We start from the raw sequence: 230,128 nt of genomic DNA, 5'->3' as shown, positions 1-230,128 counted from the left end.
TCCTCCTGCCCGCAGCATTGCTCCTGACCGCGTGCAGCGGCGGCGGCGATTCCGGCTCGGACAGCCTGGACGACATTACCGTGAAGTCCGGTGCCGAGGGCGCCGCGCCCACAGTGGACTTCTCCGCGCCGCTGGAACTGCCGGAGTCAACTGCCGAAGTCATCACCGAAGGCAAGGGCGACGGCGCTGCCGACGGCCAGTGGATCCGGTACCGTCTGCTGGCAAAGGACGCCGTCTCCGGCGAGCAGTTGGGCGAGACGTACTCCGGCCCGGTAGACCAGACGGTCGAGCTGAGCGAGGGATTCAAAACGGCTGACCCGGCGTTGTACAACGCCCTGCTCGGCTCCAACCCCGGCAGCGAGATCGCCTACTATGTCCAACCGCCGGAAGCCACCGACTCCTCTGCACCCGCGCAGCACCCGCAACTTCTGTTCCTGACCGTGCAGGACGTCCGGGACAAGGCCGTCAAGGCCGATTCAGCCGAAGTCGCCGAACTGGACAAGGCCGGAAAGCTGCCTGAGGTCACACTCGACAAAAAAGGCGTTCCCTCGGTCAAGATTCCTGAAGGCAACGACGCTCCGGACGACCTCATCGTCAAGGTGATTAAGGAAGGCGACGGTAAGCGGGCCACGGAAAAAAGTACCGTGAAGGCCAATTACGCCGGATGGAACTGGTCCGAGGGCAAGGAGTTCGACTCCAGCTACTCCCGCGGGGAAGCCACCGAGTTCCCTCTTGATGGCGTGATCGAAGGCTGGACCAAGGGCCTGACCGGCCTCAAAGAAGGCACCAAAGTCATGCTGTCCATCCCCACCGAAATGGCCTACGTCCAAGGCCAGGGGGATGCTGTCGGAGACCTCATCTTCTACGTGGAGCTGACCGACGTGAAGTAGCGGAGGCGGCCGGCCGGTACGGTAACGTAGCCGTCGGCAAGCACCGCATATACGTCAAGCAAGAGAGGTTCAGTATGTCTTTTGGCAAGCGCGACTACGACCGCACCAAACCTGAAATCGAGTTTCCCGGGACCGAAACCCCGCAAGACCTGGTGATCGAAGACATCATCGTGGGGGACGGCGCCGAGGCCAAGGCCGGCGACACCGTATCCACCCATTATGTGGGCGTGGCCTGGTCCACCGGCGAAGAGTTCGATGCTTCCTGGAACCGCGGCGCACCGCTGGACTTCCGCGTCGGTGTCGGCCAGGTCATTCAGGGCTGGGACCAGGGCCTGCTGGGCATGAAGGTCGGCGGACGGCGCCGACTGGAAATTCCGGCGCACCTGGCCTACGGAGACCGCGGCGCAGGATCGGCCATCGCGCCGGGCGAGTCGCTGATCTTCGTGGTCGATCTGCTCGGCGTCCGCTAGGTCCTCCTACGGCCTGCCCAGGGGCGGAGCTACGGTGAACGTTAGTCCATCGTTACTCCGCCCTTGGACGTTAACTTCGTTCCACGAGCCGCACAACCAGTAACGTTTCAACTATGTCCGCCTCCAAAACCGAACGACTCCTGAACCTGCTGATCGCGCTGCTGGAACGCCGGCGCGGCTACAGCAAAGAGGAACTGCGCGCGCTGATTCCGCCGTACCAGGAGGCAACTAGCGACGATGCCTTCAACCGCCTGTTCGAGCGGGACAAAGAAGACCTGCGGGAAATGGGCGTACCGGTGGAGACGTTCCCCGACGACACGCTGTACGAAAACGACCAAAGCGGGCTCCGGTACCGAATCGATCGGCACAAGTACCGGTTGCCGGAACTGCAGTTCAGCCCGCAGGAAAGCGCAGTGCTCTCGCTCGCATCACGCTTGTGGCAGCAGGCCTCGCTGGGTTCGGCCGCGGCCCGCGCCGTACGCCGGCTGGACGTACAGGGTGCGTTGGCCGAGGGCGACCCGCTGATCGGCGTGGAGCCGCGCATCCGAACCGCGGAGCCGGCCTTCGAGGCAATGCTCAAGGCAGTGTTGGCGCACACGCCGGTCTCCTTTAATTACCGGTCGCCCCGGGACGGCCAGCCGCAGCAACGGCGGGTCGAGCCGTGGGGACTGGGCAACCGATACGGCCACTGGTACCTGGCCGGCCGGGACCTGGACCGGGATGCGCCGCGCACCTTCCGGCTCTCCCGGGTCACCTCCACGGTCAAGAAGCTGTCCGGGACGTACAACATCCCGGAGGGCTTCACCATGCGTGACGTGCTGGCTGAGCTGCAGGCGCCGCAGGACATTGGCACGGCGGTGCTGCTGCTCCGCCGGGACAAGGCCAATTCGCTGCGGGCGGCCGCTACGGTTGCCGCAACCGTCCGGCCGCCGGAGGGGTGGGATGCGGTGGAACTTGGCTACGGCGATGTGGAAGTGCTGGCCGAAGAAATTGCCTCGCATGGCGCCAACGCGTGGGTGCAGGAGCCGGAGGAACTGCGCGGCGCCGTGGTTCGGCGGCTGGAAGGCGCGCTGGCCGCCGCAGCCGAAGCCCCGCCGTCGTACTCCCTCAAAGAAGACACGTCACGGCCGTTACGGAAGACGGGCTCCTTGGACCACCTTCCGCGGCTGCTGGACTTGGTTTCCTACGTCACCGCCAACCCGGGGGTGCCGCTGGAAGAGACCGCGCAGAAGTTCGAGATCAGCACCACCCAGCTGATCAAGGACCTGAACCTGCTGTTCGTCTGCGGAACTCCCGGTTATGGTCCGGACCAGCTGATCGAAGCCTTCTGGGAAGACGGCACCATCTCCATCAACAACGCCGACGAGATCGACAAGCCGGTGCGGCTGAGCTTGGACGAGGCACTCTCCTTGGTGGTGGGGCTGCAGGCCCTGGAAACCGTGCCCGGGGTCGGGGAGCAGCCCGCCCTGCGCAGCGCGCTCAGCAAACTGCTGGCCGCGGCCGGCGGGGTTGCCGGCCGGCATACTGCGATCGCGGCGGATCTGGCCGCAGAGGAACGCGCGCCCGAAGTGCTCGCGCTGCAGGAAGCCGCGGCCGCGCAGCAGAGCGTGGACATCGACTACCTCGTGCCGTCGCGGGATGAGATGACGAACCGGCGGATCGATCCGCTGCGGGTCTTCGCCGTGGACGGCCACTGGTACACGGAAGCCTGGTGCCACCGCCAGCAGGCCGTGCGCCAGTTCCGCGTGGACCGGATGCGGTCGCTCACCAAGACCGGGGAACATTATGAGCCCCCGGCCGAGCGGAGCAGCGAATTCCCGGACAGCCTGTTCACCCCGCGGGAAACCGACCACACAGTGGTGCTGTGGATCTCCGAGCGCCTGGCCGAACTGGCCGACCAGTACAACGCCCGGCGCCGGGCTGTGCTGCAGGACGGTTCGCTGGCTGCCGAGATCCGTTTGTCCAGCACGGCCGTGCTGCCCGGCCTGGTGGCCCGCAACGGCGGCGAAGTGGTGCTGCTGGAGCCGGCCGACGTGGCGCACCACACCCAGGAATGGCTGCGGCAGGCGCTGGACGTCTACCGCTCGGCCGCGGCTCGCACCGGAAGCTAGAGTAGACAGCATGCCCCTTTGGTTCTGGATTCTGCTTTGGGTTGCCCTCTGTGCGCTGTCACTGGTCTTCATCGGCCTGCTGGGCTGGCGGATCTTCCGCCAGTTCATGCGAACTTTGCGTGAATTCGAGTCGGCGGTGGACCGGCTGGGGAGTGGCCTGCAGACGGAACCACCGCTGCCGGAACCACACCATCCCCGGCTGGCCATCTTCGCCGATCCCGCTGTGCTCAAGGAGGAACACGCCGCGGGCAAGGAGCAGCGCCGCGAACAGCGACGGCAGCGCCGGGTGGCCCGCCGGGCGGCCCGGGGACAGCGGCAGTCGCTGCGCGATCTGCGGCTTTCCTGATCCCGCCATGGCATAAGATGTAGTAGACGAAAGGAACCACGCATGGGACGACTCTTCGATAACCCCTGGACCATTATTATTCTGGTCATCATTGTGCTGCTGCTCTTTGGCGCACCGAAGCTGCCCGGCCTCGCCCGCAGCGTGGGCCAGTCCATGCGCATTTTCAAGTCCGAGGTAAAGCAGATGAAGGACGACGATGCGTCTGCTTCCGCTCCGGACCAGGAGCCGGTCGAGGGCCGTGTGGTCAACCCGCCGCGCAACAACACTGACAACCGCGGCCAGGCGCCGAATGCGAACGGTGGATCCCCATCGCCGCACCAGCAGTAAGGGCCGTGACCGGTAAGAAGGGCCGCAAGGCCAACCCTGAGGGGCGGATGCCGCTCAAGGCCCACCTTAAAGAACTGCGCAACCGGCTCATCATTGCCGGCGTCGCCGTCCTGCTGGGGGCCATTGTCGGCTGGTTCCTCTATGACCCGGTCATGGTGGCCGTCCAACAACCGCTGATGGAAATCTCGGCGGAAAAGGGCCGGCGCGCCGAAATCAACTACGGCAGCGTCGGCTCCCCGTTTGATCTGAAGATCCAGGTCTCCATTTTCCTAGGTTTGTTAATCAGTTCACCGGTCTGGATCTACCAGATCTGGGGCTTCATCACGCCCGGGCTTAAAGCCAAAGAACGCCGCTACACGCTGGGCTTTATGTTCGCTGCCGTGCCGCTTTTCCTGCTCGGGATCTACTTCGGCTGGATCGTGCTCCCGGAAATCGTGAAGGTCCTGACCATGTTTACGCCGCAGGGTGGCGTGAACCAGATCCTGGCCACCGATTACCTGACCTTCGTCATGCGGATGTTCCTGTCGCTCGGCGTCGCGTTCCTTCTTCCGGTGGTCCTGGTAGGCCTGAACTTCGCCGGTCTGTTGTCCGGCCGCCGAGTGATCAAGAGCTGGCGGATCGTGGTGTTTGTGGTCTGCCTGGTCGCGGCAATGGCGGCGCCCGGCCCGGATGCCATGTCCATGTTCCTCTTGGCGGGACCGCTACTGGCGCTGTTCTTCATCGCTACAGGCATCAGTCTGATCAACGACAAACGGCGCGAGAAGCGGCGCGCGGCGCGCGAAGCCGAGATCGCCGGCACCCTTGACCAGGCGACGCCGCTCGACCAACTCGAAGACGATCAGGCCACCCAGCTTGAGCGGCCCACGCCGCTTGACCAGTTGAAAACCGATGAGCGGAAGCCGGACGGCGCCCAATAGTGCCCTGCCGTTCCTCTTCACCGACGGCGCCCACCAGTGGAGCGGGTTTAAACGGATAGTCTTTTGGTATGAGTTCTCCATCCGAACGCTATCTGGCAGCCGCCGAACGGGTGGCCTTCTCCAAGACCCGGTTGTATTCGTTCAGCCAGACTCTCGGATTCGAACTCGATCCGTTCCAGCGCGAGGCTTGCGAGGCGCTGGAACGTGGCCGCGGCGTGCTGGTGGCCGCGCCCACCGGCGCCGGCAAGACCGTTGTCGGGGAGTTTGCGGTCTACATGGCACTGCAGCGGGGGCTGAAGGCTTTCTACACGACGCCGATCAAGGCCTTGAGCAACCAGAAGTACAACGAGCTGGTCGCCACCTACGGAACTGAACGGGTCGGCCTGCTGACCGGCGACACCTCCGTGAACCCTCATGCGGACGTGGTGGTGATGACCACCGAAGTGCTGCGGAACATGCTGTATGCCAACTCCGACACGTTGCTTGACCTGGCCTACGTGGTGATGGACGAGGTCCATTACCTGGCCGACCGCTTCCGTGGTGCCGTGTGGGAAGAGGTGATCATCCACCTGCCTGACGATGTGCAACTGGTCTCCTTGTCGGCGACCGTTTCCAATGCGGAGGAGTTCGGCGCCTGGCTGGACACCGTCCGCGGCGACACCGACGTAGTGGTGTCCGAACACCGGCCGGTGCCGCTGTGGCAGCACGTGATGGTGGGCTCCGACCTGTTCGATCTGTTCGCCGGCGACGTCGCCTTCGATGAATCGGTGCCGGAATCCGGAACCGGCAGCAGCCGGGCCTATGAAGTGAACCCTGAGCTGCTGAAGCTGGCCTCGGCCGAGCACAAGCTCAACCGCAGCGCCAACTGGGGCCGATCCGGCGGACGACGCGGTCGGCGTGCCCCCGAGCCCCCGCGGCAGGCGCTGACCCGGATCCGGCGCGCCAGCCGCCCGCAGGTCATCTCCAAGCTGGACAGCGAAGGGCTGCTGCCAGCCATCACCTTCATTTTCTCCCGCAACGGCTGTGACGCCGCGGTGAAGCAGTGCCTTGAGTCCGGGCTGATTTTGACCACGGAGAAGGAACGCGGCGCCATCGTCCGCCGGGTGGACGAAGCCGTACAGGACATTGCCGAAGAGGACTTGGACGTCCTTGGCTTCTGGACTTGGCGCGAGGGGCTGTCCCGCGGGTTTTCGGCCCACCACGCCGGCATGCTGCCCACGTTCAAGGAAGTGGTGGAGAAGCTTTTCGCCGACGGCTTGGTGCGCGCCGTCTTCGCCACCGAGACGCTGGCGCTGGGCGTCAATATGCCGGCCCGGTCGGTGGTGCTGGAGAAACTGGATAAGTTCAACGGCGAGGCACACGTCGACATCACGGCGGGGGAGTACACGCAGCTGACCGGCCGCGCCGGGCGGCGGGGCATCGACGTCGAAGGCCATGCCGTGGTGCTGTGGCAGCCCGGTACCGACCCGGGGGCGGTGGCTGGCCTGGCTTCGCGGCGAACCTATCCGCTGAATTCCAGTTTCCGGCCCACCTACAACATGAGCATCAACCTGATTGCCCAGTTCGGCCGCGGTCCCGCCCGCGAGATCCTGGAAAGCTCGTTCGCGCAGTTCCAGGCCGACCGCTCGGTGGTCGGCCTGGCCAGGCAGGTCCGCAGCCGGGAAGAATCACTGGCCGGCTACGAACAGGCAATGAGCTGCCATTTGGGCGACTTCACCGAGTACGCGCGGCTGCGCCGGGAACTGAACGACGTCGAGAAGCGCGCCTCCCGCACTCAGTCCCGGCATCTTCGCTCGGCGGCGGCAACGTCGCTGGACCGGCTGCGCCGCGGCGACATCATCGACATCTCGGCCGGACGGAGCCTGGGCTACGCGGTGGTGCTGGACCGGGACGAATCAGCCCGCGAACCCCGCCCGACGGTACTGACGCAGGAAAAGCACATCCGGCGCATCTCGGTTGACGATTTCCAAGGCCCAGTGGAGGTCCTTTCCAGCATCCGCATTCCCAAGACGTTCAATGCGCGCAGCCCCAAGGAACGCCGCGATCTGGCCTCCTCGCTGCGCAATGCCCTGCATGACAAGCGTCCTCCGCGGCGCGGAACCGAGCACCGGGACTTTGTTGTGCCCGGCGGGCAACAGGCCGAGCGCCAGATCAACGACCTGCGCCGCAAGCTCAAGGCCCATCCTTGCCACGGCTGCAGCGACCGTGAGGACCATGCCCGCTGGGCCGAGCGGTGGTGGAATCTCCGCAAGGAGACCGACCAGCTCGTCTCGCAGATCCAGGGCCGGACCAACACCATCGCCAAGACCTTCGACCGCGTTTGCCAAGTACTGGACAGCTACGGCTATCTGGAGACCGGCGGCGACGGCGTGGCCATCAGCCCGGCAGGAGAACGCCTCCGGCGGATTTACGGCGACCGCGACCTGTTGGTGGCGCTCTGTTTGGAACAGGACGCCTTCGTGGGGCTCACCGCCGCAGAACTGGCAGCCTTCGTCTCCTGCCTGGTCTACCAGGCAAAGCGTGAAGAGGCCGGCATCCGGCCCAAGATGCCCTCGCCGGGGATGGAAGCTGCGGTCACCATCGCCGTGCGCGAATGGTCGCAGCTGACCGACCTTGAGGAACAGCACCGGTTGCCGCTAAGCGGGGAGCCGGAGCTGGGTCTCGTCTGGCCGATGTACAAGTGGGCGAGCGGCCGCTCCCTGCAGACTGCGCTCAAGGGAACGGATTTGGCTGCCGGCGACTTTGTCCGGTGGGCCAAGCAGGTGATCGACCTGCTGGACCAGCTGGTCAAGGTTCCTCACATCGATTCACAGCTCGCGGCGCGCGGCAGGCAGGCCATCGGCCAGGTCCGCCGCGGCGTCGTTGCGTACGCTGCCGTGGCCGAATAGCCCGGCCCTCGCTGCACCACCGAAAGGATCCCCATGAGTAAATCCGCCCTGCCCGCCGCTACTGGTCTCACGATGTACCGCAATGGAAGCGTCTACAGTGCCGCCGACCCGTACGCCACCGCGATGCTCGTCGACGGCGGCGCCGTGGCGTGGATCGGCTCCGAGCACGCCGCCACGTCCATCGCGGACAGCACCATGCGGATCGTCGATCTGGGCGGACGGCTGGTGGCCCCCGGGTTCGTGGATTCGCATGCGCACGTGACCCAGACCGGCCTCGCCTTGTTCTCGCTGGAGCTATCCGGCTGTGCATCGCTGGGGGAACTGCTCGACGCCGTCGCGGCCGCTGCCCGACAGAACGCCGCGCCCGTGCTGGGTCACGGCTGGGACGAAACCCAGTGGCCGGAGAACCGTGCACCGAGCGCTGCCGAACTGGACCGTGCCGCGCAGGGGGCAGAGGTATTCCTGACCCGGGTGGATGTCCATTCCGCAGTCGTCTCCGCTGCACTGGCGGCGCGGCTGGCCTTAGCAGAGCTGCCCGGCTGGACCGGCGACGGCACCATCAGCGGGCCGGCTCTGGAACGAGCCAGGCACGCCGTGCAGACCCCTGATGCCAGCAGGCGGGAAGAACTCCAGCGCAGGGCTTTGCAGCACGCTGCTTCCCGCGGATACGTCGCGCTGACGGAAATGGCCGCACCGCAGTTGGGACCTGCCGAGGACCTGCTGGGCTTGCTCGCGCTGAGCGATGCGGAACCCGGGCCCAGGATCCTGCCGTATTGGGGAGAGCTGATGACCTCCTCCGCCCAGGTCAGCGAAACCATGGAGCGCTTTTCCGGGCGCCTGCGCGGGCTTGGCGGCGACCTGACCATGGACGGCTCAATCGGATCCCATTCCGCGGCGGTCAGTGCCGGGTACGCTGACAGGTCCGGAGAACATGGGTCGCTGTACCTGGAGACCGAGGCAGCTGCGCGGCATCTGGAGTTGACGGCAGGAGCAGGCATCCAACCCGGGTTTCACGTCATTGGCGACGCCGCCCTCCTCCGGGTGCTCGATGCCTTGGATCTGGCCGCAGGACGCATCGGACAGGCTGCGGTGCGATCTGCCCGCCCGCGTCTGGAGCACCTGGAAATGCTGCCCGACGGCGCCCTGGAGCGGTTGCTGCAACACGGGGTGACGGCCAGCATGCAGCCGCTCTTTGACGCGTATTGGGGCGGCGCCGAGGGCATGTATGCCACCCGGCTTGGAGCCGAGGCGGCACTGGCGATGAACGCCGTGGGAACTTTGCAGACCGCCGGCGTCCCCGTTGCCATCGGTTCCGACGCCCCCGTGACAGAACAAAGCCCGTGGGCCACCGTGAAGGCTTGTCTGGAGCACCACAATCGCGGCGAGCAAATGTCCGCACGGGCAGCGTTCCTGGCGCACACGCGCGCAGGCTGGCGGGCCGCAGGGGAGCGCAACCCAATGGAGGGGCAGTTGGCTCCGGGGACGCCGGCTACCTTCGCCATCTGGGACGCTGAAGAGTTGTCCATCCAGACGCCGGACTCGCGGGTGTCCGCTTGGAGCACGGACGCGCGCGCGGGAACCCCGATGCTCCCGTCGCTGGACAACGGCACATTGCCGGAATGTGTCCGGACTGTGGTGAACGGAATAACCCTTCACGACGCGCTTTAGAGGCCGAGGCGATAAGTTGGTGCCTGGACAGGGAACACGAAAATCTGAATGAAATGTTTAATTTCTGCTCAAGAAGCCCTGCTCTGACGTGCACGTTTGGACAAAACCGCAGGTCAGAGCGGTATTGACACTTCGAACATAGCCAGTAGGCTGAACTCTCAGTGGGCCGGTATTTCTTCGCGGATTCCGGCCCGTGCCGGGGAGAGTGGCAGCTGGCGGTATCCCGCTTCTGTGCGGTTACTCCCTTTGCCCCTTGACGAACCGGCACTTCCAGGGTAGGTCCGCATGTCAGTAGAAAACATGTCTGCGTTCCCCTGTAGGTTTGCTTTCGTGGCCCGAAGGCATGCGGACCTACCCGCCCCCTTCCTCCCGGCTCCGGCTCTCGGCTCCGGCTCTCGGCTCCGGCCGCAGGGGCGTCCTGCCACCTGCCCGGCCGGGCGATGGCCTATACTGGACCGTCGACGTGGGAGCCCACCGGGCATCTGGCGCGTCATGAAATCTGCGGTTTGCAGCACAACGTTCGAAAGGCCACTGAGTGCGGGTCGTCACCATCATCCCGACGTACAACGAGATTGAGTCCCTCCCGAAGACAGTAGCCCGCCTCCGCTCCGCCGAACCCGGCTCCGACATCCTGGTGGTCGACGACAATTCCCCCGACGGCACCGGCGCCCTCGCCGACCGGATGGCCGCTGAGGATTCCGCCATCCACGTACTCCACAGAGAAGGCAAAGCCGGCCTGGGCGCAGCCTACATCGCCGGCTTCCGCTGGGGCCTCGACGCCGGCTACGACGTGTTGGTGGAGATGGACGCCGACGGCTCCCATCAACCAGAGGAACTGGACCGGTTGCTGTCCGCGCTGCACGAGGGCGCCGACATGGCTAAGGGCTCCCGGTGGATCTCCGGGGGGAAGGTGGTCAACTGGCCGATCCACCGCAAAGCCATCTCCTTGGCCGGCAGCCTGTACTCGCGTCTCATGCTGGGCGTGACCATCCGCGACATCACCGGCGGTTACAACGCCTTCAAGGCCCAGACCCTGCGCACCATCGATCTTGCTGCGGTCGAATCTGTTGGTTACTGCTTCCAGATCGATCTGACCTGGCAGACCTTGAAGGCCGGACTGGCGGTCCGCGAAGTGCCCATCACCTTTGTTGAACGCGAGTACGGCGACTCAAAAATGAGCGGTGCGATTGTGGCCGAGTCGATTGTCCTGGTGACCAAGTGGGGGATTGCCGACAAGTGGCGCAGGCTTCGCGCCAAGCGGGCCTGATCCGCGCAGACGCAATAGAAGGGAGCAACCCGGATGCCGGGTTGCTCCCTTCTATTTTTAGAACTTTAGAGTCAGAGCCTTAAGCAGTGCGCCGTTCCCCGCGGCGTTCGCGGAGCTTGGTCAGGCGGTCTTCGAGAATCTGTTCGAGTTCCTCGACGCTGCGGCGTTCCAAAAGCATGTCCCAATGGGTGCGCACCGGCTTGGCATTCGGGTCAACGGGCCTTTCTCCATTGACGAGGAGTGCTTCCTTGCCGGACTTGGAGACCCAGACTGCGGGGATCTCGGCCTCTGCAGCGAAAGTGACGAACACCTGCTCGCCATCCTCGCAACGGTACTCAACGCGCTGGCGCGGAGCCGGCTCAACACCGGATTCAGTCTCCATACTCTGCGCTCCGAGGCGCATACCCCGCAGGCTACGATCGCTCATGATCTCTCCCTCTTGTCTTGTGGCGGACCTGGTGGTTGCACTACGTCCGCGATGGCTCGCTAACACCCTCAACGTTGGCGGGCGGCCGTCTGTTCCCGGTCGCAGATGATAATGCCAATCTGCTCCACGTCAAGGATGGTTATGAGCGGCAACTTCCCGGCAAACCACCCATTATAGTCCGCATCGGTGTTTCCGGTTAACCGAACAGGCAGCCCCGGGGGGCCCGGACTAGCGCACACCCCGGGCTCCCGGTTCTGGCCTTGTTGCCGCCCCGGGACCTAGGCGCGCGGCTCAGCGTCGGCCGTGGAAACGGCCGGTGCGCCGCTCTCCGGCGCCGCGGCGCCCAGCACGCTGCCAATGCCCTTGAGCGCTTCGCCGACCTCGCTGGGGATGATCCAGAGCTTGTTCGATTCGCCTTCGGCAAGCTTGGGGAGCGTCTGCAGGTACTGGTAGGCCAGCAGTTTTTGAGTGGGGTTGCCCTTGTGGATAGCGTCGAACACCTTTTGGATGGCCTGGGCTTCGCCATCGGCCCGCAGGATGGCCGCCTTGGCATCGCCTTCAGCCGCAAGGATGGCCGCCTGGCGCTGACCCTCGGCGGTCAAGATTTGGGACTGCTTGGTGCCTTCGGCGGTCAGGATGGCCGCACGGCGGTCGCGCTCGGCCCGCATCTGCTTTTCCATCGAATCCTGGATGGAGTGGGGCGGATCAATCGCCTTGAGTTCCACGCGCGAAACGCGGATGCCCCAGCGGCCGGTGGCTTCGTCCAGGACTCCGCGCAGCTGGCCGTTAATCTGGTCACGGGAAGTGAGCGCCTCTTCCAGATTCAAGCCGCCGACCACGTTGCGCAGGGTGGTGGTGGTCAGCTGTTCAACGGCCTGGATATAGTTGGCGATCTCGTAGGTCGCAGCACGGGCATCGGTGACTTGGAAATAGACCACGGTGTCGATGGAGACCACGAGGTTGTCTTCGGTGATCACCGGCTGCGGCGGGAAGGACACAACCTGTTCGCGCAGATCCAGCAGCGGCAGCAGCCGGTCCACGAAGGGGATCAGGATGGTTAGTCCGGGGTTCAAGGTGCGCTGGTACTTGCCCAGACGCTCCACGACGCCGGCGCGTGCCTGGGGGATGATCCGTACGGCCCGGACCAGTACGATCACGACGAACAAGATCAGGACCAGCAGCACGATCCAGATTGCGAGATTGCTATCCATAGTTCCCCTCTAAGAGTGGTGTCAGTGGCTCGCCGCGCCGGAATCCAGTCCGGCGCGGGTTTACTGGGCCGGGAGCGGCCCGTCTGCGCGGTGCGGTGTCACGACGGCGGTAGCGCCCTCGATCCGGGCCACCGAAACGCGCTGGCCTGCCGGAATGGCTGATCCGTCCGCAGACCTGGCAGTCCAGGTGTCGCCGCCGATCTTGACCACGCCGGAGTGGTCGGTGACGGATTCGAGCGTCATGGCCGATTCGCCGATCAGCCGGTCCACGTTTGTGGCCAGGTCCCGCGGCCCACTGCGTAGATGTCGCAGCGCGACCGGCCGCACGAAAAGCACCATCAGCAGGGCGACAACACAGAAGACGACCACCTGAAGCCAGAAAGGCAGTCCGAGCAGGGCTCCGAACAAAGCAACCAGCGCGCCGGAGGACATCATGATGAAGAACAGGTCCAGCGTCATCATTTCGACGATGGCCAGAATCAGAAACACGACCAGCCAGAGTACCCAGCTGTTAGCGACAATCCATTCGATCATCAGCACTCCCTGATGTTGGAGCAGCCGCCGTGTCCTCAGCCTGCATCGTGCCACGCAGGCCCCCACCGCGAGCTGCTGCTGCCCTTGATACCTCCATCATGCCCGACGGCGGGACGCTGCGCCGTGAATTTCGCCACTTACGTGCGGTATTGGGTGTATCGTGGCCAAGTTGTGACCGGAACGGCGGCGCCCGGCGGGTCAAGGCGTCCTGCTGGATAGGATGGTGCGGTGCCATATACCGCGCCCTGCCGCGCATCTGAGAGCCCGCCATGCAGTCCGTCCTGACCAGCAACCGGCTGGCACTCAGGACACTGCGCCTGTTTGCCGGACTCTTCGCCTATGGCATCGCCATCGCGCTGATGATCCGCGGCAATCTCGGCTCCGCGCCATGGGACGTGCTGAGCCAAGGCATTGCCCGCGCCACGGGCATGAGCTTTGGCTGGGCGACGGTGGCAATCAGCGCGCTCGTGCTGCTGCTGTGGCTCCCGCTGCGGCAGAAGCCGGGTGCGGGCACCATCGCCAATGCACTGCTGGTCGGCTTTTTCGCCGACATCGGCCTGCTGGTCATTCCGCACTGGCATCACCTCGCCGCGCAGGTGCTGTCGTTCGGTTCAGGCTTGCTGCTGCTGGCAGCCGCAAGCGCCCTGTACATCGGGGCCGGACTTGGACCCGGACCTCGCGACGGCCTGATGACCGGCCTGCATGCAGTCACCGGGTGGCAGGTCTGGATTGTCAGGACGGGAATCGAAGCGGCGGTGACCCTGGCAGGCTGGCTGCTCGGCGGCGTCGTCGGGCTCGGCACGCTGGTCTTCGTCCTGGCCATCGGACCCCTGATCCAACTGTTCCTGAAGTGGATGTTCGTTGACCTGACCCCTGGCGCTCGAAAGCAGACCTGCGCCGATCCCGTCCGCGACTAACTCGACGGCACGCGGTTGCGTGCCTAGCCGCGGCGCCGATACGTCGTCACGGTAAAACGACCGGTCACCGGCAGCTGCCCATCGGCTGCCCCTGCGGCCGCGGCGGCACGGACTTTTTCCGCGTCGACATGGTGGGCGTTAGGCCCCATCATGACCAGCCGCACCATATCCTCGGCGCCCAGCCGAAGCGGCACCTGGAGTGCCGACGATTCGACTTCGGCGAATGAATCGCCCAACGTTTCGCCCAGCCGCTCCGACTTGTCGGTATCGACCGCCAACAGCGGTACCACTGCGCGCAGTTCGTCCAGGTGCCCCGGCGCGGCAGTGGCCACCACCAGATACCCGCCCGGTTTGAGCACCCTGGCGAACTCGGCCGGATTCCGAGGCGCAAAGACGTTCAGGATCAGGTCGGTGCTGCCCGCGGCCAGCGGCAGCGGCTTCCACAGGTCCCAGACCACGCACAAGGCGTTCGGCACGGCCCGGGCAGCCCGGCGCAGCGCGAACTTGGACAGATCCAGCGCCAGTGCCCGGCCGCCGGGCAGGTTTCGCAGCACGGCCTCGAGGTAGTACCCGGTGCCCGCACCGGCGTCCAGCAGCACCGGAGCCGGCGTTCCGGCCAGCAGCGTGCCGGCGGTCGCGGCCAACTGCCGGGCCAGCGGAGCGTAATGCCCGGCACCCAGGAAGGCGTCGCGGGCGGCCACCATCTCGGCGGTATCCGGGATGAACCGGGTGCCGCGGCCGGTGAGCATGTTGACGTAGCCCTGCCGGGCGCCGTCGTACTGGTGGCCTGCCGCACACCGGAGGCCCTGGGCCGGAAACTGCCCGGCGGCTTCCAGCTGTTCGCCGCAAACCGGGCAAAGCATCAGCGCAATCAGATCCAAGGGGTGTTCGGCGGAGGGCATGCTCCATCCTAGGCAAAGCGGTGAGCGCTGGCTGGCTCCCGCTCGGCGATGAGACTAGGCTCACAAGCGTGCGATCTGAAGACATTGCTTTATTTAATTCGTTGTCCGCCCCGACACTCCATCCGGACGGTAGCCGCGCGGCTGTTGCCGTCACGCATCCGGACTTTGCCTCGGACAGCTATGTAGGGCAATTGTGGGAAGTTCCCCTTGCTGACGGCGGTGCCTCGCGCCGCCTGTCCCGCGGCTTTAGGGACACCGCCCCGGCCTACTCTCCCGACGGCGGTTCGCTGGCTTTCCTGCGGGCGGCGGGACCGGGGGAGCCGCCGCAGTTGATGGTGGTGGACAGCCGCGGCGGAGAGCCAGTGGCCGTCACCGAGCAGAAACTGGGTGTCTCGGCTTTCGTCTGGGCGCCGGACTCCGGCCGCTTGGTCTTCGCCGCCCGCGTCGCGGCGGAGGGTCGGTACGGCACGGTGGATGGCGTGGGCCCCGGCGCCGAGGACGCCCGGCTGGTCACCGGCTTCAAGTACCGGATGAACGGCGCCGGCTATACCGGTGACAAGCGCAGCCACTTGTTCATCGTGGACGCCCCGGATCTGCAGGCCGAACCGACGGTTGCGCCGGTGGGCCGGGCGCGGAAGGCCACCGAGGATGCCGGCGCAGAGTTCTCCGCTGTGGCCCCGGCCCGGCAGCTCACCAACGCGGACGCCGACCACGACAGCCCGGCTTTCAGCCCTGACGGCCGGACGCTCTACTTCACCGCTGCCCTCCACGACAGTGCCGACGAGGATCTGCGACGCGACGTGTATGCCCTGGAACCGGAGGCCTCCGGCGGTCAGCGGCGGCTCATGTCCAATCTGTCCGGCGAGACGCTGAGCACCGGCGCCCCGCGGCCGAGTGACGACGGCGCCTGGCTGTTCTACCTGGGCAGTTCGATCGGCAGCGGGACCGACTTCGTCGCCCGGAACACCGCACTGTATGTGGCTCCCGTCCACGCTCCGCAGGACGTGCGGCGGCTGACCGATCCGGAGACCTTGGACCTGGCCGAGGGCGGGCTGGTCTCCGCCGGGCCGGAGTCAGTGCTGGCCGTGAACCGGCACCGGGGTGCGGCGCAACTGCTGGAAGTCTCGGCCGCCGGCGGCGTCAAGATGTTGGTCGACGGGCCGCTGAACGTCGCGGCGGCCGCCCGCGCCGCCGGCCGGACCGTGGTCAGTTTTTCCGACGCCGGGACGGCAGGGGACCTGGGACTGGTGTCCGGCGCAGGCTTGTCCCGATTGACCGATTTCTCCGCCGCCTTGCGCGGCACCGGCATTGGCGAACCGCGCGAGGAGGTCTTTGCCTCCGCGGACGGCTACCCGGTGCACGGCTGGGTGCTGCTGCCCGAAGGCGACGGGCCGCATCCCGTGCTGCTGAACATCCACGGCGGGCCGTTCGCACAGTACGGCTGGGAGGTGTTCGATGAAGCGCAGGTCTATGCCCAGGCGGGCTACGCCGTCGTGATGTGCAATCCGCGCGGTTCCGCCGGTTACGGACAGACGCACGGCCGGGCGATCAAGGGCGCCATGGGGACGGTCGATATGGCGGATGTGCTGGCGTTCCTGGAAGGAGCCGTCGGAAAGTACCCACAGCTGGACGGGAAGCGGCAGGGCGTCATGGGCGGCTCCTACGGCGGCTATCTGACCGCGTGGACGGTGTCCCAGGACCATCGCTTCGCCGCGGCAATCGTGGAGCGCGGCTATCTGGACCCGCCGTCGTTCGTGGGGTCTTCAGACATCGGCTGGTTCTTCTCCGACGAATACACCGGCAGCGATCCGGACCAGGTCCGCGGCCAGAATCCGTTTGCCCAGCTGGATGCGGTGCGCACCCCGGTGTTCGTCATCCACTCCGAAGAGGACCTGCGCTGTCCGTTGGAACAGGCCCAGCGCTACTACGTGGGACTGAAGCAGCGCGGCATCCCCACCCAGCTGCTGATCTTCCCCGGCGAGAACCATGAGTTGTCGCGTGCCGGCACCCCGTGGCACCGGAAGCAGCGCTTCGACGAGATCCTGCGGTGGTAGGCAACCTACCTTCCAACCCAGCAGAACAACGACGGCGAGGCCGCGGCCGTCGCCGGGGCGGAAGCCGCTGCTCGGACGTAGTGCCGCCTCCGGCTCGGGCGCCGGCTAGAAGTTCAAGCCGGCGCGTGCCCGATCAATCGTTGGCTGCGCCCAGTAGCGGACGTATTCGGCGTTGCCGCAGAGCGAGCGGGGCAGCATTTTGTCCACGTAGATGGTGCCGGACAGATGGTCCGTCTCGTGCTGCACGATCCTGGCCTGCCAGCCGGTGAAGTTTTCGCGCCGGTGGCCGCCGTCGGGCTGGTCGTAGTCCAGCTCCACGCTTCTGTGCCGTTCCACCACGCCTTGGTATCCGGCGAAGGACAGGCATCCCTCGTAGAAGGCCGCCGTTTCCTCGCCGATGGCGCGGTAGGAGGGATTGATGATCGCGAAGTAGGGGAGTGGGGCGCGCTGACGGGCTTCGGCCACCTCAGGCCCCGCGTCGAACGTGTCTTCAAGGACCGCAATCCGCAGCGGGACGCCGATTTGCGGAGCGGCCAGTCCGACCCCGGGGGCAGCGCGCATGGTCCCGCGCATCAGCTCCAACAGGGCGCTGAGGTCGGCTGCGTCCAGTTGCCCGTCGAACACCGCGGCCGGGCGGCGGAGCACCGGGTCGCCGATTTGCAGGATGGGGGCAGGTTCGCCGGAGCCGGCCAAAGCCTGGACTAGATCGCGCAGTTGCTCTGCAGAGTAGTCGGTCACAGCTGTCAGTTTAGGCGGTGGCACGACGCCGCTAGGCGCCCGGCGCAGGCCGCCGCCGCAGGCCGCCGCCGGCCGTCACCCCGTCTGGCCCCTAGCGGCACAGGCTTCGGTGATGAAACGGTACACCGCCCGGTCAAAGTCGTGCCCGGCGTTCAGCCGCAGGATGCCGTGCCGGCTCCCGGTTGTTACGGTCACGGGAATCTTGGTGCCCAGCTTGTCCTCGGTGAGGGCATGCCGGTCGCAGCGCATCGGCACGATGTGCAGGCTCAGGCGGGACGCCGGCTCCGTTCCGTGCACGCGGAGGTTCCTGGGCCACGCATGCTTGGCGTCCTCGTCCAGCAGCGTGGTGGTGCCAATAGACTCGATGACCATTGAATCCTCCCCGCCGGACGGCTGCACATCTATTCCAACGACTGCCGAGCCACTGCCTGGCAACACTTCCAGCGTCCGGTCAATCCGGAGTTCTGCCACCGCAGCTGCAGCCTGCGCCAAGCAGTCGTCGGAGTGGTTGCGGAAGAGGACGTTGTGCGGATCGCTGGCCTGGACTTGCACTGTGCTCAGCCCTGACGGCTCACTGTCCATCGTCACCGTTATCCGATGTGCCGCAGCCTCGGCTGGCTGCCCGGCCGAGCACTTCGCTGGCGGCAGCTCCGCCGGAAGGCTGACCGTTGAGCCGGCCGAGACCCTGGTCCCGCCGATGCGTGTGGGCTTCCAGTCCGCAGCTCCGTCGTACAGCGGTGAATGCAGGCTGGCTGACGTCACGAGCAAGGGCTCTCGGGAAATGTTGGTGATCAGCAGGTTGACCACACGGTCCGTGTAGTGAGCGCGGCCTTGGTCCACGGCTGCGGACACGGGATGGTTGGCCGCCGGGGTGGCGGGGGACAGGTCCGCGGGTGCGCGGGTACATGCAGTCAGCAAGGCTGCCGCTGTCAACAGCAACACCGAACAACTCCAGTTCCTCCGGCTGCCGTGATCCATGCCACTAAGGTAGTACCAACTCCGGTGGACTTGGTCCTGGCCAGCAGCGAAAGGGCAACTTGTGGACGAACGACTCATGCTCCTTGACACTGCATCGCTGTATTTCCGGGCCTTCCACGCCTTGCCCGACTCGATCAAGGCCAAGAACGGCACACCGGTGAACGCCGTGCGCGGGCTGCTCGACATTGTGGCCCGGCTGGTCACCGACTACCGGCCCACCCACCTGGTTGCCTGCTGGGACAACGACTGGCGTCCCTCCTGGCGGGTGGAGCTGATTCCGACCTACAAACGCCACCGCGTTGCCTCCACCGTGCCGGGCGGCATCGACGTCGAAGAGACTCCGCCGGGACTGGTGGCCCAATTGCCGTTGATCCGCGAGGTGCTCGCCGCACTCGAACTCGCCGTCGTCGGAGCTGACCATCATGAGGCCGACGACGTGATCGGCAGCCTGGCAGCCCAAGCCGAGGTTCCCGTCGACATCGTGACCGGGGACCGGGACCTGTTCCAACTGGTGGACGACGAACGGGACGTCCGCGTGATCTACACCGCACGGGGCATGAGCAATCTGGAGGTCCTGACGGACGTCTCTGTAGTGCGCAAGTACGGCGTGCTGCCTGTCCAGTACGCGGACTTCGCCACGCTGCGCGGAGACACCTCCGACGGCCTTCCCGGGGTGTCCGGCATCGGCGACAAGACGGCGGCAGGGCTGCTGAAGGACTATGGCAGCTTGGACGGGATCGTCGCTGCGGCAGCAGACCCGAAGGCCCCCATGTCCGCGCGCTTCCGGGCCAAGATTGCCGAGTCCGCCGACTACCTCAAGGTCGCGCCCACCGTTGTCAACGTAATCCGGGACCTGGACCTCGGAAGCTTTGACGGCCGTCTCAGGGCACCGGACAGCGGCCACGCGGAACGGCTCGACCGGCTGGCCGACGACTTGAACATCAGCGGACCGCTGGTCCGCGCACGCAAAGCGTTGGCGGCAGTCGGCGAGACCTCCGCCTGACAGAACGGGGCCTGGGGCGCACCGGGGTGCAGACGAGGGCTGCCGGCCAGACCGGTCAGGAATGGAGAAGCGCCGGCTTCCGTGCCACGGCTAGCATTACCGTCATGGATATTTTCACCGTCAGCGACCGCAACGGTGATCCCGGACTACGGATGGAGACACGATGAGCACGGCCACGACGACGGACTCGCAGCCGCGGCCGATGCACGCCGCAGACAGCCACGACCTGATCACCGTGCAGGGCGCCCGCGTGAACAACCTCAAGGACATCAGCGTAGCGATCCCCAAACGCCGCCTGACCGTCTTCACCGGAGTCTCCGGCTCGGGCAAGAGTTCGCTGGTGTTCGCCACCATCGCCGCGGAGTCCCAGCGGATGATCAACGAGACGTACAGCGCCTTCGTGCAGGGCTTCATGCCCACGTTGGCTCGGCCCGAGGTTGACGTGCTCGAAGGCCTGACCACGGCGATCATCGTCGACCAGGAACGGCTGGGTGCCAACCCGCGGTCCACTGTCGGAACGGTGACGGATGCCAACGCGATGCTGCGGATCCTTTTCAGCCGGCTGGGGGACCCGCACATCGGCTCACCCAATGCGTATTCGTTCAACGTTCCGTCTGTGAAGGCCAGCGGTGCCATCACCGTGGAACGCGGGGGCAAGACCAAGGCCGAAAAGGCCACGTTCCACAGGCTGGGCGGCATGTGCCCGCACTGTGAGGGCATGGGCTCGGTGAGTGACTTCGATCTGACCGCGCTCTACGACGACACCAAGTCGCTTTCGGAGGGCGCGCTGACTGTGCCCGGCTACAGCATGGACGGCTGGTACGGCCGGATTTTCAGCGGTGCCGGGTTGCCGATGGAGAAGCCCATCGGCAAGTACACCAAGAAGGAGCTGCACCAGCTGCTCTACGCCGAGCCCACCAAGATCAAGGTGGAGGGCATCAACCTCACCTATGAAGGGCTGATCCCCAAAATCCAGAAGTCGATGCTCTCCAAGGACCGTGAGGCGATGCAGCCCCACGTCCGGGCCTTCGTGGACCGGGCGATCACTTTCGCGACCTGCCCCGATTGCGGCGGCACCCGGCTGGCCCAGGAGGCGCTGTCGTCGAAGATCCGGGGGCGGAACATCGCCGACCTCTGCGCGATGCAGATTACCGACCTCGCCGACTGGGTCCGGGAGCTGGATGAGCCTTCGGTGGCCCCGTTGGTCGCCGGGCTCCAGCACCTGCTCGACTCATTCAGGGAAATCGGCCTCGGCTACCTTTCCCTGGATCGGCCCTCGGGCACCCTGTCCGGGGGAGAGGCGCAGCGTACCAAGATGATCCGGCATCTCGGCTCTTCCCTCACGGATGTGACCTATGTTTTCGACGAGCCCACCATTGGGTTGCACCCGCACGACATCGAGCGGATGAACCAGCTGCTGCTGCAGCTGCGGGACAAGGGCAACACTGTGCTGGTGGTGGAGCACAAGCCGGAGACCATCGCGATTGCCGACCACGCGGTCGACCTTGGCCCGCGCGCCGGGACTGCGGGCGGAGAGGTGGTCTTCGAGGGCAGCGTGGACGGGTTGCGTGCCAGCGACACGCTGACCGGCCGGCACCTCGATGACCGGGCCACTCTCAAAGAAACCGTGCGCGATCCCAAGGGCGCCCTGGAGGTCCGCGGCGCCACCACAAACAACTTGCAAGGCGTCGACGTCGATATCCCGCTGGGAGTTCTCTGCGTCCTGACAGGGGTCGCCGGTTCCGGCAAAAGTTCGCTGATCAACGGATCCGTCGCCCGCCGCGAGGGCGTGGTGGTGGTCGACCAGGGTGCGATCCGCGGTTCGCGGCGCAGCAACCCGGCAACCTACACCGGGCTGCTCGAGCCGATCCGGAAAGCATTTGCGAAGGCCAATGGCGTCAAGCCGGCGCTCTTCAGCTCAAATTCGGAGGGCGCCTGCCCGGTCTGCAACGGTGCCGGTGTTATCTACACAGAGCTCGGCATCATGGAGACCGTCGAGTCGACCTGCGAGGAATGCGAAGGCAAGCGCTTCCAGGCGGCGGTGTTGGAGTACACGCTGGGGGAGAAGAACATCGCGGAAGTGCTGGCGATGTCCGTGACCGAGGCCGAGGAGTTCTTCGGCTCCGGCGAGGCGCGTACTCCGGCCGCGCATAAGGTTCTGGACCGACTGGCGGACGTCGGCCTCGGCTACCTCACCTTGGGCCAGCCGCTCACCACATTGTCCGGGGGAGAACGGCAGCGGCTCAAGCTGGCCACGCAAATGGCTGAAAAGGGCGACATCTACATCCTCGACGAGCCGACCACCGGACTTCACCTGGCCGACGTCGAACAATTGCTCGGCCTGCTGGACCGGCTGGTGGACTCCGGAAAATCTGTCATCGTCATTGAGCACCACCAGGCTGTGATGGCGCACGCGGACAGGATCATCGATCTAGGTCCGGGCGCCGGCAATGAGGGCGGCCGGATCGTCTTCGAAGGAACGCCCGCCGAACTGGTTGCTGACCGTTCCACCCTGACCGGTAAGCATCTGGCGGCGTACGTCGGCGCCTGAACTCCCACGCGCAATACTGATCCTGCGTCATGCGGACGGTCAGCGGTAGCGCAGGATTATGTCAACCTACAGAGGTCAAGCGGGGCGGTGCCAGCCGGGGACTGGCCCATAGTTCTCGCTATAAACGAATTGTCCCGCCCGGCCGATTCTGTGAGGGCTGCAATACGAAAGTGAGGCTGCCACGCAAAACGAGGCGGCAGCGCGATGCTGGTTAACTCGGCCTGTTGCCGCGGTCTAACCGCATCAGCGTCCACGGACGTCCGGTGTGGCAACCTTGTCGACGCTGCAGCAAGACGCGGGTTCGGGTTGGCCAGTCGCCGTCGCACGATTGCGGAGGAAATATTTCTACGCGTCTTCGGCTGTCCAGAATGGTTGCCGTAAGTGAATGATGAGTTAGCTGTTGTGCCGCGCCGCAACGCTCCTCACCGGCCCTACATGCAACGCCGATAATCCACATTATGTCAAGTAGTGCTTCCCTGGGTGGCGGTGCCCAGCCTGTAGCCTCGATCCCGGCTCCCGGTGACCGGACTCCCTCCATGCCCTTGATATGGAAGACCCAAGTAGCTCATCATTTGGCTTTATGGTGCAACGACCGACCAATCAGCAGTCAAAGCAAGGAAAACAGTGAAGCAGTTTCCTACATCCGACGACGGTGGCGCGACCGGCCAACACAGTCCAGATCCGAGCGACTCCCCCGGGCCTCTGACGATTAACCAATTGCTACGTGAGAGCCGGATCGGGCTCGAGCGTGGTCACGCTTCGGAACTTGAGCGGGAGATGGCAGCGGGTGCCCTTGTTGTTGACACACGACCGGTCGAGCAGCTGGACCGCGACGGTGAACTTCCGGGAGCCGTCGTCATTGACCGAAACGTTCTCGAGTGGCGGCTCGATCCTTCCAGCTCCCACCGGCTCGCGATCGCTGACAACCCCGCTCGACGGATCGTGGTCGTCTGCAATGAGGGGTACAGCTCCAGCCTCGCTGCACACACCCTGCAACGGCTGGGGCTGGTCCATGCGACCGACCTCATCGGCGGTTTCCAAGCCTGGGCAGCACTGCGCAAGCAGTCCGACTGAATCAGCCTGTTTGCCCTGAGGTTATCGACGATACGAAAGCCGACAACGACACTATCCGGCCTGCGTGTCAGGTCGGCGGCCCGCCTGCGCGCCGAAGGCTTGGCCGGCGCCGAGGCCCGGAAAGAGCATGCTGCGTGCTCCGCCCAAGCCGGCCTCCGGATGTCGCTGCGTTCACTGACGGCGTAGCAGTCTCAGGATTAGCTCGGGGCCCCAATTCGTTGCAACATCACAGCCGACGTACGCAAGGAATTCCATGGACACCAATGGAATAGACCCGGATCGTTCCTCCGACCACGATCCGATGGACACCTACTCCCAGACAGTCATGCGTGTTGCCGGAATCGTCACCCCGCACGTTGCCGCCATCGAAGTGAGAAACGGACCCGGCAGTCGGGTTCTCGTTGGCAGCGGCTCCGCGGTGGTCTTCACCGAAGACGGCTTTATGTTGACGAATGCACATGTAGTTGCGGGCGCTAAAGCGGGCTCTGCCACCTTCGCCGACGGTGAAGTCACAGAGATCGAGATTATTGGCGCTGATCTCTTGTCCGATCTGGCAGTCATACGCGGCCTGTCGAACACCCCACCGCCCGCGGAGCTTGGCGACGCCGAATCGCTGAGAGTGGGCCAGTTGGTCATCGCCGTGGGCAACCCCTTGGGCCTGGCCGGATCGGTCACCGCAGGCGTTGTCAGCGGCCTAGGACGTTCGATTCCAACCCGGTCGCGTCGTGGCCGGCACGTGATCGAAGACGTGATTCAAACAGACGCAGCGCTCAATCCCGGCAATTCGGGGGGCGCCCTCGCCGACAGCCAGGGACGCGTGGTCGGAATTAATACCGCCGTGGCCGGCACCGGTTTGGGATTGGCGGTCCCGATTAACGCCACGACGCGCCGCATCATCTCTGCACTCATGAGCGGCGGCCGGGTTCGGCGCGCCTACCTTGGTCTGGTGAGCACGCCGGTACGCCTGCCGGCGCACATGGCCCTTCGTTCGGGTCAGCGGGATGCTCTGAGAGTGGTTGAGGTCATTGCCGGCTCCCCCGCCGAACGTGCCGGGGTCAAGCCCGGCGATCTGGTAGTGGATGCCGGCCGGCGCCATGTCTCCAGCGCGGAAAGCCTCCAGAAGCTGCTCTTCGCCGACGCCATTGGCGTTCCGTTTCCGATGACCGTCTTGAGGTCGGGCGCGTTGGTGGATGTCATTGCGCTGCCAGAGGAGATGGCAGAAACTACATAACCGCGGACGCTGAGGCATCTGCGGCTAACGCCAGGAGGCTTGAGCAGTCAGTAGCCGCCGTTCCACACAGCCATGGCGGTCAGGACAAATCCAGTCACTGCGCCGATGACGGCAAGCCAACCGGCTACCAGCATCGTGACGTGCCTGGAACGGTCCTGTGTCAGCCGTCCGCCGTGGGGGTGCGAGAGCACTATGGAATCCGCCGCAAGCAGGAAGACCACCAGCCCGACAAGGGCCACACTCCACGCGAAAAATTCCAGCCAATGCACCAATGGACCAACCGGATTGAACATACCTCCGGTATACGCCCGCGTGGGATAAGCCACAAGGGCATTGGGGCCACATCGGCCACCAGCGGCAACCTGCAGGACACCATCAGGGCTGGCTGTCAGGCTATCAAGCTACCGTTGCGGATGGCCGCCGCCATCACGGCAGGAGCGCCCACCGGAGATGCTGCTACCCGGCGTCGTAAGCGCGCTGCAGTTCGTCGACGTCGATCTTCTTCATCTGCAGCATCGCTTCCATGGCGCGCTGGGCTTTCTGCGGATCCGGTCCGCCGATCAGCTGTGGCAGCGCAGACGGAATGATTTGCCACGACAACCCGTACTTGTCCTTCAGCCAGCCGCACTGACCCTCGGCCCCGCCATCGGCGGTCAGGGCGTCCCATAGCCGGTCGACCTCCGCCTGGTCCTCGCAGTCGACCTGCATCGACACCGCCTCGTTGAAGCTGAACTGCGCTCCCCCGTTCAGCGCAGTAAAGCACTGACCGTCCAACTCGAACTCGACGGTCAAGACCTGGCCTTCCGTGCCGGGTCCGCTCTCGCCATAGTGCGCGACGTCGAGAATATTCGAGTTTTTGAACAGTTTGACGTAGAACTGCGCCGCTTCTTCGGCTTCGCCGTCAAACCAGAGGCACGGTGTGATCTTCTGCATAGTGGGTTCCTTCCCCTGAGATGGACGTACCGGATGTGCTGCACGTGCGAGGTGGCTTAGGCGTACCAGAACCAGCCGACCGGCCGCCACGAATCGGGCACCTCATGCCCGCTGAAGGAACCGCATCTGCTGCAGCTGTAGCTGGCGTTCGCCGGCACCCGCTGGCCGTCCGGAAGCAGGCGCAGCGGAGTGAATTCCTCGACGATCAAATATTGGTCTGTGCCACACCGCCGGCAATCGGGCGCCGTTGGAACGTCAGGACTGGGCTGGGGCTCGGAACCTCCGCCGGTGGTCAACGTCATTGTCGGCCTCCCGGCTCAGCCTGCGTAGCCAGCCATAGCTAGGGCTGCGGCGGTGCCGGTGCCGGGCGGATCGATGATCTGAAGGCGGCAGCCCTCCCCCTCCGGGGCCGCGTAACCGGGCAAATGCTCGCTCTCGCTGCAGTTGTGCAGCTCCTCAAGTGCCGCAGCTTCAATGCGAGCGTGCTGCAGGTTGATGATGACGCCCAGGCCGGACGCTAGGGCACTGGTGCGCCGAACCAGCGAATAAAGCGCCACGATGTTCCGGGTTGTCACATGTCCGCGGACTTCAATCTGGGCGGATTCCCGGTCTATGTCCACCCGAACGACCACACGCAATTTGGGATCCATAGTTAGTCCCCTCAAGAGTTCCCCCGGCCGCTCCTTGACCGGTGACCATCATAAAAGGAGGTGTGTGACATGGGCAACAAACGACGTCATAATGTTTCAGGACGGACGAAACGCGGGCTGGATGCCCACCGGCGATGGCCCGCCTTGCAGGGGTGGCTGCCATGAGCGAGGCCGAATTTGGGGCACAGTTGGTCGACCAGATGCAAGACGCGCTGCTCGTCAGCGACGATCTGCAGGACTTCCTTGACCAATTGGCTCAGCTAGCCGCCGCCGCCCTTGATGCTCACGGAGAGATGACCTGCAGCGTGCTTGTGCTGCGCGGCCCCCGAGACCGCACTGTCTCCCCCACACACAGCCCGGCTTCGTGGGCTGAATACCAGCCCAAGTACGACGACGGCCCGGGCCTGAGCGCCTTGCGCACCGGCGCCGCCGTACTGGTGCGCGACGTCGGACAGGAGGACCGCTGGAACGAGTTGATGGCGGAGGCAGCGTCGGCGGGAATTGGTTCCATCCTGGCTGTACCGCTCCATGTGCACGACGACGGCTTAGGCGCGGTCGTGTCCTGCTATCACCGGAGCGGCCACGGCTTCTCCGGCGCAGTTCTTGCAGCCGCCACCACCTATGCGCGCATCGCAGCCAAGCCGCTCCTGCTCGCTGAACGGATAGACCGGATGGCCAACCGGACGGCACATTTGGCAGCAGCGTTGGAGTCCCGCACCACCATCAACCTCGCTGCTGGCATTGTCATGGGACAGAACTCATGCAGCCAACTTCAGGCCATGGAAATTCTGCGCCGTGCTTCCAACGCACGCAACGTCAAACTTCGTGACGTGGCTCAGGCCATCGTCGAACCCCTGTCCGGCGCGGCAGCCACCCGCTTTGAGGACTGACCGGCACAGGCCGGCTCAACGTACCAGCACCGCAATTCCGGTGGCCGCCGCCGCCCACAGCACGCTCGCGAAGGTACCCAGGATGAACCGCTCGGCAGCCCCGGACTGGCCGAGTTCTGGGTACCGGCCCAAGCCTTTCACCGCCAGGACAACAGCCAGACCTTCCGGCCAGTCGGCCAACAGAGTCGACGCAATGGCCGTCCGCTCGAGGACTCCGATCCAGGCGCCGCCGCGCAGAACCGGAGACTCTTCCGGGTCCGTGTGGTTGTCCGGGTGGGAGGCATTGAAGGACAACCGCAGAATGGTCACGGTCGCCGGGCCGCCGCCGATCGCGGCCGCCGCCACGCCCAAGGCATAAGCGACCGGCCCCAGTCCACCCGGTCCCAGCGCCGCCAACAGTGCGGCGCCCCCCAAAAGAAGCAGCGAGAGGGCGCTGGCGGCGTACAGCCAGCGGTTGCCGGCGCCCTGAAACCGCCCAAAATACATGGGGCCGGCCACAGCGGCGGCCAAGCAAAGCACCACAAGTGCCACAGCGCTCATCGATCAGCTCCTTCCAGCAGTGCTTGTGCAGCGGATTGTCCCCGACGCCACTCGTGCCAAAGCCCACTATGCAGCCTGCTAGAGACAGCTTGCTGAGTGATGCCCAGCCGGTCCGCGATTTGCTGCTGGGTGAGTCCCTGGTCACTGAGCTCCCCGGCTTCGCGGGCCTCCTTGCTGCGCTTGCGCGCCACGGACACCAGCAGCTGGAGCACAGCTTCCGCATGCCCGGCTTCCGCTCTCGCCCCGGAAACGGCGATGTTCCCCGGGGCGAACTTGGCCGCAGTTACTGCTTCCCGCGCGCGCTCGAAGGCCTCGCCGGAGCCAGCCCGCGTGGAGTCCGGCAGCGGTTCATCAACCCTGCCCACGCCGATACCGACGCTCCAGTTGTTGCTGGCAGCCAGGTCCAGCGCTATCTCCCCGGCCACGGAAGCCTCGACGACCACCGCCTGCATCTCATCCCCGGCAGTCCGTTCAAACCCGCGGAGCAGCGGACGCGCGGAATCGTTGTTCAGGGCTTCAAGAGCCTCCTGAACCAGATCTTCGCGGCTACGCGACCGGCGCTGGTCAACGGTCAGGACATACATACAACCCTGCTTCCTTGTACTGGTAGGTACAAGTATCCAGGGTTGTGTCACCCAGCGCAACCTTAGGCCTGCTACTCCGCCCGCTCGTGACTGGCTAGGCCCAACAGATTGCCTTCCGAGTCGCGGACAAAAGCCATCCACTCGTCCGTCCCGGCGGGCCCCAAGGCATCATCTGCATGCCGGAAGATCACGTTCGGCTCCTCGACGACCGGTGTTCCGCGGCCGCGCAGTTCCTGCACCTGGTCCCGCACCGAGTCCACCTCGAGGTACAACAGAGCCACCGGCGCGCCAACCTCCAGCAGCAACCGGACGCCGTCGAGATCGAAGAACACCAGCCCCGGAGGATCGAAGATGCCGGCGGGCGGATAGCCCAACAGTTCGGTATAGAAAGCAGTCGCTCGGGCGAGGTCCTGCACGCCCAGCGCTACCTGCGCCAGCTTCATGTTCCTCCCCTCCGGCCCGCCCTGGTTTCAGGCACTTCTTTCAGGCACTTCGGCCCTCCCGCCGAATGGTACGCCCGCCAGTGGCCGATAGGGTGGAGTAGTGATCGAAACTTCCCCCCAGCTTCGTGCTGGCCGCCCGCTGGCTTCAGGGGCGCTGGCCCTGGATCTGGCCGCCATCGTCATTTTTGCTGCAGCAGGCCGAAACACGCATGAACACGGACTGGCCGTCGCCGGCATCATCCTCACCGCCACCCCATTCCTGATCGGGGCACTGATTGGCTGGGCGGCTTTGCGTGCCTGGCGCCGCCCGACAGCCCTCTGGCCCACCGGCGTCGTGGTCTGGCTGGCGGCAGTGGTCGTTGGTCTCGCCTTGCGCGGCCTGGCAGGCGGTGGGCTGGCGCTGTCATTCCAGATCGTGACGTTCTTGGTGCTCGGCGCGCTGCTCCTGGGATGGCGCGCGCTAGCCGCGCTGTTCATGAAACTACGCTTCGGCCGACGGGTGGAATAACCTCGGTGATAGGAAAGATCCCGTTCCAGCAGAAAGGCAGTGCAGTGGCTACAGCATTCGTTCTCATCCGGACCGACGCAACCCGGATCCCGGAGTGCGCCCAGGAAATCTCCGAGATCGAGGGCATCAGCGAGGTCTACTCGGTCACCGGCGAATGGGATTTGATCGCTGTGGCTCGCGTTGCCAAACACGATGAACTGGCCGATGTGATTGCCGACCGCCTCTCCAAGGTCAAGGGCGTGCAGGCCACCACCACGCACATCGCCTTCCGTGCCTATTCAAAACACGACCTGGATGCGGCTTTCTCGCTCGGATTCGAGTAGAGCGCAGCGGCGGCAGAAGTGCCGCGGACGCCAGCTGACCGGCACCTGGCGTCCGCGGCACTTCACTTTAAGCGGGTGAGGCTACCGCTCGACTGCCGCAGGAATCAGCGCGTGGCGTCGACCCAGCGCTGCAAGGCCGCAGCCGCTGCCCCGCTGTCGATGGCCGCGTTAGCGCGCTCCAGTCCGCCCGCCAGACGTTCCAGCAGCGGGGCATCCGCGGAGAGGTCGTTGGCAACCAAGGCAGCGGCGGCATTGAGGACGACCGCGTCCCGAACCGGGCCCTTGTCCCCTGCCAGGAGACGGCGTACCACCTCGGCATTGTGAACTGCATCCCCACCGCGCAGGTCGTCCAGGGTAGCCCTGGCGATGCCGAGTTCCAGGGGATCCACCTGCTGCTCCGTGACGGCACCGTCGCGGACCTCCCATACCGACGACGGCCCCGTCGTGGTCAGTTCGTCCAGTCCGTCGCCGCCGCGGAACACCAGTGCACGGATTCCTCGTGCCGCCAGCACACCGGCAATCAGCGGCGCCAGCCGTGCATCGGCGACGCCAATCGCGGCGGCCGTGGGGTGTGCCGGATTGGTCATCGGTCCCATGAAGTTAAAGGCGGTGGCTACTCCCAGCTCCCCGCGGACCGCACCCGCGTAGCGCATCGACGGGTGGAAGACCTGGGCAAAGCAAAAGGTGATTCCCGCTTCGACTGCCGTTTGCGCCACCCGCTCCACCGGCAAATCCAAACGGACACCCAGTGCTTCAATCACATCGGCCGAACCTGAGGACGACGACGCGGCCCGGTTGCCGTGCTTGACGATCCGCGCGCCGGCCCCTGCGCAGACCAGGGCAGCCATGGACGAGATGTTGACCGTGTTCTGCCGGTCTCCGCCCGTGCCGACGATGTCCAGCTTCTCGCCTGGAATATCGATCGGCCGCGCGTTGTCCACCATGGCCTCCACCAAGCCGGTCAACTCGTCGACCGTCTCGCCCTTGGAGCGCAGCGCGACCAGGAAGCCCGCCATCTGCGCGTCGGTGGCGCCGCCGGACATGATCGCGTTCATCGCCCACTGCGTTTGAGCGGTGGTGAGGTCCTGCCGCGAGATCAGGGCCGAGATCAATTCCGGCCAGGTGGGCGTGTTCTGAGCGTTCGGTTCCGTCGTCACCTCACTAGGTTATCTACGTTTCGTAGAAACTTCCGGATTGTTAACTTCCGCGCCGTTCCGCGGAATACTGCCGGTTGGGAACCGAAACGCCGCGCCGCGCGTTCGAACGCATTGGTGAACTCAGCGGATTTATAGACATAATGGCCTTGTGACAACTGCAACCCACGCCCCCAGTACCCCGGCGCATCCAACGCTGAATCGCCCCAATCTGGTTTCTGTCGGAACCGTTGTGTGGCTCTCCAGCGAGCTGATGTTCTTTGCCGGTCTTTTCGCCATGTACTTCACCCTCCGCGCCACTTCCCCCGAGATGTGGGCGATGGAAACCGGAAAGTTGAACGTTCCATTCGCGCTGGCCAACACCATCGTCCTGGTGTCCAGCTCCTTCACCTGCCAGTACGGCGTCTTTGCCGCAGAGCGGCTTCAGGCCCGCCGTACGGGTGGCCTGCTCAATGTCGCCAAGTGGGGCATGGTCGAGTGGTTCCTGCTGACGTTCTTCCTCGGCGCCATTTTCGTCTCCGTCCAGGCCTACGAGTACGCGATCCTCGTCTCCGAGGGAGTCTCGCTGTCCTCCAACGCCTACGGGTCAGCGTTCTACATCACCACCGGCTTCCACGGCCTCCACGTCACGGGCGGGCTCATCGCCTTCCTGCTGATCATCGGCCGCGCCTATGTCGCCAAGAAGTTCGGTCATTTCGAAGCAACATCCGCCATCGTCACGTCGTACTACTGGCACTTCGTCGACGTCGTGTGGATCGCTCTCTTCATCATCATCTACTTCCTGAAGTAGACGGCCAGAGCCCGCTGCAGGGTTGCCCCGGCCGAACATCTACGCACACGCACCGCAGAGTTAGGAACCATCAAGTGAAGGCACTCTCCCAGAGGCGACGCCACCCGCTGGCGGCCGTTGCCCTGTTGCTCTTGGGATTGCTGGTCACCGGCGGCTTGTACGCCGTCGCCGGCAATGTCAATGAGGCCAAGGCCCAGACCACCAACTTTTCCGCGCATGACATCGAAGAGGGCGAAAAGCTCTTCGTGGCCAACTGCGCAACTTGTCACGGAATTGGTGCGATCGGGGCGCCCAAGGGTGCGCACGGCAATCAGGCCGGTCCGGCCCTGATCGGCGTCGGCGCCGCCGCCGTGGACTTCCAGGTGGGAACCGGCCGGATGCCCATGCAGATGTCCGGCCCGCAGGCCATGCAGAAGCCGAACCAATTCTCCGAAGAGCAGACCATGCAGCTGGCTGCGTACGTGGCCTCCCTCGGTGCAGGCCCGTCCATCCCGGAAGCAGACCTCCTCGATGTTTCCAAGGGAGACCCCGCCGCGGGCGGCGAGATCTTCCGCGTCAACTGTGCCATGTGCCACAACGCCTCCGCTGCCGGCGGCGCTCTGACACGCGGTAAGTTCGCCCCCGCCCTGGCCGGCGTCAGCGAAGCACACATTTACGAAGCCATGGCCACCGGCCCGCAGAATATGCCGGTGTTCAGCGACGCGAACATCTCCCCCGAGGAGAAGCGCGATGTCATCGCCTTCCTGAAGACGATCGAAGAACAGGGCACCCCGGGTGGCTTCTCGCTCGGCTCGCTCGGTCCGGTATCCGAGGGCCTGCTGATCTGGACTGCCGGATTGGGCGTCGTGATTGCGTTCACCATCTGGCTGACCCAGCGGTCTTCCTAACCTTCGCTTGCGGCGGCCCGCATGGCCGCCGCAGAAGCGTCACCAGTCATATATGTTTTTGAACTATTTAGAGAAAGATGAGAGGGATCATGGGCGACCATAGTCACGGCAGTCCGAGCACCTCGGGCACCGTTGCTACGGCTGGTCAGAGCGACGTGGAGAAGTTTCAGGATCCTGGACTTCCCCCGCACCGCCCGCGCCGTGCCGACAAAGATCCCCGGGCGGAAAAGCGAGCCGAACGCCAGGTTGCGATACTCTTCGTAATCTCCATCATCGGCACCGTACTTTTCTTCGTCGGGTACTTTGGCATCCGTTTGGATGACACCATCGCAACGCTGCGTTTTCAGAACTTCACCTTGGGCATGGGCACGGCCTTCGCGATGCTGGGCATCGGCGTCGGCATTGTCCACTGGGCCAAGACGCTCATGCCCGACCACGAGATCGTGGAAGAGCGCCACGAGGTCCGCACCGAGGAGGACCGCCGGGACGCAGAGCAGATCATCGGGCAGGTCCTTGACGAGTCGGGCATTTCCCGCCGTCCGCTGATCCGCAACACCCTGATCGGCGCCGGTGTGCTGGCCATCCTGCCTGCCATCGGCATCTTCCGCGACCTGTCCAAGGACCTGAACCCGGAAGTGCTGCGGCACACCATGTGGGATGCCGGCGTGCGCCTTACCCGCGACCCGAGCGGCACCCCGATCAAGGCTTCGGATGTCACCATTGGTTCGGCCTTCCACGTCATCCCCGAGGGGCTGAACGAGGCAGAGCACAAGCTGGAAGAGAAGGCCAAGGCCGTTGTCCTCCTGATGCGTCTGAATCCCGACGAGCTGCATGTCTCCCCAGGTCGTGAAGACTGGAACTACAATGGCATCGTTGCTTATTCGAAAATCTGCACCCACGTCGGATGCCCGGTGGCGCTGTACGAACAGCACACGCACCACCTGCTCTGCCCTTGCCACCAGTCGACCTTCGACCTGACGCAGGAATGCAAGGTGATCTTCGGCCCCGCCGCTCACGCCCTGCCCCAGCTTCCGATCAGCGTTGACGACGAGGGCTACCTGGTCGCCACCAGCGACTTCCATGAACCTGTCGGACCGAGCTACTGGGAGCGTGGCTAAGCATGAGCGCTTCAACTGATTCTTACGCCCCCAAGACACGGGTAGGGCGGATCACTAACTTCGTCGACACCCGCGTAGGCGGCTCGGCGATCGTCAAGGAATTCGGACGCAAGATCTTCCCGGACCACTGGTCCTTCATGTTCGGTGAAGTAGCGCTCTACTCGTTCGTCATCCTGCTGCTTTCCGGCACCTTCCTGACGTTCTTCTTCGATCCCTCGATGGCCGAGACCCATTACACCGGGCCGTACGTCCCGCTCAAGGGCGTCGAGATGTCGGTCGCTTACGAGTCCACCCTGCAGATCTCGTTCGAGGTCCGCGGCGGTCTCTTCATGCGCCAGCTGCACCACTGGTCGGCGCTGCTGTTCGTTGCCTCGGTGTCCTTCCACATGCTGCGCGTCTTCTTTACCGGTGCCTTCCGCCGGCCGCGCGAGCTGAACTGGGTGGTCGGCTGCGTGCTGCTGATTCTGGCCCTGGCTGCCGGCTTCACCGGCTACTCGCTGCCGGATGACCTGCTCTCCGGTAACGGCCTGCGCATTATCGACGGCGTCATCAAGGGTATTCCCCTCGTCGGCACCTACATCTCGCTGCTGCTGTTCGGCGGGGAGTTCCCAGGTACAGACATTGTGGGACGCCTCTATGTACTCCACATCCTGCTGGTGCCGGCACTGATCCTGCTGATGATCGCCATCCACCTGTTCATGGTTGTAGTGCACAAGCACACCCAGTACCCCGGCCCGGGCCGGACCGAATCGAACGTCGTGGGCTTCCCGATTGGCCCGGTCTACGCGGCCAAGGCCGGCGGTTTCTTCTTCGTGGTCTTCGGCATCCTGGCCGTGATCGCGGCAAACTTCCAGATCCTGGCGATTTGGGACTACGGACCCTACGACCCCTCCCCCGTTTCGGCCGGCACCCAGCCTGACTGGTACATCGGCTGGGTGGATGGCGCGCTGCGTCTGATGCCTGGTGTGGGCGAGTTCGTCATCTTCGGTCGGACCATCTCCCTGAACGTGCTGCTGCCGGCCCTCGCTCCGGCGGGCCTGCTGTTCACGCTGATGTTCGCCTGGCCGTGGATCGAACGCTGGGTCACCAAGGACAACCGCGAGCACCACATTCTGGACCGCCCGCGCAACGCACCGTTCCGCACCGGCATCGGTGTGGCAGGCATTGTCTTCTACTCGGTGATGTGGGCCGCTGCGAGCTCGGACCTGATCGCCACACACTTCCACGTGTCGCTGAACGATGTGACGTACTGGCTGCGCGCGCTGTTCTTCCTGGGCCCGATTCTCGGCTTCATTGTCACGCGCCGCATTTGCCTGGCGCTGCAGCGCAAGGACCGCGAGATCGCACTGCATGGCCGGGAGACCGGACGCATTGTCCGCCTGCCGCATGGCGAGTTCATCGAGGTCCACGAACCGCTGAACGACTACAAGCTGTACCGCTTGGTCAACTTTGAGTCGCCTGAGGTGCTGCCGGCCCAGCCGAACAAGGCAGGCCACGTCAAACGGACCGAGAAGCTGCGCGGCGCCCTGTCGCGGTTCTTCTTCGAGGATCGGGTGGCCCCGATTACCCCGGCCGAACTGGAGGCTGCACACAGCCACCATGCCGAAATTGAGGCTCCTGCCGAAAGGGCCGAAGTCACCACCCGCTAGAGAACTGAATGCAGAGGAATGGCCCCGGACTGAGTCCGGGGCCATTCTCGTGTCAACCGGGGGGTGCTACAACTGCTGGGGTGCATCGGCTCGAGCGGACAGCCGACCGACCGCAGCAGGGCCGACATCAGGAGGCCCACTCCCCTACCCCGCCGCCTGATGGCTTGGAGAAGCTGTGCAGAACGAGCTCCTGAGCCGTTCTGAGCGCTTAGTACCTCTTCACGTTGTAGGAACGCGGGGCGCGGCCGCCAGGCCGTTGCAGGGGCACCCAGAGCTTGTAGCGGTCCGCCCTATAGTACGAGATCGAGAAGTCCACCATGGTCTTGGACACGTAGGCATGCCGCTGGATCTTGAGCAGCGGCGACCCGATGTCCACGTTCAGCAACCGGGCGATTGAAGGCTGCGCCGCGGTGGCCTCGATGGTGTCCTCTCCCCACTCCATGATCAGGCCGTAGCGCTCGCTCAGAACGTTGTACAGCGACGACGGCGGACCCTCGTCCAGGATCCCCGGCACCCGTTGGGCAGGAATGAAGTTTTCGTCCACGCTCATGGGCTCGGCATCCGCCAGCAGCAGGCGGCGGAAACGCACAACCGGCTGCCCCTCCTCGATCTGGAGTTCACGGGCCACCAGCGGGGTGGCGCCGATCTGTTCGAAACTGAGTACCCGGGCGTCGGGGACCATGCCGCGGCGCTGCATCTCTTCGCTGTATGAGGTCAGCTTGACCTGCAGGTCCAGTTTTGGCTGGCTCACAAACGTCCCCAGCCCCACGATCCGCTCGAGCACCTGCTCCGCAACGAGCGAATCAATGGCTTGCCGCACGGTCATCCGTGCCACTCCGAAGCGCTCGGTGAGATCCCGCTCCGAAGGAAATGCACCGCCGGGTTCACAGCGTTCTTGGGCATGCCGGCGCAGGATGTCCCGGAGCTGGACGTGCTTTGCCGTCGTCGAGGACACGTCAATCTCGCCCTCGATCGCAGCGGCACTGATTGACATGTGGCCTCCTGCTCAGGGTCGTGCGGTCGCTGCCATTCTACCCGGTCTAGACCGGCCACCCGGGGGCGTGCGGCTTCCTCGGGCATGCGGAAGGGCCCGGAACCAAGCGGTTCCGGGCCCTTCCGTCTCTTGCTATGTACTTAGTGGGCGTGGTCTCCACGGCTGTATTCGTAAACCCATCCGATGATGGCTACCGTGGTCAGGCCGATGGCGATGTAGACGATCCACCAGCCGACTGCCAGACCCATGAAGCCGGAGGCGGCACCAAGGCCCAGGACCAGCGGCCACCAGCTCCACGGGCTGAACATGCCCTGTTCGCCGGCGCCCTCGTGGATTTCTGCGTCCACCCGGTCCTCAGGGCGGGGTCCGACGCGCCGCGCCGTGAACCAGAGGTAACCGCCGATCATCAGGGACAGTCCGGCCGTCAAATACAACGCCAGGTAACCTACGGGTTCGTGCCAGTCCCCCATGAAGCCGTAAACAGTGGCAACGATGGCGAAGAACGGCGCAAGCGCGATGAATAGCCAGGCTTCAATCTTCACAGTTATGCGTCCTTCTGGTCAGCGGGACCGGCCAGCTGGGCTGCCGGCACCGGAGTCGTCGGGGTGTGCCGCGGTGCGAGCTCCGGGTGGTGCAGGTCCAGCGCAGGGCGCTCCGACCGGATGCGGGGCAGCGAGGTGAAGTTGTGCCGCGGCGGCGGGCAGGAGGTAGCCCACTCCAGCGACGCGCCGAAGCCCCAAGGATCGTCGACTTCAACCTTCTTGCCGCTGCGCCAGGTGATGTACACGTTCCAGAAGAACGGGATCATCGATGCACCCAGTACGAACGAGGCAACGGTGGAGAACTGGTTCATTGCGGTGAACCCGTCTTCCGGCAAGTAGTCGGCGTACCGGCGGGGCATGCCCTCGACACCCAGCCAGTGCTGGATCAAGAAGGTGCCGTGGAAGCCGAGGAACAGCATCCAGAAGTGGATCTTGCCCAGGCGCTCGTTGAGCATCTTGCCGGTCCACTTGGGCCACCAGAAGTAGAAGCCTGCGAACATGGCAAACACGACGGTTCCGAAGACCACGTAGTGGAAGTGTGCCACCACGAAGTAGGTGTCGGAGACGTGGAAGTCCAGTGGCGGCGAAGCCAGGATGATGCCGGTCAGGCCACCGAACAGGAAGGTGGCCAGGAAGCCCAGGCTCCACAGCATCGGCGTTTCGAAGGTGATCGATCCGCGCCACATGGTGCCGATCCAGTTGAAGAACTTCACGCCGGTGGGCACCGCGATGAGCATGGTCATGAAGGCGAAGAACGGCAGCAGGACCGAACCGGTGACATACATGTGGTGTGCCCACACAGTCACGGACAGGGCAGCAATCGCGATGGTCGCGTAGACCAGGCCCTTGTAGCCGAAGATCGGTTTGCGGCTGAACACCGGGAAGATCTCGGACACAATGCCGAAGAACGGCAGGGCGATGATGTACACCTCGGGGTGGCCGAAGAACCAGAACAGGTGCTGCCACAGGATGGCGCCGCCGTTCTCCGGGTTGAAGATGTGGGCACCAAAGCGCCGGTCGGCACCGAGTGCGAACAGGGCGGAGGCCAGCGGCGGGAACGCCATCATGACCAGGATGCCGGTGACGAGCGTGTTCCAGGTGAAGATCGGCATCCGCCACATGGTCAGGCCCGGGGCCCTCATGGTGATGATCGTGGTGATGAAGTTGACCGAACCCAGAATGGTGCCGAAGCCGGAGAGCGCCAGGCCAAAGACCCAGAGGTCTCCGCCAACACCGGGCGAGAACGTGGTGTTGGACAACGGCGCGTAGGCGAACCAGCCGAAGGACGCTGCGCCCTGCGGGGTGATGAAGCCGGCAACCGCGATCACGCTGCCAAACAGGAAGAACCAGAACGCCAGGGCGTTCAAGCGCGGGAACGCAACATCGGGAGCGCCGATCTGCAGCGGCATGATGACGTTGGCGAAGCCTGCGAACAACGGTGTGGCGAACATCAGCAGCATCACCGTGCCATGCATGGTGAACAGCTGGTTGTACTGTTCCTTGGTCTGCAGGATCTGCATGCCCGGTTCGAACAGTTCGGCGCGGATGACCAAGGCCATCACGCCGCCGAGGCAGAAGAAAATGAACGACGTGATCAGGTACATGTACCCGATCGTCTTGTGGTCCGTGGAGGTGATCCAGTTGACGACGATGCGCCCCTTGGACCTCGGGACGACGCGCGGAGCTACCGTGGTACCCCGGTCGTCAGCTGTGTATTCGTACGTTGACACTTGTGGCCCTCGCTCCTTTACTTCGACGCTTCAGCGTAGGGGTTGCGGTCGTACTCTTCGCCGATCTGGCCGTCCTTGAGCCGTGCCATCTGCGCCTCAAACTCAGCCTCGGAGACCACAGCGACGCGGAAGAGCATTTCGGAGTGGTATTCGCCGCAAAGCTCGGCACACTTGCCGTCGTAGATGCCCTCACGGGTCGGGGTGAAGCTCAGGTGGTTGGTCTTGCCAGGGATCATGTCCACCTTCTGCAGGAAGGCGGGAACCCAGAACGAGTGGATGACGTCGCGGGAGTTGATCTGCAACTCCACGCTTTTGTTCACCGGCAGGTACAGCGTCGGCAGGGTCTCCGGAACGCCGGTCTCACCGGTCAAGTGGGCCTGCACGCCGGCAAAGTACTTGTCCTGCTTGACGTAGTTGAAGTCCCAAGCCCACTGCTTACCGCGCACGTCGACGACGACGTCGGGGTTGTCCGTCCGGGCCGTGATGTTGGTCGTGGTCTTGTCCGTGAAGTAGAAGAAGACCAGGACCATGACAACCGGGACCGCTGTGTAGAAGATTTCGAGCGGCAGGTTATAGCTGAGCTGGCGGGGGTAGCCGGTCTCGCCCTTGCGCCGGCGGTAGGCGATGATGCACCAGAGGATCAAGCCCCAGGTCAGGACACCAACAGCCAACGCGGCGATCCATCCGTGAACCCACAAATCGATGATTTCGGGAGTGTGGTTGGTAACGTCCCGCTGCGTGGGCAACCAGCCCAGGCGGACTTCTTCTGAACATCCCGTCAACAACAACGCACCGACGGTACCCAGGCCAGTGGCCTTGGCAATTCTGGCGCGTCGACTGCCGGTTCGAACCTGCGAACTCACAGACGGCCCTTCCTCTTTGTTTCGTGCAAGTGATGGGGCCATGGCAGAGCAAAGCCCTGGCCTCATATCCAGTTTTACTACTCACTGTAGAGCTTACCCGCACACATGACTTTCATGTGACAGGCTTCCCCGTGCGTCGGCCGTCCTGCGGCCGGGGAACGCCCCCGCCAGCTGTTAGTGGAACGAGTCTCCACAGGCGCAGGAGCCACCGGCGTTCGGATTGTCGATGGTGAATCCTTGCTTGGAGATGGTGTCCTCGAAGTCGATCGAGGCGCCGGAGAGATAAGGCACGCTCATCTTGTCCACGACCACCTCGACGCCGTCGAAATCACGGACTGCGTCGCCGTCGAGCATCCGCTCGTCGAAGTACAGCTGGTAGATCAGGCCGGAGCATCCGCCCGGCTGGACCGCTACCCGCAGGCGCAGGTCGGTGCGGCCTTCCTGTTCCAGAAGACTGCGTACCTTCCCCGCTGCCACATCGGTCAGAGCCACTTCGTGAGTGGGCAGTTCTGCCGTTTCGGGTGCCGTGGTCGGGGCGGATGAGTTGGTCGTTGCGCTCATTGCACTTCCTTATCTAAGACGGGCCGTCCGGTGACCTGCTGCTATTACTCAGTGGTGCGTCGGGCTACCGTTCCATCGTACGTCCCGTCGCCCAAAAGGGGATAACCTTGCCCGTCTCCAGGACCTTCAGGACACCGCCTCAGATGCCCTCTTCGTTCACTCGGGCCAGCAGCAGCGCCTGGGCCAGGACTGCATTGCGGAAGTCCCCCAGATGCAGCGACTCATTGGCCGAATGCGCCCGCGAATCGGGGTCTTCCACGCCAGTAATCAGGATTTGCGCCTGCGGATAGATCTCCGTCAGGTCTGCGATGAACGGAATCGATCCGCCCATGCCCGCCTCCACCGGCTGCGTCCCCCAGGCCTGTTCCAGTGCCCACAGCGCGGCCCGGCCCGCCGGAGCCGCGGTATCGGTGGCGAAGGCCTGGCCCCGCTCCCCCGGCACGAAAGTGGCCTCGGCCCCGAACGGCGCATGGGCGGCCACATGGGCAGCCATCGCGTCCATCGCCTGGTCGGGGTCCTGGCCGGGCGCCAGGCGCAGGCTGATCTTGGCCCTGGCAGCTGGTATCAAGGTGTTTGAAGCCAGCTCCACGCTGGGAGCGTCAAAGCCGATCACTGACAGCGCCGGCTTGTTCCACAGCCGGTCAGCGATGCTGCCGGTGCCCGCCAGCTGCACGGAGTCCAGCACCGACGAATCCCGCCGGAAGTCCTGCTCCGGATAGTCGACCGACGCGGCTGGAGCGGTGACAAGCCCCTCGATGGCAACAGCACCGTCGTCGTCATGGAAGGTGGCAATCAGCCGGGCGAGCAGGGTGGGTGCATCCAGCAGCGGACCGCCGAACATGCCTGAGTGGACAGCGTGTTCCAGCACCCGCAACTCCACGGTGCCGTCCACCAGGCCGCGCAGGCTGGTGGTCAGGGCGGGCACGCCGACCTTCCAGTTGCTGGAGTCGGCCACGATGATGGCGTCGGCCCGCAGCAATTCGCGGTGCGTTTCCAGGAAGGAGCGGAACGTCGGCGAACCGGCCTCCTCCTCCCCCTCAAAGAAGAAGGTGACCCCGACGCCGAAGTCGTCGCCGAGAACCTCCAGCAGCGCCCGCAACGATGCCAGATGGACCATGATCCCGGCCTTGTCATCGGCAGCGCCGCGGCCGTAGAGCCGGCCGTCGATTTCAGTGGCCTTGAACGGCTCGGTCCGCCACAGCGCGGGATCCCCCGGCGGCTGCACATCGTGGTGAGCGTAGAGCAGGACGGTCGGCTTGCCGGCGACGGCCGGACGGCGGGCCACCACGGCGGGGCCGCCGGCCGCTGCGCCGTTCGGCACGCTGAGGATCTGCACGTCGTCCAGCCCCAATTCCCGGACCATGCCGGCTACGGTATCCGCGCTGCGGACCAGGTCTTGCTGATCGAAGGCGGCCCAGGCGATGCCCGGAATGGAGACCAGCTGCTCCAGCGAGGAGATGGTGCGTCCCATGCCGGAGTCGACCGCGGCCGCGAGTTGTTCTACGTTCACATTGGTCATAGCCGACACCCTACCGCCCGTGTTGCGGTCGCGCCGATGCCCGTGGCATCGCCGCCGGGCCGCGGCTTTCAGCCGGGACGATTCCCGCGGGCGGTCCGGTATTCTTGACTGGTGTTCGGACGTAAAAAAGAGGCTTCCACGCCCCAAGAAACCATCGACCAGGCCACCGCGGCGCAGCCTCGCGACGGCAAGGGTGCCCCCACGCCCCGGCGCAAGGACCAGGAAGCTGCGCGCAAGCGCCCGCTGGTCCCGAACGACCGCAAAGCAGCCCGCGACGCCAACCGCCTTGCCCAGGCGGACCAGCGGCTGAAAATGCGCGAGGCCATGAACACCGGCGACGAACGCTACCTGCCGTTCCGCGACAAGGGTCCGCAGAAGCGCTTCGTCCGCGATTTCGTCGACGCCCGCTGGGTGCTGGGTGAATTCCTGATTGTCTTTGCCCTGATCTTCGTGATCCTGAGCTTTGTCCGCGACCTCAACGTGCAGGCCTTTATCCTGGTGGGCTTCTGGGTGCTGCTGGGGCTGGTGGCCGTCGACGCTTACATCCTGGGCCGGCAGCTCAAGAAGCGCCTCACCGCCAAGTTCGGCGAGGTGGAGCGCGGCGCAGTCTGGTACGGCGTGATGCGCGGACTGCAGCTGCGCCGGATGCGCCTGCCGAAGCCACAGGTCAAGCGGGGGGAATACCCCAGCTGATTCCGCTCGCACAGCACTGAATCAAAGGGTCGGGAGCAAAGCTGCTCCCGACCCTTTTTTTCATGCCCGCTGGGTTCTCCGGCCGGCAGCCGAGTCAGCCGGGAAGCCAGCATTAACCGCCAGGTTCAGCGCCGCCGCTTCGCCAGGCCGCGGTTGATTCGGCTGGCCCAGAACGGCCCCTCGTACAGGAACGCGGTATAGCCCTGCACCAGCGTGGCGCCGGCCTCCAGCCGTTGCTGGACGTCGTCGGCCGTCTCCACGCCACCCACGGACACCAGCACCAGGTCATTTCCGACGGAAGTGCGGAGCCGGCGCAGCACCTCCAGCGACCGCTGCTTTAGCGGTGCGCCGGAGAGTCCGCCGTCGCCGCAGGCAGCGACCTTGGCCGGGTCGGCCACCAGACCGTCACGGGAAATCGTCGTATTGGTCGCGATGATGCCGTCCAGTTTCAGCTCCATAGCCAGCCGGGCGACGTCGTCGATGTCCTCGTCGCTCAGGTCCGGGGCGATCTTGACCAGCAGCGGCACGTGGCGCCTGGCCACCGAATCGGCCGTCTCCCGCACTGCCTGCAGCAGCGGCCGCAGCGTGTCCACGCTCTGCAGCAGCCGCAGGCCGGGTGTGTTCGGCGAGGACACGTTGACCACCAGATAATCCGCGGACGAGGCCAGCAACCGGGTGCTCTTCAGGTAGTCCTCAGTGGCGTCGTCCAGTTCCACCACCTTGGTCTTGCCGATGTTGACGCCGATGACCGGCCGCAGCGCACCGTATTGGGCGGCGAGGCGGCGCCGGGCGGTGCCGATCCGCGGTGCAACCGCCGCCGCGCCGTCATTGTTGAACCCCATCCGGTTGATCACCGCGCGGTCCTCGATCAGCCGGAACAGCCGGGGCTGCGCGTTGCCCGGCTGGGCGCTGCCGGTGATGGTGCCGATCTCCACCGCGCCAAAGCCCAGGTCGGCCAGCGCCGCGATGCCGTGGCCTTCCTTATCAAAGCCTGCTGCCAGGCCGAACGGCGACGGGAAGGTCAGCCCCAGGGCCTGGGTGGCCAGCGAGGGGTGCGGACGGGTAAGGCGCCGCAGCACGGCCCCGGCCCCGCACCGGTGCGCGGTGCGGATGAGCTGGAAACCGATACGGTGTGCGCGCTCGGCGTCCATCCAGGAGAACGCGGCGCGGAAGAAGGTTGGGTACAGGCGCATGGTCCTAGTTTTCCGTGTGCACGCCGCCGCACCAAACCGTGTCGCCCGGGCGATAGCATGGGGTCAGCGACCCCGGCGAGAGGAAGGACCACCCTGGCAATGGCAGCCGACTGGCAGGAAGACATGCTAGGGGCGGAGTTCGAGTCCACTGTCCTGCAGGTGCCGGCGCTCAACGGCGCGGCGCAGCGGGCCACGCTGATCCGCTACCTGCCGGAGTCCCCGCGGCGCTCCCCCGGCGGCCATGCCGTGCTGTATGTGCACGGGTGGAGCGATTACTTCTTCAATACCGAACTGGCCAGGTTCTGGCACCGCCAAGGGGTGGCGTTCTACGCACTGGATCTGCACCACCACGGCCGCAGCTTGCAGGAGGGCGATCCCGCGGGCTACGTGACTGATCTGCGCCAGTACGACGACGAGATCTCCCTGGCGCTGGAGCTGATCGGCGAGGAAAACGGCGGCACCGAGACCAACATCACGCTGATGGGACACTCGACCGGCGGGCTGGTGGCCTCGCTCTGGGCGGCCGAACATCCCGGCCGGCTGCGCGCGCTGGTGCTGAACAGCCCCTGGTTGGAGATGCACGGCAGCGCCTTGGTCCGCCGCGCCGCGGGCGCCGTGCTGGAACCGTTGTCCCGGCTGAAGCCGGAGGCCGAAATCAAGCTCCCCGTCCGCGGCTTCTATTACCGCAGCATCAGCCGCACGGCAGAGGGCGAATGGGATCTGGACCCCAAGCTGCGCCCGCCGGAGTCCTTCCCCGTGCGAGCCGGCTGGCTCAGCGCCATCTGGGACGGGCAGGCGAAAGTCGCAAAGGGCCTCAACCTGGAGATTCCGGTGCTGGTGATGTCTTCCACGCGCAGCATGAACGGGCCGGTCTGGCACGAGGACATGAAGAACACCGACGTCGTGCTGGACATCCGCACGATGACCGAACGGGCGGTGCGGCTGGGCCGCAGCGTGAGCATCGAGCAGGTGCAGGATGCCCTGCACGATGTGTTCCTCTCCCGGGCCGACGTGCGCCAGGACGCCTATGCGCGGCTGCAGCGTTGGGCGCAGGTCTACATGCTCCAGGGCGGGAAGACCGAGCACCCCGCGCTGCCGCAGCGACCGGCCTAAGCGCCGCCCGCGAGGGCGGCGTCCACGGCTCCCCCGTACCGACGGTCCCGGCGGGCGTAGATGTCGATGGCCTCCCACAGCGTGCGCCGGTCGACGTCGGGCCACAGGGTATCCATGAACACCATCTCGGCATACGCCGACTGCCAGAGCATGAAGTTGGAGAAGCGCTGCTCCCCGGAAGTGCGCAGAAACAAGTCCACGTCCGGCAGGTCCGGCTCGTCAAGGTAGCGCTGGATGGTTTTTTCCGAGATCGACGACGCGCGCAGCTTCCCGGCGGCGACATCGGCGGCGATGGCGGCAGCCGCGTCGGCGATTTCCGCCCGGCCGCCGTAGTTCACGCACATGGTCAGCGTGCAGGTGGAGTTGCCGGCCGTCTGGCGCTCGGCCACCTCCAGTTCGTTGACCACCGACTTCCACAGCCGGGGCCGGCGGCCGGACCAGCGGATCCGCACGCCCCAGGCGTCCAGCTGGTCGCGCTGGCGCCGCAGGACGTCCCGGCTGAAACCCATCAGGAAGCGCACCTCCTCCGGGGACCGCTTCCAGTTCTCGGTGGAAAAGGCGTATACGCTGACGTGTTTGACGCCGATCTCGATGGCGCCGGCCATCACGTCCAGCAGCGCCGCTTCACCTGCTCTGTGGCCCTCGGTCCGGGGCAGGCCGCGTTGGTTGGCCCAACGGCCGTTGCCGTCCATCACGATGGCAACATGATCCGGAACCAGCGCCGGCGGCAGGGCGGGCGGCAGGGCGCCGGACGGGTGCGGCCAGGGCCGCTGTGGTTGCCGGGAAGTTGGGGTCACACTCGCTCCACATGCTTCAGGGATTTCAGGGTTCGTTCAAGGTGCCACTGTAGATAACTGGCCACCAGCCCGGCAGCTTCGCGGCGCGGACCGGTGGCAGAGGCATCCGCGGCCGGCCAATCCGCCGAGAGCAGGGCGGCCAGCAACTCCATGGTCTGCGGCGCCGGCGAAGCGGATCCCGGCGGCCGGCAGTCGTGGCACACCGCTCCGCCCAGCGGGGCGTTGAAGGCGGTGTGCGGGCCCGGCGCACCGCAGCGGGCGCACTGGTCGAAGCTGGGGGCCCAGCCCGCCGTGGCCAGGGCGCGCAGCAGGTAGGAATCGAGGATCAGCTCGGGCGCGTGGACGCTGCGGCTGAGCGCGGAGAGCGCGCCAATGACCAGCCCGTACTGGGCGCCGGCAGATTCGCCGTCGACGTCGGTGAGTTTTTCCGCCGTCTCGCAGATAGCAGCGGCCGAGGTGTATTTGGTGTAGTCGGCCGCGATGTCCCGGCCATAGGGGCCCACCATCTGGGCCTGCGTGACAATGTCGAGGCTGCGTCCGGACGCCAGCTGCAGGTCTGCCACCATGAACGGTTCCAGCACCGCGCCGAACTTGCTGCTGGTGCGGCGGACACCCTTGGCGACCGCCCGGATCTGGCCGTGCTGCTTGGTGAGCAAGGTGATGATGCGGTCGGCTTCGCCGAGTTTGTGGGTCCGCAGGATGACGCCCTGGTCCCGGTACGTACGGGAGGCGAAGGATCTGTTGGACACCGGTCTATTCTCCCACTAGAGCGGGCCTTCCCGCCGCCGTACGGCAAGAAGGCCCGCAAGGACGTTGTGGACCCGCCTGAGCTAGTGCGAACTGACGCTCTTGGCGGCTTCGTCGCGGATGGCGCGGTTCACGGCGGACACCACTGCCTTCAGCGAGGACATGGTGGTGTTGGTGTCGATGCCCACGCCCCACAGCACCCGCTCGCCCACGGCGCACTCAACATAGGCGGCGGCCCGTGCATTGCCGCCCTCGGACAGCGCATGCTCGGTGTAGTCCAGGACCCGTACGTCCACGCCGTCCTGGCGGAAGATCTCCAACAGTGCTGCGATCGGTCCGTTGCCCTCGGCGGTGCGGCGGCTCTGCACGCCGTCCACGCCCATGGTGGCGGTCAGCTGGAAGGTTCCGTCCTCCGCGCTGTCGGTCTTCACCGAACCCAGGGTGTAGTGGCCCCAGTTGTTCTCCGGAGTCGGCAGGTACTCGTCGTTAAAGACCGCCCACAGCTCCGCCGGGCTGACTTCGCCGCCCACCGTGTCGGTGCGGCGCTGGATCACGCCGGAGAACTCGATCTGCGCGCGGCGCGGCAGGTCCAGCTTGTGCTCGTGCTTGAGCAGATAGGCCACGCCGCCCTTGCCGGACTGAGAGTTGACCCGAATCACGGCTTCGTAGCTGCGGCCCAGGTCCTTTGGATCGATGGGCAGGTACGGCACCGCCCAGGTCAGCTCGTCCACCGTCTTGCCCTGGTCGGCGGCGTCGGCCTCCATCGCCTCGAAGCCCTTCTTGATGGCGTCCTGGTGGGAGCCGGAGAAGGCAGTGAAGACCAGATCGCCACCGTACGGGGAGCGTTCGGGCACCGGCAACTGGTTGCAGTATTCAACCGTGCGGCGGACTTCGTCGATGTTGGAGAAGTCGATCATCGGGTCGATGCCCTGGCTGAACATGTTCAGCCCCAGCGTCACCAGGTCCACGTTGCCGGTCCGTTCGCCGTTGCCGAACAGGCAGCCCTCGATCCGGTCGGCGCCGGCCAGATAGCCCAGTTCCGCAGCTGCCACGCCGGTTCCGCGGTCGTTGTGCGGGTGCAGCGAGAGGATAACGTTCTCCCGGTTGTTCAGGTTGCGCGACATCCACTCAATGGAATCGGCGTAGACATTCGGCGTGGCCATCTCCACCGTGGCCGGCAGATTCAGGATCACGTTCCGGTCGGCCGAAATTTCAAAGACGTCGGTGACGGCGTTGCAGATCCGGGCGGCGAACTCCAGTTCGGTTCCGGTGTAGGACTCGGGCGAGTACTCGTAGGTGATCTCGGTGCCCTTCAGGCCCTCTTCGTACTTGCGGCAGAGCCGGGCACCTTGCAACGCAATGTCCACAATGCCGTCCTGGTCTTCACGGAACACCACGCGGCGCTGCAGCACCGAGGTGGAGTTGTACAGGTGCACGATCGCGCGGCCGGCACCGGCAATTGACTCGTAGGTGCGCTCGATCAGGTGCTCGCGGGACTGCGTCAGGACCTGGATCGTCACGTCGTCGGGAATCCGGTCGCCTTCGATTAGCTGGCGGACAAAGTCGAAGTCGGTCTGCGATGCCGAGGGGAACCCGACCTCGATCTCCTTGAAGCCCATGCGCACCAGCAGGTCGAACATCTTGTGCTTGCGTTCGGGGCTCATCGGGTCGATCAGCGCCTGGTTGCCGTCGCGCAGGTCCACGGCGCACCAGCGCGGGGCCTTGGTCATCACTTTGTCCGGCCAGGTGCGGTCGGGCAGTTCTACGGTGATCTGGTCCTGGAACGGAATGTACTTATGGATGGGCATTCCGGAGGGCTTCTGTGCGTTTCGCATTTTGGTCTGTGGCCTTTTCTCATGAGAGCTAATTGAAGAATTTTGGCCGGGCAACACAAACTCCGCAGCGAGGGTTCGGCCTGTCAAACAGTAGTTCGCGTGGCCTCGCCGCGGCAGCTAAGAAGGAGCATTCCTGCGCGCACAATTTCACACTAGCACGGTGCGTAGGATGTGAGGGAAACCCTGACACAACTATGAAATGAGGCGCCTCATGAGCCGCTCCGGAATCGTATTGTCCAACGTCGACCCGGCCGTCCGTCCGCAGGACGACCTCTTCCGGCATGTCAACGGCACCTGGCTCGCGGAGACCGCCATCCCGGACGACCGGGCGTTGGAAGGCTCCTTCACCGCCCTGCGCGACGCCTCCGAAGAGGCCGTCCACGCCATCATCGAAGACGCCGCCCAGCACCCCGACCCGGCCAGTCCGGCAGGCAAGATCGGCATGCTCTATGCCGGGTTCATGGACACCGAAACGGTCGAAGCCAAGGGCTTCTCCCCGCTGGCCGAGCAGTTTGCCGCCATTGCGAAAATCTCCGACCGGGACGGGCTGCGCGAGGTCATTGGTGCCTTCAGCCGCAGCGGTGCGGCGTATCCGCTGGCCTTTTTTGTCAACAACGACGCCGGCGACCCCACCCGCTACGTGATCTACCTGTATCAAGCGGGGCTGGGCCTGCCGGACGAGGCCTACTACCGGGAAGACGAATTCGGCCCCATCCGGGAGGCTTACCGTGGCTACGCCGCGAAGATGCTGGAATTGGCCGGCTTTGATCCGGTGCAGGCCGACGCGGCACTGGATCTGGAGCACAAGCTGGCGGCCGGCCATCTGGACAAGGTCTCCTGCCGCGACCCGCAGCAGACCTACAACCTGCGCACCGATGAGCAGGTGGCAGCCATGGCCGGCTGGATGCCGCACTGGCTGGCCGCGCTGGGGCCGGAAGCGGCCGAGGCAACCGACATGGTGGTCTGCCAGCCGGACTTCCTGCGCACGCTGGACGGATTGCTGGACAGCGAACCGCTGGAGGCCTGGCAGGCCTGGTTGCGGCTCCAACTGCTGACGACGGCGGCGCCCTACCTGCATGATGAAGCGGTCCAGACCCACTTCGGCTTCTACGGGCGCACCCTGAGCGGGACCCCGGAGCTGAAGGAGCGGTGGAAGCGCGGCGTGGCTTTGGTGGAAGGCGCCCTCGGCGAGGCCATCGGGGAGGAATATGTGGCTCGGCATTTCCCGCCTGCGCACAAGGAACGGATGGAAGAACTGGTCGCGAACCTGCTGGCGGCCTACCGCAAAAGCATCTCCGGCCTTGAGTGGATGACCCAGGGCACCATCGAGAAGGCGCTGGAGAAGCTGGCAAGCTTCCGGACCAAGATCGGCTACCCGGAGAAGTGGATCGACTATTCCAGCTTCGTACCGGGGGACGATGTCTGGGCCAACGTCCAAGCCTCCAATGAGTTCGAGGTCCGCCGGAACCTGGCCAAATTGGGCGGCCCGATCGACGACGCTGAGTGGCACATGACCCCGCAGACGGTCAACGCCTACTACATGCCGAGCATGAATGAAATCGTCTTCCCGGCCGCCATCCTGCAGCCGCCCTTCTTCGACGCCGACGCCGATGCCGCGGCCAACTACGGCGCCATCGGCGCGGTGATCGGCCACGAAATCGGCCACGGCTTCGACGACAAGGGCTCTCAGTACGACGGCACCGGCGCGCTGCGGAACTGGTGGTCGGACGAGGATCGGGCCGCCTTCGACCGGCTCACCGGCCGGTTGGTGGACCAGTACGCCGCGCTCAGCCCGGCCGAGGCTCCCGGCAGCATGGTCAACGGCGAACTCACGCTGGGCGAAAACATCGGCGACCTCGGCGGTCTGGCCATCGCCTACCGCGCCTACCAGTTGAGTCTGCAGGGCCAGGAGGCTCCGGTGGTCGACGGGCTGACCGGAAGCGAGCGGTTCTTCTACTCGTGGGCCGAATGCTGGCGCCAGAAGATCCGTTCCGAGGAGGCGGTGCGCCGGCTGGCGATCGACCCGCATTCCCCGAACGAATTCCGCTGCAACCAGGTGGTGCGCAACCTGGACGCCTTCCACGAAACCTTCGGCACCGCAGCAGGCGACGGACTCTGGCTCACCCCGGAGGAACGGGTCCGGATCTGGTAGCCGGCGGCTAGAAGGCGCCGGACTGCTGGCAGGTTACCTGGTCGGCAGTCTGGCCCTTGAACCCGCCGGCGACCCCGCCGGTCTTCGCCAGCTGTTTACCGCTGGCGAAGTCCTGCCCCACCGAGAGCGCGACGCCGTAGTAATCGCCGGAGACCAGCACGTTGGCCCGGGGAACGTTGAGTTGCTCGGCCAGGGACAGGGCCACGTGTTCGAAGCCGGCGGAGTAGTACAGCTGCGTAGTTGTCCGCTGCGCATCGCTGGCCGCCGGAGTGGCCAACAGGTAGCCCAGCGCGTGCAGCTGCTTGGTCAGTTCCTCGCCGCGATCTGCGGCACCGGAGGCATTGACCACCTGCACGGGCTGCACGGCCGGGTCGAAGGCGGGCACGTCGTGTCCCGCGGTAGGTTCGTTCCCCGGCTCCGTGGTCGCGCCGGCGGCAGCACCGCCGTCGGTCTTCGGCGCCGAGGTCCCGGTGCCGGCATCGGAGGTGGCCTTGTCGGTGGCCTTGTCGGTGGCTTTGTCGGTGGACTGAACGTCGGACGATCCCGCGGTGTTGACCTCGGGGGCAGTGACGTCGCCGTCTTCGCGCAGGATCCGGAACAGCTCCTGCGCCGGTTCCTCGTCCAGGACCAGGCGGTTCCCGTCCGCGGGAGAAGCCTGGGTGGGCAGCGACACGAAGGCCACCTTGCCCAGGTCCACGGCCTTGACCCGGTCCGCCAGGGCCAGCAGCCGGGGAATCTCCGCCAGTCCCTCGTCCACGGTCAGGTTGCTGACCACGGCCTCGGCGATGGCATACAGGCGGGGCACATTGGTCAAGGTTCCCTCGGACTGGATCTTGCGGGCCATGGAGGCCAGGAAGCTTTGTTGCGCCCGGATCCGACCACGGTCTCCCCCGTCGCCGAAGGAATGGCGGGTGCGCAGGAAAGCCAGCGCCTGCTCGCCCTGCACCGAGCTCACGCCGGCCGGCAGTTTCAGCTTCGAGTAGCTGTCGTTGATCGGTTCATTGACGCAGACGTCCACGCCACCGATCACCGTGGAGAGTTCCTTGACCGCGTTGAAGTCGGCCATCATGAAGTGGTCAATCTGCAGGCCGGTCATCTCGTTCACTGCCGCGACGGTGCAGCCCGGTCCGCCATAGCTGAGGGCGGCGTTGAGCTGCGCGGACTGCTGTTCCGGATAGACCTGCCCGCTGTTCGGATCCGTGCAGCTGGGGATGGTGGTGAGCAGGTCGCGGGGCAGGCTGACCACTGTGACACGTTTGCGGTCCGCGGACAGGTTCACCAGCATCATCACGTCCGATTTGCCCCAGCCCGCGGACGAGTCATTCGAACCGTACTTGCCGTCGGTGCCGTCCCGCGTGTCCGTACCCAGAATGAGGATCTGCACGGGATCCCGGCTCAGGTCCACCGGAAGGCCCGGCCCATCGGTGCTCAGGTTCAGCGGCGACGTGGTGATGCTGTCCCGCAGGCCGACAAGTTTGAACACCACGACGCCGACCCCGGCAGCCAGGGCCAAGGCCAGGACACCGGCCACGATCTTCAGCCACAGCAAGCGGGGTCCGCGGCCCATGTGCCGCGGAGTGGAACGCCGCGCTGGGCCGCGCCGCTGCGGGGTGGGGCCAGCCGCGGCCTGCGGTTCATCACTGGAGCTGCCGCGATGAGCCACTGGCTTCCCCCACTATCCGGTTGAACGATTGATGCACAGGCGGCCTTGTCGGAACGCAGGCCGCTATGTATTGTACGGCCTGGCGCGGGGGAAAGTTCCCCGTTTGTACTCAGCTAGAAGCCCAGGCGCACCAATTGCTTGGGGTCGCGCTGCCAGTCCTTGGCGATTTTCACGTGCAGGTCCAGGTAGACCCGGGTGCCGAGCAGGCCCTCGATCCCCTTGCGGGCCTGGGTGCCGACGTCGCGCAGCCTGCTACCACCCTTGCCGATGATGATGGCCTTCTGCGACGGACGTTCCACGAACAGATTCACCCGGACATCCAGCAGCGGATTGTTGGCGCTGCGCCCTTCGCGCGGAACGATCTCCTCGACCACCACGGCCAGGGAATGCGGCAACTCGTCCCGCACGCCCTCCAGCGCAGCCTCCCGGATGAGTTCGGCCACCATCACGGCCTCGGGCTCATCCGTGAGCTCACCGTCCGGATACAGCGGCGGCGACAACGGCATCTGCTGGACCAGGACGTCGGCCACGGTCTGCACCTGGTCGCCCTTGGCGGCGGACACCGGCACGATGGCAGCGAAACCGTCAGCACCGAAGACTTCGGTACCGAGCCCGGCCACAGACAACAGCTGTTCGGCCAGCGATTGCTTGTCCATCAGGTCGGTCTTGGTCACCAGTGCCACCACGGGCTTGCGGGCCAGGCCCGCCAGCTGGTTGGCAATGAACCGGTCGCCGGGGCCGATCTTCTCGTTAGCCGGCAGGCAGAAACCGATCGCGTCCACTTCCGAGAGCGTGTCGGCCACCAGGTCGTTCAGCCGCTGTCCCAGCAGGGTCCGCGGCCGGTGCAGGCCGGGTGTGTCCACCAGCACCAGCTGGGCATCCGGCCGGTGCACGATGCCGCGGATGGTGTGCCGGGTGGTCTGCGGCTTGGCGGACGTGATGGCCACTTTCTGCCCGACCAGAGCGTTCGTCAGCGTGGACTTGCCCGCGTTGGGACGGCCCACCAGTGAGACGAACCCGGCGCGATAGTCCTCCGGCCAGCCGCTGGACGGCATCGCCATGGGCTTTGCAGAATCAGGCGTGTTCTCTGTCATCGTTCCCTCTCTGTCCCGGGCAGGCGCGCGGCGTCGGTGGCGGCAGCGCCGTCGTCATGGGTGGACTGCCGCCGGGCCGGCCCGTCATACCAGGCCAGCACGTGGCTCACGCGGTTGCGCCGCCCCTCCAGCCGTTCGGCGCGCAAGTGCAGGCCCTCCAGCAGGACTTCGCTGCCCACGATCGGCACCCGGCCCAGGCTCTTGGCCAGCAGTCCGCCGACGGTGTCCACCTCTTCATCGTCCAGTTCCAGACCGAACAGTTCACCGACGTCGTCAATGCTGGTGCGGGCGCTGACGCGGAACCGTCCGTCCGGCAGCGCCTCGATCTCGGGGCGCTCGGTGTCGTACTCGTCAACGATCTCGCCGACGATCTCTTCAATCAGGTCCTCCAGCGTGACCAGTCCGGCGGTACCGCCGTACTCGTCAATCACGATGGCCACATGCGTGGACTCGCGCTGCATTTCCTGCAGCAGCTCCCCCACGGCCTTGGACTCCGGCACGTAGCGGACCTCGCGGCAGATCTGGTCCACCAGCATGCCGGCGCCGTGGTCGGCACGGCCGTGGATCCGGGCGGCGACGTCCTTCAGGTAGAGGATGCCGCGGACCTGGTCGGCGGTGTCCATGATCACCGGGATGCGCGAGTAGCCGGACTGCAGGAACAGCGTCATTGCCTCCTGCAGGGTGGAGCCGGAATCGATGCTGAGCATATCCGTGCGCGGCACCATCACCGACCTGACCTTGGTATCGCCCAATTCGAAGACCGAATGGATCAGTTCCGCCTCCGTGTCCTCGATCATGTCCGATTCATTGGCCCGGTCCACCAGTTCGCGGAACTCCTCTTCGGTGAAGAAGGCGGCGTCGGCGCGCGGCGCATTCGGCGCAACCGCGCTGCCCAGGCGCACCAGCCATTGCGGCACCGGCCCCATTACCGCGCACAGCATCCGGACCAGCAATGCGGTGGAGAGCACCACCGCGCCCGCGTGCATCCGGCCCAGTTGCCGCGGCGACACCCCGACCAGCACGAACCCGACGCCGGCCATGGTGGCAGTGGCGAGCAGCCCCGCCAGCCAGATGTTGCCCAGCAGGTCGTGGAACAGCAGCGCGATGGCCACCGCGGCGGCCATCTCGAACCAGACCCGCCAGAAACGCAACGCGTGCATGTGCGCGGCCGGCGAGGCCAGGATGACGCGCAGGCTGCGGCTCCGGCCGGAACGCAGCAACTGTTCGGCGTCATGGCGCGGCAAATAGGTGAAGGCCGCCTCGGCGGCGGTGAGGGCGCCGGCGAACAGCGTGAATGCCAGCGTCATGCCGGCAAGGATCCAGAGCATCGTCGCGGCTCTAGAGCGTGGTTTCGGTGGGGGCAGCCTTGCCCGTGAAGGAGGAAAGCAGCTGGCGCTGGAGGCCGAACATTTCTTCCTTTTCCGCCGGCTCCGCATGGTCAAAGCCGAGCAGATGCAGGATGCCGTGCGTGGTCAGCAGCAGCATTTCATCCAGCAGCCCGTGGCCGGCCTTCTGCGCCTGCTCCTGCGCCACCTGCGGACAGATCACGATGTCGCCGAGCACGCCGGCCGGGCCGGGCTTCATGGCGGTGCCGGGACGCAGCTCATCCATCGGGAAGGACAGCACATCGGTGGCACCCGGTTCGTCCATCCATTCGATGTGCAGCCGTTCCATCGCCTCGGTGTCCACCATGATGATGGAGAGTTCGGCTTCCGGGTGGACATAGAGCGAATCCAGCACGAACCGCGCCAGCCGGACCAACTCTTCTTCATCGGCCGGGATTGTCGATTCGTTATTGACCTCGATGCTCATGCTCCACCCTCCGGGCCGGCCTCCGCTTCAATCCTCCGCCGGGCGGCCGGCGTACGGTGCGGCGAGCGGCCACCCGCGCTGCGACGGCTCTCGTCCCAACGGCTGTATGCCGTCACAATGTCGCTAACCAGCCGGTGCCGGACCACGTCGCTGGCATCGAGCTGGGAGAAGCGCACATCTTCGACGCCTTCCAGAATTTCGCTGACCACCTTCAGACCGGAGCTGGTGCCGCCGGGCAGGTCGATCTGGGTCACGTCGCCGGTCACCACCATCTTGGACCCAAAGCCCAGCCGCGTGAGGAACATTTTCATCTGTTCCGGCGTGGTGTTCTGCGCCTCGTCCAGAATGATGAAGGCGTCGTTCAGCGTGCGGCCGCGCATGTAGGCCAGCGGGGCCACCTCGATAGTGCCGGCAGCCATCAGGCGCGGAATCGACTCCGGGTCCATCATGTCGTGCAGCGCGTCGTAGAGCGGGCGCAGATACGGGTCGATCTTGTCGCTGAGCGTGCCCGGGAGGAAGCCCAGCCGCTCCCCCGCCTCAACCGCGGGACGGGTCAGGATGATCCGGTTGACCTCTTTGTGCTGCAAGGCCTGCACCGCCTTGGCCATCGCCAGGTAGGTCTTGCCGGTGCCGGCCGGGCCGATGCCGAAAACCACCGTGTGGTTGTCGATGGCCTCGACGTAGTTCTTCTGGTTCAGCGTCTTGGGCCGGATGTTGCGGCCGCGCGAGGACAGGATGTTCAGCGTCAGCACTTCGGCCGGCCGCTGCGCTAACTGTTCGCCGAGCATGCGCAGCAGCTGGGCAACCACCTGCGGCGTGATCCGTGTGTCCTTGGCGGCCAGCGCGCGGATCTCTTCCACCAGGTTAAGCGTGAGTTGGACCGCGTCGGCCGGGCCGGAAATGGCGAGCTCGTTACCGCGGACATGCAGGTTCACATCGCTGAACTCGGCCTCGATGACCTGCAGCACCTCATCGTGGGCACCGAGCGCCCTCACCATGTGTTCCGGCGAATCGAAATGGACGGAACGGCTGCTTGATCCCAGCGGATCGACATCCAGGCGTGATTGGGACATAGTCCGGCCGATGCGGCCTTTCATCGCTCCTTCGGTGGGCGCTGCTTGTGGTGAGGCGGAAGTGTTCCAGCCCTGACGGTACAAGGTACATGCTACGGCACGGGGCACGCCACCGTCCTCTAGAGGGGCAAAATCGCCTTGGTATCGATCCTGCATCAATCGTGCATCAGTCCGGTTGAGGGCTGGTTAAAGCAGCCATCACCCCCCCTGCCCTATGCCAAGCTAGTGGGGCAGGAAAGCCGGGAGCACCGGTTTCTGCCCCCGCATTCATCCAGTCGTTCCGGCCAGCCAGAAGGGATCCAGGCATTAGCAGCAACCAGCTCCGGCAGCCTTCGGGCTCGGTCCCGGCACGCCGCTTCGGCGCGTGGTTGGCGCTGGTCACCGCGTCCTCGCTGGTGCTGCTGGGCTGCACCCCGCAAGGCAGCGCCACCGGCGGGCAGACTTCCATGCCGGTTCCCACCGCCCCCACCGCGGCGAGCAGTCCGCTGGTCTCCAGCGCACCGGTCGAAACCCTGCGCTCCTCCGAGCTCTCCCCCCTCTATTGGCTGGGCACCAACGCAGACAATGTGTTCCTGTACCGCGAATACCGCGAGGCGGAGAACCTCGGAGATCCCATTACGACGGCGGTGGCGGCCTTGACCCGCATGCAGCCACTCGATCCGGACTACTTTAATCCGCTCAGCCCCGCCAGCAAGGTGGGCGCTTCCATTACCAACGGCTCGGTCATCACCCTGGACATCTCCTCGGATGCCTTCAAGCGGCGGGTGGATGCCGGCATCGCCGAACGGGCTGTGCAACAGCTGGTCTATACGGCCACCGCCGCCGCAGCCAACGCAGGGCTCAGCAGTTCCGACAACCCGCTCGAAGTGGTGATCCTGGTTGACGGGCACCACGGCTATAAAGCCTTCGGCCACGTACTGCTGGGCGAACCGATGGCCCGGGACGGCAGCCTGGCGGCCCCGGTCTGGATCATCGACCCGGCCCAGGGCGCCACCTCCGACGGGCGCGTGGAGGTGTTCGGCCGCGGCGTCGCCTTCGAATCACAGCTGCGCTGGCAGATCTACCGGATGGCCGGCACCGGTGAAGAAGCCGGCAAGGGCAAGCTGGTCAAGGCCGGAACAGTCTCCGTTGATGCACCGGCCGGAGAAATCGGCGAGTTCAAGTTCACCGAGAAGCTTGACCCGGGCACCTACCAGCTCTATGTCTTCCATGAGGACGTGAGCGGGCGGACCCAAGAACGGCAGAATCCGGACAGCAAGGTCTTCACGATTAAGTAGGCTTGCCCGCACCAGAACGTGGCCTCACTTGGTGTGCTAAGCCAGGGCGCGGCCGCCCCTGCCCATTATCTAGCGTTGCCTAGCGCCAGCGGCCCAACATCTCGCTGAGCAAGGTCAAGGCGGCGGGTCCCGCCGTGGAAGAACGCAGGACGTGGGGCCCGAGCCGCACGGCCACCGCCCCGGCTTCGAGCATGGCGTCCACTTCGGCCTGGCTGATCCCGCCTTCGGGACCCACAATCATCAGCACCCGCGCCGTACTGCCGTTGCCGCCGTCAGGCCAGGCAGCCCCGTCGGGCGAGGCAGCTCCGTCGGGCGAAGCACCCCCGTCGGGCGAAGCACCCCCGTCAGGCGAGGAATCCCCGTCAGGCGAGGCACCGCCGTCGTTCTCGGGCTGCGGTCGCGCGGTGTCTGCGCTGGCCAACCCGGCGCGTTGCACGGCATCAGCCACGCTGCCCGCGGCGTCTTCGTGCAGCAGCAGCGACAACCGGCTGGACCGGATCATGGCGCACAGTCCGGCCCGTTCCACCAGCGGTTCCACCTCGGGCACGCGCGCCCGCCGGGATTGCTTGGCGGCGGCGCGGACCGCCGTCTGCCACTTTGCCGCGCCCTTGGCCGCCTTGTCGGCTTTCCAGCGCACGATGCTGCGTTCGGCCTGCCACGGGACCACCATGTCGACGCCGAGCTCGGTGGCTGCCTCGATCGCCAGTTCGTCCCGGTTGCCCTTGGCCAGCGCCTGCACCAGCACCAGCTCCGGGTCCGGCTCCGGCTCCTGCACCATCCGCAGGGCACGGACGGTGAGCTCACCGGACCGGCCGGAGACCGCCTCGCCGACCAGCCGGCGGCCCCGGCCGTCGGCGAGGTCGACCGGTTCACCGGGCTCGATCCGTTTGACCGTGACCGCATGCCGCGCCTCATCCCCCGCCAGCGTGAAGCTATCGCCGGGGGCCACCGCGTCGAGCTCGCCCGGCGCGGTGAAGAACAGGTGGCTGGTCACGCCTAGAGGTTACCGAGCCGGTCGCGCAGCCGGGCGAAAACGCCGGTGCCGGACGATGCCAGCTTGCCCTCGGTGTATTCCTCGCCGCGGGCCTGCGCCAGCCTGCGAAGCAGGTCTTCCTGTTCCGAGTCCAGCTTGCTGGGTGTCTCCACGTGCACATGCACCTGCAGGTCGCCGCGCCCGTAGCCGCGCAAATGCGTCACGCCCAGACCGCGCAGCGTGAGGGTCTCCCCCGCCTGCGTGCCAGGCTTGATGCTCAGTTCGCGTTCGCCGTCGAAAGTGTCCAGCGTGACGTCGGTGCCCAGCGCAGCCGCGGTCATCGGCACTGCCAGGGTGACGTGCAGGTCGTCGCCCTCGCGGATGAAGTTCTTGTCCGGGTTGACGCGGATTTCCACGTAGAGGTCGCCCTGCGGGCCGCCCGCCGGGCCTGCCTCGCCCTGGCCGGCCAACTGGATCCGCGTTCCGGTTCCCACGCCGGCCGGAAGCTTGATGGTCAGTGAACGGCGGCTGCGAATGCGCCCCTCGCCGTTGCACTCGTTGCAGGGGTCGGGGATGATCGTGCCGAACCCTTGGCAGCTGCCGCAGGCCGCCGTCGTCATAACCTGGCCGAGGATGGACCGCACGGCCCGCTGGACCTGGCCGGAGCCACCGCAGATGTCGCAGGTACGCGGGCTGGTGCCGGGGCGGCAGCAGCTTCCGTCGCAGGTGGGGCAGACGACCGCGGTGTCCACCTCGATCTTCTTATTTACCCCGAAGACTGCGTCCTTGAGGTCGATCCGCACGTTGATCAGTGCGTCCTGGCCGCGGCGGGTACGCGAGGCCGGACCGCCGCCGGCTCCGGGGCCACCGAAGAAACTCTCGAAGATGTCCTGGAAGGCGAAGCCAGACCCGGAGAATCCGCCGCCGAACCCGGTGTCATTGCCGTTTTCGTTGCCCGTGGTGTCGTAGACGCGGCGCTTCTGCGGGTCTGAGAGCACCTCGTAGGCGTGGCTGACCTGCTTGAACTGCTCGGCTGCTTCCGGGCCGGGGTTCACGTCCGGATGCAGTTTGCGGGCCAGCTTGCGGTAGGCCTTCTTGATTTCCTCGGTCGAGGCGTCCTGGCTGACACCGAGGGCGTCGTAGTGGTTGCTCACCTTGTAATACTTCACTTCCTGGAGATCGGTTCACCGGCGACGACGGCCGGTGCGGACATTGCGCGGCCTAGGGCTGGCCGGCGAGTATCCGTGACAAATAGCGTGCGACAGCGCGCACTGCCGCCATCGTGGTGGGATAGTCCATCCGGGTGGGGCCGAGAATGCCGACCTTGGCGGTGGCGCCCGGACCATAGCCGGTGGCAACCACAGAGGTTTCCGCCAAGGAGCCGTACGGATTCTCACGGCCGATGCTTACCGACATGCCGTGGGCGTCCTGGTGCATTTCGGAGAGCAGCTGCAGCAGGACCACCTGTTCTTCGAGCGCCTCGAGGATGGGGCCGATGCTCAACGGGAAGTCCACGGTGGAACGGGCCAGGTTGGCCGTTCCGGCCATCAGAATCCGCTCCTCGCTGGTGGCCGCGGCAAGCTGAGCCAGCGCTGCGGACAGTTCTTCAACGATCCCCGCGTGCGCGGGGTCAGCCGGCACCGGGGAGGTCTTCAGCCGCTGGGGCACTCCGGCAAGCGATTTCCCCGACAGGGCGGCCAGGAAGGCGGTGCGCAGGGTGGCCAGTGCATCCTCCGCCACGTCCCCCGGCAGCATGGCCACATGCTGGTCCACTTTGCCGTTGTCCGCAATCAGCACCACCAGCACCCGACGGGGAGCCAGCAGGACGAACTCGATGTGCCGCACCTTGGCAGCACCCAACTGCGGATACTGGATTACCGCCACCTGGTTGGTCAGCTGGGAGAGCAGCCGCACCGTGCGTTCCATCACGTCGTCCAGGTCGTCGGCACCGTCCAGCAGTTTCTGGATGGCCCGGCGCTCGGGGGCAGAGAGCGGCTTGACGTCCGAGATGCGGTCCACGAACAGTCGGTAGCCCTTGTCCGTGGGAATCCTGCCGGCACTGGTGTGTGGGGCGACGATCAGCCCGTCTTCCTCCAGCGCCGCCATGTCGTTGCGGATCGTCGCTGACGATACGCCCAGGCTGTGCCGGTCGACCAGTGCCTTGGAGCCCACCGGCTCCCGTGAATGCACATAGTCCTCGACAATGGCGCGGAGCACTTCCAGCCTCCGGACCTCGCTCACTGCACTCCTCCTGTCTTCGGCTCAAGCTGACGACGGGTTGTTAGCACTCAACACGTCCAAGTGCTAAGTCTAATACGTTGCCCGCGTTGTTAGCATTGTCTTCGCGGCGCTGCCGTAGACGTACTACCCGTGTAAGGACTTGAAGCATATGAGCAGCTACGGCTGGGGCCCCCAGGATCTCACCGCTCCCAAGGCCCGGGCGCTGCGCGAAGTCGCCGCGGAGCCGGAACTGGTGCTGGAGGACGCACAGAGCGGCTGGGTCGGCGCCGTGGTCCGGGTGGAGAAGTCCGGCGGCGTGCATCTGGTCTCGCTGGAGGACCGCCGGGGCAAGGTGCGCTCGTTCCCGCTGGGGTTCGGCTTTCTGCTAGAGGGCGAGCCGGTGAACGTAGTACCTCCTGCACCGGCCGCGAAGGCTCCGGTCCGCCAGCGGACGGCCTCCGGCTCGGTGAAAGTGGAGGGACAACGAGCCAGGGTGGCGCGGGCCAGCCGGATCTGGGTTGAAGGCAAGCACGATGCCGAACTGGTGGAAAAGGTGTGGGGCGACGACCTGCGGGTGGAGGGCATCGTCGTCGAACCCTTGCATGGCGTGGATGACCTGGCCGCGGCAGTGGCGGACTTCTCCCCCGGCCCGCAGCGCAGGCTGGGGATTCTGGTGGACCATCTGGTGCCCCATTCCAAGGAGTGGCGGATTGCCGAGGCCGCCATGGCCGTCCCCGCGGCCGCCGGTAACGTACTGATTGTGGGCCACCCCTACGTTGACGTGTGGCAGGCGATCAAGCCGTCGGTGATCGGCCGGGCGCAGTGGCCGGTGGTTCCGCGCGGCACGGACTGGAAGACCGGCATCCTCGCGGGTCTCGGCTGGCCGCACCGGACGCAGATCGACGTGGCCGACGGCTGGAAGCGGCTGCTGGGCAGCGTCAACAGCTACGCGGACCTGGAGCCCAGCCTGTTGGGCCGGGTGGAGGAAGTCATCGATTTCCTCACAGTCTGAGCTGTTTCCAGCGTCCACCGCGGCCGCGGTATGCACCGGGCCACAAGGTGGAACCGCTAGGCTAGGAACAGCAGTGAGCCATCAGCAGATTTTCCGAAGGTAGGTCCAGTGTCCGAGAACTCTGCTCGCAACCAGCAGCCGGAACGCAAATCCGCTCCGCGCCCGCAGTACCAGAGCGCGTCGGCTTCCGCCTTGCCGCTTACCCCTTCCGAGGACCGTCAGTGGGCAACCATGGCACACTTCGGCGGGATCCTGGGCTGCTTCCCGTCGCTGGTGATCTACCTGATCTTCAAGGACCGCGGACCGTTCACCGCCCAGGAATCCAAAGAGGCACTGAACTTCACCGTCCCGCCCACCGTGGTGGCCATCGTGGCGAACCTGCTGATCGTCATTCCCGCCGTCAGCGGCATCTTTGCCGTCATCGCCGCCGCCATTTGGGTCTTCCTCACGGTCTATTCCGTGATCGCCGGCATCAAATGCAACCGCGGTGTTCCGTACCGCTACGCGTACAACCTGCGCTTGTTCCGCTAACCCTGCGGCGTTATAGGACGCTGCTGGTCCTGCCGTTCCTCGCCCCCAACGATCCCGCCCTCACTCCCCCGTCGCCCCGGCAGGCACATCGGGAACCGGGTCGGCCCTGCCTTGCCAAGGCCATCTGCCGGTGATTTCCAGCTCCAGCGACCAGCTGAGGAACGTGCGGATGAGCACGATTGCGGCCAGCACCGCCACGCTTTCCAGCGTCGGGCTGACGGCAACGGTCCGGATGATGTCGGCGGCAACCAACAGTTCCAAACCGAGCAGGATCGACCGCCCCAGAAACCGGCGGAATTGCCCATAGACTCCGGCCTGCCTCCGCACCAGCCGCGGGACGGCAAGCAGAGCAGCTAATACCGCTCCGGTCACAATGGCGGCAATGCCCGCCGCGTCGATGAGACGGCCGGCTATCTCTACTACGTCCGCAAACCCCATGGCCTCACCTGACCTTTACGGCTCCTCACGCACCGGCCCCCCTTGAGCGGGAGGGCGGCAACGTTCTGTGCAAAGACCCCGACGCCTATGGCTGGGTGCTTACGTTCGCCACGTCACCGCCTGGGTCGGATAGCTTCACCGCGTGCTCGGGCTCATTGTCCGCCTAGGGACGAAGGGGCGCAATGGGCGAAGACCCGCAGGCAGGACCGGCAGTCACGGCTGGCACTGGGGCCGCCCTGACGCGTTGGCCGCCAGCCGCTGGCGGGCGGTGTTCAGTCCCGCGGCCACCGGCACGTGGCCGGTGGCCGCCGCCAGACCGAAGACCGGCATGTCGCTGTACACGCTCTCCCTGCCGCCCGGCAGGGTTTCGTAGGTCTCGTGCCACACCCCGACGTCGCCGCTGCCGGCCGATTCGCGCATGAACCGGCGCCAAGGCTCCAAATGCGGCGCCGACCGGTCGGCCGCGAACCGCTGCAAATGCTCGGGACTCCTCCAGTAGCTGACCATGATGGTGGTGCGGCCAAACCATTGCTGGTACCCCAGCAGCCCGGCCTCCGGCGTCTTGGCCAGGTGCGCCAGCATCCTGGGCATGGCCGAACCGATCCGCGCCACCTTCCCAAACTTCCACCACCGGTTGGCGCGCATTCCGATCAGGAAGACCGTGACCGGACCACCCCCGGGATCGGCTGTGAATCGTCCCGTGTGCACTTGTTCCGACATGAGCTTCTCCATTCATAACAGTGTTACAGAACAGTGTTATGCAATACTGGAGCCATGGCAAGACCCGTGCTCCATGATGAGACACTGCGCAGCAGGCTGCTCGACACCGCAGCCTCCCTGATCGCCCGCGACGGCGCTGCCGCCGTATCGCTGCGCAGCATCGCAGCGGCAGCAGGGACGTCCACGACGGCGGTGTATTCACTCTTCGGCGGCAAGGCGGAACTGCTGACCGCGGTGCTCGACGACGGCTTCGCCTCCTTTGCCGCCTCCCAGCAACAGGCGGCCGCGGCCGGCCTCGAAGCGCTGGGCCGGGCCTACCGACGCTGGGCGCTGGAGCATCCGGTCCTCTACGGACTCATGTTCGGCGGCTCACTGGCCAGCCAGGTGCCGTGCCAGCCGACGCCGGGAGCGGCTGAGCCTTCGATCGCGCCGTTGTTTGCCGCCGTCGCCGCCGCGCTGCCCGGGGCGTCGGAGCAGGAGATCGCCTCAACGGTCGGCGTCGTCTGGGGCCAAGTCCACGGCTTAGTGTCACTGGAACTGGCCGGCGCACCGGCGGCAGGCTGGAGCTGGGACGGGGCCTATGATGCGGCCCTCCGGCAGATCAGCCGCTCATTGGGCGGCTAGGGACGCCTCACGCAGCCTACGGCGGCTTCGTGGCTCCCGCTTCTGCGCTGCCGGCGGAGCATTGGCGTGACGTTTTTGGCTGGAGTTGAATGGCGCATGGACTCGTTGCCGTTCTGGTTGCTTTTGGTTATCTTCCTCGCTGCTGCCGCGGTGGTGTGGGTGGCCGGGGTCCATTTGTCGCGGACGACCGATGTGATCGACGCCCGGTTTCACCTCGGGAGCGCCTTTGGCGGGCTGATAGTTCTCGCCGTTGCCACCAATCTGCCGGAAATCGCCATTACCGTGAGCGCGTCCCTTGCTGGCAGCCTCGACGTTGCGGTCGGCAACATCCTTGGCGGAATCGCGCTCCAGACGGTCGTCCTGGTCATTCTGGATGTCTTCGGTAAGCGCGGCCCGGACGTGAAGCCGCTCACCTACCGTGCTGCTTCGCTCGTACTCGTCCTCGAAGCCGTCGTCGTCGTTGCTGTCCTCGCGGTGGTCATGGCCGGCAGCCAACTGCCCGCCAACCTGATAGTCGCCCGGTTGACCCCCGATGTGGTGCTGATCGCCGCTCTGTGGATCGTCGGCCTCCTGCTGGTACAGGCCGCTGGTAAACGGCTGCCGTGGCAGGAAAGCGGTCGACCCCCTGACGCCTCCCGGCATACCGCTGGACGCCGGCGCCACCAGCCGGAACACCCGCACAAGAGCATGAGTACGGCGAAAATTGTGCTGGTTTTTCTTGGGTCCGCCCTTGCCACGCTGGTCGCCGGCGTCGCGCTTGAACGCAGCGGCGAGGCCGCGGCGCAGCAGGTAGGTCTGTCCGGAGTCCTCTTCGGAGCCACCATCCTCGCGCTCGCGACCGCGATGCCCGAGATTTCCACGGGCCTACAGGCGATCAAACAAGGCGACGACAACCTGGCCATGAGCGACATCTTCGGCGGCAACGCCTTCCTGCCGGTCCTCTTCCTGGTCGCCACACTCATCTCCGGCCACGCAGTCCTCCCGACAGCGAACGCGAGCGACATCTACCTCACCGCCCTGGCTACGCTGCTTTCGCTCGTCTACATCGTCGGCTTGATATTCCGCCCCAGGAGACGAATAGCCGGGATGGGAGTCGACTCGTTCGTCGTCCTCATCTTCTACCTGGCAGGAATCGGCGGGCTCTTCGCCGTCGCCGCATCCTAGCCGGAGTCAGATCCCGATCCGCGGCCCATCACCGAGTCGACCAGGCGTCGTGGCCCCCCAGATGGAGAGAGGTCGTGAACGGGTGCTCGGAAGCTAGCTAGCTTAGTCCTCGAGCAGCCGGCGGACCACGGCATCGGCCAGCAGCCGTCCTTTGAGCGTGAGCCGAATGGTCCCGGCGAAGGCCGCGGCCGGGTCGACGAGGGCATCGGCGATCAGTCCCGCTACGGCTTTCCTGCCGTTCGGGCCCAGATCCTTGGTGCGCAGCCCGTCGATAATGCGCGTCTGCAGCATGACGTGCTCTAACTGCCGGGTACCCGGATCCAGCGTTTCACGTCCGGCTGCCGGCGAGACACCGGTGGCCAGGCGCTGGGCGTAGGCCGCCGGATGCTTCACGTTCCACCAGCGCACGCCGCCCATGTGCGAGTGGGCACCCGGACCGGCACCCCACCAATCATCGCCGCGCCAGTAGGCCAGGTTATGCCGGCAGCGGTCGTCCGGCGTGCGGGCCCAATTGCTCACCTCGTACCAGCCGAATCCGGCTGCGGCCAGCCGTGCATCGGCAATCTCATACTTTGCGGCGTGGTCGTCATCGTCGATGCCGGGCACCTCGCCGCGTCGGATCTGCGCCGCGAGCTTGGTGCCGTCCTCGACGATCAGGGCGTAGGCGGAGATATGGTCCGGCGCGCAGGCGATCGCGGAGTCAAGGCTGGCCTCCCAGTCCGCGATGGACTCCCCCGGCGTGCCGTAGATCAGGTCCAGGCTGACCTTGAGCCCGGCTTCGCGGGCCCACTGCACCGCCTGCGGCACCCGTTCCGGGTCATGGGTACGGTCGAGGACCTTCAGCACATGCGGCACGGCCGACTGCATGCCGAAGGACACGCGGGTGAAACCTGCATCGGCCAGGATCTTCAGCGATTCCGGCGTGACCGAGTCCGGGTTGGCTTCCGTGGTGACCTCGGCGCCCGGCTCCAGCCCCCACAAGCGTTCGGCCTGGCGCAACATGCCTGCCAGGTCAGTCGCCGGCAACAAAGTGGGTGTGCCGCCGCCAAAAAACACGGTGGCCAGCGGACGGTCGGGCAGGCCGGAACCGCGCAGTACCCGCGCCGCCAGCTCCAGTTCGGTGTTCAGGGTGCCCGAGTACTCATCCTGCGAGGCCCCGGAACCGAGTTCCTTGGCCGTGTAGGTGTTGAAATCGCAGTAACCGCAGCGCACCCGGCAGAACGGAATGTGCACATACAGGCAGAAGGCCCGGTCCGCCGCACCATCCGCCGACTGCGCGGGCAGCAGGCCGTCGGCCGGGGCCGGGTCGCCTAGGGGCAGGACACTAGGCACTGAGGCGAGCCTCCGCCGTCGTTGTATTTACAGGCACTGCAGAACTACTTCTTTGCCTTGTCCTTGGAGTCGTCCGACGACAGCGCGGCAATGAAGGCCTCCTGCGGCACCTCCACGCGGCCGACCATCTTCATCCGCTTCTTGCCTTCCTTCTGCTTCTCCAACAGCTTGCGCTTACGGGAGATGTCGCCGCCGTAGCACTTGGCGAGCACGTCCTTGCGGATGGCGCGGATGTTTTCGCGGGCGATGATCCGGGAACCGATGGCGGCCTGGATGGGCACCTCGAACTGCTGACGCGGAATGAGCTCGCGCAGCTTGGAGGTCATCATCACGCCGTAGCTGTAGGCCTTGTCGCGGTGCGTGATGGCACTGAACGCGTCCACCTGTTCGCCCTGCAACAGGATGTCGACCTTGACCAGATCGGCCACTTGATCGCCGTCGGCCTTCCAATCCAGCGAGGCGTAGCCGCGGGTGCGAGACTTCAGGTTGTCGAAGAAGTCGAAGACAATCTCGGCCAGCGGCAGCCGGTAGCGCAGCTCCACGCGGTCCTCGGAGAGGTAGTCCATCCCCTTCATCTCGCCGCGGCGGGACTGACAGAGCTCCATGATGGTGCCGACGAACTCGTTGGGCGCCAGGATGGTCGCGGAGACCATCGGCTCGCGGACCTCGGAGACCTTCCCGTCCGGATATTCGCTCGGGTTGGTGACCGTGAGGACCTTCTTGTCCTCGAGCGTGACCTCGTAGACCACGTTGGGGGCGGTGGAGATCAGGTCCAGGTTGAACTCGGCCTCGAGCCGCTCGCGGGTGATTTCCAAGTGCAGCAGGCCCAGGAAGCCGACGCGGAAGCCGAAGCCGAGCGCCGCGGAGGTCTCCGGCTCGTAGATCAGTGCCGCGTCGTTGAGCTTGAGTTTGTCCAGTGCGTCGCGCAGCACCGGGTAGTCCGTGCCGTCTATTGGGTAGAGCCCGGAGAAGACCATGGGCTTGGGGTCTGCGTAGCCGCCCAGGGACTCCGCCGCCGGTTTGGCCAGGTTGGTGACGGTGTCGCCCACCTTGGACTGGCGGACGTCCTTCACGCCGGTGATCAGGTAGCCGACCTCGCCGACGCCCAAGCCGTTGGACGGCGTGGGCTCCGGCGAGCTGACGCCGATTTCGAGCAGTTCGTGGCTGGCCCTGGTGGACATCATCTGGATGCGTTCGCGCGGCGCCAGCTTGCCGTCGACCACGCGCACATACGTGACCACACCGCGGTAGGTGTCGTAGACCGAGTCGAAGATCATGGCGCGGGCCGGGGCGTCCGGGTCGCCGACAGGGGAGGGCAGATCGCGCACAATTTTGTCCAGCAGCGCTTCGACGCCGACGCCGGTCTTGCCCGAAACCTTGAGCACGTCCTCGGGATCGCCGCCGATCAGGTTGGCCAGCTCCGCGGCATACTTTTCCGGCTGAGCGGCCGGCAGGTCGATCTTGTTCAGCACCGGGATGATGGTGAGGTCGTTTTCCATCGCCAGGTAGAGGTTCGCCAGGGTCTGGGCTTCGATCCCCTGCGCGGCATCAACCAACAGGACCGCACCTTCGCAGGCTGCCAGTGACCGCGACACTTCATAGGTGAAGTCCACGTGGCCCGGGGTGTCGATCATGTTCAGGGCGTAGCTGGCGCCGTCGAGTTCCCACGGCATGCGCACCGCTTGGGACTTGATAGTGATGCCGCGTTCGCGTTCGATGTCCATCCGGTCCAGGTACTGGGCCTTCATATCGCGCGGCTGGACAACGCCGGTGAGCTGGAGCATCCGGTCGGCAAGAGTGGATTTACCGTGGTCGATGTGGGCGATGATGCAGAAGTTCCTGATGATCGCCGGATCGGTGGCGGCGGGCACCGGTGCGGTGCGGGCCATCGGTGACACAGATGGTTCCTTACTCTCGGACAAGCTGACTGGCAATGCGGCCGGTACCACCAGCACGCAGATTTTGCTCAACTATAAGTGTCCCACGCCCGTCCGGTATCCGCGCACCTTTCCTGCAATGGTGGTCCTCTACGGCAGTGGTGGTCCGCGATGACATGCGGCAGGCTCCGTCAGTAGCCTAGGGCCATGGCATTTTCCCCACCGGGGCTCAACCGGCTCCTGAGCAACGCTGTCCGGGCCATCCGGGCCTTGTCCGGTTCCGGCAGCACAGCGCGGACGCGCGGCACTGCTGCCGACCACCGGCCTCATCCCCGCGGCGGCGGCTTCGGCGGCGGCACAGGTGGCGGCGCAGTTGGCGGCAGAGGTGGCGGCAGAACCACGGGCGCCGGCACAACCGGTGCCAATGCCGGCTCACGGTATGCCGGCGACTACCGTGGCGCAGGGACTATCAGCTACTCCCCCGTGGCCGACGGTTCCCCCGATCCGGGGGAAATCGTCTGGACGTGGGTGCCCTACCAGGAAGACTATTCACGCGGAAAGGACCGCCCCGTCCTGGTCATCGGCAACCACCGCGGCCGCCTGCTGGCACTCATGATGACCTCCCGGGACCGAAACAACGCCAGCTACCGCGACGAGGATTACGTGGACATCGGCTCCGGCGCCTGGGACGTCCGTGGCCGCCCGAGCGAGATCAAGTTGGACCGTGTTCTCCAACTAGATCCCGAGGCTGTGCGCCGCGAAGGAGCAGTGCTCCCACGGGCCGCCTTCGAGAAGGTCGCCCAGGGCATGCGCCGTCGCGGCTGGAACTGACAGCGGCCGGCGTGTCGGCGAAGCGCTGTTCGCCCCTCCGGAGTGCGGATCTGCTAACATTTATAGCTGTGTGTCCGCGCAGGTCGACGGGCACCTCGGGCCGGTTGCCATTACGGTGCCCCACGCCGCTCAGTCAATGACCGGACCGAATGCCCTCAAAGACCAAAGTTCCTCAACAACAGAGAGTTAATTCGTGGCCAATATCAAGTCCCAGAAAAAGCGCATTCTCACCAACGAGAAGGCACGCCAGCGCAACATCTCGGTCAAGTCCGAGCTCAAGACCGCCATCCGCGCCGTGACCGGTGCCGTTCAGTCCGCCGATCAGGACGCCGCCAAGACCGCTCTGGTTGCCGCGAGCCGCAAGCTGGACAAGGCCGTCAGCAAGGGTGTGCTGCACAAGAACAACGCCGCCAACCACAAGTCGGCTCTGGCCAAGCAGGTCAACGCGCTCTAAGCGCGTCCGGCCGACAGGCCGAACCAAACCAAGGCCGGAGGCCGCCATCCGCTCAGGGTGGCGGCCTCCGGCCTTTGCGTGAGGAGCCGGGCGGGAGCAGTTCACCCTGTTTGGGTGATCCTCACCATCCTCTCCGCCTCTATCCTGAAGCGCATGAAGCGGGCACTGTTCCTTGCCGGAGCCTCGACAGCAGCCGTCATGCTGGCAGGTTGCTCCGGCACTTCGGGCGGCAATAGCGGAACCGCACCAGCACCCTCACCCGCGGCGACCCAGCCCAGCGCGTTGAGCGGGTTCTTATGTGGCGCGAACGACGACGGCGTCTGGCGGGGGAAGGCGCGTCTCACCAATGTGGGGACCACTACCAACACCTACACCGTCAGATTTTCGGTGATCCGGAGCGACGGTGGCCAGGTCCTCGGGATGAAAGAAGCCACGTACACACTCAAGCCGGGCACGTCCACCGATGTTGCCCTGGCCACTTTCCATTCCGGCGCCGGCGCTGGATTAAAGTGCGTCGCACGCGTCAATGCCGAGCCGGCAAGTTCCCCTGTCCCCGAGGGAACAGGGTATTGACCCCAGGGCTAGCGGTGGGCGCTGGTAGCGATCAGCGTGACCGCCCGCTCCACCGCGTATTCCGGATCGCGGCCTTCGCCCTTGACCATGGCGTCGGTCTCGGCCAGCACCTGGATGCAGCGTGCCAGCGCCTCCGATTCCCACAGCCGTGCGTCCCTGCGTGCCTGGTCGAACTGCCAAGGGGCCATGCCCAGGTCCCGTGCGTTGGCTGAGGCGCTTTTGACCTTGGCAATCTGGCGCAGCTTCATGGCCAGGACGGCAACGATGGGCACCGGATCCACGCCAGTAGCCAACGCGTGCCGCAGAGACGTCAGCGCGGCGGCTCCGCGGCCGGAAATGGCGGCGTCAGCGACCTTGAAACCGGTGGCTTCCACCCGGCCGCCGTAGTACTTTTCCACCGTCTCTTCGGTGACAGCACTGTCGGCGTCGGAAATCAGTTGCGAGCAGGCGGCCGCCAGGTCGGGCAGCGACGACCCGACCGCTGAGACCAGCGCCTGGGCGGCGGCAGGTTCGATGGCCCGCCGCGCGGCCTTGAACTCCTGCCGGACGAAGTCCAGCTTGTCGGCATCCTTTTTCATGGCCTGGCAGTCAACCACGGGGGCGCCCGAGGCCTTGACCGCGTCCAGCAGTTTCTTGCCGCGGGTACCGCCGCCGTGGTGCAGGACGAGCCAGACCTCGTCGGCCGGTGACGCCAGATAAGCAAGCGTGTCGGCGAGGAACTCATCATTCATCTGAGCCAGCGACGACGCTTCAATGAGTTTCGCTTCGCCGAAGAGGCTGGGGCTGGCCAGCATGGTGAGTTCGCCGGTGGTGTAGGAGGAGGCATCCAACTGGGTCAGTTCGAGGTCCGGCTGCTTGGCTCGCAGCAGGTTGCGGACACGTTCCTTGGCTCGGTGGGCCAAGTACTCTTCCGGACCGCTGACGAGCACAACGGGGGCAGGCTCGACGTCGCGCCAAGAGACAGTCGCGGCGCTTTTCTTGGCGGCTGAAGCGCGGGATCCGGGGGGCGGGTTCACGTCAGGTTCCTCCTTGTTCAGGTCAAGAGTTTCACGATCCGGGGCTTTTACCCAATGCCGTCCGGAGCCCTAGGGGCCGGTCAGCACGGAGAGCTTCCCGCGGTCAGCATCCAGCAGGACCGTCCCCAGCTGGTCGGTCCGCAAGACGTGCGCGCCGGCGGCCTGCAGTGCGGACAGAATTTCCGCCGCCGGATGGCCGTAGTCGTTCTCGGCGCCCACGGAAATCAAGGCTGCGGCAGGCCTTAACGCGGTGATGAGTGACGTCCCGCCGTTGCGGGCACCGTGATGACTGACTTTCAGGACGTCCACGGTGAAATCCGTCCCCCAACGCCGCGTCAGCTTGGGCAACTGCTCCTCCTCCAGATCCCCCGTGAAGAGCATCCTCACTTCTCCCCCGCTGTCCACCCGCACATTGATTTCGACGACGAGGCTGGCATCGTTTTCGGAAAGACCAGCGCTGTCTTCCATGGGCCAGTGCACAGCCCAGTGAGCTGCTCCGGACGAACCGGTCAATCCGGCCGCGGCGCGTTCCGCGGCCAGCCCGTGGGACTGAAGCGAGGCCTGAACCACTTTTGGCAACGTTTCCTCCGCGCTCGAATACAGGACGCGCTCCGTCTGACGTCCGGCCAAGACGCCGTCGAGCCCGCCGTAGTGGTCCAGATGCATGTGTGTGAGCACCAGGACGTCGATCCGTTCCACGCCCAATCCGTCCAGACACCGGCCCATCAGGTCCGTTTCCCGTCCGGCGTCCACCACGATGGCGCTTCGCTCGCCGGTGCGGACCACCAGGCCATCCCCTTGCCCTACATCGCAGGCGGCTACCTCCCACGACGCCTGCGATCCGACCGGGGCCAGCCAGCTGACCAGCAGGCTGGCCGCCGCTCCTGCCGCCAGCGCCGGAAGGGCCGTCCAACAGACCAGCCGAAGAATCCGTCCTCGTGCACCGTGCCCGCCGCCACCGCGGCTGCTGCGCGCGAGGCGCCGCGTCGTGCTCTCGGCTGGCCTGTCTTCCGCACCCGTGTTCGTTCCGTCCTCCGGGCCCGCGTTCCTTCCGGAGCTGCTGCCGACCGATACACGCCGGACTCCCCAAAGGAGCGCCACTCCGGCCGCTGCTGCCCCGGCCGCCCCGAGCGGACCGGCTGCCCACGGCAGAGCTGCCAGTGGCAGCTCGGAAAACCACCGCGCGACAGCTGCAACCCACAGGGTCATCCAGCCTGCCGTATGCAGCACCAACGTGCCGACACTTGGGAGCAGCGGCAGCAGGGCGGTGCCAACCATTCCGGCGATCGTCACGAAGGGAACCACCGGGCCGGCCGCCACATTTGCCGGTATCGAGTACAGGGCCAGCTCCGGCTGTAGCTGCACGATCACCGGTGCGCAGAACACCTGCGCCGCCATCGGCATCGCCACGGCGTGTGCCAGAGGCACCGGCAGGAACCGCTGCAGCCAGCGCGAACAGGCTGGGCCCAGCAGCACCAGCGACAACGTCGCCAGCACTGAGAGAACGAAGCTGTAGTTCGCGGCCATCCACGGGTCCGTAATGAGCAGTACCAGTACCGCCAAGGCCAGGAAGGACAGTGATGCCCTCCGCCTCCCGCTGAGCACGGCTGCCACCCCGACGGAGCCCATCACCGCCGCTCGCAGGACGCTGGGTTCAGGCCGGACGAGCAGCACGAACCCGGCGAGGCTCGCCAGCCCGGCGGCAGCCTTGAGCCAGCGGGGTAGCCTCACGGCCGAGCCCAGCAGGTAAACGAACCCCAGCACGTAGGACACGTTCGCGCCGCTCACGGTCAGCAAGTGCGTCAGCCCGGTGCGCCGCATGGCGTCTTCCAAGTCGTCGGCCTGGTGCTCCTTGTCGCCCAGCACCATGCCGGGCAGGAGCCCGCGGGCGTCCGGCGGCAGTGGAGCCAGCGCCTGAACAAATTGCGCGCGCAGCCCGGAGACCCACGCGTCCACCGGCGGTGCCGTGCGATCTGCGGGTACCGTTGACGCAATCAACAGCGCCTCCACCACCTGACCGGAGTCAGCCCTGACCAACGTGCCGGACACCCGGAGCCGCTCTCCATAACGGACGTCGGACCATTCCTGGCCGCCCAGCACCAGCACGGGAGTATCTGCCTCGAACCGCCTGCCCGCGGACGTTGCTTCCACGATGGTGGCCTTCACATGAAAGCGCGGTCCGTTGCCGAATTGCCGCGGTGTCTGCACTTGGGAAGCGTCCCCGGTGGCAACGAGGCGGGCAGTGATGGTCTCCTCGGCAGTGATGGCCGCTTCGATCGGGCCGGCCAGCCGCTGCGCCTGCTGCACACCCACCGTCAGCGCCAGCAGTCCGGCGCAGCTGCACAGCACCAGCACGACGGCGGTGGCTCCCGTCCCGCCGCTGGCGCGCCTGCGCTGGCGGCTTCGCTCGCTGCCGGCTGGGCGACGACGCGCACGAGGAGGAAGTCGTCGCGACGCTGGATCAAGTGCCGGCGACGGCCGGATCTTCGGCAGCAACCTCCCGCCCCTCCGGAAACGGGTGCGGAGGCTCCTCGCCGGAAGCAGGAAGCAGACGGACGCGCCGCAGGCGACACCCAGTAGCAGGGCCGCCGAGGCTAGCGCCACGCCAGCCGGGGCGTGTGGCAAGGCCAGAGCGGCTGCCCAACAGACCACCGCGGCGAGGCCGAGGCGGAGATCCAGCCGCCGGGTCTCCCCCAGTAGATCCGCGGAGGGATCCGGCTTGATGTGCTTCTGCAGCACCTGCAGCCATTCAGTACGGCGTGCTCCTGCCAGTCGCCTGTCGGTCCGCCCGCCAGTGCCAGGGGCGAGTGCGTCGGTGGCAGCTTCCCCCGCTCCGCCGGGGCCACCGCCGTGCTCCGGTGCAGCGGCGACCGGCCGACGGGCCGCATCCGCGTACCGCTGCCATCGTGCGCCGCTCACACCGTCACCAGGTCCACCAGCGCCTCCAGCATGACCGGCCCGATGCCCGGCACAGCGTCCAGGTCGGACGGTTGTCCGAACGGCCCGTGCTGCTCGCGGAACTCGACGATCCGTCCGGCCAGCACCGGCCCCACGCGCGGTAGCTCCGCCAGTTGCTCCGCATCGGCCGTGTTGATGTTGATCTTGTCCGCGGGCCCGTCAACGGCGCCGCCATCGGTGCCGGGTCCGCCCGCTCCGCCGTCGGCTGTTCCGGTACCCGCGACCGGCTGTGGCCCGGCGTGGTCCGGCGTGGGCACAAAGACCTGCTGCCCGTCGGTCAACGGCGCTGCCAGGTTCAGTGCCTCAAGCTGCGCCTCCTTCCTGGCGCCGCCGGCCGCTTCGATCGCCTCGAACACCCTGGCGCCCTCGACCAGCCGGACGATCCCCGGTGAGGCGACGGCTCCCGCCACGTGGACAATGATGCGTGCCCCGGCGTCGTCACCGCCGTCCGCACCTGCACCTGCACTTGCTCCGTCGCCACCGTCTGTGCCGCCATTACCTTTGCCGCTGCCAGCGCCGCCCACGGACTCCACTGAGCTTTCACCATCACTGCCGCCGTCACCGGCGGTCGGCGCCGAGGAAGGGCCGGACTTCAAGGGGATGTCCTCCAAGACCGGAGCGGCCGAACGGTCCAGGTCTGCCGTCGCCACCGAGACGATCCCGTAGCCCAAGCACAGCCCAGCGACCACGAAGGCAGCCCCGAGGGCTATGCGAAAGCGGGGTGTTCTCCCCTGCCGTGGTGCAGTGCCGTCTCGGGCAACTGCGGGAAGCCAGCGGTGTCGGCCCATGCGGCAACACTAGGTCTGCGGCGCGGGCACCCCCTCCGTCCGTCACGCGTTAGTGGACGGACCGTCCGGTCGCCCGGGCTGTGGAGGAAAAGAACGTTCGGCCAGGTGCGGCGGCGGCCCGACCACCACCGCGATGACGCCCTGTCCGCGCGCAACCAGGTTCGACGGCACCTGCACGACCTGGGCGTCGTCGCCTAGGTGCTGCCGTAGGATTCTGCCAGTGACAATAGATGCGTAAGCCAGTGAGAGGTCGCCACGGAGTTGCCTAGGGACTGCCCCGGGTGTCGTTGACTCTCGGGCTTGATGGTTTTTAGGCGGCTTAGGGCCTGCTTCGCCCCCCTGCCCTTCCGGCCCTCAGACAAAGGCGGTTGAAAATGTGGGAGCAGATCCCTCGAGGGCTCCGGCCTGACGGCTGGATCGAAATTGCCGAGACGGGCTGGGACGCGATGATCTCCTGGTTCGCCGGCCCGGATAATATGCGCCGTGAGCCGAGGGGCCCCCGCACCGAAAAGGTGAAGGTCAGCTGTGAGAAGTCCGACGGCACCGTCACCTCCTGGGAGGAGCCGATCACCGAGGACGATGTCCGCGCTATAGAGGACGACATTGACGCCTACCTCAAAGATGCGGACCTGCCGCCTCGGCCGCGGGGCTACCGCTGGTTCCTGCGCCTGCCGGACGGCCTCGATATGGCGGGGGTCTACGACGCCGCCAGTCGGGCCGTGATGGCCATGCCCGGTCAATACGGCAATCCGCGTTACCTCGCACCGGCAGTCGAGCAAGCCATCACAGTCCTCTACTTCCGGGAAGAGGAAAACACCCCTCCGAGGGGGTAAGCAATTAGCAGCCGGCTCACCACACGGTCCTGGAAACAAACTATCGATCCCTCAACGGACACTTAGTCGGGCACCGTAATGAACGAATCGCCGTCCCATAGCGCCCTTGAACTAGGTCTCGACGGGCGTTGGAGGCGTCAGTCCGGCGAAAGGTGCTAGACGCTCCTGGAACTCTTTCCGGTTTGCCTCGCGCAAGAGGCCGTTCGCGCCGTAGCTGAGGCTGATGGTGTTGAGTTGCCAGACCGATCCCTCAGGCGGTTCGAGTCGTTCCCTGAATCTGCCATCTGTGTCTTTTGAAAGGTCCTGGAACGTGAACATCAACCACTGACCGGCAGGGCCGTGGACCGCTCCGGAGACGATCACCTGGGTCTCTGGAGTCGTTCCGCCCAGATCGCGAATGCGGTCCTCTTCTGACCATTCGTCAAGGCGATCTAGCGCGGGGGCGTTGTGTTGTACTCATACCGCCCAGTGACCTCGCCGATAATCCTGATCGCCCGTTCCTTGTCCGTTCAGGCACGCGGCACGCTGGTGCTTTGCGTCGGCGGCGCGTTGACCACGGTGAGTAGCGACTCTCCGCCGAAGTAGTTCTGAACCTGATCGACAAATGGGTCGACGCCGTCCGGTGTGGGAGCCCAACCCAGCTTCAGTTCATGGGAGAGTGCTGCCCGGATCTCCGCAACCATCTCTTGACCTGTCTCATACCCCTCTTCGGGAGTGGGTCCCTGCAAGACTTCCTCGGGGTCCAGCCCTGCTATTCCCGGATAGTCCCGCCAGTACACGGTGCGCTCTCTTCCGTCAGCATCTTCAACTACCGTGACGCGGCCAACAGCTTGGCCGATCATGAACTGGCCGATGGTGACGGCAGGAACCGCGATCAGAGTTCCAGCGAGGATAAGAATCGCCGCGATCCACCAACGCCTTCGACGCGGCTGACGAGTGCTCTTGCGGTGCATGCGCCCAGCCTACGGGACACTAGCGCACCCGGGCGCTCAGAATAAAGCCTAGTGAAAGGCAATACAGGGTGGAGATGATTGCCTATGATCCGGCAAAAAGTTGCACACCTCCGTAAAACCTTCGGACCACTTGCTCCTGGGGCCCTGCCGATTCAGCCGCGCCGGGTCAGGACGTCCGCGTCCGTCCTTCGCGCCTACGGCAGCCGCCGGTCCCCGGGATGCTGCAGGCGCAGCCACTTGTAGCCGAATCCGTCGAGCGGCAGGGTGCACGTGCCATCCTCGGCGATTTTCACGTCCGCGTCGCCCAGCAGGTCCAGCAGCAGCAGGCCCCGGAGCATTTCCGCGGGCCGGTCCTCTGTGGCCAGGTCCAGCTCGACGGTGACCGGGTCGGACGAGAGGTTGTGCAGCAAGACCATGCTTGACTCCTCCCAGGTGCAGCGGTGGGCCAGCACGGACTTCTCCGGCTGCTTGAGGATCTCGAAGTGCCCCCAGCCCAGCTCCGGGCACTCGCGATAGCGCTTGATCAGCATGGCCATGAAGTTCCAGAGCGAATCCGGATCCCGCTTGGCTTGGGCGGCGTTGATGAACTGCGGGCCGAAGCCCCCGTCCACTATCGGCGAGATCAGCTGCTTGGACTGCGCGGTGGAGAAGCCAGCGTTCGGACCGTCCGTCCACTGCATGGGCGTGCGGACGGCCAGGCGGCCTTCCGCGGCCAGGTTCTCCCCCATACCGATCTCCTCGCCGTAGTACAGCACCGGGGTGCCGGGCAGGGAAAACAGGAGCGAGTACACCATCCGGATCCGGCGCGGATCCCCGCCCAGCATCGGGGGCAGTCGGCGCTTGAGGCCGCGGCCGTAAAGCTGCATTTGTTCCTCGGGCCCGAAGGCCGCGAAGACCTCCTGGCGCTCCTCGTCGCTGAGCTTATCCAGCGTCAGCTCGTCGTGGTTACGCACGAAGGTAGCCCATTGGTTGTCCGGATTGATGGCCGGCCTGCCGTTGAGGGCCTTCGCCAGCGGGCCCGCGTCCTGCCGCGCGAGCGAAAGGAACATGTTCTGCATGGCGATGAAGTCGAACATGACGTTGAGTTCGTCGCCGTCGCTGCCGCCGAAGAAGGTCAGCTGGTCCTTGTACGGCAGGTTGACCTCACCCAGCAGGATTCCGCTGCCGCGGCGGCGGCTCAGGTGGCGACGCAGGTCCCGCAGGAACTTGTGCGGATCCGGCAGCACCGACGCGTCCTGCCCCTTGGTTTCCAAGAAGAACGGCACCGCGTCAACGCGGAAACCGTCAAGCCCCAGTTCCAGCCAGAAGCCCATGGCCTTCGCGATGTGGTTCCTCACCTCGGGGTTGGTCACGTTCAGGTCCGGCTGATGCTTGTAGAAGCGGTGCAGATACCACTCCCCCGTCGACTTGTCCTTGGTCCAGATGGACTGCTCTTGGTCCGGGAAGACAACCTCCTTGGAGGTGTCCGGCGGCGGATCGGAACGCCACACGTAGTAGTCCCGGTAGGGACTGTCTTTGGACTGGCGCGCCGACTGGAACCATGGATGCTGGTCCGAGGTGTGGTTGACCACGAGGTCCGCGATGACCCGCATGCCGCGGTCCCGGGCCGTGCGGAGGAACTCGACCAGGTCCCCGTGGTCCCCCAACCGCCGGTCCACGCCGTAGAAGTCCGTGACGTCGTAGCCGTCGTCCCGTTCGGGCGTGGGATAGAAGGGCATCAACCAGATGCAGGTGACGCCCAGTTCTGCCAGATAGTCCACGCGCTGAGCGAGGCCGGCGAAGTCCCCCACGCCGTCGCCATCGGAGTCAAAATACGTCTCCACGTCCAGGCAGTAGACAACGGCTGTCTTCCACCACAGGTCGGAAGTGTCGGTAATCCTCACTGGCTTCTCCTCGCTTTCCGTCCGGGCGGTCCAGTCCAGTCCGTCAGCGCAGCTTCGGCAGGACCTCGCCGGCGAACGTCTCGATGAAGGGCCGTTGTTCCTGGCCCACGAAGTGCAGGTACAGCTCGTCGAAGCCCAGGTCCAGGTACTCCTGCAGCCACTCCACATGCTGGCCCGTACTGGCCGAGACGTTGACCGCCTTGCGCAACTGTTCCTCGCCGACGTGCTCGCTCACGGCATCGAAATGGCCGGCGGTGGCCAAATCGGCGGCCACGTGCGGGGCGAACGTGTTGGAACGCCACTGGTCCAAGCCGATTTCGACGGCGGCCTCCTCCGTCGGGGCCCAGGACAGGTGCACCTGCAGCGCGGCCTTCCCGCGGCCGCCATTGTCCCGGTAGCCGGCGAGGACCTTCCTGAGCTGCTCCGGCGTATGGTTGACCGTGATCAGCCCGTCCGCCCAGCGCGCGGCGCGCCGCGCGGTCTCCACGCTGATGGCGGGGGCGATGAGTTCAGGCTTGGGCTCGGGCACCTCCCAAATCCGGGCGTGCTCCACGGTGACCAGTCCGCGGTGGGTGACCTCCTCGCCGTCGTGCAGGCGGCGGATCACCTCCACGGACTCCTCCAGCCGCTGCTGGCGCACGTCCTTGGAGGGCCAGGCGTCGCCGGTGATGTGCTCGTTGGAGTTCTCGCCACTGCCCGGCGCCATCCAGAACCGCCCCGGAAACATGACGGCCAGGGTGGCCGCGGCGTGCGCAATGATCGCCGGATGGTAGCGCTGGCCGGGAGCGGTGACGACGCCAAAGCGCAGCTTGGTGGTGGCCAGCGCGGCACCGAGCCAGGACCAGGCGAAGCCGGAATGGCCCTGACGCTCGGACCACGGCTCGATGTGGTCCGAGCACATGGCGGCGTCGAAGCCCGCTTCCTCCGCCAGTTGCACGTCGGTCAGCAGCTGGGCGGGCGAGATCTGTTCGTGGGATGCATGGAATCCGATGACAGGCACCCGTCCATCCTTACCGTGAGCCGCTCGGGTTGTCGAGGGCACGGGACGGCGGAAAGACCGTTCAGCCGAAGTGCGGCGTCGGCGGCCCGATCACCACGGCGATGACACCCAGTCCGGTATGCGCGGCCAGGACCGAGGGGACCGGGGTGACCAGCACGTCGTCGCTGAGGTGTTGCTGCAGGGTTTCTGCCATCGCCCGGCTCTCGGATTCATTGCCAAAGTAGTGCACCGAAACCCGCGGTTCGTAGTCGAGTTCCTCGATCCGGCGCACCACCAACTGCTGCAACCTGGCCTGGGCGCGCGCGGCGGTGCGGACCTTCTCCAGCGGGATGATCGCGCCGTCGCGGATGCCGAGCAGCGGTTTGATGGACAGCAACGAGCCAAGTACGCCGGAGGCGGTGGAAATCCGGCCGCCGCGGCGCAATTGGTCCAGGCTGGGCACGTAGAAGTAAACGTCGGAGCAGACCGCGGCGGCCTTGGCGCGCTCGGCCACGGTTTGCCGGTCGAAGCCGCTTTGCGCCGCGATCACCGCGTCGATGACGGCGAACCCTTGGCCCAGCGCGGCGCTTCGGGTGTCCACCACTTCCACCGGGATGCCGACGCCGTCGGCGGCCAGTCCGGCAGCCTCGATGGTGCCGGACAGCTCGGCAGAGAGGTGGATGGAGACGACCGACTCGAAGCCCAGCTCCTCGAGCTCACGGTAGGTCCGTTCCAAAAGCCCCGGCGACGGGCGCGACGTCTTGATGTCGCGACCCTCGGCGAGACCGACCGCGAGGGCGGAAGCGACGTCGTCGACCCCTTCCCCATAGATCTGGCCGGAGATCATCACCGGCATCGGCACCACCCGCAGCCAGTCAGCGGTGTCCGGCTGGTTGACCCAGTCCGCGGGCAGTGAGGCTGCCGAATCAGTGACGACGGCGACGCGATGCCGCGGCGGCTGGCCCGGCCGGGCAGGCGGCTGCTGAAGCAGCCGCCGGGACCGCTGCAGCAGTTGCTCGAGCCAATCCATGGGTGCCTGCCCGATCAGGCCGGGACGATGTTGACCAGCTTCGGTGCGCGCACAATCACCTTGCGCACGTCGCGGCCTTCGAGGGTGCGGATAACCTGCGGCGAGGCCAGCGCGAGCTTCTCCAGTTCGTCCTCGCTGATGTCCGCCGCCACTTCCAGCCGGTCGCGCACCTTGCCGGCAACCTGCACCACCGCGGTGACCGTGTCCTGCACCAGCAGGGACTCGTCCACGGCCGGCCAGGTGGCTTTCACGACGGACGGTTCGTGGCCCAGCTGCGCCCACAGATCTTCCGCGGTGTAGGGAGCAAACAGGCTCAGGATGATGGCCACCGCCTCGGTGGCTTCGCGCACGGCTGGATCGGCGGCGCCGGGTCCGGCGTCGATGGCCTTGCGGGTCGCGTTGACCAGTTCCATCAGCTTGGCGATGACCACATTGAACTTGCCGGCGTCCAGCAGGTCCGCCGCATCGGCGACCGTGCGGTGGGTGACCGAGCGCAGGGCGCGGTCGCCGCCGTCGTACTCCGTGCCCGGCGCCGAGGCAACGTCTTGGCCCAGCCGCCAGGCGCGGGCCAGGAACTTGGCCGAGCCGGACGGCGAGACATCGGCCCAGTCCACGTCGTCCTCGGGCGGCGAGGCAAAGATCATGGTCAGGCGGACGGCGTCCACGCCGAACTTGTCCAGCTGCTCGCCCAGGTCCACGCCGTTGCCCAGCGATTTACTCATCGCCTTGCCGCCGTTGAGCACCTGGCCCTGGTTCAGCAGCGCACGGAACGGCTCGTCGAAGTCGATCAGGCCCATGTCCTTGAGCACCTTGGTGAAAAACCGGCTGTAGAGCAGGTGCAGGATCGCGTGCTCGACGCCGCCGACGTACTGGTCCACCGGCAGCCAGCGCGCGGCGGCATCCTTCTCGAACGGGCCCTCGGTGTAGTTGGGAGAGGCGAAGCGCAGATAGTACCAGGACGAATCGACGAAGGTATCCATCGTGTCGGTATCGCGGCGCGCCGAGTTGCCGCAGTTGGGGCAGTCCGTGTTGACCCAGTCCGCGGCTGCGGCCAGCGGAGAGGTGCCCTTCGGCGACAGCGCTTCGCCGCGAAGGTCGTCGGGCAGCCGCACCGGCAGCTGATTGTCGGGAACGGGGACCTCGCCGCATTCCTCGCAGTGCACGATCGGGATTGGTGCGCCCCAGAACCGCTGGCGGGAGAGCAGCCAGTCGCGCAGCCGGAAGTTCACGGTCTTCTCGCCGGTGCCGGCGGCCTGCACCAGTTCGATGGCGCGGGCGATGGCCTCGGTCTTGGACAGGCCGTCCAGCTCGCCGGAGTTGATCAGCGTGCCCTCGCCGTTGGTGGCCACGCCGGTCTCGGCCGGGTCTTCTTCACCGGTGTCGACGACGGCGCGCACCGGCAGGTCGAACGCCTTGGCGAAGTCCAGGTCGCGCTGGTCGTGCGCCGGGACCGCCATGATCGCGCCGGTGCCGTAGTCGGCCAGCACGTAATCCGCTGCCCAGACCGGCAGCTTCTCGCCGTTGAGCGGGTTGACCGCGTAGCGGCCCAGGAAGACGCCGGTCTTCTCGCGTTCGGTGGACTGGCGCTCAATGTCGGAGAGCGCCTTGATCTTTTCGCGGTAGTCCATCAGCGCATCGTGGTGCTCCGGCGTGACCAGATCCAGTGCCAGGTGGGCGTCCGCGGCCACCACAAAGAAGGTGGCGCCGTGCAGGGTGTCCGGCCGGGTAGTGAAGACGGTGACGTCCTTCGCCGGGCGGCCGGCGGCTTCTTCGACGGTGAAGCGCACGTGCGCGCCGTCGGACCGGCCGATCCAGTTGCGCTGCATGGCCAGGACACGCTCCGGCCAGTGGCCCTTGAGCTCGTCCATGTCATCCAGCAGGCGGTCCGCGTACTCGGTGATCTTGAAGTACCACTGGTTCAGGCTCTTCTTGGTCACCGGTGTGCCGCAGCGCTCACAGGCCCCGTTGACCACCTGTTCGTTGGCCAGCACGGTCAGGTCCTTCGGGCACCAGTTGACCGGCGAATTCTTCCGGTAGGCCAGGCCGCGCTCGTAAAACCGCAGGAACAGCCACTGGGTCCAGCGGTAGTACTCGGGATCCGAGGTGTGCAGCCGGCGCGACCAGTCGGCGCTGATGGCGTAGCGCTTGAAGGATGCGGCCTGGGTATCGATATTGGCGTAGGTCCACTCGCTGGGGTGGGCATTGCGCTTGATTGCAGCGTTCTCGGCCGGCAGGCCAAAGGAATCCCAGCCGATCGGGTGCAGGACGTCGTAGCCCTTCAGCCGCCAGTACCGGGCCACCACGTCGCCCATGGCGAAGGCTTCGGCATGGCCCATGTGCAGGTCGCCCGAGGGGTACGGGAACATATCCAGCACGTAGCGGCGCTCGCGCGAGCCGTCGTCGGCGGGTGCGAAGACATCAAGTTCCTCCCACACGGCCGGCCATTTGGCCTCCATGGTGGAGAAACTGTACTCGTGCTGTTCCGTACCCGACTGCGTACTCACTGTGCTTGCCTCGTCCTCTTGTCTGTACTGCGCACTGGCCTGACTCCCCTAGACACACAAAAGCCCCTCAACATCGGAGGGGCGGGCCGCTGAAGCAGGGTGCGGGACCCCGCGGCAGCGGCTAGCTAAGGAGCAGTGCGAACATGGCACCACTTTACCGTACGTTCACAGCACATCGTCGTCGATCCAATCGAAGGTCCGGGTGACCGCTTTCTTCCACAAGCGCAGCCTGCGCTCCCGCTCTTCCGCGGCCATTCGCGGCTCCCACACCTTGTCCTGCGCCCAGTTGCCGGCCAGCTGCTCCGTTCCTTCCCAAAACCCGACGGCGAGGCCCGCGGCGTAAGCCGCGCCCAGGGCTGTGGTCTCGGTAACCCGCGGCCGCATCACCGGCACGCCGAGGATATCCGCCTGGAACTGCATCAGGGCGTCATTGGCGACCATCCCGCCGTCGACCTTGAGGCCGGTCAGCGGCACCGCGGCGTCCGCGTTGATGGCATCCAGCACCTCCCGGGTCTGGAACGCGGTGGCTTCGAGCGCCGCGCGGGCGATGTGCGCCTTAGTGACGAACCGGGTCAGGCCCACCAGTGCGCCGCGGGCATCCTGCCGCCAGTACGGCGCGAAAAGTCCGGAGAAGGCGGGCACAAAGTAGCAGCCGCCGGTATCTTTCACGGTGCCTGCCAACTGCTCGGCCTCCTGCGCGGAGGAGACCAGGCCCAGGTTGTCGCGCAGCCACTGGATCAGGGAGCCGGCGACGGCGATGGAACCCTCCAGCACATACTGCGGGGCGGAGGTACCCAGCTGGTACCCGACGCTGGTCAACAGTCCGTGCGAAGACCGGACAATCTCCCCGCCGGTGTTGACCAGCACGAAGCACCCGGTGCCGTAGGTGTTCTTCGCCTCGCCGGGGTTGAATGCGGCCTGCCCGAAGGTGGCCGCCTGCTGATCGCCGAGGATGCCGGCCACCGGAACGTGGCGCAGCAACTGCGATCCGTGGACCTCCGCATAGACCTCAGAGGAGGAGCGTATCTGCGGCAACATCGCCTTGGGGATGCCGAAGACGTCCAGGATCTCCTCATCCCACTGCAGCGTGCGGAGGTCCATGAACAGGGTGCGGGAGGCGTTGGTGACGTCGGTCGCGTGCGTGCCGCCGTCGGGACCGCCGGTCAGGTTCCAGAGCACCCAGCTGTCGGTGGTGCCGAACAGCAGCTCGCCCGCCTCGGCCCGTTCGCGGACGCCGTCAACATTGCGCAGGATCCACGCCAGCTTGGTGCCGGCGAAGTAGGGCGAGAGCGGCAGTCCGGTCTGCTCGCGGAACCGGTCGGCACCGCCGTCGGCCGCCAATTCATCGCAGATAGGCTGCGTGCGCACGTCCTGCCAGACAATCGCGTTGTACACCGGTTTGCCCGTGCTTTTCTCCCACACCACCGTGGTTTCGCGCTGGTTGGTGATGCCGACGGCGGCGATGTCGTGGCGGGTCAGGCTGGCCCGGGAGAGCGCCGTGCCCACTACTTCGCGGGTGTTGTCCCAGATTTCGAGCGGATCGTGTTCCACCCAGCCCGGATTCGGGAAAATCTGCCGGTGCTCGCGCTGGCCGGTGGAGACCGGGGTGCCGCTGCGGTCGAAAATGATCGCGCGCGTGGAGGTGGTTCCCTGGTCGATCGCCAGCACGAACTCCGCCATCTAAGCCCCTCCAAGGTTTGTCCGCGCAACCGTGCCCGGCTGCTGTTGAACCTAACCGGCGGCACACGGCAGCGTCAATTGCCGCGCCGCTGCCGGGGCCGCTTTTATCGGTCGACGTAGCCTGGCTGCGCAGCGTAGCGCCTTTTAACCGTTCCTCCGCGCCGTCTGACCGTTCCTACGCGCCGAGATGGCCCGGCTGCGCAGCGCCGCGCCGTCGTATCGGTAAAGTCGAGGGCATGGAATCTGCAGGAAGCCGGACGTGACCACGGTGGCCGATCGCGCGCTCCGGCGCGAGATACTGCTCGACGGCGCCCGCGTGCGTTATTGGGAGTATCCCGGGCCCGACGACGGCGCGCCCATCCTGTTGATGATCCACGGCTTCCGCGGTGATCACCATGGGCTGGAACTGGTGGTTGACCAGCTACCCGGATACCGCGTGATCGCCCCGGATCTGCCCGGCTTCGGCGAGTCCGAACCGCTGGCCGCCAACAGCCACGACATCGAGGGTTACACGCGGTTCCTGCACAGTCTGGCCGGGGCGCTTGAACTGGGACCGGAGACCTACATCTTGGGACACTCCTTCGGCTCCATTCTGGTCAGCCACTATCTGGTGGCGCATCCGGGCAGCTTCCGCGCCGCCGTCCTGGTCAACCCGATCAGCGAACCGGCGCTGCGGGGGCCCAAGGCGATCGTCTCTAGGCTCGCCGGGTTCTATTACTGGGCCGGAGCCAAGCTCCCTGAGCGGCTGGGCTTGGCGCTGCTGCGCAATCCGGTGATTGTTCGGGCGATGAGCATCATGATGGCCAAGACCCGGGACCCGCAGCTGCGCTGCTACATCCATGCCCAGCACGATGCCTACTTCAGCGCCTTCGCGAACCGCCGGGTGGTGTTGGAAGCGTTTCGTGCGTCCATCTCCGCCGACGTCGCCCAGGTCGCCGGCCGGCTGGACCTTCCGGTGCTCCTGATCGCCGGGGAACGCGACGACATCGGTTCCGTGCCTAGCCAGCGCAAGCTAGCCGCAGCTATTTCGGGCGCCCGGCTGGAAGTGATCCCCGCCGTCGGGCATTTGATCCACTACGAAACTCCGGCCCCGGCCGCCGCTTACATCCGGGACTTCATCGACGGAATGAGTGCATGAAACTCCTGATTGACGCCCGGTTCACCCGCACCGACCAACTGGACGGCATCAGCCGCTACGGTGCGAGCCTCATCGAAGCCACCGCCCGGGTGGTGGACGTGGCCATGCTGATCAACGACGAGCGTCAGCTGCAGTTCCTGCCGGACGTGCCGTGGACCAAGATCAACAGTCCGCTCTCCCCCGCCGAACTTTTCGTGGCGCGCCGCGTGAACAAGCTCGGCGCCGACGTCGTCGTCTGCCCCATGCAGACCATGGGCAGCTTCGGCCGTGACTACGGCCTCATCCTGACCCTGCATGACCTGATCTACTACTCGCACCCGAAGCCTCCCGGTTTCCTGCCCAAACCTGTGCAGTGGCTCTGGCGGCTCTATCACAAGGCTTACTGGCCCCAGCGGCTGCTGCTGAACCGAGCGGACACCGTGGCCACGATTAGCCGGACGACGCAGGCGCTGATGGAACGCAACCGGCTCACCCGCAAGCCCATCCGGATTGTCTCCAATGCCGCCCAGCCCCACGGTGCGCCGCGGAATCCTGCCGGCGGCCGCGACAAGACCTTGCTGTACATGGGCTCGTTCATGCCCTACAAGAACGTGGAAACCATCATCGACGCCATGGTTTTGCTGCCGGACTACCAACTCCATCTGCTCAGCCCCATTCGCCCGGACCGGCAGGCTGAGCTTGAGGGGCGGGCGGCTGACCCGCGCCGCCTGGTGTTCCACAACGGAATTTCCGACGCCGGATATCATCAACTGCTCCAACGCACCACCGCTTTGGTCACCCTCTCCCGCGACGAAGGCTTCGGCCTGCCGCTGATCGAAGCCATGGCCGCCGGGACGCCGGTAATCGCCAGCGACATCCCGATCTTCCGCGAAGTAGGCGGCGGTGCGGTCACGCTGGTTGATCCGGACCAACCGGGCGACTTCGCCGCCTCGGTGGCAGCACTGGATCAGCCCGGAGCTTTCCGTGCCGCGTCTGAAGCGAGCCTTGCGCGGGCCGCCGCCTACGACTGGGACGAATCAGCCCGTCAGCTGGTGGCCGCCGCCGAAGAAGTCATGGAGCGCCGGCGCCAAGTGCGACAGAGCCGAGTGCGATAGACGGCGCCAGGTGCGATAGCCAGCCTTGGACATAGCCCGCGCCCGGAGTGTCCCGCCGCAGTCCGGACGGTCACGAAATAGCGGCCCGCTGAACCACCCGGCGCTGCCACATGCAGAGACTCTGGCACATGCAGAACGATGGCGGCTTCAGAACGGTGGTGGCGTGAGGTCGACGGGATTTCCGTTGTAGCTGGCATGCGGTGTGGGCGGGTGCGCGGCTTGGTGCTTGTGCCAAGTTTCCCTAAGTTTCTCGTTGAGGTCGTTGATTTCCAGGCGTTCGAAGATGTCGGCCAGTTCGCCCGGCGGTGTGACCGCCAGCGGTTCGGCGGTGGTGGTGTAGGAGATCCCCGCCGCGGTGGTCCAGTCGATGGTGTCCGGGTCCAGTTGGCCAGCCTTGGCGTAGCCCGCGGTTTTAAGCGCGTGGTGGACCTTGCAGAAACAACACATGCAGTTGACGTTCGTCTTACCGCCTTTGGAGTAGGCGTGGACGTGATCGATTTCGCAGTGTTCGGCCGCCCGGTTGCAGCCTGGGGCCCGGCAGGTCCGGTCACGCGTGCGCAGGAACCGGCGCTGCGCCCTGGTGGGCCGGTACTGCTTCCGGTCCATCGCCAGAACCGACTCGTTGACCGGATCGGTCAAGATCCGGGTGAAGGAGGTCGCATCGCCGACCAGCCGTCGGGCCACGTCCGGCGCGATGGGACCGTACCCGTCGAGTTCGGCCGGCTCCTCCCCCTGTCCCAGCAGGGTCAGCACCGGCACGGTAAGGCTTACATGGGCCGCGATCCTCGGTCCCGGTTTGCCAATCCGGGAACCGTCGGTGATGCCGGTCAGCAGCAGGTCGGCGAGAACGTCAGCGCGCAACTGCGTGAGCGTCCGCGGCTCTTCCGCGTCCTGCAACGCGATGGCCGCGGTCTGGATCCGGTTGAACGCCGCCACCGCTTCCTCGGCCGGCAGGTACGCGTTCAGCCAAGCCATCCCGTCCTCGTCCGGGTGCAGCTCGATACGCCGGTCCCGGCGCGCCTTGGCGTGCCGGACGGTGATGGACTCGGGATGTTCGCGTTCGCGCCGGGTACGTGCCCGGGCAGCGAACTTCGACCGGGTCATCGCAGCCTCGGTCGCGGCCGGCAGCATCACCGCTTCGAACGCGGTCCGTGCGTCCTCGGGCAATGAACCGGCCTGGTCCACCAGGGCCTCGGCGATCCCAGCGCTGGTATCGCCGGCAGACAGCGCGGCCAGCGTGTCCGGAAAAGTTGAGTTGAGTTTCAGGGCCAACGCGAGCTTTTCCTGCGCTGTCCTTCGCCCCAGACGCAGCGCGCGGGCTGCCTCATCCACCACGGATGACTCGGCATCATGGCCGTTGGGGCGCTTGCCCTCCGGCTCGTACGGGGTGGCCCAGGCCTGCTCCTGCCCGTCGAGTGCCTGGTGGTAGAGGGTGTTGAGCAGGCTGAACTTGTGCGCCTCAAGCCAAGCCATGGCCCGCCCGGTCTGGACCAGCGCGCACGCGGCTTCATCGTAAACCATCAGGGCCGGCTCCTGCCGACCCACCACACCCAAGAGCTCAAGGCCGGACAGCTGCAAACCGGCACCCGTCCAGCCCACACAGGCGTCGGCCGCGGCACCGGAGGGAAGACCGGCACCGTCAGCCGATTCGGGGAAGCCGGTTAGTTCAGGGTGGTCCGCATCGGTGGGCCGGTCGCAGCTTTCGTCGTCGAAGTACTCCCTCGGCAGCAACCCGTTCAGCGGATCCGCGCACGGCTTCTCTTGGGAAGCGGCCAATGATGCTTCCAGCTCCGCCCAATACTGTGCCGCTTCGGCAGAATCATCCCAGCGGCCAGACTGCCAGTCCGGATCCGGGTCAACCGGAATCCCGTCCCCGTCATACGCCTGAACCACAGCATAACGGCGGGCCTGCGCCGTCACTGCACCCGCGTCGGGAGCGCGGCCGTGCGCTACTGCCTGAGGCGGACTGGAGCTGTCCCGGGGCTCAAGGGGAATACCTCCCTGGCCGGAGAAGTCCGGCTCATCGGGTTCCAGCGAAGCGGGTGCCATGCACCTATTTTACTAGAATGTGACTACGACCACAATAAAATTTAAATCGCTGTTGTGTTCTATCAAGCATTCGCGGGAGGAACCGGGGCGCATGTGGCAGGAGGGAATGCGGGAGGAACCAGGGAGCACGGGGCAGGAGGGAATGCGGGAGGACCAGTGAGCACGTGGCAGGAGGGAATGCGGGAGGAACCAGGGCGCACGTGGCAGGAGGGAACCCACGAGGAACCATGCGGCGGGAGTTCGCACACCCTAAAGCAGGTCAATACCGTCACAACGGACCTGCACCGGGTCCGGGACGCGCTTGGCGGCCAGCGCCGCCTTGCGGTGGCGCAAGGCGGCCGTGACGTGAGGTCCGTCCTGGTAGCTAAAGAACAGCAGCAGCCGGTGCTCGCCGCTCTCCCCCGGCCGCGACTGAAGCTCGCGCGCCTGCAGCTCAACCGGACCGACACTGCGCAGGCTGCCGCCGAGTTCAAAGTCAGCCATGAACGCTTCAATCCCGGTCGCCTTGCCGGTCAAGGCCGCAATCCTCACCGCCGGCGGCAACTGGAGCTCGCGCCGTAGCTGCATTTCCCTGGCTGCCGCACCCGCGGGGTCCCAGCGGACCAACGGGGCGACCACTGCATCCTGGTCGGCGGTGACAACCACCAGCCCTCCTTCCGCGGAAGGCTGAACCAGTGAGGCGGCACGAAACCACCGGCGCAGCACATCCTCCGGTGTCCGCAAGGACTCACGGCTGAGCATGGAGTTCCCGTCCAGCAGCAGGGCCGCAGCATAGCCGCCAGGAGCCACCGGCTCGGCACCGGGCGTGGCTACCACCACAGCCTTCTTCGACTCCACAACCGACTTGATGTGGTCCCCCGAGGAGGACACCACGGTGGCACCGGGAAAGGCGCGGCCAAGTTCCTCGGCAGTCCGCAGGGCACCGATCGCCGAGGCGCGGAGCCGATGCGAGCCGCACTCGGGACAGGAGTAGTTGGTGGCGAGCCGCCCGCACCAACGGCAGGCCGGAGTGGCGGTGCGGCCCGATTGCGCCAGCGGACCGTTGCAATCGGTGCAACGGGCGGGGGTGCGGCAGTCCTGGCAGGACAACGCCGGCGAGAAGCCGGTACGCGCCACCTGCACCAGCACAGGCCCGCGTTCCAGCCCTTCTTTAGCTGCCCGCCACGCGGCGTGCGGCAACCGTGCCTGCCGCAGCAGCGGGTCGCGTTCCTGTTGAAACGAGTCCGCCGTGTTCAGGATGCGGGGAGCCGCCTGCCGCAGGAACGGCCGGGAGGGGGTGAGCGCTGCCGCCCAACCGCTCTCCACCAGCCGCTGCACTTCGCCGCTGAACGAGACTCCGGCGAACAGTGCACCACAGCCGATCTGTGCCGTCCGCAGCAGCAGCACTTCGCGGGCATGCTGGTACGGGGAACGCTGCTCCACCAGCAGATCATCGCCATCGTCCCACATGGCAACCAGGCCAAGATCCTGCACCGGTGCGTAGGCCGCCGAGCGCGTTCCAACCGCCACGGAAACTTCGCCGTGCAGCAGCCGCAGGTAGTTCCGGTAGCGCGGCGTTGGCCCGTCCTCGGCAGTCAGCCGCACGTACTGGTCCGCGCCCAGCACCTGCTGCAGCTCGGCTTCCAGGCTGGCCAGGTCCTTCGCATCGGGAACAACGACGACGGCGCCGCGCCCGCTCTGCCGAACGCTGGCGACGGCGTGGGCTACTTGGGCGGCCCACGAGGCGCGGCCGTAGGACTTATGGCTGGCCAGCACTGCCCGCGGCGCAGCACCGGCGGCCAACTGGGCGAGGAAATCCCCCGCCCCTTCGTAGCCCATAAAAGCTTCGGCAGCCCCCGCCGACGGCTCGGGCAACCGCCCACCGCCGGCACGCGTCGCATCCGGTGCAACAGGCTCCTGGGGCCGGGCGGCGAACTCCTTGTCCACTTTGGCCACACGGGCAGGGATGGCTGCGCGTAGTACGTCGCTGACGTTGCCGGCGTAGCGCTCCGCCACCGCGGTGGCCAGCTGCAGCAGCTCGTCGCTGAGCACGGGCTGCGCGGACACCACCTTGGCCAAGGGCGCCAGCTTGACCCCTTCCGGCGCCTCGGACGTCCGGCGGGTGATGAAGCCGCTCATCTCCTGGCCGCCGAAGCGGGCTTTGACCCGCGCGCCGGGAACCGCCTCGCCGTCGAGCGTCTCCGGTACCAGGTAGTCGAAGATGCGGTCGAGGTGCGGCAGCGACGTTTCGATCAGCACCTGGGCCACCGGGTCGCTGGCGGCCGCCGGCGAGGTGCCGGGAGCTTTCTTCGGTGCGCCGAAGCCCTGCAGCAGGCTCAGCTGGTGCGGATCAGAGCCCATCGGGCTCAGGCGTTGAAGTAGCTGCGCAGCGCGTCGGCGCGGTCGGTCCGCTCCCAGGTAAAGTCCGGAATCTCGCGGCCGAAATGGCCGTGCGCCGCCGTCTGCTTGTAGATCGGCCGCTTGAGCTGCAGGTCGCTGATGATGCCCAGCGGGCGCAGGTCGAACACTTCGTTGATGGCCTGGCCAATACGGGCCGGGTCCACCGTCTCGGTCCCGAACGTCTCCACGTAGATGCCCACCGGCCGGGCCATGCCAATGGCATAGGCGATCTGGATCTCTGCCCGCCGTGCCAGGCCGGCGGCCACCACGTTCTTGGCTACCCAGCGCATGGCGTAGGCGGCCGAGCGGTCCACCTTGGACGGGTCCTTGCCCGAGAAGGCGCCGCCGCCGTGGCGGGCCATGCCGCCGTAGGTGTCCACGATGATCTTGCGCCCGGTCAGTCCCGCGTCGCCCACCGGTCCGCCGATCACGAAGTCGCCGCCCGGGTTGAGGATGTGGCGCACGTCGGTGGCGTCCAGCGAACTGGCCGCCAGCACGGGCTCAATCACGTGCGAGGCCAGATCGGCGCGCAGGTGGCCAAGGTCCACGCCGGCCTCGTGCTGGGTGGAGATGACCACGGAGTCGACGGAGATGGGCTTGTCGCCGTCGTAGCCGACGGTCACCTGCGTCTTGCCGTCCGGGCGCAGGTAGGGCAGCGTCCCGTCTTTGCGGACCTCGGTCAGCCGCTCGGACAGCCGGTGTGCCAGCCAGATCGGGGCCGGCATCAGCACGTCGGTTTCGTCGCTGGCATAGCCGAACATGATGCCCTGGTCGCCGGCGCCCTGGGCGTCGCGCTCGTCCTGGCCGGTGCCCTCGCGGACTTCAAAGGAGTTGAAGACACCGGAGGCGATCTCCGGCGATTGCTGGCCGATGGAGACGGACACGCCGCAGCGGGCGCCGTCGAAGCCCTTGTCCGAGGAGTTGTAACCGATTTCAAGGATGGTGTCCCGGACAATCTGCGGAATCTCCACGTAGCCCTGCGTGGTGACCTCACCGGCCACATGCACCAGGCCGGTGGTCGTCAGCGTCTCTACGGCCACCCGGGAGTCGGGGTCCACGCGCAGCAGGGCGTCGAGGATGGCGTCGGAAATCTGGTCGCAGATCTTGTCCGGGTGGCCTTCAGTCACGGACTCGGACGTGAAGAGCCGCAGATTGCTGTCAGAAGAAGTCACAGACATACCTTACTTGCTGGCGGGGACCGCCACGGAACCGTCGACACGGCACCGCGGCGCCGGTCATGAAGTGAAACAGTGGGACATACGGCAGCAACACTGCCGGCGCCGGCAAACGGTCAGCCGGAGAGTTCGTCGACGATGCGCTTGATCACCGCAGCGGCGGCGCTGTCCTTGCTGCCGCGGTGGGACTGCGGTTCGGCCCCGGTGCGTGCCAGCACGGTGATCTCGGTGTCGTCCTGGCCGAACACCAGGTCGCGGCCCACCCGGTTGAGCACCAGCAGGTCGCAGCCCTTGCGTTCGAGCTTGCTGCGCGCGTAGTCCAGCACGTTCCCGCGGTCGTCGCCGGTCTCCGCCGCGAAACCGACGATCAGCGGGGTGCTTCCGGAGCCGCGCTGCTGCACGATCTCCACCAAGATGTCCGGGTTCCGCACCAGCGTAATGACCGGGTCGGCGGCGTCGTCGCGTTTCTTGATCTTGCTGTCGGTCACTTCAGCCGGGCGGAAATCAGCCACTGCCGCGGCCATAATGACGACGTCGGAGCGAGCCGCCGCTTCCAGCGTCGCCTCGCGGAGGTCCAGGGCGGTTTCCACCGAGCTGGATTTGATCCCGTCCGGGATGGCAACCTCAAGGTGGGCGGCGATCAGCTCGACCTCGGCGCCGGCGGCCGCGGCGGCACGGGCCAGCGCAACGCCCTGCTTGCCGGACGAGCGGTTACCCAGGAAACGCACGGGGTCCAGCGGTTCCCGGGTGCCACCGGCGGTGATGAGCACGCGCTTGCCGGCCAGTGGGCCCGGTTCCGAAGCCGAGGCGGCCCCCGCCGTCGTGCGCGGTGCAAGGGTACCGTCGGCGAGGCCTGCGGTGATGAAATCGTAGATGTCCGCCGGTTCGGGCAGCCGGCCGGGGCCGGTGTCCGTGCCAGTCAGCCGGCCGACGGCCGGGTCCATCACGGTGCTGCCGCGGCTGCGCAGCGTAGCCACATTCGCTACGGTGGCCGGATGCTGCCACATTTCAGTGTGCATGGCCGGTACAAAAACCACCGGTGCGGTGGCCACCAGCAGCGTGTTGGTCAGCAGGTCGCCTGCCAAGCCGGCCGCGGCGCGGGCCAGCAGATCAGCGGTGGCGGGGCAGACCACCACCAGGTCGGCTTCCTGGCCCAGCCGGACGTGGTTCACCGACTCCACACCGTCGAACACGCTGTTGCTGACCGGGTTGCCGGAGAGGGCCTCCCAGGTGGCGCGGCCAACAAACTTTTCGGCGGCGTCGGTCGGGATGACGGTGACCTCGTGGCCGGCTTCCTTAAACAGCCGGAGCAGGGATGCCGATTTGTAGGCGGCGATGCCGCCGCCTACGCCAAGAATGATCCGCATGCCTGCCCCGGGGTTAGACGCTGTTGGACGTTACTCTGCGACCTTTTCAGCGGGCTTGCTGACCAGCAGGCCCTCATTGATCTCGCGCAGCGCGATGGACAGCGGCTTCTCGTTCAGCTTGGTGTCCACCAGCGGGCCAACGTACTCAAACAGGCCTTCGTGCAGCTGCGAGTAGTAGGCATTGATCTGGCGGGCACGCTTGGCACCGTAAATCACCAGCGCGTACTTCGAATCCGCAGCTTCCAGCAGGGAGTCGATCGGCGGGTTGATGATGCCTTCGAGGTTGGTCGACACAAAATCTCCAATTAGTTCCGGGACAATTTCTTCCAAGGCCTGCTTAGCGCGGGTGCGGAAGAAGACCCATCAGTGAAACGAGCTCGTCTGCCGCCCGTTGGACATCGTCGTTAACGACGGTGAAATCGAACTCGGGTTCGGCAGCAAGTTCTAGTTTAGCGGTTTCCAGCCGTTGCTGCTGTTCCTCGGCCGTTTCGGTGCCACGGCCCACCAGCCGGCGGACCATTTCGTCCCAGCTGGGCGGGGCCAGGAACACGAAGGTGGCCTCCGGCATCGACTCCTTGACCTGCCGGGCACCCTGCAGATCGATCTCCAGCAGCACCGACTTGCCATCTGCCATGGCACGCTCCACCGTGCGGCGCAGCGTGCCGTAGCGGTTCCGCCCGTGCACCACGGCCCACTCCAGCATGTCGCCGGTAGCGACCAGCCGGTCGAACTCGTCGGGTCCGACGAAAAAGTAGTGGACGCCGTCCTGTTCCCCGGGGCGCGGTTCACGGGTGGTGGCGGATACGGAGAGCCAGACCTCGGGGTAATGGTCGCGGATATAGGTGGAAACGGTGCCCTTGCCGACGGCGGTGGGGCCGGCGAGAACGGTCAGGCGGGGTTTATCGGACATATCTTCCATCTGTTACTGGGATTCCAAGTGGTTAATCAAGGCACGCCGCTGGTGGATGCCGAGGCCGCGGAGCCGGCGGCTGCGCGCGATGCCCACCGTCTCCATGATGGCGGCGGCGCGGACCTCTCCGATACCCGGCAACGACTCGAGCAGTTCGGCGACCCGCAGCCGGCCGATGGACTCCATGGACCCGGCAGCATCGATGACCTCGGCGATGCTCATGGCGCCGGATTTCACCTTGGCCTTGATTTCCGCGCGGTCGGCCCTGGCTGCCGTCGCTTTCAGCCGGGCGGCCGTGCGCTCGCTCTCCGTCAACGGTCGAAGACCCACAGCTCCTCCAGACTATTCGGCCCGTAGGACAAGCGGGCCCGGCGGGCACATTTGGGCATGAATCGAACTTACCAGAACCGCACCGCTCCGGCTCGAGGCCGGAGCGGAGACTGGTTGCCCAGCAGACCGGGGCAGGAGCGGTGGCGGCTGCTCAGCCGGAGAAGGCTGACAGGTCCGCCAGGGTGTGTTCGGTCGCCTGGCGCAGGGCGGCGGTGTCCGGACCGGCTTTGAGGATGTCCCTGCTAGAGGTCGCCAGCACATTCCCGACGGCGGGGCCGAAGGCTGCCGCAATGTCGGCTCCGGTCGCGCCCTGGGCGCCCAGGCCCGGCGCCAGCAGCGGCCCGTTGACGGCAGCCAGGTCGAGTCCCAGCCGTTCCATGATGTCGGCGCGGACCGTGGCTCCGACCACCAGGCCGACCGAGCCCAGCTCGCCGTCGCGTCCGGCCGCCGCGTTGTCGGCCGCTGCCGATTCCGCGATCCGGCGTGCCACCGACTCGGCACCGCCCACGTGCTGCACGCTGGCACCTTCCGGGTTGGAGGTCAGCGCCAGCACGAACACGCCGCGGCCCGTTGCTGCGGCCAGGTCCAGAGCCGGCCGCAGCGATCCGTAGCCAAGGTACGGGCTGAGGGTCACCGCGTCGGCAGCCAGCGGCGAACCGTCGCGCAGCCAGGCGTCCGCGTAGGCCGCCATGGTGGAGCCGATGTCGCCGCGCTTGGCGTCCGCGATGGTCAGCACCCCGGCCTCGACCGAGGCCGCCAGCAGCTTCTCCAGCACCGCCATCCCGGCAGAACCGTGCCGCTCGTACAGGGCCACCTGCGGCTTCAGGGCGGCGGCCTGCTCCCCCACCGCGTCCAGCACGGTGAGGGAGAAGCGTTCCAGCCCCCCGGCGTCGTCGTTCAGGCCCCAGGCGGAGAGCAGCGACGGGTGCGGGTCGATCCCCACACACAGCGGCCCGCGGGCCGCCATCGCCGCCCGCAGCCGCTGCCCGAAGGTGGCGGGCAGCGGTCCGGCGCCGGGCTCAGGCATGGAAGGCAGCCTTCAGCTTTTCGGCATGCTCCTGCAGGCTGGTCACGTCCCACTCGTATTGGCGCATCGCTTCGATGGCCTGGATGGCGGCACCGAACTCGGACACCGTGGTGATGATCGGCGTGCCCACCGAGGTGGCCGCCGCGCGGATCTCGTAGCCGTCGCCGCGGGCCTGGCCGCCGGAGGGGGTGTTGAGGACGAGTCCAATGTGACCTTCGGTAATCAGGTCAACAATGGTGCCTTCGCCGTCGTCCGAACGCCCCTCGGCGACCTTCCGTACCGTGGTGGACTGGATGCCGTTGCGGCGCAGCACTTCCGCCGTGCCGCCGGTGGAGAGGATCTCGAAGCCCAGATCCACCAGCAGCTTCACCGGCATGATGATGGAGCGCTTGTCCCGGTTGGCCACCGAAACGAACACCTTGCCGGACGTCGGCAGCGCGCTGCCGGCCGCGGCCTGGCTCTTGGCAAAGGCGGTGTCGAAGTACTTGTCGATGCCCATGACCTCGCCGGTGGAGCGCATTTCCGGGCCGAGCAGCGAATCGACCACGGTGCCTTCGGGCGTGCGGAACCGGCTGAACGGCAGCACTGCCTCCTTGACCGCCACCGGAGCTTCCAGCGGCAGTCGGGAACCGTCGCCGGATTCCGGCAGCAGCTTGTGGACGCTGCGCAGCATGTCGATGCTGACGCCGGTGCCGATCAGCGCCGCGGCCTTGGCCAGCTGCACGCCGGTGGCCTTGGAGACGAACGGAACGGTGCGGGAGGCACGCGGGTTGGCTTCGATCACGTAGAGCACATCGGCGGCCAGCGCGAACTGGATGTTGATCAGGCCGCGCACACCGACACCCTCGGCGATGGCGGCGGTGGCGTTGCGCACCCGTTCCAGCACCTCGGCGCCGAGGGTGATCGGCGGCAGCACGCAGGCCGAGTCGCCGGAGTGGATCCCGGCCTCCTCGATGTGCTCCATGATGCCGCCGACGTAGAGGTCCTTGCCGTCGTAGAGCGCGTCGACGTCGATCTCGATGGCGTCTTCCAGGAAGCGGTCCACCAGCACCGGGTGGTCCGGCGTGATCTCGGTGGCGTTGGCAATGTAGCGGGAGAGGTTGGCCTCGTCGTAGACGATCTCCATGCCGCGCCCGCCCAGCACGTAGGACGGGCGGACCAGCACCGGGTAGCCGATCTCGTCGGCGATCTTCTTGGCCTCGTCGAAGGAGACGGCGGTGCCGTTCTTCGGCGCGATCAGGCCGGCCGAATCCAACACGCGCTGGAAGGCGCCGCGGTGCTCGGCCAAGTCGATCGCCTCCGGCGAGGTACCGAGGATCGGGATGCCGGCGTCGGCCAGCGCCTGCGCCAGCTTCAGCGGCGTCTGGCCGCCCAGCTGCACAAACACGCCCAGCACACCGCCGGTGCGTTCTTCGGCCGCGATGACCTCCAGCACGTCCTCGAGCGTGAGCGGCTCGAAGTACAGGCGGTTGGAGATGTCGTAGTCGGTGGAGACGGTCTCCGGGTTGCAGTTGATCATCACCGTCTCGTGCCCGGCCTTGCGCAGCGCCATGGTGGCGTGGACGCAGGAGTAGTCGAACTCGATGCCCTGGCCGATCCGGTTGGGACCGGAACCGAGGATAATCACGGACGGCTTGGCGTGCAGCTCAACCTCGTCCTCCTCGTCGTAGGACGAGTAGTGGTACGGGGTGTAGGCGGCGAATTCGGCGGCGCAGGTGTCGACGGTCTTGAACACCGGGCGGATGCCCAGCGCGTGCCGGACGCCGCGGACCACTGCCTCGCTGGTGTGGGACAGCTTGCCGATCTGCTCATCGGAGAAACCGTGCCGCTTGGCCAGCCGCAGGATGTCCTCGGTCAGCGCCGGGGCCTTGCGGATCTCGGTGGCCACCTCGTTGATCAGCTGCAGCTGGTCCAGGAACCACGGGTCGATCGCTGTGGCTTCGAAGACCTGCTCGATGGTCGCGCCGCCCAGCAGCGCGCGCTGCACCAGCGAGAGCCGCTCCGTGGAGCCGAACTTGGCCTTGGCCAGCAGCTCAGGGATGTCGTAGTCGTTGACCGGAGCGAACTCCAGCTGGGACCCCTTCTGCTCCAGCGACCGCAGCGCCTTCTGCAGCGCCTCGGTGAAGTTGCGGCCGATGGCCATCGCCTCGCCCACGGACTTCATGGTGGTGGTCAGCGTCGGGTCGGCGGCCGGGAATTTCTCGAAAGCGAAACGCGGCACCTTGACGACGACGTAGTCCAGCGTCGGCTCGAAGGCCGCCGGGGTCTGCTGCGTGATGTCGTTGGGAATCTCGTCAAGCGTGTAGCCGAGCGACAGCTTGGTGGCGATCTTCGCGATGGCAAAGCCGGTGGCCTTGGACGCCAGCGCCGAGGACCGGGAGACCCGCGGGTTCATTTCGATAACCACAACACGGCCAGTGTCCGGTTCGATGGCGAACTGGATGTTGCAGCCGCCGGTGTCCACGCCCACTTCGCGGATCACCGCGATGGAGATGTCACGCAGCTTCTGGAACTCCCGGTCGGTCAGCGTCATGGCAGGGGCCACCGTGATCGAGTCGCCGGTATGCACGCCCACCGGATCGAAGTTCTCGATCGAGCACACGACCACGACGTTGTCGTTCTTGTCGCGCATCATCTCGAGCTCGTATTCCTTCCAGCCCAGGATGCTCTCTTCGAGCAGCACCTCGCTGGTGGGGCTGTACTGAATGCCGGCTCCGGCGATCCGGCGCAGGTCGTCCGCGTTGTAGGCCATGCCCGAGCCCAGACCGCCCATGGTGAAGGACGGGCGCACCACCATGGGGTAGCCCAGTTCCTCGGCCGCGGCGAAGGCTTCGTCCATCGAATGCACGATGACCGACTTGGCGGATTCGGCACCGCAGCGTTCGACGACGCCCTTGAACTTCTCCCGGTCTTCACCGAGCTCGATGGCCTCGATGTTCGCGCCGATCAGCTCCACGTTGTACTTCTCCAGCACACCGTTCTTGTCCAGCGCGATCGCGGTGTTCAGAGCGGTCTGTCCGCCCAGCGTGGGCAGCAGGGCGTCCGGGCGCTCCTTGGCGATGATCTTTTCGACCACCTCAGGCGTGATCGGCTCCACGTACGTGGCGTCGGCGAACTCCGGGTCCGTCATGATGGTGGCCGGGTTGGAGTTGACCAGGATGACCCGCAGGCCCTCCTCCTTCAGCACACGCAGCGCCTGGGTGCCGGAATAGTCGAATTCGGCCGCCTGGCCGATCACGATCGGACCGGAACCGATGACCAGGACGGATTTCAGATCTTCTCTCTTGGGCATTACTTGCTGTCCTTCGTGGTCTCGGAAGTCGTCTCGGAAGCGGGCTGGGAAGCCGTCTGGGAAGCGGTCCCGGCCTGGTTGCGGCGGGAATCCATCAGGTCGGTAAAGCGGTCGAACAGGGTGGCCGCGTCGTGCGGCCCGGCGGCCGCTTCCGGGTGGAACTGGACGGAAAAGGCGGGAATGTCCAGGCAGGACAGGCCCTCAACGACGTCGTCATTCAGGCAGACGTGGCTGACCTCAACCCGGCCGAAGCGCTCTTCCGGGGCCAGCGTCGGCCCGTCCAGCGGGGCGTCGACGGCGAAACCGTGGTTCTGCGAGGTGATTTCCACCTTGCCGGTGCGCCGGTCCATCACCGGCACGTTGATGCCGCGGTGGCCGTAGCGCAGTTTGTAAGTGCCGAAGCCCAGGGCCCGGCCCAGGATCTGGTTGCCGAAGCAGATGCCGAAGAACGGCAGGCCGGCGTCGAGCACCTTGCGCAGCAGCAGCACCTGGCGGTCGGCGGTGGCCGGGTCGCCCGGCCCGTTGGACATGAACATGCCGTCGGGCGAGACACCCTGGACGTCCTCGAAGGTGGCGGTGGCGGGCAGCACGTGCACCCGGATCCCGCGCTCGGCAAACCGGACCGGAGTCATGGCCTTGATGCCCAGGTCCAGGGCGGCGACGGTAAAGCGCGGCTCGCCCTTCCAGCCGTGGTCTGCCGGTTCGACGACGTAGGCTTCGGTGACGCTGACCTCTTCGGCAAGCCGGGAGCCTTCCATCGACGGCTGCGCGGCGACCTCGGCCACCAGTTCAGCGGCGGGGCGGCCTGCGGCGTCGCCGGAGAAGATGCCGGCCTTCATCGCGCCGCGCTCGCGCAGGTGGCGGGTCAGTGCGCGGGTGTCCACGCCCTGGATGCCCACGATGCCCTGGTTGACCAGTTCGTCGTCCAGGCTGCGCTCCGAGCGCCAGTTGGAAGCGCGGCGGGCGGGATCGCGGACCACATAGCCGGCCACCCAGATCTTGTGCGATTCCGCGTCGTCGTCGTTCACGCCGGTGTTGCCGATATGCGGTGCGGTCTGCACTACCAGCTGGCGGGCGTAGGACGGGTCGGTGAGGGTCTCTTGGTAGCCGGTCATTCCGGTGGCAAAGACCGCCTCGCCCAGTGTGGTTCCCCGGGCGCCGTAGCTGCGGCCGCGGAAGGTCCGGCCGTCTTCGAGCACCAGCAGCGCCGGTGCGGTTGCGGAGGTTGTTTCTGCGCTCACGATGTTTCCTAGTCTTCCTGTACGGCGGGTAGGTATGTCTGCAGCTGCGCCAGCAGCGGTTGTTTATCGGCGGCCTGCCGGGTGCGGAAGGCGGTGTCGACGTCGCGCTCCCCCAGTTTCCACGTGATCACGGCGAGCCCTTCGGATTCCACGAACTTGCCCACCATGCCGCTCTCGGTGCGGACACCGGAGATGGTTGCGGCCGGAATGTAGAGGTCGGTGGAGCCGGGCCGCTCGATCAGCACGCCGTGCGGATAGGTCCGCAGCGTGGCCTTGGTCCGGATGCCCAGGCCGTGGACGGCCACCCGGTCCAACCAGTCCCCCGCCGTGGTGGTGACCACGTACATGCCCTCGTAGTAGCCGGTGGGGTTGGCGGTGTCCGCCGGGATCTGCGACAGCGGCGCGATGTCCTGCTGGCGCTTGAGCCGGTTCCGCCAGCCCACCGCTACCAGCACAATCAGCACGACGGCGACGGCGAGCATCACCAGGCCGGCCTGGATCTGGCCCATCAGCCCTCCTCTGCCGGGCGGGCGGGCGTGTTCAGGGCGCCGTCCAGCACGGTGGGGTGTCCGTTGAGGAACGTGGCCACCACGCGGCCGGGCAGTTTCCGGCCGGCAAACGGCGAGTTCCGGCCCTTGGTGGCCATGGCCGAGGGGTCCACCGTCCAGCGGGCCGCGGGGTCCACCAGCGTGATGTTGGCGGCCGCGCCGGCTGCCAGCGGCTGGCCCTGGCCGGCCAATCGGCCGATCCGAGCCGGCATGGCGGAGGTGATCCGGGCGAAGTCGGCCCAGCCGATCAGCCCGGATTCGATCATGGTGTGCTGCACCACGGACAGCGCGGTTTCCAGGCCGGTCATGCCCATCGCCGCCTGCGCCCACTCGCATTCCTTCGCCTCGGAGGGGTGCGGGGCGTGGTCGGTGCCGATCACGTCGATGGTGCCGTCGGCCAGGCCGGCGCGCAGCGCCTGCACGTCCTCGTCGGTGCGCAGCGGCGGGTTGACCTTGTAAACCGGGTCGTAGCTGCGGACCAGTTCGTCGGTCAGCCAGAGGTGGTGCGGCGTGACCTCGGCGGTGACCTTGATGCCGCGGGCCTTGGCCCAGCGGATGATGTCCACCGATCCGGCCGTCGAGACGTGGCAGACGTGCAGCCGGGAGTCCACATGCTGGGCCAGCAGCACGTCGCGGGCGATGATGCTTTCCTCGGCCACGGCCGGCCAGCCGGTCATGCCCAGCACCGCCGAAACGGTGCCTTCGTTCATCTGCGCGCCGTCGGTCAACCGCGGCTCCTGCGCGTGCTGGGCGATCACGCCGTCGAACGCCTTGACGTACTCCAGCGCGCGGCGCATCAGCACCGGATCCGAGACGCAGATGCCGTCGTCGGAGAACACCCGGACGCGGGCGCGGGAATCGGCCATCGCGCCCAGCTCGGCCAGCCGTTCGCCGGCCAGCCCGACGGTCACCGCGCCCACCGGGCGGACGTCGGCCCAGCCGGCGGTGCGGCCCAGCGTGTACACCTGTTCGACCACGCCGGCGGTATCGGCCACCGGCGACGAATTCGCCATCGCGTGCACCGCGGTGAAGCCGCCCAGGGCGGCGGCGCGGGTGCCGGTTTCCACCGTTTCCGCGTCCTCGCGCCCCGGCTCGCGCAGGTGCGTGTGCAGGTCCACCATGCCGGGCAGCGCAATCAGCCCGTTGGCGTCAACCACGACGGCGCCTGACGCGCTGAGCGCGCTGCCCACCTCCGCGATCTTTCCGTCGCGGACCAACAGGTCGGCCCGGTCCCCGCCGGTCAGCGAGGCCCCGCGGATCAGGTAGCTGGTCTCGGTGCTGGACGCGGTCACTTGGCCTCCTGGGCGGCGGTCGGTGTGGGAGCGGCGGACTCGGTGCCGCCGGAAAGCAGAAGGTAGAGGGCGGCCATCCGAACGGCCACGCCGTTGCGGACCTGGTCCAGCACGGTGGAGCGCGGCGAGTCGGCCGCCGCCGAGGAGATTTCCAGCCCGCGGTTCATCGGGCCGGGGTGCATGATGATGGTCCCGTCGCGGCCGGAAGCGTCCAGCGCTGCCAGCCGGAGGTCGTTGAAGCCCCAGCGGCTGGAGTATTCCTGCGTGGACGGGAAGTAGGCGGCGTTCATCCGCTCGCCCTGGACACGCAGCATCATCACGGCGTCCGTGCCGGCGGCCAGCGTGGCGTCCAGGTCGTAGCTGATGGTGCACGGCCACTCGCGGCTGCCCACCGGCAGCAGCGTCGGTGGCGCCACCATGGTGACCTCGGCGCCCAGCGTGCGCAGCAGCCACAGGTTTGAACGGGCCACCCGGGAATGCAGGATGTCCCCGACGATGGCCACCTTCATGCCAGCCAGGTCCGTGCCGGTTGAGCCGGTGCCGTTGAGCTTGGCCCAGGTGCGCCGCAGCGTGAACGCGTCCAGCAGCGCCTGGGTGGGGTGCTCGTGGGTGCCGTCGCCGGCGTTGACCACGGTGGCGTCAATCCAGCCGGAAGCGGCCAGCCGCGCCGGCGCGCCGGAGGCCCAGTGCCGGATCACGACGGCGTCGGCCCCCATCGCTTCCAGGGTTTGGGCCGTGTCCTTGAGCGATTCGCCCTTGGACACGGAGGATCCCTTGGCGGCGAAGTTGATCACGTCAGCCGAGAGCCGCTTGGCGGCGGCCTCAAAGGAGATGCGGGTGCGGGTGGAGTCCTCGAAGAAGAGGTTGACCACGGTGCGGCCGCGCAGCACGGGCAGTTTCTTGACCTCGCGCAGTGATACGGCGGACATTTCCTCGGCAGTATCCAGGATCTGCACCGCGTCCGGCTTGGCCAGGTCGGCGGTGGACAGCAGGTGTTTCATGCGCTGAAGTCCTCGATTACTACCTCGTCGGCGGCCGGGCTGCCGTTGTTCGTATCAATTTCGGCCAGCCGGACCCGGACCTTCTCCACCGAGGAGGTGGGCAGGTTCTTGCCGACGTGGTCGGCCCGGATCGGGAGTTCGCGGTGCCCGCGGTCCACCAGGACGGCCAGCCGGACGATCCGCGGCCGGCCCAGGTCCACCAGGGCGTCCAGTGCCGCGCGGATGGTGCGGCCGGAGTAGAGCACGTCGTCCACCAGCACCACGACCTTGTCGTCGATGCCGGCTGCCGGCAGCTGGGTGGGCAGCGGGGTGCGCGTGGGGTGGCGGCGGAGGTCGTCGCGGAACATGGTTACGTCCAGCTGGCCGATGATGTCTTCGGCAGCGACGGAAGGATCGGCGGCGGCGATTTTGGCGGCCAGCCGGCGGGCCAGTGGATAACCGCGGCGCGGGATGCCCAACAGGACCAGATCTTGGGACCCCTTGTTCGCCTCGAGGATCTCGTGGGCAATCCGGGTCAATGCGCGGTTGATGTCCGCTTCGGCAAGTACAACTCGCGACGATGCCGGCTGTTGCGCCGGTGAGCCCGTGTTCATCTTTTGCCGCCTCCTTCCCCGCCTCACCGGACGGAATTTAAAGGTTGCTTGCGCCCTCAAAATTACCACGACCGGCCCTGCTCGCCTGCTTCGTGACGGCTGCACGACGGCGATCTGTGGCCGATGTGGGCAAGCTCACCGAACGGCGGGCTGGCTGTGGCGGCTGCCGGGGAAACGGACCGGCTGGACCGGCACGCGACAACGGCGGGTGCCCCGCAAAGTGGGCACCCGCCGTCGTACGTGGAGATGGTGGCTGAACCGGCGGCTCAGGCCAGCAGGGTGGGCTTGAGCTGCTGCAGCCGGCCCAATAGGCCGTTGACGAAGGATGGCGACTCGTCGGTTGACAGCGTCTTGGCCAGCTCCACCGCTTCGCTCACCGCAACGCCGTCGGGCACGTCGTCGTTGTAGAGCAGTTCCCACGAGCCGACGCGCAGGATGATGCGGTCCACGGCGGGCATCCGGTCCAACGTCCAGCCCTGGGCGTAGGTGGCCAGGAACTCGTCGATGGTGGGCTGCAGGGCGGCGACGCCCTCGACGATCTGCGCGGTGTAGGGGTTGATCACCTGGTCCGTCTTGTCCCGGCCGGCCAGCGCCTCGGCTGCGCTCACGCCGCGCTGTTCGGCTTCAAAAAGGACGTCGACGGCCCTGCGGCGGGCCTTGCCGCGAGCTGAAGTAGGGGCACTCACTAGTCGTTGACTCGTCCCAGGTAGTCGCCGGTGCGGGTGTCGACCTTGACCTTGGTGCCGGTCTCCAGGAACAGCGGGACCTGGATCTGGTAGCCGGTCTCCACGGTGGCGGGCTTGGTGCCGCCGGTGGAGCGGTCGCCCTGCAGTCCGGGCTCGGTGTAGGTGATCTCCATGACCACGGAGGCCGGCAACTCGATGTAGAGCGGGGTGCCGTCGTGCATGGCGATGTTGACCTTGATGTTTTCCAGCAGGAAGTTCTCGTCCTCGCCGACTACCGGACCGGGAACGGTGACCTGGTCGTAGTCCTGCACGTCCATGAAGACGAAGTCGTCGCCATCCTTGTACAGGTAGGTGTAATCGCGGCGGTCCACCGTGGCGGTTTCGATCTTCAGGCCGGCGTTGAAGGTCTTGTCCTGGATCTTGCCGCTCACGACATTCTTGATCTTGGTGCGCACGAACGCGCCGCCCTTGCCCGGCTTCACGTGCTGGAACTCAATGACGTTCCACAGCTGGCCGTCCATTTTCAGCACGGTGCCGTTCTTGATGTCGTTGGTTGTGGCCACAGTTTCACTTTCGTTGATGATGGCGGGCCGCCGGCGGAAGGTCCGCCCGGCCCGGAGCGAAGTCCAGCAGACATTCTACCTGCTGGTGGGTTGCCCGCCCCAAGTAGCCGGGTCGGCTTCCTGAAGCAGCGGAGGCGGAAGCGGCGCTACTCGGCGATTTCCTGGTAGGCGGCGAACAACAGCGAGGTGTCCGGTACGTCCAGGATGCCGGGCTTGGCCAGTCCGTCCAGCACCACGAAGCGCAGCAGGTCGCCGCGGGCCTTCTTGTCCCGCTTCATTCCGTCCAGCAGCGCGGCCCAGCGGTCGCGGCGGTAGGTGACCGGAAGCCCGAGGGAGGTCAGGATTGCCTGGTGCCGGTCGGCGGTGGCGTCGTCCAGCCGGCCGACCATCCGGGACAGCTCGGCGGCGAAGGCCAGGCCGATCGAAACAGCCGCCCCGTGGCGCATTTGGTAGCGCTCGGCCAGTTCAATCGCGTGGCCAAGCGTGTGCCCGTAGTTGAGGATCTCGCGGCGTCCGGACTCGCGCAGGTCGGCGGAAACCACTTCCGCCTTGACCCGGATGGCGCGCTCGATAATTTCCCGCAGCTGGGCGGTACCGGCGGTGCTGGCAGCTTTCGGGTCGGCTTCAATCAGGTCCAGGATGGCCGGATCGGCGATGAAGCCGCACTTGACCGCTTCGGCCATGCCGGTGATCAGTTCGTTGGGCGGCAGCGTCTGCAGCGCGTCCAAATCGGCCAGCACGGCGGCCGGCGGATGGAACGCGCCCACCAGGTTCTTGCCCTCGGCGGTGTTGATCCCGGTCTTGCCGCCGACAGCCGCGTCAACCATGCCCAGCAGGCTGGTGGGGATGTGCACCACCTTGACGCCGCGCAGCCAGGTTGCGGCCACGAAGCCGGCCACGTCGGTGACCGCCCCACCGCCCACCGCCACAATGGCGTCCGAGCGGGTGAAGTCGTTCTTGCCCAGCACTTCCCAACAGAACGAAGCCACCTGGATGTGCTTGCCCTCCTCGGCGTCCGGGATCTCGGCGGTCAGCGCTTCCATCCCGTTCGAGGCCAGGTCCTCGCGCACGGCGTCGCCGGTGGCACGCAGCGCCCGCGGATGGATGACCAGCACCTTGCGGACCCGCTCCCCCAGCACCTGCGGCAGCCGGCCCAGCAGCGCATGGCCGACGACGACGTCGTACGCCTCCTGGGGTGTGTTCCCGGTGACGGGGATGACGGTTGCCTCGGTGTTGCTCACGGTTCGTGCCTTTCCTCAAGCAGTTGTCTCAGTTCGGCCAGCAGCTGCTGCTGGCTTTTGCCGCGGGTGTCCAGCACCACGTCGGCCAGGCGCTCGTATACCGGACGACGCTGCCGGAGGGTTTCGGTCCAGCGGCCCACGGGGTCGCCGGCCAGCAGCGGCCGGCCGGTGTCCTTGATGATGCGCGGACGCACCGTGTCCACATCGATGTCCAAAAAGACCACGGTGCAGTTGGCCAGCAGCTGCTGGGTGCCGGTATCCAGGATGGCGCCGCCGCCCAGCGAAACCACGGCGGGCGGTTTGCCTTCGCCCAGCAGCGCCGCCACCTCGCGGGCTTCAAGTTCGCGGAAGGCATGCTCGCCCATCGAGGTGAAGATCGCGGGAATCGGACCGTGCCGTTCAACCAGCCGTTTGTCGCTGTCGGCGAAAGCCAGGCCGTGCCGGCTGGCAAACTGGCTGCCCAGCGTCGACTTGCCCGACGCCATGGGACCAATCAGCACCAGATGGCGCCGCAGCCGCAGCGGTTCCCCGGAGGCCACTAGTGGCCGATCGAATCCAGCGACTCCGGAATGGCCGCCAGATAGGACCGCAGGTTGCGTGACGTCTCGGCCACGGAGTCGCCGCCGAACTTCTCGGTGACGGCCTGGGCCAGCACCAGCGCCACCATGGCCTCGGCGACGACGCCGGAGGCCGGCACGGCGCAAACATCCGAACGCTGGTGGTGGGCTTTGGCCGGCTCGCCGGTGCTGACGTCGATGGTGGCCAGCGCACGGGGAACCGTGGCAATCGGCTTCATGGCCGCGCGGACGCGCAGCGTCTCGCCGATGCTCATGCCGCCTTCGATGCCGCCGGCGCGGTTGCTGGCACGCACGATGGTGCCGTTCTCGTCGCGGACGATTTCGTCATGGGCGGCGGATCCGCGGCGGGCGGCGGTGCGGAAGCCGTCCCCGACCTCCACGCCCTTCATCGCCTGGATGCCCATCAACGCGGCGGCCAGCCGGGCGTCCAGCCGGCGGTCCCAGTGCACGTAGCTGCCCAGACCCGGCGGCAGCCCGTAGGCCAGCACCTCGACGACGCCGCCCAGGGTTTCGCCTTCCTTGTGCGCCTGATCCACCTCCTGCACCATGGCCAGGGACGTTTCGGCGTCGAAGCAGCGCAGCGGATCTTCGTCCAGCGCCAGGACGTCGTCCGGCCGGGGAAGCCGGCTGCCCTCGGGAACCGAAACCCCGCCGACCGCGGTGGTGTGGCTGACCAACCTAATCCCTAAAGCGGAGAGGAACTTCGCGGCTACCGTTCCCAGGGCTACCCGTGCAGCTGTCTCGCGGGCACTGGCGCGTTCCAGCACCGGACGGGCTTCGTGGAAGCCGTACTTCTGCATGCCGGTGAAGTCTGCGTGGCCAGGCCGAGGCCGGGTCAGCGGGGCGTTGCGGGCCAGATCCTCCAACAGTGCAGGATCGACCGGGTCGGCGGACATGACGGTTTCCCACTTGGGCCATTCGGTGTTGGCTACTTCGATGGCTACCGGGCCGCCCTGGGTCAGGCCGTGGCGGACGCCGCCCACCAGGGTGACCTCGTCCTGTTCGAATTTCATCCGGGCGCCGCGGCCGTAGCCCAAGCGCCGCCGCGCCAGCGCATCCTGCACCTCGGCTGCGGTCAGTTCGACGCCGGCGGGGACGCCTTCGATAATTCCTACCAGGGCCGGACCATGGGATTCACCGGCGGTTAACCAACGCAACATGGATTCAATACTGCCATGCCTCGGCGGGCTGTTTAGCGCCGCGGTGCACCCACCGCGTCACACATCACATTTATGACATCGGCGGCGTTGGTGAAGCGGTCGCCGGCGAACAAGCGCACCTGCTCGACCGCCTGGTAAATGAGCATTTCCAAGCCGTGCACCACCGAACCGCCCTGGGCCTGCCAGGCGGCCGCCAGCTCGCTGGGCCACGGATCGTAGGTAACGTCAAGCAGCACGCTCCCGCTGCGCTCCCCTGCTGCCTGGTCCGCCAACCGGGCAGCCAAGGGGTCCGCAGAGTGCGGCGGCAGCGTGCAGACCACCGTGCCGGCCTGCCGCACCGCGGCGGCTGCGTGGTCCCAGCCTGCTATCTGGAGCGGGAGTCCCAGGTGCTCGGCAATGGCCTGCACGTTGGCCGCCTTGGCCGGGTCGCGCAGGCACAGGGTCACGGCGGAGGGTTTCAGCTCCGCCAGCGCGGCGGCAGCAGCGGCAGCGGTGCCGCCGCCGCCCAGAATGACTGCCGGCTGGCCCTCACGGGCACCGCCGTGGCGCAGCGCGCCGACGATGCCCGCCACGTCGGTATTGTGGCCGGACAGCGTCACCCGCCCCTCGCCGTCGTACTGGGGAACCACGGTGTTGAGCACGCCCAGCAGATCCACCAGCGGGCTGGTGCGGTCCATCTGGCCAACCATCACCGCCTTCAGCGGCATGGTCACCGACAGTCCCGCCCACCCCGGCTCGGTGCGCAGCGTCCGGACGAACTGCGGAACGTGGTCCGCGGTGACGTCGATCGCCCGGTAGCTGCAATCGAAGCCAATCAGCTCATAGGCGGCCCGGTGCAGCGCGGGCGACCGGGAGTGGCCGATCGGATGCCCGAGCACGGCAGCCTGGTACCGGTGCGCAACCGGCAGCGCGCCGGCAGGTACGTCGTCGGCTGCCAGGCCGCTGTCAGCTGCCACGCCGTCGGCCGGACCGGCGATCAACTGCACCGGCCTTCTTTCTGCGTGCTGCACCACTGCTGGTATTCCTTGGTGTACGCGTTGTGCTGTTCCAGCGTCTTGGCGAACTTCGTCTCGCCGGTGTCCAGGTTGACCGTCACCCAGTAGTAGTAAGGCACGTCGGCCGGGCTGGCCGCTGCGTCGATGGCCGGCCCGCCAGGTGAGTTGATTGGTCCCGCGGGCAGTCCGGTGTGCGCGTAGGTGTTGTAGGGGTTCGACTTGTCCGCCTTTTCCTCAGGCGTGATGTCGTAACCCTTCCGGCCCAGGCCGTAGGTCACCGTGGCGTCGGACTGGATCAGGCCGTTCGTTTCGGTGTTGTCCGGCTTCAACCGGTTCTGGATCGCGCCGGCAACGGTGGGATAGTCGGCCTCGCCCGCCTCGGCTTCAATGATGCTGGCGATGGTGAGCACCCGGAACTGCTCCTGCGGATCGGAAATCCCGTCCTTGGTCAGCCGGTCCACGGTGCGGCCCACCAGTTCCGTGAGGATGTCCTTGGCGCTGGTTTCCAGCGGCCAGCGGTACTCACCCGGGAAGAGGTAGCCGTCCAGGTTGCGCGCGGCTTTTGGCAACCCGAACTGCTGCGGGTTCTTCGCCAGTTCCGCGAACTCGGAAGCCGGGATCTTCGTGCCTTCGCTGAGGACCTGGAAGACCTCTTCCTGGCGCAAGGTGCGGTTAATGGCGGTGTAGGAGACCTTCTCCCCCACGTCCTCCAACAGGATGGCGGCGGCAGCCGCGGCCGGCATCTTATGCTTCATCTGGTACTGGCCGGGCTGCACCTCGCGGCCGTCCGCCTGGCTGGCCAGTTCGCCTAGGAAAATCTCGCTGTTGGAGATGATGTCTTGCTCCACCAGCGCGCCCGCGATCACCAGCGGACCGGCGCCCTGTTCCACGGTGAAGGTCACTTGCCCCTCGCCGGGGCCGGCATAGTCGTCGGGACCGCCGCCCATGCCCAAGAGGTTCTGCAGGAACAGCACCACGCCGACCAAACCCGCGGCGAAGACCGCGAAAACCACCAGCATGATGGTGTTGCGCCGGCGGCGGGCGCGCTTCTTGGTGCGGACCGGGCGCTTCGGGCCTGCGGGCGGTTCGTCCTCGAAAAAGTCCAGCCGGCCGTCGTGGTAGATCTGGCCGTCGTCCGCGTAGCTCTGGCCGTCCGCGTAGCCCTGGTCGGCGTCGGCGGTTTCCCAGCCGCGTTCCGCGGAGGCGAGAGCATATTCCGGCTCGTCTGCCGAAGAAACGGCGGCGTAGTCCGCCTCGGGTTGGGCCTCCGGCTGAGGACGACGGCGGTGCCCACCAGAGGCAGGCACATGATGTTGGATTTCGGTGGCCGGCTCCGGGTCGGTCCAGCCGGCAGCCGGTTCGTCCTCTGCTGGTGCGTCGGTGGGCCCGGGCACCACCGGCCGGCTGGCCGGATCGGGCCAGGCCTCGTCCGCGGGTGGTGGCTCTTCCCATTCAGGTACCGCGTCGTCGTCCCAGTAGGGCGGAACGGTGTCGTCAAAGCGCGGATCGGCTGCCTGGCGTCCGCGCGTGGAACGCCGGGAAGGCAGGTTGGTCCAGTCGTCGGGGTGCTTGGTCACGTTGCCGGGTCCCCGCTTCGATCATGTCCGTGCGTAATCGTCGGCTCCTCTTGGCTGGCATCCGGCGCTGGTCTGCCGGCGGGTGGTGCGACAGGTGTCCCCACGTCCTGTCCTTGGGCCCGTTGCATGTCAATGGCCTGCTGCAGGATACCTACTGCAGCTACCTGATCAACCACTCTACGATGTTGACGCGTATCCATGCCAGCATCACGCAATCCCCGGTGCGCCGAGACAGTGGTCAGGCGTTCATCAATCAGGCTGACGCTGGCCTCGGACCCAGCGGCTGCCAGCGCTGCGGCCAGCTTCCGGGCATAGCTGCGGGCCATCTCGGTGGACGCAGAGTCGCCGCCGGACAGAGTGCGCGGAAGCCCGACGAACACCTGGACAGTGCCCCGTTCGGCGGCCTCGCGCACCAGCACCCTGATGTCGCTGTCCTTCTTGGCGTCGCGCTTCAGGGTGCGTACCGGCGTGGCCAGGATCCCGTCCGGATCGCAGCTGGCCACGCCCACGCGCACCGTACCGACGTCGACACCGAGTTTGGTGCCGCGCGGATAACCGGTAGGAGACACGCTGCCGGGCCCCTAGCGGTTCGCGACCGCGGCAGCCACGGCGGCCAGTGCCTCGTCGATCTTGGCAGCGTCGGACCCGCCGCCCTGGGCGACGTCGTCCTTGCCGCCGCCGCCGCCACCCAGCACGCCGGCAGCGGTCTTGACCAGCGCACCGGCCTTCACACCGGCGGCGCGGGCTGCCTCGTTGGTCGCCACCAAGATCAGCGGCCGGCCGTTGGCAACCCCGGTCATCGCCACGGTGACCGGCTCGGAGCCCAACCGGGTCCGCAGGTCCAGGGCCAGGTTGCGCAGGTCGTCGGCACCGTTGAGGTCGCCGACGTTGTGCGCCAGCAGGCGGATGCCTGCCACGTCCTGTGCTTGGGAGACCAGCGAGGCAGCGGAGGCCGCCAGCTGTTCCTTGCGCAGCTTGTCCAGTTCCTTCTCCACCGATTTCAGCTTGGCCAGGGTGGCGGCAATCCGCTCGGGAAGCTGGGCGCCGGGGACCTTGAGCATTTCGGACAGCTCGGTCACCAGCGCGCGCTCGGCGGCCATGTGGCGGAAGGCTTCCATGCCCACGAACGCCTCTACCCGGCGGTTGCCGGAGCCCACCGAGGCCTCGCCCAGCAGCGTCAGCGAACCGATCTGCGAGGTGGCCTCCACGTGGGTGCCGCCGCAGAGTTCGCGTGACCAGGCGCCGTCGATCTCCACCACGCGCACGGTGTCCCCGTAGGCTTCGCCGAAGAGCGCCATCGCGCCCAGCTCGCGGGCCTGGGCCAGCGGCATGACGCGGGTCTGCACCTCGAAGTTGTTGCGGATGGCCAGGTTCGAAACCTCTTCGACCTCGGACTTGGCGGCGTCGGAGAGGCCCTCGCCCCAGGAGAAGTCGAAGCGGAGGTAGCCGGCCTTGTTGAAGGAGCCGCGCTGCAGCGCCTCCGGGCCAAGGATCTGGTGCAGGGCCGCATGGATGATGTGCGTACCGGAGTGCGCCTGCTCGCCGGCATGGCGGCGCTGCGCGTCCACTGCGGCCTGCACCGTGGCGCCGGCGGGCAGCTCGCCTTCGCGGACCACGGCCTTGTGCACGCTCAGGCCCTTGACCGGCTTCTGCACGTCCAGCACCTCGACGACGAACCCGTCGCCGGTGATCAGTCCGACGTCGGCGGCCTGGCCGCCGGCCTCGGCGTAGAACGGGGTCGCGTCGAGCACCAGTTCGATTTCCTCGCCCTGGCCGGCGAAACCGCGCACTTCTCCGCCGCGGACGATGCCGCGCACGGTGGATTCGGTGTTCAATTCGTCGTAGCCGGTGAAAACGGTCTCGCCCTCGGCCAGCATCTCGCGGAAGACTGTCACGTCGGCGTGGCCCAGTTTCTTGCCGCGGGCATCGGCCTGGGCACGCTGGCGCTGCTCGGCCATCAGCGTGCGGAAGCCGGCTTCGTCCACCTGCAGGCCCGCTTCCTCGGCCATTTCCAAGGTGAGGTCGATCGGGAAGCCGTAGGTGTCGTGCAGGGCGAAGGCGTCCTCGCCGGAAATCGGCTTGGACGCGGCCTTCGATTCCTTCACGGCCTCTTCCAACCGGGCGGTGCCGGAGGCAATCGTGCGCAGGAAGGCCTTCTCTTCGGCATAGGCAATCCGGCTGATCCGCTCGAAGTCGTCCGCCACCGCCGGGTAGGTGCCCTTCATGGCGTCACGCGAGACCGGCAGCAGGTCAGGCAGGCAGGCCTTTTCCACGCCGAGCAGGCGCATGGCGCGCACGGCGCGGCGGATCAAGCGGCGCAGCACATAGCCGCGGCCCTCGTTGGAGGGAGTCACGCCATCGGAGATCAGCATCAGCGCGGAGCGGATATGGTCGGCGACCACGCGCAGCCGCACATCGTCCGTGTGGTGCGGATCGTCGTCGGACTCGGCACTGGTGTATTCCTTGCCGGAAATCTCCGCGGCCTTGTCCAGCACGGGGCGGACCTGGTCCGTCTCGTACATGTTCTCCACGCCCTGCAGGATCATCGCGAGGCGTTCCATACCCAGACCGGTGTCGATGTTCTTCTGCGGCAATTCGCCCAGGATCTCGAAGTCTTCCTTGCCGATGCCGGCGCCGCGCTGGTACTGCATGAAGACCAGGTTCCAGATTTCGATGTAGCGGGTCTCGTCGGCGATCGGGCCGCCTTCGATCCCGTATTCCGGGCCGCGGTCGTAGAAGATTTCCGAGCACGGGCCGGCGGGACCGGGCTGGCCGGTGGACCAGTAGTTGTCCTTCTTGCCGGACTTCTGGATCCGGTCGGCCGGGACGCCCACCTGGTCGCGCCAGATGGCGAGGGCTTCCTCGTCCTCTTCGTAGACGGTGATCCAGAGCTTCTCCGGCGGCAGGCCGTAGCCGCCCTGCTCCACCGGGCTGGTCAGCAGTTCCCAGGCCATGGCGATGGCCTGCTCCTTGAAGTAGTCACCAAAGGAGAAGTTGCCGCACATCTGGAAGAACGTGCCGTGCCGGACCGTCTTGCCGACCTCTTCGATGTCAGCGGTACGGATGCACTTCTGCACACTGGTGGCGCGCGGGTACGGCGGCGTCTCGCGGGCGGTCAGATAAGGGATGAACGGCACCATGCCCGCCACGGTGAACAGCAGCGAAGGATCCGGCGACACCAGGGACGCCGAGGGGACCACGGCGTGGCCCTTTTTCTCGAAGAAGTCGAGCCAGCGGCGGACAATCTCGTGGGATTTCATGGTGCCTGTGTCTTACCTTCCAGGGTACAAACGGCCGGTGCGGGCCGGGGCGTGGCTTGAGCTGCCGTAAAAAATTTAGCGCGTGCGGACGTCGTCGGCGGAATCGATGCCCAGGGCCAGGCGCAGGTCGGTTTCGCGTTCCTGCATGCCGTCCCGGACCGCATCGGCAAAATTGGCCACCGAATCGGCCACCTGGGCCAAGGCGCGGTTCAGTCCAACCGGTCCCAGCGCTTCGCGCGTCTGGGAGAGCTTGCGGACCGCGAGCACACCGATTGCCACTCCTGCGGCCATCCAGATCATTCGCTTCATGTCGGTTCCTCTCGCGGGTTAGCGGCCGCGGCGGCGCTTGCCCTCGGGCGCGCCCTTGCCGGCGGTATTAAAGGCGCTGCGCACGCCGTAGGAGAAGGCTGCCACCTTGATCAGTGGCGAGCCAAGGGTTGCGGAGAGCAGCGACGTCAGGGCGGAAACGTTGGCCGACGCGTCCGACACGTTGTTGGAGATGCCGTCGACCTTCTTCAACTGTTCGTTGGTGGTGCTGACGGTGGTGGTCACTTCGCCAATCAACGGGGTGGTGCCGTCGCTGAGCTCGCGGATGGCCTGGCGCAGTTCATCGAACACTTTGCCGAGCTTCCACACCGGGATGGCCAGCAGGGCCACCAGCACCGCGAACACGCCCGCGGCGATCAGACCGGCGATATCTCCACCTGACATAGGGTCAAACGCTCCTCTTGTTGGTTGACTGCGTACTCCGGTCCGCGCGCAGCGCAGGCATGCCTTCTGCTGCAGGGGTCCGGCTAACGACGGCGGGGCGCACCTTGTGCAGGCGTCTTCCCGCCGCTCTCAACACCTTACCTACTGAACAGCCCGCGGCCGATGCCGCGGGCTGTTCTGCGCCGCCTCCGTGCACGGAGGCGGCATCTCGCAGGGGTGGTTCCGGTGGTTTCAGGCCCCGGAACTACTTAGCTAGCGAGCGTAGTATTCGACCACCAGCTGCTCTTCGCAGGTCACCGGAACCTCGGAGCGCTTGGGGCGGCGGACCAGGCGGGCCTGCAGCTTCTCCAGAGCGACGTCGAGGTACGCCGGAACGTTGGGGAGCACGTCGCGGTGCGCGCCGGCAGCTGCCACCTGGAACGGGGGCATCTTTTCGGAGCGCTCGTGCACGTGGATCAGCTGGCCCTCGGAAACGCGGAAGGACGGACGGTCCACGCGCTTGCCGTTGACCATGATGTGGCGGTGCACCACGAGCTGGCGGGCCTGGGCGATGGTGCGGGCGAAGCCGGCACGCAGCACCAGGGCGTCGAGACGCATTTCCAGCAGCTCGATCAGGTTTTCACCGGTCAGACCGGCGGTGTTGCGGGCTTCCTCGAAGACACGGGTCATCTGTGCTTCGCGGATGCCGTACTGGGCACGCAGACGCTGCTTCTCGCGCAGACGAACGGCGTAGTCACTGTCCTGCTTGCGGCGGGCGCGTCCGTGCTGGCCGGGGCCGTACGGACGACGCTCCATGTACTTCTCAGCCTTGGGCGTCAGGGCAATGCCAAGGGCACGCGAAATGCGGACCTTGCGGCGGGCTCGTGTGTTGTTAGCCACGATGTCCTTCCAGTTATGTGCGGTGCAATGGTTTGCTGGCCTCCAAGTCCCGGAGAGCGTTGGTCAACCGCTACCTTCAGCTACAGTCCGTCCCGGGCACACGCCTCTCCCCTTTGCTGAACTGCTTGAGGGATCGACGGCGCAAGAACGGCTTGCCAGTCAGCCAACCATTCTAGCATCTGCTGATCACCCGGCCTGCCACGTCTAGGCTGGCTGGATGCGAGCCATTCTCCAGCGCGCCAGCCGCGCCAGTGTCAGCGTCGACGGCACCGTGGTGGGCGCCCTGTCCGGCCCTGGTCTGGTGGTCCTGGTGGGCGCCACCCATTCCGACACCGCGGAAGACGCCGCGCTGCTGGCGGAGAAGATCTGGCGGCTGCGCATCCTGGACGGCGAGCTCTCCTGCGCCGATGCCGGCGCTCCGCTGCTGGTGGTCAGCCAATTCACGCTGTATGCCGACACGCGGCGCGGCCGGCGGCCGTCCTGGTCCGCGGCCGCACCAGGCGAGGTCAGTGAACCGCTGCTGGAACACTTCGTCTCGGCCCTGCGCGGCCTGGGCGCCCGTGTGGAGACCGGTGTCTTCGGCGCGATGATGGAGGTGGAACTGGTGAATTCCGGTCCGTTCACCATCAGCCTGGATACCGAAGAGTTCGCCAAACCGCGCCGCGGCTGAAGCGGGCTGCCTGCGGGAAGCGGGCGCCGCCGTCGGAAGTTGCGCCCCCGCCGTCGTTATGATCCGCGGATGATCTTGCGCAGCCGGTCCACCCGGGCCGAGATCTCCCGTTCGGCGCCGTTCGTGGTGGGTTCGTAGTAGTTCCGGCCCACCAGGTCGTCGGGTGCGTACTGCTGGCTGGCGATCCCGTGCGGGGCATCGTGCGAGTACACATAACCCTTCCCATGGCCCATGCCCTTGGCGCCGGCGTAGTGGGAGTCGCGCAGGTGCACGGGAACTCCCTGGCCGCGTCCGGCGCGCACGTCCGCCACTGCCGCGTTGATCGCCAAGTAGCAGGCCGGCGACTTCGGCGCGGTGGCGATGTGGATCACGGCCTGGGCCAGCACCAGCCGGGCTTCCGGCATGCCGATCAATTGGACGGCCTGGGCGGCGGCGACGGCCGTCTGCAACGCAGTGGGATCGGCCATCCCCACGTCCTCGGAGGCGTGGACCATGATCCGGCGCGCCACGAAGCGCGGGTCCTCCCCCGCCTCCAGCATCCGCGCCATGTAGTGCAGCGCGGCATCCACGTCGGAGCCGCGCATGGACTTGATGAAGGCACTGGTGATGTCGTAGTGCTGGTCGCCGGCCTTATCGTAGCGCAAGGCGGCGCGGTCCGTGGCGCGCTCGGCGTGGCTGAGTTCCACCCGGACCGGGGCCCCCTCTTTGCCTTCCCCGCCGGATTCTCCCCAGGCGACGCCCGCGGCGGCTTCCAGCGAAGTCAGGCCGCGGCGGGCGTCGCCGGCGGCCAGCCGGACCAGGTGTTCCAGCGCCTCGTCGCTCAGCTCAACGCGGCCGGCCAGCCCGCGCTCGTCCTGGACCGCGCGCACCAGCAGCTGCTCAATGTCGTCGGCGGTCAGCGGTTTCAGGGTCAGCAGCAGCGAACGCGACAGCAGCGGCGAGACCACCGAGAACGACGGGTTTTCCGTGGTGGCGGCGACCAGCACCACCCAGCGGTTTTCGACGCCCGGCAGCAGCGCGTCCTGCTGTGCCTTGTTGAAACGGTGGATCTCGTCCAGGAACAGCACCGTGGTGATACGGTGCAGGTCGCGGGCGGTCAGCGCCTCGTCCATCACCCGGCGCACGTCCTTCACGCCGGCGGTGATCGCGGAGAGCTCCACGAACTTGCGGCCCGGGCCGCGGGCGATCACATGCGCCAGAGTGGTCTTGCCGGTGCCGGGCGGACCCCAGAGCATGACCGACGACGGTCCCGCCGGCCCGGTGGCGGCACCGCCGGCCGCCAGCAAGCGCAGCGGCGACCCGGGCTGGAGCAGGTGCTGTTGCCCGACCACGTCATCGAGCGTGCGCGGCCGCATCCGGACCGCCAGCGGGCTGCGCGGACGCGTGGATCCGCCGTCGTCGCCAGATGCTGAACCGTGGCCTTGGCCGCCACCCTCGCCGTCGTAGTCTTCGTCGTCGCCTGCCGCTGCACTGAACAAGTCACTCACACCGTCAAGGCTATCCGCTCCGCGGCGCTGCACTGTCTCGGCTCAAAAGTCGATCCGCATCACCGCCCGGCGGGCGGTCGGGCGGCTGACTTCACGGAACCCGGCCGCGGCGAAGATGCTGTAGCTGCCAACGTAGAGTTCGCCCCACGTCATTTCCTGCCCGGGCTTCAGGATCAACGGATACCCCTCGACGGCGTGGGCGCCGTTGTCCTGCGCCCAGCCCGGCACGGCCGCGGCCAGCGCCCGGCTGATGCCACGGCGCCGGAAGCCTGTCCGGGTGACAAAGCAGACCGCGGCCCAGATGCTGCCGTCGTCCGGATCCTCCTCGCGGCCGGCCCACACCACGCGACTGTTCCGCAAGCGCCGGTAGGCCGACCGCGGTTCCACCGCGCACCAACCGGCCGGTTCGCCGTCCAGGTAGGCGACCAGGCCGCTGGTCGAAGCGGCCGCCGGATCGCCACAGGCGGTCCCGGCCAGGAGCCGGAAGGCCCGTTCCTCGACATGCTCCCCGCGCCATTGCGCCGCGGGGGTCTGGAACCACTGGCACTGACAGCGGGCTGCCTCACCGCGGACGCCCAGCACTGTCTGCAGTTCGTCCCAGGGGGCCTCACGCGCAGGCACGATCGAAACGTCGGCACCGGTGTCAGTGGTCATGCCCCCAGCAGACAACACGGCGGGCGCACACCACAAGAGGTGCGCGCCCGCCGTCGTCCGTCGGTGCCGAATGCGATGCCGGCGAGGTGCCGGGCTACATGGCCTCGGATTCCTTGGCGGCGTCCTTGGCCGGCTCCTTGGCCGCTTCCTTGGGCTGTGGCTTGGCGTCCACGCCCGCTTCCTTGCGCTGCTGCGGCGTGATCGCGGCCGGAGCGGCAGTCAGCGGATCGTAGCCGCCGCCGGTCTTCGGGAAGGCGATGACCTCGCGGATTGAATCCTCGCCAGCCAGCAGCGCCACCACGCGGTCCCAGCCGAACGCGATGCCGCCGTGCGGCGGGGCACCGTACTTGAAGCCTTCCAGCAGGAAGCCGAACTTGGTCTGTGCAGACTCTTTGTCCAGGCCCATCACCTTGAACACGCGCTCTTGCATGTCGCGCTTGTGGATACGGATCGAGCCGCCGCCGATCTCATTGCCGTTGCAGACAATGTCGTAGGCATAGGACAGCGCCGACTCCGGATCGGTGTCAAAGGTGTCCATGAACTCCGGCTTGGGCGAAGTGAAGGCGTGGTGCACGGCGGTCCATTTGCCGGATCCGACGGCCACGTCGCCGGAGGCCACGGCCGCTTCGGCCGGTTCGAACATCGGTGCATCCACGATCCAGACGAACGCCCAGTCGCCGTCGTTGATCAAGCCGGTGCGGTGGCCGATTTCCACCCGGGCGGCGCCGAGCAGAGCGCGGGAGGCGGAGCGGTCGCCGGCCGCGAAGAAGATGCAGTCACCGGGCTTGGCTCCGACGGTTCCGGCGAGGTTCTCGCGTTCGAAGTCGGTGAGGTTCTTGGCCACCGGGCCGGTGAGCTCGCCGTCTTCCTGGACCAGCACGTAGGCAAGGCCCTTGGCGCCGCGCTGCTTGGCCCATTCCTGCCAAGCGTCCAACGTGCGGCGGGCCTGCGAGGCGCCGCCGGGCATCACCACGGCGCCCACGTAAGGGGCCTGGAAGACGCGGAAGGTGGTGTCCTTAAAGAACTCGGTCAGCTCGGTCAGTTCCAGGCCGAACCGCAGGTCCGGCTTGTCCGAACCGTACTTGTTCATCGCCTCGGCGTAGGTCATCCGCGCGATCGGGGTGCTGATTTCGACGCCGATCAGCCGCCACAGGGCCTGCACGATCCGCTCGCCCAGCGCGATGATGTCGTCCTGGTCCACGAAGCTGGCCTCGATGTCCAGCTGGGTGAATTCCGGCTGGCGGTCGGCGCGGAAGTCCTCGTCGCGGTAGCAACGGGCAATCTGATAGTACTTCTCGAAGCCGCCCACCTGCAGCAGTTGCTTGAACAACTGCGGGGACTGAGGCAGCGCGTACCAGGAGCCGGGGGCCAGGCGTGCCGGCACCAGGAAGTCGCGGGCGCCTTCCGGCGTCGAGCGGGTCAGCGTCGGGGTTTCGATCTCCACGAATCCGTCGGCGTGCAGCAGTTCGCGTGCCACCCGGTTGACCTCCGAGCGCAGCCGCAGCGCCTTCGACGGGCCGGGCCGGCGCAGGTCCAGGTAGCGGTGCTTGAGGCGGGCCTCCTCGCCCACCTCCACGTGCTCGTCCACCTGGAACGGCAGCGGGTCGGCGGTATTGAGGACGACGACGTCCTCCGCGATGACTTCTACCTCACCGCTGGCAAGGGCAGGGTTCTCGTTGCCCTCCGGACGCTTCTCCACAGTGCCTTTGATTTGCAGCACATATTCGTTGCGCAGCGCATGGAAGACATCCTCTTCGCGGACCACCACCTGGGCCACGCCGGAAGCATCGCGCAGATCCAGGAAGGCCACACCACCGTGGTCGCGGCGGCGGGCCACCCAGCCGGCGAGAGTAACGGTTTGTCCGATGTGCTCGGCCCTGAGGGTGCCGAGGTCGTGTGTGCGCAGCACAACAGTCCTTCCGGTAGAACGAATTGCTCAGCTGTCCGCCCGCTGTTGTTTACCTGAAGCGGCGGCGGCGTACGGCTATGGTTAGTGGAGACCTACACGAGTTTACCGTTGATCACGCGGCGTCCCGGACCCGGACTCCGGCCAAACCGCACCAGCGGCCCGACGGGCCGGAGACCCGGCGGGCCCGCAGCAAGGAGCTGTGGCATCTGTGAGTAGTGAATCATCGCTGGAACGCCGTCTGGGCGGAGTGGACGCCACCACAGTGGGTGTTGGCTCAATGATCGGCGCGGGCGTCTTCGTCGTCTTCACCCCCGCGGCCGCTGCCGCCGGCCCATGGCTGCCGCTCGCGCTGGCTATTGCCGGCTTCGTGGCTTACTGCAATGCCAGCGCCACGGCGCAACTGGCCGCCCTCTATCCCACCAGCGGCGGCGCCTATGTCTACGGCCGCAAGCGGCTGGGCGAATGGCCCGGCTTCCTGGCCGGCTGGAGCTTCGTCACCGGCAAGATCGCCTCCTGCGCGGCCATGGCGCTCACCTTCGGCATCTATGTTTTTCCTGACTACGCCACCGCCGCCGCCGTGGCCGCGGTAGTGGTGCTGACGTCGGTCAACCTGATGGGCATCACCAGGACCGCCTGGGTGACCCGCTGGATTGTGGCCTTCGTGGTCGCCGTTCTGGTCTTCGTGGTCGTGGTGGCGTTCGACGCCGATCCCATCGGTTCCCCGGCAACGGAGACCGCACTGTCCCCGTACGGGGTTCTGCAGGCAGCGGGGCTGTTCTTCTTCGCGTTCGCCGGCTACGCAAGGATTGCGACCATGGGCGAAGAAATCCGCGAACCCAAGAAGCTGATTCCGCTGGCCATCTTCTCCGCCCTGCTGATCACCCTCGTGCTCTACGTGCTGATCGGCCTGGGCCTGCTGCGCTACCTCGGACCGGAATTGTTGGCGATGACCGAAGCCCCGCTGCACTCAGTGATGGAGGAAGTCGGCGGCGGCGTGGGCACTACGGCCATTTCCCTGGCCGCGGCCCTGGCCAGCCTGGGCGCGCTGCTGGCGTTGATCGCCGGCGTCGGCCGGACCACCTTTGCCATGGCCCGGGAGGGCGACCTGCCCGGGGTCTTCACCAAGGTGGGCACGCGCTTCAAGGTTCCGTGGGCAGCGGAAGTGGTGGTCGCCGTCGTCGTGATCTTCCTGCTCCTCACCCAGGACGTGCTGGCCGTAGTGGGCTTCTCCAGCTTTGGCGTGCTGATCTACTACAGCATCGCCAATGCCGCGGCGCTGACCTTGGACGAGCGACCGTGGCATGCGCCGAAGCTCCTGAATGTGGCCGGGCTGGTCGGTTGCCTGCTGCTGGCATTCACGCTGCCGGTTACCTCGGTGGTGCTGATGGTGGCGGTCCTCGCCGTCGGCGTGATCGCGCGCGCCGCCCTAACGCCGGTGCGCCGCCGGCCCGCCAGGTAAACCGCGGACAGCGCACCGTCGCCGCCCGCCCGCGGCGCGGAACTCCAGCCGAGGCTGCCCCAGGATGTAACTGGGCATGCGCACCATAAAGTTATTGGTTCGCAACGCCCCGTCTCTCCCCCGCGCGCTTTCCGCGTTTAGCGTGGGACAAACGTTGTTACATCACAGGCGGGGGCATGATGCGCACTTTGGCCAAACTGACAGCTGGTGCTGTGGTCATGCTGGCCTTGGCCGGCTGCGGCAGCCATCCGAGGTACGGAATATCCGCTCTCGATGCTCCGGCCGTGCCGGCGGACCATTTCTCCGGCAGCGCCAACTTGCGCATCAAGTCGGACAGTGCGCGGTTGCTGGTAGAAGAGAACGACTACGCGTTCTATGCCGGACTGCCAGATGACCCGGCAGATGGCGGCAGCGTGTGCCTGATCGTCCACCGGCTGGGTGGAGAGGACATGTCTGCCAGCTGCGGCGGCAACGTCAGCCTAGGCACTGTCGAAGTGGGAAGTTTTGGCCTGAAGGCCAAGCTGACCGTGGATGGATATGACGCGAGCCGGGAACTGGCCGAAGGCTGGCGACAGCTGCACCAGAACTTGCTGGTGCGCGGGCTGTAGCAAACCGGGCGGTTGACCGATGCCGGAGGCGTCCGGAGTCAGTGGGCCGCGGCGGTGACCTGCGGGACCAAGTCTTCGACCGGCGGGGCCCAGCTGGCAGGATCGGCAGCGGTCTGGTCGCCGGAGCGGATGTCTTTCACCTCGTGGCTCAGGCTGCCGTCCTCGGCGACCGAGGTGAACCAGACAAACGGGATGCCGCGGCGGTCGGCGTATTTGATCTGCTTGCCGAATTTGTCCGCCTTGGCGGCCACTTCCACGCTGATGCCGCGTTGGCGAAGCTGGCCGGCCACGTCCTGAGCCTGCGACCAGCTGTCCTCATTCGCCAAGGTGACCAGGACCGCCGTCGGGACATGCCGCGACGCGGTGGCGAACTCCTGGCTGAGGATCCGCATCACCAGCCGGGTCACGCCAATGGACAGCCCGACGCCGGGGAAGGTGCGGTTGCCCTTGGTGGCCAGCGCGTCATAGCGGCCGCCGGAGCAGATGGAACCGAGCTGTTCGTGACCCACCAGCACGGTCTCGTAGACGGTGCCGGTGTAGTAATCCAGCCCGCGGGCGATGCTCAGGTCGGCCATCACCTTGCCGGGGGCCCGCCGGTGCGCCTCGCCGATGACTTCCTCCAGCTCGGCCAGGCCGGTCTCCAGCAGTTCGTGCTGAACGCCAAGGGCCCGCACTTGCTCCACGAAGGATGTGTCCTCGGTGCGGATGGAAGCGAGCTTCAGCGCAGCCTGCGCTTGTTCGTCGGTGGCCCCGAGTTCTTCCTGCAGCAGCGCGGCGACCTTTTCCGGGCCGATCTTCTCCAGCTTGTCGATGCTTCGCAGCACACCCGCGGTATCGGTGAGGCCGATGCCGCGGTAGAAACCCTCGGCGAGCTTGCGGTTGTTGACACGCAGCTTGAAGTCCGGGATGGGCAGGGCGCTGAGCGCCTCGACGATCACCAGCGCCAGTTCCACGTCGTAGCGGAACGGCAGCTCGCCGTCGCCCACCACGTCGATGTCCGCCTGGGTGAACTCGCGGGCGCGGCCCTCCTGCGGGCGCTCCCCACGCCAGACCTTCTGGATCTGGTAACGGCGGAACGGGAAGGCCAAATGGCCGGCGTTCTCCACCACATAGCGTGCAAACGGCACGGTGAGATCGAAATGCAGGGCCAGTTTGTCGTCGCTCTTGCCCTCGGCTTCCTCGGCCTGCAGCCGGTGCAGGCCGTAGACCTCTTTGTCGATCTCGCCCTTGCGCAGCAGTTGGGCCACGGTTTCGACGGCGCGCGTCTCAATGGAGGAGAAGCCGTGCAGCTCAAAGGTCCGGCGCAGGGAATCCAGCACATGAAGTTCCACGAGCCTCTCCTGCGGAAGCCATTCCGGGAAGCCTGACAGCGAGGCCTTGCGTGCCATACGGACGTATCTCCTAGTAGATGAGGGGTGAAGAAGGGCCGGTCGTTTGAAGCCGGCGACCGCGCAGCAGCACTGAATCGCTAAACTGGCTGCTGGACCATTTTAAGGCCTGCAGCGGCAGCGGAACCAAACCGCACTGCCGGGCGCGGGCCCGCGGGCGGGGCAAACCCAGTCAGCGTAGACCAGGAGGAGCATTGGCACGGAATAGTCCGGACCGCGAAGCCCGGCGGCGTATTGCCCGGATGGAAGCCAAGCGCGACCTGCGCCGGCAGCAATTGGCGCGGCGCAAACGGGACAACATTGTCGCCGGTGTGGCCACCGCAGCCTTGGTAGCCGGTGCCGTGGCCGTCCAGCTCACCGTCTTCGCCGCAAACCCCACTCCGTCCCAAATGGAACAAGTTCGTCAAGGCCTCGAAGACCCCGCAGCCGTGCCCTCGCCGGCGTCCTCCGCCAACGCTGCCCACATTCCCTCGCCCGAGGTCGCAGCGGGCAAGGTGTTCACCGGCACGATCGCTACCAATGAAGGCGACATCGGCGTGGAATTGGATGGGAAGGCCGCTCCCCAGGCGACGGCGGCCTTCAGCACCTTGGCGAAGGACGGGTTCTTCGAGGGCAAGACCTGCCACCGGCTCACCACGGCCACCAGCATGGGCGTGCTCCAGTGCGGTTCGGTGGACGGCGCCGGCAGCGGCGATCCCGAGTACCAGTGGGGACCGGTGGAGAACACACCGGAGGACGGCATCTACCCGGCGGGCACCATCGCCGTCGCCCGCGGCGCGAGCACCTACAGCAACGGGACACAATTCTTCATTGCGTGGAAAGATTCGACGATCCCGCAGGATACCGGCGGCTACACGATTATGGGTAAGGTAACCGAAGGGCTGGACGTGATCGAGCGGATTGCGGCCGGCGGCGTTGAGGATGCCACTAGCCAGGACGGCCCGCCTAAAATACCGGTAACAATAAAATCGTTCACCATCCAGTGAGCCCATCACCACGACGGTGCCGCAGCAAAAGGCGGTCCCGGACACAAGCGAAAGAGTTCTAGCGGTGACACCTAGTCAACAATCCGACGAAACAGCTCAGACCACCGAGACCGAACAGGCCGTGGCCACTTCGGATTCTGCTGAGCAGACTCCGGCTGAGCAGACTCCGGTTGAGGCCGAGCAGGCCCCGGCTGAGCAGACCGAGCAGGCACCGGTAGAACAGGCGCCGGCAGAACAGGCTCCGGTCGAGCAGGCGCCGGTCGAGCAGGCACCGGCTGAGGCTGAGCAGGCACCGGCAGAACAGGCGCCGGTCGAGCAGGCGCCGGCTGAGCAGACCGAGCAGGCTCCAGTCGAGCAGGCGCCGGCTGCTGCCGAAGCCTCCGCCGCTGCCCCGAGCCCGGCCGCCAAGCCGACCCCGAAGCCCATGCCCGGACCGAAGCCGTCGCCGGCTGCCATGCCCGGAAAGAGCGCTGGCGCTACTACGGCACAGCAAGTGATCCCGGCTCCAGCAGTCGCCTCCACACCGTTGTCCGAGGCGTCCAAATGGGCCCGGGTAACCGACGACGGCCACGTGTTCCTGCTGATCGACGGCCAGGAACACCCGGTCGGGCAGTATCCGGACACCAGCAAAGACGAGGCACTGGCCTACTTTGTTCGCAAGTACGACGACGTTGCAGCCCAGGCCGCTCTGCTGGAACAGCGCGTGGAAGCCAAGGCTCCGTCTACTGATATGCACAAGACGCTGAATCATCTGAAGGCCCAGACGGCCGAGCGCCACATGGTGGGCGACATCCCCGCGCTGGAGGCCCGGCTGGAGGCACTGGGCACTGCCATCAGCGACTTGCAGAAGGCCGAGAAGGCCGGGCAGGAGGCCCAGCGGGCCGCTGAACTGGCTGCCCGGGAGGCCATCGTCGCCGAGGCCGAGGAGATTGCCGGCAAGGAACCGTCGTCGGTGCAGTGGAAAACCAGCAGCGCGCGCATGAACGAGCTCTTCGACGCTTGGAAGTCCGCCCAGAAGAACGGCGTCCGGCTGGGGCGCAGCACCGAAGACGCATTGTGGAAGCGGTTCCGCTCCGCCCGCACGGTCTTCGACCGGCACCGCCGCGCCTTCTTCAGCCAGCTCGACAGCGAGAATGCCGCGGCCAAGGCGGCCAAGGAAGCCTTGATCGCGCGTGCTGAAGAGCTGTCCAGCTCTACTGACTGGGGCCACACCGCCGCCGAGTACCGCAAGCTGATGGACGAATGGAAGGCTTCCAAGCGCGCCAGCCGCAAGGATGATGACGCCCTCTGGACTAGGTTCCGTGCAGCCCAGGACAAGTTCTTCGCTGCGCGTCAGTCCGCCAATGAGGCGATCGATCAGGAGTTCTCCGCAAACCTGGCGGTCAAGGAGGCGCTGGTAGCCGAGGCGCAGGCGCTGCTGCCCGTGACCGATCTGGCCGCGGCCAAGAAGTCCCTGCAGTCGATCCGCGATCGCTGGGAGGAAGCCGGGAAGGTTCCCCGCGGCGACATGCAGCGGATCGACGCCGGCCTGCGCAAGGTTGAGGATGCAGTCAGGTCTGCCGAGGACGACCACTGGCGCCGGACGAACCCGGAAACCAAAGCCCGCACCAACAGTGCGCTGTCCCAACTCGAGTCCGCCATTGCCGGACTTGAGGACGACTTGGCACAGGCCGAACGGGCCGGAGACCAGCGACGGATCAGCGCGGCACGCGAGGCGCTGGATGCCCGCCGCCAATGGCTGGACACCCTTAAGCGCTCTGCAGAAGACTTTTCCTAGCAGCTAAGCCCTACACAGCCGGAGGGGCCGGGCACGCTTTCCACAAAGCGCTCCCGGCCCCTTCGGCTGCATGGGGCCGTTTGGCATGCTGGCTGGCATGGTCCCTCACCCTCCCCAATTCTCGACGGCTGCAGCATTGGGTCCGCAGACGCCGCCAGCAGTCCTGCGACCCGGGCACCCGTTCAGTCTCAGCGAACTCGAGTGCATGCGGCTCGATGGCCTGTTGGTCAACGTCTACGGCACGGGGTTTGCGCTGCCCTGGGACCAGATCACGCCCCGGCACCGCGCGGCGGCCGCGTTCTTCAGCCTGCCAGAGCAGGTCCGCCGGAGGGTGGTGTTGGGGAGGTTGACGGCGGCGTGGGTTTACGGCTGCGCCCCGGAACCCCAGAAGCTCTCGGTCCTGCTGGATCACCGGCACCGGGCAACCTCGCAGGGCCGCTATCGCCAGGCCCAGATCCATGAAGTGACGCTGGGCCCCTTGGATACCGTGACAATCGGCGGCGTGCCGGTCAGCACTCCGTTGAGGACCGCTCTTGACGTAGCATTGCACGCTCCAGAACCGGATGCGGTCCGCGTCTTGAGCGCGCTGGCCAGGGCCAAGGGACTCGGCTGCCGCCTGGACGTTATCCGGCAGGCGATCGAGGCCAGGCCCAGATTGCCGGGCAAAGCCCGGGCGCTGGAGCGAATCGGCGCAGCGATGGGCGCGGAGCCGTAGCCCGAGCGTCCCTCCCAGCGATGGGCGCGGAGCCGTAGCCGTCATGCGCCTGTTGAACAGCCTTCGCAGCCGCGGCCGGACCGTCCTGCCCTGCGCGGGCTGCTTCCCCCCTGCGCGGGCTGCTTCCGGGCAACTGCTGCCCGGAAATGGATCAGCGGCGCTGGGAGCCCGAGGTGCGGTAGACGTCGTACACGCCATCGATGCGCCGGACAGCACTAAGCACGTGGCTCAGGTACTTCGGGTCGCCCATCTCGAAAGAGAACCGCGAAATTGCCAGCCGGTCGCTTGAAGTGTGCACGGTCGCGGACAGGATGTTGACATGGTTCTCGGCCAGCACGCGGGTGACATCGGACAGCAGGCTCTTACGATCCAAGGCCTCCACCTGAATCTCCACCAAGAACACGCTGGACTGGGTGGGCGCCCACGCGACGTTGACGATCCGGTCGGGGCTTTCCCGCAGCTCGGCCACGTTGCGGCAGTCGGAACGGTGCACCGAGACACCCGAACCCCGAGTAACGAACCCGACGATCGGGTCCGGCGGAACCGGAGTGCAACACCGGGCCAGCTTGACCCAGACATCGCCCACGCCCACAACAGTGACGCCGGAGTCCGGATGCTTCGGCCGCTTGACCCCAGTCGAGATGGCGGGTTCGGTTTCCTCGACAGCTTCCTGTCCGCCCAGCAGGCCAACCAGGTGCTCGATGACGTTCTGCGCGGAGGTATGACCGTCGCCCACCGCTGCGTACAGCGCGGATACATCGGCGTGGTGGAGCTCCTGCGCAACCGACATCAACGCGTCGTGCGTCATCATCTTCTGCAGCGGCAGGTTCTGCTTCCGCATGGCGCGGGTGAGATGCTCCTTGCCCTTTTCGATCGCCTCTTCGCGGCGTTCCTTGGTGAACCACTGCCGGATCTTGTTCCGGGCCCGCGGGCTCTTGACGAAGCCCTGCCAGTCCTGGCTCGGGCCGGCCCCCTCCGCCTTGGAGGTGAAAATCTCCACCCAGTCGCCGTGATTGAGCTCGCTGTTGAGCGGTACCAGTTTGCCGTTGACGCGGGCACCGATGGTGCGGTGGCCCACCTCGGTGTGCACCGCGTAGGCGAAGTCCACCGGCGTCGATCCGGCCGGCAGCGCCATCACCTCGCCCTTGGGTGTGAAGACGAAGACTTCCTTGGCGTTGATCTCAAACCGGAGGGAGTCCAGGAACTCGGCCGGATCACTGGTTTCCTGCTGCCAGTCGATCAGGCTCCGGAGCCAACCCATATCTCCGCCGTCGGCTGTGCCGCCGCGGGCGATGTCCTTGTACTTCCAGTGCGCAGCAACACCGTACTCGGCACGACGGTGCATCTCGTGGGTGCGGATCTGGATCTCCACCGGCTTGCCACCCGGACCGATCACCGTGGTGTGCAGCGATTGGTACATATTGAACTTGGGCATGGCGATGTAGTCTTTGAACCGGCCGGGCAGCGGGTTCCACCGCGAATGCAGGGCGCCCAGCGCTGCATAGCAGTCCCGGACCGTGTCCACCAGCACGCGGATGCCCATCAGGTCGTGGATGTCGTCGAAGTCCTTACCCCGCACAATCATCTTCTGATAGATGGAGTAATAGTGCTTCGGCCGGCCCGTGATCGTGGCCTTGATCTTTACCGCGCGCAGGTCATCGCCGATCTTGGTGCGCAGCGTGGTCAGGTACTTCTCGCGTTCGGGGGTGCGCTCCCCCACCATTCGCACGATTTCCTCGTACACCTTGGGATGCAGGGCTGCGAACGAGAGATCTTCCAACTCCCACTTGATGGTGTTCATGCCCAGCCGGTGGGCCAGCGGCGCAAAAATCTCCAAGGTCTCGCGGGCCTTCTTAGCCGAAGACTCCGGGGACACGAAACGCCAGGTACGGGCATTATGCAGGCGGTCGGCCAGTTTGATCACCAGGACGCGGATGTCCTTGGCCATCGCCACAACCATCTTGCGTACTGTCTCCGACTGCGCCGCGTCACCGAACTGCACCTTGTCCAGCTTGGTGACACCGTCGACCAGCATGGCAACTTCTGGCCCGAACTCCCTCTTCAAATTCTCGAGGGTGTACTCCGTATCCTCGACCGTGTCGTGGAGCAGCGCTGCGGCCAGAGTCGTGCCGGTCATGCCCAGTTCGGCCAGGATGGTGGCTACCGCCACCGGGTGAGTGATGTAAGGGTCGCCGCTTTTGCGCTTCTGCCCGCGGTGGCTGCGCTCGGCCACAACGAAGGCCCGCTGAATCAGATCGAAGTCCTCGCGGGGGTTGTTCGCCCGCACGGTGCGCAGCAGCGGCTCAAGGATGGGCGAATAGCCGGAACCTCCCCTGCCGGCCAACCGGGCCAGTCGGGACATGGTGCGTTCCCGGCGGCCCGGGAAGGCATGGCGGACCGGCGCAGTGGCCGGAGCATCCTTGGCCGCAGGCATCACAGAGGAACCAGGATCCGGCTTGGCGCCGCTATCACTGGCTTGCTCGGTCGACCTGAGGTTCTCGGCCAATCCTGCCCACCTTTCCGACTTGTCCTGGAGCTGCCGCTGGCGCCGGTTATTCCGGCCGTCAGTCGAGGCACCAACTCAACGGGGTTCCGCAAGGTCCAGTCTATGCCCGCTACTACAGCCCCGGCATCCGGAGCGACGTCGGACGGCGACGGCCCCCGGAGCCGTAGGCAGCGACGGCACCAGGAGCCGCGTCAGACGGTGACGACCCGCAGGAGCCGTGTCAGACAGTGACGGCTTCGTTCCGGCGTCGTTCTTCCACCCGCTGGGCCTGCTTGACCAGCGCCGGTTCCTTTGCCCGGATCCGTGCGTACATCGGTGCCGCGATGAAGATGGTGGTGGCGGCGCCGATGATGATGCCGATGAACAGAGCCAGCGACAGGTCCTTCAGCGTTCCGGCGCCCAACACGAACGCGCCGATGAACAGGATGGCGGCCACGGGCAGGACGGCCACAACCGAGGTGTTGATGGACCGGACCAGGGTCTGGTTCACGGCGAGATTGACCTCTTCCGCGAAAGTCCTCCTGGTGGACGTGTCCAAGTCCTTGGTGTTCTCACGGATCTTGTCGAAGACCACCACGGTGTCGTACAGCGAGTAGCCCAGAATGGTCAGGAAGCCGATAATCGCCGAGGGCGTCACCTCAAAGTCGCTGAGCGAGTAGATGCCGGCGGTCACGACCAGCACCACCACAAGCCCGCTGAGCGCGGAGACCGACATCTTCCAGGTCCGGAAGTACAGCGCCATCATGAAGGCCGCCAGCACAACGAACACCACTAGGCCCCAGAGCGCCTGCCGGGTCACGTCTGCGCCCCAGGTGGGACCAACGTACGAGGAGGTCACTTCGTTGGCTTGCACGCCGTAAGCGCCAACCAATGCGTCGCGCAATTGAAGAGTCTGGTCGTCGTTCAGCCGTTCGGTCTGGATCCGCATGGTGCCCGGCGCAATGTTGGTCACCTGGGGGTCGGCCTCCGAGGCGACCTTGGCGACGGCAGCCTCGCCGGGCCCGGCGTCGGTGTTCTGAACGTTGGAAACGGTGAACTCGGAACCGCCGCGGAAGTCGATGCCCAGGTTGAAGCCACCCTTGACGAACGGCACCACGATGGACAGGAGAATGGCGACGACGGCGATGCCAAACCAGATCTTGTATTTGCCGACGAAGTCATAGGAGCGCCTGCCGGTGTAGAGGTCGTTACCCCACTTAGCAAAATTGGCCATTAGTTGCTCTCCTTGTTGGCGCCGCGGCCTGCACCGCTGGTCGCCTGCTGCCTCTCGGCCGCGCGGCGTTCGGCAATGGTCTGGCGGCGGCCCGCTTCGGCGGCCGCCGCGGTGTTCTTGGCACGGACCGGCACTTTGCGTTCGTCCGGCTGGCGGATACGCCCGGCCCCCCGGTACAGCGGCACCGCGCCCAGCAACCGGGGATCAAGGCCGGAGAACCGGTGACCCTCACCGAAGAACTTGGTCTTGGCCAGCAGCACCATGGTCGGGTGGGTGAAGAGGAAGACCACCAGAAGGTCGGCCACCGCGGTCAGGCCCAGCGTGAAGGCGAAACCTCGCACGTTGCCCACTGCCACGAAGTACAGCACGACGGCGGCCAGCAGGTTCACTGCCTTAGAGGCCAATACGGTCTGCCGTGCACGCTTCCAGCCGTTGTCCACCGCGGACACCAGGCCTCGGCCCTCGCGCAACTCATCGCGGATACGTTCGAAGTAGACGATGAACGAGTCGGCTGTCTGGCCGATTGCCACGATCAGGCCGGCCACGCCGGCCAGTGAAAGGCGGTAGTTCTCCGTCCAGCCCAATATCGCAATCGCCAGATAGGTGATGAGACCCGCCACTACCAGTGAGGCGATCGTGACGAAGCCGAGCGCCCGGTATTGGAAGATTGAATAGCCAGCGACCAGGACCAGGCCGATGACGCCGGCGATCAGGCCCATCCGCAGCTGGTCGGCGCCGAGCGTGGCGGAAATCTGCTGCTCACTCTGGATCTCGAAGCTGATCGGCAGCGCGCCGTACTTCAGCTGTTCGGAAAGGCCGCGCGCAGATTCTTCGGTGAAGTTGCCGGTGATCTGCGGTTTGCCATCCGGGATGACGGCGTTGGTCTGCGGTGCGGAAATCACCTTTCCGTCCAGCACAATAGCGAACTGGTTCCGGGCGCCGGAGAGTCCGAACAGACGCTCGGTGACGGCCTTGAAGGTCCGGGTTCCTTCGCCATTAAACTCGATGTTGACTGCCCACTGGTTCAGCGTCTGTCCCTGCTGGCCGCGGGTTTGGCCGAAGCTGGAGCCGGAGATGTCGGTGCCAGGTACTTCCACCGGACCCAAGATGTACTTCATTCCAGTATCCGGTTCACAGGCAACCACCGGCTTGGCCGGGTCTGCAGGCTGGGCCTCCTTTTCCGCAGCGGCCGGGCTAAGGCAGTCGAGCGCCTCAAATTCCTGGTAAAGCTTGGGCGTGATCCAATTCGGGTCGCTGGCGTTCTCCGGCTTGGCCGTCGGTTTCGGAATATCCTTCGCCGGTGTCCGTTCTGCTTCGGGAACAGCTGCACCCGTGGCAGAGGTCAGGACAGGGCGGAATTCCATGTCGGCCGACGCCTGGATCAATTCCCGGGTGCGCTGATCCGGAATGCCGGGCAGGCTGACCACCACATTGCGCCCGGACTGCGTGGTGATCTCCGCTTCTGCCACGCCGGAGCCGTCGACGCGCTGGCGAATGATTTCCACGGCCTGGTTGAGTTGATCGCCGGTGATCTCACCCCCGGCGCCCTGGACCTTCGGGGCCAGGATCATCTGGGTGCCGCCCTCAAGGTCGAGCGCCAGCTTCGGCGCCCAGCTCGCTTGGTTGGTGAAGACACCGCTGCCGAGGATGACGGTACCGGCGGCAAGCAGCACACCGAGCCATATAAGTGTCCGCCGAGCAATGCTGGTGGAACCGGATCGTGCCATGGAAGATCTTTCTCTCATCGGGCTCAGGCGGCCGGCGAAACCGGCCGGTACACGGCGAAGTGGCGGGGCATGCCCCGCCACTGCATGCCGATGCGGCTAAGCCGTCGCTGGCCTACTTGGTGTCTTTGTTCTGCTGTTCGTTGAGGCGCTTCAAGGTCTCCTCGGCGGTCTCCTCCGGCCGGTCCGCCTGCTCCGCGGTCAGCGATGAGGCATCGTCCGGCACCTCGGGGGTTTCCGGCGTCACCACTTCGTTCACTGCCTGCGTGTGCACCGTGGCGGTGTTGCCCGGAGACAGTTCCAGGACCACCTTGTTGTTGTCGGCGTCGACGGATACGACCGTGCCGAAGAGACCAAACTGCGTCATGACCTCGGTGCCAGGAACCATCTGTTCCTTGAGGCGTTCGGTCTTTTCGCGCATCTGGGCCTGGACCTTCTTCTGCTTGCGGAACATAAAGAAGATCAGCAGCGCGAAAACGGCGAACAGCCCGATGGTCATCACATCGATGCCACCGCCGGACTGCTGCTGGGTATTGGTAGCAGCGAGGAGATTTACGAACACAGGAAAATTCCGTCCTAGAAGTCTGGGGCGGACCGGCAGGAGATTCCGGACCGTGTACGCAGCCTGCCAGGTCCCTCACGGAACGGCGCACTCCGCACGTTCCTACCATTCTACGCGGTGACGGCGCTTACACGGTCACTTCAGTTGTCGGCGAAATCCGTGTCCGGCTGCAGCAGTTCCGCGAGCAGGTCCCCGGTCTGCGCTGCGGCCAGATGATCCGGCACCGCCAGCCCCAAGTGCTGCCAGGCGGCGGCAGTGGCAATCCGCCCGCGCGGCGTCCGGCCCAGCAGCCCTTCCCGGACCAAGTACGGTTCGGCCACGGTCTCCACCGTCTCCGTTTCCTCACCCACCGCAATGGCCAGCGTGGACAGCCCCACCGGTCCGCCACCGAACTTGGTGATCAGCGCGGTCAGCACCGACCGGTCCAGCCGGTCCAGACCGCGCTCGTCAACCTCGTACATGTCCAGTGCGGCGGCTGCGGCCCGCAAATCGATTTCGTCAATCTTGTGCACCAAGGCCCAGTCCCGCACCCGGCGGAGCAAACGGTTGGCGATGCGGGGGGTGCCGCGGGAGCGCCCGGCGATCTCGGCGAACCCTGCGGAACTGACCTTCAGGTCCAGCAGCATCGCCGAGCGGCGAAGCACCAGTTCCAGCTCTTCGACGGCGTAAAACTCCAAGTGCCCGGTGAACCCGAAGCGGTCGCGCAGCGGTCCCGGGAGCAAGCCGGCCCGGGTGGTGGCCCCCACCAGCGTGAACGGCGGCAGATCAAGCGGGATGGCCGTGGCGCCGGCGCCCTTGCCCACCACGATGTCCACCCGGAAGTCTTCCATCGCCATGTACAGCATTTCCTCCGCCGGACGGGACATCCGGTGGATCTCATCGAGGAAGAGGATTTCCCCTTCGGTCAGCGAGGACAGGATCGCGGCCAGATCGCCTGCGTGCTGGATTGCCGGACCGGAACTGATCCGCAGCGGCGAGTTCATTTCCGCAGCGATAATCATGGCCAGCGTGGTCTTGCCCAGCCCGGGCGGACCGGACAACAGCACGTGGTCGGCCGTCCGCTCGCGGATCCGGGAGGCTTCCAGCACCAGCGACAACTGCTGCCGGACTCGCGCCTGGCCCACGAAGTCATCCAGGTTCTTTGGCCGCAGCGCCGATTCGATTGCTCGTTCTTCGGCCTCCGACCCGGTGGAGACCAGCCGGCCCTCCCCGGCGTCCTCGGCCACGCTACTTCACTCCCGCGGTGCGCCGGGCCGAGCCGGTCCGGGCACCGTCCTGGCCCAGCCGCCGCAAGGTCAGCCGCAGCAGGTCGCCCACGTGGCCGGCGGCAGCTGCCTCCGGATTTTCGTCGGCGGTGGTGTCCACGGCTGCCGCGGCGTCCTTGTCCGACCAGCCCAGACCTGAGAGCGCCTGCTGCACCTGCGCTTTCCAACCGCTCGCCTGCTGCGGAGCCACCTCGCCGGTGGGTACCAGCTTGCCGGCCAGTTCCAACACGATCCTGCCGGCGAGCTTCGGCCCGATGCCGGGTACCTTGCTAAAGGCCTTATTGTCGCCGTCTGCGGCGGCAATGCGCAGGGCCTCGGGAGAATGTACCGACAGTGCCGCCAGGCCCAGCCTCGGGCCGACGCCGCTGACCGAGATCAGGGTTTCGAACACTTCCCGCTGCGCCGCGTCCTCGAACCCGTACAGAGTCATGGAGTCTTCGCGCACGATCATGGTGGTGGCCAACTGGGCTTCGCGTCCGACGAACAGCGTGCCGAGGGTCTGCGGCGTCGCCTGGACCAGCATGCCGAAGCCGTTGACGTCGATCACGGCCGAATTCAACCCCACATGGGCGACGACGCCGCGCAACGAGCTAATCATGATCCAACTCCCAATCCCGGCAATGGCTGCGGTCCGGAGCCCTCCTCCTGGACCGAAGCCCGGGAGGATTGTCCGAACATATCTACGAATAGCTTACGGGGCGCCGCGGACATTGCCGGCAACCGCCACACCATGGGCATCAGTCCCCGGCCGCACGCCCAAGCGGCTCAGCGGCGGTTGCGCTTGGCCTTCGCTTCGGCTTCCGCCCAGAGCTTCTGGGCGGTGGTCATGCCGCCGCCCGCGGTCGGCTTGGTTGCACCGACGCGCCACGCATGGGTGATCGCCAACGCCAGGGCATCCGCGGCATCGGCCGGACGCGGCGGGGTGTCCAGCCGGAGAATTCTGGTCACCATCTTGGTCACCGCCGCTTTGTCCGCCTGCCCGTTGCCGGTCACCGCCGCCTTCACCTCGGTGGGAGTGTGCAGCGCGACGACGATCCCCCGCCGCGCTGCGGCAGCCATCACCACGCCGGATGCCTGCGCCGTGCCCATCACGGTGCTGACATTGGTCTGGCTGAAGACGCGTTCGACGGCGAGCACGTCCGGGGCATGCGCATCAAGCCACTCGTCGATGCTTTCGGCGATCTTCAGCAGGCGCAGTTCCAGCGGCATGTCCGGAGTCGTTCCCACCACGCCCACTTCCACGAGGGTGGAGCGGCGGTTCGGCTCGACGTCGACCACGCCCAAGCCGCACCGGGTCAGCCCGGGGTCCACGCCCAGTACGCGCACGGGTGCTCCCGGCCGTCCGACCGGCGTCAGTCGTTCTCGAGTTCAGCGAGAACGTCCTGGCTGATATCGGCGTTGGAGTAGACATTCTGAACGTCGTCCAGGTCCTCCAGGGCGTCCACCAGCTTCAGGAACTTCCGCGCGGCGTCGGCGTCGAGCTCCACGGCCATCGAGGAGACGAACTCAATTTCATCCGTTTCGTACTCGATGCCCGACTCTTCCAGCCCAGCTACCACGGCCCGCAGGTCGGTGGGATCGGAGTGGACCTCGAAGTTCTCGCCTTGGTCCTTGACTTCCTCCGCGCCGGCATCCAGCACGGCCACCAGCAGATCGTCCTCGGTGAGCCCGTTCTTGGGCAATGACACCACGCCCTTCCGGGCGAACATGTAGGAGACCGAGCCGGGGTCGGCTACGGTGCCGCCGTTGCGGGTGATGGCCAGCCGCACCTCGGAAGCTGCGCGGTTCTTGTTGTCGGTCAGGCACTCGATCAGCACGGCCGAGCCCTGCGGTCCGCGGGCTTCGTAGATGATTTCGGTGTAGTCGATGGTTTCGCCGGTCAGGCCGGCGCCGCGCTTGATGGCGCGGTCGATGTTGTCGTTGGGCACCGAGGTCTTCTTGGCCTTCTGCACGGCCAGTTCCAGAGCCGGGTTGCCCGCCACGTCTGCGCCGCCGTTGCGGGCTGCCACTTCAATGTTCTTGATCAGTTTGGCGAACGACTTGGCACGGCGGGCATCAATGACTGCCTTCTTGTGCTTGGTCGTGGCCCACTTGGAGTGTCCGGCCATTCCTACGCTTCTCCTCTGACGATGCGGATGAATAGTTCGTGGATCCGGCGCTCCCCCGTCACTTCCGGGTGGAAAGAAGTCGCCAGCAGATGCCGCGAACGCACTGCCACAATTCTAGCTGTCCCGTGCAAAGTCCCCGTGTGGGACGCTTCTGAAGGTTCCACCGTGGCCAGGACTTCCACCCCCTCGCCCACCCGTTCCACCCACGGCGCACGAATGAAGACGGCGTGTACGGGCGCGGGAGGCTGGTCCGGGGACGGGGCACTGAACTCCAGGCCGTGGAAGTCCAGATCCGTTTCAAACGACTCACGTTGCCGGCCGAAGGCGTTCCGCCGCACCGTGATGTCCAGGCCGCCCAGTGTCTGCTGCGGCTCGCCCTTGAGGTCGGTGGCGGGGTCCGTGAGCTCCTGGGCCAGCATGATCATGCCCGCGCAGGAACCGTACACCGGCATGCCGGCCGCGATCCGCTTCTTCAGCGGATCGGCCAGTTCGAAGATCCTCGTGAGCTTGTCGATCGTTGTCGATTCCCCGCCAGGTATGACCAGGCCATCCACGGCATCCAGTTCGTCCGGCCGCCGCACCGGCATTGCTGCGGCGCCGCTGTGTTCCAGGGCGGATATGTGTTCGCGGACATCGCCCTGCAGGGCAAGCACACCAATCGTGACCACGGTGAAGATTCCTCGGATTCGGATCGGGCCGCGCGCGCGGCGGCCGTACGAAAAACAGTAATACCATCCGGTCCTGCAGTGTTAGACCGCGGTAAGACCGTCCAGGCCGCGGCTGTGGGGCACGCCACTGTTCCGCCGGAACCGTCACCGCGCTGGTGCCGGCGGCTTGTATAGTCTCTACTCATGCGACACCTCCTTGCGACCGTTGCCGGAAAGGCCGTGAAGGCGGTAGCCAGGCTCCGCGGCGGCGGCTCCGCACTGCCGGGCCTCGTGGCCGAGAAAATCGATCCGCAGTTCCTGCCCCGCACGCTCGGCAAACTGCCGCGCGGCGTCGTCGTGATCAGCGGGACGAACGGCAAGACCACCACCACCAAAATGGTGGTGGAGCTGCTGCAGGGCCAGGGCCTCAAAGTGTTCACCAACCGCACCGGCAGCAACTTCACCCGCGGAGTAGTGGCTTCGGTGTTGGGCGATTCGGACGCCCGCGGCCGGCTGGACGCGGACATTGCGGTGCTGGAACTGGACGAAGCCCACGCCGTGCACTTCGTCAAACTGGTTCAGCCGCGCTACAGCCTGCTGCTCAACGTCATGCGTGACCAGCTGGACCGCTTTGGCGAGATTGAGACGACCGCGGGATTTCTCCGCCAAATCGCCGCCGCCACGACCGACGCTGTGGTGCTCAACCGTGAGGACCCGCGCATCCTGGCCTTGGCCAACGCGGTGACAGCACCCCGGGTCGAATACTTTGGCCTGGCCCAGCAATTGCGCCACATGTTCCCGCACGATGATGAGATGCGCAACGCCGTGGCCGCCGAGATTCCCGGCGCCACCCCCGCCGGAACTGACGGGAGCCAGCCCCAGGGGCCGCGCGCCGACGTCGTACTGGCCGCCTGCGAAGGTTCCGCCGCCACGTTCCAAGTGGACGGACGCGACATCGAGGTGGAGCTGAAGCTGACCGGCGTCTACAACGTGTTCAACGCCGCCGCGGCGCTGGTGCTGGCGCGCACCGTGCTCGGTCCCGGCGTAGACGAACCGGCGCTGCTGGCCTCGCTGGAAAACGTCACCCCGGCGTTCGGGCGCGGTGAATCGCTCACCGTCAACGGGCAGCCGCTGGATCTGGTGCTGGTCAAGAACCCGGCCGGCTTCCGGCTCGCGCTGAAGTCGTTCCCGGCCGTGGGATCGCGGACCATGATCGCGATCAACGACAACTACGCCGATGGCCGGGACATGTCCTGGCTCTGGGACGTAGACTTCGAATCGCTGCGCGACACGGGCGTGGCCGAGGTGAGCGGTGTCCGCGCCCAGGACATGGGGTTGCGACTGTTCTACGAGGACGTTCCCGTAGGTCGCGTTGACACCGACCTGAACGCTTCGCTGCACCGGTTCATTGCCGACGATCCTGATACGCCCAAGCGCATCTACTGCACCTACACCGCCATGCTGGCGTTGCGCCGCGAGCTGGGCAAACTGACCGAAGTGGAAGTGGTCTCCTGATGGACGCACCCGTGATCGACCTGCTCCAGCTATACCCGCGGGACATGAACATCTACGGCGACTGGGGCAACGTCCTGGTTCTCCGCAAGCGGCTGGCCCTGCGCGGCTACGACGTGCGGCTGCATGAGTACAACCCCGGGGACACCTTTCCTGAGCAGGTGGACCTGGTGGTGGGCGGCGGCGGCCAGGACTCGGGCCAGAACAAAATCCAGGCCGACCTGCTCGCCCTGGGCGGCAGGCTGCGAGAGCTGGCCGACGACGGCCTGCCCATGCTCGCCGTGTGCGGCCTCTACCAGCTGTTCGGCCACCGGTTCACCACCCACACCGGCGAAGTAATCACCGGCATCGGACTGCTGGATGCCGAAACCATCGGCGGTCCCACCCGGCTGATCGGCAATACTGTGCTTGAAAGCGACGAGTTCGGCACCATCATCGGGTATGAGAACCATAGCGGCCTGACCACGCTCGGCACCGACGTCCAGCCGTTCGGGCGGGTCACCAAGGGCGACGGCAACAACGGCACGGACGGCACCGAAGGCGCCCGCTACCGCAACGTCATCGCCACTTACCTGCACGGGTCCCTGCTGCCCAAGAACCCTGCCGTGGCGGACTATTTGATCCGGCACGCGGCCGAGCGGCGCTATGGAAGCTTCAACGATGTGCCGCTGGACATCCCGCACGAGGCAGCGGCCAGAACCGACGCCGCGGCCCGGCCGCGCTAAGGCACGCAGGCGACCAGGGGACTTCAAGTCCCTAGTCACCGCTCAGCAGCCATTCCCGGACCACGTCCCCGGCTGCGCCCATCGACTCGACGGTGGCCTTGGTCCGGTCCCGGCTGGCTGCATCCGCCTCTTTGGAGACGCACCACTGCCCTGACTCCGCCGCTGCCGCCAAGGCATCGGCCGACACGGGACACCAGCGATGCCAGGGTCCGGCAAAGGTGGCAGGCAGCCAGTCGAGCCGCGCCACTTTCCAGGCGCCGCCGTCGTCATCCTGTGCGAATTGTGCGCGGACCATCAGGCCCTCGGTGTTGAGGATGTTGAGCGTTGCATGGGCCGCGATTGCGTTGCCCAGCCCGTAGACAATCCACGTGCCGTTGTCGCGTTCCACCGGTTGGACCGAGTGGCTGTGGTGCCCGTAAATCAGCGAGAACTCGCCGCTGTCGGCCAGGGCATGGGCGGTCTGCTGCTGTTGCAAGTTGGCATGGTTCGTGTATTCGTCGCCGGCATGAATGGTGCCCAGCACAATGTCCGCGCCGTCTGTCCGTGCCTGCTTGGCCTTGGCGATCATCGCCTGCGGATCCAGCATGTCCACCTGCCACGCTGCGTCCGGCACCAGCCCGTTCAGCGAGAACGCGCCGGTAATGACGGCGACGCGCGCGGCCGGCGTATCCAAGATCAGCACGTCGCCGGACTCGGCTTCACTGCGATAGGACCCGGTGTGCTCCAGGCCGCGGGCGTCGAGCGCGGCCAGCGTTCGTTCCAGTCCGGCGGTGCCGTGGTCGAAGCTGTGATTGCTGGCGGTGGTGCAGGCGTCGTACCCCACGGCGGTCGCGGCATCGAGGATCTGCGGCGGCGCATTGAACGCCGGGTAGCCGGAATACGGGCCATCTTCGCCTGCCAGCGGCGTTTCCAACTGACAGATCGCAAGGTCGGCGGTGTCCAGATATTGCTGCTGCGCGGCCAGGATGGGTTCGAAATCCAGGCTCCCGTTACCGGTCCGCCGGGCATCTGCGGCCGCCTGCGCCCAGAGCGCTTCATGCAGCAGCAGATCGCCGGTCATCGCCACGGTGGCGCAGCTTCTGGCCGGACAGCCCGGGCCCTCGCCGGCTGTCTGCTTCTGTTCCGGGGCCGGGTCCGTTGTGGAGGACAACGACGGCGGTGCCTCCCCCGCGGCGCCGCGGCCCTGAGTGCCGTTCCCCTCGGTACCGCTCCCCTCCGCGCTCGGCCCGGCCAACTCCGTTGCGGGTTCCGTTCCCGCCAGGCCGCCGTGGTCCGGGCCCGCGCCGTCCTGCCCGCTGGTGTAGCCGGCCATGAGCAGGGCCGCCACCGCCAGGGCAGCCGCCTTCCTGGCCCGCGGTATCGTGGCCCGCGCCGACCGCTGGTCCGGGCCGAATTCCTCTGGCGAGTGATGGAATGGCCGGGTCAGCTCATCGGTTCTTCGACCGGCGACGGGATCTTTCGGGGGATGAACACCGCCGCGGCTAGGCCGATGAGTCCCACAGCAGCCAGAACGATCGTCGAGATTGCATAGTTTTGGCCGGGGGTGGAGGCGATACCGGCCACGAGTATGGTGCCCGCGATCGCCGTGCCGAGTGAGGAGCCCAAATTCGAAACGCTTCGGGACAGCCCTGAAATCTCGCCCTGCTTGGACTCCGAGAAACTAGATTGCACCACGTTCACCGAGGGGGTGAGCATCAAACCGACGCCCAGCCCGGTGAGCAGCAAACCGGGCGCGAATGCCCAGGCGGACTGTGTGCCCCGCACGATCAGGAGCTCAAGCAATATGCCAACGATGGTCAGCGCAAAGCCAGCGATAATGAGGTTCCGCTGAGCAAACTTCTTCGACAGTGGCCCGGCCGCCAACGACGACGCCAGCAGGCCGATCGTCGCGGCGGTGAAGATCACACCGGTCTCGATGGCATTGTAGCCGCGCACCACCTGCAAGAAGCTGGCGACAACGAAGGAGAATCCCAGCAGCATCAGCCACTGCGCGTTTTGCGTGATCAACCCAAGATTAGACGTGCGATTGCGGAACAGGCTCAGCGACAGCAGGGGTTCGTGCCCAGAGCGCTCCTTCGCCCGCACCGACATGAAGAAGCCCACCAGTACCAGCGCGCCGGCGCCAATCAGGACGAGCATCAACCAGAGGCTGTTATCTGCGGCCAAAATTCCCATCACGATGAGGATGAGCCCCCCGGCAGAGAGGACCGCTCCCCGCACATCGAACTCACGCGTCGGATCCGCAGGAACGGGATCTTTGAGGCTCCGGCTGAGCAGCGCGATCACGACGATAATGAGGGCTTGGAAGACGAATGCTGCTCGCCAACTGATTGCCGACGTGATCAGGCCACCGATCAGCGGGCCGGCCGCGGATCCGATGCCTCCCGCGGCGCTGATCGCGCCGAACGCTTTGGCCCGGGAGCCCAGATCGTGGAACAGCATGGTCGTCAGAATGTAGACCGGCGGGATGAGGAGCGCGGTGCCGATGCCCTCGAAGATTGAGTTGCCCAGGATCAGCACGGGGAGACCGGGCGCGATTGCACTGATGAGCGCGCCGACGCCGTAGACGATGAGCCCGAGAAGGAACAGTCGCTTGCGACCGTAGCGGTCGGTGAGCTTGCCACCAGGGATCATCAGCGCGGCCATGACCAGCAGGAAGATGGTGATTGCGACCTGGATTCCCTGCACCGTGGTGTTGAGATCCTTGCTCATGTCATTGATCATCACGTTCATGTTCGAGCCGGCGAAGCTGCAGATGAACTGCGCGAGCGCGAGTGGGAGCAACACTCCCCGCGCCTGCGTACGGGCTGTCTGCTCAGTCATGTTGGTATCCCGTCATCGCCTGAAAAGTACTGCCGTTAGCGCCCAAATTACGGCGGACGAGGGCAATCAGGATCACCCAGAAAGGATGAGGAAACTCGCCCCGGGCCCGAGAAGACTTACTGGAGGTGGGCCGAGTCTCCGGTGACATCCGAGTCGCCACCGGCGCACCGCATGAGGGAGGACCACCATGGCAAGCGGTTCAGCGGGGCAGACCACTGGTCCGGGGCGATCCGTCGGCGGGGAGTACAACGTTGCCGCCGCGGGGACGATCCTCTTCGCCGGGATCATCATGATAGTGGCCGGCGCTTTTCACCTTATCCAGGCACTTTCTGCGCTGTTCAACGATCAGATTTACGTGGCCGGCGAGGAATACATCTACAAATTCGACCTGACCTCGTGGGGCTGGATCCACCTGCTCGGCGGTGTGCTCTTGGTGCTCGGCGGGATATTCCTGTTCCGGGGCGCTATGTGGGCGCGCATTCTGGCAGTGGTACTGGCGTCGCTGAGCGCGATCCTCAACTTCATGTGGCTGCCGTATTACCCGCTGTGGGGCGTGATCATCATCGTCCTCGACGTGGTCATCATTTGGGCCGTCATGGCCCACGGGCGCGACCTGCGGGAAGCCACACAGTCCTGAACCCGCTGGACGGGAGAAAAGATCATGCGGCCGGGGTGATGCCTCGGACGCGAAGGGAAAACTACTCTGGGCGGGTCCTGGATGGCCAATCAGATTGCAAGGGTGATGTTCGTGGCAACAACAGAAGTGCACGGCCCAATCGACTTCCTGTTGATCGAGTTTCCAGTGGAGAAGACGGGCAGCGGCGCCACCGTTGCTGCCCTGATGGACTTGATCAATCGGAAGGTGGTCTGGGTCTACGACCTCATGATCATTAGTAAAGACGCGGACGGTTCCACCGTCGGCGTCGAGATGACAGAAGACGTGAGCGAGGGTTTGGAAGGGTTCGCATCCCTTGCCTCGGTTCGTTCGGGCCTCTTAGGCGACGATGAAATCGCCGAAGCAGCTTCGGCGATGGAACCTGGTACCGTAGCGGCGCTCATCGTCTACGAGAATCTGTGGGCTATTCCTTTTATTGCCGCAGCACGCGAGGCCGGCGGAGACGTCATCGCGAGTGCCCGGATCCCTGCTGAGGATGTCATGGCCGCGCTGGACGCGATTGAATCCGATTCAACGGTCTGAGGAGGAACCGGACATGGGACTGTTACGAGGAGTAGCACGCACGGCGGTAGTCGCCGGCACAGCGACGGCGGTGAGCGGCCGCGTGCAGCGACGCCAACAAGCGCGCTGGGACGCCAAGGACCAGCAGCAGTACGCGCAGCAGGGGTACGAACAGCAGCAACCGCAGCAGGGGTACGCGCAACCTCAGCAGTATGCGCAACCTGACTACGAGACCGCGGCGGCCCAAGCGGCTGCCCCGGCCGCTGACCCCTTGGAGCGGCTCAAGACCTTGGGCGAGCTGAAAGCGCAGGGCGTGCTGTCCGAGGCGGAGTTTGAGGCGCAGAAAGCAAAAATCCTGGCTGGCTGAAGAGCCGGCTGACCCAGCCACCACCCAAATCGTGCCCTGCTGGCCCCCAGTCGGCAGGGCACGACAGCGTTCGTCGTCCGCCGTCACGGTTAGCAGGAACCGTCACGGGTTCGGAGGAACCGGCAATTCGTCGGAGGGCTCGGAGTAGGCCTGCGGTTCGGCTGGCGGACTTCCGATGAACTCAATCAGCGCGATCACGACCACAACGATGATGGTGATGGTGATGACGACGCCGATGGTTGGCTCTGACCAGAACACGAGCACCAGACCACCCACGATCACGGTGGCCACCCAGAGCAGCCGCTTGTACCGGTAAATCCAGGTTCCCGCCCCGCCAGTGCGCATGCCTGCATGCTCAGCCGACCCGCGCAGCCGGGCGATCCCCCTCGACGCGGAGGCGCGTGCCCGAACGGCTGAGGCCGAGGTCCCGGTGAAGTACGCAGCTATCGCCACCACCAGCGCGATCACCGCGGTGAGGCGCAGCGAGTCCCGCAGGAAGCGCACCAGGGTGTCGAAGACCATCCCGGCCGAATCGTGCGACAGCACCACGCCCGGCAGCGCCTGAAGGTAGGCAATGCGGGCCACCGCGAGGGCAATCCCCAGTGCAAGCATCGCCGCCACGATGCCGAGTGCTCCCCACATCAGAGCACGGGCGCGATGACGCGCGGCCAGCACTCCCCCGACGAACAAGATTCCGGTGATGATTGGCAGCCAGATGCTGAGTGCGTTCAATACGCGGTAGGCGCTCTGTGCTTTGGAGACGGCGTCCGACTGCACCAAGTCGTAGGAGACATCAACGTTGGGGATGTTCTGTGCCAGGCCGAATCCATCGGCCAAGAGGCGCTCCTTCACCTGCGCGACGATCGGCCCGAGGTTGACCGAGATCGTGTCACTCTGGGCGCTGATCGCGCCGCCCTGGTTGCCCTCCAGCAGCTTAATCAGGTTCTCGTGCGCGATCTCGTTTGCACGATCCCATACAGTGTCGAATCGCGGATCGCTGATCGTTTGCTGCACGCGGCTGTGTACAAAATTTTCGATGCCCGAAATCATCGGCTGCTGCAAGGCTAGCAGAGCGGCTTGGGCCCGCGGCGGCAGCCCTAAGTCGGAAACCGCGCCGAGCGCTTCGCTGGTGACGGCCTTCAGATCCACGTGGTTGAAGATGGCCTTAGTTACCGCATCGGTCAGGTCCGCCTGCACGGATGGGTCGTTGATGAGTGGGCTGACCGTTTCAACATAGCGGTCGGTGTCTGACACCACGCTGCCCGCCCAGACGCCCACCACCGAGATCGGAGCGAGCACACACGCCAGCGTGAGCAGCACTGATGAGCCGATTGATCTCCAACGGTGTCTTTCGGCAGCAGGTCCAGCGGCGCGGTCTGGCGCTTGGGCCCGTTCGGCCTCGAGTTCGGCCACCCGGGCCCGCAGCCGTTGCAGTTCCCCGGCGTCGGTCATTTCTGGATCCGTCATCACTGGCTCCGTTCAGGCGCACTGTCGTTCCGGCGGGCGCTATTGCCTCGGGACTCATCCGTCGACTTCAGTCTCCCGCTGGGAGGAGAGCAGGTTCATCATCTGCGGAGGATGAAAGTGCACAGATGAAACGATCGCTGAACGCTCGGCGAACGGCTTCACTCTGCGCCGGATTGCGGTGCTGGACCGCAGGCGGCCCGTGACGGGCGGCAACGCCAAACGCCCGGTACCGCACCTTCGTGCGGGACCGGGCGTTCGTCGTCGTTAGTTCTTACCAGCCGCGCTCGGCGAGGCGGTGCGGCTGCGGGATTTCGTCCACGTTGATGCCGACCATTGCTTCGCCCAGGCCGCGGGAGACCTTGGCAATGACATCCGGATCGTCGTGGAAGGTGGTGGCCTTGACAATCGCGGCGGCGCGCTCGGCAGGATTGCCGGATTTGAAGATGCCGGAGCCAACGAACACGCCGTCGGCGCCCAATTGCATCATCATCGCGGCGTCGGCCGGAGTGGCGATGCCGCCAGCGGTGAACAGCACCACCGGCAGCTTGCCGGTCTGGGCGATTTCCTTGACCAGTTCGTAAGGGGCCTGCAGTTCCTTGGCTGCCACGTACAGCTCGTCTTCGGGCATCGCGGACAGGCGCTTGATCTCGGCGCGGATCTGCCGCATGTGGCCGGTGGCGTTGGAGACGTCGCCGGTGCCGGCTTCGCCCTTGGAACGGATCATCGCGGCGCCTTCGTTGATCCGGCGCAGCGCCTCGCCGAGGTTGGTGGCACCGCAGACGAACGGAACGGTGAAGTTCCACTTGTCGATGTGGTTGGTGTAGTCGGCCGGGGTCAACACCTCGGACTCGTCGATGTAGTCCACACCGAGCGACTGCAGCACCTGCGCCTCGACGAAGTGGCCGATGCGGGCCTTGGCCATGACCGGGATGGAGACGGCTTCGATGATGCCGTCCACCATGTCCGGATCGCTCATCCGGGACACGCCGCCCTGCGCGCGGATATCCGCCGGAACCCGCTCAAGGGCCATCACGGCCACGGCACCGGCGTCTTCGGCGATGCGGGCCTGTTCGGGCGTTACGACGTCCATGATGACGCCGCCCTTCAACATCTCGGCCATGCCCCGCTTTACCCGGCTGCTGCCGGTCACGGGGGCGTGAGTTGAGGTTGCTTCACTGCTGGACACTAAAAGCCCCTAGGAGTCGGTCGAAAGCGTACATCTCATCATACGTCCGGGCCAGTGAACCGGCTCACCGGTGACGTAACCTTCGTCAACGCCCGACGGCGGCCGCTCACCTCCCGTCGTCATGCCGCCTCCCTGCGTCCTCCGGCAGACCGGGCGGTCAACCGATCAGGCGGTCAGCCGGGTCTGTCGGTAAACGGTCATCATCCGCTGAATCACGGTCAACAGGCTGGCTGCAGCCAGCAGCACCAGGACCACCAGCAGAACCACTTCCGGCAGGCCCAGCCCGGTCAGGCCGGTGAAGACCAGGACGGCCACCAGGCGCTCGGATCGTTCGGCGAAGCCGACGGCGGCGGTGCAGCCGAGCGACTCGGCCTTGGCTCGGGCGTAGGAGACCAGGGAGCCCAGCAACAGGCACACGAGCGCGGAGACCGCGATCGCCGGGTTCTCTCCCCCGGTAAAGAACCAAATGGCCACACCGGCGAACACCGCGCCGTCGGCCAGCCGGTCAAGGGTGGAGTCCAGGAAGCTGCCCCAGCGGCTGCTGCGCTCCAACATGCGGGCCATCAGGCCGTCCACCATGTCGGAGAAAACGAACGCAGTGATAAATACCGTGCCCCAAAACAACTCCCCCAGCGGGTAGAACACCAGCGCCCCGGCGCAAACCCCGAGCGTGCCGATGATCGTGACGGCGTCGGGCGAGACGCCCATCCGGATCAGGACGCGGGCCAGCGGGGTGAAGAGCTTGCCGAAGAATCCGCGCGCGTACTTGTTCAGCATCGCCGCGTTACCGTGCAGGCCAGGCGTCGGCTACCTGCTTGCGGACCTCGTCCAGGGTCTGGGTGATGGCTTTGGTCTGCGCGATGATCGGGAAGAAATTCCCGTCACCGCCCCACCGCGGCACCACATGCTGGTGCAGGTGCGCAGCGACGCCCGCTCCGCCGGCTTCACCCTGGTTCATGCCCAGGTTGAAGCCGCTGGGGTTCGCCACCTTCCGCAGCACGCGCATGGCCGTCTGGGTCAGCTCGGCGAACTCCGCGGTCTCCGCCGGGGTGATGTCCGTGTAGTCGGGCACATGGCGGTATGGGCAGACCAGCAAGTGGCCGGGATTGTACGGAAACAGGTTCAGCACCACGTAAGCGGTCTCGCCGCGGTGGACGATCAGCGATTCCTCGTCCGGCCGGGCCGGCGCCACGCAGAACGGACACTCGTCCTTGTTCTTGAACTGCCCCTGGCCGCCCTTGACGTAGGCCATCCGGTGCGGCGTCCAGAGCCGCTGGAAGGCATCCGGGACGCCGGGCAGCTCGAAACTGTCCGTTGCCTCATCATCCGCCCGGCCCATCATGGCTTCCCTGGTCGTCCCGGCCATCGTCAGTTGCCGCGCCTGGCGACGGCCTGGACGATCCGCGCTACTGCCTCATCGACCGGAATGCCATTGTCCTGGCTGCCGTCGCGGAAGCGGAAGGAAACCGCTCCGGCTTCGGCATCCTCGCCGCCGGCGATCAGCACGAACGGTATCTTGTCCTTGCTGGCGGTGCGGATTTTCTTCGGAAAGCGGTCGGAACCCAGATCCGCCTCAGCCCGGATGCCCTGGGCCTGCAGCTTGGCCACGATCTCCAGCATGTAGTCGTTAAAGGTCTCCGCCACCGGAATGCCAACCACCTGGACTGGAGCGAGCCAAGCCGGGAACGCCCCGGCGTAGTGCTCAATCAGCAGGCCCATAAACCGCTCCACCGATCCGAACAGCGCACGGTGGATCATAACCGGCCGCTGCCGGGAACCGTCGGCGGCCTGGTACTCCAGCTCGAACCGTTCCGGCAGGTTGAAGTCCAGCTGGATGGTGGACATCTGCCAGGTCCGGCCGATCGCGTCCCGCGCCTGGACCGAGATCTTCGGCCCATAGAAGGCGGCTCCGCCCGGATCCGGCACCAGTTCCAGACCGGATGCTTCGGCCACCTCGGCCAAGGTGCGGGTGGCTTCGTCCCAAACCTCGTCGGAGCCGACGAACTTTTCGGGATCCTTGGTGGACAGTTCCAGGAAGAAGTCGTCCAGCCCATAGTCCTTGAGCAGGTCCAGCACGAAGTTCAGCGTGGTGGTCAGCTCGTCCTTCATCTGCTCGCGGGTGCAGTAAATATGCGCGTCGTCCTGCGTCATGCCGCGCACCCGGGTCAGACCGTGGATCACGCCGGACTTCTCGTACCGGTAAACCGAACCGAACTCGAACATCCTCAGCGGCAGTTCACGGTAGGACCGTCCGCGCGAGCGGAAGATCAGGTTGTGCATCGGGCAGTTCATCGGCTTCAGGTAGTAGTCCTGGCCGGGCTTGACGACCTCGCCGGTCTCCGGGTCCCGGGTCTCGTCCACGTGCATCGGAGGGAACATGCCGTCCCGGTACCAATCCAGGTGTCCGGACACCTCATACAGGTTGCTCTTGGTGATGTGCGGGGTATAGACGAATTCGTAGCCGGCCTCGGTGTGACGCTGCCGCGAGTAGTCTTCCATCGCCTTACGGACAATGCCGCCCTTGGGGTGGAAAACGGGCAGGCCGGAACCCAGTTCGTCCGGGAAGGAGAACAGGTCCAGTTCGGCGCCCAGCCGGCGGTGGTCGCGGCGCTCGGCCTCCGCCAGCCGCTCCTGGTAGGCCTTCAGGTCGTCCTTGGTGGGCCACGCGGTGCCGTAGATGCGCTGCAGCTGCTTGTTCTTCTCGTTGCCGCGCCAGTACGCTGCGGCCGAACGGGTCAACGCATAGGCGTTGGAGATTAGCTTGGTGTTCGGCAAGTGCGGGCCGCGGCAGAGATCCTTCCAGACCACTTCGCCGCTCTTGGCGTCCACGTTGTCGTAGATGGTCAGCTCGCCGGAGCCAACTTCGATGCTGGCGCCTTCGCCGGCCTCATCGGAGTGGCCTTTGAGCCCGATGAGCTCTTCCTTGTACGGCTCGCCGGCCATTTCCGCCAAGGCCTCGGTCTCGGAAACGGCGCGGCGGACGAAGCGCTGGTTGGAATTGACGATCTTGAGCATCATCTTTTCCAGCTGCTTCAGATCCTCAGGCGTGAAGGGCTCATCGACGTCGAAATCGAAGTAGAAACCGTCTGTGATGTACGGACCGATGCCAAGTTTGGAGTCCTTGCGCAACTGCTGCACAGCCTGGGCCATCACGTGTGCAGTGGAATGGCGCAGCACGTTCAGCCCGTCGGGCGAATCGATGGTCACGGCCTCCACTTTGGCGCCGGCCGGGATGGGCTGGTCCAGGTCCTTCAGCTCGCCGTCCACGCGTACGACGACGACCTCCCGCCGGGTGCCGTAAAGGTCGGCTCCCGTCGTGCCCTCGGTCACCTGGTTCTCTTCGCCGTCGACGATGAGGGTGATGTTCTGGGGCGCTGACACAGAGGTCTCCTAATTGTTGGCTACGGCCGTTACTGCAGCGACATACGTGGGCGCTGCAAGCCTCTACGATCGTATCCGCTGACGAGTTGCCGGACCAACATCGGCGCGGCCCGATCCGGCGTGACCACCGCTGAACCGGGGCCGTGGATGATCGCCTTGGTCTGCGCAGACAGGCTCTGAACGGCGGACCCTGCAGAACCGAACCACGAGCCGGCTCACCCCGCGGCGGGGTCCCTTCACCCTTGCCGCGGGGGCCTCCGCCACTCCGTTCGGCGTTCCGGTCAGAACGGCGGATTCTGCGGCTGCGCTGGCCAACCGTCAAAAGGGCTGGAATTCCTGCCCGCGCTGGTGGTTTCGGCTGTGCGCCCCAGCCCCATCTCGAGTTCTTCCTGCTGTGGCGCCCGCGGCGGATTGGCGGTGTGAACCGAGGGAATCGGGGCATTTGCCTCATGAACGGCGGACTTTGTAACGGTTGTGGGACCGCCGGGCTACCCGGAGTTGGTGCCCAGCAGGGCCGGCTCGGGAGGTCGTTCGGGCAGTTGGGCGTCCTTGAGCCAGACGTGATTGCGTAGTGGTTTTTGCGCCGGATCCATGTCGGGCGGCGGGAAGAACCAGGCGACGCCATTGATGACCTCGATCCGCCAGTCTCCTTCGTGGATGAGGTGGTGGTGGTGACTGCACAGCATCACGCCGTTGTCGGTGGATGTTGGGCCGCCCTTTTCAAACCACCGGATGTGGTGCACCTCCGTCCAGGGCGATGGGGCGGTGCAGCCGGGGAAGGCACAGCCGCCGTCCCTGGCGATGATCGCCAGCCGCATGTACTTCGGGAACAGCCGCTGTGACTGGCCGACGTCCAGAATCACGCCCATACCGGCAAGGACCACCGGGATGATGTCCGCATCGCAGGCTATCCGGCGGATGGTCTTCGCGCTCAGCGGTCCGGAGAAAGTACTGGCTCCCGGGCGGCCGAGGTCGGAGGCCAGATCCTTGTAGTCGATGGTGGCCAGCAACTGGGGACGGCGTCCGCCGGCTGCCGGCAACAGATCCGTGGTCAGCGCAACCTTGCAGGCACCGATAAGCCCGTCCAGTTGCTTCTGCTGCCGGGTGCGCCCGTCCAGCTCTTGGCCGGGTTCGGCGGCGGCAACGTCCTCGCCTGAAGCGTCGCCGCTGGTGGCAGGGGCGGCAGCGGGCGTGCCGGTCCCGTCGAACCCGACAGTGCCAGCCGTGGCTGTCCCGTCCCGCAGCCGGGGATTGGTGGCCGTGTTGTAGACCGTTGCCAAGACCTCGTTCTGCTCATCGGTGGCGTTGATCTCGTAGCAGTGCAGCCCGTTGCGCCGGCCCCGGTAAAACAAGCCCTGGCGTGCCTTCAGCTCGGCCGCAGTCGGGTCCGCTCCGGCAGGGTCGAGGCCGCCTTCCCACTGCCGGATCAGCAGCCGCAGCGAATCGGCGTCGTATTCCGAGGCATGCTTGACCAGCGCCTCTTCCATTTGACGCAGCCGGTCCGGGTCGGCCACCCGGCGCATACCGTCGACAGCCTTGCGGATCAGGTTTGCGGCTTGGCTGGATACCTGCCCTTCGTCCAAGGCCCGTGCGAGCACGGGCAAGCGTGGCGGTGCGCTCGGTTTGCCTTCACGGGCTTGCCGCGGCTCGGTGGCCTCGGCGAGCTGGAACCGGCGTGCAGCTTCCTGCCGCCCGATGCCGAGTTTCGCCCGGAGGTAGTCTTCATTCGACTTAAAGGCTCCGCGCTTTTGCAGGTTTGGGTCGTCTGGATTGTGGGGCTTGTCGGTTTCTCCGACGGCAGCGATGTTCTGCTCCTTGACCAGCAGGGCCAGGATGAGCTGAGTCTGGGCAGCCGTATTGGCCAGCTCCTCAGCCTGCGCTGCCGTTTGCGCCACATATTTGGTGCTGCGGGTCAGTCCATGTGCCCGAAGACGGTCATTGAAATCCGCGAGCTCGGCGCGTAGCCGGGCCAGCAGAGCGGAATCATCTTGCCCTGCTTCCGTTGCTACATCCACTGCCTCGATCGCCATGTATCAAGCCTATGAAGGACTCGAAAGCAGCAGGAGAAGTGGAAACACCGATGTGGGCAAGGGGCCGCACAGGGACGCCTGTGTAGAGGTGCTCGCCCGAGGCAGTGCGCGCCGTCACCTAACCCGGGACGAACGGCTTCCGGCCAGCCAGGGTTCGGCCGGGAGGCGGTGGTCCAGGCCCTCCTCGGCCATGCGGCGGGCGAGCTCGGCGGTACCCAGTGGTCCGGCACCGGGAGCGGCATGGGATGCCGCCGGCAGAGCGGCAGGGGATGCCGCCGGCGGAGCGGCAGGGGACGCCGCAGGCGATGTGGCAGGGGTCCGAACGTGCGGCGGTTCGGGACGGACGGCGTTTCCCGGTAGCGGCAGACTGGCAGCGTTGGACAGGTCCCAGGCCTCAAGCGCCTGCAACCCGATTCCTTTGGGGCCGGTCCGGCGGGTGAGTCCACGGATGAGCAGCAGCTCGGTCCCGAACAGCAGCGGGCCGGAGCGTTCCTGTGCCTCCTGGAAGAAGGTGGCGTCTACGCAGCCGGTACCGTCGTCCACGCTGATGAAAACCACCCGGCGGCCGCCGCGCATGGGCGGGGTTTGGGTGGCGACCCGGATACCGGCCACCATCACCTCGCTTCCGTTGCGCAGGCCCAGCAGGTCCTTGGCCGGGGTGACACCTAGTTTTGCCAGCAGCGGCGCGTAGCTTTCCATCAAGTGGGAGCTGGCGTCGATCGAGAGCAAGTCCAGTTCGGTGCGCACCATGTCTACCGCCGTCGGTTCTGGGAAGACCGGGACCAGGTTGCGCAGTTCCAGGTCCCCCAGCGGCAGGGACAGTTGGCCTTCGGTGGGTTGGTAGCGTTTGGGCACCGGGCGTGCGGCTGGCTGGTCCAGGTGATAAACCAGATCCGTCCGGCTGGCAGCGCGTCCGCCGCGTTGGCCGGTTGCCCGGTTCAGTTCGTCGAAGGCTCCCAGCTGGGCCAGGCGTTTCAGCGCGGGTTTGCCGACCTTGCCCCTGGCCCGCAGGTCGGCCAATGATCCGTACGGCTGTCCGGCGACAATGCGCTGGAGTTCGGCAGCTGAGAGCCCGTAGATGCCGGCAAGGCTGAGCCGGATGCCCAGCTTTTCTCCTGTACCGGAAGAAACACGTTCCACCCGGTAGCGGTCAGTGCTGCGGTTGATGTCCAGCGGCAGGATCGGGATGCCGAGCCGCCGCGCCTCCGCCACCAGCAGGCGCCGCGGATACATCCCCGGGTCATGCTCCCAGAGCCCGGCGAGGAACGCCTCAGGATGGTGGGCTTTCAACCACGCAGTCTGGTAGGTGGGGACCGCGAAAGCGGCACCGTGGGCTTTGCAGAAGCCGAAGCTGCCAAAGGACTTCAAGGTAGTCCAAACCGTATCCACGACATCCGGCGGATATCCCCGGTCCAGCGAAGCTTTGCGGAAATAATCCTCCACTGCGGGCTCGGCTTCCTCATTGCCCAGCAGTCGACGGAATTCGTCGGCCTTGGCCAGCCCGCATCCGGTGAAGACATCGAAGGTCCGCAGGACTTGTTCATGGAAGACGGTCACGCCGTGGGTTTCCTTCAAAACCGGGATCAGATCCGGGTGAGGAAATCGCTCCGGAGCCCAACCATGGCGCTGCTCCAGGAACGGGCGGACCATGTCCGATTGCATGGGACCGGGCCGGAACAGCGAAATATCGATGATCAGGTCGTTGAAGTCCCGCGGAGCCATCTTGCCCACCAGTTCGCGTTGGCCCGGCGATTCAATCTGGAAGCACCCCAGAGTGTGGGTGCTGCGGATCAGTTCGTAGGTCGGTTCGTCGTCCAGCGGTACCTGTTCCAAGTTGATTGTCCCGTTCGCGGCAATGTAGCCGGGCCCTTCCCCGTCCTCGTCCACCGGGTGCTTTCCGGCTGCAGTTACCGCTTCCTTGTTTGGATGGATGCGGGCGATTTCGGCGAGCGCGTAAGCCATCGAGCTCTGCATCCGCACACCCAACACGTCCAGTTTGAGCATGCCCATTGGATCCATATCGTGTTTATCGAACTGGCTCATTGGCAGTCCCAGTCCGCTGGGCTGGGTGGGGGTACGGTCCAGCAACGAGGTGTCGCCCAGGATCACCCCGCAAGGATGCATGGAGATATGCCGGGGCAGCCGGTCCAGCCGTTCGGTCAGGTCCACCAGCAGATCCAGTTGCTGGTTCTGCTCCACCTGGGCCGAAAACGCGCGCAGCTCCGGCTTCTCAGCCATCGCTTCACGGAATTTGCGCGCGGAGAACCGCCAAAGCTGTTTGGCGATACCGGAGATCTCATCCTCCGGCAGGCCAAGTGCCAGGCCGGCGTCGCGGACCGCGCCGCGGGCCCGGTAGCCGTTTTGCATGCTCATCAGAGTGACCCGCTCGCTGCCGAATCGGTCGAAGATCTTCTGGTAAACGTTGTGCCGCTCTGCGCTTTCCACATCAATGTCTATGTCCGGCAGGGTGGAGCGGTCCTGGGAGAGGAAGCGTTCGAAGATCAGCCCGTGGTCCAGCGGGTTGACGTGGCTGATGTAGAGCAGATAGTTCACCAGGCTGGAGGCACCGGAGCCTCGCGCCGAAGCCCGCACGCCCATGCCGGTAATCATTCGCGATACTTCGGCCACTGTCAGGAAGTAGGACGCGAAACCCAGCCGGGAAATGATGCCCAGCTCATGCGCCAACCGGTCCCGCAGCTCCTGTTCTGCCCGTCCGGAAATTCCGCCAAACCGTTCGGTGATGCCGGTTTCACAGCGCTGCAGCAGTTCGGTCATTGGTTCCCCGTCGATCCCTATGACCGAGGCTTCCGGGACCACGGGATGTTTGAAGCCCATGTCCTGGTAAGGGTCCATCCGGCACCGGTCCGCCACGGCTTCCGTCATGGACAGCAGTCGGTGCACGTCCCGGCTTCCGCCACCGGCTGCCTGAACGATTTCCCGGGCCAGCGCCTGCATCTGGGCAGGGGATTTCAGCCAGCCCTGGGCACTGGGCTGCAAGTCAGGCAGTTTGGACAAGGCGGTCAAAGCCCTAGCCGAGTCCAGTACATCTGCGGTGGCTGCGCCGTCCTCTTCGCAGTAGCGCACCGCATTGGTCAGTACTGCTGGAATCTTCAGTTCCCCGGCGAGGTTGAGCATCCGTACGGCATGGGCGGTACTCAGGTTCTCGCCGGGGGCGCTGAGGTGGGAAACGATTTCCATTGCCAGCGATCCGGCTGGCAGCACGGTACGCCAGAGTCCGGCCAGCCGCCGCGCTTCGGCATAGCTGCGGCGGCGCAGCGCCTGACCGACCCCGGACATCGGACCCAACAGCACCGTTAAGGCCGGCCCGCCGTCCGGAATGCCGGCATGCCGGGCGAGCTGTTCCAGCGTCACCCCTGGCGTCCGGTGCCTGCTCCCCCGCCCGCTGCCGGCCGTACCGTGATGAGCTGCCGAGATCAGGCGGCAGAGCGCATGGTAGCCGCTGCCCTGGTTCCCGCCATGCGCCAGCACCACAACGCGCCCGGTGTCCCGGCCGCCGTCGTCCTGGACTGCCAGGTCCACGCCGACTATCGGATCAATCCCCGCTGCCAGGCAGGCCTTGAGGTGCTTGACCGTTCCGTAGAGTCCATCCCGGTCTGTGCAGGCCAAAGCGTCCGCTCCGAAGGAAGCGGCTGCTTCGGCCAACTCATCAGGCCAGGAGACACCGTAGTGGGCGCTGAACGCCGTGGATACATGCAGATGGGTAAAGCTCATTGGTCATTCCAAACGCCTTATCAAGGCACAGGATCGTTATCCGGCAAGAAGCCGCGGAACCGAGGCGAATAAATATTGCGTGTCTGCGCTCAGGCGCTCAGTTCCCGGACGGCATCATGGACACGGATCAGTCGCCAGCGATCGGCATCCACCTGATGGGAAAGATCCAAGGTGCGGATCTGGGACCTGCCGTTCAGCCGTGCCTGAACACGCCAGATTTCATGGTCCACCAACCCGGCTCCCCTGCCCCGCTCTGCACGCAGTTCCTCCGCCCACCACTTGCGGCGTTCGTACCAACGCACGGGTTCTGCGACAATCCGGTAGCTCCTGCCCTGCCACCGCAGCCGTAGCGGCTGTCCGGCAGGGGAACAAACAACTTCGACAGCTTCACTGAAAACACCCATGTTCCAGTCACCTTTCATCTGGACAACGGGTCAGAGTCCGCAGCACGCGCCCCTGCGCCAACACGCCTGCCGAAGAACTTGACCCTCTTATTCTATTCGAATATGTGTTCGAATCCAAGATCAAGCGTAGGCACGGGCACTGACAAAATCAGAGTGAGGAGGTGCCGCCAGCCGATGCTTCCTAATGGGGTCCGATGTGGACGAACGCTGCCCTGCTCCCTAGCCTTGCTCGGCCAGGTACTTCACATCGCCGACCAGTTTGTCCCACATCAATTTGGAGTGTTCGGCATCTTCGGCACTGGCGTTGTTGTCCTGGGACAGCGTGAACTCGGTCCCGCCGGGAACTTCCTCCAGCGTCCAGACGAGGCGGTGGTAGTTCTCCGGCACGTCCTCTAGCCCGGTCAGCGGGCTGAAGTGTGTGACGACCAGCCGCCTGCCGGGTTCGAACTCCTGCACCTGGCCCCTGTCTTCGTAGGCCTTGCCTTCCCATTCGCCGCGCCAGCGGATAGGCCCGCCGACGCTCCAGTCCGTCTGGACCTCGGTGCCGAACATGAACCCCTTGATGGCTTCGGGGTCGGTAATCACCGACCAGACACGATCGGGCGGTGCTGCGATGGTCGTCGTCGAACTGGCAACAAATTTTCCCGTCATGGGTTCCTCCCCCGCAGACAGCTCGAGCAGACAGCCGCGAAGCGTGCGGTCCGGCCACACCCCTAGCTTCCAGCAGTGACGGCCGGGGCACAATACGCTTGGCGGAATTGTCGCGGACGGCCGCCTGCGAAGGCGGGCCCCCGTGTACAGGAGAAATCATTCCTCCGGTCGGCCCGGCCGGTACTCAGGCCGCTTCGTCGATGAGCTCAGGCCCGTTATTGCGCACATTGTTCACCTTGGAGCTGACTCGCCGCGGAACCAGATGCGGTTCGGGCATGGCAGCCAGCAGCTGTTGTACATCCGCCTCGGATGTTGTCTCCGGATCCAGCCAGTCCGAATAAAGGTCAGTCGGGACGATCAGCGGCGTCCGGTCATGGATGTGTCCCAGCGAATCGGAGGCCTGGGTGGTGATGATGGTGCAGGTCCGCAGCCACTTGTCCGGATGGTCGTCGGGCAAGGCTGGATCCGGCCAGTTCTCGAAGAGTGCTGCGAAGGCCAACATCTCTTCGCGTTCGCCGTGCAGATAGGTTGGTATTTTGCCGTCCGGGGTCTTTTGCCATTCAAAGTACCCATCGGCTACGAGCAGTCCGCGCTTTCTCGCCGCAGCCTTACGGAACGAGGGTTTTTCCGTGACGGTCTCCATCCGGGCGTTGATCAGGCGTGCGCCGGAGCGAGGATCCTTGGCCCACGAGGGTACCAGGCCCCACCGGGCCATGATGAGCTTCCTGGACACCCCGTCGCCGTCGTGCCCCCTGCGATCGATGATCAGGGGGACTTCGTCAGTCGGTGCAATGTTGTATGAAGGCCGGATCTCATCAACATAGGACTCATCGACATCGAATGAAGCCACCAGGTCGCCGGTTCCGCGCGCCATGACGTATCTGCCACACATGCCTCCATTATGGTCCACGTGCCGCGGATCCAGACCGGGCAGGGCAGGCACTGTCCGCGGCAGCGCCCGCCACCGGGAATGCCCGCGTCCGGTGCGACGTTGACATGTACACAAGCTTTCATACCAGAAGGAGCCACCTTGGATTACACACCTGCTGCCGGAACCGTCACCATGTTCTCCACCACGTGGTGCGGCTACTGCCGTCGCCTGAAGACCCAGTTCGATGCGCAGGGCATCGGCTACACCGAGATCAACATCGAAGAGGTTCCGGGCACCGCCGAACTGGTCGAGAAGCTCAACGACGGAAACCAGACGGTCCCCACACTGCTCTTCCCGGATGGCAGCAGCGCCACGAACCCGCCGCTGTCGCTGGTCAAGGAGCGCTTGGGCGTCTAGCGGCGCAGGCTCCGCCAGCCGGTTTCCAAGCCGCGGGCAATCGGGGCGCCACAGTTTCCATAACAATCGTTTTGGAAATTGTGGCGCCCCTGTTTTCTTCCTAGGATGGGCAGAGGCGGCCGACGACGGCCTCGCCAGACTTCGCTAGGAAGGAATCACTCCCGCATGGTTCACAAGGTACGGGCAGTAGTGGCCCTGGAAAAGAATGCGCCGGTCTCCATCGAAACCATCCTGGTGCCGGATCCGGGTCCGGGCGAGGCGCTGGTGGACATCCTCACCTGCGGCGTCTGCCATACGGACCTGCACTACAAGCAGGGCGGGATCAACGACGACTTCCCGTTCCTGCTCGGCCACGAGGCCACCGGCGTGGTCAGCGCCGTCGGCCCGGACGTGACCAATTTGGCCCCCGGCGACCGCGTAATCCTGAACTGGCGCGCCGTCTGCGGTGAATGCCGGGCCTGCCAGCGCGGCCAAGCACAGTACTGCTTCAACACCCACAACGCCACGCAGAAGATGACGCTGGAGGACGGCACCGAGCTCTCCCCCGCTCTGGGCATCGGCGCCTTTGCGGAAAAGACCCTGGTGGCCGCCGGGCAGTGCACCAAGGTGGACGACGACGTCGATCCGGCCGCAGTGGGCCTGCTCGGCTGCGGCGTGATGGCCGGCATTGGCGCGGCCATCAACACCGGTGAGGTCAAGCGCGGCGAATCCGTGGCCGTGATCGGCTGCGGCGGTGTTGGCATTGCCGCCATCGCCGGCGCCAAGCTGGCCGGGGCCACCACGATCATCGCCGTAGATATCGACGACAACAAGGTGGAACTGGCCAAGTCCCTGGGTGCCACGCACGGCGTCAACTCCAAGGAACAGGACCCGGTGGAGGCCATTCGGGCGCTCACCGGCGGCAACGGCGCCGACGTCGTGATTGAAGCAGTGGGCCGCCCGGAAACCTACAAGCAGGCCTTCTACGCCCGCGACCTGGCCGGCCGGGTCGTGCTGGTGGGCGTGCCCACGCCGGAGATGAAGCTCGAACTGCCGCTGCTGGACGTGTTCGGCCGCGGCGGCTCGCTGAAGTCCTCGTGGTACGGCGACTGCCTGCCTTCCCGCGACTTCCCCATGCTGGTCAGCCACTACAAGCAGGGCAACCTGGACCTCGACGCCTTTGTCACCGAGCGGATCAAACTGGAAGACGTGGAAGCCGCGTTCGACAAGATGCACGAAGGCAAGGTCCTGCGTTCGGTGGTGGAGGTCGCATGAGCGCCGCCATCGAAAACCTGGTCACATCGGGTACCTTCTCGCTGGACGGCGGCACCTGGGATGTGGACAACAACGTCTGGATTGTCGGTGACGACGCCGAGGTCTTCGTCATCGACCCGGCACACGACCCGCAGGCCATCGCCGCCGCGGTCGGCACCCGGACGGTGAAGGCCATCCTGCTGACCCACGGCCACGACGACCACATCCGCGCCGTCGGCGAATTCCGGGACCTGGTGAAGGCACCGGTCTACCTGCACGACGCCGACCGGATGCTCTGGGACACGGTCTTCCCGGACAGCTCGCCGGACCACGCCATCAAGGACGGCGATACATTCGAGGTCGCCGGCGCGCGGCTGAAGGCCATCCACACCCCGGGCCACTCCCCCGGATCGGTCTGCTTCCACCTGGAGTCGGAGAACGTGCTGTTCAGCGGCGACACGCTGTTCAACGGCGGCCCCGGTGCCACCGGCCGCAGCTACTCCAGCTTCGAGACGATCATCGAGTCGATCAAGGACAAGCTGCTGACGCTGCCGGCGGACACCACGGTGAACACCGGGCACGGCGATTCCACCAGCATCGGTGCCGAAGCACCGCACCTGGATGAATGGATCGCCCGCGGCCACTGAGTGGCGCATATCCAGCACCCATGCACCGCCCGTGCTTAAGTCGGTTTCGGCTTGAGCACGGGCGGTGTTCCATACAGGGGCTGGGTCAGCACGTCCGGGACGTCCTGCTGCCAGGGAAACAGCCCTTCCTCGTCGGCCCAGATGGCCTGCAGGCCGCGCAGCCGCCCCTTGTAGAGGTCCGCAGCGACCAGCAGCACATCTTGCGGCCGCTCGATCCGGGCCAGCACCACACTCCGTGGCCGCAGCGCCACCTCCATACCGGCCACCAGGGTGCGGCCGTGATGGCGCACCCGGTGCACCAGCAGGCTGAGGATGGCGTGGGTTTCCGCCTGGGTCCGTCCGGTGACAAGTAGCTCGGGGTGTTGCTGCTGCGTCAGCCCGATGGTGTAGCCAAAAGCAGTGTTATCCGCATCCCCTTCAACGATCATGCACTGCCAGCCATACTTGTCGATGGTTCGCAGCGTCTTCTCCCTGGCCTCCCGATGGGTCATGCCGTCGCACATCTCGCACACCATAGGCTCCTTTTGCCGACTGCTCAGATCGTCCAGCCAGTCTGCATCCGGACCCGCAGCAAGGGCACCGGCAATTGCGCCGATGTGGATAAGTCCGCCCTAGCCGCCGATGTAGTGCATCTCCACCTTGCGCCCCCGCCATCCGGCGGCCGGCGGGGCCTGCCCCGGAGCGCTCACGGAACGGTGGACGCCAGTGGTAGCGGCACTGCGCAGCTCCGAATAGCGGTCAGAACGGCGGCGCCACACACCGGCGAGCACGCCCGCCAGCTCGTCGTCGCCGGCGCCGCCGCGCAGCAGAGCCCTCAGATCGGTGCCTCGGGTTCCGAACAGGCAGGTGAACAGCTTCCCGTCGGTACTCAACCGGGCCCTGGTGCAGCCATGGCAGAACGCCTGAGTGACGCTGGAAATGGTGCCGATCTCGCCGCCGCCGTCGCGGTACCGGAAGCGCGTCGCTGTCTCGCCGGCGTAGCGGGGAGCCAGCGGCTCCAGCGGGAACTCAGCATCGACCCGGCGCACCACCTCCGCCGAGGGGACTACCTGCTCCAGGTTCCAACCATTGGTGGATCCCACATCCATGTATTCGATGAACCGCAAGATGTGCCCTGTTCCCCGGAAGTGGCGCGCCATCGCGAGGATACCGCCGTCGTTCATTCCGCGCTTGACCACCATGTTCACCTTAACCGGGCCAAGCCCGACGGCGGCCGCCGCCTCGATTGCCTCCAGTACCGTGGCCACGGGGTAGTCGACGTCGTTCATCTGGCGGAACGTGGCGTCATCGACGGAGTCCAGCGAGACCGTGACCCGGGAGAGGCCGGCTGCTTTGAGCGCCTCCGCCTTGCGCGCCAGCACCGAACCGTTCGTGGTCATCGCCAGATCCAGCGGGTGGCCGTCGGGCGTGCGCAGTCCGGCCAGCCCGGCCACCAGGTTCTCAATGCCCCGCCGCAGCAGCGGTTCGCCGCCGGTCAGCCGAATCTTTTCCACGCCCGCTGCGGCCGCTAGGCGGGCCACCCGGGTCATCTCCTCGAAGCTGAGCAGCTGGTCTTTCGGCAGAAAAACGAAGTCGCGACCGAAGATTTCCTTGGGCATGCAGTAGACGCAGCGGAAGTTGCACCGGTCGGTCACCGAGATCCGCAGATCCCGCAGTGGCCGGCCCAGCGCGTCGTTCAGAGGGTGCGGACCGTGCTGCGCTGGCCCGTCCATGGTGCGCCTCCACCTGCCGGGGCTTGAAGTCCCTTCCAGACTAGGCTGGCTGCGCCCGGACTACAACGGGCGGCGGAACCCGTTCCACCAGCTCGGCGAACGCCTCATCCCGCACCTCGGCGCGACCGGCGTAGGCCGCCCGCAGCGACTGTTCCACCGTTGCGACGGTCAGCCCGGGCACCAAGTCTTGAGCCGAACCGGCGGTCGCCGCGTCCCAGTCCAGGCCGAGCGCGTCGTAACTGGCGCTGAGTACCTCGCGCAGCGGAGTCGAATCCTGCACCACCACCACCGAGGAAAACAGCCAGGCGCCGGCAACTACCCGTTGGGCCGTTCCCACCAGCTTGACCCGGCGCAGCGGATCCCCGGCGTGCGCGCCGTGAATGCTGAACTCGCCGGGGCAGTACTCGCCCGGAATTTCGCCGACGGCGGCCAGCAGCCCCGCGTCGCGCAAGCCGCCGGCGATGAGTTCGCCGAACTGGCTGAAGCGCTTCTTCGCGCCGGCAATGGCATCGGCCAGCGGCTCCACGTGGTCCAGCACCAAGCAGCCTTCGTGGTACGCCGCGGCGCGGCCGCCGGCCTTGCGGATCAGCGGTTCGAAGCCCAGCTCGCGGCAACGCCGTGCTGCCTCCTCAAAGCCGGGCAAGTGTGCATCGCGCTGACCAAACGCCACCGTCGGCGCCGGACGGTAGACGCGCAGCGTGGGGCCGAGCCGTCCCTGCTTGGCAGCGGCCAGCAGGTCCAGCCCGTACTGCAGGTCAGCTTCAGCACCAAACGATTCCGGCTGCTGGACCCATTCCAGCCTGCCGGCGTTTTGCGGTGACTGCTCCAACGTCATGCCTGCTTCCTCAACGTACTGATCCGCGCCGCCTGCTGGGGGCGGATACCCTTGCCAATCTTACGGTGCGGCCGGCCGCCTGTGCCGTCGGTCTGCGCCGTCCTGCCCACCTCCGGGCAGGCGTGGAGCAGGCCACGGCGTCGGACGCGGAATAATAGCGGTGTGCCTTCTCCCCAAACCCCGCTCATTCTGCTCGGCGGCGCCTCCGGTTCCGGCAAGTCCTATCTGGCGGCACGGTTCGGCCGCCCACACGTGGAGCTCGACGGGTTCTACCGGGAGATCAGCGAGCACACCGCCGCGTCGCCGCTGCCGCAAACACCTTACGGAGAGATCGACTGGGACCATCCCGGCACCTGGAACAGCGACGCCGCGGCCCGCGCAATGGTGCAGTTGCTGCAGACCGGGCGCACCGAGATCCCCAACTACTCCATCGCCTCCTCCAGCTACACCGGTTACCGGACCGTGGCGCTCGCCGAAGGCCCGGTGATCGCCGAGGGCATTTTCGCCGATACCGTGCTGGCCCCGTTGCGCGGCCTCGGCGTGGAGGTGGACGCCGTCTTCATCAAGGTCCCTCCCATGACGACGGCGGTGCGCCGGCTGGTCCGCGACCTGCGCGAGCACCGCAAACCGCTGCCGTTCCTGCTCAAGCGCGGCTGGGCACTCTTCCGCTCCGAACGCAGCGTGCGCGAACGCTATCTGGACGCAGGGTTCCGTGCCGTCGCCAAGCGGCAGGTGAAGAAGGAACTGGCCAGGTTGCAGCCGCTGTCGGTCGGCGGGCGGGGGTAGCGTTCCGAACTACTCGGTGACGTCCCATATCCGGCGCCACCAGGGACGCCTCGGCTCGGGCTCCGGCACTTCGGCTGCCGCTGCGGCGGCCCTCACTGCCCGGCGTTCGCGCCAGCGTCCGACTTCATACTCAACGTCGCGGGTCTTGGTGATCACCGGCGGGCCTCCCTGCAGCTGGCGCCGTGCGTTCACCACTCTGGCGTTAAAGTCCTCCAAGATCTCGCGCACCTGCCGTTCCGCAACCTGTTGGTCCAGCCGGCCATCCAGCTCCGCGTCCTCGGTGCGCAACAGCAAGGCTTCCGGGCCCAGCCCGGTCAGGTGCTCTCGCTCGATCAGCCCCTTAAGCCACCAGTCAGGGTCGTATCCGTTGCCCAGGTTCGGGATCGGTTTGCCGGCATACTTCAGATCGTCGAACTCGCCGCGCGCCATGGCCTCCCGGACCAGGTAATCGGCACGCCTGGAGGTGTCCAACTCCCGAATCTTCCGCTGCTTCTCCTCGTCCGCCTTGGTCTGCTCGGCATCCTCCGGGCCGGCCGGGCCGTGTTCCCGGGCGGCGCGCAACTCGGCGGCGCGTTCCAACCGCCGGCCGTTGTCCTCCGCTGCCCTGCCCATCTGTCCTCACCGCCTCCGTAAAACCTTTGCAAGTATTTTCCCAGCCCGTTCTGCACGCGGCAATGCACGCCGGCCGTTCACGGGAGGTCGCGGGCGTCGCTGAACGCGCAGACTGGCGGTGGCAGACCGCGAACGCGCGGTGGCAGACTCGGAGCCATGCGCGCATTCGTTGTCCTCGGCACCGCCTCCCAGGTTCCCACCCGGACCCGCAACCACAACGGCTATCTGTTGCGCTGGGACGGCGAGGGACTGCTGTTCGATCCGGGCGAGGGCACGCAGCGGCAAATGATCCTGGCCGGTGTTTCGGCCAGCCGAATCACCCGCATCTGCCTCACGCATGTGCACGGCGACCACTGCTACGGTTTGCCGGGCGTGCTTTCGCGCATGGTGCTGGATGGCGTTGCACACCCGGTGCACCTGCATTACCCAGCCTCCGGCGAGGACGTGGTCCGGGCGCTGGTCTCGCTGGCTTCCCCGGGACTGGACCTGCGCCTGCACCCGCACGGCGCGGCCGGTCCGGTTGCGGATGGGCTCGAAGTACGACCGCTGAACCACCGGATTGAGGCCTACGGCTACCGACTGACGGAGCCCGACGGCCGCACCCTGCTGCCCGAACGGCTCGCTGCCGCCGGGATTACCGGCCCCGACGTCGGACGCCTGCAGCACCAGCGCACGCTGAACGGTGTGCGGCTGGAAGACGTCAGCGTGCCGCGGCCAGGCCAGCGGTTCGCCTTCGTCATGGACACGGCCGTGTGCGCCGGCGCCGAGGAGCTCGCGGACGGCGCGGACCTCCTGGTGGCGGAGTCCACCTTCAGCGACGACGACGGCGCGCTGGCAGCGCAGTACCGCCACCTCACCGCGGGACAGGCAGGCGGCCTCGGGGCCGGCGGCAAGGTGGGCATGCTGGTGCTCACGCACTTCTCGTCGCGCTACGCCGACTTGTCCCCGCTCGGCGAGCAGGCTGTCGCCCGTGCCGGGGACACCGCCGTCGTCATGGCGCAGGACCTGGACGTGATTCCCTTTCCCAAGCGCCGGCAGACCGCCGCCACATGAGGACACTAGCCGCGCGAGCTCCGTGTCCGCGCCCACCTGGACGTCGGGGTGCCAGCACAGGTCCCGCCGTCCGGTCTCTTCCCCCACCGGCGGCAGTTTCAGGTCACCTGACTATTTCCCTCGGTGCACGTTCCGGCTATGTTGGCACACTAACCGGTCCGTGTATCAACGATCGACGGAGGCCTCGATGAGCGAACAGAACCGTCCGGAGGGCGAGCAGAATCTGCCGGATCCGGAATTGAATATTCAAGCTGAAGATCCGGCCATTCCCGATGAAGGCGTCGACGCGGTCCCGCCGGATTTGGTAGCCGCAGGAGTCGACACGGAATCCGAGCGGCCGGTGGACGAAACCGTGTCCGACCCGCTTGAAGGCGGCGTGTCGGACGACCGCCCGGGAGCGTCGCTGGACGAGTTCGACCCCGACGACCCGCGCGACTAAACACGGACAGTCCGGGATTCCACCATCGGAGGGACCCAAGCATGGCACCATCCTCGCGGTATCCCACGTCTCACACCCCAGGCAGTTCATGGCGGGATCCGCTCGGACGCGCGGGCAGTCGCTGCGCGCAGATCCTGCTGATCCTGACTCTGGTCAGTCTGGCGGTCTACGCATTGTTGCAAATCCGCCTGCTGCTCATACCGGTATTGATCGCCCTCATTCTGACCGCGGCGATCGGCCCGGCGGTGAACATGCTCCGCCGGGCAGGCTTACCCGACATACCGGCAACGCTTCTGGCCTTTTTGGGCTTATTGGTGGTCCTGGCTGCGACGGGAACCCTGATTGTCCTGGCTGTGCGCAGCCAGTGGGAGAAGCTGGTAGCGGCCACCGCCTCCGGGCTCGACCAATTCGATTCCTTCCTGCTGAATGGGCCCTTTCCCGTTAGCCAGGAGCAATTGGCACAGGGGCGCCAGGCCCTGATCGATTTCGCGGCCAGTGCCCAAGCACGCTCCAGCGCATTGTCGGGCCTTTCGGTGGCCACTGAGTTTCTTGCCGGCACCGCTCTGATGATTATTGTCCTTTTCTTCTTCCTCAAAGACGGGGCCAGAATCTGGGACTTCCTCTTGCGTCCGTTCAGCGGCCCACGGGAAGCCAAGCTGCGCCGTGCCGGCAAACGGACGCTCGAAGTGCTGGGCAGCTACGTCCGGGGCACGGCAACCATTGCGCTGATTGACGCAACGGCCATCGGGATCGCGCTGCTGGTGCTGCAGGTTCCGCTGGCCGTCCCGCTAGCCATGATCGTCTTCTTAGGTGCCTTCATTCCACTGGTCGGAGCCACAGTTGCGGGCGTGTTGGCCGTACTGGTGGCACTGGTGACCCGGGGGCCGATCGTCGCCCTGATCGTGGTCATCGTCGTGATTGCCGTCAACCAGTTGGAAAACCATCTGCTGCAGCCGGTCGTCATGGCCAGGTCTCTGAAGCTGCATGCCCTGGTGATCCTCTTCTCGCTGACCGCCGGCACGATTCTGGCCGGCATCATCGGCGCAGTGCTGGCAGTTCCGTTGGCCGCCGTCGTTTGGGCCGTGTTGCAAGTCTGGACCGCGGAGGACCCGCGGCTCGAAGACCTCAATCCAGACGTGCCTCCGGCTGGCTCCGAACCGACTTAGCCCGCGGACGTGGGCCGCATCCGGAAACCGGCGGAAAAGCCCGTCGATGGCAGGCTGTGGCCGACGCATTGACCCCTTCCCGGAGAGACTGCCACACTTTGAGCATCGCACCGTTTGGTTCAAAGGAGATCCTCATGGCCGGCATGATCCGCAAGAGTCTAAACGAACCCGAAGAAACCCGGCCCTTCGAAGACGGTAAAGGAAAGCTCGATCTGGTTCATCTGGAGGCCGGCGGCGTCGGGCGGGCCGTTTTCGAACCGGGCTGGCAATGGTCCAAGCACGTGAAGCCAATCGCCAAGACTGATAGCTGCCAGGCTGACCATGCCGGCTATGTGCTGTCCGGACGGATGAAGATCGTCATGGACGACGGCGAAGAGAACGAGTTCGTAGCCGGTGACTACATGTCGGTCCCGCCCGGCCACGATGCATGGGTCATCGGCGACGAGCAGTGCGTCGTCATCGACTGGGCGGGATACGTCGACTACGCCAAGCGACGCGACTAAGTTTCTTTCCGCCACCTGCGGGGAGGCAGCTTGAGTAGAGGCTGCATCCGGCGACCGGCCCCTGGCGGAAGCCTAGGCAGCTCCGTCATGATCATCCGGGACTCGCTCCATCGCCGGTCCTGCCCGCCCACTCGTCCTGCCGGCCGCCCCCCGTCTACTGACACCCGGCGGGTGTTCCTCCACGCGCGGCAGCGCCCTGAATCTGATGACGCGAGTGGGACCGACGACGAAGACTCTTCGCGAGATCGGGTTCCCGAGACAGCTTTACCGGACCGTCAGTTGGTTGCTCATCCTTGAGGGGTGATGACACCGGCCACGGGCGCTCAGAACATTAGAAAGAGTCGCCAAGCTGCCAGCCTGACGAAATGGCGCCGCGAAACGCCTTCCCTGCCTCGCCGACAGCCGACATCAGAACAACCTCAGCTACCTGAAGAAAAGGTCTTCGAGATGAACAAGCACCCACTGATCTCCGATCACGGTCTTATCGGTGATCTGCAGACGACAGCACTAGTGGCTACAGACGGCACTCTTGGTTGGTTCTGCAGCCCACGCTTCGATTCGCCCAGCATCTTCGCCTCCTTGCTTGATCCTGAGCGCGGAGGCCACTTCGCCACGCGGCCTCGCGAGGAAGCATTCGCAACGAAGCAGCTCTATTTCCCCGATACCGCGATCCTCATTACGCGGTTCCTTACTGAAGCAGGGGTCGGGGAACTCACCGACTTCATGATTCCCACCACCGGTACCACCCCCAGCCAGCAGCACCGGCTGGTGCGGATGGTGCGATGCGTACGCGGGAGGATTTCGTTCGACATTGAGGTTGCGCCCCAGTTCGACTACGGACGTCAGAGCCATGAGCTCAGTCTCTCCGATTCCGGCGCAGTGTTCGAGGCAGGCGAGACACGCCTGAGCCTCAGCCTCATCCGCGAGGAGGATGACGAACGGCTAGGCCGTTCCATAACCACCGACGAAGGCATGCTGCGGGCCGTCCTCGACCTTGAGGAAGGTCAAATGCGCGGGTTGGTGCTGGAAACGGGACCGGATGTCGCCCCGGCGTTGATGCGACCGGCGCAGGCCCAACAGCTGGCCGACGACACCGCACGCTTCTGGCATGACTGGCTCAGCCAGTCCACCTATACGGGCAGGTGGCGAGCGGTCCTGGAACGGTCGGCCATCACGCTGAAGCTGCTGACCTATGCCCCCAGCGGGAGCCTGGTGGCGGCTCCCACTGCCGGCCTTCCAGAAGAAATCGGCGGGGAACGCAACTGGGACTACCGGTTCACCTGGGTCCGTGATGGATCCTTCTCGGTTCACGCACTGCTGCGAATGGGATTCCTCGATGAGGCTGTCGCCTTCAGCCAGTGGCTCCGCGACCGGGTCAGCGAGCCCCGCGAGGGCAAGTCCTACCCGCTGGATATTATGTACCGCGTTGATGGCAGCAGCGACCTCCATGAGGAGATTCTCGAGGATTGGAAGGGCTATCGCGGCTCCTACCCGGTGCGGATTGGAAACGGAGCCGCTGATCAACTCCAACTGGACATTTACGGGGAAGCGCTCGATGCGGTCTACTACCTCGATGGCGCGGGCGTCGGAATCGGACAAGCCGGGTGGCTCGCCATTTCCGAACTGCTCAACTGGCTTGCCGACAACTGGGACCAGCCGGAGGAAGGCATCTGGGAGACCCGGGGCGGCCGAAAGGACTTCACGTACGGAAGACTCATGTGCTGGGTCGCGTTTGATCGAGGCATCCGGCTCGCGACCTCACGCGGGCGGCCGGCGCCACTCGCCCGGTGGATAGCTGAGCGGGACGCCATCTACCAGCAGATCATGGAGAAGGGGTGGAGCAGCGAACGACAAGCCTTCGTCCAGCAGTATGGCGAAAACGTCCTCGACGCCGCACTGCTGAAGATGCCTCAAGTCGGTTTCGTGTCCCCCCAGGATCCGATGTGGCAGTCCACCCTTCGGGCGATGGACGCTGAGCTGGTCTCGGATAGCTTGGTCTACCGCTATGATCCCAGTGCCTCCCCCGACGGGCTGCGCGGTTCGGAGGGCACGTTCTCCCTCTGCACGTTCCTCTACGTAGATGCGCTGGCACGATCAAACCGGCTCGATGAGGCACGGTTGACCTTCGACAAAATGCTGACGTACGCAAACCACGTCGGGTTGTACTCCGAGGAGATCGCAGCCACCGGAGAGCAGATCGGCAACTTTCCGCAGGCATTCACACATCTGGCACTGATCGACGCCGCCATCACCCTCAACGAGCGTCTTGACGCCGCGCAGAAAGGCCGACGGTTCCGCGGCCAAACCGGGCACACGCAAGCTAGCTAGCGCGGCAGTCCCGCGTTCGGCCGCAGTCCCGCGTTCGAAGGTCCTGGGCTGCCACATGCGTGCATTACCGGGCCGCTGCCACGCGAGTGCAGTTCCTGGGCGCCGCCACGCGTGTGCAGTTTCCGGGTATCGTCAACAGCCGCCCTCCTCGGGGTTTTACTCCGCAACCTGGTGGCGCTCCGAGTTCCTGTTTGGCACTCCGACGTGGAGACTGGATGCCGCCACGCAGGAAGCCAGCTTGGTCCAGTCCCCCACAAAGTGGCTTTTGCTGGGTTGAGCCCTCAGCGAAGAAAGCCCTCGTCTCGGCGATTCATGACAGCAGTCTCGCTTTCGCGGCAGCGAATTCCCGATCAGTCAGCACGTGGGCGGCGTGCAGTTCCGCAAGTATTTCCAGCTGATCGGCCAGCCACTCCCTACCGCCAGGGGTAGCGACCGGGATGCCCTGTGCCCGCTGTTCTGGAGCACTACCGGAACGTAAGCGATCATCAATTGAACCTGCCGTCACACGTGCTGCACCCGAAATGGCGGCGGTTCTCGCTATGGTTCCGAGCAGCCCGGGAAGTCCGCTTCTTGCAAATGTCATGTCATTTTCTTGGAGTCCAGGTCCGGTTCAGCTCGCCGAGATGCCGGCCGCTTCGACGGCTGCGACAACTATTTCGTGGGGAATTCTCGCGTAAAGGGTCGTCACACCTCCCGAAGCCTGTACCGCATCAGAAAGGAGCTGTTCCCAACGGTGTTCGAGAGCTAATATCAAGGCCGTCTCGTTGTTGCCTATTGATTCAGCAGCGACTTCGAGGTCCTTGTCACTGAGGAGCGTCAGCAACCGTGGATCATCGACAAGGCCCGGCCAAGCCTCCGGAAGGTGGTCTTCCAGATCACGGACGTGCACCACCCCGTGCTCGTCCCTGGACAGCAAAACCAGGTCGATGATGGAGACCGCGCCGGGCCTGACCGCAGCCCTCAGCGCATCGATGACAGTTGCGTCGACCTCCGGTCTCCGAAACGCGCAAATTATCACTTCAACGGGTCCGACTTTCATGCGTGGCTCCTGTTGGCCGGAACTGCAAGTTCTATCAATACTCCCCGTAGTCCCACAGGTCCGGATCACCCGCCCGGGATGATCTGTGACGGGTGTGGAGACAAGCGTGGTGACCTCTCTGCGTCTGGGCCTGCCCATTCGGCCGGAGGCAGACTTTCGCCCGCCAGCCGCTGTGCCAGCCCAAGCCGTTTGTCGCCGCTCCCCCGACTTGCGCGTTGCCTTGTTGTATCTCCGCTACGCGCCTACCATGAACGACGTGGGTCTAATCTCACGCGGTCCCCAGTTCAAGATCAAGCCTCCTCGACGCGGGGAGACGCACATTGAGCGCCCGCGTTTGAGCCAAGCCCTGTCTGTTGCCGCCGATTCGCACAGGCTCATACTCGTCGAAGCTCCCGCCGGCTTTGGTAAGTCCACCGTCCTCAGCGACTGGGCTCGAAACACCCCGATGTCTTCCGCATGGCTCACCCTTGATCGCTTCGACACACGGCCTGAGCGGTTGTTCCGCGGCGTCCTGGACACAATACAGTCAGCTGCCGCCGGTTTCTCCCCCGCCATGAACGACGTCCTGCTGGCCCTTGATCGGTCTCAAGCCCAGGATGAAGTAGCGTCCTATGACCATCTACTCGCGGCGCTGGACCTGCTGGAGGACCCCCTTGCCCTCGTCATAGATGACGTGCAGCTTGCCGGACCGGGACTGGTCGAGGGCATCGTAGGGTTACTCACCAGTTCAGCACCTCCGACGCTACGGCTCGTTCTCTCCGGCCGCAACCATTCTTCGCTGCGGTTGGAGAAACTCCGCTTTGGCGATGGGTTGGAGGAATTCCGTGCCGATGAATTGGCCTTTACCTTGCAGGAGGCAACGGAGTTGGCGTTCAGCCTTGGACCGGCCACCGAGCTGGATATTGAAGCGGCTTGGAGGGCCACAGCCGGGTGGCCTGTGGCCCTCCGCGCCGGCCTTGTTGCCAACCCGATTAACAAGGAGCACGAAGACGGTTCCGGTGGTTTTGCCGTGGAGAAAGCCTTCACCGAATACATCGCCGAGGAAGTTCTCGGCCAACTTGACCCACCACTGGCAGACTTCGTGTTGCGGACCACCACAAGCGACTGGCTTGAGCATGAACTCGCAATAGAGCTTTCCGGGCTCCAAACCGGCGGCGTTCTTCTGCAGGAGTGCATCAGAAAGGGTCTGTTTATCGAGGAGAAGGACTCCCGTGGCGACGAGTCCGTCTTCCATTGGCAACCCCTGTTTGCAGCTCAGTGTCGGGAAATACTGGTGGAACGCAACCGTGCTCTGGCGGAGCACCTTCACCGGGTGGCCGCAGGCTACTACCAGGACTTCGACGTATCCGAGAGTGTTGGCCAGGCTCTACGGGGACGAGAACCCCAGCAAGTCGTGTCTGCCCTTGTGGCGCACTGGCTGGAGTATCTGCTGCGCAATGGCGTCTACCCCCTCGAGCAGCTGTGTCTTGGCCTGCCGTCACCATGGTCCGACCACGCCGGGATACTCATGATCAGGTCTGTATGCCGTGCCCTTGCGGGCGATGATCCGTCCGCGGTGGACGTCGCCCACCAAGCGCTTTCAGGGGTTTCGGCTCTGGAGCCAGCGCGCCGGAGACGGTTCGAGTTGTATGTGGACCTGCTCGGGCTGATGCCCCACGAGGGCGCCTCCACGGTGCGCAGAGTGCCGGGCCAGCCCCCGGAAATTACTCAGGGCACAGGTAGTCGCCCAACTGCACTGGACACTGGCGGATCTCCTCTTCGACCGGCTGTGGTTCAGCAGGACGATGTTCAACTCAGCCTTCCGGCCCCACCGGGCGAAGACGCCGCCAACGGGAAGCATACGGCAGTAGCAGATAAAGTCATCATCACCTCGGAGATCGCGTTGGCGTACGCAGTGGCGGGCGATCTGGTAGCCGCTAACAAGTGGGTGGCCCAAGCCTTAGACGGAGCCTACGAACTCGGTGGAAACTGGGAGGGCCAGATGGCCAGCCTGTGGCTGGCTCAGGGGATCGTGAGCTACTGGAGCGACGACCTAACGGGCGCCCGAATCCATCTGGACAGGGTCCTGCCCTCGGGAGGCCGGGCGTCTTCGATGAACAAACTGGGCGCAGTTTACCGTGTCCTGGTCGATTGCGCCGGCGGCGATCCAGCGCAGATCGCCTCCTCAAACGAGATGCTGACGTCGCTTTTAGACCAAGGTCTGTATGGACCATCGTGGAATGCCTTTTCCACGATGGCACGCGCAAAAGTTGCCGAAGCCGAAGGAGACCTTGCAAGCGCTCTGGCGATCGTGAAGCCCTTGGAATACGGGAAGAATCCTCCTCTGGTGGATGTGTTCCTTGCTGAGCTGCTGAGGCGCGGCGGCAAATTTGTCGGGGTGCCTTGCCGCACAAAGACCGCAGCAGAAGTCGACCGTAACTCATACGCTGGCACCAGTATCGCCCTTACGGAGTCGCTGCTGGCCTCCATGGACGGTGACATGGCTACCGCGCACGAGCGGCTTGAGCATGCGATTTCGCTTGCGGAGCCACAGCGCATCTTGCGTCCATTCGCCGAACGCAGAGACGAGCTAGCTGACCTTCTCATGCAGCACGCGGTGTGGGGCACCGCCCACGAGGCCTTTGTTGCTGCTCAGATAAAGGAGAACACGCACGGCGACAACCTGACGACGTTCCTGTACTGGCGACTCACGGAGCGTGAACTGGAAGTCCTTGCCTACATGCGCTCGATGATGACCGCGGCGGATATTGGAAAGGCACTGTTCATATCGGTGAACACGGTAAAGACGCACCAGCGATCTATCTACCGGAAGCTCGGCGCGGCAAGCCGGCGGGACGTTCTCAAGATTGCTGCGGCCCGCGGAATCATCTAGCGCCTCGGGAGTGGCTAAGCCGACTTGCCCCACCCCCGGGTTTCATCTCCTAGGTGTGAGGCCGTGGCCAATGCCGGTCCTCATAATGCACCCCTGCACTTTGTGCGGGCCGACGTGCTGAGAAACGCATTCAGTTCAAGAGGGAGCCTCTTTCGCCCGTGAGACCCCACTGACGCCCAGCCTTCTGCGGACCGTTCCGCTAAGGTAGGCGCAGTGCTCCGGTGTCCGGGGCTGCGAGGGCCGGCACGTCGGCGAACGAGTAGGGCGGCCACGGCCCTAGAAAGCGAATGGATGCGCTGGGTTGTTCATCCTTGATGGCGGTCAGTTCTACACCGATATCCGGAATGCGAGCATGGAACACCAGGGCCGCCACGGTCAGCACCGGCACAAATCCTTCAGCCTGGTGCGTACGGCGGTTCTCGGCCAAGTCCTCACAAAGACGTGCAATACGGTGTCGATACTGCGGATACAGCCCGTCGGCGAGCTGGTCCGCTATCTTTCGTTCCATCGCATCCAATCGCTTCTGCAGCAGTCGCTGGATACCGGCCGGGCGATGTTGTATCTCTTCACGCAGGGTCAGCACTTCGCTGTTTTCAGCGGAAGCGAGGTGCTGGTCCAAATAGATCTCAATCCGCAATTCAGCCCTCCCCTGCAACGCCTCCAAGCGCTCTTTAAGCGGGTCAGCCGATTCGCTGAGCCACTGGGTCAGGCGATCGTCAGCGGATGTGGTGTCGTTACCGGCGACGATCACATTAAAGCTCATCGGCAGAACCGTTCCAGCCTGTTCCCAGCTTCTCTCGACCACATCCCCGTGTTCGGACACCCAGCGCTTTACGTCAGCATCTGCGCCCTCGAAAGGAGCGGCGCGGTGGCGATGCACGATTGCTGCGACATCTGCCTCCGTTGCAATCAGTTCCAATTGCGCGCCGTTAATGCCGGTTCCGAGATCGGCCAAAGGGACGGTCATTGGAACGACGGCGTACACGTAAAGGCCTTCACCTACAGGTTCAGCAGATTCGTTCATTTGATGCCTCTGCCCTGGTCTTCAACCCAGCGTTCGGGAGTTATGAACTTTTGCACAAGTTCATCCACAACGTCGTTGAGGGAGTGATGAAGGTCGGAAACCGAGTCTGTGATGCCGTGGTCGTTCTTAATCTGTTCCAAGGCCTCGTCCAGTTCCAGTAGTGCCTCGCCCAGCCGGTTCTGCTCCTCTTCGGTCAGCTCGCCACCTTCCAGCCGCCGGATGGCCTGAGTCTCAAGTGCTTCTTGAATGATTTCGACCAGGGTGACGACAAGAGTCAGTACCCCGTGCTTGAGGTTGTCCTCATCGACTTTGAGCGTCACCGTCTGCCTCCGTTTCCTCGTCTTCACCTTGACTGACTCCGTGCAGGAGCAGGGCCCACTGCCGGATACGTTCGCCGGCCAGCCGCACCGTGGCCTGTGGCGATTCCAGTACCAGAACCGATGATTCCCCGACTGGAGTTCTGCCGCTTTCCGCCCTGACGGCAACGATCTCCGCTGGCTGGAGCCGGACAGCCGGGCGGCGGTCCAGTGCAGCTTTCCAACTGAATCCCTCTTCGCTGTCGTATCTTCCTGTGCCCCCTCGCCACGTCCGGCTTCCGGATCGTTCTTCCTCGTACCAAAGTTCTCCCTGCAGTAACAGGGTGTCGGGTTCCTCCCGTGCCGGTACGCTTGCGGCACTGCGTGCTGCTAGTGCTGTTGGGCTCCCGGTATCGTTTTCTGTTTGTGTGTTGAGAATCAGTGTTCTCAGGCGCTCGGGATCGGCTGTTGACAGGAGCCCAGTGCCGCCGTCGTTTTTCTCCAAGCGCAGCCTTGGCTGGGATTGGCCGCCCCGGGAAGTCTGTTCCTGCAGGGTCAAGGTCTCGATATCGCCTATCCGTACTTGCCAGAGCACCTCAGGCGGACTCTGCCGGTGCACAACCAACCGCTGCGTGGTGAGGTAGATATGGCCGGGCAACCAGACCGTGGGCGTTCCCTCGTGGCAGTAGCTGCCCGCCACTTTCGCCACGATCTCTTCGTCTTGCTCAAGCCCCACGTGCCGGGAGACTGAGTCGCGTGCCCACGCCCGGGTGCGTGCATCCCAGCTTTGCATCATTCCGTATTCGAGCATGGTTTCCATGCCGGCAATGGTTGCGCGAAGATTGACTCCGATCAGCGGTATGTCCGCCACGGTGATGATGAGATCAAGGTTGAGAAATACGCCCTTGTTGAGTAATGCTTCGACCAGGTCAGGCAGGGTGGCACCTGGGTCACGGGTGGGCTGCATGGCCGGTTTGGGCGTATCAGGCAAAGAACGTACCCCGACCGCTCGGGTTCCCGATGCCGGTGCCATTTCCTACTGCTCCCGGTCGGAACTAGTGCCGGCAGTGGCCGCCCCCGCGTCGGGGCCACTGACCTGGCCATGATCCGCGCCGCTTTGAGCCTCGACAGGACTTCGATCCCGGGAGCTTTGCCCATCTTGCTCAAGTACTTGCGCGCTTCGCCAGCCACACCAGGGACAGAATTCGCTGAGCAGTTGGCGAACGGGTGCTCGTTTGCCGCACTGCGGGCAGGTTTCCTTCTGCTCCAAGGAATCCTGCCATGCAACGGTGTCCTGGTTGGTGCCGGCGGGAAACTCCAACCCATACCGGGCCGCCGTGTCGAAGGAAGCCAGAGCGGCACGGATGCGAATTCCCAACAGTTCGACGCCGGCCACCGAAACCATGATGTCCGCGTTGATCACCAACCCCTTGTCCAGCAGCGTTTCAATGACGTGGGTCAAAGTACCCTCGCGGTCTCTCTGCGGCTCCATCGCTGCGCTGCGCTGACTCATCGAACCGGGGGTATTGCTGGTACTCATAGTTTGGGTTCTCCCGCCTTGCCCGAGATGTGGGGTCTACGCATCATGGATGTATCGAGGCCCTGAGCTAGTCGGAGTGTCCTCGTCCCCGCACGTAGCGCGCCTGTCTGCGGTATGAGGCCAAACTGCCGCCTGAATCAAGAGTAACTTCGTACTCGGCCAGCACATCTGCTGTCTCCGGAATCCGCCGTGATTCAACGACTTCTACAGTGATCGTCCAGCCGCCGTCGTCGTTCTTGTCGATCCCTACGACTCCCTCAACATCCCTGCTGGTCAGTTCTTGCAACTGCTCCATGGCCTGGCGGGCTGCCATTCCGGCTGTCAGGCCATTCTCACTGGCTCGGGGCGTGGTGGCACGTTCGGTGGAAGGACTTGGCGTAGAGTCCCGTTGTGGACGCTGCTCGCCAGACGAGTCCGTCCGTGGCCGGGACTCTGAAGAGCTGGACGGCTGGGAAGGCCTGCTGCTGGACGTCCGGCTCTGGGATTCGCCGGAACTGCCGGGCCTTTTCTGGGAGGCGGTACCGTCGGAGGGACGGCGAACTGGCTTTCTCGCTGGACCGTCTCCTTCAGATGCGGGCCGCTTCTTGACCGGCGTCCTCTCTTCATTCGCCATAATCATCCCTCCCGGCGGTGACGCCGATTCGCTTGAATGAGCCGGTTTACCAGCTCTTGTTCAAGGGCAGCGGCCTCTTCTTCAGAAACGGAACCGGCGGCCTTCGCCTCGGCTACTTCTTCAAGTTTCCGCCGGATAACGGCGGGGTGATAGTACTCGCGCTCCGCTTCTTCGAGCACGCGCTCGGCGATCCATACCGTGCCTTTCACAGGAGCCAGCGGCAATCCGAAGATTGCGGAGAACAGTCCCATATCCCTATAACTCCCCGACAAAATCGTACGGCGCCTGGGGACCCAAGAGCCGGTACCTCAGGCGCTTCGAGAACCGCCGGGCGGACTCCTCCACCGCTTGTACGAAAGCCTCCGCTGATTCTCGGTCCACGAGCGCGGCAAGGTCAATCACGTCGCCAGGTTGATTGGATTCCCGGTGCCCTGTTTCGCGGGCCAACGGGGCAAGCGCCGCTTCGATCAGACCCGAATCAGCAGCCGCCTTCTGTTCAAGTCCTTCCACCACAAGTTCCCCAAGACGGATCCGTTCGTAGTGAAACGCGTTTTCGTCCTGGCTCGCTGTCACTTTCTGCAGCCGGGCGACATCAGGGTTTTCAGAAACTATTTCTGCGAGAACCGTCTCTTGCTCGTACCGGACACGAACTGTGAACTGCACAGCTCCCTCAATGCGGCGGAACAAGGACGCATACGCTTCCTGCATGCTTGGCAACACGTCCTCGGTGACAGTGTCCGCGTCGGGAACTACAGTGCCGAACGTCATCGGTAGGACGGAGACGGTGGCGGCCACCTGATCCAGCACCTGCCCGTGGGCCAACAAGTTCTCCGTTGATGCCAGCGCGTCCGGGTCCTCTACTGGTGTCACGAGCGCGGCGTGTGCTCCGCGGACCAATCGATGCACCGGATCCTTGTTGACGCCGGAAAGTCCCGGCGGCATGAGGCTGTCCGCCGGAACGATACCGTAGACGTATTGCATCATGGGGCGCAGCTCATTTCCCGGCTAGCGGGAAGACCTACGCGATGCCTCCGGCTCAGGCTCTCGTTCTTTTCGTTCATTGCCGTCATCCGCCTTGTCCCCCCCTCGGCCGATGGCCTCCTTCACTCCGGAGAGGACGCCACTCGTCTTGCCTTTGGACCCGCTCTGGTTCAACGACTCCATCATCTCCGGCAGGTCCTTGCCGCCCTTGGCTTCCAGGTCGAGCCGATTGACCGCCTCGGCGAACCGCAGGTAGGTATCCACGCTGGCAATAACGATACGAGCATCGATGGTCAGAACTTCAATGCCCACCAGTGAGACGCGCACGTATGCATCAATTACCAGTCCTTTGTCCAGAATGATGTCGATGACGTCCGCCAGTGAACTGGATCGAGGACGATCGATGTATCCGCTTCGTGACTGCGACATGGTAGTCATGATTGCTGCTACTTCCTTTCGGACGTTTGTTGTTCGGGTTCTTCATAGCCTTCGTCTTCACCGAGTTCGTCACCCTCGTCAGCGACGGGTTCTTCGTCGTATTCCTCCCCCGGTTCGCGATCGATGTCAGCAGCACCGGCTTCCGGCTCTCCCCCTTCTTCGTCCTCCTCGTAGCCGACGTCGGAGCCTTCCTCCGATACTTCTTCGCCTTCCTCAGGAGAGCCCTCTTCTTCCGAGCCGTACTCGTTCTCTTCGTATTCGCCCCCGGTTTCGTCCTGTTCAGCGGCTTCTGCATCCGCTCGTTCTTGTTCCAGGGTTTCGTCGTGCGTTCGCACGATTTCTTCGTCCCGGATTTCTCCGCGCCAGCCTTCGACGTCATCGGGGTTGAGGATGGTGTGGGTCATCACCCTGTGCACGTACCGTTTCATCTCCACCCGCACACGTCGGCCCACAGCACGCCAAATATTTCCCGTTTTCTCGAAGAAACCTTGAGGGTGGTACTCGACAACAATGCAGATCTTCGTCAACCGAGGCGCTGTTTCGTGAAAGGTAACGGAGCCGTTCAGATAACCTTTCTCGCCCGTGGAGACCCAGACGATGCGGTCATCGGGAACCATTTCCACGATTGTCGATTCCCATGAGCGGTGTGACCAGAAAACCTGTCCCTTAAACTTGACCTTGCCATCGTCCTGGCTGTGTTTTGCGTTTTCGAGCTTCTTCATAAAGTCCGGCCACTGCTCGAACTCAGTCCACTGGTTGTAGGCAACGGTGACAGGCACCCCAACCTCAATCCACTCGACTATGTTGGTGAATTTGTGCGGGTTGCTTCCCTTGCCTCCACCGCCCGTGAATAGATTCTTCACTTTGTCCTTCACCCCGGACAATGCGCCTTTGAAGGCACCCATAATCGGGCTTTTTCCTTTGACCGCGGCCTTGACACCCCCGCTGGTGGCTTTGTCCTTGACCCCGCCGCCCTCGGAGGGGTTGATCATCCGGCCTACCAGACCTGAGATGTTGTCCGCTCTCTTGCCCAGCCAGTTCTTAAACAGTGCCTTGCCATAGTCGATGGCGCTCTCTTTCAGCGTGTTCAGTGGAAGTTTGTCGGTTATCGAACCGGTGTTGGATTCAGCCATGGCAGCGGCTCCTTACCTGGTAGAGGGCTTGCGGTCACCGGCGGCAGGCGAACTCTTACGGGCTGCCTTCACGGGCGGGGTGTTTGACTTACTGCCGGAGCTAGACGAACTAGCTTGCGGGCGTTCGTTGGAAGTGCTCTTCTCGCCAGCACCGGCTTCATCCTCCGCCGGCTCCTCTTCAGCACCGGTCTCATCCTCCGCCGGCTCCTCTTCAGCACCGGCCTCATCCTCCGCCGGCTCCTCTTCAGCACCGGCTTCATCCTCCGCCGGCTCCTCTTCAGCACCGGCTTCATCCTCCGCCGGCTCCTCTTCAGCACCGGCCTCATCCTCCGCCGGCTCCTCATCAGCACCGGCCTCATCCTCCGCCGGCTCCTCATCAGCACCGGCCTCCTCCTCCTGGTCGGCGGCGGCCTCCTCATTGTCTTCGTCAGATTCTTTCTGCGCTGGCTTACCACCGCCGCTTCCGGGAATCACATCCTTTAGGCTTCCGGTGGCGGCGTTTAGCTTTTCGCTTCGGCTCTTCAGATTTGAGCTGACTGATTCGATTCCCCGGCTGGCCCCGGCAATCGCGGCTCCCTTGGCCGCTTCCGCCAACTGGCCCGTAAGTTGCTGCATTAGACGCTGCGCTTCGGGGGAAGACTGGATCAATGAGTTGAGTTGGCCCAGTAATTGAGTTCTGTTCCCGCCTAACTTCTGGCCGGCCAAGGTCCCGGCGACGGTCAGAGCCAACTTCATTTTCTTTGTTCTACCGAGCAAATACCCGCCCAATAGAATGGCAACTAGTTTTCCTTTATTTTCCATCGCTTGCCTCATCTCCGCCCAGGATTCTTCTTGATGAGCGCCCCCCCTACCTCAACCACTAAGGGCGCTTAGCACCAACGATGGCACAGCGGATGGAAGCTCGCTAGAAGGACGGCAATGGTGAAACGATTACTAGTTTCACTGAAAGGTTTTACCCGCTTTGTTAATCCTTTAGAGCACTTCTGCGAAGCAAATCGGCGTTGGGGCTGACGGTCATCCCCGGGGGTTGGGTTGGGTGGCTGGGTTCCCGATGCAGAGGCGCCGTCGAGAATGCCTCAGCCGGCCGCGTCCTTGTTGTCCGCCGCTGGTCAGCTTGTAAGCGGCGCCGCAGTGTTACTTCGGGAGCGATCGGGGCGCTTGCGACCGGCCCGCCTCCAACCGAGGATGGGTGCAGCCCCAAGGTTGCGTTCAGGCCGCGTCGAATTTCGGGGCCCGTCCCGGGCATCGTTGGCCTCACGCCCGCCGGAGGCACTTTGGACCCTTTACACGCACCGGGCGCGATCCCAACGCCCGTCGGAAGAGAGGAAATGAAATGATCACCAAGGACGACATCGACCGGCTTTCGGGCAGCGGGGCCAACGTGATCGACGCCGACGGAAACAAGATCGGCACCCTCCGACAGCTCTACCTCGATGACAGGACCAAGGATTTAAGCTGGATCACCGTTGTCACGGGCCTGTTCGGCACCAAAGAGACCTTCGTGCCTCTGCATGACGCTACCCTTGAGGGCGCCGAGGTCCGGGTGCCGTACACCAAGGATCAGGTCAAGGGGCTCCGCACGTGGACCCGGAAGATGAACTCAGCGTCGAGGAGGAAGAGCCGCTCTACCGGCACTACGAACTCGCCGGAACAGGAACCTCTGCCGGCGGCACCGCCGGAACCGGAGGCTACTCAACCGCCGGAACCGGAGGCTACTCAACCGCCGGAACCGGAGGCTACTCAACCGCCGGAACCGGGATGGATGCCGGGACCTACACCGCGGATGCGCCAGGCACCGTCGGCCGTGACACCTCTGGCCCGACCACTGACGATGCCATGACCCGCTCGGAGGAACAGCTCCGGGTGGGTAAGGAAACCCGCGAGGCAGGCCGGGCCCGGCTGCGTATTTACATCGTGAGCGAGAACGTCACGCAAACGGTCCCAGTCAGCCGTGAGGAGGTGCGGGTCGAGCGCGAGCCCCTCACCGACGCCAATGTCGGGGCTGCGATGTCCGGGCCGGAACTGAGCGAGGAAGAGCACGAAGTGGTCCTCCACGAGGAGCGCCCCAAGGTCGAGAAGGAAACCGTCCCGATCGAACGGGTCAGGCTCGGTACGGAGACCGTCACGGACGAGGAAGCTGTGTCCGAAGAGGTGCGCAAGGAGCGGATCGAGACCGACGGCACCGACGAGGTCGGACGCCGAGGCCGCTGACCTGGCGGACCTGGAAGGGACGGGCGCTGCCTGTCCTTTCCAGCCCGCAGGTGATCCCCCAGTCGGTCCGTCCGGAGCGCATGGCCGAGAACCTCAATGAACGCCGACGAAATCACCCGCGGACCGCGCCGCGTTCTCAACCCGCCAATCCCGCAAGCTTGCCCGATCTGGTGCATGAGACCGGGGTTCCTCTACCATCCGACTCCGGGTTCGTACGACCCAAAGCTCCACTCCCGCCCGCCCGGGTCCAGCACGCGAGCCCGCCGCGTCCCCCACTCAGTGTCCTCGGGCCGGAAAACCGATACGCCTCCGGCATTGACTGCGGCGGCGTAGAGCAGATCAACATCGCCACTAACGACATACATGCCCGCCCCGGTCGACCTCCCAACAAGCGGAGCTACAACATAGTCGCTGTCATCACTCGCGACCATGACGACAACCTCGTCCATCCGCAGTTCAGAGTGCATCACCGTACCGCCAGGACCGTCCTGACGGACGACCACTATAAAACCAATCGCTTCCAGCCAGGCAATTGCGGCGGGAGCGTCGGCGTAGCTCAAGTAGGGCGCCAGCTTTGGTGCCATACCAGCATTTTACGTCGATCAAGGTGTGCTCGCGTTCGGCTCAGACATCACCCGTCGCCGATCCCCGCCGCCGCGACCAGTCCGGCATTCCTCGCCAACGAATTTTGCTCAGATAGGTCGGGATCTCACCAACGACGACTGTAGATTGCCAGGCTATTTGTTCCCGAGGAACATCCCCTCGCCCGCGTTGACGCAGCAGCACAAGCCCGGCCGCATCTTCCCGTAGCCAAACTAGTTGATCTTTTCTTACATCGGACTCGGCTACTGAGGGCGCGTTGACCGGGCCTGTCAAGCTATCTGGCCTATACAGCCCGGCCAGCCCGCCAGCCCGGATTCCAACGGTGTCCGACTCTTGACAGCGGCGGTGAGCAGTAGGAGCGTGGGAGGGACGTTATTAGAGCTTTATTGGCCCAAACTTAAGGTTTCTTAAGGGGCTTGGCCACTAACTAACCCGCAATCACCCAGCACCCAACGATCCGGCAGCAGTTCGGCAGGGGGCTTCCGGAGCCGTTCCGGAAGGCGTCGCCGTTTCCGGAGCGTTCTTGAGGTCCGCATCGGCAAGTCGAACGGATGGGGCTGGTGGCATGGAGTGGGACACGGAACCGTCCCTGGGGAGCGGTCCGAGGGTCGTAGTCGTCTCGGAGCAGCACGACGCGCGCCAGGCCCAGCCGCGGTGCGTCACCGAGGAACTGCGCCGGCACGGCACCCGGGTACACACCCACGCGTTCGCCGGTGGCCCGGTTTCGGCCGAGGTGTCCTGGGAGCTCGGCTGGGCCGACGTCGTCGTGGCCCGCGAACGCGCCGCGCTCGGAGCCATTCGGGTTCCGGCCATGTTTACCGGAACCTATCCGGTCCCCGCCGCCGGAGCCCGGGTGGAGGCGGCCCGGCCATGAAGATCACCTTCCTTGTGCGCAGGTCCGCTGAGGAGGGACCGTCCATCACCCCTGATGTCGTGGATGTCAATGCCTTCCCGGGGTTCAAGGGTGTCCCGGACGCGGCCTTGCGGCTGGCCGATTACATCTGCGCCACAGCTACCGAGCACTTCGGCCCCGTACTGGCACGAAAGGCGATGAGGTCATGAGGGCAGTAGCCATAGGACCAGGACGCGTGGGTCTACCGTGATCATCCGCAGCAACGGAACTACAGGCAGTGCGGTGCGCCAGACCCATCCTGCAGAGGAACTCCCAACTGTCTTGCCGCACCGGGCGCGGCGCATTATGTTCGCCAGTGCTGAGGCGTACCCGTTCATGAAGGTAGGCGGGCTGGCTGATGTCAGCAGCGCGCTTCCGAAGCGGCTGGCTGAGCTGGGCGTCGACGTGCGCCTGGTGATCCCGGCGTACCCGGGACTCAACGGAAACCCGTTGTTGACGTTCGACGTGGATTATGGCCCCGTCGCCCAGCCGGTCGTCGTCCGCAGCCTCCCGCCGCTGGGCGGAGTGGAGGTCCTCGCGCTCGACCTTGCGGGGTGGTTCGAACAGGCGGTCCCCTACAGCTACCAGGACGACGACGTGATGCCGTTCGTGCTGTTCTCAAAGGCAATCGCCGCTTTGGCGGCGCAAGGCCCTTGGCGGCCCCACGTCATCCACTGCAATGACTGGCACTGCGGTTTGATCGCCCAGGAAGCCCGTCAGGGACCCTACCGGCGAGAGCTGGCAGACACGGGCACCGTCTTCACGATCCACAATATTGCCTATCAGGGGCGGGTTGGGGCCGCCACTGACCGGCTGATCGGATTGCCCCCCGCAGGAACTCTCCTCGAGCGGGGCATCGCCTTCGCTGACCGGGTCAACACCGTCAGCCCCCACTACATGCAGGAAATCCTGACTCCAGCACACGGAGCAGGTGTTGACGGGCTGCTTCGTGCGAGGGTCGAAACCGTGCGGGGCATTCTCAACGGGATCGATTACGAGGAGTTCAACCCCTGCCGGGACCCGTGGATCGAGACCCGCTATGACAATTCCTTCATCGCCGGCAAGCGCGCGAACAAGGTGGTCCTGCAGCGAATCAGCGACTTGGAGCCCGCACCGGACCGCCCGCTGTTTGGCATGGTCGCCAGGCTTGTTTCGCAGAAGGGAATAGGGCTGCTGTCATCGGCCCTCGACCAGTTCGTAGCGCGCGGGGCGCAAGTCGTCGTGATGGGCGAGGGGGCGCACCGGTACCGGCGGGAACTGAAGGCAGCGGTCCGGCGTTTCCGGGGCAGTGTGGCATTCCATCCCACGTCGCGAGAGTCCCTGGCCCGGCAGGTCTATGCGGGTTCGGACCTTTTCCTTGCTCCGTCCGTTTTCGAGCCCTGCGGGCTCACGCCGCTGATCGCCCTTCGGTACGGCACCATCCCCGTTGTCCGCCGAACGGGTGGACTGGCGGACACTGTGAAGGATTACGTCGAGGATCCAGCCGAGGGGCTGGGGTTCGTCTTCGTGCAGCGCCGGGTCGCCTCCATGCTGTCGGCTGTGGATAACGGACTGGCGGTGTACCGGCGCGCGCCTGAATGGAATCGGCTGCAGCAACGGGCGATGAGGGCGGACTTCTCCTGGCGGGGACCTGCACGTGAATACGTGGCGCTCTACGAGGAGGCTGCCAACTCCCGCCGGGCAGGGAACGTAGTCAGCAGCGCCGCATCACCCGCCATCGCGATGCCCCGGTCGGGGCAGCGGTCCACTCCACTTCCACTGGCGCTCGTCCAGCATGCCAATCAGTTCCTGGTCACCGACGGCTATCGGGACCGGGAAGGCCTGACCTCGCTCGTAACCGGTTACGCCGCCCTGTTGCGGTTGCATGAAAAGTATCGGGTCCCACTGAATCTCCATCTGTCCGGGACGATGGTCGAAGCAGCCGCCTGGCACGACCCTTGGTTCCTCGCAGAGGTCCGCCGGCTGCGCGACGTCGGCCTGATCTCACTCATCGGCGGAACATACTCCGAAAGCATCCTCACGGTTTTCGACCGGGAGTTTATCCGGCGGCAGCTGCATGAACTGTTCTGGCTTTACCGACGCCACCTTGGCTGCCCCCCGGCGGATTTGGACATCTGCTGGATTCCCGAACGGGTGTGGGACACGGACCACGTCGCGAAGGTGCTGACCGACCCGGCCCTGCCGAATGGCGGCTACCGGTACGTCCTGCTCGATGACAGACTGCTGTACCCCACAGATGGCGCCCACGGCGGCAGCGACAGGGCGGACTTTGACGGTGCCGACCCTGCCAGTCCCCCTCCTGCCGACGCCCTGCGCCCTTACCGCATCGAAGGCGGCTACGGCCTGCAGGTGGTGCCGATGTCAACCCGGGTGCGCTACTGGATTCCTCCAGATGACCGGAGCCACTGGCGCAGCCTGTCCCGGACAGCCGATCTTCCAACCGCCCCCGGTGACGACACCGTTTTGGTTTATGCCGACGACATGGAAAAGAGCGCCGGAGTGGGCCCATGGCACCCCAGCGCCCTTGAGAGGTACGAGGAGTTCCTCCGCTGGCTGGCCACCCAGCCGAACCTGATACCGGTGGATCTGCCGTCCTGGCTCGACCAACGCCGTAGGGCAGCCGGCGCCCGTGTCGTCGAACGCGGCACATTTGTGGAACTGGCCCAGGACTGGCATGCGGGAGAAGACTATGGTGGCTGGAACCGGGACGAGGCGTGGGGCCCCTACCAGGAGCACCTCGCCCGGGCACGCCGTGCAGTGGCCGGCGCAGAGAGGGCAGGTGCCGAACCACGGCTGACGGCACTGGCCTGGAAGCACCTGCTCGCTTCGGCGTACGAGACGGCCTGGCACGACGTCGACCGCCCGGACCGGCCGCCTGCAGCCTGGGCCAAGGCGGTCGCGAGCCATGGGCGCGCTACCGGCGTGTTGGTTGCCGCCGCCCAATGGTTTGGCGGCCAGGCGCGCTCCCTCGGGGCCGAGCTGGTCGATATCGACGACGACGGCATTGAGGAACTGGTTTTGAGAAGCGAGCACTTGTTCGCTGTGCTGGCCCCGGCTCACGGCGGTCGGCTGGTCTACCTCGCGTGGCACGGCCCGGACGGCGGCGTGCTGATGGTCGGAAACCCGACCGATGACTGGAACCGCCAAGAGGAAATGAACAGCTACATGGAAGTACCCGCCAACCATCCAGGGGGGCTCGCCGACAGCGGCGGTGTGCACGACCGCCACGAAGTGACCCTCCACCGCGAAGACGGCGTGCTCCGGGCCGAGCTGACCAACGTGCAAGAGGGCAGCCTGCTTCACGGCCTCCGCAAGCAGATCGTTTTGGACAACGTCAGCCCTTCCTTGCTGGTGGCCTACGACCTGCCTGCGGCCGTACCGGCGATCACCGTCGATACGTGTCTGTCACCCGACTACTGCGGACTCCTCCGCCACGGTGCGGCAGAGCTGCAGCGCCAGGGAGGACCGAACTGGCGTGGTGTTCGCAACTGTGGGACGGCGGTGTGGGTTGCTCTGCCCGGCGACGAAGGCACTACCTGGTGCGAGCCAGACGGTCCGGAACCCGGGCACGGCGTGCTTGTCCGCATGCGCGCCGAGGCGCGCTCGTTCCATCTGCTCATCGGGATCGGCGACGTTGGCGACGATACCGCTGAACGGGCGGTGAGAGCCGGACGGGAACGGCTCACCTACCTGACTGCGGAAACGACGGGAGACCTGACATGAGCACCTACACCGGCGCGGCCGCGCCTGTCACTGCTACTGGGGCTGAACGGCTCGCGATCGCCGAATCATTGCTTGCCTCACCTCCGCCACTCGATGCCCTGCCGCCAAGCCGGGTAAAGGTGCTGACCCGCTCCGTCGTACATGCCTCCCGGAGCCGGCCGGTAGTCCGGTGGACGGTGACACTCGACCCAGGATCCGGCCCCTCAGCTCCGCTCCCGGTAATCGGCAAGGGCTACCGCATGGGCGGCGGCGAGCAGGCTTGGCAACTGCTCAACGGCCTGCGTCATGCCGGCTTCGACGATCCCCAGCTGCGCGTTCCCGCACCGTACGGCTTCGATCCCGCCCGTCAGCTCTTCGCACAGGAGGAGGCACCGGCCACCACCCTGCACTCGCTCCTGGAGGGCGACCCACAGGCGACAGCGCCTGAGGCCAGCCGGGCGGGCCGCTGGCTCGCCCGGCTGCACAGTATCCCGGATATACGGGGCCTTCGGATTCCCGTCCTGGCGGAGGACTTCGAACACGTCAAGCTCACTGAGTACACCAGGGCATTGGCCGACCTTCTGCCTCAGGCCGCCGTCCGGCTGGGAAGGCTTGCCGCGGGGACTTTGGCGGGACTGGCCCGGGTCGATGGAGGCCGCGTGGTGACCCACGGTGACTTCCAGCCTAAAAACATCCATTTGGACCGGCACAGCATTGTGGTTATCGATTTCGACCGGGCCGCCTGGGCCCCTGCCGCACGCGACCTTGGTCACTTCATCGGGCAGACCCTCACGATGGGCGCCGCGCGCCGCGGGACCCTGCGAGCCGCCGTGCCCTGGGTTGAGTCGTTCGTGGACGGCTATATCACGGGCGGTGGCGATGCGGGTGCCGTCAGTTCAGCTCCTGCCTACGTTGCCCGTACTTTCGCAGAGGTGCTCTTCTACCGCCTGGTGGTCCGCCCTGTCAGGAACTCGTCGTTCGTGCCGGACTGGCTTGACGCGTGGGAAGCAGCCGTTGAGACCGCAACGGGGTGTGGGTACCGGTGAAACGGTCCCAGCCGGGGGCCAGGGGGCCCAGCACCGCCTCTCGTCGCCACCCGTCAGGCACCTCGGGCGTGCCGGTCATGAGCGCGCGCCTGATCTTGAAGACCTTCGGACCGTTCCTGCGGCCGCAGTGGCCCGGGTGCGTGCTGGCCGCGCTGCTGGCAATTGCCGGCACGGGAGTGGCGCTGCTCAAACCATGGCCGCTGAAGTACCTTTTCGACAAGGTACTGTTTCCCAGCAGTGGTCACGCTCCCCAGGACGTGCAAGCCATCCTCCTCCTCGTCATCGCTGCGTTGGGCGGCATCGCCATCCTGGACTCGCTGGTCAGCTCCGCACGGAGCTACGTTCTCACAGTGGTCGGCGAACGTGTCGCCGCCTCCGTCCGCACGAAGCTGTACGACCGTCTCCAGCGGCTCCCGCTCCGCTACCACGAGCGGACGCCAACCGGTGAACTGACCACGCGCCTCACCGGAGACGTCGATAAAGTGCAGGCGCTGCTCACCGGAACGCTCGTGGATGCTTCGACGAATATCATGACGCTGGCGGGCATGGCAGGGGTGCTGCTGATCCTGGACTGGCAGTTGAGTCTGGCGCTTTTGCTAACGCTGCCGCTGCTCCTGCTAACGGTCGCCGGTTTCCGCGCCCGCATCCGGGCAGTGGAGGAAAACTCCCGTGTCATCGAGGGCGACATGGCAGCCGTGGCGCAGGAGGCGTTGGTGGCGATCAAACTCGTCAAAGCCTCAGGGAAGGAAGATCACGAGTCCAGGCGCTTCCGGGACCGCTCCAACGATTCTGTCGCAGCAGTGCTCCGCTCTGCGCGCACGAGCGCTGTCTTCGGGGCCGCGGTGGACGCGGTGGTGGCCACGGCCACGGCTGGTCTCATTTGGCTCGGCGCCCAGCGCGTACTGACAGGTGACCTTACCCCGGGCGATCTGGTGATCTTCACGTCGTACCTGCGTGACTTCTTCAGCCCAACACGGGCCCTGTCGAAACTGCCGGCCCAGTTGACCCGGGCCGGCGTGCGCGCAGCACGCATCGCGGACACTCTCCAACGTCCCCTGGAGCTGCAGGACAAGCCCGGCGCCCGTCCCGCGGCCCCGCCAAAGGAGAAGCTGAGCCTTGAGCGCGTAAGTTTCGCCTACACTTTAGACCGCCTCGTTTTGCGAAGCGTGGACTTGACCGTCCCCGTGGGCACCACTCTGGCGGTCGTCGGCCCCACGGGTGCGGGCAAATCGACGATCGCGGCCCTGATGTGCAGGCTGCAGGATCCCACTAGCGGCCGCGTCCTGCTCGACGACGCGGACTTGCGCGACCTGACCGGCGAGAGCGTGCACACCCACGTCGGGCTCGTCACGCAGGAGGCACTGCTGTTCCGGGCGACGATCCGGGAGAACATTGCGTATGGGCGTCCTGACGCCTCACTGGACGAGATCAAGCGAGCCGCCCGTGCTGCCCTTGCCCATGACTTCGTGACGGCCCTTCCGCACGGCTACGACACGGTGCTGTCCGAGCGCGGGGCGACGCTGTCCGGAGGCCAAAGACAGCGGCTGGCGCTGGCACGCGCGGTCCTGCAGGACTGCCCGATCCTTGTGCTCGACGAGCCCACCACCGGCCTTGACGCCCGCTCCGAGCATGCCGTGCTGCGCGCACTTCGCCAGGTCGCCTCCGGACGCACGTCAGTAATCATTACGCACCGAATGACCGCAGCAATGGAAGCGGACGAAATCGTGGTCCTTGACGGCGGGCAGGTGGTGGAACACGGCTCGCACCACAAACTCATAGCGGCAGGCGGACTCTACGCCGAGATGTGCCTGCTCCAGGGCATCAGAGGTTCCCAGCCGGTGCTGAAACGCAGGGGCGCCGGCTACGGGCGCCCCACCAACCTTCCCCGTGATTTCGAAGCAGACGACCCCACTACCCATTTAGGGGAAGCCAGGCCATGACGGAGCCAAGCTTCCAGCCAGTGCCGGGTTGCGTCGCGGGTTCCACCGGAGGCCCCGCCTCCATCGGCGGCGTCCGCAACGCGCCCTCCGGCAGGGCCGAGCCGGAGGCCGGCCTGACCGGCCGGCGGCTGCACAACTCGGTGGCCCGCCAAGACTGGCGGTTGTCGGCGGCGGCGGACGAACCACTGCTGTTCCGCGTGTTGGAGGACGCGTACGACCTTGGCCGCTGGCGGGTGTGGCACCGCGCCAAAAGGGGTACCTCGAACCTCAGTTGGTTTGTCAGCACGGACGCGGGTGAGGTGGTGCTGCGGCGCTCGCACAACCTGAAGACGGTAGCCGGCGCGCAGTTCGAGTATTCCCTCATCGATCACCTGCGCCGCCACGGCTACCCTGCCCCGCCCATCCAGCGCAGCCGTGACGGCGCGGTCTGTGTCCAAGTCGGGGGTGTCCTGCATACGGTCATGCACCTGATGCCCGGCCACGCTTTCGATCCCGGCGACACGTACCAAATGGCCGCCGCTGCGCAGGGTCTTGCCCGCTACCACGCCATCGTGTCCAAGCTGACGCCGGTGGGAGAGCCGCACCGCTCCTCGGGCTTGGCTGCCCTTGGGCAACTGGGCAAGGAGCATCTGTACGCCGCGGTCGACGTCGTGTCGCCAGTGCTGGACGTCAATGCCGGAGCGGAGGTACAGGAACAAGCCCGCTATCTGGCCGGCAGGATGGAGCAGCTGAACGTCGGGCTCGGGCAGCAACAGAAGGACCTGACCGCTCTGGCGATCCACGGATCCTACGGCCAGTCGGCTCTGCTGTTCGACGGGGGCCTGCTGACCGGTGTGCTTGACTTCGACAGGTCAGCGCATGACTTGCTCACTCTGGATCTGGTCTATGCAGTGAGGTCATTCTGCCGGCAAGACCCGGTCGACGGCCCCGGGGACGACATTGACAAAGACCGCTGCCGGACCTTCCTTCGGCATTACCGCAGCCACACCCCGCTGGCGGACGCGGACCTGGCCGCCCTGCCGGAAGTCTTCCAGGCCCACCGGCTGATCATTATCGCCAAGAAGTGCGACAACTTGCTGATCAAGCAGGCGATCGCACCCCGGCAGTCCAAGGACGCCCACAGTTTCGCGCGGTTGCTGAAGCGCGAGGGCGCACGAGTGCGCTGGCTCACCGATAATCCCATCACCGTAACGGAGGACACATGAACCGCACCGAAATCCGGGCCCAGAGCCGTCAAGTCAAAGAGGAGCAGGTCAGCCGTGCAAAATGGGTCTGCACACCAGAGTTCCTTGACCGTTACATCCGCCCGCACCTGGGCGCTGCCGGCGCCGACGCTACGGCCGACGGCGGCACCTGGACCACAAACGTGATTCAGCTGGACGGCTCGGGGGCCGCCACGGTACAGGTCGAACTCGACGGCAGCGCCCCCGTCTTCGCCAAGCTGTTCCCCTTCGACGACGGACCTGCGGTGCACGCAAAACTGCAGACGATGCGTAACGCGGGGCTGGGAGCAGGGTCACCGTACCAGGTCGTCGAGCCCCTGGCCTGGTATGGGACAGAAAAGATCCTGCTGTGCCAGGGAGCCCCCGGCCGGCCGCTCTCGGCGCTGCTCGACGACGGCGCTGGACTCGTCGAGGGGTGCGCCCGTGCGGGATCGTGGCTTGCCCGCCTGCACGGCATGGAACCGCAGATCGGTGCCCCCCAATCCCTCCTGGTGACGGGGGAACTGACGAGCCTGGCCAAACGCCTCGCCAAAGTGGTGACCGAGCACCCGGATTATGTCGATATGGCTCTGGGCATGCTCAGCCGCCTGGACGCCCTCAGCCACTACACCGTGGACGGCATTTTGGCACAAAGCCACGGGCAGTACCGCCCGATCCATGTTTTCCTCACCGACGACACGGTCACCGTGATCGACCTCGACCGCAGCGCGCCGGCAGACCCCGCCCGCGATGTGGCTGAGTTCCTGCACCGGGTGCGCCAAGGCGTTCACGCTGCCACCGGCGACTTTTCCCGCGCCGATCAACCATGCGCCGCGTTCCTCGGCGCCTACCGGGAGGCCGCCGGCGGCGAACGTTTGTCAAACCTGCGCTTCCATTGGGCGCGTTACATCTTCCACAGCCTCAACCGGGAGATCAAGAGCGGCGAAGCCGACTGGCGGAACGGCGGTAACACCGCATTCCGGCACTACCGGGACGAGTTCTACCGGGTAGCGGAAGGACGGGCGGGAGCGTGACGCCAACTGTGGGCATGCTGCTGGACCGTGCCGGGCAGGAGTTCCCGCTGGCCGAACTCGCGATTCTGTGGCCGCTGGGCGGCTGGACGTCCGTCACGCCGGTGACAGGCGGCAAAAACGAGCACCTGCGCGTTACTGCCGGGAACGGCATCCACTACCTGCGCCGCTCGTACCGGTCCAAACCGCGTGAGGAACTCACCCGGCAGTTGCATTTGATGCGGCTGCTCCGGGACCGGGGATTCCCGGCACCGGAGGTGGTGCCCGCCCGCTCCGGAGAGAATCACGCCGACCTTGCCGGACGTCTGTGGATTGCTACGCGGGCCGTCGAGGGGATGCCGTTCGACGACGAGTCGCCGGCCCATGTGCGCGCCTTGGGACAGACGCTCGCAAGGTACCACCAGATCGTTGCCGACCTGCCCGCGGTGGTGATCGAACCGGCGGTACTCACCGAGTTGCGCAGCCGGAGCAAGGAAGAGGGGGTGGATCCGTCGCTGCGCGCCCGGACGGCGCACTTGGTGGAGCGGCTGACCTACCTGTTACCGGGCCTGCCCCGGGTGGTGGTGCACGGCGGCGCCCGGCGCGGCAGTCTCATCTTTAACGGCGATCAAGTGGCAGGAGTTCTGGATTTCGACAGTTCCCACCCGGATGTGCGGGTTCTCGATCTTGCGGTCGCCGTCCATGATGTGAGCAAGGTGTACACGAGCCAGGGGCAGGAGGACCACAAGGTGGCGCTCAACCTCAACCGGGTCACCGACCTGCTGGCCGCCTACAGCCGGGAGGTGCGGCCGACGGCGGCCGAGGTGGAGGCGCTGCCGCTGCTGCTGGAGGCCAAACGCCTGAAGCGGGGCCTGGGGCGCCGCAGCCGGGGCCGGAGAGGAGAAGCCCTCTCCGACAACGATCATGCAAAGATCCGGCTGGAAGACCAGCGTCTCGCCTGGCTTGACGGACATCGGGACACCCTGTTGGCCGCCTGCAATAATGCGCTGGCGCGTGTCCCCGCGTCATCCCAGGCACACCCTCGCGAAATCCGCTAGTGACAGATTGCTGGTTGGGGCAGACAAAGGGCACGGCCCGTACCGGTGCACCATCACGTCCTGATCGTCCGAGTCGCCGGACCAGCGCAGACGGGGCTTGCCCTCCTGGGGATCGGCTAGAGCGAACGCCTGCTGCCACAGAGAAGTGGCGCTCGCGTTGTTCCGACCCGTGAGCTGCCTCATCTGGGCCGCTGACGGCTTCCGCGGCGGCCACAACTGCTTGTCCGATTAGATGCCGGTCATAAAGCCAATTCAGGACCGCGTCCCGGATCGCTGGGGTGCGGCGCCTTGGGTTCTTCCTCAGTCTTGAATGCCGCAGCTGCATCAGCGCCAGGTTGATCCACCATCACGGTGCGGCTTCCCATATTTAGAAGGCCATGATTATGCAAACCTAGTTGGAAGACTTCCAACTACCCTGAACGTTCCTTCCAACTAGTTGAAGTCCATGGTTTCGCGGTTCAAGTGTCACCGGGGAGTCGGTCGAGGGTTCGGCTAGTTGGAAGATTGTTCGGTATGCTCTCTTGGCCCGCTTGAGGACAGCCCTGCCGGCCACGAGGGTTTCCGAATTGGGGGCGCGCGGTTTCAGGCGCCGCACGCAAACCGTCGTCCAGGGCGGCAGGGCCGATAATTTCACGGACCCGCTCAAGCCGGTAATGGGGCGTCGCAACGTGTGCGGACCAGGCTTGGCACGTTGGGACCTACGCTCCGCACGGAGTCGAGGTAGGCGAGCACCGCCTGCCAGTGTTCCCGCATTCCCGCTGGACAAGCTGCCGTACGCCTTCCGCTCGTCAAAGAGGCCAATCTCAGAACCTGCCTAGGCTCTAAGCTGCTTGACGATGGCCTCGGCGACGCGCTCACCGGACTGGATTGCGCCGTCGTAGTAGCCAATGTTTTCGTCGGCCGTTTCGGTGCCGGCCCAGTGGATCCGTCCGACCGGCTCTCGGAGGGCAACCCCGAAGGCGGTCAGGGCGCCCGTGCTGGGCATGGCCCAGTACGCTCCCCGCTGCCAGGGCGCCTCCGGCCATGATCGTTCCAGATACTCGATCGGGTTCATCGCCTCGGGGCCCAGATACGTGGCGAGATCTTCGAGGACCTGGGCACGTCGCTCTTCGGGTGAACGCTCGACCCAGGTCTGGGCGTAGCCGCCGCCGAAGAAGCCCACCATGCCGCCGGTTTCGACGCCCGGGATTGTATGGTCCATCCACAAACCCGTGGTTATGCGATCGGAGAGGATTGCACCGCTGAGACCCTTGTCGCGCCAGAACGGCGTCTGGTAGGCGACGTGCAGCTTGATGATGCTGCCCATCGGCATCCGCTGGGTGAAGGCGTCGCGGCGCGCAGGCATCGGGGGGGTGTAGGAGATCCGCGCGGCCATCGGCGGGGCGGTGGCCACCACGGCAAACGAGGCGGTCCAGACGCCGGCGTCGGATGTGACTGTCACCCCACCGTCGGTCTGTTCGATGGCCCGTACCGGGGCGTTCACGATGACCGCGTCGCCGAGCTCCTCAGCCATCTTCGAGGCTATCTGCCAGGCACCGCCCACGAAGAGGGTCTCCTGGGCGCCGCCAACGGTGCCGAGCATGTGCGCGAGCCCCTCGTCCGCGGCGGCGTAGACCATGACAGCAAACGGTGACAACTGGCCGGGCTCGACGCAATATACAGTCTGCACGATCACACGGAAGACGGACCGCGCCGGCTCCGAGGTGGTGGCGCTCTGCAGCCAGCTCTCGAACGTCTGGGAGTCAAGGGCGTCCGCGCCCTCCACGGACCCCGGTGAGGTGACGTCGAGCTTGCCGGCCAAGGAGTCCAGCTCGCCCATCAGCTTGTTGAACTCTGCCAGATCTGCGGGCTCAAGGGGAAGGTCTTCGCCTTCCTTATAGCGGGCCTCGCGCCCGGAGATGTCCAGGATGTGCTCGCCCCCGATGTACTGCGGATAGGTCTTGACCCCTAGCTCCTCGGCCAGGTTCAGCAGGTGGGTCTGGGAACTCGCCGCCCACTGCCCGCCAAGGTCCACGACATATCCTGCAAGAGTTCCCGGCATGGACCGGCCGCCGACGCGGTCGTCGGCCTCAAGCACGACAACCGAAACACCGGCCTTGCTGAGGTTGCGGGCCGCGCTTAGGCCGGCGAATCCGGCCCCGACCACGACAACATCGACATGAGAGGACTGGTTATTCATGCTGATTCTCCTTTGCGGCTGAATTGCTCGTCAGTTATTGCGGCAGAGTCAGGGTCGACTGCAACGTGCATGGCGGCGCGCTGTCCACCGCCGAAGCGGTGCGACGTCGACCCTTCTTGTTCTTGTCCGGCCTCGGTTCTTTGTTCTCGTACGGTCGCGTTGTCGAACGGCTCTGCGTTGTCGAATGGTTCGGTCGCGCCGGCGACTCTGGAAAGGGGACACCGGCTGTGCACCGCTGTTGTCTTCCTCGGTTAGGGTTGGGCCGCCAGGACATGGCGTCAGGCGTTGGCGCCGGTGAGGCCGACCTCGCGGATCGCCGACCTCGCAGATCTCAGCGCCGATACGGTGTTGGGCATCCACGGACGTCGCTTCCTACCGGAGTTCAGGCCACGGTGAGATTGATCGCGCGGCGGGGTCGCGTGAGGATCCTGGGCATCTTGTTCGCATTGTGCGCCTCCTGGGGGAAATACACCCCACCGACAACCATCCGCCAGCGCAGCGCCTAGCACATCACCCCATCGGGGTGAAAGCCCTTCGGTGGCCACCGGGCCTCGCAATCCGGGGGCCGGGTGCGCACGCGGCTGCCGATCTTGAAACACGAAGGGCATCGAGTCTGTGCTCCAAAATCACACGATCTGGGTGATATCGAGCATCCCGGGGTAAGACACAGTAGTTGAGACCGAACCGACCATTTCGATCCGCTGGAGACCGAGAGCAGCGCACGATGACCGCTACTCCCGGTATCGATCGGCCGCCACCGACGAAGCGGTGGGTACGACGCAGATCACGCTGGTCGCAACCGCCGGCCACGTCTCCTTGGAGGGACACATGGAAAACACCACTGAATACCGCAGCTCCTCCGTGACCGCCGAGTCATGGGAATCCCACGTCGAGAACGGCCAGCCGTTCGGGCAGGTCCACTGGCTCCGAGGGGAGGGAGAGGGAGTCCCGATGGCCGGGCTGTGGAGGGTCGACGCGGAGGAGGGCGCGGAGCTGCCCTACCGCGTCACCGGCTCCGACACCTTCCACGTCATCGAGGGCGAGGCCGAACTGGAAACCCCCGACGGGAACAAAATCAAGCTCGTCACCGGCGGCATCTACTCGTTCCCTGACGGGTTCACCGCCACCTGGCGGACTCGGGTGCCGTTCAAGAAGTTCTTCGTCATCGGCTAGACGTTCGATGCCTTGCCCACCGGCGCCGAGGGTTTCGAGTATTTTCTGCTTCATCTACCGGGACGGTGCCGATCCAGCCAGACCGTACCCGGAGCAGGTGCACTCGTTCACGTCTGAGGTGTCGGTCCATGGGTGACGCACAGGTCGAAGTTGCACTGAACATCCGGGCTCAACATCCGGAGGGTCCAATGTGGGACGCGGCAACGGCCCGCCTCTGGTGGGTCGACATCGCCGGGGAGCGCGTGCATTGCTTCGACCCGGCCTCGGGCAGCGACACCTCTTGGAGCACGTGGGGGCAGCCCGGCGGCGTCGTCGTGAGCTCGAAAGGCGAACCGGTCGTCGCCACGCCGGAGGGCCTGGCCGTGCTCGACCCGGGCAGCGGCGCTTTCGAGCTTCACGTTCCCATCGAGCGCGAGAGAGCCGAGAACCGCGCCAACGACGTCAAGGTCGACAGCCGTGGACGGGCCTGGGTCGGAACGATGGCCTTCGACAAGCGGCCAGGGAACGCTAGCCTGTACCGGGTCGACGACGGCACTGCGACCACGGTCGTCAACGGCCTGACGATCTCCAACGGACCCGCGTTCGACGAGTCGCGTGGGTGCCTCTATCTGGCCGACTCGGCGATCTGCGTCGTCGATGTGTTCGACCTGGACGTCGAGACGGGCGCGATCGACGGACGCCAGCGGTTCCTTGACTTCAGCGACGCCCAGGTCTGGCCCGATGGCATGACCGTCGACGACGAGGGCATGTTCTGGGTTGCGCTCGGTCGATCCGGGGCTGTCCACCGCTACCGCCCCGACGGGACCCTCGACGGCGTCCTCGAGCTGCCGACCACGAATCCGACATCGGTTGCGTTCGGTGGCCGCGACGGCGGCGACTTATACATCACGACGTCGTGGACCGACGTCGAGGAAGACAGCCGCGACGCGCAACCCTTGGCGGGAGCCATCTTCTGTTGCCGTCCCGGAGTCACGGGACGCCCCTCGCCGCGTTACGAAAAAGGCGGCGACCAATGATCGAGCGCATCGTCCTCTTCGGAGCCTCGGGCGACCTCACCAGCCGCCTGCTGATGCCCGCTGTTGCCCAACTGGCCGAGGCCGGCCTCCTTCCGCCTGGCCTCAGGATCGTTGGGTCGGCCAACACCGAGTGGTCAACCAAGGACTTTCGGGACCACATTGCGAGCCAGCTCGAGAAACACGCGCAGGTCGCACCGGCGGCCCGCGATGCCGTTCTCAGGATGCTCAGCTTCAAGCCCGCCGACGTGACCCAAGCAGCCGACGTGGGATCGGTGATCGGTGACGGCGGAGCGGCCACGCTGGTCTACCTCGCCTTGCCGCCGGGTCTGCTCCCGCAGGTGCTCCCGGCCGTCGCATCGTCGAAGCTGCGCACATCGGACGCCGTCGCGATCGAGAAGCCATTCGGAACCGACCTCGCATCGGCGCAGCACCTCAACGAGATCCTCCGCATCCAACTTCCCCAGCCGACGATCTTCCGGATCGACCACTTTTTGTCGAGCGAGCTCATCCGCAGGATTGTCACGCTCCGGTTCCTCAATCGGGTATTCGAGCCGACGTTTAATTCGGTGCACGTCGATCGAGTTGACATCAGCTGGCTGGAAAGCCTCACCCTCGAGGGCCGCGCCACGTACTACGACAGTGCAGGCGCCATGAAGGACATGGTGCAGAACCATCTCATGGAGGCCATGGCACTCGTCCTCATGGAGCCGCCCGCCCGCCTCGACGCCGACTCCTTCCGGTCGGTACGCGTCGAGGCGCTACGGGCGGTGGCGACGCCGCTGCCGGAAACGATGCGCAGCCGAACCGTCCGCGCCCGGTACACCGAGGGCACGATCGGCACCAGACACGTGCCCTCCTACATCGACGAACCCGGCGTCGACCCGACCCGCAACACGGAGACATATGCGGCTCTGACCCTGGACATCAACAACCCACGGTGGACCGGCGTTCCCTTCACCCTCCGCTCCGGCAAGGCGCTCGAGCAGGACTCGGCCGAGATTGCGATCTATTTCCGCCCGCTTCCTGGCTATCTGCTCGACCGGTGGCCAGGCGCCGAGCCGAACGTGCTTCGGCTGGGACTCGCCGAGCCCTACGTGCACCTCGCTACAACGCTCAACGGGCCTGAACGCAACGCGGAGACACACCAGCTCCAGGCCCGCTCGACACCGCCGCGGTTCACCGCGTATGCACACCTGATCCTCGAAATGCTCATGAACGACCCCATGCTGTTCATTCGCGGCGACGAAGCCGAAGAGGCATGGCGCATCATCGATCCAGTCATGAGCGCGTGGTCGGCTGGACAGGTGCCGATGCGGGAATATCCGGCCGGCGGGGCGGCGCCGAGGGCAGCGTCCTAAGCCTGCGCCTCAGGAAACGCGGGCGGTAAGGATCACGGCCGGGACGATGAGGGCGAGGTAAGTTAACGCCTGGGAAAATGGCTTCAGCCGGAGCATCGGCAGCACTCCGCTATTCGCTGCGGCCGGACGTCGCAAACTTTCGGCCGCAGAGCTGCCGTGGTTCATCACGATGCTCGGACGCGACAGCATCCAGGATCTTGACACCGAATACCCGCCGTCATCTAGATCCTTTCGACCGGTTCGCATTCGGGCGCCTGATACGTCTTGCTGAGGCACGCAGACGATCGGCTAGGGCCTGAGGTGCTTGACGATGTCCCCCGCGACCCGCTCCCCGGACTGGATTGCGCCGTCGATATAGCCGACGTTTTCGTCGGCTGTTTCGGTGCCTGCCCAGTGGATCCGGCCGACCGGCTCTCGCAGGGCGGGCCCAAAGGCGGTGAGAGCGCCCGGGCTGGGGATGGCCATGTATGCTCCCCGCTGCCAGGGGGCGGCCGGCCAGGACCGTTCCACATACTCGATCGGGTTGTTCGCCTCGGGTCCCAGATAGGTAACGAGATCTTCAATGGCGCGGGCGCGTCGCTCTTCGGGTGAACGCTCGGCCCAGGCTTGGGCGTGGCCGCCCGCGAAGAAACCCACCATGCCGCCGGTTTCGACGCCCGGGATCGTATGGTCCATCCACATGCCCGTGACCGTGCGATCGGAGAGGATTGCTCCGCTCAGACCCTTGGCGCGCCAGAACGGCGTCTCATAGGCGACGTGCAGCTTGATGACGCTGCCCATCGGCATCCGCTGGCTGAGTGCGTCCCGGCGAGGGGGCATCGGAGGGGTGTAGGAGATCCGCGCGGCCATCGGCGGGGCGGTGGCCACCACCGCCAACGCTGCGGTCCAGACGCCGGCGTCGGATGTGACCGTTACCCCGTCGTCGGTCTGCGCGATCGACCGCACCGGCGCGTTCACGATGACCGCGTCGCCGAGCCCCTCGGCCATTTTCGCCGCCAACTGCCAGGCGCCGCCCACGAAGAGGGTCTCCTGGGCGCCGCCAACGGTGCCGATCATGTGGCCCATCCCCTCGTTCGCAGCGGCGTAGAAGATGGCGGTCAGCGGTGACAGCTGGCCGGGCTGGCTGCAAAATATTGTTTGCGCGATCAGCCGGAGCACGGCCCGCGCCGGCTCCGAGGTGGTGGTAGCCAGCAGCCAGTTCTCGAACGTCTGGGAGTCAAAGCCGTCCGCGCCCTCCACAGTCCAGGGTGCGGCGACGTCGAGCTTGCCGGCCGCTGCCTCCAGTTCGCCCACCAGCTTGTTGAACTCCTCAAGATCTGCGGGCTCAAGCGGAAGGTCTTCGCCTTCTTTGTAGCGGGCCTCGCGCCCCGTGACATCCAGGATGTGCTCGCCCCCGACGTACTGCGGATAGGTCCTGACCCCGAACTCCTCGGCCAGGGCCAGCAGGTGGGCCTGGGAACTCGCCACCCACTGCCCGCCAAGGTCCACGACATACCCGGCGATACTTCCGGGCATGGATCGACCGCCGACGCGGTCGTCGGCCTCGAGCACGACAACCGAAACACCGGCCTTGCTGAGGTCGCGGGCAGCGGTGAGGCCTGCGAAGCCGGCCCCTACCACGACGACATCGACATGAGAGGACTGGTTATTCATGGTTGATCTCCTTTTTGCGGCAGAATGCTCGCCGTAAGCCCCTCCCTCGGGTCCATGCCCGGGTAAGGCCCGGTCACACACCCGAGAACTATCCGCCGGCGCGGCGCCTCGGGCATCACCCGATCAGGGTGAAAGCAACCCAGCGGGCGCTGGTCCCCGGGCTGGACTCCTCTACATTCGGCGTGGAGCGTCGCAACTTCTCGTACGCATGCTCGAAAGGGCGATGGTGCCGGGAGCAGAAGTCCGCCGACTCTAGCCGTGTTGAGGCAGTAAGCCCAAGTCTCTGCGGCTGCCACAGTCCGGTGACGGGACGCACCCGCGGCTGTCGATCGTGAAACACGACGGGCATCCGGTCTGCTCTCCAAAGATCACACGATTTGAGTGATGCCGTGCAGCTCAGCGTAGGACACAGTATTCGATAAAGAACCGCCCATTGCGATCTGCTGGAAACGCCGGGGTAACTGCCAGGGCGACGCCAGAGGAGGCGACATGTCCGCCACCAACCCGAAAACCGCGGGCCGCGCAGGCGGCCACCGATGAACGCGCCGAACGGGGGCGGCACTCAGACGGAGCCGTTCAACGGCAGGCTCGCGCTGTTGCTGGCGATGGCGATGTTCGTGCTCGTCGTCGACACGTCGATCATGAACGTATCGATCTCGGCCGTGGTCAGGGACATCGGCACGACCGTCAGCGGCCTCCAGTCGACGATCGCGCTCGAGGCGCTGGTGTCCGCCGCCTTTATCCTCATCGGTGGCAAGCTCGGCGACCTTATCGGACGCAAGCGCGCCTACGTGATCGGGCTGGTTTGCTATGCCATCGGCGCCGTGGCGATGACACTGGCCCAGACCCTGCTCCCGATCCTCATCTTCTGGGCGATGATCGGCGGTCTGGGCGCCTCGCTGCTCCTTCCCGCCATGCAGTCCCTCATCCACGGGAACTTCGAGGGAGCGGCGCAGAAACGTGTCTATGCCTCGGTCGGAGCCTCCGCCGCGATCGCGGCCGCCGTCGGGCCCCTGATCGGCGGGTTCATCACTACGTTCCTCTCCTGGCGCATCGCGTTCCTGCTCGAGGCCATCATCATCGCGGTCGTGCTGACCGGAATCAGACTGGTTCACGACGTCCCATACCTGGGACCCCGAACGCTGGACGTCGTCGGGTCGTTGCTGTCAATCGTGGGCATGGGTGGAATCGTGCTCGGCATTCTGGTCTGGCAGGAGGGCGGCGAAGCCGTGGGCGCCCTCCTGGCCGTGGGGGCCGTTGGGCTGGGCGGGCTGGTCTACTGGCTTCTTCGGCGCAAGCGCCGCGACAAGCCGACACTGCTGGACCCGGACCTGTTCCACTCGAAAGCCTTCCGGTTGGGTGCCTCGGGGCAAATGCTCCAGCAGATTGCCCTCGGCGGCACCATGATCGTGCTGCCGATCTACCTCCAGATGGTGCTCGGATACAACGCCATGCTGACGGGGTTGTCGATCGCGCCGCTCTCACTCACGATGTTCGCGATCGCCATGCTCGCCGGAAAGAAGTCCGGCACACGGCGCCCGGCCAGCCTTATCAGGTGGGGCTTCCTTCTCCTGATGGTGGGTCTGCTGATGGTCGTGCCGATCGTGCCGCGCGCGGACTTCGGCTGGTGGCTCCTGCTCCCGCTGGTCATCGCGGGAGGCGGGCTGGGGTTGTTGGTGTCGCAGCTGAACAACTACACCTTGGCCCCGATCTCGGACGAGCGGGTCAGTGAGGCCGCCAGCGTGAACTCGGCCGCCGGGTCGTTCGGTTTGTCGTTCGGGCTCGCGTTTGCCGGCGGCGTCATGCTGGCAGCCCTGTCGATCATCTTCACGAGCATGGCGACCTCAAGCACGGTGCTCGCCCCCGACGAACAGCAGCAGGTCGCGCAGGTGCTGGAAGAGGACGCCCAGGTACTGAGCAACACGCAACTCGAGGAACTCCTCACCGGCCAACCGGAGGAGATTCAGGACGAGATCATCCGCATCAACACGGACGCACGGCCCATCGCACTTCAGATCGCGCTCTTCATTCCGATACTCGCCGGCCTCGCCGGCCTGGCCAACTCCTTCCGCATGATGAAACTCCCCGATCCCAAGCCCTCCGGTGCCGGGGAAGGCACGCTCTTGGGCTGAGCCTCCGCGCACAAGGGCGCTGCGACAGTCTCCGCTCCGGGCAACGCACTCGGATGCGCTGCTCGGCCAGACCGGCGCTCAACCTGGCGGTGCACAAGGACGGGATTTCGGCCCCCTCGCTGCAGGGGCGCTGGCACAACGAATGAGCCGTAGTAGTGAAACAGAATGGCCGCGGAACCGCCGGCCACGCCTTCCAGGAGGGACAAAATGAAAAACACCACTGAATACCGGAGCTCCTCCGTGACCGCCGAGTCATGGGAACCCCACGTGGAGAACGGCCAGCCGTTCGGGCAGGTCCATTGGCTCCGCCGGGAGGGAGAGGGAGGCCCGCTGGCCGGCTGTGCAGGGTCGACGCGGAGGAGGGCGCGGAGCTGCCCTACCGCGTCACCGGCTCCGACACCTTCCACGTCGTCGAGGGCGAGGCCGAACTGGAAACCCCCGACGGGAACAAAATCAAGCTCGTGACCGGCGGTATCTACTCGTTCCCTGACGGGTTCACCGCCACCTGGCGGACTCGGGTGCCGTTCAAGAAGTTCTTCGTCGTGGCCTGACCCGCAGCACGACTCCTTCGCGTAGCTGGAACGGTCTGTCATTTCCGCAGCCTGCTCGGAATGCCCCAGAAGGGACGCAAAGAAAGGAAGCCAGAAATGGCCACCAGCCCAGCCGAAAATAAGCGCCAAGCCGCTGTCGAGCGCATGGGCTTCGGCACGCTCATGATCGGGGCTCCCATCCTCATGCTCGGAGCGGCGCTCCTCCACCCACTGCACGGTATCGAGAGCGGCACGGAATACTATGCTGCCTCGCACGACCATCCCACTGAGTTCTATATCTCCCACACGTTGTTCTTCCTCGCAGCGGTCCTCTTCGTACCCGCAGTCGTCGGGCTGGCGCGAATGGTGCACCCCAGCCATCCCAGGGCGGGCTTCTGGGGCTGCATACTTTCGCTCACGGGCTTCGTCGGCTACGGAGCATTGGACGGCATAGACTACATGACCTGGGTAGCAGGGAAGCCGGACACCGGACTGGACCCGGCAACGATGCAAAAATACATCGACGTCACTCTGGCCACCCCGGCCATTCTGGTCCCGGTCATGTTGATCTTCGGCCTGCTCATAGCTGGTCTGATCGTGCTCGGTGTCGGTCTCGCCCGAGCACGCATCCTCCACCCCGTACTCGCCGCGTTGATGCCATTAGGCATGTTGGGCGTGGCAGCCTTTCTCGATTATCGCGTCCCGCTGGTCCTCTCTGCCCTCGCCCTGCTCGCCAGCTTCGGAACTGCCGGAGTGAAGCTCCTGAGGACCCCGGCCGGGATGCTGCCCGAACCGCACCCGGTGTGACAGGAACATGCAAACGGACCGGACCGGCTGTTCGATTGCGTCTCGGAAGGAAGCGGCACCGTCCGATACCGGCTCGGCCCGCCGGGTGTAACGGGCGGCCAGCTTCGCCCGGTCTCGAAACATTAGGTCGCACCACGAACGTCTTCAGGCCCGCTTTTCACATCCAGGTGCGGACGTTCTGCCTGAGCGGAACCATCTGAGCCCGTTCCACTCGATCGAATAGCGTCCTCAGCCTCCCGTGCTCCGTCCTCACCGCGACCGGACAGCAGCACCAGTTGCTGCACTCCTGCCTCAACGGCCGCCGTGGATAAATCGGCGATCAGTTCGGGCACTCCCGGGAAAGCCAGATCAGGGCTGTAGCACAAGTACGCTGCCCGCACCCCCGTCTAGGGCGGCCGGCCAAGTGCCCGAGTCGTTCCAGTCAAAGGGCACGCTACTTACGGCCAGCGCAAGCGCTGAGGCTAGTCGACTCGGTCGACGCGCGCTCGTCGTAGTAGGGGCATCTCTCTTCGTGGCTGCGGTTACGATGCTTGTTGCCAATACCGGAGGCCGCACCTTGTGGTCTGAACTTGTTGCCACCGTCGTCGGCTGGTTCTAAACGCACCGCACCTAAGGAGCGATTCGCGAGAATCTCGTTGGGGGCGCCAAGCGTGGGTGAAACCGATTCGGAGGTCTTGACCTATGAGCCGGCTCCAAGGTTTACCCTAAATCCATGATTGAGATGCAGGTACGGACGGGGCTCAGGGTTGGGGAACTGGCCCGGATCTGCGGGATGAGTCCGGATGCGGTTCGCTACTACGAGCGGTCTGGCCTGCTGCCCGCCCCGGAGCGTTCTCCGGCCGGATACCGTCTATACTCGTCCAGCACCATTGAGCGGGTGAGGTTCATCCAGGGGTGCCAGCGGCTGGGTCTACGGCTGAATGAAATCGGAGACCTGCTGCGGGTCCGCGATACGGGCGAATGCCCGTGTGAGCCGGCGGGCGTTTTGCTCCGACGACAAATTGAGGAGCTGGATAGGGAAATCGCCCGGCTCAATGCCCTACGTGCGGATCTGAAGGCTATGGTCACCCGCCTGCCGGACGATGATTGCCCCGACCCGCTGCCGGGCACATGGTGTCCGCCGGAGAACCAAGGAGGTGACTCATGACCCTTGAACCCAAGACATGTCCTTGCTGCGACGACCCGACCTGCGACGGAAGCTGTTGCACTAACTGCTGCTAGCGGCGGTCCATCAGCCACAGCCACGAAGGGGCACCCGGCAGGGTGCCCCTTCGTATGTACGGATCAGATCGGAATCCGCAACGCCGTCCTTCGATGGCCAAAAGCCAGAGGCACGATCGCTGCTGACCCAGTTGAAAGACTGCCATCTACGCGGGCTACTTCTTCCAACTAGACGGTCAATTCACAACGACGACAGACGGACGACGACGACGACCTAGAAGTCCCAGTCCTCGTCTTCGGTGTTGACGGCCTTGCCGATCACGTAGGAGGAGCCGGAGCCGGAGAAGAAGTCGTGGTTCTCGTCGGCGTTGGGGCTCAGGGCGGAGAGGATGGCCGGGTTCACGTCCGTGACGGTGGACGGGAACATGGCCTCGTAGCCCAAATTCATCAGCGCCTTGTTGGCGTTGTAATTCAGGAACTTCTTGACGTCTTCGGCCAGGCCCACCGAGTCGTAGAGGTCGTGGGTGTACTGCACCTCGTTTTCGTACAGCTCGTAGAGCAGCTCGAAGGTGTAGTCCTTCAGCTCCTGCTTGCGCGCTTCGGACTCCCCCTCGACGCCCTTCTGGAACTTGTAGCCGATGTAGTACCCATGGACGGCCTCATCGCGGATGATGAGCCGGATCAGGTCCGCAGTGTTCGTCAGCTTGGCCCGCGAGGACCAGTACATCGGCAGGTAGAAGCCGGAGTAGAACAGGAAGGACTCCAGCAACGTGGAGGCAACCTTGCGCTTGAGCGGGTCATCGCCGTAGTAGTAGCCCTCGATGATCCGGGCCTTCTTCTGCAGGTTTTCGTTCTCGGTGGACCACCGGAACGCCTCGTCAATCTCCTTGGTGGAGCACAAGGTGGAGAAGATCGAGGAGTAGCTCTTGGCGTGCACCGATTCCATGAACGCAATGTTCGTGTAGACAGCTTCCTCATGCGGGGTCAGCGCATCCGGGATCAGGCTGACTGCGCCGACCGTGCCCTGGAGCGTATCCAGCAGGGTCAAACCGGTGAAGACGCGCATGGTGAGCAGCTTTTCGTCTTCGGTCAACGTGCCCCAGGACTGCACATCGTTGGACAGCGGGACCTTCTCGGGCAGCCAGAAGTTGTTGCAGAGCCGGTTCCAGACCTCAACGTCCTTCTCGTCCTCGATCCGGTTCCAGTTGATCGCTTCCACGTGATGCAGAAGCTTGACCTTCTCGGCTGACATCGCGTCCCCTTCTTCCCAAAGTCTGTGTTGTTCCATGGTGCCCGAATGCCGGCCGTGGTGCGGCCGGCGGCGGCCCGTGGGCGAGCCGGATTGCCGGCGTCCCGTCGGTGCAGGTACGACGGCGGGCGGGCACCCGCCGTCGTACTTTTCAGATGTTTTGGGCTGCTACAGCATGCAGCTGACGCAACCTTCCACTTCGGTTCCTTCCAGCGCAAGCTGGCGGAGCCGGATGTAGTAGATGGTCTTGATGCCCTTGCGCCAAGCGTAGATCTGCGCCTTGTTGATGTCGCGCGTGGTGGCGGTGTCCTTGAAGAACAGCGTCAGCGACAGGCCCTGGTCCACGTGCTGGGTAGCCGCGGCGTAGGTGTCGATGATCTTTTCGTAGCCGATTTCGTAGGCGTCCTGGTAGTACTCCAGGTTGTCGTTGGTCAGGTACGGCGCCGGGTAGTACACGCGGCCCAGCTTGCCTTCCTTGCGGATCTCGATCTTGGACGCCACCGGGTGGATCGAGGAGGTGGAGTTGTTGATGTAGGAGATCGAACCGGTCGGCGGGACGGCCTGCAGGTTCTGGTTGTAGATGCCGTGCTCCATCACCGAAGCCTTCAGCTCCCGCCAGTCTGCCTGGGTGGGGATTTCCACATTGGCAAACAGTTCCTTGACCCGCTCGGTCTGCGGCAGCCACTCCTGCTCGGTGTACTTGTCGAAGAACTCGCCCGAGGCGTACTTGGACTTCTCGAAGCCGCCGAAGGCCTGGCGGTGTTCAATCGCCAGCTTGTTCGAGGCACGCAGCGCATGGAACAGCACGGTGTAGAAGTAGATGTTGGTGAAGTCCAAGCCCTCTTCGGAACCGTAGTGGACCCGCTCGCGGGCGAGGTAGCCGTGCAGGTTCATCTGGCCCAGGCCGATGGCGTGCGACTGCAGGTTGCCTTCGGCGATCGAGGGCACCGAGTTGATGTAGGACATGTCCGACACGGCGGTGAGCGCGCGGATGGCGGTCTCGATGGACTTGCCGAAGTCGGGCGAATCCATGGTCTTGGCGATGTTCATCGACCCGAGGTTGCAGGAGATGTCCTTGCCGATTTCGGCGTAGGTCAGGTCCTCGTTGTACAGCGACGGCGACGAAACCTGCAGGATCTCCGAGCACAGGTTGGACATGATGACCTTGCCGTGGATCGGGTTGGCGCGGTTCACCGTGTCCTCGAACATGATGTACGGGTAACCCGACTCGAACTGGATCTCGGCCAGCGTCTGGAAGAACTCGCGCGAGCTGATCTTGGTCTTCTTGATCCGGCTGTCGTCGACCATCTCGTAGTACTTCTCCGTGACGGAGATGTCCGAGAACGGCACCCCGTAGACGCGCTCGACGTCGTACGGCGAGAAGAGGTACATGTCCTCGTTCTTCTTGGCCAGTTCGAACGTGATGTCCGGGACGACCACGCCGAGCGAGAGCGTCTTGATGCGGATCTTTTCGTCCGCGTTCTCGCGCTTGGTGTCCAGGAAGCGGTAGATGTCGGGGTGGTGCGCGTGCAGGTACACGGCACCGGCACCCTGGCGGGCACCGAGCTGGTTGGCGTAGGAGAAGCTGTCTTCGAGCAGCTTCATGACCGGGATGACGCCGGAGGACTGGTTTTCGATCTGCTTGATCGGCGCGCCGTGCTCGCGGATGTTGGTCAGCGACAGGGCCACGCCGCCGCCGCGCTTGGACAGCTGCAGGGCGGAGTTAATGCCGCGGGCGATCGATTCCATGTTGTCTTCGATGCGCAGCAGGAAGCAGGAGACCAGCTCGCCGCGCTGGGCCTTGCCCGCGTTGAGGAACGTGGGGGTGGCCGGCTGGAAGCGGCCGTCGATGATTTCGTCCACCAACTGGGTGGCCATGGCCTCGTTGCCCCGGGCCAGATGCAGTGCCACCATGCAGACGCGGTCTTCGTAGCGCTCCAGGAAACGCTTTCCGTCAAACGTCTTCAGTGTGTACGACGTGTAGAACTTGAACGCGCCCAGGAAGGTCTCGAAGCGGAACTTCTTCTTATAGGCCCGGTCGTAGAGCGAGCGGATGAAGTTCATCGTGTACTGGTCGAGCGTCTCGCGCTCGTAGTACTCGTTCTTGATCAGGTAGTCGAGCTTCTCTTCCAGGTCGTGGAAGAAGACGGTGTTGTTGTTAACGTGCTGCAGGAAGTACTGGTGTGCAGCCTCGCGGTCGGCTTCGAACTGGATCTTCCCGTCCGGGCCGTAGAGGTTGAGCATGGCGTTGAGCTCGTGGTAGCCCAGACCCTTGAATGCGGCCGGCAGCTCTGCCTTGGCGTCGGCTAGGGGCGCGTGTGCGACTGTCGTTTCCAAAAGAGTTCCAATCCTTGCTTGACCCGGTCTACGTCCTCGGACGTGCCCATGAGTTCGAATCGATAGAGAAGGGGCACCTGGCATTTGGCTGCGATTTTCTCCGCCGCCAGGCAGTAGGTTGTGCCGAAGTTCGTGTTGCCGCCACCGATGACTCCGCGCAGCAGGCGCCGGTTCTCCTCGTTGTTGAGGAATTTAATCACCTGCGGCGGAATCGAGTTCCGGCCGGATTCCCCGCCATAGGTGGGCAGCACCAGCACGAACGGCCGGAGCGCTTGCAGCGTCTCCTGCTGGGTGCGCAACGGGATCCGTGCCGCCGGCAGCCCCAGCTTTTGCATGAATCGGTCCGTGTACCCGGAAGCGGAAGAGAAGTAGATCAGGTCCGCATCGGCTGTCGCGCCGACCACCGGACCTGCCTGCTGCGTGCCTTCACTCATCAGCAGCTCGGTCATGACGTGTGGTTCTGGTTTCGCTCGACGCCGGTCAGGCTACGGAGGCGGCAGCCTGGGCCAGTTCCTCGATCTTGTCGGGGCGGAAACCAGACCAGTGGTCCTGCTCGGTGACGACCACGGGGGCCTGCATGTAACCAAGGGAACGGACACGCTCCAGCGCTTCCGGATCCTGGGACAGGTCAACGCTCTGGTAAGCGATGCCCTTCTTGTCCAGAGCCCGGTATGTGGCGTTGCATTGCACGCATGCTGGCTTGGTGTAAACCGTTACAGTCATGGTCCTTCTCCCCTAATTATCGATACGGCGTTTCTGCTGTTTTCTTGGCTGCGCGGCCTCCCATGGAGGACCCGGACTCACTGCCCAACAGCTGCTCCCAATACTACATCTAGTGGACTCGGCCGATCGGAACCCCAAGATGATGTATTACAAGTATGTCATTCCCTTCCCTGCTTCGTCCACAGCCCGTGGGGATATCTTTCGGTGGTTAAACTGTTGATATTCCGGCCTTCCGGGCTCACCGTCCACAGCCTGTGGATTCCCTGCCCACAGCTAGGGAAAGTATCGTGTCGGCACTTCCTCGGCGTGTCGTTCGTAGTGCGGCCACCACTAGATGTTGTGGTCCCCGATCCGGAAGGTGTCCACGCTCACCGCTTGATGGTGATCCGCACAATAGCGTGCATGTCGGACACTTTCGCCGGACCCTATCGCCACCCGGGACTGGATACCGGTGGGTGCTTCCAGCTCCGATCCCCCACCGGACCTTTTCGCCGCACTTAATAGAACACTGCAAGACCCCGGCACATTCCTTCGGGCCAGCAGGCAATCGCGCCTGGGCAGCCCTCTTGCAGATGCAGCCAAAAGCCCGCGAAGGCAGACCTCCGGTGCCCGACAAGCCCAAGGTAGGCTTAGCTCAATTACCCAGATGCGACAGGAGAGCTGATGGTCAATACGGTGCACCTGCGCACGCTGCTAGAGGTGACCCGGCGCGGCTCGTTTGCGGCGGCGGCCGCCAATCTGGGCTATACGGCCTCGGCGGTCTCCCAGCAGATGTCCGCTCTGGAGCGCGAAACGGGCGCCAAGCTGTTCGAGCGGTCGGCTCGCAGCGTCCAGCCGACCGAAACCGCACTGGTGATGTCCCGGCACGCGGCCAGGGTGCTGACGGACATCGATGCCCTCCTGGCTGCCACTGCCCGCAGCCAGGACACCAGCACGCAGGAAATTCGGCTGGGCATCTTCCCCAGCCTGGCCACCTATGTACTCCCCCGCCTGCTGCAAGCGCCCGAATGGCCGGGCCTGGGGATCAATCTCAAAGTATCCGTCGCCGAGCCAGGCCAGACGATCCAAGGGCTTCGTGCCGGCGGCGGACTCGACGTCGCCCTGGTATTCCAAGTGGGCCAAGGCGGCTTGGCCTGGCCCAACACCGTGAGCCGGCAGTGGATCGGCGACGACAACTTCCGCGTGGTGCTGCCCGCATCGTGGGGCATCCGCCCCGGCGCCTCGGTGACAGCCTCGCAGCTGGCCGAGATGCCGTGGATCATGCACCACCCGGGCACGGCGGACGCCACGGTGATTGAGCGGCTGTTTGCCAGCTGCAACCTGCATCCCCGCGTGGTGGCCTACTGCGACGACTTCAATGCCAGCCTGGCCATGGCCGGCGCCGGGCTGGGTGCGGCGCTGGTCCCGGAGCTGGCCATGTACAACGGACCGGACGGGATTGTGGTGCTGGACGTCCCGGAAATCCGCTTGGCCCGAAACATCTTCGCGCTGTTGATCAACGACAGGCAGAACGCGCAGCTGGGCCTGTTCATGGACCAACTGTCCGTGATCCTGCGCGACATGAGTATCACTACCCGGCGTACCTGAGGGAACGCCGGGGCTACACGGCGCATCGGGTCGAACCCCCCAGAGGAACCAGCCACGCCGGCCCGGGGCACCGCCGGCCCCGGGCACCGCCGTCGTTATTATTCAGCACCCCTTAAACCGCAAGCGCCGCCGGTTCCCGCGCTGAACGGGATCCGGCGGCGCCGCGCTGGTTAGTTGGTGACCGGCTGCCTTACTTAGTCAGACCGTCCACGTACTCCTGGTTTTCGCCGATCCACTTTTCCACGACCGGGCCGTAGTCGTCGGTATCAGCCTCATTGAACATGGCGTTCTCCAGCGAATACAGGGTCTCGGAGTCCATCTTAAAGTTCTTCAGCCAACCGGCCAGGGTCGGGAAGTCCTCCGCGAAGCTGGTGCTGGAGTAAGCGTAGATGCCCTCGGCGTCGCCGAGCGTTCCCTCGGGATCTTCCAGATCCTTAAGCGGGAAGGCATCGTAGGCCCAGTGCGGGCGCCACAGGGTGACGGCGATATTCTCGCCGGCGGCAGTGGCCGACTTCAGCTCGGAGAGCATGGCGGGCGTCGAGGAGGTCAGGTACTCCATCTTGTCCAGGCCGTACGTCGGGATGACGTTCTTGGTGGTGGCCTCGGTCAGGCCGGCCCCGGGCTCGATGCCCACCAAACGGTTGTCGAACTTGTCGGCGTTGGCCGCAAGGTCCTTGAGCGAATCGACCGGCGCGTCCTCGTTCACCGCGATGGTCAGCTTAGCCTCGTCGTTCCACTGGCCCAGCTCGGTGATCTTGTCGCCGTATTCCTTCAGGTAGCTTTCATGGGTGACCGGCAGCCAAGTATCCAGCGTCAGGTCGTAGTCGCCGGTGGACAGACCCGCAAAAACCGGGGCCGGGTCGGCATATTCCAGCGTGACCTTGTAGCCCTTCTCCTCCAGGATGGCCTTCCACAGTTCCGACGCGGCAATGCCCTCATCCCAGCCGTTGAAAACCGCAATGGTGACGTCCTGCTTATCCCCGTTGTCCACACCGCTGGATGCCTGCCCGCCGGTCTCGCCGCCACCGCCACCACACGCAGTCAGTCCGAGGGCTGCGACGGCGGCCAGGGCCGCGAGCTTGCTGTAATGCTTCATGTTGTTCCTTTCGGTATGCCCGCTGCGGGCACGTTGATTGGTCTTGGAGCAGGTTTTTCAGGCGTCCTGCAGTTTTCGCTTCGCCAGCCGGCCCGCGCCCGCGCGTCCGCCGGGCTCCGAGGTCTTACCCACGCTGGCGGTCACGCGGTCCAGGAAGATGGCCAGGATGACCACGGCCAGTCCGGCTTCGAAACCAAGGCCGGCGTCGATCCGGTTCAGGCTGGCAACCACTTCGCCGCCCAGTCCGCCGGCGCCGACCATGCCGGCGATGACCACCATCGACAGGGCCAGCATGATCACCTGGTTGATGCCGGCCATGATCGTTGGCATCGCCAGCGGCAGCTGGATCTTGCGCAGGATGCTTCCGGGACTGGAGCCGAAGGCGTAGCCTGCCTCCACCACTTCCTTGTCCACGCCGCGGATGCCCAGCTCGGTGAACCGCACGCCGGGTGCCATCGAGAAAATGATGGTCGCGATGATGCCCGGAACCACGCCCACCCGGAACATCACCAAGGCCGGGATCAGGTACACCATGGCAGGCATGGTCTGCATGAAGTCCAGGATCGGCCTGATGATCGCCGAGGCGGTGGCTGACCGGGCGGCGAGGATGCCGGCCGGGACACTGAGGACAATAGCCACTACCGTGGCCACAATGACCAGCGCGAACGACTCCATGGCGTGCTCCCACTGGTTGACGCCGACAATCAGCAGGAAGCCGACCGCGGTGCCCAGCGCCAGCTTCCAGCCTCTGGCCGCGTAGGCGATGGCAGCGAACACGATGATCATCACCCAGGACGGGGGCGTGATGAGCAGCCACTCCAGGCTGTCGTAGGCGCCGAGGAAGACGGTGCGGATGAAGGAAAAGACGGCGGCGAAGGTGGCCAGCAGCCAGTCGAGGCCGACGTCGACCCAGTCGCCCAGTGGGATGCGGAATTCCAGGTCCATTAGCGGGTTCCTCCTTCGGCCGACGTTTTGTTGCCAGCCGACGTCCGGTTGAGCGTCCGGGTGACTTCTTGTTCGGGGATCGGCGCCGGGGCGCTCTCGACGATCGGAATGTCGGTGGTAATGGAGGGAACGTTGCCGAGCGCAGCCAGCAGCGTCACCCGGGGTATCGCGCCCACCAACCGGCCCTCGGCGTCGACCACCGGCAGCGGAATGGGACTCTCCACCGCCAGGCCAAAGAGTTCCGAGAGCGGGGTTTCGGCACGAACCGGCCCGTTACCGTTGCGCACGGCGGCGGTCAGGTCGGGCGCCCGTGATTCAACCAGTTGCATCACGTCGCGGTCGCGCACCGTGCCGAAGAAGGTCCGGCGCCGGTCCACCACGAAGGCTGCGGACGTCTGCAGGTCGCGCATGGTGCGCAGCGCGTTCCGCGGACCTCCGGAGAGATTGACGACGGCGCGGGCCGGCTCCATCACGGAGCCTGCGGTCAGCACCCGGGTCCGGTCCACGTCCTGGACGAACTTCGCCACGTAGTCGTTCGCGGGGTGCGTCAGGATGTCGTCGGGGGTGCCGATCTGCACAATCCGGCCGTCCCGCATCACGGCGATCCGGTCGCCCAGGAACATGGCCTCGTTCAGATCGTGGGTGATGAACACAATGGTCTTGCCCAGGTCCGCTTGCAGCGCGACCAGCTGCTCCTGCATTTCGCGGCGGATCAGCGGGTCCAGGGCAGAGAAGGCCTCGTCCATCAGCAGAATGTCGGTCTCGGCGCACAACGCGCGGGCCAGCCCGACGCGCTGCTGCATGCCGCCGGAGAGTTCGGCCGGGAACTTGTCGCCCCAGCCTTCCAACCCCACCAGCTTCAGCACCTTCTGGGCACGGGCCAGTCGCTCAGCCTTGGCCACGCCCTGAACCTCGAGGGCATAGGCAGCGTTGTCCGCCACGGTGCGGTGCGGCATCAGCGCGAAGTGCTGGAAGACCATCGAGATCTTTTGCTGCCGGACCTTCCGGAGCTCTCCGTCGGAGATCGTTGAAATATCCGTCCCGCCGACCACCACGCTGCCCGCGGTCTGCGGCTGCAGCCCATTGAGGGTGCGGATCAGCGTTGACTTCCCGGAGCCGGAGAGCCCCATCACCACGAAGATTTCGCCGGCCCGGACGTCGAAGGACGCGTCGATCACTGCAGCAGTGCCTAGAGCGGAGACCTCCTCGCGCGTTTTCCCGGCTTGCAGCCGTTTGACTGCTTCGGCCGGTCGCTTGCCGAAGACCTTGTAGACATTCTGTACGCTCAGTGCAATTTGTTCGTTCACTACGGCCCATCTACGCTGCAGCGCCGCCAGGAGCAGGCAGTTTGGCAACGATTGGTGCTTGGTCTTTGCGGACAAATAGACGCGTCAAACTGATACAGCTCCTGGTTGCCGCGGGTCACGGCGCCCAGAACGGCGGTTTCGCCGAAGCGATGACGGGAAAGCCCCCCCCAACCGCCAGTTTGACGTCCAGCACATGTGGACCCTGCCATGGATCTGCATCGCTTTGGCCACATGCTGTTCGTATTACTGGTTGTACGTCCCCACCGTAACAATCCGTTGTTCACTGTGAGCTGAATAACGGACGGGAATCGGTAAAGTCCTTGCAGGCTAGCAGCGCTTTGGCCCCGAAACCCCGCGGCTGTCAAGGAGTTATGTCATCGTAACCACCGGCGCACCAAACTGGCTGTTTTCTGCAATCAGATGCGTCCTGCGCAACAGATTCTGTCCCACGAGACGTGGCTAATACCGGATCGACCGGGAAGCCTGCTTGGCAAGTGACGCCGGGGGTGTCACGCTCGACACAACGCGAGGAGATCGCGCACAGCGAGCCAAGGAGAAGCATGACGTTCGACGTTTCCGCCCTACGCACGGAGTTCCCCTCACTGACGTCGGGACTGGCCCATTTTGACGGCCCCGGAGGCACACAAACGCCAGCCGTCGTGGGACAGGCGATTGCCCGCACCTTGACCGGTCCGTTGTCCAACCGCGGCACATTGGTCGCCAGCGAACTCAACGCCGAGAACGCCGTCTCAGGTTTCCGCACCGCCGTGGCCGACCTGCTTGGCGCCTCGCCCGAGGGGATCGTCTACGGGCGCAGCGCCACCCAGATCGCCTACGACTTCTCCCGCACGCTGGCCAAAACCTGGACACCTGATGACCAGATCGTCGTCACCGGGCTCGACCACGACTCCAACATCCGGCCTTGGCTTCAAGCCGCCCAGACAGCCGGCGTCACCGTCCGCTGGATTCCGTTGGACCCCGCCACCGCAGAACTTGATCTGACCGCCGTCGACGAGATCATCAATGAGCGCACCCGCCTGGTCGCCGTCACAGCCGCTTCCAACCTGCTGGGCACCAAGCCCCCCGTCGCGCGAATCGCGGCGCGCGCGCACGAAGTCGGTGCCCTCGTCTATGTCGACGGCGTCCATTACACCGCCCACGCCGCAGTCGACATCAGGGCACTGGGTGCGGACTTCTTCACCTGTTCGCCGTATAAATTCTTCGGGCCGCACTGCGCCGCTCTCGCCGCCGACCCCGGCCTGCTGGAAACCCTGAAACCCGACAAGCTGCTCCCGTCGACCAACAACGTCCCCGAGCGGTTCGAGCTCGGCACCTTGCCCTACGAGATCATGAACGGCACGGCCGCGGCCGTGGACTTCATCGCCGGCCTCGCGCCGGACGACGGCCCACGCCGCGAACGGCTCATTGCCGCCCACCACCTCATCGAGCAGCACGAATTGCGGCTACGTCAGCGCATCGAAGAAGGTATCGCCGGTCTCGGGGACCGCGTCACCGTCCACTCGACCGCCGCAGATCGCACCCCGACACTGTTTTTTACCTTCCGCGACAAGGACGCCACCAAGGCCTCCCAGTTCCTTGCAGACCGTGACATCCTGGCTCCTGCCGGCAGCTTCTACGCCCACGAGCCCTTCCAGGCGCTCCAGCTCCCCGTCGATGCCGGCATGCGCGTCGGACTCGCCCCCTACAACGACGACGCTGAGATCGACCGGCTGATGACGGCGCTGTCGGACTTCCTCTAAGGACGGTCCACCAGACAAAAGAAAACACCCCGGTCCTCGGACCGGGGTGTTGACGATGAGCGGAGTCATCCGCGAAGGATGTCTCACTCAGTTCCCAAGTGGAGCTGAGGGGACTCGAACCCCTGACCCCCTGCATGCCATGCAGGTGCGCTACCAGCTGCGCCACAGCCCCTTGAAATGGAAGTTTTGCCCACGCTTAGGCGTGTATTCCACAGCGTGAATATCACTAAAAGTGTCTTCACGAGTGGAGCTGAGGGGACTCGAACCCCTGACCCCCTGCATGCCATGCAGGTGCGCTACCAGCTGCGCCACAGCCCCATTATCCTTGCGGATTCCGTGCCACTTCCTTCGAAGCAACTTGAATATTCTATGCAGACACCGGCACGGATTCCAAATCAGCAGACCGGCTCGGAACATGCCACCGGCGCCGCGCAGGGCGGAACCAGGCGGCAAGTGCCACGCTCCCCCGGTTACTCAGTGCCCGTTGGCGCTGGCTTATCGTCCAACTGCAGGTCGATGGGCGGGCAATCCTTCCACAGCCGTTCCAAGGCGTAGAAGACGCGGTCTTCCTGGTGCTGCACGTGGATGACCACGCCGGCGTAGTCCAGCAGTACCCAGCGGCCTTCGGAGCGTCCTTCCCGGCGGACCGGACGCAGGTCCTGCTTGTGCAGTTCCTCTTCAATGCCGTCGACAATCGCATTGACTTGCCGTTCGGTCGGCGCAGAGGCGATGAGGAACACATCGGTGATGGCCAACCGCTCGCTGACGTCGATGGCGACGATGTCTTCGGCGATTTTGTCGCTGGCTGCCTTGGCGGCGGTACGCGCGATGGCGATAGAGCTTTCGAGTGCGGTCATGTGTCTCCTTGAATGTTAACCAGCTATTGATTGGCGGCTTCAGCCGCCGAAGAGTCCAAGCATCATGGCGATACCCGCTGCGAAGGCGGCGGCGCCAAGCACCAGAGCGGAACCGACCGCAAGCCGCATCCGGTGGACGCGGGCCAGCCCAGCAGTCCGGGCGTCCAGTGGATCAAGCCCGTGGGCGCTGGTGGCCTTGAGCGGATGGATGGCAGTGCCGCGTCCTCCAGCCAGCGCTTCTGCTTCGGCCAGGATCTTCGACCGTGGTGCAGCACCGTTTGCTTGGGCTGCCCGGGGTACGGGGTTCTCTTCCCGCAGCGCCGGAACAGCCTGGGTGGTGGCGGAAGCTTCAGTCTTCGTGGCTTGCCCGGACGGCCGCCGCCGTGCGGGGACCGGTTCCCGGGCAGGAGTCGGCCGGGCCGGAGCCGGCGCCGGCGTCGTCACCACAGGAACATAGGACGTCGAGGACGGCCGCAGCACATGCTGATCGGAACCCGGGACGGCCACAAACTCCATCGGCGATGACGCAATGTCCGCGATCGGCCGGTCCGAGGCCGAGTGCCGGCGCTGTTCGTTCTCGTCGCTCAGCCGCTTCTTGTCGGCAGCCCGCCTATTGAGGACAGCGGCACGCTCGGCCAGCGCCTTCTGCTGGGCCAGCAGTTCCAAGTCCACGTCATGCGGAGACTGTTCCTGCCTGGACTCCATCATGGCGACCATGTTCTTGGCCTGGCCCATCAGCAGGTCGCGGGCAGCCAAGGCCTGCTCCACGCTCATCTCGCCGGCGTCGACTGCCTCGCGGCCGGCGGCAGAAAGCAGATAATCCTGCCCGTCGGCCGGCGGCTGGACCGGTTGCCGGCCGGTGTCGCCGCTGCGCCGGGCGCGGCGGCCGCCTTCGATCGGCGGACGCTGCGGCTGATACGGGGCATCGGCCGGAGCAGCCGAGGTGCGGGCCCGGCCGTCCGCCGGCTTGGCCGAGGTACGGGAATCGTTGGAAGCCGGAGCAACGGTGCCACCGGCCCGGCCGCCCGCCGGCTGAGCCGAGGCACGGGCAGGGTCAACAGCCGGAGCCTCCGGGGCAAGCCCGGGGTTTTCACGCTGCAATTGCTGTTGGCGCAGCTGGCGCCGGGTGGGCACCTGGTCCCGCTCCGGCGTGGGGATCTGCGGCAGCGCAGCGGTCAGGGTCTTGAGCGCACGGTGCGCCTCCCGCTCGCGGGCGCGGGTTTGCGAGGACCGTTCGCCCTGGCGTTGGCGGGAAGCTGCGGGGCCGCTGCCGGAAGCTGCGGGAGCTGCTCCCCCGCCGTCGGCCGGGGCGCTTGCGTGGGCATCCGGTTTCTGCGGGACGATCCCGGAGGCAGGCTCCGGACCCGTACCGGCGCCGTCGCGCTGCCTTCGGATGTCCCGTCGGCTGCGCGGCGGCTGGGATTGATTGCTCATGCTTTGCTGATCACCCAGTAGTAAACGACTGATTTCATTGGCTCGGTTCAAGTTGGCTCGTCACCGCGGCACCGTGCGACGAGTGCCGGTAGAGACCGTACTTGGCTATGTACTGTACTACGCCGTCCGGAACCAAGTACCAAACCGGCTGGTCCTCGGCCACGCGCTCCCGGCAGTCCGTGGACGAAATGGCCATGGCCGGAACCTCCAGCAGGCTGACGTCCTTGCGGCCCAGGTTGTGCAATTCGTGCCCCGGCCGGGTCACACCAACGAAGTGGGCCAGCGACCACAGCTCGTCGATGTCCTTCCAGGACATGATCTGCGCCAGCGCGTCCGCGCCGGTGATGAAGAACAGTTCCGCATCGGGACGCGCCGCGCGCAGGTCCCGCAGCGTATCAATGGTGTAGGTCAGCCCCGGCCGTTCGATGTCCACCCGGCTGACCGTGAACCGCGGGTTTGAGGCGGTGGCGATCACTGTCATCAGGTAGCGGTGTTCGGCCGGGCTGACATCGCGCCCGGTCTTCTGCCACGGCTGGCCGGTGGGCACAAAGACCACCTCGTCCAGGCCAAACACGGACGCTACCTCGCTGGCTGCCACCAGGTGACCATGGTGGATCGGATCAAACGTTCCGCCCATGACGCCAAGCCGGAGCTTGCGCCCCGGGTAAGTGAGGTGCAGTGCTCCGGCTTGCGGGGCTTTGACAGGCAGCGCGGGCACGAACGGCTAGTGGCGCGGTGCGGCTTGGCCGTGGTCGTGCTTGTTCGGGAACTGGCGGTGCGGGTCCACCTGCTCCTCGACCGCCGAGTGCCGCTGGCCAACGCTGGTGAAAGCGATCGTGGCAAACATCATGAGTACGAACAGCGTCATGAATCCGACGCCGACGGCCCATGCGGGGACCGGAAGTTCGACGTGGGCGGCTTCGCTAGCCACGAGTGCGGCGTCGAGGACCTGAGACAGCATGATTCTCCCTTGATGTTTTTCAGTCCGGCCGCGCTCAGGCGGACGGGATATGGCTTCCTACCCATGGTACGCGTTCCGGCCGCGGAACCGTGATTCAGCCGGGAGCGGTGCCGGCTGGCTACAGGTTCAGTCGCGGACCTGGCCGTCGCCTTGGACGATCCATTTGGTGGTGGTCAGTTCGCGCAGCCCCATCGGCCCGCGGGCATGCATCTTCTGCGTGGAAATACCCACCTCCGCACCCAAGCCCAGTTCGCCGCCGTCGGTAAAGCGGGTGGACGCGTTGACAATCACCGCCGCCGAATCGATCTCGGCGATGAACCGCTCCGCGTTGCGCAGGTCGTTGGTGATGATCGCCTCGGTGTGTCCCGTGGTCCAGGCCCGGATGTGCCGCAGCGCGTCGTCCATCGAGTCCACCATGCCCACCGCCAGGTCCAGGTCCATGTACTCGCGGGCCCAGTCGTCGTCGGTGGCGGTTGTGGCCTCGACGCCGGACGGCAGGATGCCGGCCACCCGCTGGTCCACATGGAGCCGCACTCCCGCGCCGGCCAGGGCAGCGAGGACGTCGGCCGTGGCGGCCGCATCGCGGTGCACCAGCAGGGTCTCCACCGTGTTGCATACCGAGGGCCGTTGCGTCTTAGCGTTGAGCAGGATGTCCACGGCCATCTCCGTGCCCGCCGACTCGTCCAGGAAGATATGGACGTTGCCTTCGCCGGTCTCGATCACCGGGACCTTCGCGTTGTTGACCACGGACTGGATCAGTTCGCGGCCGCCGCGCGGAATCAGCACGTCCACCAGCCCGCGCGCCTGCATCAGGGCGTGGGCGCCGTCACGGCCATAGTCGTCCACGCTTTGCACGGCGTCGGCGGGCAGGCCCACCCGGTCCAGCGCATCGCGGATGATGCCCAGCAGCGCAACGTTGGTGTGCCGGGCCGCGCTGCCGCCGCGCAGGATCACGGCATTGCCGCTCTTGAGCGCCAGGCCGGCGATGTCCACGGTGACATTCGGGCGGGCCTCGTAAATAGCAGCCACCACGCCCATCGGCACGTGGACTTGGCGGAGCCGCAGGCCGTTCGGCAGGGTCTGCCCGCGCATCACGGTTCCCACCGGATCCGGCAGCGCGGCCAGGTTTTCCAGCGCCGCGGCCAATCCGTCGATCCGCTTGGTGTCCAGCGTCAGCCGGTCCAGCAGCGCGGCGCTGGTGCCGTTCGCCCTGCCCTGGTCCAGGTCCTGGCGGTTGGCCTGCAGCACCACGTCCCGCTTGGCGACCAAAGAGCCAGCGATCTCCCGCAGCGCCTTGTCCTTCCACGCCCGGTTGGCGCGTGCCATCCGGCGCGCAGCATTCCGGGACCGGATGGCGATGGATTCAACGGCGGCGGCGGCATCCGGCTTCTGGCTGTCCTGGGACGTTTCGGCCGTGGACTGGGAAGAGGCTGTCTGGGTCATACTGCCGATTTTAGCCCGTGTGCCACGCGAGGCACGACGACGGAGGTCACGTTACGCTTGCGCCTGCGGCCGGCGGCGTGGTTCAGAGCACCACCAGGTCGTCGACGTGGATGATTTCGCGTTCGTACTGCCGGCCCAGCGACGCGGCAAGTTCCTTGGTGGAGCGGCCGAGCATCCGCGGCAGTTCATAGGAGGAGAAGTTGACCAGTCCGCGGGCCACCACCCGGCCGTCGCCGTCGGCCAGTTCCACCGGATCCCCGGGTTCGAAGTCGCCCTTGACGGAGACGATGCCGGCCGGCAGCAGCGACCGGTGCTTGTCCCGCACGGCCTGCACGGCGCCGTCGTCAAGCACCAGCCGGCCCTGCACGGAGGCCAGATGCGCCAGCCACAGCAGCCGCGGCGGCCGGCGGGTGCCGCTGACCGCAAACCACGTTCCCACGTCTTCGCCGGCCAGCGCGCGGGCCGCGTTCGGCGTGGACGTGACCAGCGCCGGGATGCCCGAGCCGGCCGCGATTGCGGCGGCCTCGACCTTGGTCATCATCCCGCCGGTGCCGACGCCCGCGGCACCGGTGCGGCCAATGTTCACGCCGTCCAAATCTTCCGGCCCGGCCACCAAAGGTATCCGCTGCGCGCCGTCCTTGGGCGGACCGTCGTAGAGCGCATCGACGTCGGACAGCAGCAGCAGCGCGTCGGCCTTGACTAGGTGGGCCACCAGCGCGGCCAGCCGGTCGTTGTCGCCGAAGCGGATTTCGTGAGTGGCCACGGTGTCGTTCTCGTTGACCACCGGCACGACGCCGAGGTGCAGCAGCCGGTGCATCGCCCGGTAGGCGTTGGCATAGTGCTGGCGGCGCATCAGGTCCTCGGCGGTCAGCAGCACCTGGCTGACGGTGATGCCGCGGGCGCCGAAGGCCTGCGTGTAGCGGGCCATCAACAGGCCCTGGCCCACGCTCGCGGCGGCCTGCTGGGTGGCCAGATCCCGCGGCCGGCGGCTCAGGCCCAGCGGGGCCAGTCCGGCGGAAATGGCGCCGGAGGACACCAGGATGACTTCGGTGCCGGCGTTGCGGCGGGCCGCCAGCACTTCCACCAGGGACAGCAGCGCCTCTTCGGAGATGCCGCCCGCCACCGAGGTCAGTGAGGACGAGCCGACCTTGACCACCAGACGCTCGGCCGTGGCCAGCAGGGTCCGGTCGGCCGCCGTCGCCGGCTCAGAGCTCATCGTCGTCGTCATGGTCTTCCTTCTCGGTCCAGACGCCTGACTTACGCTCGGCTTCGAGCTCGGCGCGGGTGGCGGCCCGGGCCTCCTTGCGCTCCTGGTACTGCTCCCGCTTCTCCTCGCGGGTGGGCCGGATGTATTCCATCAGGCGCAGGTCGGTGCCACGCGGGGAGGACAGCAGTTCGGCGCCGGCCGCCATGGTCGGCTCCCAGTCGAAGACCACTGCGTCGTCCTCGCCGATCACCACGGTGTCTCCCGGGCGCGCACCGGACTTGAACAACTGGTCTTCAACCCCCAGCTTGGCCAGCCGGTCGGAGAGGTAGCCCACGGCTTCGTCGTTGTTGAAGTCGGTCTGCTTGACCCAGCGCTCCGGCTTCTCGCCCAGCACCCGGAAGAGCGGTTCCAGGTTCTTTTCTTCGCGGCGGATGATGAAGCCACGGTCGTTCACGGACCGCGGGCGCAGCACGGCAGGTGCGACCTTCGGCGGGGCGGCCTTCACCGCGGCCCGCGCGGCGCTGACGATTTCGGCCATGGCGAAACCCAGCTGGCGCAGCCCCTCGTGGCTGGAGGCCGACACTTCGAAGACGCGGTATCCGCGCTTTTCCAGCTCGGGCCGGACGAACTCGGCCATGTCGCGGCCGTCCGGCACGTCCACTTTGTTCAGGGCCACCAGCTTGGGCCGCTCGTTCAGCGGGACCACATCGCCGTCGGCACCGGCGTAGCTCATATCCACCGCGTACTGTTCCAGCTCGCGTTCGATGATCGCCAGGTCGGAGAGCGGGTCGCGGTCGGCTTCCAGCGCGGCGCAGTCCAGCACATGCACCAGCGCGGCGCAGCGCTCCACATGGCGCAGGAAGTGGTGGCCCAGGCCCTTGCCCTCGCTGGCGCCTTCGATCAGCCCGGGCACGTCGGCGATGGTGAACCGGGTGTCCCCGGCCTGCACCACGCCCAGGTTCGGCACCAGCGTGGTGAAGGGGTAGTCGGCGATCTTCGGCCGGGCCGCGGACATCGCCGCGATCAGACTGGATTTGCCCGCGGACGGGAAGCCGACCAGCGCCACATCGGCGATGGACTTCAGCTCCAGGACGATGTCCCGCTCGTCGCCCGGAATGCCCAGCAGGGCGAATCCCGGGGCCTTGCGCTTGGCCGATGCCAGCGCTGAGTTGCCGAGCCCGCCTTGGCCACCGGCGGCGGCAACAAATTCGGTCCCCTCGCCCACCAGGTCGGCAAGCACGTCGCCGTTCTTGGTCTTGACCACCGTGCCGTCGGGCACGGGCAGCACCAGCGTGGCGCCGTTCTTGCCGCCCCGCCAGTCGCCCATCCCGGGACCGCCGTTGGTGGCGTGCCGGTGCGGGGCGTGGTGGTAGTCCAGCAGAGTGGTGGTCTGGGAGTCCACGCGCAGGATGACGTCGCCGCCATTGCCGCCATTGCCGCCGTCGGGGCCGCCCAAGGGCTTGAATTTCTCGCGCTTGACGGAGACGCAACCGTGGCCACCGGATCCGCCGGATACATGCAGGACTACCCGGTCAACGAATGTTGCCACGTGATCGATCTCCTCTTTGCCGGTGGGCCAGAACCGAAACGGCCCACCAGTGATTCTAGTCGGGTTAAAACACCAGTGAGGCGGACCGTCGGCCCGCCTCACTGGAAAGCTGTTTGCTGCTGGAGGTTACTCCGCAGCGGCAGCCACGATGTTTACGACGCGGCGTCCGCGGCGCGTGCCGAACTCAACGGCGCCGGCCTCGAGGGCGAACAGCGTGTCGTCGCCGCCACGGCCGACGTTGGCGCCGGGGTGGAAGTGGGTACCGCGCTGGCGGACGATGATCTCGCCGGCGGAAACTACCTGGCCACCGAAGCGCTTGACGCCAAGGCGCTGTGCGTTGGAATCGCGACCATTGCGAGTGGAGCTCGCACCCTTCTTATGTGCCATTTGTTTTGCCTACCTTTGTGTCTGAAGGAACGTTTGAAAAGTCAGCGGACCGCTTAGGCGATTCCGGTGACCTTGACCTTGGTCAGTGCAGAGCGGTAGCCCTGGCGCTTCTTGTAGCCGGTCTTGTTCTTGTACTTCTGGATGACAATCTTCGGACCGCGGAGATTCTCGACGATCTCGGCCGTGACCTTGACGTTGGCCAGGGCATCGGCTGCGGAGGTGACCTTGTCGCCGTCGACCAGGAGCAGAGCAGGCAGCTCGATGGTGCTACCGGCCTCGCCGGGGACGCGGTCAAGGGTCACGAGGTCTCCAACGGAAACCTTTTCTTGGCGGCCGCCGGCGCGGACAATCGCGTACACCACTTGGGAACTCACTTCTCTAGACGTTTATTACAGTTGTTGCTCGAATACGCAGGCACGCTATGACGGCCTGGAAAGCACTGTGCATCCGCGCCTGCGGGTGGAAACCCTTCGAAGGCGTACGCACCGAAGATCTAGATTACGCTATTGCGGCTATTCGCCGCAAACCAGCGGCTCCGGGAGTGCCGGAGGGGCCGTGCGTGATCCTTACCTGGCGCGAGCGGACAGGAATCCGCTCGGTCGCACCCAGTAATACTACTGCCGCTTCGCCCAGACGCGTGCATTTCCACTCCGCGACACGGCGGGCAACGGACCTTTTGCCTCCCAAACGCAGCACAGGCCGCGCACCCGAGGAGTCCGCGGCCTGTGCTGATGCGGGTTGCTACAGCTCCGAGGCGGGCACTCCCACACCCAGCACCAGCGGAGCGGCGGCTTCGGTCTTTCCTGCTGCCGCCTCGGCCAAGGCGGGCGCGGCCGGCGCGGCCGCGGCGTGCCGGTGGCCTCCGTTGTTCTCCGGGAAAGTGGACACATCCACGGTCTCCACCGGAGCGTCGGCAGCCCCCTGCGGGCTGCTGGCAGCACGACGACGGCGCGGCTTCCGCACCGGGGTGGTCGCCGGAGCCTGCGGCTCGGCGGCGGGCGCGGGCTGGACCTGCTCCGCCGGCACCGACGGCTCCGCGGCCTGGGCACGGCCTGCCGCGGCTGGTTCCGGAGCGGCTGCAGGGGCGGCCGGCTCCTGCTTCTCCACCGGCTTCTCCACCGGGGCAACCTTGTTGAAGGCCTCGGTCAGGCTCTCCAAGGTCAGCGACGGCTCTTCCCGGGCGGCCACCGGAGCGGACGTCGCCCGCGGGATGGCCACGGTTTCGCCGTTGATGTTCAGCACTCCGGCTCCGGCTTCCTCGGCGCCGGTCGCCGCCGGGGAAGCGGCGGCCGCAGCGATGCCGGAATCGTCGGCACGGCGCGAGCGGCGCTTGCGTCCGGAGGCAACAGGCTGGCCCTGCGCCGGCGCGGTTCCGCCGGCGGCCTCGGGCTTGCCGGCGGAGCTGGCTGCGGCGGCTGCTTCGCCGTCGTGCTGTTTGGCCTTGGCAGCCTCGGGGTGCTCCTCCGCCTCATGGGCGGCGTGGGCTGCGGCGGCGATAGTGGCCAGTGCCGCACGGGCGGCCTCGGCCTTGGCCTTGCGCTCGGCCTCGTCGTCCTGCCCCACCGCAGCCGGAGCCTCGGCGGTCTGCTCCTGCTGGCCCTGGCCGCGGCTGCGGCGCTTCTCGCTGCGCGACTGCCGTTCCGAACGCTTATCGATCCGGACCTGGTGGTGCTCGGTCGCGGCGCCGGTGCGGCGGTGTTCGACCGGTTCGTCGTGGGTGATCACGCCGCGGCCGGCGCAGTGCTCGCACTGCTCGCCGAAGACTTCCAGCAGCCCCGTGCCCATCCGCTTGCGGGTCATTTGCACCAGGCCCAGCGACGTCACCTCTGCCACCTGGTGCTTGGTGCGGTCGCGGCCCAGGCACTCGACCAGCCGGCGCAGCACCAGGTCCCGGTTGGATTCCAGCACCATGTCGATGAAGTCGATGACGATGATGCCGCCGATGTCCCGCAGCCGCAGCTGGCGGACCACTTCTTCGGCAGCTTCCAGGTTGTTCTTGGTGACGGTTTCTTCCAGGTTGCCGCCGGAGCCGGTGAACTTGCCGGTGTTGACGTCCACCACGGTCATCGCCTCGGTGCGGTCAATCACCAGCGAACCGCCGGAGGGCAGGAACACCTTGCGGTCCAGTGCCTTGTGGATCTGCTCGTCCAGCCGCTGGGCAGCAAAGATGTCAGTCTCCGACGTCCACTTTTCCAGCCGGTCCACCAGGTCCGGGGCCACGTAGGTGACGTAGGCCTCGATGGTGTCCCAGGCTTCCTCGCCGGAAACTACCAGCTTGGAGAAGTCCTCGTTGAATACGTCGCGGACCACCTTGATGGTCAGGTCCGGCTCCGCGTAGAGCATCTCCGGTGCCAGCGTCTTGGTGGAGCCGGCACGCGATTCGATGCCTTCCCACTGCGCGCGCAGCCGGTTGATGTCGTTCATCAGCTCTTCTTCGCTGGCACCTTCGGCCGCGGTGCGCACAATCACGCCGGCGCCGTCCGGAACATGTTCCTTCAGGATCTTCTTCAGCCGGTTGCGTTCCACGTCCGGCAGTTTGCGCGAGATGCCGGTCATCGAGCCGCCGGGCACGTAGACCAGGAAGCGGCCCGGCAGCGAGATCTGGCTGGTCAGCCGGGCGCCCTTGTGGCCCACCGGATCCTTGGTCACTTGGACCAGCACCGAGTCGCCGGACTTCAACGCCAGCTCGATCCGGCGCGGTTGTCCGTCCAAGTGGGCGGCGTCCCAGTTGACCTCGCCGGCGTAGAGCACGGCGTTGCGGCCGCGGCCGATATCAATGAAGGCCGCTTCCATGCTGGGCAGCACGTTCTGCACCTTGCCCAGGTAAACGTTGCCGATCAGCGAGTCCTGCTGCGTCTTGGACACGAAGTGCTCCGCGAGCACGCCGTCTTCGAGCACACCGATCTGGATCCTGTCGTCGCGCTGGCGGACCACCATCTGCCGGTCAACGGACTCGCGGCGGGCCAGGAACTCGGCTTCGGTGATCACCTGGCGGCGGCGGCCGGATTCGCGGGATTCGCGGCGGCGCTGCTTCTTGGCTTCCAGCCGGGTGGAGCCCTTAACCGATGCCACCTTGTTGCTGGGAGCGGTTTCGGCCACCGGGCGCGGGGCCCGAACCCGGGTGACCGTGTTGGGCGGATCGTCCTCCGAACCGCCGGTCAGTTCCAGATCGGCGTCGCCGCGGCGCCGGCGGCGACGGCGGCGCGAAGTCACGCCGTCCGTCTCCCCCACCGTGCTGTCTTCTGCGGATTTGGCGGCCTCGTCGTTCCCTTCAGTGCCGTCTGTCTCGCCGTTGCCGGCCTCGACCTCGGCGCGGTTGCGGGTGCGGCCGCGGCGGTTCCGGCGGCTGCGCCGGTGCCCGCCGTCCTCGTCTTCCTCCTCGGAGTCCGCTGCCGCGGCCGGTTCCTGCTTGGCGGCGGCGACGGCGGACAGGTCCGGCGCGTGGAAGAGCAGGGATACCGGCGAGGACGGAATGGTGAACGGGGCGTGCCCGGTCTCTGCTGCGTCGGTAGTTTCTGCCGTCGTTTCTTCGGCCTGCTCCGCTTCGGCGGCAGGCTCGGCTGCGGGTTCGGCTGCGGGGGCAGCCTGTTCCGCGGCGGCTTCCCCTGCTTCCGGGGCGGCGGAGGCCGCGGCCTTGGTGGAACGACGACGGCGGGAGGGCGCCTTGGCGGGCTGCTCGCCCGCTGCCTCGGTGCCGGCGGCCGGCTCGGCGGTGGCGGCTGGCTCGGTGGTGGCCTCGGCGCCGGAAGCCGTCGCTTCCGCAGCCACCGGCTCCTGCCCGCCGGCCGGGGCCTCGCCTTCGGCGGTGGTCAGTTCGGCTGCGGCAGCCTCGGTGCCCTGCGCGGCGGTGCTGCGGCGGGTCCGAGTGGTAGCCGCAGTACGCGTGGTCGCGGCAGTACGACGGCGGCCGGCCGGCTTTTCGGCCGACTCCTCCGCACCTTCGGCTTCCAGGATGCCGTCGGCATCGACGGGTTGCTCAACCGGCTGCTCGGCGCGGCTGCGGCGCTTGCGGACCGGCTTGCCCGCAGCTTCGCCATCAACCGGGGCCTCGATCTGCTCATTAGCCGGGTCCAAGACACCGTCCGGAGCGGCTCCGCCGGCAGAATCGGCCTGCTCGGCGGCCGGCTGAACGTCGGCGCCTTCCTGCAGTGCGGCTTCCTGGGCTGCTGCTTCGGCAGCCTTCTGGGCGGCAGTCTTGCGCGGCTGGCGGGTTCTGGTCTTGGCGGCGGGAGCCGCTTCGGCAACCGGGCCGGCAACGGGTTCGGCGGCGCTTGCGGCAGCAGTTAGCGTTTCCGCGGCAGACCCAGTTTCGGCAGCAGCGGCCTCTTGCGGCTGGGCATCCTGGGCGGCCGCAGCTTCCGCGGCCTTCTCGGCAGCGGTCTTGCGCGGCCGGCGCGTCCGGGTGGTGGCTGCCGGCACTTGTCCTTCCGGCTGGCTGCCGGCCGTGACCAGCCCGGCCAACTGGTCTCCTGCGGGAGACGCATCGGGACCCTGTGCAGCGGCGGAGGCACCGCCGTCGTTAGTGGAATCAGCGGGCGCGGAGGGCAGCTGAACGTCCAACTGGTCCTGCGGCGGTGCGGACACGGCGGGCTTGCGGCGAGGCCGCGGCGGTTTTTTGGCTGTTCCCTCGGGCGAGTCGGCCGGAGTGGAGGTAGCGGGCATTACCTGTTCATTGTCCATTTATAGTTATGCTCCAACCCTTGCGGCACCGGCCACATCCCGGTGCCCTCGGGGGCATGTAGCCGGGTATCCGGGTGCCTTGGGCTGCCCGTCACCGAAAGTCGTCTTGGTATCACCCGAGCTCGCGCCATCACGTGGGGCGCGGCACACCCGGGGACCAGCGGCGCTTTTCCGTCTGCCGTAACGTTCTCTTCACCGGCAGGGCCGCCTGGCGGATTCCCAGCGCCCATCCGGATTGATGGGCTCCTTGTTCGGGAAGCATCGCCGACGGACCTGGAAGCCTGTCGCTGGACCGGTAGCAGCATGTGGGGCCGCTATCAGCCACGATCATTCTCTCACACCGGGTCCGTTTTGGTGAGTATCAGCTGTTCGCTCCGGCGTAGAATCGAGCCAATTGCCCCCGAACTCGAGGAACACGGTGCATACCGACGCGCAACGCTCCACATCCCTGGCCGCTACCGCCTCCGGACACCGTCCGGACAGCGAGGTTCCCGGCATTGCCCGGGAAAAACCATTCGCCTGGTTGTTGCTGGCTACCGGTGTGTTCGGCTGGATCATGTCCGGCATCCTGGTGCTCGAGCGACTGGCCACCTATGCAGACCCGGGCCATGTGACCAGCTGCGACATCAACCCGTGGGTCTCCTGCGGCAAGGTGTTCCAGCACTGGCAGGCCTCGCTCTTCGGCTTCCCGAACCCGCTGATCGGCATCGTCGCCTTCGCCGTCCCGATCACGACGGCGGTGGCGATCCTTGCCGGGGCACGGTTCCGCCGCTGGTATTGGATCGGCCTGCAGAGCGGCGTCACATTGGGCTTCATCTTCGTCGTCTGGCTGTGGAGCCAGGCGCTCTACGACATCCACATCCTGTGCCTGTACTGCATGGGGGTGTGGGCCGCGATGATCGCGATGATGGTCCACACCACGGCGCGGAACCTGGCGCACGGAGTCATCAAGGCGCCCGCGGGCGTGGTCCGGTTCGCCGGCAGCTGGGCCTGGACCATCACGGCGCTGCTGTGGGTGGTGACCGCCGGGACCATTTTCCTGGCGTTCATCGAAGCGTTCCTGGGCTGACCAGCGCACGGTTCGTCTTAAATGGCCAGAGGCCGCGTCCCCGTCCGGGGCCGCGGCCTCTGTGCGTTGCACAGGCTAGGAGAACCAGATGCCGATCTCGCGCTCGGCGGACTCCGGCGAATCCGAACCGTGGACCAGGTTCTGCTGCACCTTCACGCCCCAGTCGCGGCCGAAGTCGCCGCGGATCGTGCCGGGAGCGGCAGTGGTGGGGTCGGTGGTTCCGGCCAAGGACCGGAAGCCTTCGATCACCCGGTGCCCCTCGAACACGGCGGCGGCAACCGGGCCGGAGAGCATGAACTCGACCAGCGGCTCGTAGAACGGCTTGCCCACGTGCTCCTCGTAGTGCTTTTCCAGCAGCTCGCGGGTGGCCTCCACCAGCTTCAGTTCGACCAGGGTGTAACCCTTGGCCTCGATGCGGGCCAGGATGCTGCCGGTGAGACCGCGGGACACGCCGTCGGGCTTGACCAGTACCAGTGTGCGTTCAACGCTCACAATTTCTCCTCTTTGCTTCACGATTAGCTCCAAAAACCCCGTTTCATCCTACGGGACGGGCCGGGAGCGCACGCCCGGGGCGGAATCGCCGTCCTCCGTCGGGCGGCGCGGCACCCGCGGCGCTACCGGGCAGCGCTGGTCAGCGGCTGTCGCCACCAGCGGTGCCGGCTTCGCCGGTTTCCCCTGGTGCCCGGGTTCCCCCTGCTTCCGCGCCGTGCTCGCGTTCCCAGGCTGCCTGCTCCGCATCGCGCTGCGCGTTCTCGCGGTCCAGTCGGCCGCCGGTGCGTACCGCGTACCACCAGGACAGGGCGAACAGCAGCCCGACCACGAACATCACCGGTTCGACGAAGCCGGTGGCGATCAGCAGCACTTGCAGTCCCCAGCCAATGGCGTAGCCGGACGGCCGGCGCAGCAGCGCGCAGCACAGCATCAGCAGGATGCTTAGGCCGATGCCGAGTCCCAGGATCAGCGCCGTCGGCACCTCGTCGCGGTAGAGCCCGAACACCACCAGCGTGGCGAAGAAGGCCACAAAGGCTTCCAGCAGCAGCACGGTGGAAGCGAACATGGTCTTGATCGAGCGCCGTTTCTTGGGCGTGTCCGGACGCCATTCG

At 65.7% G+C, this 230,128-nt stretch carries 209 protein-coding genes, 2 tRNA genes and 1 pseudogene (2 of these 212 only partly in view); 77 read left to right on the top strand and 135 right to left on the bottom strand.

From position 1 onward, the window contains the following. The 9 genes from AC5RW2_RS04815 to AC5RW2_RS04775 form a co-directional block, all read left to right on the top strand. Positions 1-890 carry the 3' portion of an FKBP-type peptidyl-prolyl cis-trans isomerase gene (locus AC5RW2_RS04815; protein ID WP_493962065.1) on the top strand. 19 nt of this gene lie to the left of the window's left edge, so only the last 890 of its 909 coding nucleotides appear in the window; its start codon lies beyond the left edge, outside the window; it ends in the stop codon at positions 888-890. Between the two features lie 74 nt (positions 891-964). Continuing rightward, positions 965-1,360, top strand: a complete 396-nt coding sequence (locus AC5RW2_RS04810) for an FKBP-type peptidyl-prolyl cis-trans isomerase (RefSeq protein ID WP_136786737.1) — start codon at positions 965-967, stop codon at positions 1,358-1,360. A 113-nt stretch (positions 1,361-1,473) separates the two neighbouring features. Further along, entirely contained in the window at positions 1,474-3,471 is a 1,998-nt protein-coding gene (locus AC5RW2_RS04805) for a helix-turn-helix transcriptional regulator (RefSeq protein ID WP_493962066.1), read from the top strand. Positions 3,472-3,481: 10 nt separating this feature from the next. Further along, a complete protein-coding gene (locus AC5RW2_RS04800) occupies positions 3,482-3,817 on the top strand; it encodes a hypothetical protein (RefSeq protein ID WP_493962067.1) in 336 nt (111 codons plus the stop codon). 42 nt (positions 3,818-3,859) lie between these two features. Then, a complete protein-coding gene (gene tatA / locus AC5RW2_RS04795; protein ID WP_493950494.1) occupies positions 3,860-4,144 on the top strand; it encodes a Sec-independent protein translocase subunit TatA in 285 nt (94 codons plus the stop codon). Between the two features lie 47 nt (positions 4,145-4,191). After that, positions 4,192-5,061 (top strand): twin-arginine translocase subunit TatC, encoded by an 870-nt coding sequence (gene tatC / locus AC5RW2_RS04790; RefSeq protein ID WP_493962290.1) that lies wholly within the window; start codon positions 4,192-4,194, stop codon positions 5,059-5,061. Positions 5,062-5,129: 68 nt separating this feature from the next. Beyond that, positions 5,130-7,949 (top strand): DEAD/DEAH box helicase, encoded by a 2,820-nt coding sequence (locus AC5RW2_RS04785; protein WP_493962068.1) that lies wholly within the window; start codon positions 5,130-5,132, stop codon positions 7,947-7,949. A gap of 33 nt (positions 7,950-7,982) precedes the next feature. Further along, positions 7,983-9,617 (top strand): amidohydrolase, encoded by a 1,635-nt coding sequence (locus AC5RW2_RS04780; RefSeq protein ID WP_493962069.1) that lies wholly within the window; start codon positions 7,983-7,985, stop codon positions 9,615-9,617. Between the two features lie 535 nt (positions 9,618-10,152). Further along, complete coding sequence (locus AC5RW2_RS04775; protein ID WP_493962070.1) at positions 10,153-10,884, top strand: polyprenol monophosphomannose synthase; 732 nt, start codon at positions 10,153-10,155, stop codon at positions 10,882-10,884. A gap of 79 nt (positions 10,885-10,963) precedes the next feature. On the opposite strand, the gene AC5RW2_RS04770 is transcribed toward AC5RW2_RS04775, so the two are convergent. From AC5RW2_RS04770 to AC5RW2_RS04760, 3 genes are all read right to left on the bottom strand, one after another. Further along, positions 10,964-11,311 (bottom strand): RNA polymerase-binding protein RbpA, encoded by a 348-nt coding sequence (locus tag AC5RW2_RS04770; protein WP_127512581.1) that lies wholly within the window; start codon positions 11,309-11,311, stop codon positions 10,964-10,966. A 278-nt stretch (positions 11,312-11,589) separates the two neighbouring features. After that, on the bottom strand, positions 11,590-12,522 hold the full coding sequence (locus tag AC5RW2_RS04765; protein ID WP_493962071.1) for an SPFH domain-containing protein: 933 nt from the start codon (positions 12,520-12,522) through the stop codon (positions 11,590-11,592). A gap of 60 nt (positions 12,523-12,582) precedes the next feature. Further along, the gene (locus AC5RW2_RS04760; protein WP_493939046.1) at positions 12,583-13,056 is read right to left on the bottom strand and encodes an NfeD family protein; all 474 of its coding nucleotides are present in this window, start codon (positions 13,054-13,056) and stop codon (positions 12,583-12,585) included. A gap of 269 nt (positions 13,057-13,325) precedes the next feature. On the opposite strand from AC5RW2_RS04760, the gene yczE reads away from it, so the two are divergent. Continuing rightward, the gene (yczE, locus tag AC5RW2_RS04755; RefSeq protein WP_493962072.1) at positions 13,326-13,973 is read left to right on the top strand and encodes a membrane protein YczE; all 648 of its coding nucleotides are present in this window, start codon (positions 13,326-13,328) and stop codon (positions 13,971-13,973) included. Between the two features lie 23 nt (positions 13,974-13,996). Here yczE and AC5RW2_RS04750 read toward each other — a convergent pair whose 3' ends face one another. Next, entirely contained in the window at positions 13,997-14,875 is an 879-nt protein-coding gene (locus AC5RW2_RS04750) for a methyltransferase domain-containing protein (protein WP_493962073.1), read from the bottom strand. Between the two features lie 68 nt (positions 14,876-14,943). On the opposite strand from AC5RW2_RS04750, the gene AC5RW2_RS04745 reads away from it, so the two are divergent. Next, complete coding sequence (locus AC5RW2_RS04745; RefSeq protein WP_493962074.1) at positions 14,944-16,929, top strand: S9 family peptidase; 1,986 nt, start codon at positions 14,944-14,946, stop codon at positions 16,927-16,929. Positions 16,930-17,034: 105 nt separating this feature from the next. Here AC5RW2_RS04745 and AC5RW2_RS04740 read toward each other — a convergent pair whose 3' ends face one another. Both AC5RW2_RS04740 and AC5RW2_RS04735 read right to left on the bottom strand, forming a co-directional pair. Beyond that, on the bottom strand, positions 17,035-17,667 hold the full coding sequence (locus tag AC5RW2_RS04740) for a peptide deformylase (RefSeq protein WP_493962075.1): 633 nt from the start codon (positions 17,665-17,667) through the stop codon (positions 17,035-17,037). Between the two features lie 75 nt (positions 17,668-17,742). Further along, on the bottom strand, positions 17,743-18,609 hold the full coding sequence (locus tag AC5RW2_RS04735) for a hypothetical protein (protein ID WP_493962076.1): 867 nt from the start codon (positions 18,607-18,609) through the stop codon (positions 17,743-17,745). 112 nt (positions 18,610-18,721) lie between these two features. On the opposite strand from AC5RW2_RS04735, the gene AC5RW2_RS04730 reads away from it, so the two are divergent. From AC5RW2_RS04730 to AC5RW2_RS04715, 4 genes are all read left to right on the top strand, one after another. After that, positions 18,722-19,648, top strand: a complete 927-nt coding sequence (locus tag AC5RW2_RS04730; protein WP_493962077.1) for a 5'-3' exonuclease — start codon at positions 18,722-18,724, stop codon at positions 19,646-19,648. Positions 19,649-19,811: 163 nt separating this feature from the next. Further along, entirely contained in the window at positions 19,812-22,199 is a 2,388-nt protein-coding gene (locus AC5RW2_RS04725) for an ATP-binding cassette domain-containing protein (RefSeq protein WP_493962078.1), read from the top strand. Positions 22,200-22,916: 717 nt separating this feature from the next. Next, positions 22,917-23,273, top strand: coding sequence for a rhodanese-like domain-containing protein (locus AC5RW2_RS04720; RefSeq protein WP_494073704.1), 357 nt, complete (start codon positions 22,917-22,919; stop codon positions 23,271-23,273). 253 nt (positions 23,274-23,526) lie between these two features. Next, positions 23,527-24,504 (top strand): S1C family serine protease, encoded by a 978-nt coding sequence (locus tag AC5RW2_RS04715; RefSeq protein ID WP_493950506.1) that lies wholly within the window; start codon positions 23,527-23,529, stop codon positions 24,502-24,504. Between the two features lie 47 nt (positions 24,505-24,551). Here the strand turns inward: AC5RW2_RS04715 and AC5RW2_RS04710 are convergent, their stop codons facing one another. From AC5RW2_RS04710 to AC5RW2_RS04700, 3 genes are all read right to left on the bottom strand, one after another. Next, positions 24,552-24,797, bottom strand: a complete 246-nt coding sequence (locus tag AC5RW2_RS04710) for a hypothetical protein (RefSeq protein ID WP_493950507.1) — start codon at positions 24,795-24,797, stop codon at positions 24,552-24,554. A 163-nt stretch (positions 24,798-24,960) separates the two neighbouring features. Continuing rightward, positions 24,961-25,437 (bottom strand): VOC family protein, encoded by a 477-nt coding sequence (locus tag AC5RW2_RS04705; protein ID WP_493962080.1) that lies wholly within the window; start codon positions 25,435-25,437, stop codon positions 24,961-24,963. 317 nt (positions 25,438-25,754) lie between these two features. After that, positions 25,755-26,087 (bottom strand): hypothetical protein, encoded by a 333-nt coding sequence (locus tag AC5RW2_RS04700; protein ID WP_493950509.1) that lies wholly within the window; start codon positions 26,085-26,087, stop codon positions 25,755-25,757. 161 nt (positions 26,088-26,248) lie between these two features. On the opposite strand from AC5RW2_RS04700, the gene AC5RW2_RS04695 reads away from it, so the two are divergent. Next, on the top strand, positions 26,249-26,977 hold the full coding sequence (locus AC5RW2_RS04695; protein ID WP_493962081.1) for a GAF and ANTAR domain-containing protein: 729 nt from the start codon (positions 26,249-26,251) through the stop codon (positions 26,975-26,977). Positions 26,978-26,992: 15 nt separating this feature from the next. On the opposite strand, the gene AC5RW2_RS04690 is transcribed toward AC5RW2_RS04695, so the two are convergent. From AC5RW2_RS04690 to AC5RW2_RS04680, 3 genes are all read right to left on the bottom strand, one after another. After that, on the bottom strand, positions 26,993-27,517 hold the full coding sequence (locus AC5RW2_RS04690) for a hypothetical protein (RefSeq protein WP_493962082.1): 525 nt from the start codon (positions 27,515-27,517) through the stop codon (positions 26,993-26,995). Then, on the bottom strand, positions 27,514-28,101 hold the full coding sequence (locus AC5RW2_RS04685) for a sigma factor-like helix-turn-helix DNA-binding protein (protein WP_493950512.1): 588 nt from the start codon (positions 28,099-28,101) through the stop codon (positions 27,514-27,516). Before AC5RW2_RS04685 ends, AC5RW2_RS04690 begins: the two co-directional genes overlap by 4 nt. Before the next feature lie 71 nt (positions 28,102-28,172). After that, positions 28,173-28,544: a VOC family protein gene (locus AC5RW2_RS04680; protein ID WP_493950513.1), complete on the bottom strand. Its 372-nt coding sequence runs from the start codon at positions 28,542-28,544 to the stop codon at positions 28,173-28,175. Positions 28,545-28,644: 100 nt separating this feature from the next. Here AC5RW2_RS04680 and AC5RW2_RS04675 point away from each other — a divergent pair, with 100 nt between their 5' ends. Both AC5RW2_RS04675 and AC5RW2_RS04670 read left to right on the top strand, forming a co-directional pair. Continuing rightward, positions 28,645-29,052 (top strand): DUF3054 domain-containing protein, encoded by a 408-nt coding sequence (locus tag AC5RW2_RS04675; protein WP_493962083.1) that lies wholly within the window; start codon positions 28,645-28,647, stop codon positions 29,050-29,052. A 44-nt stretch (positions 29,053-29,096) separates the two neighbouring features. Continuing rightward, positions 29,097-29,375: an Lrp/AsnC family transcriptional regulator gene (locus AC5RW2_RS04670; protein WP_493939064.1), complete on the top strand. Its 279-nt coding sequence runs from the start codon at positions 29,097-29,099 to the stop codon at positions 29,373-29,375. Between the two features lie 104 nt (positions 29,376-29,479). Here the strand turns inward: AC5RW2_RS04670 and trpD are convergent, their stop codons facing one another. Continuing rightward, entirely contained in the window at positions 29,480-30,532 is a 1,053-nt protein-coding gene (gene trpD / locus AC5RW2_RS04665; RefSeq protein WP_493962084.1) for an anthranilate phosphoribosyltransferase, read from the bottom strand. Positions 30,533-30,680: 148 nt separating this feature from the next. Between trpD and ctaE the strand changes: the two genes are divergently transcribed. From ctaE to qcrB, 4 genes are all read left to right on the top strand, one after another. Next, positions 30,681-31,319 carry an aa3-type cytochrome oxidase subunit III gene (gene ctaE / locus AC5RW2_RS04660; RefSeq protein ID WP_493950516.1) on the top strand — a complete coding sequence of 213 codons (639 nt, stop codon included), beginning with the start codon at positions 30,681-30,683 and terminating at the stop codon, positions 31,317-31,319. Between the two features lie 74 nt (positions 31,320-31,393). After that, a complete protein-coding gene (gene qcrC / locus AC5RW2_RS04655) occupies positions 31,394-32,206 on the top strand; it encodes a cytochrome bc1 complex diheme cytochrome c subunit (protein ID WP_493962085.1) in 813 nt (270 codons plus the stop codon). An 89-nt stretch (positions 32,207-32,295) separates the two neighbouring features. Next, positions 32,296-33,324: a cytochrome bc1 complex Rieske iron-sulfur subunit gene (gene qcrA, locus AC5RW2_RS04650; RefSeq protein WP_136785314.1), complete on the top strand. Its 1,029-nt coding sequence runs from the start codon at positions 32,296-32,298 to the stop codon at positions 33,322-33,324. Positions 33,325-33,326: 2 nt separating this feature from the next. Then, positions 33,327-34,973, top strand: coding sequence for a cytochrome bc1 complex cytochrome b subunit (qcrB, locus tag AC5RW2_RS04645; RefSeq protein WP_493962086.1), 1,647 nt, complete (start codon positions 33,327-33,329; stop codon positions 34,971-34,973). Between the two features lie 208 nt (positions 34,974-35,181). Here qcrB and AC5RW2_RS04640 read toward each other — a convergent pair whose 3' ends face one another. The 6 genes from AC5RW2_RS04640 to AC5RW2_RS04615 form a co-directional block, all read right to left on the bottom strand. After that, positions 35,182-35,967: a GntR family transcriptional regulator gene (locus AC5RW2_RS04640; protein ID WP_493950519.1), complete on the bottom strand. Its 786-nt coding sequence runs from the start codon at positions 35,965-35,967 to the stop codon at positions 35,182-35,184. A 140-nt stretch (positions 35,968-36,107) separates the two neighbouring features. After that, positions 36,108-36,509, bottom strand: coding sequence for a cytochrome c oxidase subunit 4 (locus AC5RW2_RS04635; protein ID WP_493939070.1), 402 nt, complete (start codon positions 36,507-36,509; stop codon positions 36,108-36,110). A gap of 2 nt (positions 36,510-36,511) precedes the next feature. After that, a complete protein-coding gene (gene ctaD, locus AC5RW2_RS04630; RefSeq protein ID WP_493939071.1) occupies positions 36,512-38,239 on the bottom strand; it encodes an aa3-type cytochrome oxidase subunit I in 1,728 nt (575 codons plus the stop codon). Between the two features lie 17 nt (positions 38,240-38,256). After that, positions 38,257-39,102, bottom strand: coding sequence for an aa3-type cytochrome oxidase subunit II (gene ctaC / locus AC5RW2_RS04625; protein ID WP_493950520.1), 846 nt, complete (start codon positions 39,100-39,102; stop codon positions 38,257-38,259). A 174-nt stretch (positions 39,103-39,276) separates the two neighbouring features. After that, the gene (locus AC5RW2_RS04620) at positions 39,277-39,663 is read right to left on the bottom strand and encodes a HesB/IscA family protein (RefSeq protein ID WP_353915557.1); all 387 of its coding nucleotides are present in this window, start codon (positions 39,661-39,663) and stop codon (positions 39,277-39,279) included. A 139-nt stretch (positions 39,664-39,802) separates the two neighbouring features. Continuing rightward, positions 39,803-41,182, bottom strand: a complete 1,380-nt coding sequence (locus tag AC5RW2_RS04615; protein WP_493962087.1) for a dipeptidase — start codon at positions 41,180-41,182, stop codon at positions 39,803-39,805. Positions 41,183-41,293: 111 nt separating this feature from the next. Here AC5RW2_RS04615 and AC5RW2_RS04610 point away from each other — a divergent pair, with 111 nt between their 5' ends. Next, positions 41,294-41,875 (top strand): DUF3043 domain-containing protein, encoded by a 582-nt coding sequence (locus AC5RW2_RS04610; RefSeq protein ID WP_493962088.1) that lies wholly within the window; start codon positions 41,294-41,296, stop codon positions 41,873-41,875. 125 nt (positions 41,876-42,000) lie between these two features. Here the strand turns inward: AC5RW2_RS04610 and AC5RW2_RS04605 are convergent, their stop codons facing one another. Continuing rightward, a complete protein-coding gene (locus AC5RW2_RS04605) occupies positions 42,001-43,068 on the bottom strand; it encodes a quinone-dependent dihydroorotate dehydrogenase (RefSeq protein WP_493962089.1) in 1,068 nt (355 codons plus the stop codon). 99 nt (positions 43,069-43,167) lie between these two features. On the opposite strand from AC5RW2_RS04605, the gene AC5RW2_RS04600 reads away from it, so the two are divergent. After that, entirely contained in the window at positions 43,168-44,181 is a 1,014-nt protein-coding gene (locus AC5RW2_RS04600) for an alpha/beta hydrolase (RefSeq protein WP_493962090.1), read from the top strand. Here AC5RW2_RS04600 and AC5RW2_RS04595 read toward each other — a convergent pair. The 3 genes from AC5RW2_RS04595 to leuA form a co-directional block, all read right to left on the bottom strand. Beyond that, positions 44,178-44,978: an isoprenyl transferase gene (locus AC5RW2_RS04595; protein ID WP_493962091.1), complete on the bottom strand. Its 801-nt coding sequence runs from the start codon at positions 44,976-44,978 to the stop codon at positions 44,178-44,180. The genes AC5RW2_RS04600 and AC5RW2_RS04595 overlap by 4 nt on opposite strands. Beyond that, positions 44,975-45,727, bottom strand: coding sequence for a DNA repair protein RecO (gene recO / locus AC5RW2_RS04590; RefSeq protein ID WP_493962092.1), 753 nt, complete (start codon positions 45,725-45,727; stop codon positions 44,975-44,977). Before recO ends, AC5RW2_RS04595 begins: the two co-directional genes overlap by 4 nt. 81 nt (positions 45,728-45,808) lie before the next feature. Beyond that, positions 45,809-47,560, bottom strand: coding sequence for a 2-isopropylmalate synthase (gene leuA / locus AC5RW2_RS04585; RefSeq protein WP_493950526.1), 1,752 nt, complete (start codon positions 47,558-47,560; stop codon positions 45,809-45,811). Between the two features lie 211 nt (positions 47,561-47,771). Between leuA and AC5RW2_RS04580 the strand changes: the two genes are divergently transcribed. After that, positions 47,772-49,712 (top strand): M13 family metallopeptidase, encoded by a 1,941-nt coding sequence (locus tag AC5RW2_RS04580; protein WP_493962093.1) that lies wholly within the window; start codon positions 47,772-47,774, stop codon positions 49,710-49,712. 7 nt (positions 49,713-49,719) lie between these two features. Here AC5RW2_RS04580 and AC5RW2_RS04575 read toward each other — a convergent pair whose 3' ends face one another. The 5 genes from AC5RW2_RS04575 to AC5RW2_RS04555 all read right to left on the bottom strand — a co-directional run bounded on the left by AC5RW2_RS04575 (position 49,720) and on the right by AC5RW2_RS04555 (position 55,354). Next, positions 49,720-51,279 (bottom strand): LCP family protein, encoded by a 1,560-nt coding sequence (locus AC5RW2_RS04575; RefSeq protein ID WP_493962094.1) that lies wholly within the window; start codon positions 51,277-51,279, stop codon positions 49,720-49,722. Between the two features lie 209 nt (positions 51,280-51,488). Continuing rightward, positions 51,489-52,436: a GTPase Era gene (gene era / locus AC5RW2_RS04570; protein WP_493962291.1), complete on the bottom strand. Its 948-nt coding sequence runs from the start codon at positions 52,434-52,436 to the stop codon at positions 51,489-51,491. A 29-nt stretch (positions 52,437-52,465) separates the two neighbouring features. Continuing rightward, positions 52,466-53,776, bottom strand: coding sequence for a hemolysin family protein (locus tag AC5RW2_RS04565; protein ID WP_493950529.1), 1,311 nt, complete (start codon positions 53,774-53,776; stop codon positions 52,466-52,468). A gap of 31 nt (positions 53,777-53,807) precedes the next feature. Then, the gene (ybeY, locus tag AC5RW2_RS04560) at positions 53,808-54,281 is read right to left on the bottom strand and encodes an rRNA maturation RNase YbeY (protein ID WP_493939085.1); all 474 of its coding nucleotides are present in this window, start codon (positions 54,279-54,281) and stop codon (positions 53,808-53,810) included. Next, a complete protein-coding gene (locus tag AC5RW2_RS04555) occupies positions 54,278-55,354 on the bottom strand; it encodes a PhoH family protein (protein ID WP_493962292.1) in 1,077 nt (358 codons plus the stop codon). Before AC5RW2_RS04555 ends, ybeY begins: the two co-directional genes overlap by 4 nt. A 368-nt stretch (positions 55,355-55,722) precedes the next feature. Between AC5RW2_RS04555 and AC5RW2_RS04550 the strand changes: the two genes are divergently transcribed. After that, positions 55,723-56,631 (top strand): GerMN domain-containing protein, encoded by a 909-nt coding sequence (locus AC5RW2_RS04550; RefSeq protein WP_493962095.1) that lies wholly within the window; start codon positions 55,723-55,725, stop codon positions 56,629-56,631. Positions 56,632-56,710: 79 nt separating this feature from the next. Here AC5RW2_RS04550 and AC5RW2_RS04545 read toward each other — a convergent pair whose 3' ends face one another. The 3 genes from AC5RW2_RS04545 to hrcA all read right to left on the bottom strand — a co-directional run bounded on the left by AC5RW2_RS04545 (position 56,711) and on the right by hrcA (position 59,845). After that, on the bottom strand, positions 56,711-57,625 hold the full coding sequence (locus AC5RW2_RS04545; RefSeq protein ID WP_493962096.1) for a 16S rRNA (uracil(1498)-N(3))-methyltransferase: 915 nt from the start codon (positions 57,623-57,625) through the stop codon (positions 56,711-56,713). A gap of 2 nt (positions 57,626-57,627) precedes the next feature. Then, positions 57,628-58,758 carry a molecular chaperone DnaJ gene (gene dnaJ / locus AC5RW2_RS04540; RefSeq protein ID WP_493950532.1) on the bottom strand — a complete coding sequence of 377 codons (1,131 nt, stop codon included), beginning with the start codon at positions 58,756-58,758 and terminating at the stop codon, positions 57,628-57,630. Between the two features lie 67 nt (positions 58,759-58,825). Beyond that, positions 58,826-59,845 carry a heat-inducible transcriptional repressor HrcA gene (gene hrcA / locus AC5RW2_RS04535; protein ID WP_493962097.1) on the bottom strand — a complete coding sequence of 340 codons (1,020 nt, stop codon included), beginning with the start codon at positions 59,843-59,845 and terminating at the stop codon, positions 58,826-58,828. A gap of 148 nt (positions 59,846-59,993) precedes the next feature. Here hrcA and AC5RW2_RS04530 point away from each other — a divergent pair, with 148 nt between their 5' ends. Together AC5RW2_RS04530 and AC5RW2_RS04525 are read left to right on the top strand one after the other, a co-directional pair. Next, the gene (locus AC5RW2_RS04530) at positions 59,994-60,836 is read left to right on the top strand and encodes a DUF3097 family protein (protein ID WP_493950534.1); all 843 of its coding nucleotides are present in this window, start codon (positions 59,994-59,996) and stop codon (positions 60,834-60,836) included. A 108-nt stretch (positions 60,837-60,944) separates the two neighbouring features. Beyond that, the gene (locus AC5RW2_RS04525; protein WP_493962098.1) at positions 60,945-61,367 is read left to right on the top strand and encodes a DUF4870 domain-containing protein; all 423 of its coding nucleotides are present in this window, start codon (positions 60,945-60,947) and stop codon (positions 61,365-61,367) included. 60 nt (positions 61,368-61,427) lie between these two features. Here the strand turns inward: AC5RW2_RS04525 and AC5RW2_RS04520 are convergent, their stop codons facing one another. Then, positions 61,428-61,805, bottom strand: a complete 378-nt coding sequence (locus tag AC5RW2_RS04520; RefSeq protein WP_493962099.1) for a DUF1622 domain-containing protein — start codon at positions 61,803-61,805, stop codon at positions 61,428-61,430. A 213-nt stretch (positions 61,806-62,018) separates the two neighbouring features. Continuing rightward, a complete protein-coding gene (locus tag AC5RW2_RS04515; RefSeq protein ID WP_494073703.1) occupies positions 62,019-62,525 on the bottom strand; it encodes a DUF4188 domain-containing protein in 507 nt (168 codons plus the stop codon). Between the two features lie 54 nt (positions 62,526-62,579). Between AC5RW2_RS04515 and AC5RW2_RS04510 the strand changes: the two genes are divergently transcribed. Both AC5RW2_RS04510 and AC5RW2_RS04505 read left to right on the top strand, forming a co-directional pair. Beyond that, positions 62,580-63,149, top strand: coding sequence for a TetR/AcrR family transcriptional regulator (locus AC5RW2_RS04510; protein ID WP_493962101.1), 570 nt, complete (start codon positions 62,580-62,582; stop codon positions 63,147-63,149). A gap of 66 nt (positions 63,150-63,215) precedes the next feature. Continuing rightward, positions 63,216-64,313 (top strand): sodium:calcium antiporter, encoded by a 1,098-nt coding sequence (locus tag AC5RW2_RS04505; protein WP_493962102.1) that lies wholly within the window; start codon positions 63,216-63,218, stop codon positions 64,311-64,313. Positions 64,314-64,415: 102 nt separating this feature from the next. Here AC5RW2_RS04505 and hemW read toward each other — a convergent pair whose 3' ends face one another. Both hemW and lepA read right to left on the bottom strand, forming a co-directional pair. Continuing rightward, positions 64,416-65,645, bottom strand: coding sequence for a radical SAM family heme chaperone HemW (gene hemW / locus AC5RW2_RS04500; RefSeq protein ID WP_493962103.1), 1,230 nt, complete (start codon positions 65,643-65,645; stop codon positions 64,416-64,418). Between the two features lie 44 nt (positions 65,646-65,689). Next, on the bottom strand, positions 65,690-67,543 hold the full coding sequence (gene lepA, locus AC5RW2_RS04495) for a translation elongation factor 4 (protein ID WP_493939097.1): 1,854 nt from the start codon (positions 67,541-67,543) through the stop codon (positions 65,690-65,692). A gap of 186 nt (positions 67,544-67,729) precedes the next feature. On the opposite strand from lepA, the gene AC5RW2_RS04490 reads away from it, so the two are divergent. The 3 genes from AC5RW2_RS04490 to AC5RW2_RS04480 all read left to right on the top strand — a co-directional run bounded on the left by AC5RW2_RS04490 (position 67,730) and on the right by AC5RW2_RS04480 (position 69,380). Then, on the top strand, positions 67,730-68,353 hold the full coding sequence (locus AC5RW2_RS04490) for a type II toxin-antitoxin system PemK/MazF family toxin (RefSeq protein WP_493962104.1): 624 nt from the start codon (positions 67,730-67,732) through the stop codon (positions 68,351-68,353). Positions 68,354-68,546: 193 nt separating this feature from the next. Next, entirely contained in the window at positions 68,547-68,807 is a 261-nt protein-coding gene (gene rpsT, locus AC5RW2_RS04485) for a 30S ribosomal protein S20 (protein WP_493950541.1), read from the top strand. Positions 68,808-68,921: 114 nt separating this feature from the next. Next, complete coding sequence (locus AC5RW2_RS04480) at positions 68,922-69,380, top strand: hypothetical protein (RefSeq protein WP_494073702.1); 459 nt, start codon at positions 68,922-68,924, stop codon at positions 69,378-69,380. A gap of 8 nt (positions 69,381-69,388) precedes the next feature. On the opposite strand, the gene holA is transcribed toward AC5RW2_RS04480, so the two are convergent. The 3 genes from holA to AC5RW2_RS04465 form a co-directional block, all read right to left on the bottom strand. Beyond that, the gene (holA, locus tag AC5RW2_RS04475; RefSeq protein WP_493939101.1) at positions 69,389-70,396 is read right to left on the bottom strand and encodes a DNA polymerase III subunit delta; all 1,008 of its coding nucleotides are present in this window, start codon (positions 70,394-70,396) and stop codon (positions 69,389-69,391) included. A gap of 69 nt (positions 70,397-70,465) precedes the next feature. Continuing rightward, positions 70,466-72,751 (bottom strand): ComEC/Rec2 family competence protein, encoded by a 2,286-nt coding sequence (locus tag AC5RW2_RS04470; RefSeq protein WP_494073701.1) that lies wholly within the window; start codon positions 72,749-72,751, stop codon positions 70,466-70,468. A 560-nt stretch (positions 72,752-73,311) separates the two neighbouring features. Then, complete coding sequence (locus AC5RW2_RS04465) at positions 73,312-74,043, bottom strand: ComEA family DNA-binding protein (protein ID WP_493962107.1); 732 nt, start codon at positions 74,041-74,043, stop codon at positions 73,312-73,314. 473 nt (positions 74,044-74,516) lie between these two features. Here AC5RW2_RS04465 and AC5RW2_RS04460 point away from each other — a divergent pair, with 473 nt between their 5' ends. Next, entirely contained in the window at positions 74,517-74,975 is a 459-nt protein-coding gene (locus AC5RW2_RS04460; RefSeq protein WP_493962108.1) for a DUF5956 family protein, read from the top strand. A gap of 509 nt (positions 74,976-75,484) precedes the next feature. On the opposite strand, the gene AC5RW2_RS04455 is transcribed toward AC5RW2_RS04460, so the two are convergent. The 6 genes from AC5RW2_RS04455 to glpK form a co-directional block, all read right to left on the bottom strand. Further along, a complete protein-coding gene (locus tag AC5RW2_RS04455; protein WP_493962109.1) occupies positions 75,485-75,928 on the bottom strand; it encodes a hypothetical protein in 444 nt (147 codons plus the stop codon). A gap of 194 nt (positions 75,929-76,122) precedes the next feature. Continuing rightward, the gene (locus AC5RW2_RS04450; RefSeq protein ID WP_493962110.1) at positions 76,123-77,811 is read right to left on the bottom strand and encodes an alpha-amylase family protein; all 1,689 of its coding nucleotides are present in this window, start codon (positions 77,809-77,811) and stop codon (positions 76,123-76,125) included. Positions 77,812-77,854: 43 nt separating this feature from the next. Continuing rightward, positions 77,855-78,811, bottom strand: coding sequence for a TIGR03885 family FMN-dependent LLM class oxidoreductase (locus AC5RW2_RS04445; protein WP_493962111.1), 957 nt, complete (start codon positions 78,809-78,811; stop codon positions 77,855-77,857). A 61-nt stretch (positions 78,812-78,872) separates the two neighbouring features. After that, positions 78,873-79,820 carry a DegV family protein gene (locus AC5RW2_RS04440; protein ID WP_493962112.1) on the bottom strand — a complete coding sequence of 316 codons (948 nt, stop codon included), beginning with the start codon at positions 79,818-79,820 and terminating at the stop codon, positions 78,873-78,875. Positions 79,821-79,834: 14 nt separating this feature from the next. Continuing rightward, a complete protein-coding gene (leuS, locus tag AC5RW2_RS04435) occupies positions 79,835-82,324 on the bottom strand; it encodes a leucine--tRNA ligase (RefSeq protein ID WP_493962113.1) in 2,490 nt (829 codons plus the stop codon). A 165-nt stretch (positions 82,325-82,489) separates the two neighbouring features. Further along, positions 82,490-84,004, bottom strand: coding sequence for a glycerol kinase GlpK (gene glpK / locus AC5RW2_RS04430; RefSeq protein ID WP_493962114.1), 1,515 nt, complete (start codon positions 84,002-84,004; stop codon positions 82,490-82,492). 259 nt (positions 84,005-84,263) lie between these two features. On the opposite strand from glpK, the gene AC5RW2_RS04425 reads away from it, so the two are divergent. Continuing rightward, on the top strand, positions 84,264-85,142 hold the full coding sequence (locus AC5RW2_RS04425; protein ID WP_493962115.1) for an alpha/beta fold hydrolase: 879 nt from the start codon (positions 84,264-84,266) through the stop codon (positions 85,140-85,142). Continuing rightward, positions 85,139-86,236 (top strand): glycosyltransferase family 4 protein, encoded by a 1,098-nt coding sequence (locus AC5RW2_RS04420; protein WP_493962116.1) that lies wholly within the window; start codon positions 85,139-85,141, stop codon positions 86,234-86,236. Before AC5RW2_RS04425 ends, AC5RW2_RS04420 begins: the two co-directional genes overlap by 4 nt. Before the next feature lie 147 nt (positions 86,237-86,383). Here AC5RW2_RS04420 and AC5RW2_RS04415 read toward each other — a convergent pair whose 3' ends face one another. The 26 genes from AC5RW2_RS04415 to rpsD form a co-directional block, all read right to left on the bottom strand. Further along, positions 86,384-88,285 (bottom strand): HNH endonuclease signature motif containing protein, encoded by a 1,902-nt coding sequence (locus AC5RW2_RS04415; RefSeq protein WP_493962117.1) that lies wholly within the window; start codon positions 88,283-88,285, stop codon positions 86,384-86,386. A 249-nt stretch (positions 88,286-88,534) separates the two neighbouring features. Beyond that, on the bottom strand, positions 88,535-90,625 hold the full coding sequence (locus AC5RW2_RS04410; RefSeq protein ID WP_493962118.1) for a primosomal protein N': 2,091 nt from the start codon (positions 90,623-90,625) through the stop codon (positions 88,535-88,537). Positions 90,626-90,630: 5 nt separating this feature from the next. Beyond that, positions 90,631-91,836, bottom strand: a complete 1,206-nt coding sequence (gene metK, locus AC5RW2_RS04405; RefSeq protein WP_493962119.1) for a methionine adenosyltransferase — start codon at positions 91,834-91,836, stop codon at positions 90,631-90,633. A 119-nt stretch (positions 91,837-91,955) separates the two neighbouring features. After that, positions 91,956-93,206 (bottom strand): bifunctional phosphopantothenoylcysteine decarboxylase/phosphopantothenate--cysteine ligase CoaBC, encoded by a 1,251-nt coding sequence (gene coaBC / locus AC5RW2_RS04400; RefSeq protein ID WP_493962120.1) that lies wholly within the window; start codon positions 93,204-93,206, stop codon positions 91,956-91,958. Between the two features lie 30 nt (positions 93,207-93,236). After that, the gene (rpoZ, locus tag AC5RW2_RS04395) at positions 93,237-93,500 is read right to left on the bottom strand and encodes a DNA-directed RNA polymerase subunit omega (protein ID WP_493941068.1); all 264 of its coding nucleotides are present in this window, start codon (positions 93,498-93,500) and stop codon (positions 93,237-93,239) included. Positions 93,501-93,543: 43 nt separating this feature from the next. Continuing rightward, positions 93,544-94,116, bottom strand: coding sequence for a guanylate kinase (gmk, locus tag AC5RW2_RS04390; RefSeq protein ID WP_493941069.1), 573 nt, complete (start codon positions 94,114-94,116; stop codon positions 93,544-93,546). A gap of 12 nt (positions 94,117-94,128) precedes the next feature. Beyond that, a complete protein-coding gene (gene mihF / locus AC5RW2_RS04385) occupies positions 94,129-94,446 on the bottom strand; it encodes an integration host factor, actinobacterial type (protein WP_493950559.1) in 318 nt (105 codons plus the stop codon). Positions 94,447-94,597: 151 nt separating this feature from the next. Then, positions 94,598-95,473 (bottom strand): orotidine-5'-phosphate decarboxylase, encoded by an 876-nt coding sequence (gene pyrF, locus AC5RW2_RS04380; protein ID WP_493962121.1) that lies wholly within the window; start codon positions 95,471-95,473, stop codon positions 94,598-94,600. Then, positions 95,466-98,765 (bottom strand): carbamoyl-phosphate synthase large subunit, encoded by a 3,300-nt coding sequence (carB, locus tag AC5RW2_RS04375; RefSeq protein ID WP_493950561.1) that lies wholly within the window; start codon positions 98,763-98,765, stop codon positions 95,466-95,468. The genes pyrF and carB overlap by 8 nt, the downstream gene beginning before the upstream one ends. After that, a complete protein-coding gene (carA, locus tag AC5RW2_RS04370) occupies positions 98,765-100,006 on the bottom strand; it encodes a glutamine-hydrolyzing carbamoyl-phosphate synthase small subunit (RefSeq protein ID WP_493950562.1) in 1,242 nt (413 codons plus the stop codon). The genes carB and carA overlap by 1 nt, the downstream gene beginning before the upstream one ends. An 8-nt stretch (positions 100,007-100,014) precedes the next feature. Then, complete coding sequence (locus tag AC5RW2_RS04365) at positions 100,015-100,515, bottom strand: PH-like domain-containing protein (protein ID WP_493950563.1); 501 nt, start codon at positions 100,513-100,515, stop codon at positions 100,015-100,017. After that, positions 100,515-101,846 carry a dihydroorotase gene (locus AC5RW2_RS04360; protein WP_493962122.1) on the bottom strand — a complete coding sequence of 444 codons (1,332 nt, stop codon included), beginning with the start codon at positions 101,844-101,846 and terminating at the stop codon, positions 100,515-100,517. Before AC5RW2_RS04360 ends, AC5RW2_RS04365 begins: the two co-directional genes overlap by 1 nt. Further along, positions 101,843-102,847, bottom strand: a complete 1,005-nt coding sequence (locus tag AC5RW2_RS04355) for an aspartate carbamoyltransferase catalytic subunit (protein WP_493950565.1) — start codon at positions 102,845-102,847, stop codon at positions 101,843-101,845. The genes AC5RW2_RS04360 and AC5RW2_RS04355 overlap by 4 nt, the downstream gene beginning before the upstream one ends. Then, positions 102,844-103,440: a bifunctional pyr operon transcriptional regulator/uracil phosphoribosyltransferase PyrR gene (pyrR, locus tag AC5RW2_RS04350; protein ID WP_493941077.1), complete on the bottom strand. Its 597-nt coding sequence runs from the start codon at positions 103,438-103,440 to the stop codon at positions 102,844-102,846. Before pyrR ends, AC5RW2_RS04355 begins: the two co-directional genes overlap by 4 nt. Positions 103,441-103,706: 266 nt before the next feature. Beyond that, the gene (gene nusB, locus AC5RW2_RS04345; protein ID WP_127512662.1) at positions 103,707-104,126 is read right to left on the bottom strand and encodes a transcription antitermination factor NusB; all 420 of its coding nucleotides are present in this window, start codon (positions 104,124-104,126) and stop codon (positions 103,707-103,709) included. After that, positions 104,126-104,689: an elongation factor P gene (gene efp / locus AC5RW2_RS04340; RefSeq protein ID WP_493962123.1), complete on the bottom strand. Its 564-nt coding sequence runs from the start codon at positions 104,687-104,689 to the stop codon at positions 104,126-104,128. The genes nusB and efp overlap by 1 nt, the downstream gene beginning before the upstream one ends. 146 nt (positions 104,690-104,835) lie before the next feature. After that, positions 104,836-105,930, bottom strand: a complete 1,095-nt coding sequence (gene aroB, locus AC5RW2_RS04335) for a 3-dehydroquinate synthase (RefSeq protein ID WP_493962124.1) — start codon at positions 105,928-105,930, stop codon at positions 104,836-104,838. After that, positions 105,927-106,469 (bottom strand): shikimate kinase, encoded by a 543-nt coding sequence (locus AC5RW2_RS04330; protein WP_493962125.1) that lies wholly within the window; start codon positions 106,467-106,469, stop codon positions 105,927-105,929. The genes aroB and AC5RW2_RS04330 overlap by 4 nt, the downstream gene beginning before the upstream one ends. Next, complete coding sequence (aroC, locus tag AC5RW2_RS04325) at positions 106,469-107,668, bottom strand: chorismate synthase (RefSeq protein ID WP_493950568.1); 1,200 nt, start codon at positions 107,666-107,668, stop codon at positions 106,469-106,471. Before aroC ends, AC5RW2_RS04330 begins: the two co-directional genes overlap by 1 nt. A gap of 32 nt (positions 107,669-107,700) precedes the next feature. Then, positions 107,701-108,606 (bottom strand): shikimate dehydrogenase, encoded by a 906-nt coding sequence (locus AC5RW2_RS04320; RefSeq protein WP_493962293.1) that lies wholly within the window; start codon positions 108,604-108,606, stop codon positions 107,701-107,703. Between the two features lie 38 nt (positions 108,607-108,644). After that, entirely contained in the window at positions 108,645-110,240 is a 1,596-nt protein-coding gene (gene mltG / locus AC5RW2_RS04315) for an endolytic transglycosylase MltG (protein WP_493962126.1), read from the bottom strand. Continuing rightward, positions 110,237-110,809, bottom strand: a complete 573-nt coding sequence (gene ruvX, locus AC5RW2_RS04310; RefSeq protein WP_493962127.1) for a Holliday junction resolvase RuvX — start codon at positions 110,807-110,809, stop codon at positions 110,237-110,239. The genes mltG and ruvX overlap by 4 nt, the downstream gene beginning before the upstream one ends. A gap of 12 nt (positions 110,810-110,821) precedes the next feature. Next, positions 110,822-113,500, bottom strand: coding sequence for an alanine--tRNA ligase (alaS, locus tag AC5RW2_RS04305; RefSeq protein WP_493950571.1), 2,679 nt, complete (start codon positions 113,498-113,500; stop codon positions 110,822-110,824). A gap of 75 nt (positions 113,501-113,575) precedes the next feature. Continuing rightward, positions 113,576-113,809 (bottom strand): DUF6167 family protein, encoded by a 234-nt coding sequence (locus tag AC5RW2_RS04300; protein ID WP_493950572.1) that lies wholly within the window; start codon positions 113,807-113,809, stop codon positions 113,576-113,578. Positions 113,810-113,827: 18 nt separating this feature from the next. Then, complete coding sequence (locus AC5RW2_RS04295; protein WP_493941708.1) at positions 113,828-114,211, bottom strand: DUF948 domain-containing protein; 384 nt, start codon at positions 114,209-114,211, stop codon at positions 113,828-113,830. A gap of 252 nt (positions 114,212-114,463) precedes the next feature. Then, positions 114,464-115,090: a 30S ribosomal protein S4 gene (rpsD, locus tag AC5RW2_RS04290; RefSeq protein WP_136785369.1), complete on the bottom strand. Its 627-nt coding sequence runs from the start codon at positions 115,088-115,090 to the stop codon at positions 114,464-114,466. 217 nt (positions 115,091-115,307) lie between these two features. Here rpsD and dtd point away from each other — a divergent pair, with 217 nt between their 5' ends. Then, the gene (dtd, locus tag AC5RW2_RS04285) at positions 115,308-115,760 is read left to right on the top strand and encodes a D-aminoacyl-tRNA deacylase (RefSeq protein WP_493962128.1); all 453 of its coding nucleotides are present in this window, start codon (positions 115,308-115,310) and stop codon (positions 115,758-115,760) included. Between the two features lie 56 nt (positions 115,761-115,816). Here dtd and AC5RW2_RS04280 read toward each other — a convergent pair whose 3' ends face one another. The 3 genes from AC5RW2_RS04280 to aspS all read right to left on the bottom strand — a co-directional run bounded on the left by AC5RW2_RS04280 (position 115,817) and on the right by aspS (position 119,810). Next, positions 115,817-117,247 (bottom strand): replication-associated recombination protein A, encoded by a 1,431-nt coding sequence (locus AC5RW2_RS04280; protein WP_493962129.1) that lies wholly within the window; start codon positions 117,245-117,247, stop codon positions 115,817-115,819. Between the two features lie 42 nt (positions 117,248-117,289). Continuing rightward, entirely contained in the window at positions 117,290-117,901 is a 612-nt protein-coding gene (locus tag AC5RW2_RS04275; RefSeq protein WP_493962130.1) for a GNAT family N-acetyltransferase, read from the bottom strand. 94 nt (positions 117,902-117,995) lie between these two features. Continuing rightward, the gene (gene aspS, locus AC5RW2_RS04270; RefSeq protein ID WP_493962131.1) at positions 117,996-119,810 is read right to left on the bottom strand and encodes an aspartate--tRNA ligase; all 1,815 of its coding nucleotides are present in this window, start codon (positions 119,808-119,810) and stop codon (positions 117,996-117,998) included. A 208-nt stretch (positions 119,811-120,018) separates the two neighbouring features. Between aspS and AC5RW2_RS04265 the strand changes: the two genes are divergently transcribed. Together AC5RW2_RS04265 and AC5RW2_RS04260 are read left to right on the top strand one after the other, a co-directional pair. Beyond that, the gene (locus AC5RW2_RS04265) at positions 120,019-121,269 is read left to right on the top strand and encodes an APC family permease (RefSeq protein WP_493950577.1); all 1,251 of its coding nucleotides are present in this window, start codon (positions 120,019-120,021) and stop codon (positions 121,267-121,269) included. A 176-nt stretch (positions 121,270-121,445) separates the two neighbouring features. Continuing rightward, positions 121,446-121,877: a hypothetical protein gene (locus tag AC5RW2_RS04260; protein ID WP_493950578.1), complete on the top strand. Its 432-nt coding sequence runs from the start codon at positions 121,446-121,448 to the stop codon at positions 121,875-121,877. Positions 121,878-121,915: 38 nt separating this feature from the next. Here AC5RW2_RS04260 and hisS read toward each other — a convergent pair whose 3' ends face one another. Continuing rightward, entirely contained in the window at positions 121,916-123,265 is a 1,350-nt protein-coding gene (gene hisS / locus AC5RW2_RS04255) for a histidine--tRNA ligase (protein WP_493950579.1), read from the bottom strand. Positions 123,266-123,459: 194 nt separating this feature from the next. Between hisS and AC5RW2_RS04250 the strand changes: the two genes are divergently transcribed. The 3 genes from AC5RW2_RS04250 to AC5RW2_RS04240 all read left to right on the top strand — a co-directional run bounded on the left by AC5RW2_RS04250 (position 123,460) and on the right by AC5RW2_RS04240 (position 126,743). Further along, on the top strand, positions 123,460-124,251 hold the full coding sequence (locus AC5RW2_RS04250) for a peptidylprolyl isomerase (RefSeq protein ID WP_493962132.1): 792 nt from the start codon (positions 123,460-123,462) through the stop codon (positions 124,249-124,251). A 64-nt stretch (positions 124,252-124,315) separates the two neighbouring features. Continuing rightward, positions 124,316-126,028 carry a DUF349 domain-containing protein gene (locus tag AC5RW2_RS04245; RefSeq protein ID WP_493962133.1) on the top strand — a complete coding sequence of 571 codons (1,713 nt, stop codon included), beginning with the start codon at positions 124,316-124,318 and terminating at the stop codon, positions 126,026-126,028. A gap of 205 nt (positions 126,029-126,233) precedes the next feature. Next, the gene (locus AC5RW2_RS04240; protein ID WP_494073700.1) at positions 126,234-126,743 is read left to right on the top strand and encodes a type IV toxin-antitoxin system AbiEi family antitoxin; all 510 of its coding nucleotides are present in this window, start codon (positions 126,234-126,236) and stop codon (positions 126,741-126,743) included. 151 nt (positions 126,744-126,894) lie between these two features. Here the strand turns inward: AC5RW2_RS04240 and AC5RW2_RS04235 are convergent, their stop codons facing one another. The 9 genes from AC5RW2_RS04235 to pdxT all read right to left on the bottom strand — a co-directional run bounded on the left by AC5RW2_RS04235 (position 126,895) and on the right by pdxT (position 136,813). Further along, complete coding sequence (locus AC5RW2_RS04235) at positions 126,895-129,177, bottom strand: RelA/SpoT family protein (RefSeq protein WP_493950709.1); 2,283 nt, start codon at positions 129,175-129,177, stop codon at positions 126,895-126,897. A 292-nt stretch (positions 129,178-129,469) separates the two neighbouring features. Next, a complete protein-coding gene (secF, locus tag AC5RW2_RS04230; RefSeq protein WP_493962135.1) occupies positions 129,470-130,462 on the bottom strand; it encodes a protein translocase subunit SecF in 993 nt (330 codons plus the stop codon). After that, positions 130,462-132,189 (bottom strand): protein translocase subunit SecD, encoded by a 1,728-nt coding sequence (secD, locus tag AC5RW2_RS04225; protein ID WP_493950584.1) that lies wholly within the window; start codon positions 132,187-132,189, stop codon positions 130,462-130,464. Before secD ends, secF begins: the two co-directional genes overlap by 1 nt. A gap of 112 nt (positions 132,190-132,301) precedes the next feature. Further along, entirely contained in the window at positions 132,302-132,748 is a 447-nt protein-coding gene (gene yajC / locus AC5RW2_RS04220; protein ID WP_493950585.1) for a preprotein translocase subunit YajC, read from the bottom strand. A gap of 140 nt (positions 132,749-132,888) precedes the next feature. Beyond that, a complete protein-coding gene (gene ruvB / locus AC5RW2_RS04215) occupies positions 132,889-133,974 on the bottom strand; it encodes a Holliday junction branch migration DNA helicase RuvB (protein WP_493962136.1) in 1,086 nt (361 codons plus the stop codon). Position 133,975: 1 nt separating this feature from the next. Beyond that, entirely contained in the window at positions 133,976-134,611 is a 636-nt protein-coding gene (ruvA, locus tag AC5RW2_RS04210; RefSeq protein ID WP_493950587.1) for a Holliday junction branch migration protein RuvA, read from the bottom strand. 167 nt (positions 134,612-134,778) lie between these two features. After that, on the bottom strand, positions 134,779-135,339 hold the full coding sequence (gene ruvC, locus AC5RW2_RS04205; protein ID WP_493962137.1) for a crossover junction endodeoxyribonuclease RuvC: 561 nt from the start codon (positions 135,337-135,339) through the stop codon (positions 134,779-134,781). 26 nt (positions 135,340-135,365) lie between these two features. Then, positions 135,366-136,121 carry a YebC/PmpR family DNA-binding transcriptional regulator gene (locus AC5RW2_RS04200; RefSeq protein ID WP_493962138.1) on the bottom strand — a complete coding sequence of 252 codons (756 nt, stop codon included), beginning with the start codon at positions 136,119-136,121 and terminating at the stop codon, positions 135,366-135,368. A gap of 2 nt (positions 136,122-136,123) precedes the next feature. Next, complete coding sequence (pdxT, locus tag AC5RW2_RS04195) at positions 136,124-136,813, bottom strand: pyridoxal 5'-phosphate synthase glutaminase subunit PdxT (RefSeq protein WP_493962294.1); 690 nt, start codon at positions 136,811-136,813, stop codon at positions 136,124-136,126. Between the two features lie 159 nt (positions 136,814-136,972). On the opposite strand from pdxT, the gene AC5RW2_RS04190 reads away from it, so the two are divergent. Together AC5RW2_RS04190 and AC5RW2_RS04185 are read left to right on the top strand one after the other, a co-directional pair. After that, positions 136,973-138,283, top strand: coding sequence for a Mur ligase family protein (locus AC5RW2_RS04190; RefSeq protein WP_493962139.1), 1,311 nt, complete (start codon positions 136,973-136,975; stop codon positions 138,281-138,283). Next, complete coding sequence (locus tag AC5RW2_RS04185) at positions 138,283-139,005, top strand: type 1 glutamine amidotransferase (RefSeq protein ID WP_493962140.1); 723 nt, start codon at positions 138,283-138,285, stop codon at positions 139,003-139,005. The genes AC5RW2_RS04190 and AC5RW2_RS04185 overlap by 1 nt, the downstream gene beginning before the upstream one ends. A gap of 31 nt (positions 139,006-139,036) precedes the next feature. Here the strand turns inward: AC5RW2_RS04185 and AC5RW2_RS04180 are convergent, their stop codons facing one another. Beyond that, positions 139,037-140,332 carry a CapA family protein gene (locus tag AC5RW2_RS04180; RefSeq protein WP_493962141.1) on the bottom strand — a complete coding sequence of 432 codons (1,296 nt, stop codon included), beginning with the start codon at positions 140,330-140,332 and terminating at the stop codon, positions 139,037-139,039. A gap of 95 nt (positions 140,333-140,427) precedes the next feature. Beyond that, the gene (locus AC5RW2_RS04175) at positions 140,428-141,828 is read right to left on the bottom strand and encodes an MFS transporter (protein ID WP_493950592.1); all 1,401 of its coding nucleotides are present in this window, start codon (positions 141,826-141,828) and stop codon (positions 140,428-140,430) included. Positions 141,829-142,015: 187 nt separating this feature from the next. Here AC5RW2_RS04175 and AC5RW2_RS04170 point away from each other — a divergent pair, with 187 nt between their 5' ends. From AC5RW2_RS04170 to AC5RW2_RS04160, 3 genes are all read left to right on the top strand, one after another. Further along, positions 142,016-142,465: a DUF7144 family membrane protein gene (locus AC5RW2_RS04170; protein WP_493962142.1), complete on the top strand. Its 450-nt coding sequence runs from the start codon at positions 142,016-142,018 to the stop codon at positions 142,463-142,465. Positions 142,466-142,546: 81 nt separating this feature from the next. Further along, positions 142,547-143,026, top strand: coding sequence for a DUF6325 family protein (locus AC5RW2_RS04165; RefSeq protein WP_493962143.1), 480 nt, complete (start codon positions 142,547-142,549; stop codon positions 143,024-143,026). A gap of 13 nt (positions 143,027-143,039) precedes the next feature. Beyond that, positions 143,040-143,372, top strand: coding sequence for an SHOCT domain-containing protein (locus tag AC5RW2_RS04160; protein WP_493950595.1), 333 nt, complete (start codon positions 143,040-143,042; stop codon positions 143,370-143,372). A 102-nt stretch (positions 143,373-143,474) separates the two neighbouring features. On the opposite strand, the gene AC5RW2_RS04155 is transcribed toward AC5RW2_RS04160, so the two are convergent. From AC5RW2_RS04155 to AC5RW2_RS04110, 10 genes are all read right to left on the bottom strand, one after another. After that, positions 143,475-144,839: a hypothetical protein gene (locus tag AC5RW2_RS04155; protein WP_493962144.1), complete on the bottom strand. Its 1,365-nt coding sequence runs from the start codon at positions 144,837-144,839 to the stop codon at positions 143,475-143,477. A 271-nt stretch (positions 144,840-145,110) separates the two neighbouring features. Beyond that, positions 145,111-146,025 (bottom strand): pyridoxal 5'-phosphate synthase lyase subunit PdxS, encoded by a 915-nt coding sequence (gene pdxS / locus AC5RW2_RS04150; protein ID WP_493962145.1) that lies wholly within the window; start codon positions 146,023-146,025, stop codon positions 145,111-145,113. Between the two features lie 165 nt (positions 146,026-146,190). Next, the gene (pgsA, locus tag AC5RW2_RS04145) at positions 146,191-146,802 is read right to left on the bottom strand and encodes a phosphatidylinositol phosphate synthase (RefSeq protein ID WP_493962146.1); all 612 of its coding nucleotides are present in this window, start codon (positions 146,800-146,802) and stop codon (positions 146,191-146,193) included. Positions 146,803-146,809: 7 nt separating this feature from the next. Next, the gene (locus AC5RW2_RS04140; protein ID WP_493940731.1) at positions 146,810-147,391 is read right to left on the bottom strand and encodes an HIT family protein; all 582 of its coding nucleotides are present in this window, start codon (positions 147,389-147,391) and stop codon (positions 146,810-146,812) included. Positions 147,392-147,393: 2 nt separating this feature from the next. Next, a complete protein-coding gene (gene thrS, locus AC5RW2_RS04135; protein ID WP_493962147.1) occupies positions 147,394-149,406 on the bottom strand; it encodes a threonine--tRNA ligase in 2,013 nt (670 codons plus the stop codon). 488 nt (positions 149,407-149,894) lie between these two features. Further along, a complete protein-coding gene (locus tag AC5RW2_RS04130) occupies positions 149,895-151,436 on the bottom strand; it encodes an HNH endonuclease signature motif containing protein (RefSeq protein ID WP_493962148.1) in 1,542 nt (513 codons plus the stop codon). Between the two features lie 114 nt (positions 151,437-151,550). Further along, the gene (locus AC5RW2_RS04125) at positions 151,551-155,168 is read right to left on the bottom strand and encodes a DNA polymerase III subunit alpha (RefSeq protein WP_493962149.1); all 3,618 of its coding nucleotides are present in this window, start codon (positions 155,166-155,168) and stop codon (positions 151,551-151,553) included. Positions 155,169-155,257: 89 nt separating this feature from the next. Beyond that, complete coding sequence (locus AC5RW2_RS04120) at positions 155,258-155,572, bottom strand: DUF6504 family protein (RefSeq protein WP_136785395.1); 315 nt, start codon at positions 155,570-155,572, stop codon at positions 155,258-155,260. 219 nt (positions 155,573-155,791) lie between these two features. Then, a complete protein-coding gene (locus tag AC5RW2_RS04115) occupies positions 155,792-156,223 on the bottom strand; it encodes an SRPBCC domain-containing protein (protein ID WP_493962150.1) in 432 nt (143 codons plus the stop codon). A gap of 184 nt (positions 156,224-156,407) precedes the next feature. Continuing rightward, complete coding sequence (locus AC5RW2_RS04110; protein WP_493962151.1) at positions 156,408-157,115, bottom strand: SOS response-associated peptidase; 708 nt, start codon at positions 157,113-157,115, stop codon at positions 156,408-156,410. 138 nt (positions 157,116-157,253) lie between these two features. Here AC5RW2_RS04110 and AC5RW2_RS04105 point away from each other — a divergent pair, with 138 nt between their 5' ends. The 3 genes from AC5RW2_RS04105 (at position 157,254) to AC5RW2_RS04095 (ending at position 159,391) form a co-directional block, all read left to right on the top strand. Continuing rightward, positions 157,254-157,511 carry a glutaredoxin domain-containing protein gene (locus AC5RW2_RS04105; RefSeq protein WP_127512700.1) on the top strand — a complete coding sequence of 86 codons (258 nt, stop codon included), beginning with the start codon at positions 157,254-157,256 and terminating at the stop codon, positions 157,509-157,511. Between the two features lie 165 nt (positions 157,512-157,676). Next, positions 157,677-158,765 (top strand): S-(hydroxymethyl)mycothiol dehydrogenase, encoded by a 1,089-nt coding sequence (locus AC5RW2_RS04100; RefSeq protein ID WP_493950604.1) that lies wholly within the window; start codon positions 157,677-157,679, stop codon positions 158,763-158,765. Further along, positions 158,762-159,391 (top strand): MBL fold metallo-hydrolase, encoded by a 630-nt coding sequence (locus tag AC5RW2_RS04095; protein ID WP_493962152.1) that lies wholly within the window; start codon positions 158,762-158,764, stop codon positions 159,389-159,391. The genes AC5RW2_RS04100 and AC5RW2_RS04095 overlap by 4 nt, the downstream gene beginning before the upstream one ends. Positions 159,392-159,426: 35 nt before the next feature. Here the strand turns inward: AC5RW2_RS04095 and AC5RW2_RS04090 are convergent, their stop codons facing one another. The 3 genes from AC5RW2_RS04090 to AC5RW2_RS04080 all read right to left on the bottom strand — a co-directional run bounded on the left by AC5RW2_RS04090 (position 159,427) and on the right by AC5RW2_RS04080 (position 161,938). Further along, positions 159,427-159,894, bottom strand: coding sequence for a DUF4262 domain-containing protein (locus AC5RW2_RS04090; RefSeq protein ID WP_494073699.1), 468 nt, complete (start codon positions 159,892-159,894; stop codon positions 159,427-159,429). 108 nt (positions 159,895-160,002) lie between these two features. After that, positions 160,003-161,103, bottom strand: a complete 1,101-nt coding sequence (moaA, locus tag AC5RW2_RS04085; RefSeq protein ID WP_493962154.1) for a GTP 3',8-cyclase MoaA — start codon at positions 161,101-161,103, stop codon at positions 160,003-160,005. A 40-nt stretch (positions 161,104-161,143) separates the two neighbouring features. Beyond that, positions 161,144-161,938 carry a lipoate--protein ligase family protein gene (locus AC5RW2_RS04080; protein ID WP_493962155.1) on the bottom strand — a complete coding sequence of 265 codons (795 nt, stop codon included), beginning with the start codon at positions 161,936-161,938 and terminating at the stop codon, positions 161,144-161,146. Positions 161,939-162,100: 162 nt separating this feature from the next. On the opposite strand from AC5RW2_RS04080, the gene AC5RW2_RS04075 reads away from it, so the two are divergent. Then, entirely contained in the window at positions 162,101-162,724 is a 624-nt protein-coding gene (locus AC5RW2_RS04075; RefSeq protein WP_493962156.1) for a uridine kinase family protein, read from the top strand. 9 nt (positions 162,725-162,733) lie between these two features. On the opposite strand, the gene AC5RW2_RS04070 is transcribed toward AC5RW2_RS04075, so the two are convergent. After that, positions 162,734-163,336: a DnaJ family domain-containing protein gene (locus AC5RW2_RS04070; protein WP_493962157.1), complete on the bottom strand. Its 603-nt coding sequence runs from the start codon at positions 163,334-163,336 to the stop codon at positions 162,734-162,736. Positions 163,337-163,492: 156 nt separating this feature from the next. Between AC5RW2_RS04070 and AC5RW2_RS04065 the strand changes: the two genes are divergently transcribed. From AC5RW2_RS04065 to AC5RW2_RS04045, 5 genes are all read left to right on the top strand, one after another. Then, positions 163,493-164,389 carry a ribonuclease Z gene (locus AC5RW2_RS04065; RefSeq protein ID WP_493962158.1) on the top strand — a complete coding sequence of 299 codons (897 nt, stop codon included), beginning with the start codon at positions 163,493-163,495 and terminating at the stop codon, positions 164,387-164,389. 187 nt (positions 164,390-164,576) lie between these two features. Next, positions 164,577-164,828, top strand: a complete 252-nt coding sequence (locus AC5RW2_RS04060) for a hypothetical protein (protein ID WP_493950612.1) — start codon at positions 164,577-164,579, stop codon at positions 164,826-164,828. Between the two features lie 41 nt (positions 164,829-164,869). Beyond that, positions 164,870-165,994 (top strand): AI-2E family transporter, encoded by a 1,125-nt coding sequence (locus tag AC5RW2_RS04055; protein ID WP_493950613.1) that lies wholly within the window; start codon positions 164,870-164,872, stop codon positions 165,992-165,994. Positions 165,995-166,128: 134 nt separating this feature from the next. Next, positions 166,129-166,497, top strand: a complete 369-nt coding sequence (locus tag AC5RW2_RS04050) for a cupin domain-containing protein (RefSeq protein WP_493950614.1) — start codon at positions 166,129-166,131, stop codon at positions 166,495-166,497. A 447-nt stretch (positions 166,498-166,944) separates the two neighbouring features. Further along, positions 166,945-168,825, top strand: a complete 1,881-nt coding sequence (locus tag AC5RW2_RS04045; RefSeq protein ID WP_493950615.1) for a glycoside hydrolase family 15 protein — start codon at positions 166,945-166,947, stop codon at positions 168,823-168,825. Positions 168,826-169,135: 310 nt separating this feature from the next. Here the strand turns inward: AC5RW2_RS04045 and AC5RW2_RS04040 are convergent, their stop codons facing one another. Together AC5RW2_RS04040 and AC5RW2_RS04035 are read right to left on the bottom strand one after the other, a co-directional pair. After that, positions 169,136-169,408, bottom strand: coding sequence for an SHOCT domain-containing protein (locus AC5RW2_RS04040; RefSeq protein WP_493950616.1), 273 nt, complete (start codon positions 169,406-169,408; stop codon positions 169,136-169,138). A gap of 27 nt (positions 169,409-169,435) precedes the next feature. Next, the gene (locus AC5RW2_RS04035) at positions 169,436-169,864 is read right to left on the bottom strand and encodes a DUF6325 family protein (RefSeq protein WP_493950617.1); all 429 of its coding nucleotides are present in this window, start codon (positions 169,862-169,864) and stop codon (positions 169,436-169,438) included. 247 nt (positions 169,865-170,111) lie between these two features. Between AC5RW2_RS04035 and AC5RW2_RS04030 the strand changes: the two genes are divergently transcribed. Next, positions 170,112-172,736: a helix-turn-helix transcriptional regulator gene (locus AC5RW2_RS04030; protein WP_493950618.1), complete on the top strand. Its 2,625-nt coding sequence runs from the start codon at positions 170,112-170,114 to the stop codon at positions 172,734-172,736. 199 nt (positions 172,737-172,935) lie between these two features. Here the strand turns inward: AC5RW2_RS04030 and AC5RW2_RS04025 are convergent, their stop codons facing one another. The 10 genes from AC5RW2_RS04025 to AC5RW2_RS03980 form a co-directional block, all read right to left on the bottom strand. Then, entirely contained in the window at positions 172,936-173,760 is an 825-nt protein-coding gene (locus AC5RW2_RS04025; protein WP_493950619.1) for a GvpL/GvpF family gas vesicle protein, read from the bottom strand. After that, complete coding sequence (gene gvpK / locus AC5RW2_RS04020) at positions 173,757-174,080, bottom strand: gas vesicle protein GvpK (protein WP_493950620.1); 324 nt, start codon at positions 174,078-174,080, stop codon at positions 173,757-173,759. The genes AC5RW2_RS04025 and gvpK overlap by 4 nt, the downstream gene beginning before the upstream one ends. Beyond that, the gene (locus AC5RW2_RS04015) at positions 174,061-175,089 is read right to left on the bottom strand and encodes a gas vesicle protein (RefSeq protein WP_493950621.1); all 1,029 of its coding nucleotides are present in this window, start codon (positions 175,087-175,089) and stop codon (positions 174,061-174,063) included. Before AC5RW2_RS04015 ends, gvpK begins: the two co-directional genes overlap by 20 nt. Positions 175,090-175,092: 3 nt before the next feature. Then, entirely contained in the window at positions 175,093-175,596 is a 504-nt protein-coding gene (locus AC5RW2_RS04010) for a gas vesicle protein (protein ID WP_493950622.1), read from the bottom strand. Between the two features lie 67 nt (positions 175,597-175,663). Next, on the bottom strand, positions 175,664-176,209 hold the full coding sequence (locus tag AC5RW2_RS04005; RefSeq protein WP_494073698.1) for a gas vesicle protein GvpO: 546 nt from the start codon (positions 176,207-176,209) through the stop codon (positions 175,664-175,666). A gap of 2 nt (positions 176,210-176,211) precedes the next feature. Next, positions 176,212-176,460 (bottom strand): gas vesicle protein GvpG, encoded by a 249-nt coding sequence (locus AC5RW2_RS04000; protein ID WP_493950624.1) that lies wholly within the window; start codon positions 176,458-176,460, stop codon positions 176,212-176,214. 4 nt (positions 176,461-176,464) lie between these two features. Continuing rightward, positions 176,465-177,193, bottom strand: a complete 729-nt coding sequence (locus AC5RW2_RS03995; RefSeq protein WP_493962160.1) for a GvpL/GvpF family gas vesicle protein — start codon at positions 177,191-177,193, stop codon at positions 176,465-176,467. A 21-nt stretch (positions 177,194-177,214) separates the two neighbouring features. Continuing rightward, the gene (gene gvpJ / locus AC5RW2_RS03990; RefSeq protein ID WP_493950626.1) at positions 177,215-177,628 is read right to left on the bottom strand and encodes a gas vesicle protein GvpJ; all 414 of its coding nucleotides are present in this window, start codon (positions 177,626-177,628) and stop codon (positions 177,215-177,217) included. A gap of 8 nt (positions 177,629-177,636) precedes the next feature. Beyond that, positions 177,637-178,761, bottom strand: a complete 1,125-nt coding sequence (locus AC5RW2_RS03985) for an SRPBCC family protein (protein WP_493962161.1) — start codon at positions 178,759-178,761, stop codon at positions 177,637-177,639. Between the two features lie 12 nt (positions 178,762-178,773). Then, complete coding sequence (locus tag AC5RW2_RS03980) at positions 178,774-179,562, bottom strand: hypothetical protein (RefSeq protein WP_493962162.1); 789 nt, start codon at positions 179,560-179,562, stop codon at positions 178,774-178,776. A gap of 532 nt (positions 179,563-180,094) precedes the next feature. On the opposite strand from AC5RW2_RS03980, the pseudogene AC5RW2_RS03975 reads away from it, so the two are divergent. Further along, a pseudogene (locus AC5RW2_RS03975) lies at positions 180,095-180,265 on the top strand (PRC-barrel domain-containing protein); the annotation flags it as partial. Between the two features lie 77 nt (positions 180,266-180,342). Next, complete coding sequence (locus AC5RW2_RS03970) at positions 180,343-180,972, top strand: YsnF/AvaK domain-containing protein (RefSeq protein ID WP_493962163.1); 630 nt, start codon at positions 180,343-180,345, stop codon at positions 180,970-180,972. A gap of 191 nt (positions 180,973-181,163) precedes the next feature. Here AC5RW2_RS03970 and AC5RW2_RS03965 read toward each other — a convergent pair whose 3' ends face one another. Then, complete coding sequence (locus AC5RW2_RS03965; RefSeq protein ID WP_493950630.1) at positions 181,164-181,556, bottom strand: VOC family protein; 393 nt, start codon at positions 181,554-181,556, stop codon at positions 181,164-181,166. Positions 181,557-182,140: 584 nt separating this feature from the next. Between AC5RW2_RS03965 and AC5RW2_RS03960 the strand changes: the two genes are divergently transcribed. The 8 genes from AC5RW2_RS03960 to AC5RW2_RS03925 all read left to right on the top strand — a co-directional run bounded on the left by AC5RW2_RS03960 (position 182,141) and on the right by AC5RW2_RS03925 (position 192,425). Next, entirely contained in the window at positions 182,141-182,449 is a 309-nt protein-coding gene (locus AC5RW2_RS03960) for a hypothetical protein (protein ID WP_493950631.1), read from the top strand. Then, positions 182,446-182,637 carry a hypothetical protein gene (locus AC5RW2_RS03955; protein WP_493950632.1) on the top strand — a complete coding sequence of 64 codons (192 nt, stop codon included), beginning with the start codon at positions 182,446-182,448 and terminating at the stop codon, positions 182,635-182,637. Before AC5RW2_RS03960 ends, AC5RW2_RS03955 begins: the two co-directional genes overlap by 4 nt. 136 nt (positions 182,638-182,773) lie before the next feature. After that, a complete protein-coding gene (locus tag AC5RW2_RS03950; RefSeq protein WP_493962164.1) occupies positions 182,774-186,190 on the top strand; it encodes a glycogen/starch synthase in 3,417 nt (1,138 codons plus the stop codon). Continuing rightward, positions 186,187-187,215 (top strand): phosphotransferase family protein, encoded by a 1,029-nt coding sequence (locus AC5RW2_RS03945; protein ID WP_493962165.1) that lies wholly within the window; start codon positions 186,187-186,189, stop codon positions 187,213-187,215. Before AC5RW2_RS03950 ends, AC5RW2_RS03945 begins: the two co-directional genes overlap by 4 nt. Before the next feature lie 77 nt (positions 187,216-187,292). Then, positions 187,293-189,155 carry an ABC transporter ATP-binding protein gene (locus AC5RW2_RS03940; RefSeq protein ID WP_493962166.1) on the top strand — a complete coding sequence of 621 codons (1,863 nt, stop codon included), beginning with the start codon at positions 187,293-187,295 and terminating at the stop codon, positions 189,153-189,155. Then, positions 189,152-190,360, top strand: coding sequence for a phosphotransferase (locus tag AC5RW2_RS03935; protein ID WP_493950636.1), 1,209 nt, complete (start codon positions 189,152-189,154; stop codon positions 190,358-190,360). Before AC5RW2_RS03940 ends, AC5RW2_RS03935 begins: the two co-directional genes overlap by 4 nt. Further along, a complete protein-coding gene (locus AC5RW2_RS03930) occupies positions 190,357-191,391 on the top strand; it encodes a phosphotransferase (RefSeq protein WP_493950637.1) in 1,035 nt (344 codons plus the stop codon). Before AC5RW2_RS03935 ends, AC5RW2_RS03930 begins: the two co-directional genes overlap by 4 nt. Beyond that, entirely contained in the window at positions 191,388-192,425 is a 1,038-nt protein-coding gene (locus AC5RW2_RS03925; RefSeq protein WP_493950638.1) for a phosphotransferase enzyme family protein, read from the top strand. Before AC5RW2_RS03930 ends, AC5RW2_RS03925 begins: the two co-directional genes overlap by 4 nt. 814 nt (positions 192,426-193,239) lie before the next feature. Here the strand turns inward: AC5RW2_RS03925 and AC5RW2_RS03920 are convergent. Then, positions 193,240-194,604, bottom strand: a complete 1,365-nt coding sequence (locus tag AC5RW2_RS03920; protein WP_493950639.1) for a flavin monoamine oxidase family protein — start codon at positions 194,602-194,604, stop codon at positions 193,240-193,242. An 828-nt stretch (positions 194,605-195,432) separates the two neighbouring features. On the opposite strand from AC5RW2_RS03920, the gene AC5RW2_RS03915 reads away from it, so the two are divergent. From AC5RW2_RS03915 to AC5RW2_RS03905, 3 genes are all read left to right on the top strand, one after another. Beyond that, positions 195,433-195,777 carry a cupin domain-containing protein gene (locus AC5RW2_RS03915; RefSeq protein ID WP_493962167.1) on the top strand — a complete coding sequence of 115 codons (345 nt, stop codon included), beginning with the start codon at positions 195,433-195,435 and terminating at the stop codon, positions 195,775-195,777. A 128-nt stretch (positions 195,778-195,905) separates the two neighbouring features. After that, positions 195,906-196,793, top strand: a complete 888-nt coding sequence (locus AC5RW2_RS03910; RefSeq protein ID WP_493962168.1) for an SMP-30/gluconolactonase/LRE family protein — start codon at positions 195,906-195,908, stop codon at positions 196,791-196,793. Then, positions 196,790-198,151, top strand: coding sequence for a glucose-6-phosphate dehydrogenase (locus AC5RW2_RS03905; RefSeq protein ID WP_493962169.1), 1,362 nt, complete (start codon positions 196,790-196,792; stop codon positions 198,149-198,151). Before AC5RW2_RS03910 ends, AC5RW2_RS03905 begins: the two co-directional genes overlap by 4 nt. Positions 198,152-198,439: 288 nt before the next feature. On the opposite strand, the gene AC5RW2_RS03900 is transcribed toward AC5RW2_RS03905, so the two are convergent. Further along, on the bottom strand, positions 198,440-199,804 hold the full coding sequence (locus AC5RW2_RS03900) for a flavin monoamine oxidase family protein (RefSeq protein ID WP_493962170.1): 1,365 nt from the start codon (positions 199,802-199,804) through the stop codon (positions 198,440-198,442). A 536-nt stretch (positions 199,805-200,340) separates the two neighbouring features. Here AC5RW2_RS03900 and AC5RW2_RS03895 point away from each other — a divergent pair. From AC5RW2_RS03895 to AC5RW2_RS03880, 4 genes are all read left to right on the top strand, one after another. Further along, positions 200,341-201,936, top strand: coding sequence for an MFS transporter (locus tag AC5RW2_RS03895; RefSeq protein ID WP_493950644.1), 1,596 nt, complete (start codon positions 200,341-200,343; stop codon positions 201,934-201,936). Between the two features lie 299 nt (positions 201,937-202,235). Continuing rightward, positions 202,236-202,487, top strand: coding sequence for a cupin domain-containing protein (locus AC5RW2_RS03890; RefSeq protein WP_493962171.1), 252 nt, complete (start codon positions 202,236-202,238; stop codon positions 202,485-202,487). A 96-nt stretch (positions 202,488-202,583) separates the two neighbouring features. Beyond that, on the top strand, positions 202,584-203,273 hold the full coding sequence (locus AC5RW2_RS03885; protein ID WP_493950646.1) for a hypothetical protein: 690 nt from the start codon (positions 202,584-202,586) through the stop codon (positions 203,271-203,273). Between the two features lie 712 nt (positions 203,274-203,985). Beyond that, positions 203,986-204,420, top strand: a complete 435-nt coding sequence (locus tag AC5RW2_RS03880; RefSeq protein WP_493962172.1) for a heavy metal-responsive transcriptional regulator — start codon at positions 203,986-203,988, stop codon at positions 204,418-204,420. 288 nt (positions 204,421-204,708) lie between these two features. Here AC5RW2_RS03880 and nrdF read toward each other — a convergent pair whose 3' ends face one another. The 4 genes from nrdF to nrdH all read right to left on the bottom strand — a co-directional run bounded on the left by nrdF (position 204,709) and on the right by nrdH (position 208,743). After that, the gene (nrdF, locus tag AC5RW2_RS03875) at positions 204,709-205,686 is read right to left on the bottom strand and encodes a class 1b ribonucleoside-diphosphate reductase subunit beta (protein WP_493941036.1); all 978 of its coding nucleotides are present in this window, start codon (positions 205,684-205,686) and stop codon (positions 204,709-204,711) included. Positions 205,687-205,851: 165 nt separating this feature from the next. Beyond that, complete coding sequence (nrdE, locus tag AC5RW2_RS03870) at positions 205,852-207,972, bottom strand: class 1b ribonucleoside-diphosphate reductase subunit alpha (protein ID WP_493950711.1); 2,121 nt, start codon at positions 207,970-207,972, stop codon at positions 205,852-205,854. Between the two features lie 17 nt (positions 207,973-207,989). Further along, positions 207,990-208,454, bottom strand: coding sequence for a class Ib ribonucleoside-diphosphate reductase assembly flavoprotein NrdI (gene nrdI / locus AC5RW2_RS03865; RefSeq protein ID WP_493950712.1), 465 nt, complete (start codon positions 208,452-208,454; stop codon positions 207,990-207,992). Positions 208,455-208,500: 46 nt separating this feature from the next. Then, a complete protein-coding gene (gene nrdH, locus AC5RW2_RS03860) occupies positions 208,501-208,743 on the bottom strand; it encodes a glutaredoxin-like protein NrdH (RefSeq protein WP_127513743.1) in 243 nt (80 codons plus the stop codon). 663 nt (positions 208,744-209,406) lie between these two features. Here nrdH and AC5RW2_RS03855 point away from each other — a divergent pair. Beyond that, on the top strand, positions 209,407-210,330 hold the full coding sequence (locus AC5RW2_RS03855; protein ID WP_493962173.1) for a LysR family transcriptional regulator: 924 nt from the start codon (positions 209,407-209,409) through the stop codon (positions 210,328-210,330). Positions 210,331-210,520: 190 nt separating this feature from the next. Here AC5RW2_RS03855 and AC5RW2_RS03850 read toward each other — a convergent pair whose 3' ends face one another. Genes AC5RW2_RS03850 through AC5RW2_RS03840 form a run of 3 tightly spaced genes read right to left on the bottom strand, consistent with a single transcriptional unit; the run spans position 210,521 to position 213,678 of the window. Beyond that, entirely contained in the window at positions 210,521-211,426 is a 906-nt protein-coding gene (locus AC5RW2_RS03850) for a glycine betaine ABC transporter substrate-binding protein (RefSeq protein WP_493962174.1), read from the bottom strand. 57 nt (positions 211,427-211,483) lie between these two features. Continuing rightward, positions 211,484-212,371 (bottom strand): ABC transporter permease, encoded by an 888-nt coding sequence (locus AC5RW2_RS03845; RefSeq protein ID WP_493962175.1) that lies wholly within the window; start codon positions 212,369-212,371, stop codon positions 211,484-211,486. Further along, complete coding sequence (locus AC5RW2_RS03840) at positions 212,371-213,678, bottom strand: quaternary amine ABC transporter ATP-binding protein (protein WP_493962176.1); 1,308 nt, start codon at positions 213,676-213,678, stop codon at positions 212,371-212,373. The genes AC5RW2_RS03845 and AC5RW2_RS03840 overlap by 1 nt, the downstream gene beginning before the upstream one ends. A 560-nt stretch (positions 213,679-214,238) precedes the next feature. Between AC5RW2_RS03840 and AC5RW2_RS03835 the strand changes: the two genes are divergently transcribed. Beyond that, entirely contained in the window at positions 214,239-215,438 is a 1,200-nt protein-coding gene (locus AC5RW2_RS03835; RefSeq protein ID WP_493962177.1) for a cysteine desulfurase-like protein, read from the top strand. 99 nt (positions 215,439-215,537) lie between these two features. On the opposite strand, the gene AC5RW2_RS03830 is transcribed toward AC5RW2_RS03835, so the two are convergent. The 12 genes from AC5RW2_RS03830 to AC5RW2_RS03775 all read right to left on the bottom strand — a co-directional run bounded on the left by AC5RW2_RS03830 (position 215,538) and on the right by AC5RW2_RS03775 (position 227,956). Beyond that, a tRNA-Ala gene (locus AC5RW2_RS03830) sits at positions 215,538-215,610 on the bottom strand. A 73-nt stretch (positions 215,611-215,683) separates the two neighbouring features. Continuing rightward, positions 215,684-215,756: transfer RNA gene (locus AC5RW2_RS03825), tRNA-Ala, on the bottom strand. 152 nt (positions 215,757-215,908) lie between these two features. Continuing rightward, positions 215,909-216,295, bottom strand: coding sequence for a ribosome silencing factor (gene rsfS / locus AC5RW2_RS03820; protein ID WP_493941042.1), 387 nt, complete (start codon positions 216,293-216,295; stop codon positions 215,909-215,911). A 39-nt stretch (positions 216,296-216,334) separates the two neighbouring features. Next, complete coding sequence (locus tag AC5RW2_RS03815; RefSeq protein WP_493962178.1) at positions 216,335-217,729, bottom strand: hypothetical protein; 1,395 nt, start codon at positions 217,727-217,729, stop codon at positions 216,335-216,337. 34 nt (positions 217,730-217,763) lie between these two features. Next, on the bottom strand, positions 217,764-218,408 hold the full coding sequence (gene nadD / locus AC5RW2_RS03810; RefSeq protein ID WP_493941058.1) for a nicotinate-nucleotide adenylyltransferase: 645 nt from the start codon (positions 218,406-218,408) through the stop codon (positions 217,764-217,766). Positions 218,409-218,453: 45 nt separating this feature from the next. Next, on the bottom strand, positions 218,454-218,690 hold the full coding sequence (locus AC5RW2_RS03805; RefSeq protein WP_493950655.1) for a hypothetical protein: 237 nt from the start codon (positions 218,688-218,690) through the stop codon (positions 218,454-218,456). 126 nt (positions 218,691-218,816) lie between these two features. Beyond that, on the bottom strand, positions 218,817-220,133 hold the full coding sequence (locus AC5RW2_RS03800) for a glutamate-5-semialdehyde dehydrogenase (protein ID WP_493962179.1): 1,317 nt from the start codon (positions 220,131-220,133) through the stop codon (positions 218,817-218,819). Between the two features lie 82 nt (positions 220,134-220,215). Then, complete coding sequence (gene proB, locus AC5RW2_RS03795) at positions 220,216-221,361, bottom strand: glutamate 5-kinase (RefSeq protein WP_493962180.1); 1,146 nt, start codon at positions 221,359-221,361, stop codon at positions 220,216-220,218. Continuing rightward, a complete protein-coding gene (gene obgE, locus AC5RW2_RS03790) occupies positions 221,339-222,889 on the bottom strand; it encodes a GTPase ObgE (protein ID WP_493950658.1) in 1,551 nt (516 codons plus the stop codon). The genes proB and obgE overlap by 23 nt, the downstream gene beginning before the upstream one ends. A gap of 126 nt (positions 222,890-223,015) precedes the next feature. After that, positions 223,016-223,276, bottom strand: coding sequence for a 50S ribosomal protein L27 (rpmA, locus tag AC5RW2_RS03785; RefSeq protein WP_136785451.1), 261 nt, complete (start codon positions 223,274-223,276; stop codon positions 223,016-223,018). A 53-nt stretch (positions 223,277-223,329) separates the two neighbouring features. Beyond that, positions 223,330-223,638: a 50S ribosomal protein L21 gene (rplU, locus tag AC5RW2_RS03780; protein ID WP_136785500.1), complete on the bottom strand. Its 309-nt coding sequence runs from the start codon at positions 223,636-223,638 to the stop codon at positions 223,330-223,332. A 379-nt stretch (positions 223,639-224,017) separates the two neighbouring features. After that, on the bottom strand, positions 224,018-227,956 hold the full coding sequence (locus AC5RW2_RS03775) for an Rne/Rng family ribonuclease (RefSeq protein ID WP_494073697.1): 3,939 nt from the start codon (positions 227,954-227,956) through the stop codon (positions 224,018-224,020). Positions 227,957-228,374: 418 nt separating this feature from the next. Here AC5RW2_RS03775 and AC5RW2_RS03770 point away from each other — a divergent pair, with 418 nt between their 5' ends. After that, a complete protein-coding gene (locus tag AC5RW2_RS03770) occupies positions 228,375-229,025 on the top strand; it encodes a vitamin K epoxide reductase family protein (protein ID WP_493950660.1) in 651 nt (216 codons plus the stop codon). A 75-nt stretch (positions 229,026-229,100) separates the two neighbouring features. On the opposite strand, the gene ndk is transcribed toward AC5RW2_RS03770, so the two are convergent. Both ndk and AC5RW2_RS03760 read right to left on the bottom strand, forming a co-directional pair. Next, complete coding sequence (gene ndk, locus AC5RW2_RS03765; RefSeq protein ID WP_493941050.1) at positions 229,101-229,517, bottom strand: nucleoside-diphosphate kinase; 417 nt, start codon at positions 229,515-229,517, stop codon at positions 229,101-229,103. Between the two features lie 139 nt (positions 229,518-229,656). Continuing rightward, positions 229,657-230,128: the 3' portion of a DUF4233 domain-containing protein gene (locus tag AC5RW2_RS03760; protein ID WP_493962182.1), read on the bottom strand. The gene runs 26 nt beyond the window's last position; 472 of the gene's 498 nt are visible here — the last part of the coding sequence; its start codon lies beyond the right edge, outside the window — the gene reads right to left on this strand; its stop codon occupies positions 229,657-229,659.

The organism is Arthrobacter sp. B0316-1-20 (genome assembly GCF_059091865.1).
The sequence above is the reverse complement of the archived record's forward strand: the minus strand, read 5'-3'. Positions and strand labels throughout refer to the sequence as shown.

Coding starts and splice junctions, on each gene's coding strand:
- AC5RW2_RS04810 (WP_136786737.1), top strand. CDS start 965: ATGTCTTTTGGCAAGCGCGACTACGACCGCACCAAACCTGAAATCGAG.
- AC5RW2_RS04805 (WP_493962066.1), top strand. CDS start 1,474: ATGTCCGCCTCCAAAACCGAACGACTCCTGAACCTGCTGATCGCGCTG.
- AC5RW2_RS04800 (WP_493962067.1), top strand. CDS start 3,482: ATGCCCCTTTGGTTCTGGATTCTGCTTTGGGTTGCCCTCTGTGCGCTG.
- tatA (WP_493950494.1), top strand. CDS start 3,860: ATGGGACGACTCTTCGATAACCCCTGGACCATTATTATTCTGGTCATC.
- tatC (WP_493962290.1), top strand. CDS start 4,192: ATGCCGCTCAAGGCCCACCTTAAAGAACTGCGCAACCGGCTCATCATT.
- AC5RW2_RS04785 (WP_493962068.1), top strand. CDS start 5,130: ATGAGTTCTCCATCCGAACGCTATCTGGCAGCCGCCGAACGGGTGGCC.
- AC5RW2_RS04780 (WP_493962069.1), top strand. CDS start 7,983: ATGAGTAAATCCGCCCTGCCCGCCGCTACTGGTCTCACGATGTACCGC.
- AC5RW2_RS04770 (WP_127512581.1), bottom strand. CDS start 11,311: ATGAGCGATCGTAGCCTGCGGGGTATGCGCCTCGGAGCGCAGAGTATG.
- AC5RW2_RS04765 (WP_493962071.1), bottom strand. CDS start 12,522: ATGGATAGCAATCTCGCAATCTGGATCGTGCTGCTGGTCCTGATCTTG.
- AC5RW2_RS04760 (WP_493939046.1), bottom strand. CDS start 13,056: ATGATCGAATGGATTGTCGCTAACAGCTGGGTACTCTGGCTGGTCGTG.
- yczE (WP_493962072.1), top strand. CDS start 13,326: ATGCAGTCCGTCCTGACCAGCAACCGGCTGGCACTCAGGACACTGCGC.
- AC5RW2_RS04750 (WP_493962073.1), bottom strand. CDS start 14,875: ATGCCCTCCGCCGAACACCCCTTGGATCTGATTGCGCTGATGCTTTGC.
- AC5RW2_RS04730 (WP_493962077.1), top strand. CDS start 18,722: ATGCTCCTTGACACTGCATCGCTGTATTTCCGGGCCTTCCACGCCTTG.
- AC5RW2_RS04725 (WP_493962078.1), top strand. CDS start 19,812: ATGAGCACGGCCACGACGACGGACTCGCAGCCGCGGCCGATGCACGCC.
- AC5RW2_RS04715 (WP_493950506.1), top strand. CDS start 23,527: ATGGACACCAATGGAATAGACCCGGATCGTTCCTCCGACCACGATCCG.
- AC5RW2_RS04710 (WP_493950507.1), bottom strand. CDS start 24,797: ATGTTCAATCCGGTTGGTCCATTGGTGCATTGGCTGGAATTTTTCGCG.
- AC5RW2_RS04705 (WP_493962080.1), bottom strand. CDS start 25,437: ATGCAGAAGATCACACCGTGCCTCTGGTTTGACGGCGAAGCCGAAGAA.
- AC5RW2_RS04700 (WP_493950509.1), bottom strand. CDS start 26,087: ATGGATCCCAAATTGCGTGTGGTCGTTCGGGTGGACATAGACCGGGAA.
- AC5RW2_RS04695 (WP_493962081.1), top strand. CDS start 26,249: ATGAGCGAGGCCGAATTTGGGGCACAGTTGGTCGACCAGATGCAAGAC.
- AC5RW2_RS04690 (WP_493962082.1), bottom strand. CDS start 27,517: ATGAGCGCTGTGGCACTTGTGGTGCTTTGCTTGGCCGCCGCTGTGGCC.
- AC5RW2_RS04685 (WP_493950512.1), bottom strand. CDS start 28,101: ATGTATGTCCTGACCGTTGACCAGCGCCGGTCGCGTAGCCGCGAAGAT.
- AC5RW2_RS04680 (WP_493950513.1), bottom strand. CDS start 28,544: ATGAAGCTGGCGCAGGTAGCGCTGGGCGTGCAGGACCTCGCCCGAGCG.
- qcrA (WP_136785314.1), top strand. CDS start 32,296: ATGGGCGACCATAGTCACGGCAGTCCGAGCACCTCGGGCACCGTTGCT.
- qcrB (WP_493962086.1), top strand. CDS start 33,327: ATGAGCGCTTCAACTGATTCTTACGCCCCCAAGACACGGGTAGGGCGG.
- AC5RW2_RS04640 (WP_493950519.1), bottom strand. CDS start 35,967: ATGTCAATCAGTGCCGCTGCGATCGAGGGCGAGATTGACGTGTCCTCG.
- AC5RW2_RS04620 (WP_353915557.1), bottom strand. CDS start 39,663: ATGAGCGCAACGACCAACTCATCCGCCCCGACCACGGCACCCGAAACG.
- AC5RW2_RS04615 (WP_493962087.1), bottom strand. CDS start 41,182: ATGACCAATGTGAACGTAGAACAACTCGCGGCCGCGGTCGACTCCGGC.
- AC5RW2_RS04605 (WP_493962089.1), bottom strand. CDS start 43,068: ATGCGCCTGTACCCAACCTTCTTCCGCGCCGCGTTCTCCTGGATGGAC.
- AC5RW2_RS04600 (WP_493962090.1), top strand. CDS start 43,168: ATGGCAGCCGACTGGCAGGAAGACATGCTAGGGGCGGAGTTCGAGTCC.
- leuA (WP_493950526.1), bottom strand. CDS start 47,560: ATGCGAAACGCACAGAAGCCCTCCGGAATGCCCATCCATAAGTACATT.
- AC5RW2_RS04580 (WP_493962093.1), top strand. CDS start 47,772: ATGAGCCGCTCCGGAATCGTATTGTCCAACGTCGACCCGGCCGTCCGT.
- AC5RW2_RS04575 (WP_493962094.1), bottom strand. CDS start 51,279: ATGGGCCGCGGACCCCGCTTGCTGTGGCTGAAGATCGTGGCCGGTGTC.
- era (WP_493962291.1), bottom strand. CDS start 52,436: ATGGCGATGCCGTCCAGCGGCTGGCCGGAGGACTATCGCGCCGGGTTC.
- AC5RW2_RS04565 (WP_493950529.1), bottom strand. CDS start 53,776: ATGACGCTGGCATTCACGCTGTTCGCCGGCGCCCTCACCGCCGCCGAG.
- ybeY (WP_493939085.1), bottom strand. CDS start 54,281: ATGAGCATCGAGGTCAATAACGAATCGACAATCCCGGCCGATGAAGAA.
- AC5RW2_RS04555 (WP_493962292.1), bottom strand. CDS start 55,354: ATGTCCCAATCACGCCTGGATGTCGATCCGCTGGGATCAAGCAGCCGT.
- AC5RW2_RS04530 (WP_493950534.1), top strand. CDS start 59,994: ATGAGCAGCTACGGCTGGGGCCCCCAGGATCTCACCGCTCCCAAGGCC.
- AC5RW2_RS04520 (WP_493962099.1), bottom strand. CDS start 61,805: ATGGGGTTTGCGGACGTAGTAGAGATAGCCGGCCGTCTCATCGACGCG.
- AC5RW2_RS04515 (WP_494073703.1), bottom strand. CDS start 62,525: ATGTCGGAACAAGTGCACACGGGACGATTCACAGCCGATCCCGGGGGT.
- AC5RW2_RS04510 (WP_493962101.1), top strand. CDS start 62,580: ATGGCAAGACCCGTGCTCCATGATGAGACACTGCGCAGCAGGCTGCTC.
- AC5RW2_RS04490 (WP_493962104.1), top strand. CDS start 67,730: ATGGCATTTTCCCCACCGGGGCTCAACCGGCTCCTGAGCAACGCTGTC.
- AC5RW2_RS04460 (WP_493962108.1), top strand. CDS start 74,517: ATGTGGGAGCAGATCCCTCGAGGGCTCCGGCCTGACGGCTGGATCGAA.
- AC5RW2_RS04455 (WP_493962109.1), bottom strand. CDS start 75,928: ATGCACCGCAAGAGCACTCGTCAGCCGCGTCGAAGGCGTTGGTGGATC.
- AC5RW2_RS04440 (WP_493962112.1), bottom strand. CDS start 79,820: ATGGATTGGCTCGAGCAACTGCTGCAGCGGTCCCGGCGGCTGCTTCAG.
- glpK (WP_493962114.1), bottom strand. CDS start 84,004: ATGGCGGAGTTCGTGCTGGCGATCGACCAGGGAACCACCTCCACGCGC.
- AC5RW2_RS04420 (WP_493962116.1), top strand. CDS start 85,139: ATGAAACTCCTGATTGACGCCCGGTTCACCCGCACCGACCAACTGGAC.
- AC5RW2_RS04415 (WP_493962117.1), bottom strand. CDS start 88,285: ATGGCACCCGCTTCGCTGGAACCCGATGAGCCGGACTTCTCCGGCCAG.
- AC5RW2_RS04410 (WP_493962118.1), bottom strand. CDS start 90,625: ATGGGCTCTGATCCGCACCAGCTGAGCCTGCTGCAGGGCTTCGGCGCA.
- coaBC (WP_493962120.1), bottom strand. CDS start 93,206: ATGCGGATCATTCTTGGCGTAGGCGGCGGCATCGCCGCCTACAAATCG.
- gmk (WP_493941069.1), bottom strand. CDS start 94,116: ATGTCCGATAAACCCCGCCTGACCGTTCTCGCCGGCCCCACCGCCGTC.
- pyrF (WP_493962121.1), bottom strand. CDS start 95,473: ATGCCTGAGCCCGGCGCCGGACCGCTGCCCGCCACCTTCGGGCAGCGG.
- carB (WP_493950561.1), bottom strand. CDS start 98,765: ATGCCCAAGAGAGAAGATCTGAAATCCGTCCTGGTCATCGGTTCCGGT.
- AC5RW2_RS04365 (WP_493950563.1), bottom strand. CDS start 100,515: ATGGGCCAGATCCAGGCCGGCCTGGTGATGCTCGCCGTCGCCGTCGTG.
- AC5RW2_RS04355 (WP_493950565.1), bottom strand. CDS start 102,847: ATGAAACACCTGCTGTCCACCGCCGACCTGGCCAAGCCGGACGCGGTG.
- pyrR (WP_493941077.1), bottom strand. CDS start 103,440: ATGAACACGGGCTCACCGGCGCAACAGCCGGCATCGTCGCGAGTTGTA.
- aroC (WP_493950568.1), bottom strand. CDS start 107,668: ATGTTGCGTTGGTTAACCGCCGGTGAATCCCATGGTCCGGCCCTGGTA.
- alaS (WP_493950571.1), bottom strand. CDS start 113,500: ATGAAATCCCACGAGATTGTCCGCCGCTGGCTCGACTTCTTCGAGAAA.
- AC5RW2_RS04300 (WP_493950572.1), bottom strand. CDS start 113,809: ATGAAGCGAATGATCTGGATGGCCGCAGGAGTGGCAATCGGTGTGCTC.
- AC5RW2_RS04295 (WP_493941708.1), bottom strand. CDS start 114,211: ATGTCAGGTGGAGATATCGCCGGTCTGATCGCCGCGGGCGTGTTCGCG.
- dtd (WP_493962128.1), top strand. CDS start 115,308: ATGCGAGCCATTCTCCAGCGCGCCAGCCGCGCCAGTGTCAGCGTCGAC.
- AC5RW2_RS04275 (WP_493962130.1), bottom strand. CDS start 117,901: ATGACCACTGACACCGGTGCCGACGTTTCGATCGTGCCTGCGCGTGAG.
- AC5RW2_RS04260 (WP_493950578.1), top strand. CDS start 121,446: ATGATGCGCACTTTGGCCAAACTGACAGCTGGTGCTGTGGTCATGCTG.
- hisS (WP_493950579.1), bottom strand. CDS start 123,265: ATGGCACGCAAGGCCTCGCTGTCAGGCTTCCCGGAATGGCTTCCGCAG.
- AC5RW2_RS04240 (WP_494073700.1), top strand. CDS start 126,234: ATGCGGCTCGATGGCCTGTTGGTCAACGTCTACGGCACGGGGTTTGCG.
- AC5RW2_RS04235 (WP_493950709.1), bottom strand. CDS start 129,177: ATGCCTGCGGCCAAGGATGCTCCGGCCACTGCGCCGGTCCGCCATGCC.
- secF (WP_493962135.1), bottom strand. CDS start 130,462: ATGGCCAATTTTGCTAAGTGGGGTAACGACCTCTACACCGGCAGGCGC.
- secD (WP_493950584.1), bottom strand. CDS start 132,189: ATGGCACGATCCGGTTCCACCAGCATTGCTCGGCGGACACTTATATGG.
- ruvA (WP_493950587.1), bottom strand. CDS start 134,611: ATGATTAGCTCGTTGCGCGGCGTCGTCGCCCATGTGGGGTTGAATTCG.
- AC5RW2_RS04200 (WP_493962138.1), bottom strand. CDS start 136,121: ATGGCCGGACACTCCAAGTGGGCCACGACCAAGCACAAGAAGGCAGTC.
- AC5RW2_RS04190 (WP_493962139.1), top strand. CDS start 136,973: ATGCGACACCTCCTTGCGACCGTTGCCGGAAAGGCCGTGAAGGCGGTA.
- AC5RW2_RS04185 (WP_493962140.1), top strand. CDS start 138,283: ATGGACGCACCCGTGATCGACCTGCTCCAGCTATACCCGCGGGACATG.
- AC5RW2_RS04175 (WP_493950592.1), bottom strand. CDS start 141,828: ATGACTGAGCAGACAGCCCGTACGCAGGCGCGGGGAGTGTTGCTCCCA.
- AC5RW2_RS04170 (WP_493962142.1), top strand. CDS start 142,016: ATGGCAAGCGGTTCAGCGGGGCAGACCACTGGTCCGGGGCGATCCGTC.
- AC5RW2_RS04165 (WP_493962143.1), top strand. CDS start 142,547: ATGGCCAATCAGATTGCAAGGGTGATGTTCGTGGCAACAACAGAAGTG.
- AC5RW2_RS04160 (WP_493950595.1), top strand. CDS start 143,040: ATGGGACTGTTACGAGGAGTAGCACGCACGGCGGTAGTCGCCGGCACA.
- AC5RW2_RS04155 (WP_493962144.1), bottom strand. CDS start 144,839: ATGACGGATCCAGAAATGACCGACGCCGGGGAACTGCAACGGCTGCGG.
- pgsA (WP_493962146.1), bottom strand. CDS start 146,802: ATGCTGAACAAGTACGCGCGCGGATTCTTCGGCAAGCTCTTCACCCCG.
- AC5RW2_RS04140 (WP_493940731.1), bottom strand. CDS start 147,391: ATGGCCGGGACGACCAGGGAAGCCATGATGGGCCGGGCGGATGATGAG.
- AC5RW2_RS04130 (WP_493962148.1), bottom strand. CDS start 151,436: ATGGCGATCGAGGCAGTGGATGTAGCAACGGAAGCAGGGCAAGATGAT.
- AC5RW2_RS04125 (WP_493962149.1), bottom strand. CDS start 155,168: ATGAGCTTTACCCATCTGCATGTATCCACGGCGTTCAGCGCCCACTAC.
- AC5RW2_RS04120 (WP_136785395.1), bottom strand. CDS start 155,572: ATGGGTGTTTTCAGTGAAGCTGTCGAAGTTGTTTGTTCCCCTGCCGGA.
- AC5RW2_RS04115 (WP_493962150.1), bottom strand. CDS start 156,223: ATGACGGGAAAATTTGTTGCCAGTTCGACGACGACCATCGCAGCACCG.
- AC5RW2_RS04110 (WP_493962151.1), bottom strand. CDS start 157,115: ATGTGTGGCAGATACGTCATGGCGCGCGGAACCGGCGACCTGGTGGCT.
- AC5RW2_RS04100 (WP_493950604.1), top strand. CDS start 157,677: ATGGTTCACAAGGTACGGGCAGTAGTGGCCCTGGAAAAGAATGCGCCG.
- AC5RW2_RS04095 (WP_493962152.1), top strand. CDS start 158,762: ATGAGCGCCGCCATCGAAAACCTGGTCACATCGGGTACCTTCTCGCTG.
- AC5RW2_RS04090 (WP_494073699.1), bottom strand. CDS start 159,894: ATGTGCGACGGCATGACCCATCGGGAGGCCAGGGAGAAGACGCTGCGA.
- moaA (WP_493962154.1), bottom strand. CDS start 161,103: ATGGACGGGCCAGCGCAGCACGGTCCGCACCCTCTGAACGACGCGCTG.
- AC5RW2_RS04080 (WP_493962155.1), bottom strand. CDS start 161,938: ATGACGTTGGAGCAGTCACCGCAAAACGCCGGCAGGCTGGAATGGGTC.
- AC5RW2_RS04070 (WP_493962157.1), bottom strand. CDS start 163,336: ATGGGCAGGGCAGCGGAGGACAACGGCCGGCGGTTGGAACGCGCCGCC.
- AC5RW2_RS04065 (WP_493962158.1), top strand. CDS start 163,493: ATGCGCGCATTCGTTGTCCTCGGCACCGCCTCCCAGGTTCCCACCCGG.
- AC5RW2_RS04060 (WP_493950612.1), top strand. CDS start 164,577: ATGAGCGAACAGAACCGTCCGGAGGGCGAGCAGAATCTGCCGGATCCG.
- AC5RW2_RS04055 (WP_493950613.1), top strand. CDS start 164,870: ATGGCACCATCCTCGCGGTATCCCACGTCTCACACCCCAGGCAGTTCA.
- AC5RW2_RS04050 (WP_493950614.1), top strand. CDS start 166,129: ATGGCCGGCATGATCCGCAAGAGTCTAAACGAACCCGAAGAAACCCGG.
- AC5RW2_RS04045 (WP_493950615.1), top strand. CDS start 166,945: ATGAACAAGCACCCACTGATCTCCGATCACGGTCTTATCGGTGATCTG.
- AC5RW2_RS04040 (WP_493950616.1), bottom strand. CDS start 169,408: ATGACATTTGCAAGAAGCGGACTTCCCGGGCTGCTCGGAACCATAGCG.
- AC5RW2_RS04035 (WP_493950617.1), bottom strand. CDS start 169,864: ATGAAAGTCGGACCCGTTGAAGTGATAATTTGCGCGTTTCGGAGACCG.
- AC5RW2_RS04030 (WP_493950618.1), top strand. CDS start 170,112: ATGAACGACGTGGGTCTAATCTCACGCGGTCCCCAGTTCAAGATCAAG.
- AC5RW2_RS04025 (WP_493950619.1), bottom strand. CDS start 173,760: ATGAACGAATCTGCTGAACCTGTAGGTGAAGGCCTTTACGTGTACGCC.
- AC5RW2_RS04015 (WP_493950621.1), bottom strand. CDS start 175,089: ATGGCACCGGCATCGGGAACCCGAGCGGTCGGGGTACGTTCTTTGCCT.
- AC5RW2_RS04010 (WP_493950622.1), bottom strand. CDS start 175,596: ATGAGTACCAGCAATACCCCCGGTTCGATGAGTCAGCGCAGCGCAGCG.
- AC5RW2_RS04005 (WP_494073698.1), bottom strand. CDS start 176,209: ATGGCGAATGAAGAGAGGACGCCGGTCAAGAAGCGGCCCGCATCTGAA.
- AC5RW2_RS04000 (WP_493950624.1), bottom strand. CDS start 176,460: ATGGGACTGTTCTCCGCAATCTTCGGATTGCCGCTGGCTCCTGTGAAA.
- AC5RW2_RS03995 (WP_493962160.1), bottom strand. CDS start 177,193: ATGATGCAATACGTCTACGGTATCGTTCCGGCGGACAGCCTCATGCCG.
- gvpJ (WP_493950626.1), bottom strand. CDS start 177,628: ATGACTACCATGTCGCAGTCACGAAGCGGATACATCGATCGTCCTCGA.
- AC5RW2_RS03985 (WP_493962161.1), bottom strand. CDS start 178,761: ATGGCTGAATCCAACACCGGTTCGATAACCGACAAACTTCCACTGAAC.
- AC5RW2_RS03980 (WP_493962162.1), bottom strand. CDS start 179,562: ATGGAAAATAAAGGAAAACTAGTTGCCATTCTATTGGGCGGGTATTTG.
- AC5RW2_RS03965 (WP_493950630.1), bottom strand. CDS start 181,556: ATGGCACCAAAGCTGGCGCCCTACTTGAGCTACGCCGACGCTCCCGCC.
- AC5RW2_RS03960 (WP_493950631.1), top strand. CDS start 182,141: ATGGAGTGGGACACGGAACCGTCCCTGGGGAGCGGTCCGAGGGTCGTA.
- AC5RW2_RS03955 (WP_493950632.1), top strand. CDS start 182,446: ATGAAGATCACCTTCCTTGTGCGCAGGTCCGCTGAGGAGGGACCGTCC.
- AC5RW2_RS03950 (WP_493962164.1), top strand. CDS start 182,774: ATGTTCGCCAGTGCTGAGGCGTACCCGTTCATGAAGGTAGGCGGGCTG.
- AC5RW2_RS03945 (WP_493962165.1), top strand. CDS start 186,187: ATGAGCACCTACACCGGCGCGGCCGCGCCTGTCACTGCTACTGGGGCT.
- AC5RW2_RS03940 (WP_493962166.1), top strand. CDS start 187,293: ATGAGCGCGCGCCTGATCTTGAAGACCTTCGGACCGTTCCTGCGGCCG.
- AC5RW2_RS03935 (WP_493950636.1), top strand. CDS start 189,152: ATGACGGAGCCAAGCTTCCAGCCAGTGCCGGGTTGCGTCGCGGGTTCC.
- AC5RW2_RS03930 (WP_493950637.1), top strand. CDS start 190,357: ATGAACCGCACCGAAATCCGGGCCCAGAGCCGTCAAGTCAAAGAGGAG.
- AC5RW2_RS03920 (WP_493950639.1), bottom strand. CDS start 194,604: ATGAATAACCAGTCCTCTCATGTCGATGTTGTCGTGGTCGGGGCCGGA.
- AC5RW2_RS03915 (WP_493962167.1), top strand. CDS start 195,433: ATGGAAAACACCACTGAATACCGCAGCTCCTCCGTGACCGCCGAGTCA.
- AC5RW2_RS03910 (WP_493962168.1), top strand. CDS start 195,906: ATGGGTGACGCACAGGTCGAAGTTGCACTGAACATCCGGGCTCAACAT.
- AC5RW2_RS03905 (WP_493962169.1), top strand. CDS start 196,790: ATGATCGAGCGCATCGTCCTCTTCGGAGCCTCGGGCGACCTCACCAGC.
- AC5RW2_RS03900 (WP_493962170.1), bottom strand. CDS start 199,804: ATGAATAACCAGTCCTCTCATGTCGATGTCGTCGTGGTAGGGGCCGGC.
- AC5RW2_RS03895 (WP_493950644.1), top strand. CDS start 200,341: ATGAACGCGCCGAACGGGGGCGGCACTCAGACGGAGCCGTTCAACGGC.
- AC5RW2_RS03885 (WP_493950646.1), top strand. CDS start 202,584: ATGGCCACCAGCCCAGCCGAAAATAAGCGCCAAGCCGCTGTCGAGCGC.
- AC5RW2_RS03880 (WP_493962172.1), top strand. CDS start 203,986: ATGATTGAGATGCAGGTACGGACGGGGCTCAGGGTTGGGGAACTGGCC.
- nrdF (WP_493941036.1), bottom strand. CDS start 205,686: ATGTCAGCCGAGAAGGTCAAGCTTCTGCATCACGTGGAAGCGATCAAC.
- nrdI (WP_493950712.1), bottom strand. CDS start 208,454: ATGAGTGAAGGCACGCAGCAGGCAGGTCCGGTGGTCGGCGCGACAGCC.
- nrdH (WP_127513743.1), bottom strand. CDS start 208,743: ATGACTGTAACGGTTTACACCAAGCCAGCATGCGTGCAATGCAACGCC.
- AC5RW2_RS03855 (WP_493962173.1), top strand. CDS start 209,407: ATGGTCAATACGGTGCACCTGCGCACGCTGCTAGAGGTGACCCGGCGC.
- AC5RW2_RS03850 (WP_493962174.1), bottom strand. CDS start 211,426: ATGAAGCATTACAGCAAGCTCGCGGCCCTGGCCGCCGTCGCAGCCCTC.
- AC5RW2_RS03845 (WP_493962175.1), bottom strand. CDS start 212,371: ATGGACCTGGAATTCCGCATCCCACTGGGCGACTGGGTCGACGTCGGC.
- AC5RW2_RS03835 (WP_493962177.1), top strand. CDS start 214,239: ATGACGTTCGACGTTTCCGCCCTACGCACGGAGTTCCCCTCACTGACG.
- rsfS (WP_493941042.1), bottom strand. CDS start 216,295: ATGACCGCACTCGAAAGCTCTATCGCCATCGCGCGTACCGCCGCCAAG.
- AC5RW2_RS03815 (WP_493962178.1), bottom strand. CDS start 217,729: ATGAGCAATCAATCCCAGCCGCCGCGCAGCCGACGGGACATCCGAAGG.
- AC5RW2_RS03805 (WP_493950655.1), bottom strand. CDS start 218,690: ATGCTGTCTCAGGTCCTCGACGCCGCACTCGTGGCTAGCGAAGCCGCC.
- AC5RW2_RS03800 (WP_493962179.1), bottom strand. CDS start 220,133: ATGACCCAGACAGCCTCTTCCCAGTCCACGGCCGAAACGTCCCAGGAC.
- proB (WP_493962180.1), bottom strand. CDS start 221,361: ATGACGACGACGATGAGCTCTGAGCCGGCGACGGCGGCCGACCGGACC.
- rpmA (WP_136785451.1), bottom strand. CDS start 223,276: ATGGCACATAAGAAGGGTGCGAGCTCCACTCGCAATGGTCGCGATTCC.
- AC5RW2_RS03775 (WP_494073697.1), bottom strand. CDS start 227,956: ATGGACAATGAACAGGTAATGCCCGCTACCTCCACTCCGGCCGACTCG.